203 protein-coding genes, 5 tRNA genes, 3 other RNA genes and 23 pseudogenes (1 of these 234 running past the window's edge) are annotated in these 230686 nt (G+C 34.8%); 108 read left to right on the top strand and 126 right to left on the bottom strand.

Annotation, left to right across the window (positions count from 1 at the left end):
* From metG to OPR52_RS07955, 5 genes and pseudogenes are all read right to left on the bottom strand, one after another.
* Positions 1–295 carry the beginning of a methionine--tRNA ligase gene (gene metG, locus OPR52_RS07370; protein WP_265038178.1) on the bottom strand. It extends 1343 nt beyond the left edge of the window, so the window shows 295 of its 1638 coding nt (coding positions 1–295); it begins with the start codon at positions 293–295; its stop codon lies off the left edge, out of view.
* 181 nt (positions 296–476) lie between these two features.
* Entirely contained in the window at positions 477–1814 is a 1338-nt protein-coding gene (locus tag OPR52_RS07365) for an IS110 family RNA-guided transposase (RefSeq protein ID WP_265037784.1), read from the bottom strand.
* Positions 1815–2106: 292 nt separating this feature from the next.
* Positions 2107–2576: pseudogene (locus tag OPR52_RS07960) on the bottom strand (IS3 family transposase); the annotation flags it as partial.
* Between the two features lie 209 nt (positions 2577–2785).
* Positions 2786–3715, bottom strand: a complete 930-nt coding sequence (locus tag OPR52_RS07350) for an AEC family transporter (RefSeq protein WP_213863126.1) — start codon at positions 3713–3715, stop codon at positions 2786–2788.
* Between the two features lie 304 nt (positions 3716–4019).
* Positions 4020–4162: pseudogene (locus tag OPR52_RS07955) on the bottom strand (N-acetyltransferase); the annotation flags it as partial.
* A 16-nt stretch (positions 4163–4178) separates the two neighbouring features.
* Here OPR52_RS07955 and OPR52_RS07345 point away from each other — a divergent pair.
* Positions 4179–5342 (top strand): multidrug effflux MFS transporter, encoded by a 1164-nt coding sequence (locus OPR52_RS07345; RefSeq protein WP_265038176.1) that lies wholly within the window; start codon positions 4179–4181, stop codon positions 5340–5342.
* A 27-nt stretch (positions 5343–5369) separates the two neighbouring features.
* Here the strand turns inward: OPR52_RS07345 and prfA are convergent, their stop codons facing one another.
* Complete coding sequence (gene prfA, locus OPR52_RS07340) at positions 5370–6449, bottom strand: peptide chain release factor 1 (protein WP_007548640.1); 1080 nt, start codon at positions 6447–6449, stop codon at positions 5370–5372.
* Positions 6450–6547: 98 nt separating this feature from the next.
* On the opposite strand from prfA, the gene yihA reads away from it, so the two are divergent.
* From yihA to OPR52_RS07320, 4 genes are all read left to right on the top strand, one after another.
* Positions 6548–7141 carry a ribosome biogenesis GTP-binding protein YihA/YsxC gene (gene yihA / locus OPR52_RS07335; RefSeq protein WP_151807719.1) on the top strand — a complete coding sequence of 198 codons (594 nt, stop codon included), beginning with the start codon at positions 6548–6550 and terminating at the stop codon, positions 7139–7141.
* Between the two features lie 4 nt (positions 7142–7145).
* Positions 7146–8057 carry an acetylglutamate kinase gene (gene argB / locus OPR52_RS07330; protein ID WP_264723356.1) on the top strand — a complete coding sequence of 304 codons (912 nt, stop codon included), beginning with the start codon at positions 7146–7148 and terminating at the stop codon, positions 8055–8057.
* A gap of 414 nt (positions 8058–8471) precedes the next feature.
* On the top strand, positions 8472–8933 hold the full coding sequence (gene dut / locus OPR52_RS07325) for a dUTP diphosphatase (protein WP_006279458.1): 462 nt from the start codon (positions 8472–8474) through the stop codon (positions 8931–8933).
* Between the two features lie 78 nt (positions 8934–9011).
* The gene (locus tag OPR52_RS07320; protein WP_264723355.1) at positions 9012–9629 is read left to right on the top strand and encodes a hypothetical protein; all 618 of its coding nucleotides are present in this window, start codon (positions 9012–9014) and stop codon (positions 9627–9629) included.
* A gap of 339 nt (positions 9630–9968) precedes the next feature.
* Here the strand turns inward: OPR52_RS07320 and nusB are convergent, their stop codons facing one another.
* Genes nusB through yidC form a run of 3 tightly spaced genes read right to left on the bottom strand, consistent with a single transcriptional unit; the run spans position 9969 to position 12566 of the window.
* Complete coding sequence (gene nusB, locus OPR52_RS07315) at positions 9969–10451, bottom strand: transcription antitermination factor NusB (RefSeq protein ID WP_007549265.1); 483 nt, start codon at positions 10449–10451, stop codon at positions 9969–9971.
* Positions 10451–10879, bottom strand: a complete 429-nt coding sequence (locus OPR52_RS07310) for a 6,7-dimethyl-8-ribityllumazine synthase (RefSeq protein ID WP_006279647.1) — start codon at positions 10877–10879, stop codon at positions 10451–10453. The genes nusB and OPR52_RS07310 overlap by 1 nt, the downstream gene beginning before the upstream one ends.
* The gene (yidC, locus tag OPR52_RS07305) at positions 10857–12566 is read right to left on the bottom strand and encodes a membrane protein insertase YidC (protein WP_077188570.1); all 1710 of its coding nucleotides are present in this window, start codon (positions 12564–12566) and stop codon (positions 10857–10859) included. Before yidC ends, OPR52_RS07310 begins: the two co-directional genes overlap by 23 nt.
* A 134-nt stretch (positions 12567–12700) precedes the next feature.
* Between yidC and OPR52_RS07300 the strand changes: the two genes are divergently transcribed.
* The gene (locus OPR52_RS07300; RefSeq protein ID WP_265038173.1) at positions 12701–13216 is read left to right on the top strand and encodes a TIGR02281 family clan AA aspartic protease; all 516 of its coding nucleotides are present in this window, start codon (positions 12701–12703) and stop codon (positions 13214–13216) included.
* A gap of 6 nt (positions 13217–13222) precedes the next feature.
* On the opposite strand, the gene secF is transcribed toward OPR52_RS07300, so the two are convergent.
* The 4 genes from secF to OPR52_RS07280 form a co-directional block, all read right to left on the bottom strand.
* Positions 13223–14098, bottom strand: coding sequence for a protein translocase subunit SecF (secF, locus tag OPR52_RS07295; RefSeq protein WP_006279649.1), 876 nt, complete (start codon positions 14096–14098; stop codon positions 13223–13225).
* A gap of 181 nt (positions 14099–14279) precedes the next feature.
* Entirely contained in the window at positions 14280–14525 is a 246-nt protein-coding gene (locus OPR52_RS07290; protein ID WP_265038172.1) for a hypothetical protein, read from the bottom strand.
* Positions 14494–16452 (bottom strand): hypothetical protein, encoded by a 1959-nt coding sequence (locus OPR52_RS07285; RefSeq protein ID WP_265038171.1) that lies wholly within the window; start codon positions 16450–16452, stop codon positions 14494–14496. Before OPR52_RS07285 ends, OPR52_RS07290 begins: the two co-directional genes overlap by 32 nt.
* 174 nt (positions 16453–16626) lie before the next feature.
* Positions 16627–18675 (bottom strand): heme lyase CcmF/NrfE family subunit, encoded by a 2049-nt coding sequence (locus OPR52_RS07280; RefSeq protein WP_458694406.1) that lies wholly within the window; start codon positions 18673–18675, stop codon positions 16627–16629.
* Between OPR52_RS07280 and OPR52_RS07275 the strand changes: the two genes are divergently transcribed.
* The 7 genes and pseudogenes from OPR52_RS07275 to OPR52_RS07545 all read left to right on the top strand — a co-directional run.
* The gene (locus OPR52_RS07275) at positions 18632–18820 is read left to right on the top strand and encodes a hypothetical protein (protein ID WP_022626229.1); all 189 of its coding nucleotides are present in this window, start codon (positions 18632–18634) and stop codon (positions 18818–18820) included. The genes OPR52_RS07280 and OPR52_RS07275 overlap by 44 nt on opposite strands.
* Positions 18821–18900: 80 nt before the next feature.
* Entirely contained in the window at positions 18901–20142 is a 1242-nt protein-coding gene (locus OPR52_RS07270; RefSeq protein ID WP_006279654.1) for a hypothetical protein, read from the top strand.
* Positions 20143–20264: 122 nt separating this feature from the next.
* Positions 20265–21590: a dihydroorotase gene (locus OPR52_RS07265; RefSeq protein ID WP_022626228.1), complete on the top strand. Its 1326-nt coding sequence runs from the start codon at positions 20265–20267 to the stop codon at positions 21588–21590.
* Positions 21591–21788: 198 nt separating this feature from the next.
* On the top strand, positions 21789–22973 hold the full coding sequence (locus OPR52_RS07260; protein ID WP_010082165.1) for a dicarboxylate/amino acid:cation symporter: 1185 nt from the start codon (positions 21789–21791) through the stop codon (positions 22971–22973).
* A gap of 3 nt (positions 22974–22976) precedes the next feature.
* Complete coding sequence (gene pyrE, locus OPR52_RS07255) at positions 22977–23573, top strand: orotate phosphoribosyltransferase (protein WP_006279657.1); 597 nt, start codon at positions 22977–22979, stop codon at positions 23571–23573.
* Positions 23574–23670: 97 nt separating this feature from the next.
* A complete protein-coding gene (gene typA, locus OPR52_RS07250; RefSeq protein ID WP_264723349.1) occupies positions 23671–25500 on the top strand; it encodes a translational GTPase TypA in 1830 nt (609 codons plus the stop codon).
* 62 nt (positions 25501–25562) lie between these two features.
* Positions 25563–25808 (top strand): annotated as a pseudogene (locus OPR52_RS07545) (PD-(D/E)XK nuclease family transposase); the annotation flags it as partial.
* A gap of 741 nt (positions 25809–26549) precedes the next feature.
* On the opposite strand, the pseudogene OPR52_RS07240 reads toward OPR52_RS07545, so the two are convergent.
* Both OPR52_RS07240 and OPR52_RS07235 read right to left on the bottom strand, forming a co-directional pair.
* Positions 26550–27382 (bottom strand): annotated as a pseudogene (locus tag OPR52_RS07240) (IS5 family transposase).
* A gap of 139 nt (positions 27383–27521) precedes the next feature.
* A protein-coding gene (locus OPR52_RS07235; protein ID WP_265037751.1) for an IS630 family transposase occupies positions 27522–28381 on the bottom strand; the annotation gives its coding sequence in 2 pieces (ribosomal slippage) (positions 27522–28057 and positions 28057–28381; 861 coding nt in all).
* Positions 28382–28442: 61 nt separating this feature from the next.
* Here OPR52_RS07235 and OPR52_RS07230 point away from each other — a divergent pair.
* From OPR52_RS07230 to OPR52_RS07210, 5 genes and pseudogenes are all read left to right on the top strand, one after another.
* Positions 28443–28667 (top strand): annotated as a pseudogene (locus OPR52_RS07230) (sugar phosphate nucleotidyltransferase); the annotation flags it as partial.
* An 82-nt stretch (positions 28668–28749) separates the two neighbouring features.
* A complete protein-coding gene (locus OPR52_RS07225; protein ID WP_264722787.1) occupies positions 28750–29178 on the top strand; it encodes a hypothetical protein in 429 nt (142 codons plus the stop codon).
* On the top strand, positions 29163–29765 hold the full coding sequence (locus OPR52_RS07220) for a reverse transcriptase domain-containing protein (RefSeq protein WP_265038169.1): 603 nt from the start codon (positions 29163–29165) through the stop codon (positions 29763–29765). The genes OPR52_RS07225 and OPR52_RS07220 overlap by 16 nt, the downstream gene beginning before the upstream one ends.
* Positions 29717–29974: a hypothetical protein gene (locus OPR52_RS07215; protein WP_265038168.1), complete on the top strand. Its 258-nt coding sequence runs from the start codon at positions 29717–29719 to the stop codon at positions 29972–29974. The genes OPR52_RS07220 and OPR52_RS07215 overlap by 49 nt, the downstream gene beginning before the upstream one ends.
* An 11-nt stretch (positions 29975–29985) precedes the next feature.
* Positions 29986–30159, top strand: a complete 174-nt coding sequence (locus OPR52_RS07210) for a hypothetical protein (RefSeq protein WP_264722855.1) — start codon at positions 29986–29988, stop codon at positions 30157–30159.
* A gap of 257 nt (positions 30160–30416) precedes the next feature.
* Here the strand turns inward: OPR52_RS07210 and OPR52_RS07205 are convergent, their stop codons facing one another.
* From OPR52_RS07205 to OPR52_RS07185, 5 genes are all read right to left on the bottom strand, one after another.
* Positions 30417–31061, bottom strand: a complete 645-nt coding sequence (locus OPR52_RS07205) for a hypothetical protein (protein ID WP_265038166.1) — start codon at positions 31059–31061, stop codon at positions 30417–30419.
* 86 nt (positions 31062–31147) lie between these two features.
* Positions 31148–32128, bottom strand: coding sequence for a Holliday junction branch migration DNA helicase RuvB (gene ruvB, locus OPR52_RS07200; protein WP_265038164.1), 981 nt, complete (start codon positions 32126–32128; stop codon positions 31148–31150).
* Positions 32125–32706 carry a Holliday junction branch migration protein RuvA gene (gene ruvA / locus OPR52_RS07195; protein ID WP_264338838.1) on the bottom strand — a complete coding sequence of 194 codons (582 nt, stop codon included), beginning with the start codon at positions 32704–32706 and terminating at the stop codon, positions 32125–32127. The genes ruvB and ruvA overlap by 4 nt, the downstream gene beginning before the upstream one ends.
* A gap of 860 nt (positions 32707–33566) precedes the next feature.
* Positions 33567–33710 (bottom strand): hypothetical protein, encoded by a 144-nt coding sequence (locus OPR52_RS07190; protein ID WP_265038161.1) that lies wholly within the window; start codon positions 33708–33710, stop codon positions 33567–33569.
* 1261 nt (positions 33711–34971) lie between these two features.
* Positions 34972–35472 (bottom strand): Smr/MutS family protein, encoded by a 501-nt coding sequence (locus tag OPR52_RS07185; protein WP_182319589.1) that lies wholly within the window; start codon positions 35470–35472, stop codon positions 34972–34974.
* A 92-nt stretch (positions 35473–35564) separates the two neighbouring features.
* Between OPR52_RS07185 and rlmB the strand changes: the two genes are divergently transcribed.
* The 4 genes from rlmB to OPR52_RS07165 all read left to right on the top strand — a co-directional run bounded on the left by rlmB (position 35565) and on the right by OPR52_RS07165 (position 38825).
* Complete coding sequence (gene rlmB / locus OPR52_RS07180) at positions 35565–36329, top strand: 23S rRNA (guanosine(2251)-2'-O)-methyltransferase RlmB (protein ID WP_265038160.1); 765 nt, start codon at positions 35565–35567, stop codon at positions 36327–36329.
* A 79-nt stretch (positions 36330–36408) separates the two neighbouring features.
* A complete protein-coding gene (locus OPR52_RS07175; RefSeq protein WP_010962942.1) occupies positions 36409–37131 on the top strand; it encodes a Bax inhibitor-1/YccA family protein in 723 nt (240 codons plus the stop codon).
* Positions 37132–37668: a cytochrome c oxidase assembly protein gene (locus OPR52_RS07170; protein ID WP_264723167.1), complete on the top strand. Its 537-nt coding sequence runs from the start codon at positions 37132–37134 to the stop codon at positions 37666–37668.
* A gap of 170 nt (positions 37669–37838) precedes the next feature.
* Positions 37839–38825 (top strand): quinone oxidoreductase family protein, encoded by a 987-nt coding sequence (locus tag OPR52_RS07165; RefSeq protein WP_264723166.1) that lies wholly within the window; start codon positions 37839–37841, stop codon positions 38823–38825.
* A gap of 77 nt (positions 38826–38902) precedes the next feature.
* Here the strand turns inward: OPR52_RS07165 and OPR52_RS07160 are convergent.
* Positions 38903–39735, bottom strand: a pseudogene (locus tag OPR52_RS07160) (IS5 family transposase).
* A gap of 90 nt (positions 39736–39825) precedes the next feature.
* Positions 39826–40685 (bottom strand): IS630 family transposase gene (locus OPR52_RS07155; protein ID WP_265037751.1). Its coding sequence is split into 2 segments (ribosomal slippage): positions 39826–40361 and positions 40361–40685, totalling 861 coding nucleotides; the frame shifts between segments, so codons are not numbered across the junction.
* Positions 40686–40734: 49 nt separating this feature from the next.
* Between OPR52_RS07155 and OPR52_RS07150 the strand changes: the two genes are divergently transcribed.
* The gene (locus OPR52_RS07150; RefSeq protein WP_265038158.1) at positions 40735–41037 is read left to right on the top strand and encodes a hypothetical protein; all 303 of its coding nucleotides are present in this window, start codon (positions 40735–40737) and stop codon (positions 41035–41037) included.
* Here OPR52_RS07150 and OPR52_RS07145 read toward each other — a convergent pair.
* Complete coding sequence (locus OPR52_RS07145) at positions 41005–42294, bottom strand: bifunctional folylpolyglutamate synthase/dihydrofolate synthase (protein ID WP_265038156.1); 1290 nt, start codon at positions 42292–42294, stop codon at positions 41005–41007. The two genes, OPR52_RS07150 and OPR52_RS07145, sit on opposite strands and share 33 nt — an antisense overlap.
* A complete protein-coding gene (locus tag OPR52_RS07140) occupies positions 42291–42881 on the bottom strand; it encodes an MlaC/ttg2D family ABC transporter substrate-binding protein (protein WP_265038154.1) in 591 nt (196 codons plus the stop codon). Before OPR52_RS07140 ends, OPR52_RS07145 begins: the two co-directional genes overlap by 4 nt.
* A 116-nt stretch (positions 42882–42997) precedes the next feature.
* Here OPR52_RS07140 and ssrS point away from each other — a divergent pair.
* The 3 genes from ssrS (at position 42998) to OPR52_RS07125 (ending at position 44398) form a co-directional block, all read left to right on the top strand.
* Positions 42998–43158, top strand: a non-coding RNA gene (ssrS, locus tag OPR52_RS07135) — 6S RNA.
* 19 nt (positions 43159–43177) lie between these two features.
* Positions 43178–43639 carry a type II toxin-antitoxin system RatA family toxin gene (locus OPR52_RS07130; protein WP_010963012.1) on the top strand — a complete coding sequence of 154 codons (462 nt, stop codon included), beginning with the start codon at positions 43178–43180 and terminating at the stop codon, positions 43637–43639.
* Positions 43640–43693: 54 nt separating this feature from the next.
* A complete protein-coding gene (locus OPR52_RS07125) occupies positions 43694–44398 on the top strand; it encodes a DsbA family protein (protein ID WP_038199341.1) in 705 nt (234 codons plus the stop codon).
* 29 nt (positions 44399–44427) lie between these two features.
* Here OPR52_RS07125 and OPR52_RS07120 read toward each other — a convergent pair whose 3' ends face one another.
* Positions 44428–44706 carry a DUF2671 domain-containing protein gene (locus OPR52_RS07120; RefSeq protein WP_006279425.1) on the bottom strand — a complete coding sequence of 93 codons (279 nt, stop codon included), beginning with the start codon at positions 44704–44706 and terminating at the stop codon, positions 44428–44430.
* Positions 44707–44956: 250 nt separating this feature from the next.
* Between OPR52_RS07120 and OPR52_RS07115 the strand changes: the two genes are divergently transcribed.
* A complete protein-coding gene (locus OPR52_RS07115) occupies positions 44957–45604 on the top strand; it encodes an O-methyltransferase (protein ID WP_010081993.1) in 648 nt (215 codons plus the stop codon).
* A 1-nt stretch (position 45605) separates the two neighbouring features.
* On the opposite strand, the gene OPR52_RS07110 is transcribed toward OPR52_RS07115, so the two are convergent.
* The gene (locus OPR52_RS07110; protein ID WP_065094500.1) at positions 45606–46259 is read right to left on the bottom strand and encodes a glutathione S-transferase family protein; all 654 of its coding nucleotides are present in this window, start codon (positions 46257–46259) and stop codon (positions 45606–45608) included.
* Positions 46260–46366: 107 nt separating this feature from the next.
* A pseudogene (locus OPR52_RS07540) lies at positions 46367–46483 on the bottom strand (WPE palindromic element domain-containing protein); the annotation flags it as partial.
* A gap of 232 nt (positions 46484–46715) precedes the next feature.
* Here OPR52_RS07540 and ffs point away from each other — a divergent pair.
* The 3 genes from ffs to OPR52_RS07090 all read left to right on the top strand — a co-directional run bounded on the left by ffs (position 46716) and on the right by OPR52_RS07090 (position 48768).
* An RNA gene (ffs, locus tag OPR52_RS07100) (signal recognition particle sRNA small type) lies at positions 46716–46815 on the top strand.
* Positions 46816–46830: 15 nt separating this feature from the next.
* Entirely contained in the window at positions 46831–48432 is a 1602-nt protein-coding gene (dnaX, locus tag OPR52_RS07095) for a DNA polymerase III subunit gamma/tau (protein WP_012673353.1), read from the top strand.
* A 3-nt stretch (positions 48433–48435) separates the two neighbouring features.
* Positions 48436–48768, top strand: a complete 333-nt coding sequence (locus tag OPR52_RS07090; protein ID WP_010963017.1) for a YbaB/EbfC family nucleoid-associated protein — start codon at positions 48436–48438, stop codon at positions 48766–48768.
* Between the two features lie 318 nt (positions 48769–49086).
* On the opposite strand, the pseudogene OPR52_RS07950 reads toward OPR52_RS07090, so the two are convergent.
* Positions 49087–50035 (bottom strand): annotated as a pseudogene (locus OPR52_RS07950) (IS5 family transposase).
* A 413-nt stretch (positions 50036–50448) separates the two neighbouring features.
* Between OPR52_RS07950 and OPR52_RS07075 the strand changes: the two are divergent.
* The 4 genes from OPR52_RS07075 (at position 50449) to dnaN (ending at position 54118) form a co-directional block, all read left to right on the top strand.
* On the top strand, positions 50449–51135 hold the full coding sequence (locus tag OPR52_RS07075; protein ID WP_265038150.1) for an acyloxyacyl hydrolase: 687 nt from the start codon (positions 50449–50451) through the stop codon (positions 51133–51135).
* A 318-nt stretch (positions 51136–51453) separates the two neighbouring features.
* On the top strand, positions 51454–52347 hold the full coding sequence (locus tag OPR52_RS07070) for an RNA polymerase factor sigma-32 (RefSeq protein ID WP_041582625.1): 894 nt from the start codon (positions 51454–51456) through the stop codon (positions 52345–52347).
* A complete protein-coding gene (locus OPR52_RS07065; protein ID WP_006279310.1) occupies positions 52340–52837 on the top strand; it encodes an invasion associated locus B family protein in 498 nt (165 codons plus the stop codon). Before OPR52_RS07070 ends, OPR52_RS07065 begins: the two co-directional genes overlap by 8 nt.
* A gap of 123 nt (positions 52838–52960) precedes the next feature.
* Entirely contained in the window at positions 52961–54118 is a 1158-nt protein-coding gene (dnaN, locus tag OPR52_RS07060) for a DNA polymerase III subunit beta (protein WP_265038148.1), read from the top strand.
* A gap of 88 nt (positions 54119–54206) precedes the next feature.
* Here dnaN and truA read toward each other — a convergent pair whose 3' ends face one another.
* Together truA and OPR52_RS07050 are read right to left on the bottom strand one after the other, a co-directional pair.
* Positions 54207–54944, bottom strand: coding sequence for a tRNA pseudouridine(38-40) synthase TruA (gene truA, locus OPR52_RS07055; RefSeq protein WP_264719016.1), 738 nt, complete (start codon positions 54942–54944; stop codon positions 54207–54209).
* 71 nt (positions 54945–55015) lie between these two features.
* Positions 55016–55138: pseudogene (locus tag OPR52_RS07050) on the bottom strand (IS630 transposase-related protein); the annotation flags it as partial.
* 47 nt (positions 55139–55185) lie between these two features.
* On the opposite strand from OPR52_RS07050, the pseudogene OPR52_RS07945 reads away from it, so the two are divergent.
* Positions 55186–55284, top strand: a pseudogene (locus tag OPR52_RS07945) (IS5 family transposase); the annotation flags it as partial.
* Positions 55285–55422: 138 nt separating this feature from the next.
* Here the strand turns inward: OPR52_RS07945 and OPR52_RS07045 are convergent.
* From OPR52_RS07045 to OPR52_RS07035, 3 genes are all read right to left on the bottom strand, one after another.
* Positions 55423–56181, bottom strand: a complete 759-nt coding sequence (locus OPR52_RS07045; protein ID WP_010963022.1) for a cytochrome c1 — start codon at positions 56179–56181, stop codon at positions 55423–55425.
* Positions 56182–56528: 347 nt separating this feature from the next.
* A complete protein-coding gene (locus tag OPR52_RS07040) occupies positions 56529–57758 on the bottom strand; it encodes a cytochrome b (RefSeq protein WP_006280242.1) in 1230 nt (409 codons plus the stop codon).
* A 104-nt stretch (positions 57759–57862) separates the two neighbouring features.
* Positions 57863–58033 carry a J domain-containing protein gene (locus OPR52_RS07035; RefSeq protein ID WP_010082675.1) on the bottom strand — a complete coding sequence of 57 codons (171 nt, stop codon included), beginning with the start codon at positions 58031–58033 and terminating at the stop codon, positions 57863–57865.
* Between the two features lie 68 nt (positions 58034–58101).
* Between OPR52_RS07035 and OPR52_RS07030 the strand changes: the two genes are divergently transcribed.
* Positions 58102–59631, top strand: a complete 1530-nt coding sequence (locus OPR52_RS07030; protein ID WP_265038146.1) for an N-acetylmuramoyl-L-alanine amidase — start codon at positions 58102–58104, stop codon at positions 59629–59631.
* 19 nt (positions 59632–59650) lie between these two features.
* Here the strand turns inward: OPR52_RS07030 and OPR52_RS07025 are convergent, their stop codons facing one another.
* Positions 59651–59911: a J domain-containing protein gene (locus OPR52_RS07025; RefSeq protein ID WP_227738613.1), complete on the bottom strand. Its 261-nt coding sequence runs from the start codon at positions 59909–59911 to the stop codon at positions 59651–59653.
* Positions 59912–60071: 160 nt separating this feature from the next.
* Here OPR52_RS07025 and OPR52_RS07020 point away from each other — a divergent pair, with 160 nt between their 5' ends.
* Positions 60072–60644, top strand: coding sequence for a NifU family protein (locus OPR52_RS07020; protein ID WP_151807847.1), 573 nt, complete (start codon positions 60072–60074; stop codon positions 60642–60644).
* The gene (hisS, locus tag OPR52_RS07015) at positions 60641–61864 is read left to right on the top strand and encodes a histidine--tRNA ligase (protein ID WP_264723004.1); all 1224 of its coding nucleotides are present in this window, start codon (positions 60641–60643) and stop codon (positions 61862–61864) included. The genes OPR52_RS07020 and hisS overlap by 4 nt, the downstream gene beginning before the upstream one ends.
* Positions 61865–61888: 24 nt before the next feature.
* Here hisS and surE read toward each other — a convergent pair whose 3' ends face one another.
* The 8 genes from surE to rseP form a co-directional block, all read right to left on the bottom strand.
* The gene (gene surE, locus OPR52_RS07010) at positions 61889–62641 is read right to left on the bottom strand and encodes a 5'/3'-nucleotidase SurE (RefSeq protein ID WP_264723003.1); all 753 of its coding nucleotides are present in this window, start codon (positions 62639–62641) and stop codon (positions 61889–61891) included.
* A gap of 1190 nt (positions 62642–63831) precedes the next feature.
* Positions 63832–65175: a signal recognition particle protein gene (gene ffh / locus OPR52_RS07005; RefSeq protein ID WP_095742798.1), complete on the bottom strand. Its 1344-nt coding sequence runs from the start codon at positions 65173–65175 to the stop codon at positions 63832–63834.
* Entirely contained in the window at positions 65160–66719 is a 1560-nt protein-coding gene (locus OPR52_RS07000) for a proton-conducting transporter transmembrane domain-containing protein (protein ID WP_264723470.1), read from the bottom strand. Before OPR52_RS07000 ends, ffh begins: the two co-directional genes overlap by 16 nt.
* A 303-nt stretch (positions 66720–67022) precedes the next feature.
* Positions 67023–69905 (bottom strand): FAD-dependent oxidoreductase, encoded by a 2883-nt coding sequence (locus tag OPR52_RS06995; RefSeq protein WP_265038141.1) that lies wholly within the window; start codon positions 69903–69905, stop codon positions 67023–67025.
* A 45-nt stretch (positions 69906–69950) separates the two neighbouring features.
* A complete protein-coding gene (fabZ, locus tag OPR52_RS06990) occupies positions 69951–70382 on the bottom strand; it encodes a 3-hydroxyacyl-ACP dehydratase FabZ (RefSeq protein WP_006279640.1) in 432 nt (143 codons plus the stop codon).
* 4 nt (positions 70383–70386) lie between these two features.
* Positions 70387–70938 (bottom strand): OmpH family outer membrane protein, encoded by a 552-nt coding sequence (locus tag OPR52_RS06985; RefSeq protein ID WP_077188197.1) that lies wholly within the window; start codon positions 70936–70938, stop codon positions 70387–70389.
* The gene (bamA, locus tag OPR52_RS06980) at positions 70939–73275 is read right to left on the bottom strand and encodes an outer membrane protein assembly factor BamA (protein ID WP_320109383.1); all 2337 of its coding nucleotides are present in this window, start codon (positions 73273–73275) and stop codon (positions 70939–70941) included.
* 8 nt (positions 73276–73283) lie between these two features.
* Positions 73284–74402, bottom strand: a complete 1119-nt coding sequence (gene rseP / locus OPR52_RS06975; RefSeq protein ID WP_012673365.1) for an RIP metalloprotease RseP — start codon at positions 74400–74402, stop codon at positions 73284–73286.
* Positions 74403–74501: 99 nt separating this feature from the next.
* Here rseP and OPR52_RS06970 point away from each other — a divergent pair, with 99 nt between their 5' ends.
* Positions 74502–74780 carry an FAD assembly factor SdhE gene (locus tag OPR52_RS06970; protein ID WP_006279484.1) on the top strand — a complete coding sequence of 93 codons (279 nt, stop codon included), beginning with the start codon at positions 74502–74504 and terminating at the stop codon, positions 74778–74780.
* On the opposite strand, the gene OPR52_RS06965 is transcribed toward OPR52_RS06970, so the two are convergent.
* The 3 genes from OPR52_RS06965 to OPR52_RS06955 form a co-directional block, all read right to left on the bottom strand.
* The gene (locus OPR52_RS06965; protein ID WP_151808012.1) at positions 74755–75081 is read right to left on the bottom strand and encodes a cell division protein ZapA; all 327 of its coding nucleotides are present in this window, start codon (positions 75079–75081) and stop codon (positions 74755–74757) included. The genes OPR52_RS06970 and OPR52_RS06965 overlap by 26 nt on opposite strands.
* A gap of 72 nt (positions 75082–75153) precedes the next feature.
* Complete coding sequence (locus tag OPR52_RS06960; RefSeq protein WP_010963035.1) at positions 75154–75432, bottom strand: HU family DNA-binding protein; 279 nt, start codon at positions 75430–75432, stop codon at positions 75154–75156.
* A gap of 29 nt (positions 75433–75461) precedes the next feature.
* Positions 75462–77114 carry a 30S ribosomal protein S1 gene (locus OPR52_RS06955; RefSeq protein WP_012673366.1) on the bottom strand — a complete coding sequence of 551 codons (1653 nt, stop codon included), beginning with the start codon at positions 77112–77114 and terminating at the stop codon, positions 75462–75464.
* A 139-nt stretch (positions 77115–77253) separates the two neighbouring features.
* Between OPR52_RS06955 and trmB the strand changes: the two genes are divergently transcribed.
* Entirely contained in the window at positions 77254–77919 is a 666-nt protein-coding gene (gene trmB, locus OPR52_RS06950) for a tRNA (guanosine(46)-N7)-methyltransferase TrmB (protein WP_012673367.1), read from the top strand.
* A gap of 458 nt (positions 77920–78377) precedes the next feature.
* Here trmB and OPR52_RS06945 read toward each other — a convergent pair whose 3' ends face one another.
* Positions 78378–79025 (bottom strand): heme exporter protein CcmB, encoded by a 648-nt coding sequence (locus OPR52_RS06945; protein ID WP_151808123.1) that lies wholly within the window; start codon positions 79023–79025, stop codon positions 78378–78380.
* 106 nt (positions 79026–79131) lie between these two features.
* Here OPR52_RS06945 and OPR52_RS06940 point away from each other — a divergent pair, with 106 nt between their 5' ends.
* Complete coding sequence (locus tag OPR52_RS06940; protein ID WP_010963040.1) at positions 79132–79524, top strand: TraR/DksA family transcriptional regulator; 393 nt, start codon at positions 79132–79134, stop codon at positions 79522–79524.
* A gap of 296 nt (positions 79525–79820) precedes the next feature.
* A pseudogene (locus OPR52_RS06935) lies at positions 79821–80864 on the top strand (transposase); the annotation flags it as partial.
* A 385-nt stretch (positions 80865–81249) separates the two neighbouring features.
* On the opposite strand, the gene OPR52_RS06930 reads toward OPR52_RS06935, so the two are convergent.
* From OPR52_RS06930 to OPR52_RS06905, 6 genes are all read right to left on the bottom strand, one after another.
* Entirely contained in the window at positions 81250–82500 is a 1251-nt protein-coding gene (locus tag OPR52_RS06930; RefSeq protein WP_264723112.1) for a citrate synthase, read from the bottom strand.
* An 80-nt stretch (positions 82501–82580) separates the two neighbouring features.
* Positions 82581–82850 carry a 30S ribosomal protein S20 gene (rpsT, locus tag OPR52_RS06925; protein ID WP_012673338.1) on the bottom strand — a complete coding sequence of 90 codons (270 nt, stop codon included), beginning with the start codon at positions 82848–82850 and terminating at the stop codon, positions 82581–82583.
* 51 nt (positions 82851–82901) lie between these two features.
* Positions 82902–83489, bottom strand: coding sequence for a lysophospholipid acyltransferase family protein (locus OPR52_RS06920; protein WP_010081980.1), 588 nt, complete (start codon positions 83487–83489; stop codon positions 82902–82904).
* 193 nt (positions 83490–83682) lie between these two features.
* The gene (locus OPR52_RS06915; protein ID WP_265038136.1) at positions 83683–84669 is read right to left on the bottom strand and encodes a tyrosine recombinase; all 987 of its coding nucleotides are present in this window, start codon (positions 84667–84669) and stop codon (positions 83683–83685) included.
* A gap of 365 nt (positions 84670–85034) precedes the next feature.
* Positions 85035–85670, bottom strand: a complete 636-nt coding sequence (locus tag OPR52_RS06910; RefSeq protein WP_006280257.1) for a DnaA ATPase domain-containing protein — start codon at positions 85668–85670, stop codon at positions 85035–85037.
* A 129-nt stretch (positions 85671–85799) separates the two neighbouring features.
* Positions 85800–86864 (bottom strand): AI-2E family transporter, encoded by a 1065-nt coding sequence (locus OPR52_RS06905; RefSeq protein WP_010963061.1) that lies wholly within the window; start codon positions 86862–86864, stop codon positions 85800–85802.
* A 263-nt stretch (positions 86865–87127) separates the two neighbouring features.
* Here OPR52_RS06905 and OPR52_RS06900 point away from each other — a divergent pair, with 263 nt between their 5' ends.
* Positions 87128–88321 carry a bifunctional 2-C-methyl-D-erythritol 4-phosphate cytidylyltransferase/2-C-methyl-D-erythritol 2,4-cyclodiphosphate synthase gene (locus OPR52_RS06900; RefSeq protein WP_155969285.1) on the top strand — a complete coding sequence of 398 codons (1194 nt, stop codon included), beginning with the start codon at positions 87128–87130 and terminating at the stop codon, positions 88319–88321.
* A gap of 93 nt (positions 88322–88414) precedes the next feature.
* Here the strand turns inward: OPR52_RS06900 and OPR52_RS06895 are convergent, their stop codons facing one another.
* The gene (locus tag OPR52_RS06895) at positions 88415–89479 is read right to left on the bottom strand and encodes a 5-(carboxyamino)imidazole ribonucleotide synthase (protein ID WP_006279559.1); all 1065 of its coding nucleotides are present in this window, start codon (positions 89477–89479) and stop codon (positions 88415–88417) included.
* A gap of 99 nt (positions 89480–89578) precedes the next feature.
* On the opposite strand from OPR52_RS06895, the gene apaG reads away from it, so the two are divergent.
* Together apaG and OPR52_RS06885 are read left to right on the top strand one after the other, a co-directional pair.
* Positions 89579–89980 (top strand): Co2+/Mg2+ efflux protein ApaG, encoded by a 402-nt coding sequence (apaG, locus tag OPR52_RS06890; RefSeq protein WP_179951370.1) that lies wholly within the window; start codon positions 89579–89581, stop codon positions 89978–89980.
* Between the two features lie 144 nt (positions 89981–90124).
* Positions 90125–91006, top strand: coding sequence for an Rpn family recombination-promoting nuclease/putative transposase (locus OPR52_RS06885; RefSeq protein ID WP_265038134.1), 882 nt, complete (start codon positions 90125–90127; stop codon positions 91004–91006).
* Between the two features lie 10 nt (positions 91007–91016).
* On the opposite strand, the gene OPR52_RS06880 is transcribed toward OPR52_RS06885, so the two are convergent.
* A complete protein-coding gene (locus OPR52_RS06880; protein ID WP_264723466.1) occupies positions 91017–92534 on the bottom strand; it encodes an ABC transporter permease in 1518 nt (505 codons plus the stop codon).
* Between OPR52_RS06880 and OPR52_RS06875 the strand changes: the two genes are divergently transcribed.
* Together OPR52_RS06875 and trhO are read left to right on the top strand one after the other, a co-directional pair.
* On the top strand, positions 92425–92655 hold the full coding sequence (locus OPR52_RS06875) for a hypothetical protein (protein WP_264723484.1): 231 nt from the start codon (positions 92425–92427) through the stop codon (positions 92653–92655). The two genes, OPR52_RS06880 and OPR52_RS06875, sit on opposite strands and share 110 nt — an antisense overlap.
* An 89-nt stretch (positions 92656–92744) precedes the next feature.
* The gene (gene trhO, locus OPR52_RS06870) at positions 92745–93551 is read left to right on the top strand and encodes an oxygen-dependent tRNA uridine(34) hydroxylase TrhO (RefSeq protein ID WP_264722901.1); all 807 of its coding nucleotides are present in this window, start codon (positions 92745–92747) and stop codon (positions 93549–93551) included.
* A gap of 41 nt (positions 93552–93592) precedes the next feature.
* Here the strand turns inward: trhO and OPR52_RS06865 are convergent, their stop codons facing one another.
* The 4 genes from OPR52_RS06865 to dcd form a co-directional block, all read right to left on the bottom strand.
* On the bottom strand, positions 93593–93763 hold the full coding sequence (locus tag OPR52_RS06865; RefSeq protein WP_265038132.1) for a hypothetical protein: 171 nt from the start codon (positions 93761–93763) through the stop codon (positions 93593–93595).
* Between the two features lie 11 nt (positions 93764–93774).
* Positions 93775–95076: a group II intron reverse transcriptase/maturase gene (gene ltrA / locus OPR52_RS06860; RefSeq protein WP_265038130.1), complete on the bottom strand. Its 1302-nt coding sequence runs from the start codon at positions 95074–95076 to the stop codon at positions 93775–93777.
* Positions 95061–95489 (bottom strand): hypothetical protein, encoded by a 429-nt coding sequence (locus OPR52_RS06855; protein WP_264722787.1) that lies wholly within the window; start codon positions 95487–95489, stop codon positions 95061–95063. The genes ltrA (OPR52_RS06860) and OPR52_RS06855 overlap by 16 nt, the downstream gene beginning before the upstream one ends.
* Before the next feature lie 89 nt (positions 95490–95578).
* A complete protein-coding gene (gene dcd, locus OPR52_RS06850; protein WP_265038128.1) occupies positions 95579–96136 on the bottom strand; it encodes a dCTP deaminase in 558 nt (185 codons plus the stop codon).
* Between the two features lie 141 nt (positions 96137–96277).
* Between dcd and OPR52_RS06845 the strand changes: the two genes are divergently transcribed.
* Positions 96278–97294, top strand: a complete 1017-nt coding sequence (locus OPR52_RS06845) for a substrate-binding domain-containing protein (protein WP_265038127.1) — start codon at positions 96278–96280, stop codon at positions 97292–97294.
* 14 nt (positions 97295–97308) lie between these two features.
* Here OPR52_RS06845 and OPR52_RS06840 read toward each other — a convergent pair whose 3' ends face one another.
* Positions 97309–98577 carry a hypothetical protein gene (locus OPR52_RS06840; RefSeq protein WP_265038125.1) on the bottom strand — a complete coding sequence of 423 codons (1269 nt, stop codon included), beginning with the start codon at positions 98575–98577 and terminating at the stop codon, positions 97309–97311.
* Positions 98578–98718: 141 nt separating this feature from the next.
* Between OPR52_RS06840 and OPR52_RS06835 the strand changes: the two genes are divergently transcribed.
* On the top strand, positions 98719–100179 hold the full coding sequence (locus tag OPR52_RS06835; RefSeq protein WP_265038123.1) for a TrkH family potassium uptake protein: 1461 nt from the start codon (positions 98719–98721) through the stop codon (positions 100177–100179).
* A 288-nt stretch (positions 100180–100467) separates the two neighbouring features.
* Here the strand turns inward: OPR52_RS06835 and OPR52_RS06830 are convergent.
* A protein-coding gene (locus OPR52_RS06830) for an IS630 family transposase (protein ID WP_265037751.1) occupies positions 100468–101327 on the bottom strand; the annotation gives its coding sequence in 2 pieces (ribosomal slippage) (positions 100468–101003 and positions 101003–101327; 861 coding nt in all).
* Between the two features lie 67 nt (positions 101328–101394).
* Complete coding sequence (mgtE, locus tag OPR52_RS06825; RefSeq protein WP_006280192.1) at positions 101395–102765, bottom strand: magnesium transporter; 1371 nt, start codon at positions 102763–102765, stop codon at positions 101395–101397.
* A gap of 153 nt (positions 102766–102918) precedes the next feature.
* Here mgtE and prfB point away from each other — a divergent pair.
* A protein-coding gene (gene prfB, locus OPR52_RS06820; protein ID WP_265038121.1) for a peptide chain release factor 2 occupies positions 102919–104023 on the top strand; the annotation gives its coding sequence in 2 pieces (ribosomal slippage) (positions 102919–102993 and positions 102995–104023; 1104 coding nt in all).
* Between the two features lie 136 nt (positions 104024–104159).
* Here prfB and OPR52_RS07940 read toward each other — a convergent pair.
* Positions 104160–104968: pseudogene (locus OPR52_RS07940) on the bottom strand (IS3 family transposase); the annotation flags it as partial.
* A gap of 147 nt (positions 104969–105115) precedes the next feature.
* Between OPR52_RS07940 and OPR52_RS06810 the strand changes: the two are divergent.
* A protein-coding gene (locus tag OPR52_RS06810; RefSeq protein ID WP_265037890.1) for an IS5-like element ISWpi1 family transposase occupies positions 105116–105948 on the top strand; the annotation gives its coding sequence in 2 pieces (ribosomal slippage) (positions 105116–105485 and positions 105485–105948; 834 coding nt in all).
* On the opposite strand, the gene OPR52_RS06805 is transcribed toward OPR52_RS06810, so the two are convergent.
* The 9 genes from OPR52_RS06805 to OPR52_RS06765 all read right to left on the bottom strand — a co-directional run bounded on the left by OPR52_RS06805 (position 105923) and on the right by OPR52_RS06765 (position 112873).
* Positions 105923–106285, bottom strand: coding sequence for a transposase (locus OPR52_RS06805; protein WP_265038116.1), 363 nt, complete (start codon positions 106283–106285; stop codon positions 105923–105925). The two genes, OPR52_RS06810 and OPR52_RS06805, sit on opposite strands and share 26 nt — an antisense overlap.
* 78 nt (positions 106286–106363) lie before the next feature.
* Entirely contained in the window at positions 106364–107122 is a 759-nt protein-coding gene (gene pstB / locus OPR52_RS06800) for a phosphate ABC transporter ATP-binding protein PstB (RefSeq protein ID WP_006280935.1), read from the bottom strand.
* Positions 107119–107904, bottom strand: coding sequence for a 4-hydroxy-tetrahydrodipicolinate reductase (gene dapB / locus OPR52_RS06795; protein ID WP_010962542.1), 786 nt, complete (start codon positions 107902–107904; stop codon positions 107119–107121). Before dapB ends, pstB begins: the two co-directional genes overlap by 4 nt.
* A 406-nt stretch (positions 107905–108310) precedes the next feature.
* On the bottom strand, positions 108311–109357 hold the full coding sequence (locus OPR52_RS06790) for a Fic family protein (RefSeq protein ID WP_265038114.1): 1047 nt from the start codon (positions 109355–109357) through the stop codon (positions 108311–108313).
* Between the two features lie 169 nt (positions 109358–109526).
* Entirely contained in the window at positions 109527–110519 is a 993-nt protein-coding gene (gene holA, locus OPR52_RS06785; protein ID WP_265038112.1) for a DNA polymerase III subunit delta, read from the bottom strand.
* A 5-nt stretch (positions 110520–110524) separates the two neighbouring features.
* On the bottom strand, positions 110525–110704 hold the full coding sequence (locus tag OPR52_RS06780) for a hypothetical protein (protein WP_010082539.1): 180 nt from the start codon (positions 110702–110704) through the stop codon (positions 110525–110527).
* A gap of 131 nt (positions 110705–110835) precedes the next feature.
* On the bottom strand, positions 110836–111636 hold the full coding sequence (locus OPR52_RS06775) for a metal ABC transporter permease (RefSeq protein ID WP_264723282.1): 801 nt from the start codon (positions 111634–111636) through the stop codon (positions 110836–110838).
* Position 111637: 1 nt separating this feature from the next.
* Positions 111638–112003, bottom strand: a complete 366-nt coding sequence (locus OPR52_RS06770; RefSeq protein WP_151808071.1) for an Mth938-like domain-containing protein — start codon at positions 112001–112003, stop codon at positions 111638–111640.
* Positions 112004–112006: 3 nt separating this feature from the next.
* Entirely contained in the window at positions 112007–112873 is an 867-nt protein-coding gene (locus OPR52_RS06765; RefSeq protein WP_213863071.1) for a 4-(cytidine 5'-diphospho)-2-C-methyl-D-erythritol kinase, read from the bottom strand.
* 81 nt (positions 112874–112954) lie between these two features.
* On the opposite strand from OPR52_RS06765, the gene OPR52_RS06760 reads away from it, so the two are divergent.
* From OPR52_RS06760 to OPR52_RS07935, 3 genes and pseudogenes are all read left to right on the top strand, one after another.
* Positions 112955–116467 carry a UvrD-helicase domain-containing protein gene (locus tag OPR52_RS06760; protein ID WP_265038111.1) on the top strand — a complete coding sequence of 1171 codons (3513 nt, stop codon included), beginning with the start codon at positions 112955–112957 and terminating at the stop codon, positions 116465–116467.
* A gap of 283 nt (positions 116468–116750) precedes the next feature.
* A complete protein-coding gene (locus tag OPR52_RS06755; protein WP_265037784.1) occupies positions 116751–118088 on the top strand; it encodes an IS110 family RNA-guided transposase in 1338 nt (445 codons plus the stop codon).
* A pseudogene (locus OPR52_RS07935) lies at positions 118085–118639 on the top strand (IS110 family transposase); the annotation flags it as partial. The gene OPR52_RS06755 and the pseudogene OPR52_RS07935, both read left to right, overlap by 4 nt.
* 29 nt (positions 118640–118668) lie before the next feature.
* Here OPR52_RS07935 and OPR52_RS06745 read toward each other — a convergent pair.
* Together OPR52_RS06745 and OPR52_RS06740 are read right to left on the bottom strand one after the other, a co-directional pair.
* A protein-coding gene (locus OPR52_RS06745; RefSeq protein WP_265037751.1) for an IS630 family transposase occupies positions 118669–119528 on the bottom strand; the annotation gives its coding sequence in 2 pieces (ribosomal slippage) (positions 118669–119204 and positions 119204–119528; 861 coding nt in all).
* A gap of 89 nt (positions 119529–119617) precedes the next feature.
* Positions 119618–120450 (bottom strand): annotated as a pseudogene (locus OPR52_RS06740) (IS5 family transposase).
* A gap of 58 nt (positions 120451–120508) precedes the next feature.
* Between OPR52_RS06740 and OPR52_RS06735 the strand changes: the two are divergent.
* The 3 genes and pseudogenes from OPR52_RS06735 to plsY form a co-directional block, all read left to right on the top strand.
* Positions 120509–121543: pseudogene (locus OPR52_RS06735) on the top strand (alanine/glycine:cation symporter family protein); the annotation flags it as partial.
* Between the two features lies 1 nt (position 121544).
* Positions 121545–123011, top strand: a complete 1467-nt coding sequence (locus tag OPR52_RS06730) for an alanine/glycine:cation symporter family protein (protein ID WP_320109382.1) — start codon at positions 121545–121547, stop codon at positions 123009–123011.
* A gap of 12 nt (positions 123012–123023) precedes the next feature.
* Positions 123024–123602 (top strand): glycerol-3-phosphate 1-O-acyltransferase PlsY, encoded by a 579-nt coding sequence (plsY, locus tag OPR52_RS06725; RefSeq protein ID WP_264723133.1) that lies wholly within the window; start codon positions 123024–123026, stop codon positions 123600–123602.
* On the opposite strand, the gene OPR52_RS06720 is transcribed toward plsY, so the two are convergent.
* The 3 genes from OPR52_RS06720 to OPR52_RS06710 form a co-directional block, all read right to left on the bottom strand.
* Positions 123593–125482 carry a hypothetical protein gene (locus OPR52_RS06720; protein ID WP_458694405.1) on the bottom strand — a complete coding sequence of 630 codons (1890 nt, stop codon included), beginning with the start codon at positions 125480–125482 and terminating at the stop codon, positions 123593–123595. The two genes, plsY and OPR52_RS06720, sit on opposite strands and share 10 nt — an antisense overlap.
* Before the next feature lie 52 nt (positions 125483–125534).
* Positions 125535–126431 (bottom strand): cation diffusion facilitator family transporter, encoded by an 897-nt coding sequence (locus OPR52_RS06715; protein WP_265038107.1) that lies wholly within the window; start codon positions 126429–126431, stop codon positions 125535–125537.
* Between the two features lie 26 nt (positions 126432–126457).
* Positions 126458–126530, bottom strand: a tRNA-Val gene (locus OPR52_RS06710).
* 250 nt (positions 126531–126780) lie between these two features.
* On the opposite strand from OPR52_RS06710, the gene OPR52_RS06705 reads away from it, so the two are divergent.
* From OPR52_RS06705 to OPR52_RS06695, 3 genes are all read left to right on the top strand, one after another.
* On the top strand, positions 126781–128808 hold the full coding sequence (locus tag OPR52_RS06705) for a collagenase (RefSeq protein WP_265038106.1): 2028 nt from the start codon (positions 126781–126783) through the stop codon (positions 128806–128808).
* Between the two features lie 38 nt (positions 128809–128846).
* Positions 128847–130130, top strand: a complete 1284-nt coding sequence (locus tag OPR52_RS06700) for a hypothetical protein (protein WP_265038105.1) — start codon at positions 128847–128849, stop codon at positions 130128–130130.
* Positions 130131–130223: 93 nt separating this feature from the next.
* A complete protein-coding gene (locus OPR52_RS06695; RefSeq protein ID WP_265037763.1) occupies positions 130224–131549 on the top strand; it encodes an IS4 family transposase in 1326 nt (441 codons plus the stop codon).
* A 165-nt stretch (positions 131550–131714) separates the two neighbouring features.
* On the opposite strand, the pseudogene OPR52_RS07930 reads toward OPR52_RS06695, so the two are convergent.
* Positions 131715–132255, bottom strand: a pseudogene (locus OPR52_RS07930) (transposase); the annotation flags it as partial.
* A gap of 348 nt (positions 132256–132603) precedes the next feature.
* Here OPR52_RS07930 and OPR52_RS06685 point away from each other — a divergent pair.
* Genes OPR52_RS06685 through OPR52_RS06675 form a run of 3 tightly spaced genes read left to right on the top strand, consistent with a single transcriptional unit; the run spans position 132604 to position 136008 of the window.
* On the top strand, positions 132604–133713 hold the full coding sequence (locus OPR52_RS06685; RefSeq protein ID WP_265038101.1) for an outer membrane protein assembly factor BamB family protein: 1110 nt from the start codon (positions 132604–132606) through the stop codon (positions 133711–133713).
* Positions 133706–135076 carry a dihydrolipoyl dehydrogenase gene (gene lpdA, locus OPR52_RS06680; protein ID WP_265038100.1) on the top strand — a complete coding sequence of 457 codons (1371 nt, stop codon included), beginning with the start codon at positions 133706–133708 and terminating at the stop codon, positions 135074–135076. Before OPR52_RS06685 ends, lpdA begins: the two co-directional genes overlap by 8 nt.
* Before the next feature lie 2 nt (positions 135077–135078).
* Positions 135079–136008: a tyrosine recombinase XerC gene (locus tag OPR52_RS06675; RefSeq protein ID WP_265038099.1), complete on the top strand. Its 930-nt coding sequence runs from the start codon at positions 135079–135081 to the stop codon at positions 136006–136008.
* Here OPR52_RS06675 and OPR52_RS06670 read toward each other — a convergent pair.
* The 3 genes from OPR52_RS06670 to OPR52_RS06660 form a co-directional block, all read right to left on the bottom strand.
* Positions 136005–137828: a TomO hydrophobic C-terminal domain-containing protein gene (locus tag OPR52_RS06670; protein WP_265038097.1), complete on the bottom strand. Its 1824-nt coding sequence runs from the start codon at positions 137826–137828 to the stop codon at positions 136005–136007. The genes OPR52_RS06675 and OPR52_RS06670 overlap by 4 nt on opposite strands.
* Positions 137829–137913: 85 nt before the next feature.
* Positions 137914–138852 carry a thioredoxin-disulfide reductase gene (trxB, locus tag OPR52_RS06665; RefSeq protein WP_213863022.1) on the bottom strand — a complete coding sequence of 313 codons (939 nt, stop codon included), beginning with the start codon at positions 138850–138852 and terminating at the stop codon, positions 137914–137916.
* Positions 138839–139438 carry a peroxiredoxin gene (locus tag OPR52_RS06660; RefSeq protein WP_012673206.1) on the bottom strand — a complete coding sequence of 200 codons (600 nt, stop codon included), beginning with the start codon at positions 139436–139438 and terminating at the stop codon, positions 138839–138841. Before OPR52_RS06660 ends, trxB begins: the two co-directional genes overlap by 14 nt.
* Positions 139439–140276: 838 nt before the next feature.
* On the opposite strand from OPR52_RS06660, the gene OPR52_RS06655 reads away from it, so the two are divergent.
* Positions 140277–141602 (top strand): IS4 family transposase, encoded by a 1326-nt coding sequence (locus OPR52_RS06655; protein WP_265037763.1) that lies wholly within the window; start codon positions 140277–140279, stop codon positions 141600–141602.
* Positions 141603–141721: 119 nt separating this feature from the next.
* Here the strand turns inward: OPR52_RS06655 and OPR52_RS06650 are convergent, their stop codons facing one another.
* Positions 141722–142594 (bottom strand): hypothetical protein, encoded by an 873-nt coding sequence (locus OPR52_RS06650; RefSeq protein ID WP_007550039.1) that lies wholly within the window; start codon positions 142592–142594, stop codon positions 141722–141724.
* A gap of 115 nt (positions 142595–142709) precedes the next feature.
* Positions 142710–143066, bottom strand: coding sequence for a glutaredoxin (locus OPR52_RS06645; RefSeq protein ID WP_264722881.1), 357 nt, complete (start codon positions 143064–143066; stop codon positions 142710–142712).
* Positions 143067–143134: 68 nt separating this feature from the next.
* Between OPR52_RS06645 and ribF the strand changes: the two genes are divergently transcribed.
* From ribF to OPR52_RS06625, 4 genes are read left to right on the top strand one after another with little or no spacing between them, the layout of a single operon-like run.
* Positions 143135–144067 (top strand): riboflavin biosynthesis protein RibF, encoded by a 933-nt coding sequence (ribF, locus tag OPR52_RS06640; protein WP_010082493.1) that lies wholly within the window; start codon positions 143135–143137, stop codon positions 144065–144067.
* On the top strand, positions 144064–144540 hold the full coding sequence (gene lspA, locus OPR52_RS06635) for a signal peptidase II (protein WP_006279329.1): 477 nt from the start codon (positions 144064–144066) through the stop codon (positions 144538–144540). The genes ribF and lspA overlap by 4 nt, the downstream gene beginning before the upstream one ends.
* 29 nt (positions 144541–144569) lie before the next feature.
* The gene (locus OPR52_RS06630) at positions 144570–145910 is read left to right on the top strand and encodes a M16 family metallopeptidase (RefSeq protein ID WP_010082492.1); all 1341 of its coding nucleotides are present in this window, start codon (positions 144570–144572) and stop codon (positions 145908–145910) included.
* Positions 145897–147216, top strand: coding sequence for a M16 family metallopeptidase (locus OPR52_RS06625; protein WP_151807601.1), 1320 nt, complete (start codon positions 145897–145899; stop codon positions 147214–147216). The genes OPR52_RS06630 and OPR52_RS06625 overlap by 14 nt, the downstream gene beginning before the upstream one ends.
* Here the strand turns inward: OPR52_RS06625 and purN are convergent.
* Positions 147210–147776: a phosphoribosylglycinamide formyltransferase gene (gene purN, locus OPR52_RS06620; RefSeq protein WP_264722883.1), complete on the bottom strand. Its 567-nt coding sequence runs from the start codon at positions 147774–147776 to the stop codon at positions 147210–147212. The two genes, OPR52_RS06625 and purN, sit on opposite strands and share 7 nt — an antisense overlap.
* A 304-nt stretch (positions 147777–148080) precedes the next feature.
* Here purN and OPR52_RS06615 point away from each other — a divergent pair, with 304 nt between their 5' ends.
* Entirely contained in the window at positions 148081–148497 is a 417-nt protein-coding gene (locus tag OPR52_RS06615; protein ID WP_010082489.1) for a hypothetical protein, read from the top strand.
* Here OPR52_RS06615 and OPR52_RS06610 read toward each other — a convergent pair.
* Positions 148490–149020 (bottom strand): Na+/H+ antiporter subunit E, encoded by a 531-nt coding sequence (locus OPR52_RS06610; RefSeq protein ID WP_010962821.1) that lies wholly within the window; start codon positions 149018–149020, stop codon positions 148490–148492. The genes OPR52_RS06615 and OPR52_RS06610 overlap by 8 nt on opposite strands.
* A 68-nt stretch (positions 149021–149088) precedes the next feature.
* Between OPR52_RS06610 and OPR52_RS06605 the strand changes: the two genes are divergently transcribed.
* From OPR52_RS06605 to OPR52_RS06590, 4 genes are all read left to right on the top strand, one after another.
* Positions 149089–150642: an ankyrin repeat domain-containing protein gene (locus OPR52_RS06605; RefSeq protein ID WP_265038094.1), complete on the top strand. Its 1554-nt coding sequence runs from the start codon at positions 149089–149091 to the stop codon at positions 150640–150642.
* A 120-nt stretch (positions 150643–150762) separates the two neighbouring features.
* Positions 150763–151212 (top strand): SsrA-binding protein SmpB, encoded by a 450-nt coding sequence (gene smpB / locus OPR52_RS06600; protein ID WP_265038093.1) that lies wholly within the window; start codon positions 150763–150765, stop codon positions 151210–151212.
* A gap of 6 nt (positions 151213–151218) precedes the next feature.
* Positions 151219–152010 (top strand): prolipoprotein diacylglyceryl transferase, encoded by a 792-nt coding sequence (gene lgt, locus OPR52_RS06595; RefSeq protein ID WP_006280508.1) that lies wholly within the window; start codon positions 151219–151221, stop codon positions 152008–152010.
* A gap of 447 nt (positions 152011–152457) precedes the next feature.
* A protein-coding gene (locus OPR52_RS06590) for an IS630 family transposase (RefSeq protein ID WP_265037751.1) occupies positions 152458–153317 on the top strand; the annotation gives its coding sequence in 2 pieces (ribosomal slippage) (positions 152458–152782 and positions 152782–153317; 861 coding nt in all).
* Here the strand turns inward: OPR52_RS06590 and OPR52_RS06585 are convergent.
* Positions 153230–155350, bottom strand: coding sequence for a hypothetical protein (locus tag OPR52_RS06585; RefSeq protein ID WP_265038092.1), 2121 nt, complete (start codon positions 155348–155350; stop codon positions 153230–153232). The genes OPR52_RS06590 and OPR52_RS06585 overlap by 88 nt on opposite strands.
* 224 nt (positions 155351–155574) lie before the next feature.
* Here OPR52_RS06585 and nuoE point away from each other — a divergent pair, with 224 nt between their 5' ends.
* From nuoE to OPR52_RS06570, 3 genes and pseudogenes are all read left to right on the top strand, one after another.
* Entirely contained in the window at positions 155575–156075 is a 501-nt protein-coding gene (gene nuoE / locus OPR52_RS06580) for an NADH-quinone oxidoreductase subunit NuoE (RefSeq protein WP_010962799.1), read from the top strand.
* Positions 156076–157020: pseudogene (gene tgt / locus OPR52_RS06575) on the top strand (tRNA guanosine(34) transglycosylase Tgt); the annotation flags it as partial.
* A gap of 60 nt (positions 157021–157080) precedes the next feature.
* Positions 157081–157913, top strand: a protein-coding gene (locus OPR52_RS06570; RefSeq protein WP_265037890.1) for an IS5-like element ISWpi1 family transposase whose coding sequence is annotated in 2 segments (ribosomal slippage) — positions 157081–157450 and positions 157450–157913 — 834 coding nt in all. Because the reading frame shifts where the segments join, the coding sequence is not laid out codon by codon here.
* A gap of 100 nt (positions 157914–158013) precedes the next feature.
* Here OPR52_RS06570 and OPR52_RS06565 read toward each other — a convergent pair.
* Positions 158014–158562, bottom strand: a complete 549-nt coding sequence (locus OPR52_RS06565) for an RDD family protein (RefSeq protein ID WP_265038090.1) — start codon at positions 158560–158562, stop codon at positions 158014–158016.
* A 145-nt stretch (positions 158563–158707) separates the two neighbouring features.
* Between OPR52_RS06565 and icd the strand changes: the two genes are divergently transcribed.
* From icd to nth, 3 genes are all read left to right on the top strand, one after another.
* Positions 158708–160126 (top strand): isocitrate dehydrogenase, encoded by a 1419-nt coding sequence (icd, locus tag OPR52_RS06560; RefSeq protein WP_010082497.1) that lies wholly within the window; start codon positions 158708–158710, stop codon positions 160124–160126.
* A gap of 82 nt (positions 160127–160208) precedes the next feature.
* On the top strand, positions 160209–161465 hold the full coding sequence (locus OPR52_RS06555; RefSeq protein WP_265038088.1) for a molecular chaperone DnaJ: 1257 nt from the start codon (positions 160209–160211) through the stop codon (positions 161463–161465).
* A 21-nt stretch (positions 161466–161486) separates the two neighbouring features.
* A complete protein-coding gene (gene nth, locus OPR52_RS06550) occupies positions 161487–162125 on the top strand; it encodes an endonuclease III (protein WP_209472633.1) in 639 nt (212 codons plus the stop codon).
* A gap of 117 nt (positions 162126–162242) precedes the next feature.
* Here nth and dapE read toward each other — a convergent pair whose 3' ends face one another.
* Positions 162243–163439 carry a succinyl-diaminopimelate desuccinylase gene (dapE, locus tag OPR52_RS06545; protein WP_265038086.1) on the bottom strand — a complete coding sequence of 399 codons (1197 nt, stop codon included), beginning with the start codon at positions 163437–163439 and terminating at the stop codon, positions 162243–162245.
* A gap of 158 nt (positions 163440–163597) precedes the next feature.
* Between dapE and OPR52_RS06540 the strand changes: the two genes are divergently transcribed.
* Both OPR52_RS06540 and OPR52_RS06535 read left to right on the top strand, forming a co-directional pair.
* Complete coding sequence (locus OPR52_RS06540) at positions 163598–164617, top strand: IS110 family RNA-guided transposase (RefSeq protein WP_265037747.1); 1020 nt, start codon at positions 163598–163600, stop codon at positions 164615–164617.
* Positions 164618–165117: 500 nt separating this feature from the next.
* On the top strand, positions 165118–166374 hold the full coding sequence (locus tag OPR52_RS06535; protein WP_265038084.1) for an iron-containing alcohol dehydrogenase: 1257 nt from the start codon (positions 165118–165120) through the stop codon (positions 166372–166374).
* 189 nt (positions 166375–166563) lie between these two features.
* Here the strand turns inward: OPR52_RS06535 and OPR52_RS06530 are convergent.
* The 7 genes from OPR52_RS06530 to gltX form a co-directional block, all read right to left on the bottom strand.
* Positions 166564–166636 (bottom strand) — tRNA-Met (locus OPR52_RS06530).
* Positions 166636–167928 carry an adenylosuccinate lyase gene (gene purB, locus OPR52_RS06525; protein WP_264722894.1) on the bottom strand — a complete coding sequence of 431 codons (1293 nt, stop codon included), beginning with the start codon at positions 167926–167928 and terminating at the stop codon, positions 166636–166638. Before purB ends, OPR52_RS06530 begins: the two co-directional genes overlap by 1 nt.
* Before the next feature lie 236 nt (positions 167929–168164).
* Positions 168165–168719, bottom strand: coding sequence for a 50S ribosomal protein L9 (rplI, locus tag OPR52_RS06520; protein WP_006279792.1), 555 nt, complete (start codon positions 168717–168719; stop codon positions 168165–168167).
* 7 nt (positions 168720–168726) lie between these two features.
* A complete protein-coding gene (gene rpsR, locus OPR52_RS06515) occupies positions 168727–169002 on the bottom strand; it encodes a 30S ribosomal protein S18 (RefSeq protein ID WP_007548890.1) in 276 nt (91 codons plus the stop codon).
* Complete coding sequence (locus OPR52_RS06510; protein ID WP_065094495.1) at positions 169002–169775, bottom strand: 30S ribosomal protein S6; 774 nt, start codon at positions 169773–169775, stop codon at positions 169002–169004. Before OPR52_RS06510 ends, rpsR begins: the two co-directional genes overlap by 1 nt.
* Positions 169776–169823: 48 nt before the next feature.
* Entirely contained in the window at positions 169824–173153 is a 3330-nt protein-coding gene (gene dnaE / locus OPR52_RS06505; protein ID WP_265038483.1) for a DNA polymerase III subunit alpha, read from the bottom strand.
* A gap of 862 nt (positions 173154–174015) precedes the next feature.
* Complete coding sequence (gene gltX / locus OPR52_RS06500) at positions 174016–175338, bottom strand: glutamate--tRNA ligase (protein ID WP_264722890.1); 1323 nt, start codon at positions 175336–175338, stop codon at positions 174016–174018.
* 214 nt (positions 175339–175552) lie between these two features.
* Here gltX and ligA point away from each other — a divergent pair, with 214 nt between their 5' ends.
* Positions 175553–177541, top strand: coding sequence for an NAD-dependent DNA ligase LigA (gene ligA / locus OPR52_RS06495; RefSeq protein WP_265038080.1), 1989 nt, complete (start codon positions 175553–175555; stop codon positions 177539–177541).
* A gap of 38 nt (positions 177542–177579) precedes the next feature.
* Here the strand turns inward: ligA and dapA are convergent, their stop codons facing one another.
* The 8 genes from dapA to OPR52_RS06455 form a co-directional block, all read right to left on the bottom strand.
* Positions 177580–178461, bottom strand: a complete 882-nt coding sequence (dapA, locus tag OPR52_RS06490; protein ID WP_264722888.1) for a 4-hydroxy-tetrahydrodipicolinate synthase — start codon at positions 178459–178461, stop codon at positions 177580–177582.
* A 9-nt stretch (positions 178462–178470) separates the two neighbouring features.
* The gene (ssb, locus tag OPR52_RS06485; RefSeq protein ID WP_010082448.1) at positions 178471–178953 is read right to left on the bottom strand and encodes a single-stranded DNA-binding protein; all 483 of its coding nucleotides are present in this window, start codon (positions 178951–178953) and stop codon (positions 178471–178473) included.
* Between the two features lie 67 nt (positions 178954–179020).
* Positions 179021–179094, bottom strand: a tRNA-Arg gene (locus OPR52_RS06480).
* A gap of 13 nt (positions 179095–179107) precedes the next feature.
* A complete protein-coding gene (locus tag OPR52_RS06475; RefSeq protein ID WP_065094808.1) occupies positions 179108–179923 on the bottom strand; it encodes a hypothetical protein in 816 nt (271 codons plus the stop codon).
* Positions 179924–179927: 4 nt separating this feature from the next.
* Positions 179928–180536, bottom strand: coding sequence for a hypothetical protein (locus OPR52_RS06470; RefSeq protein WP_015589194.1), 609 nt, complete (start codon positions 180534–180536; stop codon positions 179928–179930).
* 4 nt (positions 180537–180540) lie between these two features.
* Complete coding sequence (locus OPR52_RS06465) at positions 180541–181980, bottom strand: hypothetical protein (RefSeq protein WP_265038077.1); 1440 nt, start codon at positions 181978–181980, stop codon at positions 180541–180543.
* 361 nt (positions 181981–182341) lie between these two features.
* Positions 182342–184087, bottom strand: coding sequence for a type I secretion system permease/ATPase (locus OPR52_RS06460; protein WP_265038076.1), 1746 nt, complete (start codon positions 184085–184087; stop codon positions 182342–182344).
* A gap of 335 nt (positions 184088–184422) precedes the next feature.
* A protein-coding gene (locus OPR52_RS06455) for an IS630 family transposase (RefSeq protein WP_265037751.1) occupies positions 184423–185282 on the bottom strand; the annotation gives its coding sequence in 2 pieces (ribosomal slippage) (positions 184423–184958 and positions 184958–185282; 861 coding nt in all).
* A 319-nt stretch (positions 185283–185601) separates the two neighbouring features.
* Here OPR52_RS06455 and rnpB point away from each other — a divergent pair.
* Positions 185602–185951, top strand: an RNA gene (gene rnpB, locus OPR52_RS06450) — RNase P RNA component class A.
* Positions 185952–186002: 51 nt separating this feature from the next.
* Here rnpB and OPR52_RS06445 read toward each other — a convergent pair.
* Complete coding sequence (locus tag OPR52_RS06445) at positions 186003–186773, bottom strand: response regulator transcription factor (protein ID WP_006280099.1); 771 nt, start codon at positions 186771–186773, stop codon at positions 186003–186005.
* Positions 186774–187098: 325 nt separating this feature from the next.
* Between OPR52_RS06445 and OPR52_RS06440 the strand changes: the two genes are divergently transcribed.
* From OPR52_RS06440 to OPR52_RS06425, 4 genes are read left to right on the top strand one after another with little or no spacing between them, the layout of a single operon-like run.
* Positions 187099–188082 carry an NAD(P)H-dependent glycerol-3-phosphate dehydrogenase gene (locus OPR52_RS06440; RefSeq protein WP_006280098.1) on the top strand — a complete coding sequence of 328 codons (984 nt, stop codon included), beginning with the start codon at positions 187099–187101 and terminating at the stop codon, positions 188080–188082.
* Positions 188083–188101: 19 nt separating this feature from the next.
* Entirely contained in the window at positions 188102–188584 is a 483-nt protein-coding gene (locus OPR52_RS06435; RefSeq protein ID WP_006279290.1) for a phosphatidylglycerophosphatase A family protein, read from the top strand.
* Positions 188574–189353: a GNAT family N-acetyltransferase gene (locus tag OPR52_RS06430; RefSeq protein WP_006280097.1), complete on the top strand. Its 780-nt coding sequence runs from the start codon at positions 188574–188576 to the stop codon at positions 189351–189353. Before OPR52_RS06435 ends, OPR52_RS06430 begins: the two co-directional genes overlap by 11 nt.
* 42 nt (positions 189354–189395) lie before the next feature.
* On the top strand, positions 189396–190532 hold the full coding sequence (locus OPR52_RS06425; protein ID WP_010962793.1) for a hypothetical protein: 1137 nt from the start codon (positions 189396–189398) through the stop codon (positions 190530–190532).
* A gap of 3 nt (positions 190533–190535) precedes the next feature.
* Here OPR52_RS06425 and OPR52_RS06420 read toward each other — a convergent pair whose 3' ends face one another.
* The 6 genes from OPR52_RS06420 to OPR52_RS06395 form a co-directional block, all read right to left on the bottom strand.
* Positions 190536–191324, bottom strand: coding sequence for a succinate dehydrogenase iron-sulfur subunit (locus OPR52_RS06420; RefSeq protein WP_010082472.1), 789 nt, complete (start codon positions 191322–191324; stop codon positions 190536–190538).
* Between the two features lie 86 nt (positions 191325–191410).
* Entirely contained in the window at positions 191411–191863 is a 453-nt protein-coding gene (gene ybeY, locus OPR52_RS06415) for an rRNA maturation RNase YbeY (protein WP_010082473.1), read from the bottom strand.
* Positions 191864–192247: 384 nt separating this feature from the next.
* Positions 192248–192646, bottom strand: coding sequence for an EVE domain-containing protein (locus tag OPR52_RS06410; protein WP_007549395.1), 399 nt, complete (start codon positions 192644–192646; stop codon positions 192248–192250).
* Entirely contained in the window at positions 192646–193842 is a 1197-nt protein-coding gene (gene ftsZ / locus OPR52_RS06405; protein ID WP_010962790.1) for a cell division protein FtsZ, read from the bottom strand. The genes OPR52_RS06410 and ftsZ overlap by 1 nt, the downstream gene beginning before the upstream one ends.
* Before the next feature lie 238 nt (positions 193843–194080).
* Entirely contained in the window at positions 194081–194545 is a 465-nt protein-coding gene (locus tag OPR52_RS06400) for a hypothetical protein (protein WP_265038075.1), read from the bottom strand.
* 83 nt (positions 194546–194628) lie between these two features.
* Complete coding sequence (locus tag OPR52_RS06395) at positions 194629–196128, bottom strand: YifB family Mg chelatase-like AAA ATPase (protein WP_265038072.1); 1500 nt, start codon at positions 196126–196128, stop codon at positions 194629–194631.
* 122 nt (positions 196129–196250) lie between these two features.
* Here OPR52_RS06395 and OPR52_RS06390 point away from each other — a divergent pair, with 122 nt between their 5' ends.
* Both OPR52_RS06390 and OPR52_RS06385 read left to right on the top strand, forming a co-directional pair.
* The gene (locus OPR52_RS06390) at positions 196251–197090 is read left to right on the top strand and encodes a polysaccharide deacetylase family protein (RefSeq protein WP_320109381.1); all 840 of its coding nucleotides are present in this window, start codon (positions 196251–196253) and stop codon (positions 197088–197090) included.
* Positions 197045–198634: a penicillin-binding transpeptidase domain-containing protein gene (locus OPR52_RS06385; protein ID WP_265038068.1), complete on the top strand. Its 1590-nt coding sequence runs from the start codon at positions 197045–197047 to the stop codon at positions 198632–198634. Before OPR52_RS06390 ends, OPR52_RS06385 begins: the two co-directional genes overlap by 46 nt.
* Here the strand turns inward: OPR52_RS06385 and OPR52_RS06380 are convergent.
* The 4 genes and pseudogenes from OPR52_RS06380 to rsmA all read right to left on the bottom strand — a co-directional run bounded on the left by OPR52_RS06380 (position 198623) and on the right by rsmA (position 202838).
* Positions 198623–199960 carry an IS110 family RNA-guided transposase gene (locus OPR52_RS06380; protein ID WP_265037784.1) on the bottom strand — a complete coding sequence of 446 codons (1338 nt, stop codon included), beginning with the start codon at positions 199958–199960 and terminating at the stop codon, positions 198623–198625. The two genes, OPR52_RS06385 and OPR52_RS06380, sit on opposite strands and share 12 nt — an antisense overlap.
* 266 nt (positions 199961–200226) lie before the next feature.
* Positions 200227–200352 (bottom strand): annotated as a pseudogene (locus tag OPR52_RS06375) (transposase); the annotation flags it as partial.
* A 63-nt stretch (positions 200353–200415) separates the two neighbouring features.
* On the bottom strand, positions 200416–201909 hold the full coding sequence (gene guaB, locus OPR52_RS06370) for an IMP dehydrogenase (protein WP_265038064.1): 1494 nt from the start codon (positions 201907–201909) through the stop codon (positions 200416–200418).
* Between the two features lie 116 nt (positions 201910–202025).
* Entirely contained in the window at positions 202026–202838 is an 813-nt protein-coding gene (rsmA, locus tag OPR52_RS06365; protein WP_265038062.1) for a 16S rRNA (adenine(1518)-N(6)/adenine(1519)-N(6))-dimethyltransferase RsmA, read from the bottom strand.
* Positions 202839–202916: 78 nt separating this feature from the next.
* Between rsmA and OPR52_RS06360 the strand changes: the two genes are divergently transcribed.
* Together OPR52_RS06360 and OPR52_RS06355 are read left to right on the top strand one after the other, a co-directional pair.
* Positions 202917–202989 (top strand) — tRNA-Thr (locus tag OPR52_RS06360).
* A gap of 24 nt (positions 202990–203013) precedes the next feature.
* Positions 203014–203742, top strand: a complete 729-nt coding sequence (locus OPR52_RS06355; RefSeq protein ID WP_015588848.1) for a triosephosphate isomerase — start codon at positions 203014–203016, stop codon at positions 203740–203742.
* A 74-nt stretch (positions 203743–203816) separates the two neighbouring features.
* Here the strand turns inward: OPR52_RS06355 and dprA are convergent, their stop codons facing one another.
* Positions 203817–204905 carry a DNA-processing protein DprA gene (gene dprA / locus OPR52_RS06350; protein WP_265038060.1) on the bottom strand — a complete coding sequence of 363 codons (1089 nt, stop codon included), beginning with the start codon at positions 204903–204905 and terminating at the stop codon, positions 203817–203819.
* A 61-nt stretch (positions 204906–204966) separates the two neighbouring features.
* Here dprA and OPR52_RS06345 point away from each other — a divergent pair, with 61 nt between their 5' ends.
* From OPR52_RS06345 to OPR52_RS06295, 11 genes and pseudogenes are all read left to right on the top strand, one after another.
* Complete coding sequence (locus tag OPR52_RS06345) at positions 204967–205341, top strand: ferredoxin family protein (protein ID WP_010082601.1); 375 nt, start codon at positions 204967–204969, stop codon at positions 205339–205341.
* Between the two features lie 188 nt (positions 205342–205529).
* Complete coding sequence (locus tag OPR52_RS06340) at positions 205530–205775, top strand: RDD family protein (RefSeq protein ID WP_265038058.1); 246 nt, start codon at positions 205530–205532, stop codon at positions 205773–205775.
* Positions 205776–206027: 252 nt separating this feature from the next.
* Positions 206028–207374, top strand: a complete 1347-nt coding sequence (locus tag OPR52_RS06335) for an IS110 family RNA-guided transposase (protein ID WP_264373686.1) — start codon at positions 206028–206030, stop codon at positions 207372–207374.
* Positions 207358–207732, top strand: coding sequence for an RDD family protein (locus OPR52_RS06330; RefSeq protein WP_265038056.1), 375 nt, complete (start codon positions 207358–207360; stop codon positions 207730–207732). Before OPR52_RS06335 ends, OPR52_RS06330 begins: the two co-directional genes overlap by 17 nt.
* Positions 207726–208199 (top strand): RDD family protein, encoded by a 474-nt coding sequence (locus OPR52_RS06325; RefSeq protein ID WP_341818077.1) that lies wholly within the window; start codon positions 207726–207728, stop codon positions 208197–208199. Before OPR52_RS06330 ends, OPR52_RS06325 begins: the two co-directional genes overlap by 7 nt.
* A gap of 60 nt (positions 208200–208259) precedes the next feature.
* Positions 208260–209279, top strand: coding sequence for a D-alanine--D-alanine ligase (locus OPR52_RS06320; protein WP_265038052.1), 1020 nt, complete (start codon positions 208260–208262; stop codon positions 209277–209279).
* The gene (locus tag OPR52_RS06315) at positions 209260–210018 is read left to right on the top strand and encodes a cell division protein FtsQ/DivIB (protein ID WP_265029837.1); all 759 of its coding nucleotides are present in this window, start codon (positions 209260–209262) and stop codon (positions 210016–210018) included. Before OPR52_RS06320 ends, OPR52_RS06315 begins: the two co-directional genes overlap by 20 nt.
* 707 nt (positions 210019–210725) lie before the next feature.
* Positions 210726–211832 carry a D-alanyl-D-alanine carboxypeptidase family protein gene (locus OPR52_RS06310; RefSeq protein WP_264723253.1) on the top strand — a complete coding sequence of 369 codons (1107 nt, stop codon included), beginning with the start codon at positions 210726–210728 and terminating at the stop codon, positions 211830–211832.
* A 114-nt stretch (positions 211833–211946) separates the two neighbouring features.
* Positions 211947–212246 (top strand): DMT family transporter, encoded by a 300-nt coding sequence (locus OPR52_RS06305; protein WP_265038047.1) that lies wholly within the window; start codon positions 211947–211949, stop codon positions 212244–212246.
* Positions 212247–212262: 16 nt separating this feature from the next.
* Positions 212263–212607: a DMT family transporter gene (locus OPR52_RS06300; RefSeq protein ID WP_265038045.1), complete on the top strand. Its 345-nt coding sequence runs from the start codon at positions 212263–212265 to the stop codon at positions 212605–212607.
* 266 nt (positions 212608–212873) lie between these two features.
* A pseudogene (locus OPR52_RS06295) lies at positions 212874–213917 on the top strand (transposase); the annotation flags it as partial.
* A 33-nt stretch (positions 213918–213950) separates the two neighbouring features.
* On the opposite strand, the gene OPR52_RS06290 reads toward OPR52_RS06295, so the two are convergent.
* The 4 genes from OPR52_RS06290 to OPR52_RS06275 all read right to left on the bottom strand — a co-directional run bounded on the left by OPR52_RS06290 (position 213951) and on the right by OPR52_RS06275 (position 217398).
* A protein-coding gene (locus tag OPR52_RS06290) for an IS630 family transposase (RefSeq protein ID WP_265037751.1) occupies positions 213951–214810 on the bottom strand; the annotation gives its coding sequence in 2 pieces (ribosomal slippage) (positions 213951–214486 and positions 214486–214810; 861 coding nt in all).
* A 64-nt stretch (positions 214811–214874) separates the two neighbouring features.
* Entirely contained in the window at positions 214875–215177 is a 303-nt protein-coding gene (locus OPR52_RS06285; protein WP_264722809.1) for a transposase, read from the bottom strand.
* A gap of 170 nt (positions 215178–215347) precedes the next feature.
* Entirely contained in the window at positions 215348–216520 is a 1173-nt protein-coding gene (locus OPR52_RS06280) for a porin (protein ID WP_265038043.1), read from the bottom strand.
* A 62-nt stretch (positions 216521–216582) separates the two neighbouring features.
* Complete coding sequence (locus OPR52_RS06275; protein ID WP_264374144.1) at positions 216583–217398, bottom strand: hypothetical protein; 816 nt, start codon at positions 217396–217398, stop codon at positions 216583–216585.
* Positions 217399–217631: 233 nt separating this feature from the next.
* On the opposite strand from OPR52_RS06275, the gene OPR52_RS06270 reads away from it, so the two are divergent.
* Positions 217632–218417 (top strand): enoyl-ACP reductase FabI, encoded by a 786-nt coding sequence (locus OPR52_RS06270; protein WP_006280349.1) that lies wholly within the window; start codon positions 217632–217634, stop codon positions 218415–218417.
* Here the strand turns inward: OPR52_RS06270 and secD are convergent.
* Positions 218414–219922, bottom strand: coding sequence for a protein translocase subunit SecD (gene secD / locus OPR52_RS06265; protein WP_265038041.1), 1509 nt, complete (start codon positions 219920–219922; stop codon positions 218414–218416). The genes OPR52_RS06270 and secD overlap by 4 nt on opposite strands.
* Positions 219923–220086: 164 nt before the next feature.
* Positions 220087–220280, bottom strand: a pseudogene (locus tag OPR52_RS07925) (IS3 family transposase); the annotation flags it as partial.
* Between the two features lie 83 nt (positions 220281–220363).
* On the opposite strand from OPR52_RS07925, the gene OPR52_RS06260 reads away from it, so the two are divergent.
* Together OPR52_RS06260 and ltrA (OPR52_RS06255) are read left to right on the top strand one after the other, a co-directional pair.
* Positions 220364–220792 carry a hypothetical protein gene (locus OPR52_RS06260; protein ID WP_264722787.1) on the top strand — a complete coding sequence of 143 codons (429 nt, stop codon included), beginning with the start codon at positions 220364–220366 and terminating at the stop codon, positions 220790–220792.
* A complete protein-coding gene (gene ltrA, locus OPR52_RS06255; RefSeq protein ID WP_265038039.1) occupies positions 220777–222015 on the top strand; it encodes a group II intron reverse transcriptase/maturase in 1239 nt (412 codons plus the stop codon). Before OPR52_RS06260 ends, ltrA (OPR52_RS06255) begins: the two co-directional genes overlap by 16 nt.
* On the opposite strand, the pseudogene OPR52_RS06250 reads toward ltrA (OPR52_RS06255), so the two are convergent.
* A pseudogene (locus tag OPR52_RS06250) lies at positions 221990–222822 on the bottom strand (IS5 family transposase). The gene ltrA (OPR52_RS06255) and the pseudogene OPR52_RS06250 sit on opposite strands and share 26 nt — an antisense overlap.
* Before the next feature lie 124 nt (positions 222823–222946).
* Between OPR52_RS06250 and OPR52_RS06245 the strand changes: the two are divergent.
* Positions 222947–223599, top strand: a pseudogene (locus tag OPR52_RS06245) (IS630 family transposase); the annotation flags it as partial.
* Positions 223600–223670: 71 nt separating this feature from the next.
* Positions 223671–224765 (top strand): annotated as a pseudogene (locus OPR52_RS07920) (IS3 family transposase).
* A 197-nt stretch (positions 224766–224962) separates the two neighbouring features.
* Here the strand turns inward: OPR52_RS07920 and OPR52_RS06235 are convergent.
* The 3 genes from OPR52_RS06235 to rpmE all read right to left on the bottom strand — a co-directional run bounded on the left by OPR52_RS06235 (position 224963) and on the right by rpmE (position 227450).
* Positions 224963–226330 (bottom strand): hypothetical protein, encoded by a 1368-nt coding sequence (locus tag OPR52_RS06235; RefSeq protein WP_265038037.1) that lies wholly within the window; start codon positions 226328–226330, stop codon positions 224963–224965.
* 83 nt (positions 226331–226413) lie between these two features.
* Positions 226414–227208, bottom strand: coding sequence for an NAD kinase (locus tag OPR52_RS06230; protein ID WP_141457245.1), 795 nt, complete (start codon positions 227206–227208; stop codon positions 226414–226416).
* Positions 227209–227246: 38 nt separating this feature from the next.
* Positions 227247–227450, bottom strand: coding sequence for a 50S ribosomal protein L31 (rpmE, locus tag OPR52_RS06225; protein ID WP_007548602.1), 204 nt, complete (start codon positions 227448–227450; stop codon positions 227247–227249).
* A gap of 128 nt (positions 227451–227578) precedes the next feature.
* Here rpmE and fabD point away from each other — a divergent pair, with 128 nt between their 5' ends.
* Complete coding sequence (gene fabD / locus OPR52_RS06220; protein WP_155969147.1) at positions 227579–228559, top strand: ACP S-malonyltransferase; 981 nt, start codon at positions 227579–227581, stop codon at positions 228557–228559.
* Positions 228560–228598: 39 nt separating this feature from the next.
* Here fabD and gpmI read toward each other — a convergent pair whose 3' ends face one another.
* Both gpmI and OPR52_RS06210 read right to left on the bottom strand, forming a co-directional pair.
* The gene (gpmI, locus tag OPR52_RS06215; RefSeq protein ID WP_265038036.1) at positions 228599–230119 is read right to left on the bottom strand and encodes a 2,3-bisphosphoglycerate-independent phosphoglycerate mutase; all 1521 of its coding nucleotides are present in this window, start codon (positions 230117–230119) and stop codon (positions 228599–228601) included.
* Between the two features lie 33 nt (positions 230120–230152).
* Positions 230153–230224, bottom strand: a tRNA-Asn gene (locus tag OPR52_RS06210).
* Positions 230225–230686: the final 462 nt, after the last annotated feature.

The raw sequence follows: 230686 nt of genomic DNA, 5'->3' as shown, positions 1-230686 counted from the left end.
CCGTAGTGCGAATAAAATCGTCATACTCAAAATTCATGAACTTAGCCAATTCTTTAAATGAAACGCTCACTTCATCTGTAAATTCTTTTGGCTGCATTTCCTTTGCTTTAGCTGCTTTTTCTATTTTTTGTCCATGTTCATCTGTACCGGTGGTAAATTTGACATTTTTCCCAGCTAGTTTCATGAACCTTGCCACCACGTCACACAAGAGAGAAGTGTATGCATGACCAATATGCGGCTTATCGTTTACGTAATATACTGGCGTGGTGATGTAAAAGTTCTCGAATTGTTCCATAGTTTAGCATTTTGATAAAAATCAACTGAGTTAATTATAGTATTAAAAAGGCAGTAATAAATAAATATTGATTGGGTTAAGCATAATTTTTGAAAAAAGCTATTTACTGAAATTTTATTAAAATAAGAAACAATCAGGCATGATTATTGAAAGAACAATGAGAAATTTACTCCTAAGAAACTCACTCAACTAACTCTTCTTGTTGAACTAATATGTAGCCAAATTCGCTCGCTTTTTTGATCAAATTTTTTACAGTTCTATCTTTATAGCGTGTTTCATAGTATTCCATTCCTTTTTCTACATATTCCTGTCCGTATTTGAGCATACTATAAAATATGCATGCCATTTTTCTTGCAGTAGCTGTTATTGCTTTTGGTGCTCCTAGTCGTTTTTTCAATCTTCTGTAGTATGCACCCAACGCACTTTTACTATTTCCTACAGAATGAGCAGCTATTCGCAAAGCATTTGCAGCACGGTTAATGACTTTACGTGTTCTTGTGTTAAACACTTTTTCCCCTGTAACTTTATTAGCAGGACTGAGTCCCAACCACGATGAAAAGTGCTTTTCTGTTGGCCATTTACTATGGTTTATACCAACTTCTGAAATTATGGTTTGTATACTTAATACATCAAATCCAGGAATTTTAGTGAAATCCATACCAGTTATTCGGTGCAGTTCCTCATACAAAGCAAAGCTTGGCTTACTTTTGCTATTTTTATTCTTTTGCTTACTTAGCTGTTTGCTTTCACAAGACTTTGTTTCAAACGTTTTATAATAGGCTTCAATATTTCTATCACATTCTGCTATTTTTTCTTGATAAATATTATATAGTTCAAATTCTTGCTTTAGCGTGAATAAGTGTTCCTCTCTATAGTCACCAGCTAACGCTTTTGCAATAGTAGACTGATCATTTTTCATTCGCACGTCCCTGAATTCTGCCAATTTTTCAGAATCTCTTTCGCCTTCAATTATAGCTTCAATGATTTTCATACCAGTTATCCCAGTAATATGACTAATAACCTTGTGTAATTGTATATTCATTTGAATTAATGCCTTCTGCATACGCAGAATATGTGTAGATGCACTTTCAGTGAGATTTTTGCGTTGCCGCACGTAACTGCGCAATACACACATCTGATTATCTGGCCTAAACGATCCATGAAGCAGTCCGTAGCTATGCAGTTGTTGGAGCCATTGGCAATCTTGAACGTCAGACTTCCTACCAGGTACATTCTTTACATGCCGTGCATTTACCAATCTTACCTCGAATTTGTATGACTTAAGTATTTGAAATAAAGGAATCCAATATACTCCTGTTGATTCCATAGCTACTGTTGTAACTTTACACTTTTTCAACCACTGTGCTAAGTTATGAAGGTCTTCAGTAAAGCAGCCAAATTTCTGAACGCGTTGTTCATCTCTTCCTTCAGGTACACACACATAGTGTACAGCTGAACCAATGTCTATTCCTGCTGCATTAGGATTCACTATTTCTAATTTACTTTTTGCTTTTTTCATGGTAACTCCTACATATAATTTGTAATAGGGAAACGCTTCAGCTTGGAACGGTTGATAGTACAATCTCCTAACCGAGGTAGTCTAAATGACTCCATCAATGATTTGACCGTTCCTTCCAAAACCATGCTTGCATACGGGCACTTAGGCACCATTGAAAATGTCGGTCATAACTGCAAAGGCGCTCCCTGTACAACTATACTTGAAAACTACTAAAAACTTAAATTTGTGTGTTTCTTTCTGATTTGACAGATTTCGTCTGTTCGATGCTTGCATATCACTTTGTACTGTTTTAATTTTTGCCTAAAGCTTTTAATTCAGCGTGAATTTTAGGGGCTCCATATCTGCATTTAGAATGCTTGATGTATTTTTTGAATATCTGCTAGAAGCCCTTCTTTTGCTAATTCTTTACTGCTTTTTTCCTTAGCAACCCATACCACCAGTACAAAACCCTACATAGTTCCTGTGTTTTATAGCAATTTCTATATAAAAGAATACTTTACTCTTTTTCTTTGCCCAGGGCTTTTTTTAAGATGTCTCTTTCTCTTATTAGCTCTTTTTTTAGATCAAATCTTTCTTTGTCATAAGGAGCCTTTGCCTGGAAATGCGTATGCTCCAGACATTTTTCCATCATATTTTCTTACTTAACATACTGCCATCTATACCTAGATCTTTTGCTATTTTTGTACTTGCTTGACCTGTTTCTTTAACCAGCTTAACAGCTTCTAATTTGAATTCTGCTGTATATTCTCTTCTATTTGTCATATTTTGAAAAAACGTTTTATTTTACTCCAAAAACGTTTTAACTTTCTCTCTACTTTTTCTGGGTAAGGTCAATTTACCGCCGCGGCGCTAACTAGTAGCGGGATTACGGGTTACCAAATTGTAGAAGTTGCTTTAGCTATAAATTCAAGTTTTATCAATGTCTTGTGTTGTTACCCAAATAATGGTTGTGCAAGCGCTTAATTTTTTGATCAAAAAGGAACAAGTTTAGTAAAAAATAATGATATTATTAGTGGAACATAAAACAGTCCCACTGCAGTACTGATTAGAAGCAACAGAGTAGCTTTATCTGGTTGATAATTCAAAATATTAGCAAGTATTATACTGGACCCAGAAACTGGAATAATAGCCAGCAACATCAGTGCTTTATATATGCTCTCATCGTATATACCTATAACATGCTTGTCTAAAAGGACAATTCCTAAAACAAACAGTGGCCAGAATACGTACTTTGCTGTAATAGTGATCAAAGCAAGCTTCCAATCTACTTTAAAGCTTGCAATATTCGCAATGCTCACTCCAAGTAGCACCATTCCTAATGTGACAAATGTACTTCTAATGTTCATCATAACATCTGTTAAAAAAGTAGGTATTTGTATATCGTATATACTTAAAAAGAAGCCCAGAACCATCGCATAAAGCGAAGGAAGTTTGAACAACTTTAATATGCATTCTTTTGCGGTATAAATACCATTTGCAGCTATGTAAAATCCTAAGCTGTTTTCAAATAGCGCCATTCCTATATAACAAACAACATATACAGATACTGAATCTTCATCAAATAAAGCCATGGCAATCGGCAGGCCAAAATAACCCATACTTGTGCTACCCGAGCTAAATGCTAATATGTTTCTCGTGTTATCCTTAAATAAAAAAGAAGAAAGATAATACACTGATAAGGACATAGTGCTACCTATAAACCATATCAAAATCGGCAGAGAAATTACTTTTAAATTAACTTCTGTATGAGAAACTCCATATAAAATCACTATTGGATTAGCTATATAAAAGAGTATTTGAGATATAGTGTTTCTATCAATTTTAAGACATTTTCCTGCTAAATAACCAATAAATATCGTAATATAAATAGGTAATATTTTTAGGAAAAGAGTAAAGAACATACTAGCCTATTGTGATACTTTTGACTGATAAAGTAATATTAGATCTTAAGGTATTGTAAAAGTAAACAAAATTTATTTTCCAATTTATCCAGCTCATAGTTAATTAAATTAGTGCCAAAATTTGTTTTTACATAGGACTTAAGAATGACATTTGTATGATAAAATTATGTTAAGTTTCTGTAAAGCTTCTTGCATATTTTTGAATAATGACATATTTACTAACAATTAAACTGCTTGTAGTAATTTAGACGGACTGTTGAAAAAGTAAGAGGAAATAAGTAAAGTTAGGACAGAGAGTAAGAGCTTTAACATAGTTGTCATATTTTTCTTTAATTAACCCTAGTGTCCAATTTATCCACCATTCCTTCACATGAGGTGTTTCTAACCATTTTAATAACAGTAAAAAATGTTTTCTTTCAACGCTTTAAATGTGATATTTTTATTCATTAATTAAAAATCTCAAATGTTACTACCATTTCTGTTAATCCTGTCTCTCATTGCCAAGTCCATTGAAATTGACATTTCCGTACCTAGTTTTCCTGATATGGTGCACTATTTTAACGTACCGGAAGGCATAATTCAATTAACTATTGCTTATAATTTCCTAGGCTTTTGCATAGGAGGGTTGTTTTTTGGTCCATTGTCTGAATGCTATGGCAGAAGGAGAATTATGATCATAGGTAACACTTTGTTATTAATCGGCGCTGTTGGTTGTGTTTTTGCACCGTCGATTTTTTGGCTTTTAATCTCTCGCTTTGTTCAGGGCATTGGTGTTAGCACATCTGTAGTTGTGTTTGCAATCGTTGCAGACAGCTACAAAGGCGACGAAGCGGTGAAATTTATTGGAATCATGAATTCTGTTCTTACAGTTGTCATGGCAATTGCGCCAGTGTTAGGCAGTTTCATCAATGAAATTGTAGGATGGCGTGGTAATTATGCAACTGTTGCAATACTTTGTTTGATCTCTTGGGTTTTGCTGCTTTTAGCGTTACCAGAAACAAAAAAGAACCGCGATATTTTCAGTTTGAAAAAAACGATGAAAGATTACAGAAAACTACTATCTAATCCGAGGTTTGTTACGTTGTCTTTGATGTCAAGCCTCTTTTCTGCTGCGTATATGTCATTCATTACTTGTGGACCTTTTCTGTATATGAAGACTTTTGGTTTATCTAGCACTATTTATGCACTACATCAAGGTGCAATAGTTGGGTGCTTCTCACTCATCAGTCTATTTGCTGGCAAAATCTTGCAGAAACTTGGAGCAATAAAGTGTGTAATTTCTGGTACGAGCGTGGGTGCTATTGGGTCTCTATTGCTTGTAATATTCAGTATAATTGTACCCCACTCTTTCTACTTAGTAACACTGTCTATGATTATTTTTTCTATCGGTTGTGCAATTTTCCAGCCAGTGATTTTTAATGCATCAATAAATGTTTTCCCTGAAATTAAAGGCACAGCTTCTTCTGCAGTCTCGTTCATTAGAGCTTTTATCATGGCTATTTTTATCGGCTTAACAAGCTACATTTACAATGGTCAAACAATTAGTGTAGCTGTTCTTGTTTTATCCGCGATAGTACTAGAACTTGTTTTTACTGTCTATCTATTGCGTTTAAAAGATCCTATGTAATTAATAAAGATATTCCATTATAGGCTGCTAACTTTCCCCGGCCAATCTTTCTGCTTCATTACGTGAGATTAGTGCCTCAATAAATTCATCTAGTTCACCTTCTTTTATGATCTGCTCTAGCCGATGTGAAGTTAGATTAATTCTGTGGTCTGTTATTCTTGATTGTGGAAAATTATATGTTCTTATGCGCTCGGAACGATCCCCAGAGCCAATCTGACTTTTCCTCATTGTTGACCTTTCCATTTCTTTTTTTTGTCTTTCAATTTCGTATAGCCTTGCCCTCAATACTTTGAGCGCTTTAGCTTTATTTTTGTGCTGCGATTTTTCATCTTGCTGTATCACAACTATCCCTGTTGGCAAGTGGGTGACCCTTACTGCGCTGTCAGTTGTATTCACTGATTGCCCTCCAGGACCACTGGATCTATAAACATCTATTCGTAAGTCTTTTTCTTCTATTTTAAAGTCAACTTCTTCTACTTCAGGTAATATCGCAACAGTAGCGGCAGAGGTATGCAACCTTCCTGAGGATTCAGTTTCTGGCACTCTCTGTACTCTGTGCACCCCTGATTCAAATTTCAACCTTGCAAAAACTTCTGTTCCATTAATGAGTGCAGAAGCTTCCTTATAGCCACCTATACCTGTATTAGAAATGCTTATTGGCTCGAACTTCCAATTTCTTCTTTCTGCATATTTTTGATACATACGAAATAACATTGCTGCAAATAATGCTGCTTCTTCTCCGCCTGTACCTGCTCTAATTTCTAATATTGCATTTCTTGAGTCATCTTCATCTTTGGGCAATAATGCTAACTTTAATTTTGCTTTTATTTTTGGTAATAATACCTTGTGCTTTTCGAAAAATTCTTCTTTTGCTAACTCTTTTATATCACCTTCGCTGTTTTCATCTTTCATTATTTCTTCTAAGTCTGAAATTTCCTCTTTCAGCGTGTTATATTCATCAATTATCTTGATTATTGGCCTGAGCTCAGAGTATTCCTTTGAAAGGGTAATGAATTCTTTTTGACTTAAATTGGTAGGATTTTCCAAATTCCTCTCTATATCATTAAATTTTTTCTTTAAGTCTTGTAAATTATTTTCCATATCCATATAGCACAGATCTAGCTAAGTAATATATACTGAAATAAAAAATTTCTTATATCAAGCAATAACACTATAATATACCTACTACCTTCTAGTTGAATATAATGGCAAAACAGATAACATCAAACTGCAATTTCATATTTGGAGCTTCGGACATAAAATCATTACCAAATGAGTCGGCTCCAGAGATTGCGTTTGCTGGTAGATCAAATGTAGGAAAATCCAGTCTGATTAACTTACTGATAAACAGCAAAAAAGCTGCCAGAGTTTCCTCTAAACCTGGATGCACTAGACAAATAAATTTTTACTCTATGTACAATGATAAGTTCAGGCTTGTTGACCTACCAGGGTATGGTTATTCTCATGCAGGTAAGGAGGAAATTATACAATATTTAAACTTAATTGAGTATTATCTAATTCAAAGAAGAAATCTAAGAAGAGTGTTTGTGTTGATAGATAGCAAGGTAGGATTAAAAGAAATAGACAAAGACTTCATTTATTGGTTAATATATAATAACATTAACTTTAACGTTGTGCTAACAAAAATAGATAAAGTAAGTCAAAAAAGCTTAGGTGCTGTTATAGAAGATATTCAAAGATGGATTAATAATGAGAATGTGTCAATTCATCAAATGAGCATCCGTGTTAAGCATAAAATAACCAAGGTAAGAGATGAGTTTTTCAAGTTTACAAGATAAAAAAATGAAGAGTAGTGAATTCTTAAAGGGTGAGGTATCATTTGAACAAAAAGCAGAAATATTATTTGAAGTGCTATCTAATATACCTAGCTTTGTAGGCGAGACTTTTGTCATTAAATGCGGTGGTACAATAATCTTAGATGAAACACTATTTAACACTTTTGTGCATAATGTTGTCTTGTTGAAGCAGCTTGGTATAAATCCGGTAATAATTCATGACGGAGAATATGAAATTAACTCGGTGTTAAAAGTGCTGGGTATGGACAGTAAATTTGTGAATGGTATCAGACTTACAGACAGAGACACTATGAAAATCATTGAAATGGCACTGTGTGGCTCAGTTAATAAAAAAATTGTTCAGCATATAAATTCTGCTGGTGGTTCAGCTATTGGATTATGTGGAAAAGATGGTCACTTAATTAAAGCCGAAAAAATAACCGCTACGCTTAGAGAAGATAGATCAAATAATATCGAAAAGATATTAGACATGGGGTTCATCGGTAGACCAACTGAAATCAATCCTGATATATTATTTTTTATTGAAGAATCAGATTTTATACCAGTTATTGCACCAATTGGTCATGGAAAAGATGGGGAAACATATCATATTGATGCCGATAGCACTGCAAGCGCAATCGCAATCGCAGTTTCTGCATCTAAAATGATAATCTTGAGTGACACAGATGAAGAAATAGATAAAATTGGTGGCAGGAAGATATCTGTTAAAAATTTAAATGCATCGATTGATTGTGGGAAAATTAAAGGGGAAAAATTTATTGAAAGGCTTATGGCATACGTTAAAATGGCGGAGGAATGTGCTGGAGTTGTTCACATAGTTGATGGTAGAATACCTAACATTATGCTTGATTTATTTACTGAGAGTAATTCAAGCATATCGATTGTGAGTGATTTATAGCTATACTGCTTGCAACTACACGAATACCAAGAGGGTGTCATTCAAGTAGCTGACACTGGAATGACAGCAATCTACGTCATACCGCGATTCATTCGCGGTATCTCTAGATCCCGCTAACAAGTAGCGGGATGACGGTTGTCAGGGTGTCATCCCAGCGCCCTTATGATGTCATCCCAGTGCCCAGACACTGGGATCCAGAAGACTTAATTTCAACCAAGTGGCTGCATAATAAGGACTAGATTCCAGACTGGAATGACATCATAGAGGCACTGGGATGACAAAAAAAGGAGCACTGAACTTGTCAAGGAATTTTATGGCCTAGCGTCACGCGCTGGAATGACATCATTTACATTTATCACTTTTGCAGATACAATTTACATGCTATAATTGAGTCTTCATAGATGGTAAATTGGAGTGCAAAGAAGTAAAATTAAAGTAGAAATAAAAAGATTATCACACGGAGAAGACTTGTCTCTTCCATGTTATGCAACTACGCAGAGTGCTGGCATGGATCTTTATGCTGCATTGAATGATTCTGCTGTTTTAAATCCACTTGAAAGATTACTTGTTCCAACTGGAATTGTGATTGCAATACCAAACGGTTTTGAGGGGCAAATCCGCCCACGTTCTGGTCTTGCTGCAAAACATGGAATCACTGTCTTAAATTCTCCGGGCACTATAGACTCTGATTATCGAGGTGAAGTTAAAATTTGTCTAATTAATCTAAGTAATCAGCCATACGAAATAAAAAGAGGAGATAGAATCGCACAAATCCTTATTTCTCCTGTATCTCAGGTAATTTGGGATGACAGAGAAGAATTCTGCGCAGAAGAAACCGGTCGCAATGCAGGGGGCTTTGGCTCAAGCGGCAGGTAGCTTACGAAAAAGCTTGACTATGACAGTTCTTTTATACACAATTTAAGCATATTAATATTTTATTAAATGAAGTCGTTTATGCTAACTTTCAAAAATCATTGTGGCCAGCTCCACAAAGCAAACACTGTATTTGTTGCATTTACTGCTATATACGTTATAGGTGGATTAGCAATACTTTCAACACCGCTTTGGAGGCCTTCAACTTGCAAGCTAGCAGCTTTTGCAGCTACACCACTTGGAATGGGCGTTTTAGCATTTGTTGCTGCTGCGCTGACTTATTTAGCAATATATGCTATCAGCAAAAATAACGAAATATCTGAGTTGAAAGCTCTGAAGGTTATTAAGGATGGGTTGCTAGTAACAGAAGACGCATTTAGGGAAATTGCAAGGAATAACCAAGTTAAAGATGAAGAAGGTAAGGTAGAAAAGGATAAATATTATATAGACTTCAGCTTAGAAGGCAAGAACTACCGTATTATTGTTGATATTAATCAGTTTACCAATAAGCTAGGCAATACTTCACTCTTCGAGATAGATTCACTAGAAGTGAAAAACAAAGAAGGTAAGTTCGAGACAGTAGATAAAACAGAATGGAATAAAACATTAGGTTTAGAAAAAGAGGGTGCTAAAGAGGTTAACACTTATTTAGGCTCGCTTATTGTTGAACAAGTTGCTTCTCAACAACAGACAGTATAGCCAAGTGAAATAAAAGAGGTAGATTAAGTCTGCCTCTTTGTTTTTTTTGATTTTTAGTGTTACGCGCATAACTGCATGGATGTTGCGATTCTCAAGGCAACGTATCTGTTTAGATGCATGGCTAATGCTGAAACAAAAATTCCAGTGTTCCCTTTCTTGTCATCCCAGTGCTTGACACATAACTGTACAAACATTCATTTTTGAAGGTAAATTGCACAACAGATAATGTCATTCCAGTGCTCCCTTTCTTGTCATCCAAGTAGCTGACACTGGGATCTGGTAGACAATGTTCATACAGCAGCTACTCGGATGACACCTTGTGCTTGCTGGCTATAATTGCTAAGGATTTTTATTTAATTTAACTGCATCTTTTGCCTTATCCAATAACCCATTAATAAAACCAATTTCGCTTGGTTTATCAAGTAAATCAGATGCAATGTTAGTATATTCATTAATGACAACTGGAACTGGCGTATCACAATTAGCTAACTCACATATTGCAACACGCAAAATAGATAAGCTTATAAGATTTAACCGTGAAAGGGACCAACTTGGGTGTAAATAAGACTCTATTATTTTATCATATTCTTCACTGCTTTTTATAACCTTATATAACAAGTTTTCTAAGAACTGATGTTCAAATTCTTCACATTCAAATATATCTTTCAACTTATTTATGTAGTCCTTAAGCTCACAATTTTCCAGTTTAAAAGTGCTTTTGTTGTAACCTACGAAAATATTTGAATAAGCAATTTGTACAGCAAGAAATCTTGCCGTGCTTCTTTTTATGCGCCACTTTTTATCTACTGGTTTTTCCTCCATTATTTTAATTTATTGTGTAAATCTATCATACGCAAAACAGTTGAGGCTGCATGGCCACCAACGTTCTTTTTGTTTTTATCAGCTCTAACTAGTGCTTTATCTTTGCTGTCAGCGGTAATTACACCCATACCAAGGGGTATTGCATAATGCATAACAACCTCATTTAAGCCTTCAATTACTCCTTTACAAACATATTGATAATGATCGGTTTCACCGCGAATTACGCACCCAAGAGCTAAATAACCATCATAATTAGTATGCCCACTCTTGACTGCAAAAAGAATTGTAGCTGGTATCTCAAATGTACCAGGAACCTCAACTACATCGTAACTGGCATTACTGCCTTTTAATTTATCAATTGCACCTTCAAGCAAAAGGTTCGCTATTTCAGTATAATAAATCGAATTAACTATTAGTATTCTCGACATTTACTACCACTTTTTTTGTTAAAAACAACTTTATTAATGACTGTTGAATTAGAGTTATAATATTACTAAATATCCAATATATTACCAGGCCGGCAGGAAAAGAAGAAAAAATAAAGACAGAAATGTAAGGTAAAAACTTCATAACATTTACTTGAATATCATCTTTACTGGTTTGATCTTTCTCACTTAGCTTCTGCTGAATTATCATGGTGGCACCGAAAATTATAGGTAAAATGCCTATAGAAATAGGAAAGTTATAATTAAACAACCCAAATAATGTAAAGATGTTCGTTGGGTCAGGAGCTGAAAGATCCTTAATCCATAAAAAAAAAGGAGCATGCCTCATCTCTATAGTAACAAATAATACTTTATATAGAGCAAAAAATACCGGTATTTGTATTAGCATGGGAAAAATGCTCGACATTGGATTTACGTTGTTTCTCTTAAACAATGCAATTGTCTCTTTATGCTGCTTTAAGCTGTCATTTTTATACAACTCTTTTACACGAGTTAGCTCAGGCTGCAAGCTTTTCACCTTGAACATTGAAACATATGATCTATTAGATAAGGGAAGCATCAAAAGTTTGATTACTAAAGTCAGCAATAATATTGCTAAGCCAAAATTCTTTAAAACGAAGTTAAAGTATTCAAGCAGTAAAAACACTGGTTTAGTTATAAAGTAAAGAACACCAAAATCTACAGCTTTATCAAACAAAGGTATATTGAGAGTATCCTTATAAGAATCCAGTAAATTCAACTTTTTTGCTCCAGCAAAAAAATAATTCACATTAGAAGTGCTTGCACCAGGAAGTATACTCTTATAAGACTTAACAAAATCTACTTGAAATTTATCAATATCATTAGCGTTAGTATGTTTAATGCTTACATTTATTTTATCAGATTTTTCAGGTATGATGGCTGTGAGCCAGTATTTATCAGCAAAACCAAACCAATTTTTTTCACTCGTGCTTGCTTTTATTAAATGTTTTTTGGAAATATCCTTATATGTCCACTCCTCTAGTTTATTATCAAATGCACCCAGTACTCCTTCATGGGATATCCAATAAGATTCGTTGATATTGTCACGTTTACGGTTAATTTTACCATAAGGAACCAAAACTACATTATCCTTTGTATTATTTTCAACAACTTGCTCAACTTTAAACATGTAATTATCGTCGAGGTTAATTTTCATTCTAAATAAAATGCCATTCTCATTGTCCCAAGATAAATTGACCTCTTTTTGATTAAGTTTATCTGCTCGCCAGACTGCTTTAGAATCTGGAACTTTAATCTTGTTACTCGGATCGAGCCACCCAAATTCTGCAAAATATACATCTTTTGATTCTGCAGGTGACAGTAACACCACTTGTGGAGAAGAAGAACTCGGTTCTAAGTGGTAATTAGTTAAAATTAAGTCATCAAACCTTGCACCTTTCAGAGAAATTGATCCTTTAATCATGTTATTGGTTAAACTAACCCTCTGTTCTCGAGTAGAATTAATAATTTCAGAACGATTTTGGTATATTATAGGAGCAAGGTCGTTAAAAGATTCGATATGTTCAATATTTTCAATCAATGGCTGGTTTTGGTTTGTACTAAAAAAATTATCATAAATAATACGCCAAGACACCATGATTAACATGGAAAGGATAGCTGCCAAAATTAAACTTTTTGCTTCTGACATGAAATTAAATCAAACATATCTTCTTAAAGTGTATACTAAATATTGTACTAAAACAATGAAATTTACTTATTTTTAATAATAACTTTTAACGCTGATCTTTAAAATTTATTTTAATAGCTTCAAATTTTAACAATATGAACGCGGTGAAAAATCTAGTTATTTGGTTGCTAATAATAGCCACTACTGCAATGCTTATTGATTCACAAAGGGACAAACTAAGCGACAGATTTCTCAGTACTTTTTTACCATATAAAGGAAGAATTCAAAATAGCGGTCAGAATAGTGGAAGTATTGAATTTACGAAGTCATATGATGGACACTTTTATATTCAGGCTCAAGTCAATGATCGCAATATAACGTTTTTGCTTGATACTGGAGCAACCGATATTGTTCTATCACAAAAAGACGCATTACATGTTGGTATTAACTTACAAAATGTTCAGGATTTTAAAATATATGAAACTGCGAAAGGTCAAATAAAAGCTGGAGTGGTTCAAATACCTCAAGTTAAAATAGGAAATTTTTTGATTAATGATGTACAGGCAAGCGTTAACCCTCATTCTATGTCTCATTCACTACTTGGAATGAGCTTTTTAAGGTATTTTCATTTCACTATAAGAGATAATAAGTTGATATTATACCGCGACTAAACACTTCTACAATCTACTTATCAAAGCTCTGTAGGTTAATATAGGAGCAGAAATAAATATTGCAGAACAAGTGCCAATCAAAATACCAAAAAAAATGATCAAGCTGAAGTCTTTCACTGCATCTGTGCAGATTAATGCCAAAGGAAGAGCAGCAAGAAGGGTTGTACCCGAGGTTAATATAGTGCGAAATAATGTAGCGTTGATACTTGCATCTACTATCTCACTCATCCGCCCACTTTTACCACTCTTGCAATACTCTCGAATCCGATCGTATATAATTACTGAGTTATTGATTGAATAACCAATGACAGTGAGAAGAGCTGCAACTGATGAAATATTAAACTCAATGCCAGTTAGGCTAATAAAACCAACAGTTAAAATCACGTCATGAATCAGTGCTGTTATTCCACTGAATCCACATTGCCAATTAAATCTAAACCAAACGTAAAAAAATATTCCAACAATTGCGATCAACATGGATAACATTCCTTCAAATATTTGTGTTGAGCTTATTTGTGGGCCAACATAGTCTATTTTACGATAGCTTATTGAGCTCCCCAGCTTTTCTTCTAGTATGCTTTTTATCTTTTTGATTTTATCTTCATCTCCTTCATCTTTAAAACGCATGACTAAATTATCACCCGCTTTTGAACTCTGCACTGTAAAACCATTTTCTTTTAATGCATCGAGAATAGAGTGATTCTCATCTGAAGATTTTATCTCTATCAAAATTCCGCCTGCAAAGTCTATGCCTAAGTTCACTCCACGCAGCACAACAGTGAATATTGAAAAGATGATAAGAATAATGCTAATTAATGCAGTCAAATCCCTATATTTACTAAATTTTATATTGAGGTTATCTGGAATGAGTCTAAGTGCCATGCTATTTACTTAAACTTGAATTTTATATACTTTTCAAAAAATTCACTAGTTTATTCTGTGATTGTTTGACTATGTAAATTTTTCTGTCAGTTGATTCTTGTCTGTCAATTAAGTTCTATCTAGTGCAAACTTTGCAATTTTGAAGTACATTACAAGAGCAAAATACCGCCAATTTCGCCCATCATTTTATCTCTGCAAGCTTATCCCCCCCCCTTGCTATGTTAGCAACGCAACCTAAGCTAGGTTCCTTCATAGCAGTGTTAGGTACACTGCCATATCTTTCAAAACTTTCATGCTCTATAGCTTCCTCAACACTTTTTCCTCCTAAAAGACAGTTTTCCCCTAAACTTTTTCCCCTATTTTTTAACTCATTAAGCCTTGCTCTGTTTTCCCCATCAATCTCCACTTTTATTGCTGCCTTTCTCACTAGGACTTAGATAAATACTTATCTCTCCTACCTCAGTAGTAAAAGACATTTCAATACCACCTTTTGAGACATCCATGTAATTTCTTTTTCCCCCTATTTCTTCTACATTTTCAACTCTTACTATACTTTCTCCAATTTTGAGTATGCCAACTCTTAAATTTAAGTCTTTGGCTTTTTCATTGTTTAGGATTTCTGCAACTTCAACAATACTATCTTGCGAGTACTCTATACAAAAATATCTATTATCCTTGTCTACTCCTAATACATTTTGAGTCTGCTTGCTTTTGTTTACAATACTTTCATATGCTAAACCTTTTAGCTTGCTTTCAATTTCCTTACATTTCTCAGAAAGACCATCATCAAATCCATTACAAGTAACTATCTGCTCAAACTCATTCCCATCGAAAAAATTATGGCGTTTTACCTTCCCACCTTCTAACAATAAATTACTAACAATGCTTTTGATAATGTCCTCTTCGGACACTTCATTTTTTTTGTTACAGTTTTGATCTTCACTTTCTTTGTTACAGTTTTTATCTTTACTTTGATAGGGAAAGTTATCAAATACAAAAGTGTTACTTCTGTTACTTATATGACTACCACTAGTAAGATCTTTTATTTCTTCAAATACTGTATTTGTTACAGTTTTGTTACAACAACTACATTTTAAATTTAACATTACTTCTTTTTCTAAGTATTTAGCTACTATGCACTTAATACTTTCTGGAGTATTTTTTATATCTTTTTGTTCATTTTGTTCTGTTATACCTCTCACCTCCCCACAGCATTTATCAATCAGATCCTGTTTACTTTGAGTTAACGACATTTTTAGTTTCATAAAAAGTGAGTCTTTTAGAAAAGGATTATCATCTTCTAGGTCCCGATCATTTTCTGAATCCAAATCATCTGTTAACTCCATTGAATCAAGATTACCTGAACTATAGTACGAACCCTTTTTTGAGTCCGAACTATCTTCTGAGTTCCCATCACTATCTGACCAATTGTCAACTTTCGGAAATTCTGAGCTTTTCTGTTCACCTTCAAAAGTCTGATTACTACCACCAGCGCCCTTTGTCAAATTTTCTTTATTTTCACAAGAACCACCTAAAGAATAGCCTTGACCCTCTTCTTGATCTGAAGCACTTAATTTACTATAAGTTGCTTGACTATAACCATTGAAGTTATAACCTAAACCATTACTACCATGCTGTAAAGGATCGCTTTCAAAAGTTTGTGGATTATCACTTTCACCTAACAAACCACCATTTGTTGGATTACATACATTTTCTGTATATTTTTGATTATTTTGTGCTTCTATTTTCCTCTTCTTGTACAACGGTTCAAACTGATCAATTTCAATCGATCGTACTCGTTTCCTTGAAGGAAAGTCCTCTGGAATCTGATCCTCATCGTCAGAATTGTGACCTGAATCACAAATTACATGATCATTGCAGGTAGAATTATGCTCTTGACTAATCAAGGAAAGCTGAATTAGATTGCTAAAAACAATATTATCTAGCTGTACTGAATCAGTACTTTCAAAAATTTGTGGATTATTACTCACGTCTGGCAAATCACCTGATAAACCAGTCTGATGATTATTTTCACCTACCCAACCATCAGTTGGTGTGGGAATGCATATTCCTGTATATCTTTGGCTATCAAGAGAATCATTAGTTAATTGTACTGCTGTATAAGTTGTCCGGTCATCCTCATCATCGGAACTAATACCTGAATCATGGCCATCACCTTCTTCAATCTTTTGAGTTTCTATATCGTGTTCATTTATTTCGCTCGACGAATCATAGTTGGAAGGGTTATACTGTTGATTAGGACGTTTAAAAATTTGACGCCAATCGCTGTAAGGCTCCTTAAAATCGAAAGGAGTGCGTATAACTTTTTCCTTGCCTGATACCCCACCATTCATATTGTATAACCATTACTCACTAATCCCTTAGTGAATATCGTAATATATAGGTCTGTCAACAAAAAAATATAACTTTCTTTGGTTCTAACCTTTGCAAATCAGTATCTATAGCTCGGTAATTTCTCATACGTTGCACTCTGGACCTAGGAGCGTTGTTAATAAAATCCACGACAGCTAGACAATCCTTGCTCGTCCACTAAAAGGAAAAGCAGCAAGGAGCGAACCAAAAGCGATAAGAAAGGATCCAAGCCAGATTATAGACATTCCAGGTTTATAGTGCACTTTGGCTGCGATTTTGCTCTTACTCTTATCAATCTCTCCAATTACAACATAAATATCAGAAAGCAAATTGTGGTAGATACTGCTTTCAACATTTTTCTGGCCTTCCGCAAGGTAAAATCTATATTCAGGAGTTACTTCACCTAATATCTTATTATTCAGCAAATTCCTGATATCCATTGTACCCCTCACTGCATGGAAATTTTTTTCTTTTATTAGCTCAATATTGCGTAAAGTAACTTTAAATTTATTGACTGTTATGCTATCCCCTATTTTTAAGTAATTTTCTTTTTTCTCCTGCCAACCAACTGAATAAGCTATACCAAGCACTAGAATTGCCACTCCAGCATGAGCAAGCATCATTGCATAGTAGGACTTAGAAACTCTTCTTGCTAATAAAATTGATTCACCAAATGCTACCTTAAATAAACGAATTCTTTTACTGTATGCTTCTAAAACAAAGATTAATAATGCTATGGAGATAGTAATTGATAGCACAATTATTAGCTCCATGTGAAAGATAAACGGCAAAATAGCTGCAGCACTGCAGAATGAAAATCTATATTCACGGAATATTGGCAATAGACTATTTCCCTGCCAACTGCAGTATTGCCCGATCATGGTGAGCACTAGAATAGCTAGTGCAATAGAGTTAAATAAAGAATTGTAATATGGTGCTCCAACTGAAATTAATTCACCGGTTAAATACTCAAGCACTGTAGGGTATAAAGTGCCAACGAACACGATGAAAAAGGCAGTGATGAATAATAAATTGTTCATCAGTATCATCGTAAAGCGTGAAAAGAATCTTCTACCCTCTGTCACTTGAGTAGCAAGTTTCTTTCTGGATTCCAGTGTCAAGCATTGGAATGACATCGCAGGCGTGTGATTTTTTCTCGTAAATACTACAAATATTACTAAGCTACTGACTGTAATTACACCAAGTAGAGCTAATATATATAGTCCATATCTTGGGTCATCTGCAAACGTGTGCACTGAGGTAAGTATTCCTGAGCGGACTAGAAATGTTCCAGTCACACTCAATATAAAAGTTGTAAGCGTAAGTAAAATAGCAAAGTTCCTTAAAACATTGAAATTCCGTACCACGAGCAACAAATGTGTCAGCGCTACTGCAATTAGCCACGGCATCAAAGAAACGTTTTCCACTGGATCCCAAAACCAAAATCCACCCCACCCAAGTTCGCGGTATGCCCACCAGCTACCCAAGCTGATGCCCAAAGTGAGCAGCGACCAAGAAATAAGTACCCAAGGCCTGACAATTTTAGCCCAAACATTTCCTTCAGTATTTAAAATTAATCCAGCTATAGAGAGCGAAAAAGGAACGCTAAATCCAAGGTACCCCAAATATAATATCGGTGGATGAATAGCAAGGCCTATATCCTGCAATATCGGATTAAAACCCAATCCATCTGTTTCAATGCCTGGCATTTTAGTGAAGGGGCTGGATTCAATTAAAGTGAACAGCAAAAAACAAAAGCAAATCAGCCCATGAGTGATAAGAGATATTTTTTTTAATTTACTACCATTAGTTCGTTCTGGTGTCATTCCAGTGCTTGACACTGGAATCCAGTTTTTATTACACTGCCATTTGATGTACTCATTTGCAATTAAATTGTCTGGATCCCAGTGTCTGGGCACTGGGATGACAGAGGGGGAAACTGGGATGACAGAAGGTATATAAATATCCATTAGTAATAAATACATGACAAGCACTAAGGTCCAAAGCAACATGGACCCTTCTTTGTTTCCCCAAACACCACAAATCTTGTAGATCAAAGGTTTTGTTGTGTGTGAGTGGTAGTATACGTTTTCAAGTGAAAAATCATTTGTAATGTGGCAGTAGATCAAAATAGCCATTGACGCTGATACACAAAAAAATATGGCAGTGGTAATAAACCGACAAGAACTAAGCGGTAAAAACAAATATGTCAAAGACAATAAGCAGGCTAGCAATAGCAATATATTCCCAAGTTCAGGCATAAAAAATTATAGTTTTTATATAAACAATATTACTGATGACAAGTTAGAAGTTAAAGTGTTAATTGATGCTAGCATAATGCTCCCGTAGTTAGCTGTGCTAGTATTAATTAAAAATTAAATATTAAATCTTTATACTTTTATAGATAGCGTTAATATTGAGGTAACATTGTGGGTACAACTAAGATTAGTAAATTTCCATTCAATATAAAAGGTAAAGTGGCAAAACAACATGCCGAACCAATAATCGAAAAAAATCTCTATACTATTTTAGGATTCAAAGATATAGAAGATTTTGAAAATAAGACAAGTAAACTTGTTAATAAAAAAGTTTGGCAATCATTTGTTGACTGCTTTGCAAAAGAAATAGATTATGCAGCAACCGAAGAAGTTGTAAAAAACATCGTTTGTAACATTGCAAAGAGTGATCAAGGTAATGCTTTTACCAAAACTGAACATCTCATATTAAATGAAAAGCAAGATAATAAAAAGAGAGAAAAAGCGATTAGAAAAGCTATTAGTATTTTGAGAAAAATCAATCCAGAAAAAGCCTTTAATGAACTTTCAGTAATAAAAAAACAAGCTGAAGATTTTTTACAAACCGATTTTTGTAAAGCACAGAGTAAATCACTTCAAGGATTTGCTCCCTCTGGTGGACAGCTCTTTGCGGAAACTCTGAAATATATAGAAACACTAGAAAGATTATCCGAAGTAAAAAAAGAAGGGCTAGTTAGAGATTTCTTGTTAAATCATGTTAGTTTATTGAATAAAAAGTATCCTAAATCACAAGGTAAAAGGGAAGATGCTATAACAATACTATCAAGTGATGAGTTGAAGAATTTTTACAATAAAGGTGTAAAAGAAGGAATGTTACAACCAATGGCATCTTACAAAGGATGCAGAAACCTGTATGACAAAATGAACCAGATAAAAAATGAATCCAAAAGTATAATTAAAAGAGAAGAACGGGAAGAAAATTTAAAGAAAATAGATAAGTCGATAATCAGCGCAATTAATGACATAAAAAAACATAGAGAAGCAATCCTTAACTGTAAAGACTTTCAAAATTCTTACATAAAAGAGAAAAAAGAACATCCATTTAGAGGCAACGCATGTCAAAAAATGATTGATATATATCAAGAGAGAATTGTTGGATATCAGGAGAAAATTCGTCAAAACTTAAACCAAATAAAAGCGATATTAAAAAGTGCGCCGCAAGAAATGGATGATGTGGAAGAATTCGAGGAAATAATTGATGATATACATGAAGCAAAGCAGTGTGATGAAATTTTTGATTCAGCTTTAATTTGTTTATCGAACATACAGAATGAGCTAGATATTCAGCTGGAAAATCCTTCAACAGAACTCAGAGCTTCACACATTAACGTTAAAACTGAGCTAACTAGGTTATAAGAACCAAATCTTTAGGATAATGAAAGCACTTTAATTCAAGACAGCTCTTAGTCTGTGTTTTAATTTGGTTGTGTTTTATTAAAAAAACTTTAGATTTATTTTATAATCGATACTCAAATATAATGACTCAAACTTGGGATTTGTTGCAAACAGGGCAAAAGGAAGGCTATAAAATTGCGTATACTAATGCTCGTATTATCGACCCGGAAACTAAACTTGATATAAAAGGTTCATTATTGACTGAAGGGGATAAAATTGTTGACTTTGGTGAATCATTATTTTCAACAAGTGGAGTTGATGAAACAATAGACTGTAAAGGGCTTGTTCTAATGCCAGGCCTTATTGACATTCACGTACATTTTCGTGAACCAGGCCAGGAACATAAAGAAACTATATATACAGGCAGCAAATCTGCAGCTGCGGGGGGAGTTACAACTGTAGTTTGTCAGCCAAACACTGTTCCAGCAATTGATAGCGTTATTTTGGCTAAATATTTGAAATATAGAGCACTTGAAACTTCACATGTAAACGTTGAATTTTACGCTAAAATCACCACTTCGGAAGAACACCTGACAGAAATGGCACTTTTAAAGGAAGCAGGTGCGGTTGGGTTCACCGATGATGGCATGCCAGTTATGAACCCAATGATTATGAGACAGGCGCTGCTTTATTCAAGTATGCTGAATGTTCCTATTGCTCAACATGCAGAAGATTTAAATTTATCTGCTGGTGGCGCAATCAACGAAGGTAAAATTTCTGAAGAATTGGGAGTAAAGGGGATCTTGAGTGCGTCAGAATCGGTTATGGTAAATCGTGATATACTGCTAATGAAGGATATGGAAAATGTGCACTACCATATTCTACATGTCTCTTCAAAAGATTCACTTGATGCTATTAAACGTGCAAAAGATTTGGGATTAAATGTTACGTGCGAAGTAACCCCTCATCACTTCACTTTGACTGAAGATATAGTAAAACAACATGGAGCAATTGCAAAAATGAATCCGCCGCTTCGCACTGAAGAAGATCGTTTAGCTATGGTTGAAGGTTTAAAGACAGGTGTGATTGATTGCATTGCAACTGATCACGCTCCGCATGATCGTAGTTCTAAAGATCTACCACTTGAAAATGCTGCATTTGGTATTGTTGGTCTTGAAACAATGCTGCCCCTTTCACTTGAACTCTATCACAGTGGGCAAATGGGTCTACTTGATGTGCTTGCAAAATTGACATATAAGCCTGCAGATATAATACACATACCACGTGGTCGTATACAAAAAAACCTTGCTGCAGACTTAATTTTAGTTGACCTCAATCATGAATGGGAAATTAAAACTGACAACTTTGCTAGTAAATCAAAGAATTCTCCTTTCGATGGTCGCAAAGTAAAAGGACACGTAGTACGTACTGTTGTGTCCGGCAAAACTATATACTCGCAGAAGAGTTAGTTATCATATCTTATCTATTCCAATTTGTTATCACCAGAATGGGCTAAGTGCACCTAAATTTAAATTAAGAAATCTTACACTGTCTCCGAATAAACACATCCTCTTATCTTTCCCTAATCTGTAAAGTTATTTTGTCTATCAATCTGATTCCAAAACAGCAAAATTATTGTATAATGTTACTTTGAAGTTTTATTTTCAATGCACAAGTTTGCAATACTTTTTTCTATACTGCTTGCAATAGTTGCTTACTACCTAAACAATGAAATCATATTTGAAATAGCAAAGCTATTTAGTGATATCTTTATCAGCTTGCTCAAATTAATAAGCTTACCTCTGGTTTTTTTATCCATAGTTTCCACAATTTCCGGGCTCAAAGACTCAATTGAAATCAAAGTCTTAGTTAAGAAAACACTATTTTATACTCTGCTTACAACTATTATAGCTGCGTTTGTTGCATTATCGTTTTATTTGTTAATAGATCCAGCAAGAAAAAATTTCATAAGTAATACAATAGGGAGTATTAACAGCAATAACCACAGTTATTTTTCATATTTAAAATCACTCATTCCTTCTAATTTTGTGCAAGTTTTTCTTGAAAATAATATGATTGGTAGCATATTAATCGCTTTTTTGATGGGTGGAGCTATTGTTTCACTTTCAAAAGAAAAGCAGGATATATTATATCAAGTATTCTCTGCACTTTTTGATACGCTACTTAAAATTGCTCAAGGGTTATTAAAATTTATTCCGCTTGCTGTTTGGTCTTTTATTACATGTTTTTTGCATGAATTAAAAGGCGGTAGTGAGTTCTACAATCTTTTATGGTATTTTGTTTGCATAATGTCTGCAAATTTTGTGCAGGCATTTCTGATTTTACCGCTATTTATGTGGTATAAAGGCATATCACCAATTCAAACGCTGAAAGGGGTTATGCCAGCACTCACACTTGCGTTTTTTTCTAAATCATCCAGTGCAACATTGCCAACAACTATAGAATGTGTGCAGAACAAGCTAAAGGTGCCAAAGAAATTATCGTCTTTTATTTTACCAATATGCACAACAATTAACATGAATGCATGTGCTGCATTTATACTAATCACTGTAATGTTTGTTGCAGAAATGAACGGATACGTATTTTCCTTAAGCGAAATGTTGATATGGATTTTTTTAGCTACAGGGGCTGCAATTGGTAACGCTGGAGTGCCGATGGGGTGCTATTTTATGGCAACCAGTTATCTCATGTCGATGAATGTTCCTCTGCATATTATGGGACTGATTTTGCCTATTTATACAATCATCGATATGTTTGAAACTGCAATAAATGTGTGGTCTGATGTTTGTATCACTCAGATAATTAATAAAGAATGTAATAGTGAAACTTAAAAAATGATATTAGACGAAAATAACCTAATAATAAAAGAATTTAAAGAAGCAGAAGCAATTTTGCATGGGCATTTTGTTTTATCATCCGGGCTGCATAGTGACACATACATACAGTGTGCGAAGATTTTTGAAAATCCAAGCAGAGCCATGAAAGTTTGCGCATTATTAGCAGATAAAATAAAAAAAGAATTAAATAGCTCCATAGATTTAATATTATCTCCTGCAATTGGTGGAATAATTGTGGGTTATGAGATTGGCAGGCAGCTTGGAATAAAGACAATGTTTTGCGAGCGCGTTAATGGTAAGTTTGAATTACGCCGTGGATTTAAGATCAAAAAGGGTGAGAAAATATTGCTCATTGAAGATGTAATAACCACAGGTAAATCTTCACTTGAAGCAGTGGAATGTGCAGAAGGGGAAGGAGGTAAAGTTGTTGCTGAAGCTTCTTTGATAAAGAGAAATAGTGAAACGAAACTGCCTTTTCCTGTCATATCTTTGATTGAACTGAACATCAAAAACTACAGCGAGGAAGAACTTCCAAGTGAATTAAAACAACTACCCATAACAAAACCTGGGAGTAGGGAATATTTAACAAAGTAATCCTATAATATCTTGGAAGCACAGCACAGCTTTAGTTATTTACTCCAAGTGTATTTTATGTATACTTATTACTAAATTAATTTTGAAATGATAGAAAATGAACGAATTTAAATCGATCCGAAATATAGCAATAATCGCACACGTTGACCACGGTAAAACTACTTTACTTGATAACATGTTAAAACAAAGTGGCACATTCCGCGAGAATCAAGAAGTTCAAGAACGAGTGATGGATAGTGGTGATCAAGAGCGTGAACGCGGAATTACAATACTTGCAAAATGCACATCAATAATGTGGGGTGATGAAAAAATCAATATTATTGATACGCCAGGGCACGCAGACTTTGGTGGAGAAGTAGAAAGGGTATTGTGCATGGCAGACGGCGTGTTGCTGCTGGTTGATGCTGCAGAAGGTCCCATGCCACAAACAAAATTTGTGCTCTCAAAAGCACTAAAAGCAAATTTGAAGCCAATTGTGATAATCAATAAGGTCGATCGACCAGACAGCAGAATTGATGAAGTATTAAATGAAATATATGAGTTATTTTTTAACCTTGATGCAACCAACGAGCAGCTAGATTTTCCAGTGTTGTATGCTTCAGGTAGAAATGGCTGGTGTGCTAAGGAGCTTTCTGATGAAAGGAAAGATTTAAGCCCATTATTTTCAACGGTTATAGATTATATAAAACCTTCTGTTTATGATCAAAATGCACCTTTTGCTATGCTGGTCACTCTACTTGAGTCTGATAAGTTTCTTGGCAGAATATTGACAGGAAAGGTTTATCAGGGCGTTGCAAAAGTCAATTCGGATCTTAAGGTGCTTGACCTCGATGGCAAAGTAATTGAACGAGGAAGATTAACTAAGTTGCTCTCATTTTCTGGCTTGAAACGCATTCCAGTAGAACAAGCTGTGGCGGGAGACATAATTGCAATTGCAGGACTTGAGGAAGCTTCGGTTTCAGATACTATAGCAGCACCAGAGGTTACAACTGCAGTAAGCTCAACTCCAGTTGATCCGCCGACAATGGCGATTACTCTGAGTGTTAATGATTCACCTTTTGCTGGGCAAGAAGGTACAAAGCTTACCTCAACTGCTATAAAGGATCGCTTATACGCGGAGGCAGAAACAAATGTTGCAATTACTGTGACTTTGGCACCAAGCGGTGAAGCATTTGAAGTAGGTGGACGTGGTGAGCTACAGCTTGGGGTGTTAATTGAAAATATGAGGAGAGAAGGTTTTGAGCTTTCGGTATCACGCCCTCGAGTGCTATTTAAGGAAGAAGATGGCAAAAAACTTGAACCTATAGAGGAAGTAGTAATTGATGTAGATGATGAATATAGTGGAATCATCATGGAAAAACTCAGCTTCCGTAAAGGTGAAGTAACTGACATGAGACCTTCTGGTAATGGCAGGACAAGATTAACGTTTTTAGTGCCATCAAGAGGATTAATCGGTTATCAAGGAGAGTTTTTAACTGATTCTCGTGGCACAGGCATAATTAACCGTTTATTTCACAGTTATGCTCCACATAGAGGTCCAATTTCTGGAAGGCGCAATGGAGTTTTAATTTCTACAGATAAGGGTGAGGCTGTGGCATATGCAATTTTCAATTTGCAAGACAGGGGAATTATGTTTATTAAGCCACAGGATAAGGTATATTGTGGCATGGTTGTCGGCCAGCACAGCCGTGACAATGATTTGGAGATAAACGTGCTAAAAGGTAAACAATTAACCAATGTAAGAGCATCAGGTAGTGATGAAGCCATAAAACTCACTCCTCCAAAGATAATGACACTGGAGGATATGATAGCGTATATAGACGATGATGAATTGGTAGAAGTAACCCCAAAATCTATACGTTTACGCAAGAAATTCCTCGATCCAAATGAACGCAAACGTGCAGGAAGGGCAAAGAATAAGGAGTAATCAGAGGTTGAACATTTGCGAAAAATAGTGTATAATTATTCGTCTCCTAATTGTATTTAATTATGGCCTTTTCGAAATTTCTCGATCCAAAAAACAATTTTGCGTTCAAGAGAATATTTGGCACTGAGAAAAATAAAGATATTCTCATTCACTTTCTCAATGATATATTGGACTTCGCTGGCAAAGATGAAATAGAAGAAATAGAATTTCTCAGCACTATCATGGATGCTGAGATTGCCTCTAAAAAACAAAGTATTGTTGATGTTTTCTGTACTGATTCTGCTGGAACCCAGCTAATTATTGAAATGGTGCGACCTGAAAGTCTTCGGTCATATTGTTTAAAAGGAGAGGAATTCCTTCAGAAAGAAACTAAAAGAGTTCTAAAACTTATTAAACCAGATGTTTTGCCATCTGAGTCTACGCATCAGTGCGAATCGGGTAACCGGTTGGTGCCAAGCGATGCGGACAATGAACCTCCTCTTGAAAAAGAAGATGCTCAATCGTGAAAGGAGCATAAACTACAAGCATCATGTGGTTGGAGAGCTAGGCTTAGTGGTATGGTGAACGTAAGTGAAGCTTCATAAGTATCGTAACGATTAAAGAGCTAAAGATGCTGATAAGCTCCGACCAAAAGGTAATGTGACATTTTTCATTTCTGGATGTACGCAAATCACCGGTATAGAGAAGTCACCTAACCCACTGTTGTATGACAGAAGGAACAGGGTAAGCCTGTATTTCCGCCTATATGGCAAGCAAACCGCAAGGAACGCTGATGAAAATGCAGGTAAAGGATAATGGAGAAAGCGAATGCCATTTTGTAACGAAATGGATAGAATTTGTAACATTAATTCGCGTGAAAACGAGCAGACTTTCATTTGGTCCCTCGTGACAAGAAACTTTGTTAACCACTTGAGGTAGAGAAGCAGATGACCTTACCCACAAAAATGATGAAGAAATTAGGAATATTTTTTACAAAAAGGACAATACTAACAAAAGAACTTTATTCTATTTAGAATATAAAGTTAGAGGTTGTCCGGAAACAAGTAAATTCAAGCATATTCCCTCTTTAACATAACCCTACTCATAGCTAGGTATATGAAATTCTCAGTGGATGTTGTGAGTAAATCATACTCCTTCGATAGCCTTCTATTCCTATTAACCCAAGCAAAAGTCCTTTCTACAACCCATCTTCTTGGCTGTACTTTAAACCCTTGTTCTCTTGTTGGTAGTAGCTCAGGTGGCGTATCTTTGTGCACCCAAAATCTACATGTAGGCCTTTTAACAATTTCAATATCTATGTCATATTCTTCCTTTATGTGATTCTTTAAATTTCTTCCTTGGTATCCCATGTCAGCCCACATTTTTTTAACTTTAGTATATTTTGTTCTCATATTGTTTAATGCTATTTTAATACCATCTCTATCATTTTCGTTAGCAGCGCCTACGTAACAACCTAGTATAAAACCCTGAGTGTCTGTAATTATATGCCTTTTTCTACCCTTTACTTTTTTACTTCCATCATAGCCTTTGATCCCCCCTTTTCTGTAGTCTTTACAGATTGACTATCTACTATACAGGCACTCGGCTGCTCATTCCTTCCTATTTTTCTTCTACTATATTTTGTAATTTCATAATTCATTTTCTCAAAAATTCCCTGCTTCTTCCATTGCCTGAACTGCTCATACACAGTCTTCCATAGCGGAAAATCATTTGGTAAATACCGCCATTGACACCCTGTACGCAATACATAGAAAATTGCTTCTAATATTTCTCTTTTGCTATACTTTGGCGGCCTTCCTCCTTTCTTGTATGATACTCTGAAGTGTTTTTCTATTCTTGCCCATTCCCTTTCGCTTAGATCTGTTGGATACTTTTTTCTCATCTTTACCCCGTACTAAAATTTCAGATATTATAGCCTTTTACTTGTTTCCGGACAACCTCTAACTGCTATAAAGTACAGGAATTATGTAGGATTTTCTGCTAGTGGCTACTATAGCATTTCTCATAATAGTCCGAACAGGTCATAGGAAGGCAGAATCAACAGCACGACGAAAGGATTCGAATAGAGGAATGTTTTTCCTGGCTCTGTTTTTTATAGCAAACCAATGATGCTCAATTTTGTTGAAATCTGGAGAATAAGGCGGCAGATACAAAATTTCTGCACCAACCCCTTTAGCAAGCTCGATAATCTTATCAGACTTATGAAAAGTAGCATTGTCAAGAATGACAGTCTGTCCAGGTTCCAAGATCGGTGTCAAAAATTGCTCAAACCATCCATTAAAAACATCCATATTACAGTGGCCTTCAAAGGTTAACGGAACAACTATCTTTCTTCCACTTAAGGCTGCAACCATACTGATTCGTTGAGTTTTCTTTCCAGATTTTAAGGCATAAAACCGCTGTCCTTTCTGGCAATATCCGTAGGGGTAGTCTTCGGTGTTATCAATGCCAGACTCATCTATATACACTAAGTTTTTAGGTTCTTTTGTCGCTATAATTTTCAAAAATTCAGCACGTTTTTCTTCGTTTCTTTCCTTGTATCCATATGTCTTTTTTTGCGCGTAAATTCAATTTTTTTAAGGGCTCGATAGATCGTTTGGATACTAACGTTGTTCCAAAGTTTAGCCATTTCCGATAGAGTCTTTCCTCCGTGTTCTCTGGCAAATTTGGCAAAGGTATCCCAGTCGGTAATTTTGTGATTGTAACCCCCATTTCCAAGTTTTTTTGATTGAAAGTCTCCTGTTTCTTTTCTTCTTTGCTGCCACTCCCATAAAGTAGTTCGTCCAATCTTAAATCTTGCTGCCACTGTTTCTCTGCTTTCTCCTTCGTCTAGCGCTTCCATTGCTTTTTTTCTTAAATCATAACTATATGCTGCTGGCATTCAACCTCCTTATCATCATCTACCCTTATCCTATCACATCCGGACTTTTATGGAAAGAGCTATACATGCGCTGCAAGAATATAAAGTGATTTTCGAACCAGTGAAAATTGGAACAGCAGCGGCAATATTAATTGCTGCGCTTCTCTGCAATGAAAACGAGATAATGTTAATTCTGCCTTCAGACCATTTTATAGGTGATTTGAATAGTTTTTATGCTTCTACTCAAAAAGCGTCTAAGTTAGCCTCTGAAACTAACTCTATAGTCACTTTTGGGGTTAAGCCTCATGGTGCGCCAAGAAGTGCTTGGAGAACAGTTGGTGAAAATCCAACACAAACAAAGTCTAGCCAAAAGTTTGGAACAGACCACTATGTTGCATGAGGTAACGAGTGTAATAGAGCTAGTGGGATGGACAATGCAGGGCACAACGGAAGTGAAGGAGTGGAGTCCCGAAATACCTGAAGACATAGAGGTCGACATGTTCATGGCCATGGAAGACAGCATGAAGGATAACGTAAAGGCAAGTTATCACTCACTCTATCGGGATCTGAGACCGTGCCATGTATTGAAATGGACTTCAAGTGAACTTGGGAGATCCCATGCATTCCTATTAAGGTACGTTGGAACAAGTCAACAAAGGCAAGAACTAGCGGAAGATGCAGGGGAAGTCGGACTGATTGATAGTACTCAGAATGTGGGAAAGCCACGTACAAGGGGAAGCGATCAGCAATATAGTAACTGGAATAGGGATTGCTATGCCAATACAACGGAGGTAGGAATAACATGCGATATAAACTAAACCAGATAGCAGTAAGAGCAAAGCAAGATAAGCGACTAAAATTCACATCGTTAGTCCATCTGATAAATACAGAGAATCTTGCGAGATGTTATAAAGAACTGAAGCGTAACAAGGCTTGTGGAGTAGACCAGATAACAGTGGAATCATACGGAGAAAATCTGAATGAGAAACTCGAAGTGCTAGTAGAAAGTATGAAGAGGAAGCAATATCAACCACAACCAGTAAAGAGGGTATATATACCGAAAGCTGGAAGTAAAGAGAAACGCGGACTCGGAATACCATCGACCGAGGATAAATTAGTACAGATTATGCTGAAGAAGATATTAGAAAATATTTACGAGGCAAACTTTCTGGACAGCTCATATGGATTTCGACCTGGAAGAAACTGTCATCAAGCGGTAAATGCACTAGATAAAGCAGTTAAGTACAAGCCAATAAACTACATTGTAGAAGTGGATATCAAGAAGTTCTACGATAATATACAGCATAAATGGCTAATGAGGTGTCTAAGGGAACGAATAACTGACCCAAATTTGCTGTGGTTAGTAAAGCGGTTTCTCAAGGCAAAGATTGGTGGCAAGTACTGAAGGCTAAATTAACAGGACACTATAACTACTTTGGTATTAGCGGAAATTATTGGTGTTTGAAACAATTTTACACATCAGTAAGAAAGCTAGCATTTAAATGGATAAATCGGCGTAGTCAGAAAAAGAGTATGACCTGGGAACAGTTTGTACACTACGTAGAAGTAAATCCATTACCAAAGCCAAAAATACATTTTTCTTTATATGCATAAGAGGGACGACTGTGAAAACTAATATTGATGAGCCGTGTGCGGGAAATCTGCAAGCACGGTTCTTTAGGGGGAGTTGTAGTAATAAAACTCAAACGAGAGGAGTAAAGCTACAGCTTCTACCGAACATTATTTACATAGGAGTGTGTATGACAAACACCAAGTTAGAGAGAAGCCGGATGTGGTGAAAGTCACAAGTCCGGTTTCGAAGTCGAGTGGGGAGAGGTGACTTTCCTCACTTAGATAACTAATGCTTCATGTAAAGGTTTTGCTTCGTATTGTCTTCCTATTTTTGCCTCTTTATTCGCACGTAGCTGTTCTTCAGTAACACCATTACTCTCAAGAAGTTCTACAGAACCATTATCATGAATATTATAGCTCTTTTTACAATAATCCGAACAGACCGTAATATGCTACTGGCCTGCTATAGCCATAAACACATATCTTATCGCATTCGGACTATTATAAGAAAGGCTATAATTTTAATATTACATTCTTTTTCTTTGGCATACCATTTTAAAGCCATTTGATATGATCCATTAGCTACTTCATAAATTCTTGCCCCATCCTTATCAATTTGGCAACGTGCCCCCCTTGTTTTTTGGTCAGGTAGTAGCAACGTAACTGTCTTTACATCGTACTTTTTGCACATATTACCACTTAGAATATCATGCAAGTTTACTTCTTTTGTATAATCGTTCAGCGCAATTCTTATGACAGGCTTAACACTGTTATCTATATTTTTAGTTTCTCTTAATTTTATAAGCTTTGCATCAATATTTTTAGATATCTCTTCTTCAATTTGTTTAGCAGCTTTGCCTACAATTTCCTGACCATGATATTTGGTCTCCTCAGCAGTATATCTATACATACCATCGCTATTCTTATGAATATGAGGTTTCACTATTACTTTATTAGTAATATTAGTAGAAGGGTTGTTCTGATCTACAAAGAACTTCTTCCATGTTTCTTCATCACCAAGAGTAACGTACCTACGTTTATCCTTATTCGGCATTAACCCAGGTGCGCTACCAGCAGCAATATTTTGATCAACGATCAAAGATACAGTTTCAGTACTATTAGTTAACATATATGCCTCCATTATTTTTAATATATAAATGTTAGCATATAGATATCACGCCAATTGGTCAACATAAATTATTGATGGCAAAGCTTTTAATGTTGAAAGCTCAAATACTCCTTTGCTTGGTCGGTTAGAACGCGTCCTCTTGGTGTGCGCTTTACAAAACTAATTTTGATTAAATAAGGTTCTACTGTTTCTTCAATATTGCCAACATCCTCAGATAGCGCAATAGATATAGTGTCAATTCCAACAGGTCCTAAGGTGTTGAATAAAAATCTTAGATAATGCACATCAAGTTTATTGAGTCCCATTTTATCTACACCCAATTTTAGCAATACAGAATCAGCGACTTCATAAGTGATTTTTTTATCATCTTTCACTTCAACAAAATCCCTTATCCTTCTGAGTAACCTCAAAGCAATTCTTGGAGTACCGCGCGCACGGCAGGCAATTTCCCGTGCAGCACCCTCTTCAATTTCAGCAGAAAGAACTCTTGCGCCTCTTTTTATAATATCGACTAGCTCCTCAAAAGAATAAAACTCAAGATGCAAAGGAATGCCAAAACGATCTCTGAGTGGCGCAGAAAGTAATCCAAGCCGTGTAGTTGCTCCAATTAGCGTAAATGGTGGTAGATCTATCCTTAAAGTGCGAGTAGATGGACCTTCACCTACTAATATGTCCAAGCAAAAATCTTCCATAGCAGTATATAAAACTTCTTCGATGCTGCGATTTAATCTATGGATTTCGTCGATAAATAGAACATCTTTTGCATTTAAAGTGGTAAGCACTGCAGCCAAGTCCCCAGCTTTACTAAGTAAAGGACCAGAAGTTGCGCGAAAGCTAACTCTTAATTCTTTAGAAACAATTTGTGCTAAAGTTGTTTTGCCAAGCCCTGGAGGACCGTACAATAAGACGTGATCTAAAGCTTCAGTTCTCGTCTGTGCAGCGTTTATAAACACTTTTAAATTTTGTATTAAGTCTTTTTGCCCGACAAAATCATCAAGTTGCTCAGGCCTGATGTTAATATTGCGCACATCTTCAGTATATTCTTTACCGCACGATATTGATTTCATAATGTTAAGAGCTCCTTAAGCGCCATGCGAATAATGTCCTTAGTGTCCAGGTTTGACGATTCGTCTTGTATTTTTTTTATCGTATCATAAGCTTTCATTTTTTCATACCCAAGATTGATCAATGCTGAAAGGGCATCTTCATTAATTGGATTAAAGTTATTGTTATTTATTTCTAGTTTACTTACTTTGCCACTCAATTCAGTGATGATTCGATTTATGAGTTTCAGGCCAAGTCCGCTCATCTTGAGTGTTACTTTATCTTCATTCATAATTGCCAAAAATAGCTGTTCTGGAGTTAATTTACTCAAAATTGACATTGCAGTTTTATAGCTAACACCGCTTACTTTAACTAGCAACCTCAAGCACTGCTGTTCTTCTTTGCTTATAAAACCATATAGCTGAGTAGTGTTTTCTCTGTTATTTGCATAGGTTTCGATAAGTAATTTGATTCTACTTCCAATTGCACAAGCACTTAAAGTTTTGGCTGAAAGATACACCATATAGCCAACATCATTCACGTTCAGGATTATGTGATCACTGCGCACTTCATCAACTATTCCGCTTAGATTTCCTATCATTTTTAGCACTGTATAGGGTTCAGTTTAAATACTCCTGGATCTTAGGTCAAGCAAACGAACATTATAACAGGGAAACGTGGCTAAAAAACCACTTGACAAACTCCGCCAGCCCCCTTATCATAAACACTGAAGCTATTTATTTATCTTCTCTGTACAGATTAAATGACAAAAAAACTCACGTATCTGGCGTATCATGTTTAATTTTTTGCACTATGTGCACCTTATGTCTTATAAAATTTCTACCTACATAAGCTGAAACGCGCTTATAAAGCGTTTAAAACATAAAAAAACGCCAACTTAAAAAATGGATAGTGAATAACTAGCTACCCTAGGGTTTCTTTTGCCTTTTTTCTGTTTAGTAAATTTCTTAACGTTTATAATTTAGATTAGTTGCGGTTTAAAAGTAGCTGAATTGCGGTTATTAAGTGTTTAGAATAAAAAAACGCCATACTTGAAAGTATAATGTAAGTAATTAGCCAATCATGGGGCTTTTTTGCCTTTTTTTTCGTTTGGTAAATTTCTTAATGTTTATAGCTAAACGACAACCGTCATCCCGCTGCTTGTTAGCGGGATCTATGCTAAGAGATACCGCGGATGAATCGCGCGGTATGACGGTTCGTGGTGGCATCTCGTCATCCCGCTACGTGTTAGCGGCTAAGAGATACCGCGGCGGTATGACGTCTTAGCCATAGATTACCTGATCTCACCATCTTTCCGGTTGTTTTATACATAATTCTCGGATTTTGAAAGTTCACTTTGAATAAATTGCTCATATTCTTTATCCTCTAGTTCTTCAAAAGTCTCAGGATAATGTTTACTGGAACGAGTAATTATTGAAATTAGCTCTTGCTTTGTTTTTCTTAGTAAAACCTTTCAAAGAGAGTCTGTTCATCTGGGCGCGCAGACGATCGATACTCCTTTCTATCAAGTGCAACCAAAGCAAAACCTGTTGCAGCCATATGCTTACATGGACCATAATACACAAATGCAGGACACAGGAACATGTTCCACTCAAAAGAGGACCATCGTGCTTTAGTGTTACTCGATATACATTTGATCCAACTACCTTTGATTTAGCTTGAGATTCATTAACAGATATAATCTGTACCTTTCTTTTGTCAAAATAATCCCTTCCTCTGGAGCGGTAGGGTTCTTTGATAAGACCTGTGATATCTTTATAATACAGTCTCATTTTTACCTCCTTTAAAACCCTCAATTTTCTAATATATCCTTTCTTCCATAAAAATTTATTAACTCACCACGACTTTTATATGGCCCTGCGGACAATTTTATAGTGCTATAGCTAACTCAAGAAAGGTTTCCCTACGTCATACCGCGATTCATTCCATAACTGTATGAACATTCATTTTTGAAGGTAAATTGCACAGCAAATGGTGTCATGAAAGTAGCTGACACTGGAATCCAGCCTTGCCGTAATCTCATCAAGAACGTTGTGTTTTAACATAAAACGGCTACTTTTATACTTACCAACTTAATAAAATTCCTGGATCCCAGTGGGCTTTGTTGCATCGCTACTTATGAAAGGCTAACTATAATTAGGATTATAAGCAACCTATTGAAAATCTTGTTTTTTTGCAATCAATCTGATCAAATTTAAGAATAGTAATTTATTATTTATATTAATAAATTTAATTCTATTGAAAATAGCTAAAGCATTGAAATTCTTGAATTTTAGCCGGATTAGTGAGTGGTAGTGAAATTTCTTTTACTCAAATTTAGGTATTCACTGACCGTTCTTGTTATAAATACCAGAATAATAAGCTACTGATATTCTCCACCTTTTTTATCTTTAATCCATCATAGCTAGCGATGCAACAAAGCCGGCTGGATTCCAGTGTCAGCTACTTTCATGACACCATTTGCTGTGCAGTTTACCTTCAAAAATGAATGTTCGTACAGCTATGGAATAAATCGCGGTATGACGGTTCGCAGCGGTATAGTAACTCGTCACCCCGCTACTTGTTAGCGGCTGAGATACCGCGGCGGTATGACGTAGAAGCTATACTTTTATACTCACCAACTCAGTATCCAATCTGGATCCAAGTAGTCAAGCTATTCGGATGACACCCTCATAAAGTGAAATGAGATCCCGCTAACACGTAGCGGGATGACGGGAAAAGAGGTACTGGGAGACATCCTTCCTGGTAGACCCAAATCACAATGTTCGCACAGTTGTGCGTCACGCGCTGCCGAACACTGTATGGTTATACAAGAAAAATTAAGGCTTAAAAGGAATTTTAAGTATCAGGACTCAAGGTTTTTATTCCTTCTTAATAAAACATAAAAAGCCCCTTTACCACCATGTTTTTTCGTAGCTTGTTGGTAGTATAGAACCATATGCTGGATTTTAGTGTCATTTAACCATTTATTTAAGTTACTCTTTATAGTGTCTGTTTTGTTTGTTGCACTGCCGTATCCCGTAATTACCAATAAACATCTATTTCCTGCTCGATAATTTTTGATAATAAAATCTATCAATTTACAGTAAGCATCCTCTATATTATAGCCATGCAAATCGAGCTTATCGCTTATAAAATATTTACCCCTATCAACTTTTGATTTTGTGTTTTGGTCAAGACAAAATGATGAGTTACTATTATTGGTATTAAGAAAATTCCCTTGTAAGTCGGAGGTACCTTTATCAACCATAGACTTTATATTTACTTTATGATCAACTTTCAAAGTAACTTTTCCACATTCTATTGGCTTAACATTTTTTTGCCAATCCAACTCATCGTCCGACATAAACGCATTAATCGAATTGTATAATTTTACAACAATATCCAAACATAGTAAAATGTTGCTTATTCTATAAAAACCAGATTTTCAATAATACGATGAAATCGTCAAAAACTAATGAGAATTTTTGGCTGTATGGAAAGCACACCTGCATGTCAGCACTGAAGAATAAAAATAGGCGGTGTATAGAACTGTTAGCAACAGAAAATTTCTATAGAGAGCACAAAAAAGAAATTAGGCAATGTGTAGACAGTAAGGGCATTAAAGTTCGATTAGTAGAAAGCAAAATACTTAATGACGTTTTACCCAAAGGTGCTAACCATCAGGGAATTGCTTTAAATGTTGCCCCTATTCTTTATAACTTAAGCATTGAAGAAATAGCTGAAAGCTCGAACGATAGCTCTACTATAGTCATTTTAGATCAAGTCACTGACACGCACAATATTGGGTCGATTTTAAGAACTTCAGCTTGTTTTAATGTCGACGCATTGGTTTTACCACATAACCATTCACCAAGTGAAAATGCATCTATTGCAAAAGCAGCAAGTGGAGCATTGGATATTGTCCCACTAATATACGTTACAAATATAGTAAAAACTATGCAGTATTTAAAAAAGGTCGGTTACTGGTGTTATGGGTTTGATTGCAATACTAAAGAAAATATAGATGAAATAAAGAGTTTTGAGAAAAAAAGAGTAATTATTTTGGGTTCTGAAGAGAAAGGAATGCGGAGGTTAGTTAAAGAAAATTGTGATTATCTTTTAAAGATCCCAATATCAAACGTAATTGACAGCTTAAATGTTTCAAATGCAGCAGCAATAGGCCTATATTCTATTTATATTAAAACAAATGCCAGCGCATAGCTGTTTATAATAAAAACACTTGATAAAAATGTGGTTTTATATTATAATGTGTTAAATAATGGACAAAAGGAGTTATATTATGTCTTATATGAGAAATGAACAGGATATTCGCTCTCAAGGCGTTTACTATAGCGCTGGGCTTAGAAGTTACCTAACTAAAGTATACAATTACATGGCTTTAGCTTTGGGCGTCACAGGGCTTGTTGCATTTTTAACAGTATTTTCTGGTCTTTTTCAAGTAATTTATTCTAATCCCGTTCTATCGCTTGTGGTAATGTTATCTCCGGTTGCATTGGTGTTCTACATGTCTTATAGAATTCAACACCTAAGTGCTCAGTCTGCCGTTACTATATTTTTCTCGTTCTCAGTGTTAATGGGGCTTTCCTTATCTTATGTTTTTATAGTTTATACTGCAGAAAATATAGCAAGGGCGTTTTTCATTACATCAATCATGTTTGGCTCTATGGCTTTATATGGCAATACTACAAAAAGAGATCTTACAAGTATGGGCTCTTTCTTGATTATGGGAGTTTGGGGGTTAATCATTGCGTCTATAGTAAATTTATTTCTTGGAAGTAGTCCTCTCCACTTTGCAATATCGTTCATATCAGTAATAGTCTTTACCTTAATGACTGCGTATGATGCTCAAAGAATCAAAGACGTTTATTATAAACATAATGACGGATCAGAAGTTGCTACTACTAAATTGGCAATACTCGGTGCAACTAATCTTTATTTTGACTTTATTAATATATTTCTCAATCTACTCAGGTTACTTAACTTGTTCAACAATAGGGATTAGATGTTTTCCTTTTTAAGGAAAGGCAGTAAGAATTCTATAGTTTTCTTTTTAGTATCTTTAGTTGTGTTGATGTTATGTCTTGCATATGCATCGGTACCGTTATATAGCATTTTTTGTAAAGCTACTGGATATGGTGGCACAACAAGAAAAGTAACTAATGCAACAATAAGTGCAATTGACCAAAAAATCAGGGTCCACTTCAATGCTGATATAATGTCCGATCTACCTTGGGAATTTAAATCAGAAACTAACTACGTTGATGTAAACATAGGAGAACAAAGTTTAGCGTTTTATTACGCAAAAAATCTATCTGATCAGCCTTCATTTGGAATGGCGGTGTATAACGTTACGCCTTTCAAAGCAGGTAAGTATTTCAATAAAATTGCATGCTTTTGTTTTGAAGAACAAATGTTGCTACCAAAACAAAAAGCAGCTATGCCCGTATCTTTTTATATAGATCCTGAGATAATGCTTGATAGTAATACAAAAGATTTAAGTGAAATAACGCTATCATACACGTTTTTTAAGCTTAAGTAACAGAATGTTTGCAAACCGTGTCATTTCAGTAATCAATAGGGTGTCATCCGAGTAGCTGACACTGGAATGACAGGAGGTAACGCAAGAAGTCTATTGATTGTGAAAACAATAACTTTGCAAAATATTAATTGTTAGATAACATAATCAAAGTTTTTGTCTTAATATTCATCATGGTTAGAGCTATACAAATTAAAAAAACTGGGGGACCAGAAGTATTAGAATTTGTAGATAAGAGCATAGGTGAGCCAAAAGGCGAGGAAGTCTTAGTGCGTCACACAACTATCGGCTTAAATCGTTATGATTTAGAGCACAGAAAAGGTACACGCAAAATTAAAAATTTACCATCAGTGCTTGGAGTGGAAGCAGTTGGGGTTATTGAAAAACTTGGTAAAAAAATCAGTGATGGATTCAAAGTTGGAGACAGAGTTGGATATTGCACAGCTCCTCCAGGGGCATATTGTGAAAAGCGCATTATACACCAGAAATATCTGATAAAAATTCCAGATGACATATCTGATGAAGTTGCTGCTGCAGTGCTGTTTAAAGGTATGACAGCTCACTATTTAGTTAATCAATCTTATAAAATCAGGCCTGGTGCTTTCGTGCTAGTTCATGGAGCTAATGGCGGCTTAGGGCAAATAATATGTCAATGGGCAAAGGATAAAAAAGGTGTAGTGATAGGTTCTGTAAGCTCTGATGAAAAAATGAAGATAGCTTTACAAAGTGGCTGCACATACGCAATAAACTACAATGATAAAGACTTCATTTCTAAAATTATGGAGATTACGCAAAACAGAGGAGTAGGTGCAGTGTATGACCCCATAGGTTACGCTACAAGTAAGCTCTCTTTTGAATCTTTAGGCAGGTTCGGCATATACGTTTCCTATGGGCAGATATCAGGTAACGCTCCTATTAGTTTTTCTTTACTTAGTTCACGTTCGTTATTTGCAACTGGAACCTCAATATACCATTATAAGCATGATAGATTCACATTAGTGCTTACCACAATGGAAATCTTCGAGATGATAAGAAAAAAACTTTTAACTGTACGGATCAATAAAAAATATAAACTTGATGAAATAATTCAAGCCCATCACGATATGGAAAATAGAAAAACGAGTGGGTTAAATATTATTAAAATCTCTCAAATAAATTAATAGTTAAAATTAACCATTCATTAAATTATATCAACTAGAATTTCACATATTTAGAGGTTGTCCGGAAACAAGTAAATTCAAGCATATTCCCTCTTTAACATAACCCTACTCATAGCTAGGTATATGAAATTCTCAGTGGATGTTGTGAGTAAATCATACTCCTTCGATAGCCTTCTATTCCTATTAACCCAAGCAAAAGTCCTTTCTACAACCCATCTTCTTGGCTGTACTTTAAACCCTTGTTCTCTTGTTGGTAGTAGCTCAGGTGGCGTATCTTTGTGCACCCAAAATCTACATGTAGGCCTTTTAACAATTTCAATATCTATGTCATATTCTTCCTTTATGTGATTCTTTAAATTTCTTCCTTGGTATCCCATGTCAGCCCACATTTTTTTAACTTTAGTATATTTTGTTCTCATATTGTTTAATGCTATTTTAATACCATCTCTATCATTTTCGTTAGCAGCGCCTACGTAACAACCTAGTATAAAACCCTGAGTGTCTGTAATTATATGCCTTTTTCTACCCTTTACTTTTTTACTTCCATCATAGCCTTTGATCCCCCCTTTTCTGTAGTCTTTACAGATTGACTATCTACTATACAGGCACTCGGCTGCTCATTCCTTCCTATTTTTCTTCTACTATATTTTGTAATTTCATAATTCATTTTCTCAAAAATTCCCTGCTTCTTCCATTGCCTGAACTGCTCATACACAGTCTTCCATAGCGGAAAATCATTTGGTAAATACCGCCATTGACACCCTGTACGCAATACATAGAAAATTGCTTCTAATATTTCTCTTTTGCTATACTTTGGCGGCCTTCCTCCTTTCTTGTATGATACTCTGAAGTGTTTTTCTATTCTTGCCCATTCCCTTTCGCTTAGATCTGTTGGATACTTTTTTCTCATCTTTACCCCGTACTAAAATTTCAGATATTATAGCCTTTTACTTGTTTCCGGACAACCTCATATAGCATTTCTCATAATAGTCCGAACAGGTCATAGGAAGGCAGAATCAACAGCACGACGAAAGGATTCGAATAGAGGAATGTTTTTCCTGGCTCTGTTTTTTATAGCAAACCAATGATGCTCAATTTTGTTGAAATCTGGAGAATAAGGCGGCAGATACAAAATTTCTGCACCAACCCCTTTAGCAAGCTCGATAATCTTATCAGACTTATGAAAAGTAGCATTGTCAAGAATGACAGTCTGTCCAGGTTCCAAGATCGGTGTCAAAAATTGCTCAAACCATCCATTAAAAACATCCATATTACAGTGGCCTTCAAAGGTTAACGGAACAACTATCTTTCTTCCACTTAAGGCTGCAACCATACTGATTCGTTGAGTTTTCTTTCCAGATTTTAAGGCATAAAACCGCTGTCCTTTCTGGCAATATCCGTAGGGGTAGTCTTCGGTGTTATCAATGCCAGACTCATCTATATACACTAAGTTTTTAGGTTCTTTTGTCGCTATAATTTTCAAAAATTCAGCACGTTTTTCTTCGTTTCTTTCCTTGTATCCATATGTCTTTTTTTGCGCGTAAATTCAATTTTTTTAAGGGCTCGATAGATCGTTTGGATACTAACGTTGTTCCAAAGTTTAGCCATTTCCGATAGAGTCTTTCCTCCGTGTTCTCTGGCAAATTTGGCAAAGGTATCCCAGTCGGTAATTTTGTGATTGTAACCCCCATTTCCAAGTTTTTTTGATTGAAAGTCTCCTGTTTCTTTTCTTCTTTGCTGCCACTCCCATAAAGTAGTTCGTCCAATCTTAAATCTTGCTGCCACTGTTTCTCTGCTTTCTCCTTCGTCTAGCGCTTCCATTGCTTTTTTTCTTAAATCATAACTATATGCTGCTGGCATTCAACCTCCTTATCATCATCTACCCTTATCCTATCACATCCGGACTTTTATGGAAAGAGCTATAGTTGCCAACGGCTTTGGTATAACTAACTCTATGATGTTATCCGGCTTATTACTTTCATTACCATTCACGCTTTTAATTGTTACTTCACCTATTTTAAATGCTGCAAGTAATTATATTCTCAAAAAGACAGCTATAAATTCAATTGAGGAGCAATTTAAAGGTGATGATCAGTTTATAGAAGTCGATAACGAAAAGCCAAGCAGTACTATGAGCAATCAAAGTTATTTCCCCATCGGTCAGTTAATATCATCAAAGTTAGCTATTCTCCATAGCGAAGTCTCTAGCTAGGAACAATGAGCCACAGATTAGTATGGTTTTGACGTTTTGGGTAGAGGCTTTTAATATGTGATTTGATATTGCATCGCCAATTGATTCACATTCAACTGCTTTTATTCCTATGTTATTGGCTTTTTCCCTAATCAAATTTGTATTTGTTGCTTTAGGTTCAGACTTAACACAAACCGCACATAGTAGCTTGATATATGGCTTTAAGTGCTCTAAGAACTCTTCCACATTTCTGTTACTAGTAACACCAAAAACCATATAAATACCTTCAGCAAAATTATCTTTTACCCACTGAGATAGTACTCTAGCACCATCATTATTGTGTGCACCATCTAAAAATAATTGCCAATCTTTCGGTAGTAGGAAAATTAAATTACCTTCTTTTATAGACTCTAGCCGTGCAGGCCAATAAGTGCACTGTAAACCTGAAGTGATATCCTCTTCTCCAATATCAAATTCATACTTTCCACTTAAAATACTACATGCTGCAATAGCATTGCCTGCATTAATCACCTGATGATCACCCTTTAAAGATGGCAAAGGAAATTCTATTGATTGAATAGCTGATTGAAAAACCATTTTGTTGTTCTTTTTTTTGCAATTCCATTCAAGACCTCCTCTATACAAGGGAGATTTCTTATTTATTGCGTGGTGTTCTAGCGTGTTCACTATAGATTTTTCTTGCGGTGCTATTACGCAAGGAACATTAGGTTTCATTATTCCAGCCTTTTCACCTGCTATAATTTCTACAGTAGGGCCAAGATATTCCGTATGATCAAGTGCAATGGAAGTAATTATTGTTAAAATCGGATTATCTATAACATTTGTTGCATCAAGCCTTCCACCCATACCCACTTCAACTAAAGTTATATCGGCTTTATGACGAGAAAAAGCTAAAAAAGCTGCAATAGTTGCAGCTTCAAACAGAGTGATAGGTTGTTCTGCAATTACTGCACGACATTCTTCTAATAAGCTATATAATTTATTATCGTCGATATAGCTGCCGGCTATCACTATCCTCTCATTAAAACTCACTAAATGTGGAGAAGTGTATGCGTGTACCTTATACCCTGCTGCTTGCATTATATATCTTATAAATGCTAGTGTTGAGCCTTTCCCATTAGTTCCAGCTATATGAATTACGGGAGGCACTTTTTTCTCGGGGTTATCTAGTTTGCTAAGAAAGCCTTTTATGCGATCAAGAGAAAAATCATTCGGCCTGCTACCAAGTGGCTTAGGCCAATGAGGCATATATATCATGGATTGTTATTGCATTTTAATTCAGCTATAACGCTTGCTATGCCATGCGTGTCGATTTTTTCACTAAATTGATAACGTTGATTAATAGCAATACTTATTCCACTCATTACAACATCACTTATCAAGAAAGAACTGTTATTTTTAGTAACTTTAAAATCAATATTTGTAAATTCTTCATCACCGTAAGAAAATCTTGTACCAATTAAGCAAGTTTCATCGTCAACTGCTTTTGTACTCATTATGATCATTTCACTATCATGCATGTATTTATATAAAATTTTAACGCACAAACGCGTAAGATACACTTCATACTCTCTTAAAAAATCTTCTTTTTCTTTTTGTTTAACTAAAGCCCAATGTTTTCCTATGACGAATTGCGATATTCCTTTGAGGTTAACATTGTTTTGAATGGCCTCCTGAAGCTTTTTTTGCACACATTCCCGGTTTTTTTTATTCTCCTTTGTAGATATACCATCCACTTGTTGCTTCATAGTATGCACAAAAATTTTGTGATCTGTACAATTAGTGTAAGCACTTGAAGAAATTACAATAAAAACAATGATAGTTAAAACTTTAGTAATGTTCATAAGATATATTTATTAGCTATGATACTTAGAATGCAAAGTTTAATAAAGATTAAATAATAATCGCTAGCTTTAATATATCTATAGACACACCTTGTATAAATCATCTACAATTAATTAAGGGTCTGTTCTATGCGTTATGAGTTAAGTTAAATTTCCCGAGCGATAATTTCTAGTCAAGGGAATTGCCTCTGTTAATTTCGTTGAAATTGATACGCGATGCCCACCTTAACTTTAGTCTCAGGAATCTACTAAGGCTGACGGTAGATACGGATCCTATTTTGATTGGTTTAACATTTATGCTTCATCAATACAAAGAACAGGGTGTTTTCCTATGTTTGCCTAATGAAGTATTCCAAATTGTAATTGATGTTGAAAGGTATCCTGATTTTGTTCCTTGGTGCAAAGCCGTTTATATAAAAGAAAAAATTAACAACCAAATGGTTGTGGATCTCCTCGCAGCTTTTCATGGAATTAAAGGTAGATATACATCAGAAGTTACTTCTCTTTCTCCAAGTGGAACAAATGAAGGTTGGATAAAAGCTGTATCATCAAATGGAATATTTAAACATCTATACAATGAATGGCAATTCATTCCCATAGATGAAAATAAAACTATGGTAAAGTTTTATATAGAGTTTAAGTTTAAGTCCAACTCATTTTCCACTTTATTAAACTCAGTATATAAGTATACACAAAGTAAAATAATTGCTGCATTTAAAGATAGGGCTGAAAGCCTTGCTAAACAAAAGTTATCTTGACATTATTAATATAAATGTATAATTTTTTTTAGTAAGTTAAGTGTTTATATTGTAATGATTTTTAGACTATTGTTTTTATTAATTTTCATAAGTGTTAATTCTTATGCAGTTGTTAAGCAAGATTTATCCGATAACCAATACATTCAAAAAAAACCCAATGAAATAACATCAAATGAGCTATTATCGCCATTACCTAATGATAAATTATTAGGAGATCCAAAAGCACCAATTCTAATGATAGAATATGCTTCATTAACTTGTTATCACTGCTCTCTTTTTCATAGGAATGTTTTTCCTAAAATTAAAGAGAAATATATAGACACAGGTAAGATGTTATATATATTTCGTCATTTTCCTTTGGATTACAGAGGGCTAAAGGCTGCAATGCTAAGTCATTGCTACGAAAAACAAGAAGACTACTTTAATTTTAACAAAGCTGTTTTTAACTCAATAGATTCGTGGAATTACTACAATTTAAGTGATTTGACTTTACTACAAAGAATTGCTGCACTAAGCAACTTAAAGCAAGATGCATTTAACCAATGCATTAATGATAAGAAAATAATGGATAAAATCGTAAATGATAAATCACTGGCAATTAATAAACTTGGTATCACAGCCACTCCAATATTTTTCATCAAGCTTAACGATGATAAATCATATATAGAGCATAATAAAGTTAAACATGGAGGGTATAAAGAGCTGAAATATTTCACTAATGTGATAGATAAATTATATGGAAAAGCTATAGTGAAGTAATACCACTGTAGCTTACCATATAAAAGACTCTATGCTGAGTCATTGTTTTTCACTACTGTTTGTTGTTTTTTACGCTCAAACTCTCTTTTTTTACTGTGCCAAGTGTAGTAATACATAGCGATTTTATTCTCTATTAATACTATTGTCCCATCATAAAACTGAACCATATCCATAACTTTTCTCTGAGCTTCATCAAAACGTTCTTTATACTTTTCACGATAAGCTGGATTATGTAGTAACATAACCCCTTCATTCTTGTTAGATTTTTTGTTTAACGTTTCAACTTCACCAGCAATAGTATAAGACATATAACCCCCTCTAATTGATTATAAAAATTATATTTTAAAAAGAGAAATGCGCATAAACAATCCCTTTAATTCTAGCATAATAATCGACTGTTTATTATACTAGTTAACTATAGTACGATATATAATAATTTTTGTCACTTAAAATTTTATACTATGAAATAATAACTTAAAATAAATGTTTTTATTATTTTAAACTATATTATTATATTTATAAATTGTGTATGAATTAAGTCTCCCTAATTTATAATATATGCGTAATAATTTTAGTATAAAATTGTCATACATAAGAAATCTATTTGCAAAAGAATATAAAAAAATAGAAGAATATTGTATTCTTGAAAAAAAGCAACATATTCAAATTGGCCCTGAAGAAGGAAAGCTATTAAGTTTATTTATAAAAATCCAAAAAATCAAAAGTATTGTTGAGATTGGCACGTTATACGGTTACTCGTCGATTTGCATGGCAAAAGCTCTACTAAAAGACGGTCATATATATACAATAGAAAATAATCCTCAACACTCAAGAATAGCAAAAAAAAATTTTAGTGCTTTTAATCTAAGTGATAAAATTACTCTAATAGAAGGCGATGCACTGGAAAAAATTAATGAATTATCAGCAAAAGCACCATTTGACATGATATTTATTGATGCTGACAAAAGTAGTTATCCTAAGTATTTAGATTGGGCAGAGTCATACATTAAACAAGATGGGCTAATCGTTGCAGATAACACTCTATTGTTTAACACAGTATTTTTAGAATCGCCTCCAAAAGAAGTATCAGAAAAATCATGGCATGCCATGAGGGAGTTTAATAATAGATTATCAGATGAAAAAAAATATTTCTCTATATTGATTCCAACTGATGAAGGAATGACTGTAGCTTTAAAGCTAACATAAGTTAAAAATCAAGGTCAGCATAATGTTTAGGAGGGATTAAACCAGAAATCCTCTCTAATAATATCTCACGAAAACAAGGCTTTGATTTAACAATGGAGTACCATTCTTTTAAAATTTTACTTTTTTCCCATGGAAAACTACTTACATAATCCATTACGGAAATATGCGATGCTAAAGTAATATCAGCTAAAGTGAACTTATCAGTTGCAAGCCAAACGTTCTTGTTAATTAAGTGTTCGATGTATTCCATATGGCAAGGTAGGTTATGCTGAGCTGCATGAAGAAATCTAGAGTCAGGGCTGCGGTTAGTAATTACTTTTTCATTCATAATATACTTAGTAACTTCATTGTAAAATTTGTTATCGAACCAATTGATTAGAGCGCGTATTTTAGACTTAATAATAGTGGATGAACCAAGTAATTTGACGTCGCTATTGTAAGTCTCTTCTATATATTCACAAATGGCATTACTATCCGCTATTACAAAGTTATTATCTATTAACACTGGTACTTGCCCGGTTGGATTGATCTCCATAAATTCATTCCGCTTTTCCCACGGATTTTCATACACTAGATCACAGCCTAATTTTTTTTCTTTTAGAAAAGCTCTAACTTTTCGTGAAAATGGACAAAGAGGAAAATGATATAAAATCATAATGTTCCTCTTTTGTTATACCAATATCCTTTTTTTGTTACTCTATGGCTTGACCTACAACTGTACGAACTTTCTTTGTAGTCCGCAGAAGTTTGCGTAGCAGGTAGTGTCATGCAAGTAGCTGACACTGGAATCCAGTTCTTGTTATACAATTGCCTAGTGCGCTCATTTACAGTTAAGTTTTCTGGATCCAAGTAGTCAAGCACTGGGATGACATCCTTTTCGGTAAAAATTGCTCTTATATCACAACATTCATACAGCTGTATGCCTAGGCACTGGGATGACATAAATAAGCGCTGAAATGACATAAATAAACATTGGAGTGACAATCTTGTAGTGACTTGCATGACAACTAACTTTTTGTTTACTTCAAAATAGCACTGTAAAAAATTTAACATATCAAATTATAGAGCTAATATAGGATATACCTTGCTAAATAAAAAAAAAAGTATAATATTTTATAAGGTATGCAGGCAAAAACTCTGTAATTTGGTCAGATCAGAAATGAAGCAGCCATATCAGAACCTTTTTGGGTTGCATACCTATTTCATTATTTGTTTTATCCGAGGCTATGAATATAGCATTAAAACATCGTCCTAGTAGCTTCAAAGATCTAGTAGGTCAAGATATATTAGTGCGTGTATTAGAAAATGCTTTTATTTTAAACAAAATCCCACAATCTATACTGCTCTCTGGTAGTAGTGGAGTTGGTAAAACCACCACTGCAAGGATAATAGCTTTATGTTTGAATTGTTCCCTGGGGCCAATTTTTGAACCTTGCGGATCATGTGAAAATTGTCTAGCAATAAAAAATTCAAGCCATCCAGATGTAATTGAAATCGATGCAGCAAGTCACACTAGCATTGACGATATTAAAGTAATCCTGGGAGATATTTGCTATTCACCTATAAGCTCTAAATTCAAAGTCTACATTATAGATGAAGTACACATGCTATCTAGCAGTGCATTTAACGCATTACTTAAAACCCTAGAAGAGCCACCATCTAGTGTAAAGTTCATTTTAGCAACTACGGAAATAAAAAAGATACCAATAACTATTATTGCACGTTGTCAAAGATTTGATTTACACAACATTCCTGTAGCTAAAATAGTGGAACGTTTAAATGATGTTGCACAAAAAGAGAGTTATTCCATTGAAAAGGGAGCATTAGAATTAATTGCACGACACTCTGGAAATTCAATGCGTAACGCCTTGTTTTTGATGAATCAAGCAGTGCTATATAGCAAAGATGGTGCAATATCCACTAAAAATGTGACAGACATACTTGGCCTAGTGGATAAAGATATTATATTCGATCTATTAGGGGCAATATTAGAAGGTGATTTACAGAAAGCTCTATCAGTGTTTGACAAGGCGGTAAAAACAGCAAACCCACTTAGTATTTTTGAAGGTCTATTGCAAACAATTCAGTTAGTATGCCGTTTTTTGATTACAAAAGAGATTGATAATGCAGTTACAGAGCATGAAAAGAATAGGATAAAAGATTTAAGTATAAAGAGATCTTTAATATTTTTTTCGAGATTGTGGAAGATGTTGCTTAAAGGTATTCAAGATATAAAAACTTCAACATGCAACGATGTTGCTGCTGAAATGATGTTAATTAGCCTCTGTTATCTTTCTGATCTGCCTTCTCCGGAACAGGTGATCAAAAAAGTTCTTTCGCAGAATGTAGAGCAAGGAAATAGACAGGGCAGACCTGTTGCACCTTCCCCCTCTGTCATCCAAGTAGCTGACTACTCGGATCCAAAAAAATATGTGGAAAGTAAACAACAACCCCACTCTGTCATCCCAGTGCGTGACACTGGGATCCATGTGGAAAATAAACAACAAAATTACGATTTTGATAAGATTTTGCAACTATTAAGGCGAAGTAACCAAATTTATCTTTACAAACAACTGTGTAATAATCTACAATTAATAGATTGTAAACCTGGATATTTAAAATTAAAAGCTGTATCTAAGTTGGATAGTAATTTTTGCAATGATTTAAAAAATTACTTAAACCAGGTGACTCAGCAAGAGTGGGTTATTGCAGTTGATACAGGTTATATAAACAGGGAAGTGAGTAATTTAAATTATGCACCTGCAGTTAAGGATATCCTTGACACGTTTAAAGGTGCAAAAGTAGTTAATATAGAAAATAAGGAGTAAGTTGTGGATTTTAGTCAAATAATGAAACAAGCGCAAGAGATGCAAAAAAAGCTTGCAGAAGCTCAAGAAAAATATGTTGGAAAAGAGTTTCAAGGTATTTCTGGTGGTGGCAAAGTTTCTGTATTAGTGGAAGTCATAAAAATAGGTAGCTATAAAGCTAAAAAGGTGAACATAGACTTAGAACTTATGAGAAATGAGGAAAAAGATATAGTAGAGGATTTAGTAACAGCAGCGTTTAATGATGCCGTTAAAAAAGCAGAAGAAGATATGGCGAATGCAACTTCTGATCTTGCAGGTATGATGGGTTTACCATCTGGGTTTAAACTTCCTTTTTGAATTTACTACTGAAGTTTCTTTTAGTGTAAGTATTTTTTTTCTAATATTCCCAACGCTAGTACTTCTTCATATAATGTACCTATACTAGCATAGCTCTACGTCATACCGTGATTCATTCCACAACTGTACAAACATTGCAATATGGCACATAGTAAACGATGTCATTCCAGTCTGGAATCCAGCCTTGCCGTAATCTCATCAAGAACATTGTGTTTTAACATAAAACGGCTACTTTTATGCTTACCAACTTAATAAAATTCCTGGATCCCAGACGGCTTTGTTGCATCACACTTTATGAGATGGTGATTTATGGTAAATTCATGTAACTATCTCAAATTTAGCCATACCAATATCAGTGAATTTATTAAGCAAATAGCATTTGATTAGCAGTTCTTTTTCTCGATTTATCTCAGATTTATTCCTAAAACTAAATCCGAATATTTGCTTTAATCTTGAGAAAAACCCTTCAATATAAGATCTTTTCCCATAATTTACTTCTTTTTTCCATTCTTTCATGCCATCTTCACCGTATAATTTTATTAACCTAATAGCAGCATTCCTGTCAGACATATAATCTATTTCTGGATGTTCTGCCGCATTGTTTATTGGTGGAATTTTTGTCTTTATATCATATTCGTTACACAACTTATAAAATTTGTGCCTATCACATGCTCTATCTGCATATAGTGCTTTTATGGCATGCTGAAAATCAACTTCTTTTAGCAAATCACAAGCTCCATAGTGATCAGCCGTTACTGTATTTTACAGCTATGGCTTTTTTGTTGTTTATATTCAACATTACGTGCAATTTTCTCGTTTGCTCATAGCCACGATATTTTCTGTCAGTGCTATTTTCCTTGCTGTGACCAGGAGTGTTGTTGTATATACTAATTCCTGTACTGTCTATAGCAATTTCGATATCTTCCATATTATTTTTATCAATTCTGCAATCATTTATCTTAATATTAAGTTTCTTAAACCTTCTTGATGCTTGTGAATAGCTGATAACTGCCAAATCTCTTCCTATTTGTTGCAAATACCCTTTTATAAACCCGACTGTTTGTCTTAAACCAATTCTAAAGAAACTGACGATTATATGCACCAAAATCACAACTTTATCACTATAAATATAGTTGCCGCCCTGCATTTTTGGACAATTCTCGTACCAATTTTCTATGGCGTCATTGATATAACAAAAAATGCTTCCTCTTTCTTGGAGAAATTTGTTATATTCATGGCAGTTACTGACTCTCATTTTTTGTGGCATATTTTTTCTTCAACAGTTAAATGGCTATTTATAATGAATTTTGTCAGTAACTGCCAGTTCTTTTCACTTGAGCGATGCAACAAAGCCATCCCAGACTGGGATGACAAGAAGATGGTACTTGGATAAGAGGCATTGCCCTCCTGGTAGGCCCAAATTGCAATGTTCGTACAGTTGTGGATTTCTCATCCGCTAACAAGCAGCGAGATGACGAGGTCTTTCGATAGTAAATCTTACCTGTGTTAGCTATACCAAAAAATCAAAAGTCGTATTTATTCATTAATAAAATCTTTGTCTTCTCCTAAAAATTAGTTAAAATGTAGAATATTTTGTGTTATTAAGTTAGCACTTGACTTAACTTTAGTTGTTACTTAGACTGCTAAAGTGGAATTTTAATTTTTTTTACGAGGACAATTATGCATTATAAAAAGTTTTTTTCAGCAGCCGCTTTAGCAACGTTGCTAAGTTTATCAAACTATGCTTTTTCAGATCCTGTTGGTCCAATAAGTGATGAAGAAACTAGCTACTACGTTCGTTTGCAATACAACGGTGAAGTTTTACCTCTTTTCACAAAAGTTGATAACATGAAAATTAAAAAGGGGACTGATGATGTTAATCCTTTTAAAGCTTCTTTTATAGGAGGTGGTGCCGCATTTGGTTATAAAATGGACGACATTAGAGTTGATATTGAAGGGCTATATTCACAGCTAAACAAGAATGTGAACAATGATGAAGTGCTTACTCCAGATACTGTTGCGGGCAGCTTAACAGCAATTTCAGGGCTAGTTAACGTTTATTACGATATAGCAATTGAAGATATGCCTATCACTCCATATGTTGGTGTTGGTGTTGGTGCAGCGTATATTAGCACTCCTTTGAAAGACGCTGTGAATGATCAAAAAAGTAAATTTGGTTTTGCTGGTCAAGTAAAAGCTGGTGTTAGTTATGATGTAACTCCAGAAGTCAAACTTTATGCTGGAGCTCGTTATTTCGGTTCTTATGGTGCTAATTTCGATAAAAGCGGTGGTGAGAAAGACAAAGGAGGACATACAGTCCTTTACAGCACTGTTGGTGCAGAAGCTGGAGTAGCGTTTAATTTTTAGTCTATCTCAGTCTTGTCATCCCAGTGGGTTTTTTCTTGTCATTCAAGTAGCATGACACTGGGATCTAGAAAAAAGAAATGTGGATTCCAGTGTCAAGGCACTGGAATAACACTATTTGCTATGTGTTTAAGCTATAACGTTTACCATTGTACTGGTAGAATATCATCTAAAGTTACATAATGTTATCCAATTAGCTAACACTGCGGCCTACTGTCTCCAAGAAATTAGATGGAAAATTTGTACTTTTTTCAAATCAAAGCTTGAATTTTTGCTGGAAAATCAATATATTATATGCATGAAGTTTTAATTTAAGTTGTTATGTTGACCTCAATGGCAAACTTATGTGTCGATAGCAGAACCAATCTCATGCAATATATTGCTAGGGTGCAAAAATTTCCTATGCTGTCTCAAGAGGAAGAGGTACGATTAGCAAAAAATTGGAACCAATATAAGGATGTTTCTTCTGCTCATAAATTGATTACCAGCCATTTGAATTTGGTAGTGAAAATTGCAATGAAATTCAAAAATTATGGACTATTGTTGATGGACCTGGTCATGGAAGGAAATATGGGTTTAATGCATGCAGTGAAAAAGTTTAATCCTGATTTAGGGTTTCGTTTTTCAACTTATGCGGTGTGGTGGATTGAAGCTTCAATAAAAGACTTTATATTGAAATCTTGGTCGTTTGTGAAAATAGGCACAACGCAAGCACAAAGAAGATTGTTTTTTAGTTTACGTAAAATAAAAAAAAGAATTTTACAGTATACAAACAGGGAAACCTTAAATAATGAAGAAATAAAAGCAATATCTAATGAGCTTTCTGTATCCGAAGGAGACGTTCTGCAGATGAATTACCGTATGGCTTGTAAGGATCAGTCGCTAAACGATTGCATAAAAATAGGTGATGACTCTAAAAGGGAGCTACAAGATATGATCCCATGTAACTTGGTTAGTCAAGAAGTAACCTATCAGAATCATGAAGAAAAAGAATTAAAAGAAGCAATTTTAAACAATGCACTAGCGAGCCTCAACGAAAGGGCAAGAGACATTTTTATCAGTAGATATTTGTCTGAAAACATTCAAACTCTGGATGAACTTAGTAAAAAATATTGTGTTTCAAGAGAAAGAATAAGGCAGTTGGCTGAGCAGGCGATGGCTAAGGTAAAACAATATATACAATCTGAAAGTTTGAAATTTTGTTTGCATGCGTAGTTTTTTTATATTTCTAATATTTTTTTCGATAGGCGCTTTTGCATCGGTTAGTGATGTACAATTGAAGGAAAAATATAAAGATTGGCTCGTGTATACTGCATTGGAAGATGGAGAGAAAGTATGTTATATTGTATCCTATCCTAAAAAAAAAAGCGAATATTATACAACCAATCGCAAGCCGTATGTAATGGTTAGTTATGTTGATAAAAAAGCAGATGAGGTAAGCGTTACCTCTGGTTTTCAGTATGATAAGGAGCCTGTAGCTCTCAATATCGACAAAAAAATTAAATATACACTGCCCATAATACAGGGAAGTTTTGCGTGGGCAGAGCATACAAAAATAGATCAAGATCTCATTCTAAAAATGAAGCAGGGATTATCAATGGTAGTTAATGGAAAAACAAAAACAGTGACCATTGATGATACTTATTCCCTACTTGGTTTTCAAAAAGCGTATCAAAAAATGCATGATTTATGCCATACAAAGTAAATTATTGTAACAGAATACCCAGCTATAGTATAAACTAGACTACTCTTTCAATGGAAATATAAATAGCACTTTACTTTATATGGGATGTGGATATCATTTAAAATATATTTTTGAGAGTTAGCAATGTCAGAGGTTGCAGGTGTAGATACAGAAATCAAAAAGCAAAATTCTGTGTGCGAGCAGATGCGTTTTAGCGTGAGCCGCACAAGTCTTTTAAATACATTATCCAGAGTAAGTGGAGTGGTTGAAAGGCGTAATGCAATAGATGTTTTGGCGTGTATAAATATCAAAGCACAACACGGCAGCATAAAATTAATGGCAACTGATCTTGACATTTCAATGTTTGCCTCACTTGCTGCAACCGTATTAACAGAAGGAGAAGTAAAAATTTCAGCGCATACTTTACATGACATAGTGAAGAAGTTACCCGCTGATTTGGATGTCAATTTTGAAGTAAACAACCAAGGAAAATTATTGATGTCTTGCGGAAATGCAAACTTTTCTTTACCGAATGTAGTTTCAAGCAGCTTTCCTGCTCTTGAAGAAGACAATTATAAACATGATTTTATTCTACTAAATACGGACCTGATAGACTTATTAACTAAAACAAAATTTGCTGTATCACTAGATGATACAAGGTATAATTTAAATGGAATATATCTACATACAGATGAGCAGTTTCTGTACTGCGTTGCAACTGATGGCCATCGTTTATCATGTATAAAGAGGCCAAAGCCTGGGAACATCAATGGCGAATTTGGTGTGATCATTCCACGTAAAACTGTTATGGAGCTGTTAAAAATATTGGACGATTGTAATGAAATTAATGTAAAACTCTCAGACAGAAAAATCAAGTTTACATGCGGTGAATATATTCTAATATCAAAATTAATAGATGGAACTTTTCCAAATTATAAAGCAGTTATTCCAGCATCTCAAGATAAGCATATGATTATTGAAAGTAAAAAACTTTCAGATGTTATAGATCGAGTTTCCGTTGTTGTATCTGATAAAGTAAAATCTATTAAATTCTCACTACAAGAAAAGCTGCTAACTCTGCATTCAAACTCCCAAGAGTGCAGTGATGCAACTGAATCCATAGAAGTGGACTACAATGAAGCCCCTATAGAAATAGGGTTCAACTCGCGTTATTTGCTTGATATTCTATCTTGCATAAAAAATAAATGTAAGTTTAGCTTAGCCGATGGTAATAGTGCTACAATTATCACTGATGAAGATGATTCAAGTGTATTATATGTAGTGATGCCAATGAGAACTTAAACTCGTCATCTCGCTGCTTGTTAGCGAGATCTGGAGATACTGCGGCGGTATGGAACTTATTTCACTAAGAACGTTACTTTTTATTAAATTAGTAATCTATCTTTACCAAATACAAGCCAAAAGGCGGCGCGGTAACCCCAGCAGCACTTCTTTTGCATTGGCTTAATATATGTAGCATTTCTTGCGGATTGGTTCTATTTTTTCCAAATTCAACTAAAGTACCCGCAATAATCCTCACTTGGTTATGTAAAAAGGAAATAGCAGATATTTTGATGTGTATATGATTCCCGTTTTGTACTATATCGATATCATCAATTGTTCTTATCGGATTTGCGGCGTGACAATCTTTTGAACGGAAACTTGAAAGGTCATGTTTTCCAAGTAGATGTTTAGCAGCTTCACGCATAATATTTACATCAAGTGGACTAAACACTTGCCATACATAACCTGTCTCCAGAGCGGCAGGAGCATAGCGATTAACTATTCTGTATTCGTAATATCTTTTTTTTGCTGAAAACCGTGCGTGAAACGCATCATCTACAACTTCTACATTGAGCACGACTATAGGAATTGATTTTAAATGATAATTTATTGCATTTCTTATTCTATAAAGCTCAAATTCCTTTTCCATATCAAAATGAGCAACTTGTCCTAAAGCATGAACCCCTGCATCAGTCCTGCCACCACAGTACAAGGCAATTTTCTCACCGCTAAAATTAAATATAGCATTTTCTATCTTCTCCTGGATTGAGTTAGCAGAGTGTTGCTGTTTTTGCCAACCAGAGAAATTACTACCATTATATTCTACCGTTATTTTGTATCGCACTGCATTACATCAAGCTCTATCTAAAATAGTCATTTTCTATCTTAACATAATTTATAGTCAAGCCTACAGTGCTGCCACTCCCATAAAGTAGTTCGTCCAATCTTAAATCTTGCTGCCACTGCTTCTCTGCTTTCTCCTTCGTCTAGCGCCTCCATTGCTTTTTTTCTTAAATCATAACTATATGCTGCTGGCATTCAACCTCCTTATCATTATCTATCCTTATCACATCCGGACTTCTATGAAAAGAGCTATAAATCGTGAAAAAGAACTGCTCATTAAGTGCTATTTGCTTAATAAATTTACTGACATTGGTATGGCTAAATTCGAAATGGCTACATGAATTTATCGTAAATTATTACCGTATAAGGTACGATGCGACAAAGCCATCCCAGTGTCAGCTACTCGGATGACACCGTCATAAAGGAACCAGTGTTAGCTACTTGGATGACAACCATTGTGCTTGAGGCAAAATTGACTATCACTTCTTTTTATAGAGCTTGCTCCAAACTTTGTTGTTAGTTAATACAAAAAACACTGTTAAAATTATAAAATACGCCACTACTTTTAATCCAAGTTTATGCCGGCGCTCTAATTCTGGCTCTGCTGCCCATTGTAAAAAATTTATCACATCATACGCCATATTTTCAACTGTGGCTTGCCTTGCACCATCATATTCCACCATTCCTTCAGAAAGTGGTGGCGCCATAGCTAATCTGCCTGTTGGAAAATACGAATTAAAATATAAATCATTTTCATCGTGTTCGCCGTTTTGATAGCCTGTTAACAATGAATAGACATAATTTGCACCATCATGCCTTGCTTTAATAATTAATGATAAGTCTGGTGGGACTGCACCATTGTTGCTTGCTGCAGCTGCTTCTTTTGTATCAAAAGGCGCAATAAAATAATCCGAAGGTACTCCAGGTCTGTCAAACATTTCACCCAAATCATTCGGACCATCTTTAACTTGATAAGAAGCTGCTATTTGTTTTACATCTTCTTCAGAAAAACCGACATCTTGCAAATTACGAAATGCTACCCTATTCATTGAATGACAAGCAGCACAGACTTCTTTATACACTTTATAGCCACGCTGAATTGACTCTCTATCGAAAGATCCGACAATTCCATCAAATTTCCAGTCTATTTTCTTATTTGGTGATGATTTAAATTCTTCTGCAGATATAAGACTAGATAGAAATAACATGCAGAAGATTGCAAATACATTAGATCCCATGCATAACCACTGTTTTAGTAAATTTCGAATTGATGTCATGCAAGTAGCTGACACTGGAATCCAGCTTATTTCATCACTGACATTATGGTTATCATGCACTCCTAGAATCTGTTGTCCATTGCATGATTTGTAAGTATTTTTATACCTGGATCCCAGTGCTTGACACTGGGATGACAACGGAAGATAGTGGAATGACACTGTGTGTTGTATACAACGTTCATACAATTGTGTACATGATGCTGGAATCCATTTATTTTTTTTCTGGATCCCAGTGTCAAGTACTGGGATGACAAAAGAGGGCTCTGGGATGACAGAGAATTTTGTAAGAGATCTGCTTTGAATTGACATCACCTCATCTCCGGCACAGAATCACTTAAGGTTTTTGGTGGTTCTTTTGGCTTTTCATACTTACTAAGCAGTGGTAAAACTATCACAAAGTATGCAAAGTAATAAAGAGTAGATAGCCTACTCATAGTGATGTAAGGCTCTTTTACCTCTTGTCCTCCAAGCCAGGCAAGAAGTACAAAATTTATTGCAAAAACCCAAAAAAATTTCTTAAACACCGGGCGATAAGCACCACTTTTAACTTTTGATTTATCAAGCCAAGGTAACAAAAACCACACTAAAATAGACGCAAACATGGTAAGCACACCAGTAAGTTTATCTGGAATTGAACGTAGCATTGCATAAAAAGGTAAAAAATACCACTCTGGCACTATATGTACCGGAGTGACCATAGAATCAGCTTCTATATAATTGTCTGGATGCCCAAGATAATTGGGAGCATAGAAAACAAATGCGAACAAAACTACAAAAAACAGACCAAAAGTTATGCAATCCTTGACTATATAATAAGGATAGAGAGGGATGGTATCCTTATCTGATTTTACCTCCACTCCACTTGGGTTACCAGAGCCAAACCTATGCAGAGCTATCACATGAAGCATAGCTAAAGCAATAATAACAAAAGGCAGAAGATAATGCAGAGCGAAAAAACGGTTAAGTGTTGGGTTATCCACTGAAAAACCACCCCATAACCATATAACTATTTTATTGCCAATTAAAGGTATAGCAGAAAATAAGTTGGTTATAACTGTTGCACCCCAGAAACTCATTTGTCCCCAAGGCAATACATATCCCATAAAGGCAGTTGCCATCATTGCAAAAAATATAAATATTCCAATAAACCACACCATCTCTCTCGGTCTTTTATAAGATCCGTAATATAATCCACGCATTATATGAACATAGACTACCATAAAGAAGAGCGATGCTCCAACAGCGTGAGTGTAGCGTATTAACCACCCGTAATTCACATCTCGCATTATGCGCTCTACACTATTAAACGCATAATCAACATGCGGAGTGTAGTGCATAGCAAGAAATATACCTGTTATTATTTGTAAAATCAGCGCTATACCAGCCAAAGAGCCAAAGTTCCAAGCATAATTTAAGTTTTTTGGCACTTGGTAAGAAGCAGTGTGTCTTAGAAAAGAAAATATAGGCAATCTATATTCTATCCATCCTAATATGCCTTTTTCTTCTTTTATTGTTTCTTTTTTGTTATCTTCCTGCATAACTTAAACCTTTCTGAACAGATGTCCATTGCTACTTTTATCTTATTTTTTTATTGTAGCAACTTATCCTTTACGCACAAATAAAAACTTTAAAGCAATATTAATTACCTCTTCAGCAACCTGTCACGTGCTGCGTTTAATTTTTGTGCAAAATATTCCGAGCCTCCTTTATCTGGGTGAACTAATTTCATTAAATTTTGATATGCTTTATTGATTTCATTTTGGTTCGCTCCAGAATCTATTCCTAGCACTTTAAATGCTCCATCTCTGAACATGTTACTACTACCAGACTAGTATGATTTTGTCTTGTAAATTTATTCAACAACCCTATTCTAACTATATAATGAAAAATTATCTACAAAGTGTTTATGAAGATGTTATGAAAATCCAACTATCTAAAGTCAACAAATATTTATTAGTTTTACTGATTACTGTCTCAGCATTTCTCATATCTGGGCAAGTATCCAGTTCAAGCAATATCGAGAATGATTTTCAAGATTTACAAGAAAAATTACCATTATTGAAAGATCAGGATTTGTTATTTTTAGATCCAGCTTCAGCTTTAAATTATGGTGATAGGGCAGGTAAAAAAGTGTTAATGGTTATAGTTCACCATACTGAAACATCAACACTAAAAGGTACAAAAGATACGCTGAATGCTAGAGGATTGTCAGTTCATTTTATTGTCGATAGGGATGGCAGCATCACCTTAATGGTTCCATTAGAGAAAGAAGCATGGCATGCTGGTATTAGTTATGCAAGAGTTAAGGTAGATAGTAAGCTTGAAGAGTTACGGAAGCTTAACAACTATTCTGTAGGTATTGAAATTGTAAACACAGGACTTGAGCCTTTTCCGGAAGAGCAAATGAGGTCCGTTAAAGAGCTGATTTTATACCTTATGGAGCGTTTTAAAATTAAAAGGGATATGATATTTAGTCATTCTGAAATAGGAACTATAGTGTATGATCCAGAGCTTGGCTATACAATGCGTAAACCAGATCCACACAAATTGTTTGATTGGGAGTTATTAGAGAAAAATGAAATTGGATTGCACATAAGTGACAGAATAAACCCTAAAGATGCTAAACACAAAATGGGCAAAACATTGTATAAAGCAGGTGATAGAAATGAAGGTATTTTGAAATTAAAACAAAGGCTGAACAGATTTTTCTATAAGATAGAACCTTGGAATGATAAGAAAGGTAATGTAATTTTTCCTGATAATAAGGCTGATTACTCAGATGAGTTTGATGAGAATTTTGTATGGGTTATTTATCAGTTTTCAATACATAATTTACCAAGAGAAATTAGAAAAGATCTACCTCTTAAACTAGAACAAGCAGATATATTTCCTGAATTCTTTAGTGAATATAGTCATGGCATTTCTTCTAGTTATCTAACCTTTAGTGAAAAAATTAAATCGACTCTACAACCATGTTTAAGCAAAGTAGATTATGAGAATTTATTATCTTCTCTTGCACAATATGAGAATAACATTTCTCCTGATGCATCTACCACTTTAATGTACAAAATTAAGTTATACTATGATTCTTATTTAAGATATCGCATATGGTCTTCACTCTATAAACCATTTAAGCTTAATGTATTGGAAGAGTTAGAGATTTTAAAGAGTGGAGTGTTATCTTTAAAATCACTAGATAGCTCTAAAGCTGCAGAAGTTTCCAGTTTAATTGATAGCTTTAAAGTAGATATTTCTTTAGAATTTCAGGGTTTTGAAAAACAGTGGTTTCAGGAGTTTAAGAATGCTTGGAGACAAGAATTTATACCTTCCCTGGAAGAACAGATAACATGGACTGCACTACATGAAGCAATATTGGAGTATTTAGAAAAAGCAAAGGAAGAAATTCGTTAAACGAAAACTTTTTTTAAGATCACTTTTTTAACAATTTATCACGTGCCGCATTTAGCTTTTGCGCAAAATATTCCGAGCCTCCCTTATCTGGGTGAACTAATTTCATTAAATTTTGATATGCTTTATTGATTTCATTTTGACTTGCCTCAGGATTCAGCCCCAGTATCTTTAATGCTTCATCCTTGGACATGTTATCACCAGTGTAATTTTCAGTATAACTTCTACTGCTACTAAATTCGTTCAAAAACTTACTCAATATAGAGTTCATCATGAAACTCATATTATTTTTTTTTGTCAGGAAAAGAAAAAATACAACAACGCTAGGCAAGACAAATGTAATTACTATGAATACTAAAAAAAGAAAAAAGATGAATGACATGTATATTTTTTTATCATTTTATGATTAAATAGTAACAATTATAATTGTCATGGTAAATAACATGTTCATCCAGATTGAAGAAACACCAAACCCAAATACGCTAAAATTCCTTCCTGGATTTGAAATTTTAAACGAAGGAGAAACGGCTGATTTTTCAAATGCAAATGAGATAAAAAATTCTAAACTAGCAGCAAATCTTTTTCAAATAGAACATGTGGTAAGAGTGTTTTTTGGTCATGATTTTATTTCAGTAACAAAATTGGGTGGAATTAATTGGGATACATTAAAAGTAGAAATTTTAACTACAATCATGGATCACTTTACTTCAGGTGGAAAAGCACTAGATAAAGAAGGAGTAAATGATAATAATATACCGGATGAAGAATTTTTTGATAAAAATGATATAGAAATTGTAAATAGAATAAAAGAATTAATGGAAAGTTATATCAAACCTGCAGTTGCTCAAGATGGTGGCGATATCAAATTTCGTGGCTATAAAGACGGGATAGTTTATGTTGAGTTACAAGGAGCTTGCTCTGGATGCCCAAGTGCTGCAATTACTTTAAAGCAAGGAGTGCAAAATATGCTGAGCTACCACATACCAGAGATTGCAGGTATAGAGACCACACTATGACTAATCAAACGGTTAGAGGAACAAAAGATCTCCTGTTTGATGAATGGTACAAGTTTAAACACATAGAGCAAACAGCAAGCAGAATCTCAAATCTATATGGCTTTTTGCCTGCTCAAACTCCGATATTTGAATACACGGAGGTTTTTACAAAAACCTTAGGTGATAGCTCAGATATCATCACTAAAGAGATGTATAGCTTCAATGATAAAGGGGGAAAGAGCATAACTTTACGTCCTGAGTTCACTGCAGCGATTGTCAGGCTACTCATTGAAAAAAAACTGCAAACACCGATAAAATTATTCTCAACAGGACCTGCATTTCGCTATGAAAGACCGCAAAAGGGAAGACAAAGGCAATTTCATCAGATAAATTTTGAGGTTTTTGGCATAGAAGATCCAAAAGCTGATATTGAATTGATATCACTCGCTCAGCACTTACTAACTGAATTTGGCATCAATAAAAATGTAAAGCTGGAAATCAACTCTTTAGGTGATGGTGAAACAATAACTAAATATAGAGAAGCTTTGATCTTATACTTTACAAAGTATCAAAATGATCTATCAGAAGATAGCAAAAATAGGTTGATCAAAAACCCACTCAGAATACTGGATTCCAAGGACGAGAAAGATAAATCAATAATTTCTGATGCGCCCAAAATCAGCAATTATTATACGAAAGAGTCCTCAGATTTCTTTGAACAAATACTAAATGGATTAACAATTCTTGATATACCTTATACCGTAAACAATAAACTAGTTCGAGGTTTGGATTATTATTGCCACACAGTGTTTGAGTTTGTTACAGAGGATTTAGGTGCACAAGGGGCAGTTTTTGCCGGTGGAAGATACGATAATTTAGTATCTTCAGTAGGTGGAAAACACACTCCAGCAATAGGATTTGCAGGGGGTATTGAGCGCATAATGGAGTTAATCAATTATTCTCCGAAAGAAGAGCGACCTATTTACCTAATTCCAATCGGTAGAGAGGCTGAAAAACATGCTTTAACACTTGCAAATGAATTGCGCAGAAATGGTTTATATGTAATCTATGAATATAGCGGAACGCTCAGAACCCGAATGAAAAAAGCAAATCAAGCAAATGCTAAAGCTGCTTTAATTTTTGGCGATGAAGAATTGAATAGTAAAACTTTAAAGATTAAAAACATGGATACAGGTGAAGAAAAAATAATTGCTCGCGATAACACAATAGAAAACATCTAATTAGGAGCAATGCAAATGTTTTTCTCAGTCAGCTATAGAAGAAAATTCGTCTGCACAAGAATTTTTCATAGTATTCAAAGTATCATAATCTGTAAAATCTAATTTTACCGGTGTAATAGTAATAAATCCTTCTTTTATTTTATTTATACTACCACTGCCTGAGTGCTCTCGAGACCAATTTAAGCTAAAAGAGCCATTCGAATTTTCAGTAAAAATTAAATCCCCATCAATGTTATATTCACCTTGTTCAGCAAATTCTACTCCTTTTACTTTTTCCGTAGCAGGAAAATTTACACTCATCACTATGTTTTTAGGCCAACCAACCTTAACTAGCTTGGCAATAACCTTTGGTGCAAAAACCTTTGTATTGTGCCAGTCTATTTTATCATGATAAACTTGGCTTAGCGCAATAGAAGGTATAGACCTTGCAGCACCTTCCATTACAGCACCAATTGTTCCTGAATAACAAATATCGTCCCCGACATTTGATCCAATATTTACTCCGGACAATATTAAGTCTGGTTTTTTATTCATAACTTTATTTAGCGCAATAATGACACAATCTGCAGGAGTACCAGACACACTAAATTCCCTTTCACTATGTTGTTTTATTCCAATAGATTGTTTCACTGGATAATCAAGAGATCTTGCAGCTCCGCTTCTATCAGTATCTGGTGCCACTATCCATATTTCTGGCGCAAAATTCCGTGCAATCTCTTCGAGTAATTTTATTCCTTCACTTCCAAAGCCATCATCGTTTGTTATCAATATTATCATATACAATACTCAGCTATACAGTTCCAAATTATGTAAACCACTGGCTGTAAATAAACTCATGAGGCCTTAAGTTTCTTTGCATAACTGTGGACTGTAACAAAGAACCTGCTGTAAATCAATAGATTTCTTGCACAGGCCATAACTGTCATTACAATAGAAACGAAAAAACTTACTTGACAAACTCCGCCAGCCCCCTTATCATGAAACTGAAGCTATTTATTTATCTTCGCAATCTGTGCAGGTTAATGACAAAAAACTTAGGGTATTTGGCGTCTCATGTTTAATTTTTCGCACTACGTGCATCGCATGTCTTTAAAAATTTTTAGGTTTTTACCTATATAAGCCGAAACGCGCTTACAAAGCGTTTAAGACAGCAAAAAACGTCAAATTGACAAGGGAGAATTTGAATGCTAGCTACTACGGGGTTTCTTTGCCTTTTTTCCTGCTTAGTAAATTTCTTAAACACTTGCGGTGTAGGTTAGTTGCAAGTTAAAAGCAGCTAAATCGCTCTTAATCAAGCGTTTTAGAATAAAAAAACGCCGATATTTTAGTACATAGTAAATAGCCAACCACCACGGGGCTTCTTTTGCCTTTTTTTTATTTGGTAAATTTCTTAATGTTTGTAGCTAAACGACAACCGTCATCCCGCTGCTTGTTAGCGGGATCTAGAGATACCGCGAATGAATCGCGGTATGACGTAGGACTGCTGTCATTCCAGTCTGGAATCCAAAAAAAAGGATGATGTCATCCCAGTGCCCTGACTACTTGGATCCAGTTTTCTTTACAAATTCACAAAAAGTGCTTCATTCTATAACGCAAAACCCATACTCACCAAACCCAATGCATTACTTGCAATTAAGTTTCCTGGATCCAAGTAGTCAAGCTACTCGGATGACACCCTTTTGGATGGAGACCAGTGTCAGCTACTTGCATGACACCATTCTTTTTTCTGGATCCAAGTAGTCAAGCTACTCGGATGACACCCCACTGGTGGCCCACACTACAATGTTCGTACAGTTATGAAATGAATCGCGGTATGACGTGTTGCTTGGGTCAGCTATAGTATTTCTTAAAATTAATAATAAATTTCTTGGCTAGCAAGAAGCTGTAAATTTTTTTGCGAGACCTAAGCCGCTTTTGATATAGCTAAAGGTTTACTGATGATTTGTCTCATTCCACTACCTGCTGACTTACTTTCTGCTTAGCATATCCATCAAATCAGATTCTTTGAGTTTACTATGGTCAACTTTACTGAACTTATTTACCATAGAGCTCATTTGATTATACTGCTTAATTAGAAGATTAATGTCAGTTACAGTTGTTCCGGACCCCTTAGAAATTCTAAGTCTTCTTTTGCCATTTAAAATATCTGGATTTTGCCTTTCTTTTTCAGTCATTGAGTTTATGATGGCTATATATTTTTTCACTTTATTGTCATCTGGCACACTGCTACTTAGCTTTTTTGTAAATGAACTAGGAATGAATTTCATTATGTTGCTAATGCCATCCATTTTACTCAGAGTTTTTAACATTCCCACTAGGTCGTTTAGGTCGAATTTACCTTTTTTCACTTTCTTTTGTAACTTATCAATTTCTTCCTGACCAACAATCTCAGCAGCTTTTTCAACCAATGATACAACATCACCCATGCTAAGTATCCTTTTTGCAATTCTATCGGGATAAAAATCATCGAGGTCACTTAATTTTTCACCACAAGCAATAAATTTAATTGGACAATCGGCGATCATTTTCATAGAAAGAGCAGCACCACCACGTGCATCACCATCAACACGGGTGAGAATAATGCCGGTTACACCTATTACCTCATTGAATGATTTGGCAATGTTGACCGCATCCTGGCCTATCATTGCGTCGGCTACTAAAATAACTTCTGCAGGTGAAGCTATTTCCTTTACGGCTTTCAACTCATTCATCATATTATTGTCAATATGAAGCCTGCCTGCAGTGTCTAGTATTAATACATCATAATTATCGTTCTTTGCTATTGCTATTGCCCTTTTTGTAATTGTAATGGGCTTCTCATCTATTACTACAGGTAAAGTTTGCACATCTATTTGTTTACCTAGCACTTCAAGTTGTTTCTGGGCAGCAGGCCTATAAATGTCTAAAGAGGCAAGCATCACTTTTTTCTTTTGCTTTTTTAGTTTTAAAGCAAGCTTTCCTGAGGTAGTTGTTTTACCTGCACCTTGTAAGCCCACCATCATAATCACAGCAGGGGGTTTAACTGCTAGATTTAAGTCACTTTTCTCTGATCCGAGAACTGCAACTAAATTATCCTGTACAATTTTAATTATCATTTGTGCTGGAGAAACACTTTTTATGACTTTTTCCCCAATCACTTTATCTTTAATGTCGTTGATGAATTTTTTTGCAACTTCAAGTGAAACGTCAGCTTCAATTAAGGCTATGCGTATTTCACGCATGGCAAGATTAAAATCATCTTCAGAAATGATTGACTTTCCTCTCAGTTTACTAAATACAGAATTTAAACTTTCAGTTAACGATTTAAACATAATAGCATTAGTAGAATACTCATTAAAAAGAGAGAAGAAGCTGAAACAAAACTCACTGAGTTATAACTCAGCACTTCTTTAAGTTTAGTAATATTATTAAAGTATAAACCAACAAGTGGATTAGTCAAGTTTTGCACTACGCTGGCAAACATTTCTCTAGTTTTAGAGACTAACTGATTGAACAACAAGACAATATAGGGTATGAAAGCTCTAAAAATCCAATCAACATCCATTTTAAAATTTACTCTCGGGTAAAATAACTTGCGTAAAGGAATAAACAATAAAGTGGTACATAGTAACAAATTAAATTGCGACAAAATATTTTTTGTGTTGTACACAAAATCGAAAATCGAAGGTTTATTGTAAATAGGTAAGTAAGGATTGCCAGCGATTACGCATATAAATGCTAAAATAATCATAGTCATTTTGCCTCCTCTCTCTGCTAAAGGTTTTGACTTACTTTTTGCAATAAATAAGTAATAAAGAAACTTTAGCCCCACGCTTAAATGAAGCAGCAAATTTAGAAGCTTATATAAATTTTTATACCCTTTTAAGGCAACAGTGTTCATTTCAATTTCAGCTGTGATATATGATTTACTGATAAATCCAACGGTTCCAGGAAATGCAGCCATTGTAAGTATTGCGATTATAGCACACATGCCTTCCACTGACATCAGTTTACCCACTCCATTAAAACTAATTGTTTTTGTTTGTGAAATAATCGAATTACTGACCACAAACAATAATGATTGATAAACAAGAGAGAAGATTATATGCAGTATCAAAATTGGTATTGCTTTTTCCGAAGGACTGAGCAAACTTCCTGCAATAATCAGCAAGCCCATTTGTCCTACAACGTTATAGCATAAAAATCTGCGAATATTTTGCTCAAGAGAAGCAAATATAATGCTGTAAATTGCAGTGATGGCGCCTACAAGCGCTAATATTTCAGTACAATCTTGCCATAGGTTGTAAGTGTGTAAAAGCATCACTAAAAAAGAGACTTTAGTGGTAAATAAAGAGAGATATGTGGTGCCATGTAGCGATGCAGCAGGATATGCATCAACAACCCAAAATGAAAAAGGAAAACAAGCGCAGTTTATCAATAAACCCAAAATTATCAGGTTAGTGCTTTGAAGTGCCAATCCTGCTATTAATATAACTCCAACGAAAAAGTGTACACAAGCGTACCTTATTGCAGGTCCACTATCTCTACAGCTAGCTGCGATAATAAAAAATGCACTGATGGTCATTAATTCACAGAATATTATAACCAATATCATATGTTCAGATAAAACTGCATAAAGTGAACTAATAGTGTAAGCAGCAAAAGATAGCATCTCTGAAAAAGTCAAATTTTGTGCTGGTAGAACAGCTAAAAATGCAACTGATAAAAAAGATATTAGTATGGTACGAAAAGATAAATCAAAATCTAGAATTGGGAGAGACCAATTTACTGCAATGCTCAAATTTTCAGGTAATTTTAGGACTATAACTATTAATACAGTCAGTAGAAGTAACAGTGACGATTTATAAAGTTGCACAATAATTAAAACCAATATGGTTTATGCTATCTCAATATATGAATAAAATCAATTTGCATATTAACCACTAATTAAACTAATTATCATATAATTATATCAGAGTTTAGAGGGTTATAGAGAAACCGGTCAGATTAGGTTTTTAATCTAATCTGACCGATAGCTTTAATAGTGAGGTAAGCTTTAATATAGCACTCCTAATTCATAACGCTACACTCGTGCATAATTTATTTTTAATTTGTGCACGAGCGTTAGTAAATTATTTACTTTTTGAAATAAAATTTGGCATCACTTTAATATTGAGACTTAGTAAACCTCAGTAGGTCTGCCAGTTGGGCCCATAAGAATTATTTGCTCGCCTTCTCTTAAGTGTCTGCATAAATTAGTGGAGCCGCCGATTTCCAGCACAATAGTGGAAATAATTCCTTTTTTTTTGTCTACTTCAGTGCCGGTTACGGCTATACCTTCCATAGCAAGGTTTGTATTATTGGCTTTTCTGCCATTGGTTTCAAAATTTTGCAATCTAAAGAATTGCCCAGGCTTAAAATTCTTTGCCGCAAGTGGTGCTTTGATCACTATTTCCACAACTTTGTCTGTTAAATATTGAACTTTTATAACCTTTGCAGTGAATTGCTCTTTGATTCTATTAAATAATTCTTTATTAGCCAGGTCTTCAACACTTGACCACGCATTTTTTTTCTGGCCCACAACATCACACACTGGAATGACAGAAACGAAGCTATTAACTCCACTCAAAAGCTGAGAAATAATAGGGTAGCCGTTCTTAGCACTTGCCATAGCTTTCACGACGCTGCCACTATACGAAGGGTGAAGATCACCAAAAAAGCTGATTGTTTTATTGCCTTGCTTATACACTAATATTCTATCTTTATTTTGCATTTTAGGAGAAAATATTGGGTCTATTTCTTTTCCTGATGAATTCAAATGAGTAAAATACCCATTACTTAATTTAAAATGCTTTTTATCTTCTGTTGCAATAACTGTATTTGGCTCAGTACCTGCTGCTATAAAAATAGAACGTGCTTTTATACGTTTGATTTCGCCGGATTTTGTGTCTATCAGTTTTATTAATTCAGCATGGTTATATTTATCCGTCACAACTTCAACTGGCTCTAAGTTTTCAATAAAGTAAATCCCTTCTGATAATGCGTTTTGCACCTCTTCGCTATTTAATCGATAACTTGGTGAATCTTTTAGCTCTTTTCTATATATAACTTTCACTCCCCCGAGGCTCTGCATTAACTCTAATATTTTTATTTCTCTATTCTCTTTTTTTGCTAACTCTTGCTCTGCTTGGATCAACTTTGCGTGCGATATGAGCTCATTTGCAATTTTGTGTTCTTCTTCTGTCCAATCTTTTTCAACACAGTCCTTTCCATACTTATCAACTAATATCTCATAACGAAGAAGAAATTTTTCTACTTGAATTGGATAATACGCTAAAGCTTCAGTGGCAGTGTCAATCGCAGTAAGCCCCGCACCTATGACAACTATCGGCATACGAACTTGCAGATTTGCTATAGAATCAAATTTAAGAGCGCCAGTCAGTTGTAACGACATCAGAAAATCAGATGCCATGCGTACTCCACGAGCTAGTATGTTTTTTATTTTGATCATTCGTGGCTTACCAGAGCCAAGTGCTAGGGCGATGTGATCAAAACCCAAGTTGAACGCGTCATCAGCATTAATCGTGCCACCAAAACGAATGCCTCCATAAAGTACGAAATTCTCACGTCTTTCCAGCAGTAATCTAATAATCTTTAAGTAATTCTTATCCCACCGAGAAGTAATACCATATTCTGCCACCCCACCAAACCCTCCTGCCATGCGTTCACTCAATTTTTCGTGTTTGAAATCTTTAATTAGCTGGAAATTATCGATCAAAGGTTCAATCTTTAGTCCATCAATGGCGATAACGTTATGCCCATCGTTCAACAAATGATGAGCTAAATTAAAACCAGCAGGACCAAGGCCTACAACTAGAACGTTTTTTCCAGTGTTTCCTCTTGGCAATGAACGCTGAAAATTTAAAGGATTCCAACGGCTGAGCAGAGAATATATTTCAAATCCGTACGGTAAACTGAGCACATCATCCAGAATCCTTGTTTCAATTGCTGGCACATTTACGGGTTCTTGTTTTTGATATATGCACGAATTCATGCAGTCATTGCATATTCTGTGTCCAGTGGCTGCGCATAATGGGTTATCTATCATCACAATTGCAAGACTTGCTATGCTGTACCCTTCGCTTTTCACCAGATTCATTTCTGATATTTTCTGCTCTAGTGGGCAGCCGTGCAGTTCAACTTTTAGTGGAGATTGTTTAAAAGTATTGTCGTTATTAATTAGCCCCTTTGAGCAGCTGTCCTTACTTTGCTTATGACAAAATATGCAGTAGTGAGCATTATCTAGTGCTTTATTCAAACTCACCTTTTTGCTTGTTAGATCAAAACCGTATCGTCTTTTTACTTCATTTGAATACAGCACTTCAACTTTGTCCACTTCTTTTTTAGAAAATGGTATGAGGTTTTCGTGGTCAATTTTTTTATGTATGCTAAATAATATGCTCTGTTTATTTTTTACTCTCCACACTGCATATTGTGCCGCAAGTTCTATTTCCTCTTTGTGATTTTCTTTATCTTCAAACCAATGCATCACCTGCTCAGCGAAATTTTTTTCTGTTGTTGGCAAAGTGAGAAAATGACTTAGTTTGTTAGTAATATCTATATTCGCCACATTAGTGTATTTCTTCAATGCATAGCGTTGGACAAATAACCTTTTGCATTTATATATTACAGCAAAGTCGTTGTGCTTTTTCTTTAGCTCTTCTATTTCTTTTTCAATGTTGAAAAGTTTTGCAATAAATTCATCAAGTAAGTACGAAAGGTCTATAATGAGCTGGCTATCTGTCATCCAAGTAGCTGACCGTCCTTCTTGTTTTCTAGATCCCAGTGTCAAGCACTGGGATGACGGGGGGTGACACTGGGATGATGGGAGGTGACACTGGGATGACATCGAAGAAGAAGCTGCTTTTTCTCTTGCTTCAATTAATGAACAAAACAAGCTCTCATCACATGATTTAATATAATTCAAAAATGTCTCATCTAATTTTGTTAATCCATTGCGAGTATATAGATTCGAAAATGAGATTTTGAAATTCAGCTTCATTGCTATACTATAAAGTGTACATGCTGTTTCTTACAGATGAAGATTTTATTTATTTTGCAGTACTGCTGAGATTGTTGCTTCTGCAACTTTTTCTTCGCTAACAGATGCAATACACCTAAATTTGTGTACACCTAAACACACACTTTGAATGTTAGCTTGAAGAATCAATGTGTCCCCTGGAGTAACTGGCTTTCTGAATTTTGCATTTTCAATGGATCTCAAGTAAACAACTTTATTTTCTATTGTTTCTTTACCTAGAACACATATAGCAGATGCCTGAGCTAGAGATTCAATTATCAAGACTCCTGGCATTATTGGATGACCAGGGAAGTGGCCAATAAAAAATGGCTCATTGAAAGTCACATTTTTGATTGCTTTTATACTTTTACCAGGATCACACTCTATAACTCTATCTACTAAGAGAAACGGATAAGAATGTGGTAATATTTTTATAATATCACTGATATTAAATTGCATAAGCCTACTCAATGCCTTTCAAAGCAAATTCAGGTATTTTCTTGTTTATATTGTTTAATACCACATCTGATAAATCAACTTCATCCATGGAGTATAAAACTTGGTTCTTTTTTGAAATAAATAGTACCAAATCTATGTTGTTTTTTTCTGCCGTTTTTTTAGCGACTTCTTTTATCTTGTTAAAAACACTCTCTACTGCGTCTCTATAGCTTTCTTCTAAATGTAACATTTTTTTAGCGTAATTATCTCTAGTATTTACAGTGTGCTTATTAAACTGTTCTGTCTTTTCTTTTTTTGCTTCTTCTGACAAAAGTTCAAATTCTTCTTTTGATGGCTTAAGTTTTTCTAACTCACTTTCAAATTCTTGTTGTAATCTAGAATTCTGCTCCTTTATTTGTTGTTGTATATTTTGCAGAGCAAGAGATTCATTGATGACTTTGTCACTATCGATAATTGCAGCTTTTGTGTTCTGAGGTTGATATCCTACAAACTTATACCCCACAAATAAGGAAATAATTAAGGCAATAACTGATATAAATAACTGTATATATTTCATTCAAATCCCCGCTTCAATAGAAAATTTAACATTTGGTGATGGTATTATATCATAAGATTCCTTTACTAAAGGAAACCCGAAATCCAATCTAAGTCTACCAAAAGGAGAAAGCATTGAAAAGCCAAAACCTGGTGACACTCTCACAAGCTTGCTATCATAGTATTTCCCTTCATACTTCTTATTTTTATCATCTAAGCCAAAAAGTGTCGCATAGTCAACAAATAGTGAGCCTTTGATACCAGCATAGTCATATAGTTTTGGTAGAGGAAAATCCACTTGCTGTGTTAGATTAAAATAAGTTTTGCCTCCTAATGAGCTTTTATTTTTGTCTTCTGCTCTTGGTCCAATACCGGAAAGGTCAAACCCTCTAATCTCATTACCCCCTTTAAAAAAGTGCTGGCCAATGTTTAGGTTTTCATCAGTATAAGAAAAAATATGACCTGCCGCCATCTTAAAGCGTAGCGTTATATCATCGTCAATTTTGCTTAATATAGGGTGCGTATAAAAAGATAAGAATTCAGATTTTAGGAAATTCACGTTTCCTCCCAATCCTGAAATATCCTGACTTAAGCGCAGTAAATACCCTTCTTTTGGAGCATATAGATTATCCAGTTTATTATATGCCAACGTGTATCCCACTGATGAAATCTGATGTTTGCCTTTTCGGTCCAGTATTATTTCAGAGATATCGGTGTCTTGTCCACCCTTATTATCCATGTGTATATGATTATACTTATAAGAATAGCGAAGGGAATTAGTTAAGTTCTCTGTGACTTTATATGATAACTTTGTAAAAAATCCCATATCGCAACTATCAAAAGTAGTGTTTGGTTTATCTTGTTTTTCATAAAATACACCCATGCCTAGTGACGTATCAGAATCGTTAAAATTATTTTCAACAAACTCTAAATCAGTAGAAAATACGTATTGACTTTTTTCAAGAGCAAAAGAGAGCTCTTTTCCAGTACCAAATAAATTACGGTCTTTGAGGTCAATTTTAATCAATGCTCCACCAGGAAGAGACACACCTCCTCCCAAATACAACGAAGTAGTGTTTTTTTCTTTAACACTTAAGTCAAGATTTACTGCATTATCATTAACTGCATAACTATTTACTTTCACTGTTTCAAAAAAATCACTACTCATTAGTTTTTTACGTGACTTTTGAATCTCAGATATATTGTACGCATCACCTTCTGCTACACTTAGCTTACTTCTGATCACTTTATCTAAAGTGCGATCGTTACCATCAATTGTAATTTGATTTATATAAATCTTTTTACCCGGCAGCACTCTGTAGGTTACATCTACAACGTTGTCACGTTGTGCATACTCTGGATTAACTTTTGCAAATATATATCCTTTTTCATTTAAATATTTGTTTATTTTTTCTACTGTATTATTAATTTTAACTCTATTAAATATCTTATCGTTTTCCTCTGTTATAAAATCCAATATTTCTTCTTTTAGGCTCAAATCCTGAATTTCAGTTTCAATATTAACCTCATTATTTCCAAACAAATACTGCTGTCCTTCGTCAATCAAAAAAGTTAACTCTGTTTGATTGTTATTATCAACCTCAACAATTGGTTGAATATTATTTTGAATATATCCCTTAGACGAATAAAAACGATCGAGCAATTCTGTGTTAATCAATAGATATTGCGGTGAATAATGATTTTCGCCTTTAAAAATGGCTCTAAATAACTTACTAAATATGTCATTACTATGTCTTTTAATAACTTGCTCTAGCTCATTTTCAGAAAAGTTTTTATTGCCTATAAATCTTATATCCTTAATTTTAGAGGTTTTGCCTTCTTTTATTTTGAAAATTAGATTGACCCTATTACTATCGAGCTTCTCCAACTCATATTCAATTTTAACGCCAACCTTACCGTTATTTCTATAAGTAGTGATTAAATTCATTAAATCGCTTTGCAATTTTGTTTCAGTTAAAATAGTTAGCGACTTTGATTGAATCACATTATTTAGCAGCTCTTTGCTGTTAAATAACTTATTGCCTTTTAACACTACCTTGTTAATCAGTGGATTTTCTTGAATTTTTATTACTAAATTTTTTTTATCATCTATGTAAGCATTAACACTAGCAAATAACTTTGTTTTATATAGATCTTTTATAATTGAGTCTATATCATCGTCGTTTATATAATCACCAGATTTTAGTTTTATATAGAACCCTATTGTCTGGTTGCTTACCCTCTCATTACCAATACATTTGACATCTTTCACCTGCACTTTTTCCGCAGTTCCTAAAGCAACAAGCAGGGCAGGAAAAGAAATAAAAACCACTACCAGTATATAAAATAGCTTTTTCATATTTTATTTCAAAAAAGATCCCTGATATCATTTGACATTCCAGTTGCCATAAGCAAAAACAACACTAAAGCACCAAAAATAGCTGCATATTTTTGACATTTCAAGCTTAAATCCCTACGTATAACCGCTTCTATGATATAGTGAAATAAATGCCCACCATCTAGCAGTGGTATTGGCAGCAAGTTAATTGCAGCTAAATTAGCTGAAATGATTGCCATAAAATATAGAACCATAATAAATCCCTTTTTAGCTGATTGTCCTGAATATTTTGCGATTTTTATTGGTCCACCTATTTCATTGATACTCCTTTTACCAACAATAATGTGAAAGAGAGCTTTGATCGTTAAGCACATAGTGTGGTAAGTTTCACTTACTGATAAGCTCACAGCCCCAAGAAAAGACGACTGCTTTAATGTATTGACTGAAATAATCCCTATAGTTTCTCTTTCTATTGTGTTGCCAAAAACGTCTTTGTCCTTGATTATTAATGGAGTTAAACTGGTCCTGTGCTTCTCATTATTTCTGCTATACTCAATCTCCATTCTTGTTTTAGGATTCGACATTATCACACGTGAAATATCTTCAAAGTATTTTATTTTATGCTCATTGATTTGTGTAATAGTGTCACCTGGCAACAAACCAGCTTGCTTAGCTGCACTACCTTCGATTACATTTTCAATCACCGGTGGAGTGCGATAATAACCTGCTATGCTAAAAAATATTGTAAAAGCTATAACAGCAAATACCATGTTTGCAAAAGGCCCTGCAAAAACTACTGCTGCTTTTTTATGACGCGGTTTTGTATGAAATGAATACAATTTTTCTTCTTCCGTTAATTCTTGTTGATCAGCTGGGACACTCGCTGCATTAGTATCTCCTAGCATTTTAACATAACCACCCAATGGAACAGCGCTTAATTTCCATCTAGTTCCAGACTTATCGTTAAAACCAAAAATTTCAGGACCAAAACCTATGGAAAAAGATTCAACTTTAACTTTGCATGCTTTGGCAACAACATAATGCCCATATTCATGCACGAATACTATGACAGAAATTATTAAAGAAAATGATAAAAAATAATATATTCCATCGCTAAATTGATGGATAAGATTAGAAATTAATTCCACCTGTATATTTAGATCTTAACAAAATGTTAAGTATATTAAAATGCGCCTCGCTTGACAAGTATTTAGTTTAACTTTTAAATTAAAAAAAGTTTAATTGTAATGACAGATACCTCACTACTCAGAAGAAAATTAATATATAGAAGCTGGCATAGGGGTTGCAAAGAAACCGATATACTTTTAGGGCATTTCGCATTGAAATATCTTGATAAATTTTCCTTAAGCGAACTAATCGAATACGAAAAAATAGTTGATCTTGATGATTACGAATTATATTGTTACATAACTCGTAAGACAAACCTCCCTCCTGGCTTGAATAGTCAGATAGTCAATTTAATTGCTTGCTTTATTGAAGCTAATCCTTTATGCACTCAAGATTAGTGATAATCTTATTTACCTTATCTAGTACCTCAGTATATTCTATTCTTTTCTCGTTTCTATACTTTTCGCGCTCTTGATTTACTTCATCTAATCGCTTTGTTAATTCTAAAATTTTATCCTCAAGAATTAGTGCTGCAAGTAAGAAATTTAATGCATCCGACCCCTTACCTCCAATTTTTTGAGATACAGAACCAACTAGCTTGTCAAAACTATTAGCAAGGCGTAATAAATGGCTCTTCTTCCCACTTTCGCAAGATATTTTGTATGTGTTATTACGTATAACTATTTCTACTACTTGCATATGGTGCTAAAAATTTCTATCGTACAGTATAAACTCAAACCCCTACTTTCATCTTATTTATGGTATAAATTTTTATTCATTTATCAAATCAGATAATTTTTTACTGCTACGAAAATATGTTTTAAAGTATTGATTCTTTGTAAACTTCTGTAACATTAAATGGCTTGTTTCTTTCAAGTTATAACTTCTAACTGAAAAAGAACCAAACCCCCTAATTTCAACTCTATTATGATGTTTCAATGTGCTTGAAAGTATCCCAAAAAATCTATCAACTATAGCTGCTATAACAATCTTATCTAAAAAAGGATGTCTTTTTGCTACCCTCGCTATTATATCAGACTTTGTTGCCATTTATATGAAGCCAAAATAAGTAAACCTTATCACTTAGCAGATAATGCTATGTTATATTCTTCAACACCCAATACTTCAACTTCTATTTTTTCTGATATAGAGAATTTTTTATTCTCTGGTAAATGCTCTTGATCTATTAGAAGGGTTACATCGTTCTCAACTTCAACGACTAGTCCATTATCTTCTCTCTTACCTACAATAACCTGTATTTTATCACCTACCTTAACTTTCTTTATCAGTTCTTCAAGAGGATCATACTCTATTTGTTTTATTCCAAGATAAATTCTTGCCCGATTCACGTTAGCCCTTATTACTTTTGCTTCTATTTTATCACCTACATTATACTTCTTTATCTCATCTGAACCATTTTTAGACCAACTAAAATCTTTCACATATATTGTCCCTTCTACGTTCTCATCTATTTCAGAATCACCGAAAGCAACAGATACATATGAGCCGGTATTATTCTTCACTTCACCAGAAACAATAGAACCAGGAGGATATTTATTGATAAATACTTGCCAAGGGTTGTCTACACACCTTTTCATGCTTAAACTCATCCTACTCTTAGCAATGTCAATACTGAGAATTTTTACATATACTTCTTGTCCCCTTGTTACGAGACTACTAACTGGTAAATTACTCTTAACCCAAGTTATTTCTGACGAGTGCACTAAACCTTCAATTCCAGGTCTAAGCTCAACAAATAATCCATAATCTTCTATGCTTGTTACATAACCCTTATGCACACTATCAACTGGATATTTTGACTCTGCATCTTGCCAAGGGCTATCTTCTAGCTGCTTCACACCCAAGGAAATTTTAGCATTTTCCTTATCTATTTTTATAATTTTAACTTTTATAGTCTGACCACAAGTAAAAACTGCAGACGGATGACTTACCCTACTCCAAGAGATATCTGTAATATGTAACAATCCATCTATAACTCCCACTACATCTGATTCATGAATACCGACAAATACACCGTAATGAGTGATACTTTTTATTTTCCCTTCTATTATATCGCCTTCATTTAAAGATTCTAAAAATTTAATTTTTTCACCAGCGTGCAATTTTTCTAACACCAGCTTTCTTGATACTACAATATTGCCCTGCTTCTTATCCATTTTAAGCACGATGAACTTTTGTTCAGTTTCAATAAGGTGCTTCGCATCTTTTACTTGCTTCAAATCCACATGACTCAGCGGTAAAAAAGCGCTTATTCCGTCACCAAGATCAACAATAAAGCCACATTTAATTGAGCGTTTAATAACTCCGCTTACTTCAGCCCTTGTAACTGTATCTTCTTCCAACTTATTCCATTTTTCGTCCCTAATTGCTTTTTCACGACTAAGAACAACATTACCATGATAATCTTCAATTCTTTCCACATAAACTCTGATTTTCGAGCCAATAATGACCTCATCATTACAACCGAGTTCCTTGATCAGAATTCTCCCGTCAGATTTTAAACCAATATCAACCACAACGTCGTTAGGGTTTATTCTTGTAATTACACCTTCTACCACATCTCCTTCTTTAATTTTGTTAACAAAAGAATCTTCAAACAAGGTATTATCTTGATCCTCAAATTGGCCTTGACATATCTCTTCTATAAATTTGTTTGATGATAGCTTTCTGATAGTAACCGGTAGATTTACGACTGGATTATTATTATTCATACCTTTAACTTAAACTTTATTAGAACTCATATATTATATAATATTAACAATTATTGACAAGTAATTTTTCATTAACTCATTTCGAGAATTGTTTAAGCTATATAAAATATAGTGAGAAAATTATATATGTATCAAGAATATGCTATTTAAGAATAGCAAGTGGATTAGATCGTTCTCCAGAAGGTCCAGGCTAAAACCTGATGTTGATGAAATATTGGAAAAATATTCTATTCAAAACAGCAAGGAATCTATAGAGAAAATTGTAAATTCACAAAAAAGAATATGGGTAGAAATAGGCTTTGGCAACGGTGAAAATATGCTTTACCAGGTGCTCAATGAACCTGATCTATTATTTATAGGATGTGAGCCCTACTTAAAGGGGGTTTCTCGCTTGCTAACAAACATAGAAATACAGAACATAAAAAATATTTTAATGTGGACAGAAGATGCAAGAGAATTGATTGCAAATTTTCCTGATAACAGTGTTGAAAGATTCTTTATTCTCTTTCCAGATCCATGGCCAAAAAGAAGTCACAATAAAAGACGATTAATTAATACGGAATTTTTAAATTTATTAGCAAAAAAAATACTTATAACAGGGGAAATATTCATTGCAACCGATCATCAGGACTATGCAGAGTGGATAGCATCACATATAAAGCAGTGTAACTCTTTAATCTATAGGGAAGACGATTTCACAAGTTATACTCTTACAAAATACCACAGAAGAGCGCTCAAAGATCAGCGTAAAGTGAGGTTCTTTAAAGTAAGTGTTATTAATAATTTGCAGACTATGGATCAATAGAGTTTTTGCATATCTCTTTTACGTTAACTATAGATTAAAAATAATAAAAAAAGAGGGAGAAATAGAGTAAATTCCTTTAACTACTTCTCCTTATGAAGGAATAGACTTCTTGCATAACCCAAACTAAGTAGAAAAAAGGTATCATCCAAGTAGCCCCTTTCTCGTCATGCCGCCGCGGCGCTAACACGTAGCGGGATGATGAGGCTTATCGTCATGCCACCGCGAACCGTCATACTGTCACGGTATCTCTTAGCCGCTAACAAGTAGCGGGATGACGGTTGTCAGGTTAGCTGTTATCCCAGTTTTTGACACTGGGATGACAACGAAGGGCTACTTGGATGACAGGGAAGGATGCTGGAATGAAGGTTTTTCAAATTGTCGATAAACCTAAATCTATAATAACTATTTGCCTTTTTTCTAGGTTATGCAAGAAGTCTACTGAATAACAGTAAGATTTTTCAATCCTGTTCCACAGCAAATTTTAGTGCCATGTGAGTAGTTATGGTGCTGTTAACAATCAAAATAACAAAAACTAAGATGGTGATTAGTAGTGTATAAATATTCAAGGATAAATTTTCAAATTGAGTTAGCATTTTAAAATACACAAAGGTTGGCATTATCATTGGCAAAACAAGAATTTGCGATACTCCTGATGCTAAGTTGTTTCGACCAATCATCAATGCATTTCCAGTAGCTGAAATATTAATGATTATCAGCGTATTAAATAATAAAGACACTCCAACTGCTATTGAGTGTTCAATACTATTGCCTAGAATTGCAAAGCTGAATATGGAAGAAATTACTGAAATCGGTAACCCAAATAATAACCAGTGAGCGAAAATTTTATAAGCAACTATAAGCCTAGAAGAGAGTGGCTGTACAAAGATTTGCTCTAATATTCCATCATGATAATCAGATGTAAACAAATTATTTGTAGAAATCTGCAAAACAAATGTAGCACATATCCATGTTAATGTTAACATAACTTCTTGTTTATTGTTGTTTTTAAGTGTAAATGAAGATAAACTTAACATTATGATAAAAATACATACTATATAGGTAAAGTTCTTATCATCTATTACTAATTTTTTTACTGAATCGATCATACTAGGCTTTTAAATGTTTATTATAAATTATAGTGTTTACTTTGAGGTAGTATAATTTTTTGTTCATAAATTATATAGGTTTTATTATTTTTTTGATAATGCAATTATGGAAAAGTTACCAAAAATAAAGTCACCAGAAGATTACACTCCTTCAGAAGATGAAGAATATATGAGCGTAAAACAACTGGAATACTTCAGCTTAAAGTTACAATCAATACTCGCTGAGTTAGAGAAACAAGAACTAGAAGATAATAGTATTGATACATACTATTCTGATGAAGATAGTGGAAACGAGGAATTAATCAAGCGTCGAAAAGATAGAAAAGAAAAAATTAAGGAGGCGTTAGAAAAAATAAAATTAGGCACTTATGGTTACTGCGATGGAACAGGAGAAGAAATAGGAGTCGAAAGACTTAAAGCTAATCCGCTTGCTATATATTGTATTGAAGAGCAAGAGAGAGTAGAAAAAGAAAAGAACGTGTACAACATTAACGATTAATTTACACATAAGTGGTGAGCCCATTGGACTTCAAGAGGAGCAAGAGGCGCTGAAGTATGTTATGCTATAAAGAAAGTGGAAAATTGGACATTCTCAACTTGACTCCTGCAGATTAAAAATTAAGTTGTATCCGTTCAGGCAATGGCGTCAACTTAAGGAAAAATGTCAGAGATTGTGTATAAAATTTCTCTCCAAATTTTTTATCATTAAATTATCCAAAGAGTGCAAGGGACAGCACTTTTGTTTCTATTTTATTGCAACAAAAAAGTTTAAAATGTGTCTTTTTTAGGTGAGGCATGCAAAAAGGAAAAGATCTTATCTTACAAATTAAAAATGCAATATACTCGAAAACTTTTCAGAAAATCCATTGTGTTGAGTTTTACACGAACAAGAAAACTTCCTTTTTCGACAGTATTTTCTATGATTTTAAAGTTAGTTAAAAAAAGTTTGGGAATAGAATGTGAACTTATGGAGCCATTGACATGTACCCTCAAAGCAAGCTTTTTCTAAAGCAAGGTATAAGATTTGCCATACAGGCTTTCAAGAATTTAAGCATCCAAACAGCCTATCAGGATGAACCTGAGTTGGAGAGGCTATAGACTTATTGCAGCAGATGGTTCTGGTATGAGATTACCCAGCTCTGGGGAAATTGTATCCGAGTTTGAACCAAATGGAACAACAGGCACCATTGGCAATTTGTTTGTTGATTTGTGTACTTCATTGATTTGCAGTGCTCGTCTTGCAGCTTGGAATATAGGTGAACAAACGTTGGCGGCAGAGCAATTACCCGAAGTTATCACTCAAATGCGTTTATTAAATCAAGAGAAATTATTATTTATCTATGATCGTCTTCAGTAAAATTCATTCAGCAGCATTATGATTTGGAAGTAGATTTTATTTTTCGCTTGCAAAAAAGAAATTATAGTAAGCTATGGGAACGCTGGCGAATTAGATTTTGATTTTATATTAGAAAATGAAAAGCTAAAAAATAAAATGAAAGGACAGAAAGTAAGAGTTATAGTGCTGACATTAGCCAACTGAGAAACAGAGTTTTTGACCGAGACTTTGGAGCAAAGCTTATGTGTTAAGGTGGCACATAGAGGAAACGACTCAAAGTAGGAGCAGAGTTAGAGAATTTTTCTGGAGAGGCTGTATTACAAGAATTTTGGGCAAACTTGGTCATGTGCAATATATTATCGCTTCATATATGTGATGCACAAGGGCCTTGGAACCCAGATCAAATTACTGAGTATCGTTTAAATTTTTCAGTTTTATTTAGTGTAATGAGACAGAAACTCTATCAGGTACTTATTGCGCCAAAAAACTTTCAAGCCCTTTTTAAGTATACGCGCTAAAGTTATAGCCTTTCTTATAATAGTCCGAATGCGATAAGATATGTGTTTATGGCTATAGCAGGCCAGTAGCATATTACGGTCTGTTCGGATTATTGTAAAAAGAGCTATAAAATCCGACCGGGACAGCCGCAATAAAGTAGATAAGCCTAAACGCCATCATGTCTTTAGGAGAGTTTGCTAATGAAAGTTCTTAAGTTGACGTCATTGGCTGAACGGATACGGAATGACACCATCCTTTTTTCTGGATTCCAGACTGGAATGACACCTCTGGACACTTCCGTCGTAAAGGAACCAGTGTCAGCTACTCGGATGACACCTTTTTTCTACTTAGTTTGGGTTATGCAAGAAGTCTAATGAAGTGAAAATAAATTTATTTACCAAAATAGAGTTGCCTTGGTCTACAGATCTTAGTTTCTTTATCATTTATCATTTCATACCACTGAGTAACCCAACCAGTGGTTCTTGCAAGTGCAAAAATAGGTGTGAACATATTTGAGGGAATATCGATAGCATTCATTATTATACCTGAGTAAAAATCAACATTTGGATATAACTTACGCACAATAAAATATTCATCCTTTAAAGCTATTTCTTCAAGTTTTTTTGCAATTTTAAGCAGTTCATTATTTTGTTCTAGTTTACTTAGAACCTCATGGCAAGCGCCTTTCAATATACGCGCGCGCGGATCATAATTTTTATAAACACGATGTCCAAATCCCATCAATTTAAATGGATCTTTATCATCTTTAGCTTTTTCGATGAATTTATCTATATCTCCACTTTGCTCTATCTCTTTTAGCATATTTATAACTGCCTCATTAGCTCCACCATGTGCTGGTCCCCAAAGTGTAGCAACTCCTGCAGAGAGGCTTGCAAACAGATTAGAACCAGCCGATCCCACCAATCTGACAGCCGCCGTAGAAGCATTCTGTTCATGATCAGCATGGAGAGTAAATATTTTATCCAGAGCTTTTGCAAAAAGGGCGCTTTTATCATTATCAACAGCATCGCCAAATATCATCTTCAAGAAATTTTCACTGTAACTTAATTCATTGTTAGCATTTATGAATTCCTGATTGTTGATATGCCTATAAATCATTGCAATAATTGTGGAAACTTGCGCTATTGCAGAAATTCCAAAATCTAGGTCTTCACCATTGACATTGTTGCCATGCTTTTCATGGTAAGATGCTGACAAACTTGCAAAACATGCAATTAAAATCGACATAGGGTGAGCAGTCTTTGGAAATGCTTTGATTACATTTGTAACTTGCTCTGATACTTTGGATAATTTTTGTATTTTGAGAAGAAATTTTTTGTGTTGCTCTGAACTGGGTAATTCACCATAGAGCAATAAATAAATCACAGCAGTAAAATTATTATTCTCTGCCAAATCAGCTATATTATGTCCCCTATATTTAAGAACTCCTTCATCTCCATCAATGAATGTAATTGTAGAAGAGCATGAAGCTGTAGAAACAAACCCTGGATCGTAAGTGAATAATCCTGTCATCTTATATAAATCCTTGATATTTAACACATCAGGACCTGTTGTTCCGCTTAATACAGGTAGCTCGATTTTTAATCCATTACTTAGTTCTAATAGCACTTTTTTATCCATCACTTAAGCTACTTAAATTTTATACAGAATATACAAACTGAGGAGTATATATTAATACAGTTAACTTTACATTAACCGTATTAAGCGGTCATCAATGCTTTTACTTTTGCATTTAAGCGACTTATTTTACGCGCAGCAGTATTCCTATGAATAACACCTTTATTCACACACTTGTGTAAATTAGATTCAGCATTCCGAAATGCCAGAACAACATTTTCTTTGTCGCCAGACTTGATTATATCAACCAATTTTCTAATAGAGGTGCGAGTTTTACTTTTCCGCATCTTATTTATTAAAGTGCGCTTTGCTATTACCTTTATCATTTTTTTAGCACTCTTATGATTTGCCATATATTAATACCTAAAATACTGTACTTTTCTTTTAATTATAAAGTTTTTTTGTTAATTTGCAATATCAGTTTTTCCTATGGTTAATCTACTGCTTCTCTCTTCAATAATTTTTTCTAAACTTTGCAAGAATTCATTTTTGTTTAACCCAGGATATATTGGGGGCAATATTTCTATTACTGCCTTTCCGGGATTCTTTCTCAGAGAAAGTATGCTTTTTGGCCAAAACAAACCAGTGTTTAAAGCAACCGGTAACACAGGAACAGATAATACGCTATATAAAGCAGCAATACCTGGTTGATATTTTATATTTTGGTTTATAGTTGTTCTTGTACCTTCAGGAAATATTATTATGCTTCTATTTTCTTTTATACGCATTTTTGCTAGTTTGATTATATGGCGTATAGAACTGATACCATCTGAACGGTTAATAAAAATCATTTTCAGCGCTATAAGATGCAAACCAATGAATGGAATCCATTTCAATTCACGTTTTAAAATAAAAACCGCTTTTCTAAATAGTAGTATAAAAATAAATGTTTCAAATGGAGATTGGTGTTTAGATGCAATGATAAAAGGTTGCTTAGGGATGTTTTCCATTCCCCTCACTTCATATTTAATGCCACATAATAAACGCAGCATGAATAATACAACTCTCACCGAACAGACGAGGAAAATGGTTATTACACACTCAGAAAAGAAAATTACAGGGAGAGTAATGAAAGTATAGAATACCTCCCATAATATAAGAAAGAAATTAAACAATAAACTTGAAATCACAAACTCACATAAATTTATTTAAATTTAACTTTATTACAAATTAAAAACAATAAATTTAATTATTGATCATCTGAATAATAGGATGCGAATCAGCTAATTTGTCCTTTAACTTTTCGTTAGCAATATGAGTATATATTTGTGTTGTAGAAAGGTTAGTATGGCCAAGAACTTTCTGTATCAACACAATATTTGCTCCGCTATTTAGTAGATGGGTAGCAAAAGAATGCCTAATCACGTGTGGAGAGATCTTATTTTCATCAATATTGCATTTTCTTGCCAACTCCTTCATTAATTGACCGACCCTCTGCCTTGTAATTGGTTTATTAGGTTTATCACCTGGGAATAGCCAATCGGATTCCTTTTCTTTAGAGATCAGATTATCACGAACTGATAAATAATTTCTAAGGCTCTGCAATGCTTGTTCATTAAAAAGAATTTGCCTCTCTCTACCACTTTTTCCTTTTATTATTATATAGCATTCTTTGTTATTACTGTTTATTAAATGTGACACTTCACATAATTTCATACTAATTAGTTCAGAAACACGCATTCCAGAAGAGTAAAGGATATCTAAAATCACACATAGCCTTTTACTGCTTATCTCTTTATTCGATTCGCTTGCTGATTTTCTCACTGTGTCCATTAGCAAAAATATTTCTTCGACACTTAAATACTTAGGCAAAGGACGAGAAACTTTTGGATTCTTTAATTCAGCATCATTAGCCGGCGCTGGATTAAAATCTATTATTCCGTCATTAAATAGACACTTGTAAAAATTTTTCATAGCGGATATTTTTCTTGATATAGAGCTACTTTTATATTTTTTTTGTGTACATAAAGATTTCACATAATCTTTAATATTGGTTTTGTTTACACCAACCAAGGTAGTGCCTCTTTCCAATAAAAATTCTTCAAACTGGTGTAAATCCGAACGATAACTTTCCAGAGTATTTTGTGCAGCGGACCTCTCTGAAGCTAAAGCATCTATGTAATATGTTATGTAAAGATTTTCTTTTTTATTTTGCGACTGTTTATTTTTCATTATCAGTTCCTATATTTATTTCTTTGGCTATAATTTGATTAGAAGTGTTCCCTGTGTTTCTTATGAGAAAATATGAGACAAATAAAGCATTTATCAATAGAGCGAACATCACAAACTTTTGCTTTAACCTTTTTCTTAAATTTAATCTTACTCTTATCATAGTTAAATTATAACGTTAAATCTATAAAAAACACCTTATAAAGTGAGCTCTACTATAAATATAGAATACTTCTTAGCTGTATCTATCTATATTTATTATAACATAACATTGATTATAATTCTAACATGGACAGATAGAGATTCCAATTACGTTAGTGTTATGGGTGTTAATAAATTTTTAATATACACCTTTACAAAAGAAGAAATCAAATGGCATCTTTTTTTAATAAAGTGCTAATAAAAGGAACGGTCACATTTGACCCTATAGATTCATTATCTATCTTTTCTATAATTTTATCAATGCTATAGAAAGAACGTTCTATTCTTGCTAAAATATAATTAATCACTTTTAAATCAATTTTTAACTGTTTATCTGAAAATCGTTTTATTAGCATAATTCTTAATAATTCCTCGCTTGCAGGCAAAATTTTTACGCTGATAGTTGATAATATTCGAGAACTTAAATCTCTTAGTTTGAAGTTAAGCTTTTTTGGTGAAATTGAAGAAGTGATTAGCAGCCTCTTGTCGTTTTCTTTCATGTAATTGTAACAATGTAATAACATTGCTTCATCTTTAATGTTTTGTACGTCTTCTAAAATAAAAGCATCGCTATACCTAATCTCGCTTACGAAGTTATTCACATTGATAAAGATTGCATCGTTTATTGATTGCCAAATATGAGCAAGATGAGTTTTACCGGAGCTTTTAGGTCCAAAAAGAATCAGACATTTCCAAGATAAATCATTAACTACCGAATTATATACGTGCTTATTTTCATCTAAGATGATGTAATTTTGCCGGCTATAATCAGCTTGATTGTTGTTAAATAAATTTAATTGCACGTTGAACCTCTTACGTAACCTCTTTCTGGTAGTAATTTTTGCGCAGAAATTTACTTACGCTCCTCAAATGTGTCAGGTATTCTGGGCTCATTTCTCCTCTTACCATAAATTGATTATGCAAAAGGTCTGTTAGCCGTTTTTATAAAGCTCACTTTTAAAATATTTATTGATTGCATATTCTACTGATACATTGAACATTGCTATTATTGGAATAAAAAGTAATATACCTGTAAATCCAAAATATGAAGCGCATATAGTAATTCCCAGAATAATTACAGTTGGATGTATATGAACTTTTTTTCCTATTAATAAAGGAACTAATATATTTGAATCTATTAATTGTCCAACACCAAATAATAGCAAAACAGCAGCACTTTCAAACCATCCACTAAATTGAGTGATAGCGCTCAAAAACCCAATAATGGTATATAATAATGGCCCTACGTAAGGTATGAACGTTAACATTCCTGATAAAATTCCAATAACAATAGAGTGTTCCAATCCAATTATGCTCAGACTCACAGAGTAAAAGACCATCATGACAATACATACATTTACCTGCCCCTTTAGATAATTAGATATAATGAAATCCACTTTGGAAAAATAATCTGCAATTTTTCCTCTGTAAGGAATAGGGATTAATTTACTAGCTTTTTCTATAATTAAAGGCCAATCACGTAATATATAGAAAAACACTACAGGAGTAATCACCATTAATGATACCGTGTTAAAGCTTGAACTTAACACTTGGATTATAAAGTTACTAGCAATATCAAGAGCATTCATGAAATAAGATACATAGTTGCTGTAATTTTCTGCTAGATTTTTAGATAAATGATCAAATAAGCTATCCTCGATTTTCATATTAAGAAATTCTAATACAGAGGGGATTACTTTAAACTTTAATGAAGGCACTTTACTCACTAAGAAATTTAATATTGAAGTAATTTGAACATATATAATAGGTAAAACAAATGTTATGACTAGTATAAAAGCTATTAATAAAATAAGTATTATAAAAATTACAGAACATGAACGTGGTATTCTATACTTTTCAAACTTGACTACTAGCGGATTAAACAAATATGCAATAATAATAGATATTAAACATGGAAAAATCATAGGACGCATCAGGAATAACATCCCTATTATAAAAAGCAGTATGAAACAAATAGTTATATGACGTTTTTGCATGTGTTTAGCATAGCTAATTTACTGAAAAATATGCAATTTATTTTTCCTATGTTGAAAGTATTTTACGATTTGTAATACTATCATTTTTTACTAAAATTTAGTTGTTTAATCCGCAGGCAAAGATAGATTTTGAGCTCTCTAAATATCTCTTTTGCTATTATAATTATGCTAGTTAATAGGGGAAGTAACTTTTATATGATGTCAGAAATTTTATTTTTCGGAAAGAATCTTGGATAGAGAGGAAAGCTTCTACAAAAAGAAATATGTGCGCTAAGAAATACAAAATAGCAGCATTAATAGTTGCAGCGGGAGTAGGCAGTAGATGCAATTCTACGATTCCTAAGCAATATATAAAACTGGCAGGTAAATCTGTTTTATTTCATACAATTAAAAGATTTCTGGCTAACCAATATATAGATTACATAAGAATAGCAATTAATAGAGACCATGAAAGTTTCTATGAGAAAGCTATATCACTAATTACAGACACTAAATTACTAAGCCCTGTATACGGAGGAGAAAACAGGCAAAGTTCAGTTAAACTAGGGCTTGAAAGCTTACAAAAAGTTAACCCAGATTTTGTAGTTATACACGATGCTTGTAGGCCTTTTGTGTCAGATGTTCTGATAGATAACTTGGTTGAATCTATGATTAATGATCAATATACAGGAGTAGTTCCAGCAATAGAAGTTGAAGACACTATGTCATTGGTGAGTAATAGTTTTATTGAATCTACGATTTCAAGAGGAAAGCTCAGAGCCATACAAACCCCTCAAATTTTTAATTTCAAAGAATTATTATCATGCCATCAATCAGTCAAAGAATTTACTGACGATTCATCACTAATGGTAGAGCACAAAAAACATGTTGCGATTATTAAAGGTGAGAAAAGCAATTTTAAGTTAACCACAAAAGAGGATATCAATATGGCAAAGCTTCTTTTTGAAGAGCCAAAATTTCGTGTCGGAGCCGGTTATGATATACATAAGTTCATTAAAGTTCAAAATGGTGCTGAAAGCTTTATAAAAATTTGCGGTGTGAAAATTGAACACAACATGGCAATAGAAGCGCACTCTGATGGTGATGTTGCAATACATGCAATCGTTGATGCAATACTCGGAGCACTGGGATGTGGCGACATAGGAGAGCACTTTCCTCCTAGTTCCTCTGAATGGAAAGATTGCAATTCATCTCACTTTCTTGACTTTGCTGCTAAAAAAGCAAAAGAAAAAGGGTACAGCGTGTCTAATTTAGATATTACTATAGTTTGTGAAGAGCCTAAAATATCGCCTTACAAAGTAGAAATGAAGAAATTCATATCAAAAGCATTAGAAATTGATGATGAATTTGTAAATATCAAAGCAACCACTGCAGAGAAATTAGGTTATATTGGAAGAAATGAAGGAATAGCAGTGCATGCTTCTGTGTTATTGCATACAAACTTTTATTGGAAATAGAAACGAAAAAACTTACTTGACACCCTTCCTGGCGGAGATTATTCTCATATCACAATGTTCGTACAGTTGTGGCGGTATGACGTAGAAAAACTGTTAACTTAAATCTATATTGACATGTCCCATTTTACGCTTATCTCTAACCTCTTTTTTCCCATATATGGTTAAACTAGCTTTTTCGTTGCTCAAATACTTATGAGAATCATATATATCATTACCTATTATATTTTTTGTCATACAAGGAAAGCGTAATACTACTTCCTGCATAGGTAGCCCGCATATTATCCTAACTAGCTGTTCAAATTGACTAACGTTACATGCATCCAAGCTCCAGTGGCAAGAATTGTGAGGTCTGGGAGCTAGTTCATTAACTAACAATTCGTTATCTTTAGTAACAAAAAATTCAATAGCCAGAATTCCTATTACATCAAGCGCATTTGCTATTTTCTTTGCAGCTCGTTGTACCTCTTGAGTTAATTTGCTATCTATTTTAGCTGGCACTGTTGAAGTATCAAGTATTCCATCAACGTGGTAATTTTCTGCTATAGGAAAAAAAGCTACTTTACAGTTTTTATCTCTTGCAACGACTATTGAAACCTCTTTCAGTAAATCAACACTTGCTTCAAGAATGTACTCTGTATTCCAATCAAAGGAAGCAAATTGCTTCACTTCAGAATCATTCTCAAGCACATATTGTCCTTTTCCATCGTAACCCATTTCTGTTGTTTTCAGCCTTATTGGATAGCCAAAAGCTCTACTGCTTTTCAGTAGCTCATTATAATTTTGTATACTCTTATAGTTAGCAGTTTTTATACCCAAGTTTTTAATAAAATCCTTTTCTCTCAGTCTGTTCTGCGAAATGTGTAACGCTTTTTTACCCGGATAAAAATTTACATCGATATCAATTGCACTACATGGAATATTTTCAGACTCAATAGTAACTAAATCCACACTCTGTGCAAAAGATTCAAGAGCTTTCTTATCAGAGAAATCTGCTATTGTGAAATCATCAGCAACAGAGCAAGCCGGATCGTCTTTAGCACTGGCAAAAACATGTGTTTTTTGTCCAAGTTTTGTTGCAGCGATAGCAGTCATTTTACCTAATTGTCCACCACCTATTATTCCTATTACTTTTTTGCTCAGCGCATCTGGTTCATTCATACTATAAATTGATATTTCCTAATTAAAGTATACTTGAAAAATCTATGAAAAAAGTATATAATTAGAATGTTATCTTTTTATCATGAATATTCTATAATGATTCTAGAATACACATTGACTACCAACTTTGTTGAAGTTACAGTTTTACCAATTTACATTGAAGAGCAATCCATTCCTTATGAAAATTGCTATGTATGGATGTATAACGTTAAGATAAAAAACAAAAGCCAATCAACTATTCAATTGTTAAGTCGTCATTGGCAAATAATAGATTATAAGGGCAAAGTAAATGAAATTGCCGGAGTTGGTGTTATCGGAGAACAGCCTGTGATAAAATCTGGAGAGGTATTTAAATACACAAGTGGAACCTACTTAAATGTACCGTCAGGAATAATGCAGGGTAAGTATGAATTTCTGAATGAAGAAAGCATAAAAGTTTTTGAAGTTATGATACCACCCTTTTCTTTGGATAGTCCATACATCAAAACTAGACCCCATTAACTGTCAAAATAGTTTATTTGTAACCAGACTGCATTCTGTGATTTTTAGCAAAGCACGATCTTTCATTTGAGCTTTCTTCAAAAATATGGTTGAATAATTGTTAATAATAGTGTATAATTATTAATATTTTCAAGCATTTTTGCCATGGCTCTTTCAAAATTTCTCGATCCTCGCAATGATTTGTGTTTCAAAAAAATCTTTGGAACGGAAAAAAATAAGAATATCCTGATCCACTTTTTGAACGATATTTTAGGGTTTACTGAGATAAATGCAATACAAGAAGTTGAGTTTCTTAGCACTATTATGGATCCCGAAGTTGCCTCTGATAAACAAAGTATTGTTGATGTTCTCTGCAAGGATTCTCACGGGAATAGATATATAGCAGAAATGCAGCTCGCTAGAGACAAGGGCTTCGAAAAACGCGCTCAATTATATGCCGCTAAAGCCTACTCAAGACAATTAGATAAATCTGGCAACTACATTGATTTAAAGAAAGTCTTCTTTATTGCTATATCAAATTGTAACTTACTTCCTGAAGAAGTTGATTATATTTCTACTCACAATATACGTGATATAAAAACTAACGGCCATTACTTAAAAGATTTTCAGTTTGTCTTTATTGAGTTGCCTAAATTCGCAAAAAATAAAGTAGAGCAGTTAGAAAGTATAGTAGAAAGGTGGTGTTTCTTTTTTAAATACGCAGAAGAAACAACAGAAGAGGACTTAAAAGAGATAGCAGAAAAAGCGCCAATAATAAAGCTAGCATATGATGAATTAGACAAGTTTCGTTGGAACGAAAAAGATTTAGTAGCTTACGAAGAAAGGATAATGGATCTACGGAAAGAAGAAGCCATTCTTGAATACAGACTTGATCTTGCTACTGAAAAAGGCAAAAAAATTGGTAAAGAGGAAGGGAAAATTGAAGTCGCAAAAGCAATGCTGGCTAATAATGTTGATGTCAACACTATTGTCAAGTTTACTGGCCTTTCTATTAGTGAGATTGAAGAATTAAGTGGAAATCTGTGAACGGTTACGTTTATTTTTTATCCTTATCATCAAGTGTAAATAAGGTTATTGTAGAGATTAAGCCTATTATAACTATTATTAACGAAAATGGGGCAGCTTCTCTATAGCGCTCATCGCTTACAAGTTCATATATTCTAGTTGATATAGTTTCAAAATTAAATGGTCTTATAATAAGTGTTGCTGTGAGCTCTTTGATAGTATCCATAAATACGAGCAAAAATCCCGATAATATACTCTTCTTGATGAGAGGGATATGAACATTCAAACATGTGGAAATAGGTCCATGACCCATAGTATATGCAGTCCACTCAATTTCATTTGGTGTTTTTTTGAGCCCTGATTCTACCGCCTTGAAAGATATAGCAAAAAAACGAAATAAATATGAGTAAACTAATGCGCCAATAGTTCCTACCAAGCTAATTTCCACAATATATTGAGTAATGAAAGAAGATATTCTGCTTAAAAATATTATTATGCTAATTGCGATAATTGCATTTGGAATTGTGTAGCCTAAAGAAATGAGACGTGCTACATTATTGATTACCTTACTTTTACGCGCCGTATATCCAATCATTATTGCAATGCTAATTGAGATTAATGCGGTAATAAATGATAAACTAACGCTATTTGCTATTATATTATAGAACCTTGCTTCGTATATGAAAAACCCCTTCTCTATGCTCCAATATATGAGTGGAATCATTGGCAAAATAAACCCTATCAATATTGGTAATGCACACATAACATAAGTGCAAATTAACGGTATAGCACCACTTACACCCCGTTTGTTGTGATAATCTGCATTAGTGTTGATTGAAGAGTAAGATATTCCTTTTTTTTGTAGTTTTTTTTCGATAGCTATTAGTGTTGCAACGAAAATCAATTCTGCAACTGCTAAAACAGTAGTTGAATATTTATCATGCAGTAAAAACCAGGTGCGATATATTCCTGTCGTAAAAGTATCGATAGCAAGAAACTGTGGTGTGCCGAAATCTGTAATTACCTCCATTAGCACCAAGGACAACCCAGCTATAATTGATGGACGTATGGAAGGTATGATGACAGAAAACAGGCTCTTCAATGAGGAGAACCCAAGTGTTGACGCAATAGTGACTGAGTTACTAACATTCTTTAGACTTGAGCGGACTAGCATATAAACGTATGGATATAAACTAAATCCCATTACTAATATTCCACCACCTAGGGATTTTATTTCAGGAAACCAATAGTCACCTTTGCCCCACTCTAAAATGTCTCTTAATGAGCTCTGCACCGGACCTGAAAATTCTAGTGTATTCACATAGACGAACGCTACTATATATCCAGGAATCGATATCGGAAAGAACAAAGCAATCTCAAAAATTTTACTTCCAGGAAATGAAAAAAATGTGGTGAGCCATGCTGGAATCACTCCAAATATGAAGGATATCCCCCCCACTCCTATCATCAAAATTAGCGTACTCAGTATATATTCAGGGAAAAGTGTGCTGATTACCCATCCAGAATTTGCTGATTCTGTAAATAGAATCGATATTAACGATAGTATAGGACAGACGAATAATATACTTACTGAAAATAAGAATATATTTTTAAATACTCTCAAAAACATTAATTTGGATCTATATTTGATATTAAAATGTTATATGTAAAAACTAAAGATATCCAGTAATTAACAGCCGTACTATTGAATATCTTTATAATTTTGTATATCATGTTTTTAGTTGATAAGTGAATAATCATGAGCTTCGTCATTGCAACTTTCTATCACTTTGTAGAACTCTCTAATTATTATGACATGAAAGACGAAATAAAAACTGCATGCGACAACATTGAATTAAAGGGTACTATACTCCTTGCAGAAGAGGGTATTAATGCAACCGTATCTGGTGAAAGAAACGCGATTGATAAAATATTCGATTTTCTACGTTCTGATTATAGGCTAAGGGACCTTACATGGAAAGAGAGTGCAGCAGAATATCAACCATTTAGCAAGATGAAGGTAAAATTAAAAAGAGAGATTGTGAATCTTGGTGTAGGCAATCTTGATATTTCCCTTAAGGGTAAATATGTTGATCCAGAGCATTGGGATGATTTTACTTCTCAACCTGACGTTTTAGTAATAGATACACGAAATGAGTATGAAGTGAAATTAGGCAAGTTTAAAAATGCAATCAATCCACATACTCAGCGTTTTCGCGATTTTCCTGAGTGGGCAAAGTCTTTCTCTGAGAGTAAAGACCTGAAAGTAGCTATGTACTGCACTGGTGGGATTAGATGCGAAAAATCAACAGCGTACATGAAAAATCTTGGATTTAGTGATGTTTACCATCTTAAAGGCGGCATTCTTTCTTACCTTGAAAAAACTTATAATAAAAATGGTAATTGGGAAGGTGAGTGTTTTGTTTTTGATGATAGAATTGCTGTTGATAACTCACTTACTCCAAGCAACACAATAAAATGCATACTCTGCTCAAATCAAGTTTCAACTGATAAACTGAAATCAGTTCCACGTGGCCAGGTGGTTTGTTTCAACTGTAAACTTTAGCATTAGAAAAAAGCTCCTGTACTAGAATTTAACACGGATCTTCAACAACTCCTTCGTGGTTGCATATTGTTTAATTCAGTGCTTTCAAGATATGTACTGTTCGGTAGAAGCTGTAGCTTTACTCCTCTCGTTTGAGTTTTATTACTACAACTCCCCCTAAAGAACCGTGCTTGCAGATTTCCCGCACACGGCTCATCAATATTAGTTTTCACAGTCGTCCCTCTTATGCATATAAAGAAAAATGTATTTTTGGCTTTGGTAATGGATTTACTTCTACGTAGTGTACAAACTGTTCCCAGGTCATACTCTTTTTCTGACTACGCCGATTTATCCATTTAAATGCTAGCTTTCTTACTGATGTGTAAAATTGTTTCAAACACCAATAATTTCCGCTAATACCAAAGTAGTTATAGTGTCCTGTTAATTTAGCCTTCAGTACTTGCCACCAATCTTTAAGTCGAATACTTCCGCGGACTATTTTCAACCACTCCTTGATTTCTTTTAGTTTTCTGGCTAGATTTAACTTAGAGGTTTTATGTCCCATCATTAATCTACCACGACGACTTTTTGCACCATAGTGCGTAAACCCCAGAAAATTGAAACTTTCCGTCCTTCGTTTCTCTCTTATCGCTCGTTGCCACTCCCTCTTGCCAAACTTTACTACTCTGGTCTTGTTTTCAGATACTTCCAACCCAAATTTATTTAGCCTTTGTTTCAGTAATTCCAGAAATTCTTCCGCGTCTACCTTACTTTCGCAACAAACCACAAAATCATCGCAAAACCTTATTTGTTGTATATATCCTCTGGATCTTGATTTCAATTTCTTTTCTATCCATAAATCCAACACATAATGTAAGTATATATTTGCTAATACAGGACTTACTATACCGCCTTGTGGTGTACCTTGTTTTGTTGCTTCATAATTTCCAGCTTCGACTATCCCTGCCTTGAGAAACCGCTTTACTAACCACAGCAAATTTGGGTCAGTTATTCGTTCCCTTAGACACCTCATTAGCCATTTATGCTGTATATTATCGTAGAACTTCTTGATATCCACTTCTACAATGTAGTTTATTGGCTTGTACTTAACTGCTTTATCTAGTGCATTTACCGCTTGATGACAGTTTCTTCCAGGTCGAAATCCATATGAGCTGTCCAGAAAGTTTGCCTCGTAAATATTTTCTAATATCTTCTTCAGCATAATCTGTACTAATTTATCCTCGGTCGATGGTATTCCGAGTCCGCGTTTCTCTTTACTTCCAGCTTTCGGTATATATACCCTCTTTACTGGTTGTGGTTGATATTGCTTCCTCTTCATACTTTCTACTAGCACTTCGAGTTTCTCATTCAGATTTTCTCCGTATGATTCCACTGTTATCTGGTCTACTCCACAAGCCTTGTTACGCTTCAGTTCTTTATAACATCTCGCAAGATTCTCTGTATTTATCAGATGGACTAACGATGTGAATTTTAGTCGCTTATCTTGCTTTGCTCTTACTGCTATCTGGTTTAGTTTATATCGCATGTTATTCCTACCTCCGTTGTATTGGCATAGCAATCCCTATTCCAGTTACTATATTGCTGATCGCTTCCCCTTGTACGTGGCTTTCCCACATTCTGAGTACTATCAATCAGTCCGACTTCCCCTGCATCTTCCGCTAGTTCTTGCCTTTGTTGACTTGTTCCAACGTACCTTAATAGGAATGCATGGGATCTCCCAAGTTCACTTGAAGTCCATTTCAATACATGGCACGGTCTCAGATCCCGATAGAGTGAGTGATAACTTGCCTTTACGTTATCCTTCATGCTGTCTTCCATGGCCATGAACATGTCGACCTCTATGTCTTCAGGTATTTCGGGACTCCACTCCTTCACTTCCGTTGTGCCCTGCATTGTCCATCCCACTAGCTCTATTACACTCGTTACCTCATGCAACATAGTGGTCTGTTCCAAACTTTTGGCTAGACTTTGTTTGTGTTGGATTTTCACCAACTGTTCTCCAAGCACTTCTTGGCGCACCTTGGCAATCACTTCACCAGCGGCAAAGTGATACCATGCTGATTCATATATTTTCCTTTCATATCATCATATGATTTCTCGCATTCACTTTCGCCGCTTAAAAATACGAATTGGCATGCGCCTTCATTAGCGTAAATTTTCGCAGGAAGTGGAGTGGTGTTTGAGAATTCGAGTGTGACATGACCTTCCCATCCAGGTTCTAAGGGAGTAACGTTTACTATAATTCCACACCTTGCGTAAGTTGATTTACCAACACAAATGACCAGTACATTCCTTGGTATACGAAAATATTCCACTGTACTTACAAGCACAAAGCTATTTGGTGGAATTATGCATACGTCTGTTTCCTTATCTATGAAACTATTCTCAGAAAAATTTTTAGGGTCCACGATAGCTGAATTAACATTAGTAAAAATTTTAAATTTATTATCCACTCTTGCATCGTAACCATAAGATGATAGTCCGAAAGATATAACACCTTTGCTGCTTTTGTGGTTCACAAAAGGTTCTATCATTCCAAAATTTTCAGCTTTTTCTCTTATCCATTTATCTGGCATAACTGCCATAATTGCCCCTTAAAGTTGTGTAATACTTACAATAATATAAAATAAAATTTAAATGTAAACTGTAGCTTTTGTCATGCAATTAAAGCTTTTCAGTTTGATTTTTTGTTACAATAATTAGATTTATGTTCTTAACTAAAAATAATGCTTAGAAACTTTCTCCTGATTTTTGTATTCGTATTATTCATGCCGCTGTCAAATGCTGATGCCAGGAAATACATCAGAATTGTTGGGTCTTCAACTGTTTTTCCTTTTATCTCATTTATAGCCGAGGAGTTCAATCGTGTATTCTCCTTTAAGACTCCAGTTGTGGAATCGATAGGAAGTGGATCAGGATTCAAAATGTTTTGCTCAGGAATAGGGGAAGACACTCCAGACATCACCACTTCATCTCGCCCTATGAAGGGAGTAGAAAGAGAACTATGTAAAAGAAATAAAATTAATGAAGTGATAGAGATCATCATTGGCTATGATGGAATTGTCATTGCAAATTCAAATCAAAGCCATAGATTTGATTTCACAAAGAAGGACTTATTTGAAACTTTATCTGTATATTCTCAAGAAAATGATAAATTAGTAAAAAATAATAAGAAGTTTTGGTCTGATGTAAATCAAGCCTTACCAAAAACAGAAATTGAAATTTATGGTCCACATCAAAATACAGGCACATACGAAACTTTGGTTAATTCTATTATGCTTGATCAATATTCATGTATGAACTCGAAAATTTTTAAAGAGAATTATAAAGATCAGGAAGAAAGAAAGAAAGCATGTGGTAATATAAGGGATGATGGAAGGTATATAGAAGTTGGAATTAATGAAAATATAATAATACAAAAATTGAAAAGTAACAATAACGCCTTAGGGATATTTAGTTTCAGCTTTTTAATGAGGAATCAAGATAAAATACAAGGGAGCACAATTGCAGGAATTGAGCCAACTTACGAAAATATATCATCGGGAAAATATATATTAGCAAGACCTCTATACCTTTACATAAAGAGGGAACACTTGGATACTGTTGATGGATTAAGAGAATTCGTAAAAGAAATTATAGATTCAATCGGTATTGAAGGTGGGTACCTATCTAGGCTTGGTCTAATTCCACTTTCAAGTGAAGATATAAAGAAAGCTTCAGCAAAAGTTTATGATATAACGTGACGGCAACACTTCTTTTATATTCTTTGTTCTAGCGTAGTCAGACCCAGCACGGCGCGCTTGGATGACATTATTAACGTTATGCTTTTTGTTGTTTTTTCTACACTTGGATCTTCTAAAACCTTAGCAATACCAGCACCCATTAATATAACTGCTGCCAAAACTGTTAAAGCCAGTGCAACTACAGGATACGCTAGCATATAGGCTGCAACAGCACCAGCTACGCATAGTCCAGTAACGCCTAGAGCGATCTTCCCTTTGTGTTCACTCCAGAAGTTTGTATCGTTTTTTTCTGGGGTTTTGTTGTCTGCAGTTGGTGCAGAGTTTACGGTGTTTTGATCTAGATCAGTGTCATCTATAAAGTTAAGATCATCATTCTCAGACGGATCCTGATTGATTTCTTGTGAAAATCGAGTCGCATACTCTTTATCCCATGCTATCTGATCATCAGTCTTGGCATTATCTAGTTCATTTTTACTAAGTTTTTCCTCAAATTCTTGAATCAAATCTTGAAAGCATTGCTCACCTACTCCAGGTATTTTAGCAAAACGTTTTTGTGCACATGTAAGTTTATCCATTACATAGTTATTTTCATTGGGCTCGAACCCAAGGAGCCCTGGAGAAGCAGCATCAAACATTAATTTAAAGCTTTCTTTTATCTTTTCCACATCTTCTTGGTTCAATTCTCTATCATAGTTAACCAGCAGAGGATAAACTAAAAGGGCATCTACGCTTCCATCATCCCAATATACACATCGCTCTAAAACCCTTGCTGCATCTGCACCACAATTCTCTAATACTGCTTTAACTCGATTAACATCAAGGTCTTCTATTGCTTCTTGTAAGTTGGAATCAAGACCCATTACCCTCTTGTGCTCTTCCATTTCTTGAATAACTTCTCCAAGAACAAATCCGTTATTAGAATCGTTGGTCCTTCCTTGCCCTTGCAGGTCTCTAAGCATATTTATTGTGCTAACACTACCACCTTCTGCTGAATCGTATTCTGCACTACACAAAAAATCACGAGTTCTTTGATCAGCTTTCTGCCAAATTAGTTCAATGATCTCTATAGCTTTCTCTTGATCTTGAATGTTATAAGAGTCAATAGCAACCCTTAAAACGGTATTTCTGAGTTCATTAGAAATCCACTCAAGTCTCAAAATTTTTTGTATATTACTATCTTCACTATCTTTGAACATGTTCTGGACTTCTAGAAGATTGCCACACAAGATTGCTTGTATTAATGAGTTTTGAATGTTTGTTTGTATATCAGTTAATTCAACCATATCTTACCTCTAATAAAAATTTAATTATCACACATATTTACAAGTAAATCAAGTATATTGTTAATAACTGTTAATAAAGGCCAACAAAATGCTTGACGTTAGAGTAGCTTTTATGGCTTTGTATAGCGAGGAAGTAATTCTATGAAAAATCATCAACGTTTACAAAATTTGCGTTCAATTGTATTTATTGTGGGAATATTCCTATTGCTGTTTAGATTAGCAATGCTTATTCCTGCTATTACTAATAAATGTCTCAGCTACAAATGGAAAAATTTCCTCGCTGGATTCATAATTACCTGCACATCTGGCGCAATTTTTATTTTACTCGGTAAATTAAGTAGATTGCATGGAATGCCAGCAATTTTTGCGATTACTAGTTGCACCTGGATTGCCTTGTCTCTGTTTGCAGCTATTCCTTTCTATTTTGATAATCTGAGCTATGTTGATGCATTGTTTGAAACGATATCTGGCATCACAACCACAGGAGCAACTATATTTAATGATATTGAAAAACAATCTCCAGGAATACTGCTATGGAGAGCAATGCTACATGGCATGGGGGGTTTTGGTGTAATCACTTTAGGAATTGCAGTTTTTCCTATGTTTAAGGTTCTCAGCCTAAATAATTTACTTTATTCTGAGTATTCAGATGCTACCAAAAGGAAGTTGCCGAATACGCGAAGCGTAGTGATTCATGTTACGGCAATATATTATGGCTTAATTTTGTTATGTATATTTTCCTATTATCTAGCTGGTATGCCACTGTTTGATGCAATATGCCACGGAATGTCCTCTGTATCAACTGGTGGATTTGCTAACTATAATGATTCTATAGGGCACTATAATAACCCTATGTTAGAAGTCATAACGATCATTTTTATGATTTTGGGTTCTCTGCCTTTTCTTAGCTATTTAAAAATCATAAGACGGTTAGACATTTGCCATGATGAACAGGTCTCTTACTTTGTTAAGATAGCTATTGTTTCATCTTTATTTGCTTGTTTTTGGTTGTATAAAAATGTTGATTTAGGAGTGTCATTATCATTTAGATGCAGCACATTTACCATCACCTCTTTAATTACGTCAACTGGTTATGCAATCTGTAATCATATAGATTGGAGTTTCATTTCAGTCTTAGCTTTTTTTCTAACCTTTGTTGGTGGATGTAGTGGTTCTTCAAGTGGTGGAATCAAAATCTTTCGTTTGATCATTTTTCTAAGGTCTATAGAAAATCACTTTCGCCTTTTATTAAACCCAGGCGCAGGTAATAAAGTAAAATTCAATGGAAAAACCCTGGAGAATGATGAAGTTCATTCTGTCTTTATATTTTTTGCAATTTTCATGTTAACGTTTACCATTTCATCAGTAGTGATGTCTTATTTAAGCAATGCAGACTTTATAACTAGCATCAGTTCAGTCTCTGCAACGCTTACAAACTCTGGCCCGGGATTTAGTAATTTAATAGGCCCTTCGGGTAATTATTCCTCTTTCAGTAATGAAGTAAAATTATTTCTATCGTTTTTAATGCTGCTTGGCAGACTTGAAATATTGCCAATCTATTTTTGTATAGGCAATTTATTCTTATTTAATAGAAAGAAATAGTTGGTGAAGTTGTGAAATTTGATATTATAGCTAAACTGACTTACGACAATTTGAAAAACCGTCATTCCGCTACTCGTTAGCGGAATCTATACCGCGAATAAATCCACAGATGTACGAACATTGTGATTTGGGCACACCAGGAAGAATGTCATCCAAGTAGCCCCTTTCTCGTCATCCCGCTACTTGTTAGCGGGATCTATGCTAAGAGATACCGCGAATGAATCGCGGCATGACGGTTCGCGGCGGTATAGCTATAGATATAGCATTTCTCATAATAGTCCGAACAGGTCATAGGAAGGCAGAATCAACAGCACGACGAAAGGATTCGAATAGAGGAATGTTTTTCCTGGCTCTGTTTTTTATAGCAAACCAATGATGCTCAATTTTGTTGAAATCTGGAGAATAAGGCGGCAGATACAAAATTTCTGCACCAACCCCTTTAGCAAGCTCGATAATCTTATCAGACTTATGAAAAGTAGCATTGTCAAGAATGACAGTCTGTCCAGGTTCCAAGATCGGTGTCAAAAATTGCTCAAACCATCCATTAAAAACATCCATATTACAGTGGCCTTCAAAGGTTAACGGAACAACTATCTTTCTTCCACTTAAGGCTGCAACCATACTGATTCGTTGAGTTTTCTTTCCAGATTTTAAGGCATAAAACCGCTGTCCTTTCTGGCAATATCCGTAGGGGTAGTCTTCGGTGTTATCAATGCCAGACTCATCTATATACACTAAGTTTTTAGGTTCTTTTGTCGCTATAATTTTCAAAAATTCAGCACGTTTTTCTTCGTTTCTTTCCTTGTATCCATATGTCTTTTTTTGCGCGTAAATTCAATTTTTTTAAGGGCTCGATAGATCGTTTGGATACTAACGTTGTTCCAAAGTTTAGCCATTTCCGATAGAGTCTTTCCTCCGTGTTCTCTGGCAAATTTGGCAAAGGTATCCCAGTCGGTAATTTTGTGATTGTAACCCCCATTTCCAAGTTTTTTTGATTGAAAGTCTCCTGTTTCTTTTCTTCTTTGCTGCCACTCCCATAAAGTAGTTCGTCCAATCTTAAATCTTGCTGCCACTGTTTCTCTGCTTTCTCCTTCGTCTAGCGCTTCCATTGCTTTTTTTCTTAAATCATAACTATATGCTGCTGGCATTCAACCTCCTTATCATCATCTACCCTTATCCTATCACATCCGGACTTTTATGGAAAGAGCTATATTATTAGCTATTTAATAAAAAGATCGTAGCTAAACCAAGAAATATAAAAGCTGAGAGAATATCAGTTGTTGCCGATGTTAGGATTGAAGAAGAAACGGCAGGGTCAGACTTTAAACGGTGAAGCATTATAGGAATGAAAGTTCCGATGAACGTTGCAATAATTGACATCATAATCATGGAGACCACAAAAATCATCTCCACTTTGAAGTTGTGAAACCTTATTGCTAACACTACTAATGAAATAGTAGATAAGATCACCCCGTTTATAAGACCTATTAAAAATTCTTTCATCAGTATTCTTTTTGCATTTTGCTCAGTTAGATATTTTGTTGCGATTGCCCGGATGGTTAGCGTTACTGTTTGGGATCCTGCATTTCCGCTCATTGATGCAATTATCGGCATGATTATTGGCAGCACTATAAAACTTTTTATTACATCATCGAAAAAGCCAACTACTATGGAACACATTGTTGCAGCTAAGAGGTTAAACAGTAACCAAGGTAGCCTTTTAATTATAGTTTTATGTATAGGGGCATTTATATCGGCTTTAGAAGATACACCGCTTATTTTGAGTACATCCTCTTCTGTTTCTTGTTGAACAACTTTTATCACATCTTCAATTAAGATCACACCAATAATTTTACCATTCTTATTTACTACCGGAGCCGATAATAGAGAGTAATCTTTAAATATTCTTGCTACTTCCTCTTGGTCTATTCCAGTTTTAATGATTTTTATGTCATGATCCATTATCTCTTTTATTATTGTGTCTCCTGAGTGAGATATTACCTTATTTAAATTAACACTGCCTATAGGCTCTAATTTTGAGTTGATAATGAATATCTGGTGAAATTTTTCTGGTATTTTTTTATAGTTGCACACAAATTCTGTCAGTTGATTTATTGTCCAATAATATGGAGCTATAACCATATCTTTATGTATTAACCTTCCTGCACTTTCTTCTGGATATGATAGCAACTCCTCTACCGATTTCTGAGTTTTGCTGGGCAAATAGTAAAGTATATTTTCTACAGACTTTCTATCTAAATCTTTCACTATGGTTACTATATCTTCTACATCAAGGAGCATTAGTAACTTTGCTGTATTTTCTATTCCCAATGTTTCTATGATCTCTATTTGTAAATCTGGCACTACATGCACTAGGGCATCACTTAACAAATGTTGATCGAGGATATTAACTAATTTCTCCCTGTGATCACTGATCGAAGTAGATAAAAAATAAGCTAACTGAACACTGTCTATCGTTTTTACAATATTACGAACATTCTCTAGCTCCTCGTTATCAAGTGACTCTATTAAGTCATCAATAGCCTTTTTGTCTAAACCATAATGGGAACTTATTTCAATATTCATTACTTTACCTTGTTTTTTAATAAATATACGCGCTTGATTTCCTTAAACATTAAAGTATAATGAAATTATTTAAATTAACTATCATATGGTTAAATTTCTATTTTGTTTACTGTTATTGTTATTGATAGTAAATATATTAAAATCTAAAGTATAATGAAAACTTATCCAGAAATTCTTGAACACTTTCAAAGCTTAAATAAAAGTATTTCTCTTATCAGGAGGTGTCTTTGACATAGAAAAATTAAAGTTGCGTCTTGAAGAGCTTGACTCCCAAGCGTCGAATGATGACCTATGGCAAGATAACCAAAAAGCACAAGAAGTTTTAAAAGAACGTTCTAAAATTAAGAATGACGTAGAGTCGTTTTTAAAGCTGGAAAGCGATTACAACGATGCCATCAGCTTAATGAAGTCTGCTATTGATGAAAATGATGAAGAATTTTTCTCTGAAGTTGAAAATGAATTAGCTAAGCTAGAGAAATTAATCAAGTATAAAGAAACAGAGTCCTTATTTACTGGTGAAGCAGATAATAATAACTGCTTTTTAGAAATCCACTCAGGAGCTGGCGGAACCGAGAGCAATGATTGGGCTGAAATGCTGATGCGCATGTATATAAGGTGGGCAGAAATTTATCACAACTTTAAAGTTGAAGTTGTAGAAAAATTAGAAGGAGAGTCAGTTGGTATAAAGTCTGCAATGATAAAAATCGTTGGAGAAAAAGCTTATGGGTGGGCAAAAAGTGAAAGTGGAATTCACAGGCTGGTTAGAATATCGCCATTTGATGCAAATGGTAAACGTCATACCAGTTTTGCAAGTGTAGGATTAACTCCAGTGATCGAAGATTCAATTGATATTGCTGTGGATGAAAAGGATCTAAAGATCGACACCTATCGTGCTTCCGGAGCAGGCGGTCAGCATGTGAACAAGACTGAAAGTGCGGTACGCATTACGCATATTCCAACTGGTGTTGTAGTTCAATGCCAAAATGGTCGTTCTCAACACAGAAATAAAGATGAGGCATTGAAATTACTTAAAGGACGTTTATACCAAATTGAACTGGAAAAAAAAGAACAGAAAATGGCTGAAGAATATGGTAAAAAATGCGATATAGGCTGGGGCAATCAGATCAGATCGTACGTTATGCATCCATATCAAATGGTGAAGGATTTAAGAACTGGACATGAAGTGGGCAATATAAATTCTGTTTTTGATGGTAATATAGATTGTTTCATAGTTAGTGTGCTCACTAAGCAAAATTAGGTAGGGTTGACTTTCTTGCCATAATATATGATAATTAAAATATTGTTAAAGTAGGAGTAAAGTTATGGCGATTAAATATGATCAGTGGAAAAGTGACCTTACCCAGAAAAAGTGGAGAGAAAGTTTGGAATGTTTTTTACAAAAAGAATGATGCATCAAATTGTTCTGGAATGCAATAGTTAATAGTGACGTTGTTTGTTATAAAAAATTTCTATGTATTCAAATATTGCAGTTCTAGTGTGTTGAGCAGAGTGTTGTGAAGTATCAATAAGTATTTCTCTTTTCAATGAGCTAAAGAAGCTTTCTGCAACAGAATTGTCGTAACAACAGCCTTTATTACTCATCTATATTCTTTACAGCTAAGAGATATTGATACCCTTGCGCAGTATATTGTGAACCTTGATCACTATGTAATAGTAGATTTTTGGCAGGTTTACGCTTGTTAACGGCCATTAATAAAGAGTCCATAACCAATTGTTTATTTATTGAACTGCTCATTAACTACCATGCGTGAATATAGATCGATTATTGTTGCCAAATATAGCCATCCCTCCTTGGTTTTGATGTAAGTAATCCCATACTTTATTTGGTTGATCAACAATAAAGTTTTGGTCTAATATATTGGGAGCTACAGCTCTATTATCTGTTTGTTGTTTTTTAATTTTAAACTTTCTTTTCAGTATAGCCCTGATGTCATTTTTCTGCATAATACTTTGCACCGTTTTCAAATTGCAACTTTTACCCAAAGCCTTCAATTCAGCATGAATTTTAGGAGCTCCATATCTACATTTAGAAACTTGATATATTTTTTGAATAGCTTCGAGTAGCTCTTTATTTGCTGATTCTCTACTGCTTATTTTTCTTGTGGTCCACTTATAGTAGCCACTAGCAGAAAATCCTACATAATTCCTGTACTTTATAGCAGTTATTGCTTTTTTTCTTAAATCATAACTATATGCTGCTGGCATTCAACCTCCTTATCATCATCTACCCTTATCCTATCACATCCGGACTTTTATGGAAAGAGCTCTAAGAGGTTGTCCGGAAACAAGTAAAAGGCTATAATATCTGAAATTTTAGTACGGGGTAAAGATGAGAAAAAAGTATCCAACAGATCTAAGCGAAAGGGAATGGGCAAGAATAGAAAAACACTTCAGAGTATCATACAAGAAAGGAGGAAGGCCGCCAAAGTATAGCAAAAGAGAAATATTAGAAGCAATTTTCTATGTATTGCGTACAGGGTGTCAATGGCGGTATTTACCAAATGATTTTCCGCTATGGAAGACTGTGTATGAGCAGTTCAGGCAATGGAAGAAGCAGGGAATTTTTGAGAAAATGAATTATGAAATTACAAAATATAGTAGAAGAAAAATAGGAAGGAATGAGCAGCCGAGTGCCTGTATAGTAGATAGTCAATCTGTAAAGACTACAGAAAAGGGGGGATCAAAGGCTATGATGGAAGTAAAAAAGTAAAGGGTAGAAAAAGGCATATAATTACAGACACTCAGGGTTTTATACTAGGTTGTTACGTAGGCGCTGCTAACGAAAATGATAGAGATGGTATTAAAATAGCATTAAACAATATGAGAACAAAATATACTAAAGTTAAAAAAATGTGGGCTGACATGGGATACCAAGGAAGAAATTTAAAGAATCACATAAAGGAAGAATATGACATAGATATTGAAATTGTTAAAAGGCCTACATGTAGATTTTGGGTGCACAAAGATACGCCACCTGAGCTACTACCAACAAGAGAACAAGGGTTTAAAGTACAGCCAAGAAGATGGGTTGTAGAAAGGACTTTTGCTTGGGTTAATAGGAATAGAAGGCTATCGAAGGAGTATGATTTACTCACAACATCCACTGAGAATTTCATATACCTAGCTATGAGTAGGGTTATGTTAAAGAGGGAATATGCTTGAATTTACTTGTTTCCGGACAACCTCTAATATGCTCTTTTATAAAAAAATATTTTACTCTTTTTGACTGGCCAGGGCTTTTTTTTAAATGTCTCTTTCCCTTGTTACTCTTGCTTTGTAAATCAAACCTCTCTTTGTCGTAAGGAGCCATGTTACCTCTACCTGGAAATGCATTTGCCGCTGACTTTTTTTCGTTATATTTCTTCATCCATTTTCCTAATACACTATCCCTTATTCCTAGATCTCTTGCTACTTTTGCAACTGGTTGACCTACCTTTCTTTGTTCATTTGCCAGCTTAACAGCTTCCAATTTGAATTCTGCCGTATATTCTCTTGCCATTTCTAATCCTCCAAAATTTTATTTTACCCGAAAAAACTCCTTTCTTTCTCTCCACTTTTTCTGGGTAAGGTCAGAAATTTAATGATCCAGGATATACTCCTTTGTTAAGGGAGATTGAGCATTTTCGAATATTTCTTGAGTGCTTCCAGACTCAACAATTCTGCCATTATGAAAGAAAATTACACTATCAGATAACTTTTTAGCTTGCTTCATTGAATGAGTCACCATAATTATAGTAAATCTTAATTTCAGCTCTTGTATAAGATTTTCGATTGCATTGGTTGCCATTGGATCAAGAGCAGAGCACGGTTCATCCATTAATAAAATAGTTGGCTTCACTGCAATTGCGCGAGCGATGCATAGCCTCTGTTGTTGGCCACCGGATAAATTGAGTGCGCTATCTTGCAATCTGTCCTTCAATTCTTCCCATAAACCAACCTTGGTTAAACTATTTTCCACCATCTCATTCAATTTTTGCTTATCCTTCGCCATACCATGCAATTTTGGCCCACAAGCAACATTATCATATATTGATTTTGGAAAAGGATTTGGCTTTTGAAATACCATACCAACTTTTGCTCTAAGTAGTACAACATCCATATCGCGTGAATATATATCACCCAGCCCATCGATATCTAATTCACCAACAGTTTTGCAACCTGGTACATAGTCATTCATACGATTAAAACAACGCAAAAATGTTGATTTACCGCACCCGGATGGTCCGATAAAAGTAGTAACTTTTCTTTTATAAATATTCAAATTTATATCGAATAAAACTTGCTTAGAGCCGTACCAGAGATTTAAATCTTTAACAGAGGCACGTGTATTGCTCATATCACATCCTGCATTGAATAGAGCCCCGGAATTTCTCTTTTATTTTCGTATAGCCATACTGCTGCTTGAACAGCTCCTCTAGCAAATGTTGTGCGATCAATTGCTTTGTGGTTTAGTTCTATCCGTTCATCAGAATTAACAAACATCACGCTGTGATCTCCTATTACTCCACCTCCACGAGATACCGCAAAACCTATTCCCCCCTTTTTTCTTATGTTTGAACCACTATGTAAATATTGATTGGACTGAAAATCCACTTTTGAAGCGTTAGCAATTGTTTTGCCAAGTTCTATAGCTGTTCCAGATGGTGAATCCTTTTTTAAGTTATGATGCATTTCCCAAATCTCAACGTCATATTCATTACCTAAAAGCTCAGCAGCTTTTTTTACCAATTTCAGCAACACATTAACCCCAACACTCATATTTGCTGACCATAATATTGGAACTTCAGCAGCATATTCTTTCAAATCGACACCTTCTATTCCAGTTGTGCCACTAACCAGCGGTGTTTTAAATTTTACAGCTGCTTTAAGGCAGTCTAACATACATTCTTTAGTTGTAAAATCTATTACAACGTCAGATGACTCAAATATGCCACTAATAGAACTTGTAACTTTAATTCCTAGATTGGCTATAATTGGTCCAATATCTGAATCTATGTACTTACTACCTGAACGGGCAACAGCACCTGCTATTTCCACTTTGGTATTTGTAATTAATTCATTGAGTATTTTTTTGCCCATTCTGCCTAAGCAGCCTATTACTCCAACTCTGATTTTCATAAAGCTTTTTACGTTTATTAAGAATGTTAGGCCTTTTTTTAAGCTCTGTCACTTCTGATCTATATTCTATAGCTGTACGAACACTGCAATTTCAGATCCCAGTGCCTTGACCACAACTATTGCAATATGGTACATAGTGAACGATGTCATTCCAGTCTGGAATCTAGCCTTTCTGCAATCTCATCGAAAACGTTGTAACCACTTTCTATGCTAGTTTGCTTGCTTACAAGCAAACTTTTCTGGATCCCAGTGTCTGGGCACTGGGATGACAGGAGAAGGCACTGGGATGACAAGAATAGGGCACTGGGATCTAGTGGGCTCAAACTACAATGTTTGTACAGCTGTGATCTATATTCTATAGCTGAATAATTTAACAATTCAAAATGAATACATATCCTATTGAGCTCTATGTTACATACCAGGTTGCTTTGCCTTTTCCATGCTGAGTGATGTGATTACTCTTTACGAGATTAGATACGTGCTTCTTTAAGGTATTGCAGTTTGCTTTAGTAATATTTTCCAAATCCTTAATTGTAAGACGTCCATGTTTGCTGAGTAGTGCTAATACTTTAGCAGAAAGTGGTGGTAAATAGAGATTTAACACTTTTTCATGTGACACCTTTTGTTCAAGATAAAATTTTTGCTTTTGTAGTGACCTTAAAAAGAACATAAGCCATGGATTAAAATCATTGCTGCTCGTCTTCAAGGATTGTTGAGTACGACGCAAAGCTAAGTAGTAACTCTCCTTATTACTTTCAATTATACTTTCAAGGGAACTGTAAGGTACATAGATATACCCTAACTTTAGTAACAAGAAAGTTGTGAGAATGCGTGATAATCTGCCATTTCCATCCTGGAAGGGATGAATAGCTAAAAAAGTAACTATAAAAATGCCAATAATTAATAGAGAGTGTAACGATTTCACCTCTAATTGCTGGCTAGTCCAATAAATAAGTTCTTGCATTTGTGTTGCTGTCTCAAATGGAGAGGCTGTTTCAAAAACTATGCCCAAGCTTTTTCCAGATTCATCAAACGCTTCAACATGATTGGGGAATTTTTTATATTCTCCCATGTGCCTTTGATCTTTATATGAAAATTGTAAAAGCCAGATGTGAAACTGTTTTATAGTGTTTTCTGTAAATGGCATCTTGTTAAAGTTTTGAAATACTTCTTCACACACATACGCATATCCGGCTATTTCTCGTTCATCTAGAGAACGAAATGAGCGTGTATCAAGTTTGGATAGTAATTGCTCAACTTCACGGTCTGATAATCTTGCCCCTTCAATACGAGTAGAAGAACCAATACTTTCAATTGTTGCAATTTTCTTGAGCATTTGTAAACGTTCTGGAGCTAAATTACCAAACAATTGCCATGCTCCTTTAAATTCATCAATTTCAGCAACTAATTTTAACATTTCAGGTGTTATTACAATTTTTGAAATGTCAAACATATCTGTATTTTTATCTAGTTATATTCAATTATATTCGAAAATGTCCTATTAGCAAAGAATACTTGTGAGACACACACTAAAGAATGAATTTTGGTAGGCATAAAAGCAGCTATTTTATGTTAAAATACAACATTTTGATGAAATTATAAGAAAGGCTGGATCCGAGTAGTCAGCTACCCGTCAGTGCATGTTGAAAAATCATTTTATGATCTAAATCAGTTTTTTTACAGGTAACTTCTAAGCTTATCAATTTTTCCAAGATCTTCTTAAGTTCTGAAAGTTGCAAACTTTTCAAATGAGATTTAAAACTCTGCAATTGTTTAAAAAACAATGGAGGGCTTAGCTGATCAATCGCAGCCTGCTCACTCATTCCACCTTGCACTGACAGCAAAACGGTTTCAAGGCGTAGGAAATAATTTGATATAATGCGAATTAGCGCTATCGGTGAAAAATTTTCTTGCGATATCAATGCATCAGAAATTCTAATGAAGCGCAACATATCTTTACTTGCTATGGCAGAACACAAATCATCAAGTGTAGCATAGTCGTTGCCGGAAGTTGAAAAGCATAATTCTATATCAGTAAGTTTTAGGTCTTTTCTCTCCCCTAAGTACAAAACTAACTTTTCAAGTTCTGAACATATAGGCAGCTTGCTATGATTAAAGTAAGATTGCAAATGGTAGATTATCTCATTTGTGCATTTTATATCATTTTGTTTTAAGTAACTTGATATAATGTCATAAAGATTGCTGTTGCTGTCCTTATAGCAAGCAATCACACCAAAAATTTTTGAACTCTCCATATAACTTTTAGTCGCAGAATTATATGGAAGATCACTTGCTACCATCATTACATAATGACCACTTGCGTTATAATCCAATACATTTTTTAACTCCTTGGATATACCTCCACTCACATTTATCAGCTTAATTAATTTTTTGCTGGTAAACATCGAAACGTTTGCCAATTCAGAAAACAGTAAACTGGGTGACTTATTCACTATTGCAAAATCCATCACCTGAACTGAATACTCACCCAAATTAGCAATTATTTCTTGTACATAAAAATCAACCCTACTGTTATCACTTCCATGAATTAACACACCACGTAAAGCATCAGGTTTCTCTAGGAACTTTTTAACTTTGGATGGTGTGACCCTCATGCTATCTATATGATATCATTCTCATTTGACTGTACATGAGTATCCAAAGACTCTGAGTCTCCTTGTGCAATATTATGCACATCACCTGCTACATCATCTGACTCTTCTGTTTTTCCTGTAATATAATTATAAAATTTTTTCACAGGTTGAGATATATATTTGGAAAAAAATCCTTCTTCGCTCATATTGCTTACTCCATAAAATTAACAACTTATCATTAGCATATAAATAATAGTATAGCAAAAACTATTTTGTGCTAAGATAGTGATGTTTTATAATGAGTATATTACAAAATTATTAACATTCGAGATCAAAATTAAGCCAACCTGCTTAATACTAGCCTTATAAAATAAGCGATAATTAAATATACCGCTGCAACAAGTATAATTGCAGGTCCAGTTAACAAATCAAAACTTGCAGATAACATGAGACCTGATATCCCAGAGATCACAGAAAAAACTGTTGCAACAATAATCATCTGCATCGGAGTTTTCGAAATGAGCCTTGCAGATGCTGCTGGTATTAGCAAAAATGCAGCAATAAGTAATATTCCTATTAATTGGGCAGCAATTGCTATAAATATAGCAAGAGTGATTAAAAATTCTAGTCTAACAAAATTAACATTAATCTTCTCAACTACTGCTAAATCTTGATTAATTGAAATCATTAACCAATAACGCCATCTAAATATTAATATCAAAGTAACTATTAGAGAGGTTAAAAAAATCGATATTATATCACTTTGATCGAGCGTTAATATATCACCAAACAGTGAGCTAATAATACTATTATTGCCAGATGGAAGAAAAGACATAAGTATTAAACTCGATGATAAAACTACATTGGTAACAATGTTCAATATCGTATCAGCAGAATATAATCTGTTAAAATTAAGAGAAAGTAGTATAGCAAATGTAATTGCAATAAGCATTATGCTAAGCGATGGGCTAATCTTAAAAATTAAAGCAAGTGCAACACCGAGCAATGAAGAATGGGACAAACTATCACCAAGATAAGATAACCTTTGCCATATCATAAACGATCCTAAAGCGCCTGTTACTAGGCTAATTACAACTACTGCAACTAGACTATTGATGAAAAAGTCCTGGGTAAGCATGCTATATGGCTATTAGATAACTGACAACAAATCTATCTTCGGATATTAAAACGTTATGGGTTCTGCATGCAGAACCTGTTGTCATAAATTCAAAATTTAAACCTTTTTGTTCCATAAGATAGGACTTCACTGAAGAACTTAGTATATTGCGTGTTTTACCAGTACCTATTAACAAAATTTCTATTTCCTCTGTTAAAAAAGATTCAAAATACTCCTTGCTGTTTATATCACTTTCTTTCAATTTTATCACCTTTTCAGGAAAAATTATAATTGAGCCATAATATTCTTGATTGTTTACCAAAAATTTTCCTTCCCTGTAACCATTTATAAGATTTTTATTCTCGGAAATTAAGGGAGTTACATCCATAAGTCAAACTATTAATTGAGTGTCACATACCCACCATTCTGGTTGCTTTTTTCCGATATTAACTGCAGCAGCTTTTGCATTTTCCTCACTATCGAATATTCCAAAACATGATACACCACTGCCTGACATGCGAGAAAGTATAGAGCCTTCTTGTGACTCAAGTGTTGATATCACATCCTTAATTTCAGGTACAAAGCTTATTGCTATTTCTTGAAGATCGTTTCTCGTCTCTTTAAGAAGCTTCAACAAATCCTTTTCAGCGTCATCGCTCCATTTAATTGGCTCAGAAAATTTTCCTTCATGTTTGGAAAATACCTCTGGTGTACTCAAAAACCTTTTTTTCGGTTTCACAAGCACCACATTTGTAGGTAAAGAGAATTTTTTAATGTGGCATAATTCTTCGCCAATACCTCTAACAAAAACTGGCTTGCTATCTACGCTTGCGGGAACATCAGCACCAACGTTTAAGGCTATTTCATTTAAAATCGTCCTATCAATCTCCCACAGCTTCCCTAGCGTACGTACCACAGCTCCAGCATCTGAGGATCCGCTACCAAGTCCTGCAGCAATTGGTATGTTTTTTACAACCTTTACAGTGACTTTAGTGCGTACAGGAGCATGCCTAAGCAGCAGATTAACCGCTTTCATTACAGTGTTATATTGGTTATTTATTTTAGACTCGGAGTTTATAAATTCAACTGTAGAGTTATCGTATCTAAAATCCTTCTCACCTACTTTTATTTCCAAAAAATTAGAGAGATTAGCAAAGACAAATAAACCTTCAATCAAGTGATACCCTGTTTCTTTTTTGTCTACAACATGCAAAAAAAGATTGATTTTTGCAGGCGCCTTTACACAAAAACTTTTCATTATATATCTTCACTAACACTATTTTTACATTATATGTATAATGCTATTCTAGTCAACTTTTATAAGGTTCTCGCACTTCTGATGAGATCAAATGCCATAAATCCTAATTTCTCTGTGTGGGTAAATGCGTCCGCTGGTACAGGCAAAACAAAAATCTTAATAGACAGAGTATTGAGACTTTTATTAGAAAACAAAAGAAATATTCTTTGCTTAACATTCACCAATGCTGCAGCAAACGAAATGGAGAATCGCATTCACAGCATACTCAGTAAGTGGGCAATATGTTCAGATAGTGTGTTGGCAGCAGATCTAGAACAACTAGATTTCTTTTCGATGTCATTCCAGCGCGTGACGCTGGAATCCAGTAAAAAAAAAGAATGGATCCCAGTGTCAAGCACTGGGATGACAGGGGGTGGTGCATCGCATAACCATGATTTAAGCAAAAAACCAGCGGTAAACCCTTCGGTGTCATCCCAGTGCTTGACACTGGGATCCAGAAAAAATAAAGATTATTTAACAAGAGCAAGAAGGCTTTTCTCTGAACTGGAAAATCTTGGTCTAACTATACAAACCATACACGCTTTCTGTTACAAATTAATTTCCAGCTTTCCCATAGAAGCTGGCATCGCCCCAAATTGCACGCTGAGCGAATGCAAAGAATTACATCCCATCATATTCAATAAAGTGCTTCATAACGAAACTGTGCAGGATGATATCAATCTTATTGCAACTGAAATTGATGAAAATAAATTACGCGATTTGCTTTATACTTTATGTGTAAAAAGATCAGCGTCAGCAAATGATTCGAAATATATCAAAGATAAATTGAGCGCCCCAGGTGAAATTCATGACTTACAGAGCGAAACAATTGAGCACGTGGAAAGACTAGCCGAGATATTAAGTGAAGGCAGTAAAAGAGATCAGAGTTATAGTGAAATACTTTATTCTACTGTCATCCCAGCTGGGATCCAGAAGAAAAGAACCAGCGTCACGCGCTGGAATGACACTAAAGTAGAAAACCTAGCCAAGGTCTTTTTAAAATCAGAATCGCACGAAAAAAAGAGCATATCATCCATTGCAACAAAAAGTATTTTGGAGAAATTCAAAGATGCAGAGCAAATAATAGAGAGCGTTCAGAATGTAGTATTTACCCATATAAGAGACATGAACTCTTATCAAATATTCAAGAGAACCAGTAGCTTACTTGGTATATTTAAAGTATATGTTGATCTATACAGTAGCGAAAAATCAAAAAATGCACTGCTTGATTACAATGATATAATTGACTTAGCAACAAATCTTCTCAGCAATCCAAACTATAAAGATTGGATATTGTTTAACTTGGATCAAAAAATAGATCACATCCTTGTTGACGAGGCACAAGACAATAGCATCAGTCAGTGGAAAATTATAACAAATCTCTGCGATGAATTTTTTGCCGGTAATGATGAAAAGCGAACCTTATTTGTAGTTGGTGACGTAAAACAATCCATATACAGATTTCAAGGAGCAAATCCCCATCTATTCAACTACATGCAACAATACTTTCATACGAAAACTGGTGGCAGAGATTGGGTATCATGCCAACTTGAAAAGTCATTTCGTTCAACTCCAGAAGTTTTGATGCTTGTAGATAGAATATTTAACAACTTCCGCGCAGAAATATCTTTTGTTGATAATGAAATAAAACATGTTCCACATAGAGAAAATGATCAAGGATATATTGAAATTTGGCCAGCGTTACCAAAGTGTAAAGAGGAAGAACAGCAAGCTTTACAAATTCCTCTGATATGTAAGGAAGGTTATACAATAGCAGATCGATTACTTGCTCAGGCAATAGCCCACAAAATTCACAATTGGTTAAACGAAGGGCGGATTTTAGTTGCTAAAGATCGCCATATAGAACCAAGAGACATTATGGTTCTGGTACGACAACGAAACGTATTGGTTGATTACATAATAAGCGAACTTAAAAAAGCAAACGTGCCAGTTGTAGGCCGAGATTATTTTAGAATTATGGACTATATAGCCGTGCAGGACTTAATAGCTTTGGCCGAATTTTTACTCCTCCAGGCAAATGATCTAGCTCTTGCAAATGCTTTAAAATCACCGTTATTCAATTTTACCGAGGATGATTTATTTAACATTGCATATGATCGTAAAGAGCATTCACTATGGGAAAGAATTCAGGATTATTCTGTGGTTATCTACAGTGAATTAAACTATCTCATTAACTTATCTCGCACAGAGTCTCCTCTTGCACTATTTACACATATATTGCGTACAGGTAAGAAGAAATTTGCTGCAAGGCTAGGTCTTGAGTGCTTTGAGGTTCTAGACGAATTTATGAACCTCGTGTTGCAATTTGAAAACCCATCTCTTCAAGCGTTTGTTCAGTGGATCAAGGAGAATAACCCGGAGATTAAGAATGATATGCAATCAGAACGCAATGCTGTGCGAATAATGACAATTCATAAATCAAAAGGTCTGCAAGCTCCCATAGTATTTTTGGTTGATACAAACACAGTGCCAAGAAACAGTGAAAGCATTATCTTTGATGGAACAGAAGTGCCATTTTGGTGTGGAAAAAACAACAACGCTTATTGCGATCAAGTAAAAAGAGAGAAAAAACTAGAGGATTATAATGAATATTTGCGTTTATTATACGTAGCACTCACACGTGCTGAAGATGAGTTATACATCTTAAGTAAAGAGCCAGTGCAAAAGGGCTCTTGGTATGATCTAATCACTAAGTACGGAGAACCATATGAAAAGAAACAAAGGGATTTACGGCTAATATTTAAAGAAAAAGTTGAAGTATTATGCGTGAATGCAAACTACCCTTACATTTATAAAAAACGTGATTACTTTGACGTTCCGGTCATTTCCCTTCCACCAAACCTATCAATGTCATTCCAGTGCTTGACACTGGAATCCAGTAAAAAAGAAGGAGAACAAGTGTCAGCTCACTCTTCGGTATCATTTCAGCACTCTCTTTCGTCATTCCAGCGCGTGACGCTGGAACCTGGAGAAAAAAAGGCCTGGATTCCAGTGTCAAGCACTGGGATGACAAATAGGGGTATTAGAATGACAGACAGGGGTATTGGAATGACAGATGAGAGTGCTGGAATGACAACAAGGAGCATTGGGATGACAGATGGTTATGCAAGAGGCCTGATTATTCACAGCATATTGCAGTATATGCCCAAGATAGAAAAAGAAAGGAGAAAAAATTGGGTCAGAAAATACCTTGATAACATCAGCGAAGATAAGGATGAAATTTACAGTAAAATATTAGCCTTTAATGAAAAATATGGCTATTTGTTTGACTTGGAAGGCAAATCAGAGATTACACTGAGTGGAACAATTGATGGCAAGTCAGTATTAGTACGACTAGATAGGCTATGCATAACGCAAGATAAAGCAATCATAATTGACTACAAGTCACACCGTAACGTTTCTGTTTCCTCATTAAATGAAATAAAAAAGCAAATGTTGACCTATAAAACCTTAGTACAAGAAATATATCCAAACAAGCAAGTAGAGTGCGTGGTTATTTGGGTGAAAGATTTAACCATTCAATCTGACTTTTAACGAAACTTGATTGCAAGCATCGAACAGACGAAATCTGTCAAATCAGAAAGAAACACACAAATTTAAGTTTTTAGTAGTTTTCAAGTATAGTTGTACAGGGAGCGCCTTTGCAGTTATGACCGACATTTTCAATGGTGCCTAAGTGCCCGTATGCAAGCATGGTTTTGGAAGGAACGGTCAAATCATTGATGGAGTCATTTAGACTACCTCGGTTAGGAGATTGTACTATCAACCGTTCCAAGCTGAAGCGTTTCCCTATTACAAATTATATGTAGGAGTTACCATGAAAAAAGCAAAAAGTAAATTAGAAATAGTGAATCCTAATGCAGCAGGAATAGACATTGGTTCAGCTGTACACTATGTGTGTGTACCTGAAGGAAGAGATGAACAACGCGTTCAGAAATTTGGCTGCTTTACTGAAGACCTTCATAACTTAGCACAGTGGTTGAAAAAGTGTAAAGTTACAACAGTAGCTATGGAATCAACAGGAGTATATTGGATTCCTTTATTTCAAATACTTAAGTCATACAAATTCGAGGTAAGATTGGTAAATGCACGGCATGTAAAGAATGTACCTGGTAGGAAGTCTGACGTTCAAGATTGCCAATGGCTCCAACAACTGCATAGCTACGGACTGCTTCATGGATCGTTTAGGCCAGATAATCAGATGTGTGTATTGCGCAGTTACGTGCGGCAACGCAAAAATCTCACTGAAAGTGCATCTACACATATTCTGCGTATGCAGAAGGCATTAATTCAAATGAATATACAATTACACAAGGTTATTAGTCATATTACTGGGATAACTGGTATGAAAATCATTGAAGCTATAATTGAAGGCGAAAGAGATTCTGAAAAATTGGCAGAATTCAGGGACGTGCGAATGAAAAATGATCAGTCTACTATTGCAAAAGCGTTAGCTGGTGACTATAGAGAGGAACACTTATTCACGCTAAAGCAAGAATTTGAACTATATAATATTTATCAAGAAAAAATAGCAGAATGTGATAGAAATATTGAAGCCTATTATAAAACGTTTGAAACAAAGTCTTGTGAAAGCAAACAGCTAAGTAAGCAAAAGAATAAAAATAGCAAAAGTAAGCCAAGCTTTGCTTTGTATGAGGAACTGCACCGAATAACTGGTATGGATTTCACTAAAATTCCTGGATTTGATGTATTAAGTATACAAACCATAATTTCAGAAGTTGGTATAAACCATAGTAAATGGCCAACAGAAAAGCACTTTTCATCGTGGTTGGGACTCAGTCCTGCTAATAAAGTTACAGGGGAAAAAGTGTTTAACACAAGAACACGTAAAGTCATTAACCGTGCTGCAAATGCTTTGCGAATAGCTGCTCATTCTGTAGGAAATAGTAAAAGTGCGTTGGGTGCATACTACAGAAGATTGAAAAAACGACTAGGAGCACCAAAAGCAATAACAGCTACTGCAAGAAAAATGGCATGCATATTTTATAGTATGCTCAAATACGGACAGGAATATGTAGAAAAAGGAATGGAATACTATGAAACACGCTATAAAGATAGAACTGTAAAAAATTTGATCAAAAAAGCGAGCGAATTTGGCTACATATTAGTTCAACAAGAAGAGTTAGTTGAGTGAGTTTCTTAGGAGTAAATGCTATTTTGGGTGTGGATATTTCAAAAAAGAAATTTGATGTTTGTTAGTGGACAGTAAAAAACGACACAAAGTCTTTCAAAATAATCAAGATGGTTTTGCAAAACTTGTAGTTTGGTGCAATGGCCATGGAGCAAATCTTACTCATTTATGTCTTGAAGCAACTAGTTGGTATGGAGAAGATTTGGCTACTTTTATGCACGATTTAGGACATAATGTCAGTATAGTAAACCCAGAAAGCTTTTGGCAAAAGTGAGCTGCTCAGAAATAAGACAGATAAATCAGATGCAGCTATGATAGCTAGATTTTGTATCGCCAACAAACCTGCTCTTTGGAAGCCCATTGCACCTGAAATGAGGCATTTGAGGGAGCTTTACCGTTGCATGCAATCGCTAAAAGATGATAAGGTGCAACAGACAAATCGCTTGGAAAACAAAAATATGCATTCCAGTTGCAAAGAAGCTATATCTAAAGTAATTTTGGCAATAGAGGAGCAAATTATTGTTCTCGAAAAAGAAATTAATGAGCATATAAATATAGCATTTCTCATAATAGTCCGAACAGGTCATAGGAAGGCAGAATCAACAGCACGACGAAAGGATTCGAATAGAGGAATGTTTTTCCTGGCTCTGTTTTTTATAGCAAACCAATGATGCTCAATTTTGTTGAAATCTGGAGAATAAGGCGGCAGATACAAAATTTCTGCACCAACCCCTTTAGCAAGCTCGATAATCTTATCAGACTTATGAAAAGTAGCATTGTCAAGAATGACAGTCTGTCCAGGTTCCAAGATCGGTGTCAAAAATTGCTCAAACCATCCATTAAAAACATCCATATTACAGTGGCCTTCAAAGGTTAACGGAACAACTATCTTTCTTCCACTTAAGGCTGCAACCATACTGATTCGTTGAGTTTTCTTTCCAGATTTTAAGGCATAAAACCGCTGTCCTTTCTGGCAATATCCGTAGGGGTAGTCTTCGGTGTTATCAATGCCAGACTCATCTATATACACTAAGTTTTTAGGTTCTTTTGTCGCTATAATTTTCAAAAATTCAGCACGTTTTTCTTCGTTTCTTTCCTTGTATCCATATGTCTTTTTTTGCGCGTAAATTCAATTTTTTTAAGGGCTCGATAGATCGTTTGGATACTAACGTTGTTCCAAAGTTTAGCCATTTCCGATAGAGTCTTTCCTCCGTGTTCTCTGGCAAATTTGGCAAAGGTATCCCAGTCGGTAATTTTGTGATTGTAACCCCCATTTCCAAGTTTTTTTGATTGAAAGTCTCCTGTTTCTTTTCTTCTTTGCTGCCACTCCCATAAAGTAGTTCGTCCAATCTTAAATCTTGCTGCCACTGTTTCTCTGCTTTCTCCTTCGTCTAGCGCTTCCATTGCTTTTTTTCTTAAATCATAACTATATGCTGCTGGCATTCAACCTCCTTATCATCATCTACCCTTATCCTATCACATCCGGACTTTTATGGAAAGAGCTCTAAGAGGTTGTCCGGAAACAAGTAAATTCAAGCATATTCCCTCTTTAACATAACCCTACTCATAGCTAGGTATATGAAATTCTCAGTGGATGTTGTGAGTAAATCATACTCCTTCGATAGCCTTCTATTCCTATTAACCCAAGCAAAAGTCCTTTCTACAACCCATCTTCTTGGCTGTACTTTAAACCCTTGTTCTCTTGTTGGTAGTAGCTCAGGTGGCGTATCTTTGTGCACCCAAAATCTACATGGAGGCCTTTTAACAATTTCAATATCTATGTCATATTCTTCCTTTATGTGATTCTTTAAATTTCTTCCTTGGTATCCCATGTCAGCCCACATTTTTTTAACTTTAGTATATTTTGTTCTCATATTGTTTAATGCTATTTTAATACCATCTCTATCATTTTCGTTAGCAGCGCCTACGTAACAACCTAGTATAAAACCCTGAGTGTCTGTAATTATATGCCTTTTTCTACCCTTTACTTTTTTACTTCCATCATAGCCTTTGATCCCCCCTTTTCTGTAGTCTTTACAGATTGACTATCTACTATACAGGCACTCGGCTGCTCATTCCTTCCTATTTTTCTTCTACTATATTTTGTAATTTCATAATTCATTTTCTCAAAAATTCCCTGCTTCTTCCATTGCCTGAACTGCTCATACACAGTCTTCCATAGCGGAAAATCATTTGGTAAATACCGCCATTGACACCCTGTACGCAATACATAGAAAATTGCTTCTAATATTTCTCTTTTGCTATACTTTGGCGGCCTTCCTCCTTTCTTGTATGATACTCTGAAGTGTTTTTCTATTCTTGCCCATTCCCTTTCGCTTAGATCTGTTGGATACTTTTTTCTCATCTTTACCCCGTACTAAAATTTCAGATATTATAGCCTTTTACTTGTTTCCGGACAACCTCTAATTACCGGAATACTTGGTATGTCGATAAAGTTTGCCGAGGTGGTGCTTGCATTTACTTATCGCTCTGAAAATACAACTGGCGGGGCTTTTTATTACATGAAGTACGGGCTTGCAAAAATTGGATTTGCAAAAACTGGTAGATTTCTTGCCTTCACTTATGCGATTATGCTACTTATTGCAATGATTTTGGGCGGTATACCATTTCAAGCAAATCAAATAGCAGCACTATCAAATAACCTCCTAGAATACAACGCATCCATTATTATATCCCTGCTTGTCTTTATTGTAATATTGGGAGGAATAAAGCGCATTGCTTTCGTTTCAACGAGCTTAACACCAATTATGATAGTGCTATATGTGGGTATGTGTATATATTTAATTTATGTAAACGGAAGTAATTTGCTGAATGCTCTATCCATAATATTCCAAGATATCTTCAATAAATCAGCTATAGGAAGCGGAGTATTGAGCGGATTAATAGCCGGAGTGAGAAGATCAGTGTTTGCTAACGAAGCAGGTACCGGAACAGCAGCTATAGCACATTCAGCTGTAAAAGAAGAAGATCCAATTAAAGTTGGGTGCGTTGCAATGATTGCACCACTTATAGACACAATATTAATCTCATTTTTGACTGGTATTGTGATAATTATCACTGGTATGCATAGCACTGATAACGTGGGTGATATTACACTAATTAGTTCGATATTTTCAACAGCTTTGCCCTTGTTCAGCAAGTTAGTTTTTCCGCTAATGATGTTTTCCTTTGCATTTTCCACAATAATAGCTTATTGTTACTACTGTGAAGTTGCTTTGCTGTATTTATTTGGTAGTAAAAAAATACTGATACCGTTCCAAATTCTTATAGTGGTTTCAGTGTATATCAGCTGTATGTCAAAGAATATAGAATTTATATCTTATCTAGGTGACAGTTTGTTTATGTGCCTTATGATTCCAAATGCTGTTGCAATATATCTACTAAGAAGGGAAGTTTTGAATACAATAGATTCTTATTACAATTCTAAAGGGTATTAACATGATTTATAGATTGCTTTGTATGGTGTTATTTTGCCTATTGTTTAATGATGTGTACGCTGCTTCAGGTTTTTACGAAAGTTATGACGCTGTGTTGAATGGAATAAATAACTTCATGAATGAAGTACTGTTTTTCAAGATCCTTTACGTGCCATTTATAATCCTTCTACTAGTTTTTGGTTATGTGTTTCTAACATTACGTTTTGGATTTCTCAACATAAGAATGTTTAAGCATGCGTTTGCTATTTTATGTGGAAAATATGACACGAATCACCATGATGGTCATATTACGCATTTTCAGGCATTTATGACTGCACTTTCAAGCACAGTAGGCCTTGGAACTGTTGCTGGAGTCGCAATTGCAGTTTCAATGGGTGGACCAGGAGCGGTGCCTTGGATGATGATTACAGGTTTTTTTGGTATGTCAGCAAAATTTGCTGAGGTAACGTTGGCGTTTAGACATAGAACAGAAGATCAGGACCAATTGTTTAGTGGTCCCTTTCAGTATATAAGGAATGGTCTGGAGGAATTTGGATTTAAAAAACTTGGTATTGTGCTGGCTGCCATGTATGCAGTATTCTTTGTATTATCAGGTCTTGGTGGAAGTGTAGCGTTTCAAACCAACCAAATGGTTTCAATATTATCTGGCTATTCAAGTTGGGTAGATGGTCACTCTTGGTTTCTTTCTTCCATAATTTCTGCGCTGCTTGCTCTAGTGATTATTGGCGGAATTAAAAGGATAGCTAGAGTATCTTCTGCACTAGTGCCTATTATGTCACTTATATATATCTTTAGTTGTATTATTATTATTGCATTTAATATTCATAACCTTGGTTATACGTTGAAAATATTATTTTCCACTATGATAGATTTCAATGCTGTTGGCGGAGGGATGGTAGGAGCATTTGTTGCTGGAATTCAAAGGGCAATCTTTGCCAGCGAAGCAGGTGTTGGTTCTGCTTCAATTACTCATGCAACAACTAAAGATGAAGAACCAGTAAGAACTGGACTAGTCGCTATGATAGAACCATGCTTTGACACAATGTTAATTTGCTGTTTAACAGGAATAACAATAGTAATAACAGGTGCATACCAAACAGGTGTTGGTGAGGGAATATTAATTACTCACAAAGCATTTGAGACAGTTTCTCCATGGTTTCCTATCCTTCTAACAGTAGCTGCTCCTTTGTTTGCATTTTCTTCAGTAATTTCGTTTGTATATTGTTGTGAAATGGGGTGGCTATATTTATTCGGTGCAAAAAGTATAGCGATATACCGCATAGCGGTAATAATTGTGGCGTTTTTCTCTGGTCTTTCTAAAGATATAATGGCTATTGCCAATATCGGTGGAACTTTATTCTCTTGTTTAGCTCTCATCAACATGACAGCGCTTATACTGTTTAGTAATCAGATTAACGATGAAGTTCAGTGCTACCTAAAAAGGCTGAGGAATAATAAAATTAATTAGGTTCTTGGTATAATGGAAAAGCATGTAGTCCTTATACTGTCCTACATACTCGGTTCAATACCGTTTAGCTTAATCATTACAAGAATAAAAGGGATAAACTTAAGAGAAGTAGGTTCAGGAAACATTGGTGCTACAAACGTTGCAAGGACGGGAAATAAATTTCTTGCTGCTTTGGCATTATTTCTGGATTCCTTTAAGGGATTTATTGCCGTTTATATAGCACAACAATTTTGTGATAATAACGATTTTTATATATATGTATCTGCAATTTTAGCAGTTTTAGGACACATGTTTCCTATTTGGCTAAAATTCAGTGGAGGAAAGGGCGTTGCAACCACTCTAGGGATACTGATAGCATTTAACATCGATATTACTTTAGTATTCGTAATAATTTGGATAATAGTCTTTCTTGCCTTTAGATACTCTTCCCTTGCTTCACTCAGTGCTACTTCAACGGCTGTAGCATGGTCCTTTTTTTTTCAGAGGAATTTGTTCGTAACATTACTAATTATAGGAGCACTGGTCTTCCTAAAACACCACAGAAATATTGTGAATCTTCTGCAAGGTAAAGAGTATAAATTTTATAGATAATGTACTGCCAAATTATTGACACTTAAACTACGAGACAAATTGCTTGACGGTATGATTTTGTCCTCTTTGTTTAAGTCTATGATTTTTGCTTTTGTTATATTCTCTACTTCTTGAGGTGTTAAAAGACCATCTTCAATGAATTCCTTTTTTGTTTCTCTTATTTTTTCATAAAGTTGAGTAACGTGATCTTTATTTCCTTCATATACACTTTCAATTTCTAACTCTAGCTTATGTGAAGCTCCTTTTTTTAACATTTCATCCATTGCTGCTTTTGTTACTTTTAACCTTTCTTGCAAAATTTTCTTTATTTTTTCCTTATCATTTTCGTTATTTTTACTGAGTTCTACATATACCCTATAACATCTTTTTTCTCTTGGGAGCATTCTTAACCCATCTAACATGCTAATTATCTGACCTTCAATAGTCTTCTCAGCCTTTAATTTAAATTCTGCTACTTCTTCTTCTATTATCTTATTAGCTATTCTCTTAGCTCCATCCAAAGATGAATCCTTGAGAGAAAAATCTGTCTTGAGTAGATCTCGATTTAATAGCCCTAAGAATACTTTTTCTTTAACGTTTTTTAATAAATGTTCTTGATTATCTAAACTATTTTCCTTCAGCTTATTTCTTATATGGTCAAGAAGAAAATCTTCTAGCATATTTAATTCCATAAAACCAATGCTTTTCATTAACGTCAGCACAATTTGTTCACTATATTGAGAAGTAATACTCAATAATTTTCTCATTAAAGGAATACTTACTTCTGAAATAAAATCATCAACTATTTTTTGACTTTCATTGTCACCAGGATTGTTCTGAACCTTATACCAAGCATTAAAAATTTCTTTATTGTTTTTCTTGTTTTTTAACCTGTCTAACATGAACTTACGTGCTTCATTTTGTGCTTCTGGAAGTAATATTTGCCTTGGAGGAGTAAATCTAATTTCTGGATCAGGATGAATACCTTCTAATGTACTTAACATCCTATAAACAATACCGGTAAAGCAGGTGTTAGGAATACGCTCTTGTCTAGAGAAAGTTTGGCTATCAAGCAAATTTGTAATTAACGCGTCTTTTTTATTTTTTACAGCTTCTCTCTCTCCATCATTGCAGGCTCTCAGAACTAGAAGTAAAATCTGCCCACCTGTGAAACCAGAGCTATGCTTTTGATCATCTTTGCAAAAGTCATTTAAAAATGCAATTACTCTTCCTTTATCTTCATCACTAAATTGACGATAATTAAGTTTATATAAATCATTTATATATTCAATAAATTGCTTAAATTCTCTATCATTAATAACGTCTTCGGATACTTCTTCACCATACTTATGTCTTAATTCGTGAACGTTATTATTGATACCATCATTTAATTGATGAGGAAGCAAATGTTCGAGCTTAACATCAAAACTATTAACCATACCACGTAAATTCTCTTTTATACCTTCCAAAAAGAAATTTATAGAAGCTTTAAGCAGCGTAAATGGGTTAAAATCTTTTGGCCTTAGTTCACTCTGCAATAAAATTAATAGCATTGTAAGTGGTATAGTTCCCAGTAACGAAATAAGCAAGAAAGTGGTAGTGAAAGTTAGATATGTTATGAAAGCAGAAAACAAGAGGAAGGCTGCTACCTTGATTGTATTGTTCTTAAAAAATATTTCCCAATATTCCCTTTTGCTCATTTTTTGCTGTTTTGCCGTTTTTATTTCTTTGTAGATATAAAGAGTTTTAATTTCAGACCTGAAGAATATAGTACCAAGAGAAAAAAGAACATTAACGGGATTAGTGATAATGCTTAAAGAAACAAAAGTTGCAAAATAACTAACAAAATTTAGCTTGCTAGATTCCTTTGAAGGAAATTGTATTTGAGAAATGCCTATCATAGCCTACCTTTGACATCATTACACTCTAGTAATAGCATAATAATTTAAAACGTCAATGTTTAAGTATTTTATTATCCGCACACTCATCGTATTCGATCTCGACTGTAGAGTGGGCTATCTCGAACCTATTTAGTAGTATTTTTTTTATCTCATACAAAATATCAGTGTGTTGTGCATCTTGCTTTACTTTGGCATGCATGGTAATTATAAAATAATTATCAGACAGTGACCATGCATGTATGTGGTGCACATCTATCACTTCAGGTAATTCTGATGTGATCTTACTTTTTATTTCCTCAGTAGATATCCCTTCAGGTGTACCTTCAAGAAGTATGTGGCAAGAATTCTTTAGAATTTTGTAGCCACTATTCAAAATGATTACACTGACAAATACCGATAAAATCGGATCCACCATTTGCCATCCAGTAAACATGATAATTATGGATGCAAGTATAGCAGCTACAGAACCTAAAATATCTCCTATAACGTGTAGTACAGCACTTTTTATGTTTATATTGCTCTCGCATTTACTATGTAATATAAAAAAGACTATTATGTTAGAGACAAGACCGAGTGTAGCAATTATTAACATTACTTTCCACTCAACATTGACTGGAAAAATAAACCTCTTTATTGATTCAATTATAATAATTACTGCAATGAAGAATAAAGTTAAACCATTAACAAATGCTGCAATTATCTGCAACCGATGATATCCGTATGATCTCTGCAAATCGGATTTCTTAGCTGAAAACCTATGTGCTACCCAGCTTAAAACTAAGGCAAAGAGGTCAGTAAGCATATGCCCTGCATCTGACAATAGAGCAAGCGAATGTGAAATTATTCCACCTACTATTTCCATAAACATTGTTATCGCAACTATTATTATGGAATAGATTAAGCGCTTGGACTGCGCTGCTGAGTGTTTGCCGTTGTGCACTGCTGTCATATAAAATCTTCTCATAAACAAAAACGTGGGTAACACTGGGTTCGAACCAGCGACCGCTTGCACGTCAAGCAAGTGCTCTACCAACTGAGCTAATTACCCATCGTGGTTTTAGTATAGTGCTTTGGTGGAATGAAAGTCAATAAACCACTTTGCTTTTGTCCTTGTCCAATGTGATTCCGGAATATAGCTGTATAGAATTTCAGCCATATTCTAAATTTTACATATTAAGTTAACTATCTATACTTTATTTATTAAGATATAAATTATATTAATACAGGGATTTACGTTTTTTTTAGGGAAATTACTTTATGCTTGATATTGAAAGATCAGCAAATTAGAGGTTAAAATTATGACAATTAGTCAACAAGTAAATAAAAATATAACTAAAGCAGAATATTTCAACAATAACGGCAAAGGGTTTAATTCGCCACATGTTATAGAAGTTGAAGATTTAAATATTAAAGTAGAGGTTTATTCTCACAATTTAAGAGCAAGTAAAGTTGCTAACATTGAAAGTGAGATAAGAGAAACAGCTACTAATTTTAAAAACGCATTCGAGTTAGAACGCGGCAGTTCAGAACAAACATTTAAAATTTACATGTTTGATGACAAGGATGATTACACTCACCTTGGTGGAAGCGAGGGTTTCGGCTCTTACCTTGGAGACGAAGGTGGTAAATGTTACTACAAAGGGAAAGCTGACGTTTTTGCTGAAATGTACGTCTACCAGCAAGGTGGCATTCATAACCTTCAGCATGAATTTGCACATGGTTTAACTTACTTGGCTACAGGAGGCAAATCTTTACCTACAGTATTAATGGAAGGAATTGCAGACTACTTTGAGCATCATTCAGATCATAAATTCAATTCTCAAGGATCAAGTATCGACAAAACTGAAGCTGCAAATTTGGATTTAGATAAAATTTTAAGTTTAGAATACTCAAAGGACAGCGAAGCAAATAGCCTAGTTTATAAAACAGGTCATGCGTTGATAATGTACTTACAGGAAAAAGATCCTAGTTTATTAAGAGACTACCTAGATGCTTTACGTCAAGGTAACTCAGATGAGTCAAAAAGTTTCTTGAAAGACATAAAAGGACACGATACTGACTTCAAAAGTTGGCTTGCTGAGAATGATACAGAAACTGCAATGGAACATCTCAACGCTTTGCAAGTTACAAAAGGAGATTTCATAGCAATTGGTCAAGAAATAGTGGGTGGAGAAATTAAAAACGTATCCTACTATAAAGCAAATATAGAAAAAATGGATGGAGAAAACGTTGGAAGTTTTTCTCCTGTAGAACACGTTGCATTTTATGATGTTGCTCGTGCTATAAATAGGGCAACAAATGATACACTTGATATATCAAAGGAATATCATTTCCTCAAGGTAGTAAAAACTTCCGATGGACAGGATAAACTAACTTACTCTGACCAACAAGGTAATGAATATCGAAACAGTCAAGAGTATAAAAATCAGGCTTTAAGGATATTATCAAAATATGATACAGAAATTAAGAATCAGGTAGATGAATTTGATAATTTGAATAAAGAACGTGGTGAAATGTATCAAAAATATCATAAAGGAGAGATTACTATTGAAGAGTTACGTAATGAGGAAAATACAAAATACAGACCAGCATTTTTAAAGTTTGATCAACTAAAAAACAAAGCTGTTGATAAGATTGAAAATAATTCCCAAGCAGCAAAAATATTAGATGGGCTGGTCAATATCGATCCAAACTTAATCAGAGGTACTCATATTGATCTACAAGAAGGTAAGATTTTTTCTATGCAAGCTCATGGTCAAGGAGATATGGGTGCACTGTCTATATATGACGGAAATACAAAGCTTGGAGAATTATTGAGCGAATCAGGATTTTTTAAGCAAGTTGAAGGCCAAACTAAAGAAACTTTCGTTTTTGAGGATATATTACACAACTTAAATGTTTCATACGAAGGTGGTGCTTACATGGCAGTTACAAAAGAAAACGGTCATTATAAAGCTTCCCTAATAGATGGCAGAACAGTTGAACGTGATGAATACTTTGATGAGGCGCATTTACATGAAAATGAATTGTTGCATCCTAGCACTGGACACATCCAAAAAGATTTAGATTCTCTGCTCCTTAGAGGTACCAAAATTTTGAATCATCAGGATTCAGAACATGCTCAATATTCTAATGAGCAAAAGGCAAATGGAGTAATCGTGGAAAAAGGAAAATTATTGGATAATAAGGGAACAGATAGAACAGACGATGATGTACACGAAGCGGTTGTAAAGCAAGGAGACGAGCGCTTACATGAGTTCAAAAATATGGGCTTTATATTACTGAGAAAGGTGATCTATTTATTCATGACCATGGAGCAAATGTAAGGTTTCAACTACCACAAAGTATTACTCACCTAAAATTAGTGGAAAAAGATGGAGCATATAAGCTTGTTCCGGTGACGAAAGATGGGAATGAACATCCAGTAGGTATGCCAAATATATCAGACGAATATAGATACATAGATCCAATATTTGCACATGAATATGAAAAGAGAGATTATTCCCATAAACATGTAAATGTGGGCCTTATAAACTTAGAGAAATATGGCTCTGGCAAACTTTTTGCTATAAAGCACGACCCAAATGATTACCACATACAAAAAAACTCTAGCGGTGAAATAGTTAGAATAAAAGATCAAACATATTTCACTAAAGTAAAATTGTTTGATGGCGACGAAGAAATTGGTATGTTATCTAATAACTTCCATAACTTCAAAGGGAAAATATTCTTTTCTGCTGACTACAACTACAGTTATAACGATTTCCTAGCATCTGTTTCTCCTCAAGTTGAAATTGAAGATATGGGAAATGGAAGTAAAAAAATAACTTTTGATCAAGGCAGTGGCGATATCGGTGATACTAATAGAGGCTACACGGACTATCAGAGAATATTTACAAAAGAGAAACAAACCGAAAGTCCAAAAGGGCAAGTAAGTGAAACTAAGACAGAAGTTCATAGTACTACTAATGTTGTTGCACAAGCTGCTGAAGAGAAAACTGCATCAAACGACAATAGTGAAATGCAGTCTGATCAGCCACAAATTCCAACAAGGGCAAAAAGGTCAGCTTCAGTGGAGGAGAAAGAGCAAGAACAGGTAGTATTAAAAGACACAATTCTCAAAATAGAAAAGAGCTACGAGCAGGACTCAGAAGGGAAGCATAAGGCAAATGTAACGATAAATTATAATGATGTGAAAGCCTTGTATGATAGAGCGGAAGGAGCAGAAAAGCAATCTGTGTTAGATTTTTGGAACAAACTGCACACATCAGATTATAAGGTTGGTGCTTTGCCGGAAGACAAATACTATTTTGAAAAAGGCAAATTCGTAATCCACGATAGTGGCACAAAGAAGCTTATAGTGTTACCTGAAGATAAGGTGTCCATCAAGATAATGAAGGATGGTGATAGTTATAGTTTAGCTATATCAAGTGGTAATGGCAAAGTAATAAACAGCATTAGTAAAATAGATAATCCAAATTACGAATTGCTGTCAGATTCAAGTCATTTCAATTCAGGGGAGCAAGATAATATTGTATTATCAGATCAACATCACGAATATAATCTTTATCTAGAGAATGGTTTTGTGAAAATGTTCGATTGCGCAAGCGATCACATTTATCACGACCACAACTCGGCCTATATCTAATACCATACGCGTCAAGTTAAGGAAATAAAGGTATGAAAGAGATAGAATAATAAGGTATAAGTTCTCCCAGATATACTTTTAGTGAGAGAACCAATGAATAAAATAACTTGCTTATCAAAAAAGCTCAAAGAATTTTTTAATGAAAAAGCAGAGAAAATCTCAATTACAACAAGGTTTATAAAAAGAAAGAGAAAGCTAAAAGGTTCATCATTCGTAAAAGCCATGGTCTTGGGTAATATAGGAGTTGATAATTGTAGCGTAGAAACAATGTGTCAATTACTAAACGAGGACTCGATAGATATAACAAAACAAGGTTTGGATTTTAGATTTACTGAAGAAGCAGTGGAATTTATGAAAAGGATGTATAATGAATCTGTGGTTCTCTTTAAAAATATCTTGCAAGTTGATTGCAAAATCTTACAGCAATTTAATAGTGTTAAATTATTGGACAGTAGCTATATTACTCTACCTAACAGTATGGAAGAGATGTATAAAGGTTATGGTACTAGCTACAGTGGCTATGAAAGCAATACTAAGTCTGGAATAAAGTTACAATTAGTTTTCGATTACATGAATCAGATAATAGACCAACTTAATTTAACGGAGGGAATAAGATCAGACCAGGGATATAGGAAACATTTAAGTAATATATCAAGCAATGATTTGCTAATATCTGATCTCGGTTATTTTGTGCCAAGTTCTTTTAAACAAATCAATGAAATAGGAGCTTATTTCATAAGTCGTTATAAATCCGATACCAACGTATATGATGTAGAAACAAATCAAAAAATGGAGTTATTAGAATGTTTAGAGGATAAGTTATTTTTAGAAAACGAGGTATTGTTAGGAAAAGAAGCAAAAATTAGAGTAAGAATTATATGTCAGAAACTAACTGAAGAACAGTCTATAGCCAGAAGAAGGAAAGCTAATAGATTAGCAAGATCGCAGGGATATACATCCTCTAAAAGAAATCAAAAATTGTTGAACTGGTCAATATTTATAACTAATGTTCCAGAAAATAAAATTAGTGCTGAGCAAGTATTAACGATTTACAGAGTAAGGTGGCAAATTGAGTTATTATTTAAATTGTATAAAAGCCATATCAGACTTGATAAGCTAAAAGGAAAGCCATGCAGAGTATTATGTGAACTATATGCTAAATTGTGCGCAATTCTTATATTTCACGGCATAGTTGTTTGCACAGAAGTGAAAAAGAATACAGAACTTAGCTTAACAAAGGCATTTATTGAGCTAAAAAGGCGGGTTAGAGAGTTATTTTTAGTATTAACCAAAATTAATAGTTTAAAAGCATTTCTTAAAAAACTCACTATAACTTGGTCGCGATTTTCATTAAAAGACAAACGTAGAAGGGCTAGAGTATCCACTTTAACCTCTCTAAATTTGCTCACAATCTCTTAACTTGACGCGTATGGTCATATGCTCTGTCTGCATATAGTGCTTTTATGGCATGCTGAAAATTATAGCTCTTTTTACAATAATCCGAACAGACCGTAATATGCTACTGGCCTGCTATAGCCATAAACACATATCTTATCGCATTCGGACTATTATAAGAAAGGCTATAACTCCTTTAAGTAAATCGCAAGCTCCATAGTGATCAGACCGTTACTGTATTTTGCAGCTATGGCTTTTTTGCTGTTTATATTCAACATTACATGCAATTTTCTTGTCTGTTCATAGCCACGATATTTTCTGTCAGCGCTATTTTCCTTGCTGTGTGTTGTTATAAATGCTGATGCTTGTGCTATCTATGGCAATTTCGATATCTTCCATATTATTTTTATCAATTCTGCAATCATTGATCTTAATATTAAGTTTTTTTTGAAGCTTGCGAATAGCTGATAACTGCCAAATCTCTTCCTATTTGTTGCAAATATCCTTTTATAAACCCGACTGTTTGTCTTAAGCCAATTCCAAAAAGATTAACGATTATATGCACTAAAATCACAACTTTATCACTATAAATATAGTTGCCGCCCTGCATTTTTGGACTATTTTCATACCAATTTTCGATAGCTTTATCGATGTAACGAAAAATATTTCCTCTTTTTTCTAGAAATTTGTTATATTCATGGCAGTTACTAACTCTCATTTTTTGTGGCATATTTTTCCTTAAGCGGTTAAATGGCTATTTTATAATGAATTTTGTCAGTAGCCACCAGATTTTTTCAGTTGCGATGCAACAGAGCCATCCCAGTGTCAAGCACTGGGATGACAGGAAAAGAGGCTATTTGGATGACATCTTTCTTCTTGGTATAAATTACTTTTATATCTCAATGTTCGTACAGCTATGCAAGTTGCCGCATAGTGGATGAGCTCTAAGAGTATAGTTTTTTACATAATAATATAATATTTCGTTCATAAATTAACGTTTTTAACATGCAGCAAGAACATTTCCGTTGTAATTAAGGTTCTTAAGATGTATATTAATGAATCTTGTTTTCAATAAATAATGAAAGTAATAATTGTCATGATAATGTTATTGTGTAGCAGTTACACAATGGCAAGCGAGCGAATAATTCTAGTGGATAAAAAACTATCTCAAGGATATGTAGCTCCAGTGCTTACAGAAGATAGCGTTATTTTATCAGACAAGCACGGCGCTTTATATTCCTTTGATATTGATAACTCAAAGGCTATGAATTGGAAATCACACCTCTCACATAGGAAAAAAATTGGTAACATGAGCCTATTGCGTCACGGAGGAAATGTTTTCTTTATAGTGGATAACGTTCTACACACAATAGATGCAAAAACCGGCGAGATTCAGTGGGAAAAAGAATTGAGAGCTCCAGTAAGAGGGAAAGCAGCAGTAATAAATAATAAATTGGTAGTATTGACTATTGATAATTATCTGTACGTATTTGATATAAAAGATGGCAGCTCCGTTTGGACTTATCAAAACGGTATCAATGAGGTTCGAGGTTGGTATTCCATATCGCCAGCAATTTCTAACGATAAAATAATAGCGCCATTTTCAAATGGTGAGTTAATAGCTTTTAATGAAGACGGTAAAAAATTGTGGAGCCAAAAATTGGCTACAAACCTTTTGGATACACAGCTCACAGATGTAACTACTACACCAAGAGTGCTTGGCGATACTTTAATAGCTACAAATAATTCTTATATTTATAGCATTGACGTGAAATCAGGAAATATTTTATGGTCAAAGTCACTGCAAGTAAAAAGTGTATCAGACATTGAATCATATTACAGTCCTCTCATTCCTGTAAAGAAACAAAAAGAAGGCGGAAGAATTTTTATAGTTACTAAAGACGATAAAATAATTGGCCTGGATATAAAAAATGGAGAAACAGTCTGGGCATCTGATTTAATAGAAGATACGCAACTATTTGCTCCAATTATGCATGCCCATACACTGTGGGTGACAAGCAATAAAGGTTCAATGTTTGCTTTTCAGGGATCTGAAAGTGCAGGAAAGGTAGTCAAAGTACCTGGTAATGTGTTTCACACTCTAGTGTTTACTCACGATAAAATATATGTAACAACTGAGGGAAAAGGTGTTTATTCTTTAGAAAATAGGTTTGTTCTTTATGATTGATTATGACCTGATTGTTATAGGTGGTGGCCCAGGAGGCTATAAGTGCGCTATCGCTGCTGCAAAACTTGGATTGAAAGTTGCCTGTATAGATAAAAATAGCATTTTTGGTGGTACGTGCTTGCGAGTTGGGTGCATACCCTCCAAAGCATTGCTCCATTCTTCCTATCAGTATGCTCACACGAAAAATGATCTGTCGAAGCTTGGCATAAAAATTAAGGACGCAAGTTTCGACTTAAAAGAAATGCTAGGCTATAAGGACGCCAGAGTTCAGGAACTTGGAAAAGGTATAGAATATCTGTTTAACCTTCACAAAATCACTAAAGTCAATGGGCTTGCTTCTTTTGACCAAGGTAATCTTGAAGTTTCAGTTGAAGGTAAGGTGCTGAAGACAAAAAATATAGTAATTGCAACCGGTTCTGACGTTATTTCTTTGCCAGGAATTAATATCGATGAGAAAAGTATTATTTCATCAACTGGTGCATTATCTTTAACTGAAGTACCAAAAAAACTTGTCGTAATCGGAGCCGGGGCAATAGGGCTTGAAATGTCTTCTGTATGGAGCAGGCTAGGGTCTGAAGTCACTGTAGTAGAATTTTTTGACAGAATCGCTGCAGCAATGGATGGAGAATTAAGTAAGTCTCTACTTTCTAGCCTACAAAAACAAGGAGTAAAATTTTTACTCAGCACTAAAGTTGAGGAGATAAAACAAAATAGTAATTCTTTGAGTGTGGAAGTTTGCTCTGTAAAAGATAATCAAACAAACACTATAGAGGCGGATAAGGTGCTGGTTGCAGTAGGTCGCAAACCATGCACTGAGGGTCTTGAAAAAATAGAGAAAGACAGTCGTGGTTTCGTTCAAGTTAACAACAGATATGAAACTAATGTGAAAGGAATATTTGCTATTGGTGATGTGATCGGTGGAGCAATGCTTGCTCATAAAGCAGAGGAAGAAGGGGTAGCAGTTGCAGAGATAATCGCTGGGCAAGTACCTCACGTTGATTATGGAATCATACCATCTGTCATTTACACTCACCCTGCGGTTTCCGCGATTGGTAAAACAGAAGAGGAACTCAAAAATGCTGGCCGTGAATACAAAGTGGGTAAGTGTCAATTTGCTGCAAACGGCAGAGCAAAAATCACTGATGATGCTGAAGGATTCGTGAAAGTGCTGACTTGTAGCAGAACAGATACAATACTAGGTGTGCATATCATAGGAGCATACGCTGACACGCTAATAAACGAAGCAGCGGTTGCAATGGCATATGGCGCAGCAGCAGAGGATATATACAGAATTTGTCACTCTCATCCTGATATAAATGAAGCCTTTCGAGATGCGTGCATCGATGCTTTCTTTAAAAAGTAATCGTGGACCTTGGTTCAATCATTGAAAAATGGTATGAGTGGCTGAGGTGCAACAGATCTTATTCACCAAACACTTTAGAGTCATACATGAGGGACTTGAAGGATCTTATAAGTTTCCTAAATACTCACATTGGTGGAGAAGTAAATGTCGGCACTTTGGAAAAATTGAGCGTACCTGAGTTAAGAAGTTGGCTTACCTCTCGTTACGCAAGAGGTGTGAATGCAAGATCTAACGCTCGTGCATTGTCAGTAATCAGAAATTTTTTCAAGTACATAAAAAACAACTACAATATAGACAATAAAGCTGTATTTTCCTTATCAAGGCCAATTCAGAGAAGAACTCTGCCCAAAGCATTATCAATACCTAATATAAAAACTTTATTGAAAGAAATGAAACTATCCGACCTGGGCGAACCTTGGGTGATAAAAAGAGAAATTGCAATTATCGTCCTGCTATATGGTACAGGCTTAAGAATCAGTGAAGCGTTGAACCTTAGGGTTAGTGATATTAACAATGAAAGTTTAATAGTAACAGGTAAGGGAGATAAACAAAGGCAGGTATTCATTCTTCCGGTAGTAAAAAAGTGTATACAAGAATATGTAAAAGCCTGTCCTTATCTTGGCACTAATAATGAAACACAATATCTTTTTTTGGGAGTAAGAGGAAAAAAATTGGGAAGAACTTATGTGGCTAATCGTTTGCAGAAAATAAGGAGAATATTAAATCTGCCAGAAATCTTATCTCCACATGCATTTCGTCATAGTTTTGCTACTCATTTGCTTCAGGAAGATATTGATATAAGATCAATACAACAATTGCTTGGTCATTCGAGTCTTGAGACCACTCAAGTTTACACTCACCTCAATTATCAAGATGTTTTTAATATGTATAAAAATTTTCAGCAGAGTTTGGAGAAGAAATCAAAACCTTAACTTCGTTCTAAATCACCAAGCTGAGTGCTTTTAACGTTGCTAAGTGTTGTGTTTGCTTTGTATGAAAAGTAGCATCCAATTGTAAAAAAGGCAAATGCAGTTACAGCAAGTGGAATACATATTTCCAAATTAGGTATTGTTAAACATGCACCAACAGCAAACGCTCCAGACAACACAAAAGAAGCAGAAGCGTAGTTGCTTTGTTCTCTATCAGAAGAAATTGCTTGCGAGGGTTTTTCGTTTTTATTACTCAGACTTTTAGTACGGAGCAGTCTATTTTCTGATGAAAGCCTATCTCTTTCTTCCCTTACTTGTTTCAAATCTCTTTTTAATTGTGAAATTTCAACAGTGTCACTTGCTCTTCCATACACAATTCTATTAAGTCGAGTTACTTCACTATTTAGATCATTGATTTTTGTTTTTTGAGCCGATTTTTCCTGTCTTACTTGCCCTAAATCTCTTTCTAATAGTGAAATTTTGCTAGTTTTATTCGTTAGCTCTTGCTCTGTTTCTGCAAGTTGAGCTTTTGTTCTTTCAAGTTCATCGACAAGCTCTTGTACAAACTCCTCAGAATCTTCTGGTATATTATTCGTATTTGCAGGAAATTTTTCATTTAGATAATTTTTAACGGACTCAGTTGGCTCACTAGCATCTCTCAATGCAGCAGTAACAATTGCACGATTTATGAAGCAATTATCCTTTACCAATTCTTTTACATCATCTAGATCTTTTCTATTAATAGTATCAGTTAATCGCTCTGTAATAGCTTGTTCAATTATTTGCTTCACCCATGAATTTTTCTCTATATCTTGTATTGGCTTTATTTGACTAAAATCTAGCTCTTTATGTTTTAAAAGTTTTGTCAATACTTCTTTGTTATCTGATGTTATTCCTTGTAAACATGATTGAATAATTGAGCTAAGCGGCGTTTCTATTTCTTCACTTTGGCTTCTTTTCCAGCAATTAGGGTTAAACTCTTGATTTAATGGTCTTTTCGCTTGGTAAATGTTTCCGCTAGAAAGAGCACCTAATAAATCTCTTCCTTTTTGTGCTTTTTCAAACTCCAATTTTATTACATCTCTGGAACTTCTTTCAAGACAACCTTCAGGGCTGTTATGTTTACAATTTCTAATATCAGTTTCCACACCTGGGTGCGTGAGCAATATTTTTACCATATCTCTAGCTCCAACTTGGCAAGCAATATGTAAGGCTGTATTTTTTTGTATTAAGGGTGTCCTTACCTCCTCCTTTACACCGTCATAGCTTTCTGTCAAAACCTTGAAACCAATATTTTCTTCATGATATCCTACAAAATGATCAGTAGTAAACCATATAGGTTCATTATCATCTTTCGTTACTATTTCATTACTATCAATGTACTTGAATTTACTAGCGTTTATTGATCTCCGTCCATTTCTTAGTGTAAAGCGCTTGGAACCCGAAAAACCATCACGTACTATTTCTTTTCCAAGGTATTGAAAAACTACATGACCTTGGCTGTCTTTCTTTTGCCTTTCCTCATAAACATATTCCCTACTTTGAGCGTTAATATCGATACTGCTATTTTGTATAAGCAATTTAGCCATTTTTTCTAACATGGGTTGTCTACCATAAGTGACATCACAGGCTCTAGCAATAGACATCAAAGGTGTCATGCCTTCTTCATCAAACGCATTAACATCCGCATCTCCTTCCAAAGCTTGTTTAAAAGCTTCTAGGTTTTCATCATCAATAGCTTTAAATAACTTTTGTGTCGGTGCATCTAGAGTTCTCTGATATCTGTAACCATTAGTATTTGTCCTATTCTCTCCATAAGGCATATTAAACCCATCTAATAATTTACTAACATAATTATGTAAAAGAAAAGGAAAATTGCAAGCAATTTATCTAAAATCCTAGAATTAACTACGACTCCAAAAACTTTTCTGCATCAAGCGCAGCCATGCATCCTGTTCCTGCTGCAACTACTGCCTGACGATATACCTTATCTTGAACATCACCTGCAGCAAACACTCCTGCTTTACTAGTTAAAGTTGTTCCAGGTTTTGTAATTATATAACCCTGCTGATCCATTTCAACAAAGCCTTTAAAAATACCTGTATTTGGTGCATGCCCAATTGCAATGAACACTCCATCCACTTTTAATTCTTGAGCTTCCGTTGATTTAACTATAATACCAGTAACTTTTTTCGGATTTTCTTCTCCAAGAATCTGCTCTACGGTATGGTTCCACATTACTTTTATTTTATCATTTTTAAAGAGCCTATCTTGCATTACTTTTTCCGCTCTCAATTTATCACGCCTGTGTATTAATATCACTTCTTTGGCAAATCGAGTTAAAAATATTGCTTCTTCAACAGCAGTGTTTCCACCACCAATCACGGCTACAACTTTATTCCTAAAAAACGCACCATCACAAGTTGCACAAGCTGAAACTCCGTAACCTTGAAATTCTTTTTCACTCTTGAGACCAAGCCATTTTGCTTGCGCACCGGATGCAATTATAATTGCATCTGAATAGTAGTCATTAGTATTACCAGAAGATCTAAACCTGTACTCATTAGAATCCTCAAGTTGTTCAACGCTTTTTATCTCATCATCTATTATTTTTGCTCCAACCTTTTCTGCATGCAACCTCATTTGCTCCATTAGTTCTGGACCCTGTATTGAAACAAAACCAGGATAGTTTTCAACATCTGTAGTAATTGTAAGCTGACCACCAGGCTGCATTCCCGTTACTATAATTGGCTCTAAGTTTGCACGTGCTGCATATATAGCGGCAGCATAACCCGCTGCCCCAGATCCAATAATAAGAACTTTTGTACTAAATTTATAATTCTTCACTGTATGAGTTTAGATAATCAGCTACTCCTTCATCGCTTGCCTGCATTGCTGGCTTACCTTTTTTCCACCCTGCTGGACACACCTCACCATGCTCTTCATTATGTTTAATTGCATCAACGATTCTAACGAATTCATCGATATTACGCCCTAAAGGCAAATCATTTATCGATTGATGACGTACAATAAATTTATCATCAATAACGAAAGTTGCTCTCAGCGCAATTGAGTCATCATATAAGACCCCATAGTCTCTTGATATAGACTTTTTGATATCAGACACTAAAGTGTAGCTAATCTCTCCAATACCACCATCATTAACTGGAGTGTTTCGCCATTTATAATGTGAAAATTTTGAATCTACACTTATTCCTATCACTTCAACACCACGCTTTGCAAACTCATTTATTCTATTATTGAGCGATATCAATTCAGTTGGGCAAACAAAAGTAAAATCAAGTGGATAGAAAAAAAGGACAGCATACTTATTTTTTATGCGCTTACTCAGACAGAAATCATCAACAATTTCTCCGTCAGAGAGAACAGATGAAGCAGTAAAATCGATAGCAGATTTTGTTACAAGATTCATAATTAACCTATTCTTTTAAAATAACTTCAATTTTACATCTTGATAAACTTATATGCAAGTTTTCTTTGGTTTTAGTCCTATAAAAACTTCCTAAAATAGCTCTTCTTTTTTACCGATAAGATACAATCCAGGTTGGAATACTGAGTTGGTGAGTATAAAATTCTACGTCATGCCACCGCGAACCGTCATACCGCCACGGTATCTCAGCCGCTCACAAGTAGCGGGATGACGGTTGTCGTTTAGCTATAAATGTTAAAAAATTTGCCAAACGAAAAAAAAGGCAAAAGAAGCCCCGTGGTTGGCTAATTACTTACATTATACTTTCAAGTATGGCGTTTTTTATTCTAAACGTTTAATAACCGCGATTCAGCTACTTTTAAACCGCAACTAATCTAAATTATAAACGTTAAGAAATTTACTAAACAGAAAAAAGGCAAAAGAACCCCTAGGGTAGCTAGTTATTCACTATCCATTTTTTAAGTTGGCGTTTTTTTATGTTTTAAATGCTTTATAAGCGCATTTTAGCTTATATTAGGTAAAAACCTAGAACTTTATAAAGACATAAGGTGCACATAGTGCAAAAAATTAAACATGAGACGCCAGATACGTGAGTTTTTTTGTCATTTAATCTGTACAGAGAAGATAAATAAATAGCTTCAGTTTCATGATAAGGGAGTTGGCGGAGTTTGTCAAGTAAGTTTTTCGCTTCTGCGGGCTACTTGAATAACGGCTACAATGTTCATACAGCCATACGCGTCAAGTTAAGGAAATAAAGGTATGAAAGAGATAGAATAATAAGGTATAAGTTCTCCCAGATATACTTTTAGTGAGAGAACCAATGAATAAAATAACTTGCTTATCAAAAAAGCTCAAAGAATTTTTTAATGAAAAAGCAGAGAAAATCTCAATTACAACAAGGTTTATAAAAAGAAAGAGAAAGCTAAAAGGTTCATCATTCGTAAAAGCCATGGTCTTGGGTAATATAGGAGTTGATAATTGTAGCGTAGAAACAATGTGTCAATTACTAAACGAGGACTCGATAGATATAACAAAACAAGGTTTGGATTTTAGATTTACTGAAGAAGCAGTGGAATTTATGAAAAGGATGTATAATGAATCTGTGGTTCTCTTTAAAAATATCTTGCAAGTTGATTGCAAAATCTTACAGCAATTTAATAGTGTTAAATTATTGGACAGTAGCTATATTACTCTACCTAACAGTATGGAAGAGATGTATAAAGGTTATGGTACTAGCTACAGTGGCTATGAAAGCAATACTAAGTCTGGAATAAAGTTACAATTAGTTTTCGATTACATGAATCAGATAATAGACCAACTTAATTTAACGGAGGGAATAAGATCAGACCAGGGATATAGGAAACATTTAAGTAATATATCAAGCAATGATTTGCTAATATCTGATCTCGGTTATTTTGTGCCAAGTTCTTTTAAACAAATCAATGAAATAGGAGCTTATTTCATAAGTCGTTATAAATCCGATACCAACGTATATGATGTAGAAACAAATCAAAAAATGGAGTTATTAGAATGTTTAGAGGATAAGTTATTTTTAGAAAACGAGGTATTGTTAGGAAAAGAAGCAAAAATTAGAGTAAGAATTATATGTCAGAAACTAACTGAAGAACAGTCTATAGCCAGAAGAAGGAAAGCTAATAGATTAGCAAGATCGCAGGGATATACATCCTCTAAAAGAAATCAAAAATTGTTGAACTGGTCAATATTTATAACTAATGTTCCAGAAAATAAAATTAGTGCTGAGCAAGTATTAACGATTTACAGAGTAAGGTGGCAAATTGAGTTATTATTTAAATTGTATAAAAGCCATATCAGACTTGATAAGCTAAAAGGAAAGCCATGCAGAGTATTATGTGAACTATATGCTAAATTGTGCGCAATTCTTATATTTCACGGCATAGTTGTTTGCACAGAAGTGAAAAAGAATACAGAACTTAGCTTAACAAAGGCATTTATTGAGCTAAAAAGGCGGGTTAGAGAGTTATTTTTAGTATTAACCAAAATTAATAGTTTAAAAGCATTTCTTAAAAAACTCACTATAACTTGGTCGCGATTTTCATTAAAAGACAAACGTAGAAGGGCTAGAGTATCCACTTTAACCTCTCTAAATTTGCTCACAATCTCTTAACTTGACGCGTATGGTTCATACAGCTATGTACATAGCTGGAACCCAAAAAAAGAACCAAGTAGCCTTGGCTACTTGGATGACAAAAGGTAATACAAGAAATCTATTGGCTCTCGTATATCTTAGTGAAACTTAACAAGTTTATCTATAGTTTTAGTGATGATTCTTGGAGTATCCGGAGAAACTGCTGAGCTCAGCCTATTTAACCGCTCTATAGCGAACTCGCTATTCTCATTTGCTATGAAATCACATAAAATATTTTCTATATCCTTAGTAACACTTTCATGCTTTCTCAGAGGATGATTATGTGGATACCTACTGATGGTTTTGATACTGGAATACTCAACAAAAGCTTGATCCTTAAAAGCAAGTTGTCTCAATTTCTCTTTGAATTTTCCTTCTTCCTCTTTTGCTAAAAGGCGAGACTTTATCAGTGATTTTATAATCAAATTTATAGCTTGATGTATTTCAGAATGCACTATAACTTTAATGGTATTTTCTTCTACTATACAATCATAAATATTTTTTTCGCTCTGTAACGACTCTATTAATTTCTTGCTACTTTGTGAATTCAATTCCAAATTCTCCTCACTCATAGGAGTTATTATGAAGGTGTTCTTACTCACTCTGATGTTAAATTGTGGAGAGCCTTCAGAAAAGGAAAATGCTACATCCTTAAATTCAAGTGCATGATTGTATGCAGCAAAAAGAGTGTGTGCTATAACACTGCTGGGCACCTTCATTCCATGTTTACTCAGGTGGTTCAATACATTTTCAACCTCATGATATGTAAAGTCTGTATCTTTTAGCAATTCAACAACTTCTATGCCGTTGTGTTGTTTATACTCTATTCTCACTTCTTCTGTAAAAAGTGTTTTAGCTGCTATATGTTTATCAAGCACTGTGAAAATCTTGATGAAATTCTCTAAATCTTGTTTGTTAACTAATTCGATACTAATTAAGTTTCTGCTAATAATTGAAATATTTTTTGTCATTTTTTCCCACTAAAAAAACTCACTGAATGAATTGTATTTTTAATTCATTAAGAATTGTTTAAAGTGAGCATACTAGTTTTCATTTACGTATTACACGACAAAACAAGATAAAAAGTTACATAAAATCATCATGTGGTATAACACACTCTCCACATTCATCATTGCTGTTTGTGTAGGTTGTGACATCAGTGTGATTGTCATTATTATTTAGCATATCATCCAACTTTCCTTCTTTTTCAAGATCCATCAATTTGTCGCTTCCTGCAATGTGGTCTATATAGTTGCCATTTTCATCAGCAATAAAGATCTGTGGAACTGTTCTAACGTTATACTTTGATTTTATGTCGTTAAATAGATCTGAGCTTTTGAGCACATCGATTTCTTCATACTTCACACCTTTTTTATCTAGTAAATCCTTTGCCCTTATGCAGTATGGACAGCCCTTCTTTACATATATCACAACATTTTTCACAATTTATCTCCGTAGCTTACTAAAATATAGTTATTATATATAAGAAACATGTAAAAACATCAAATTGTATGAAAATTATTTATAATTGTGAGCAAGGAATAGAAAATAATATAGCACTAACCTTCGGAAATTTCGATGGCATTCATTTAGGACACGAGTTTGCAATTTCTACTCTAAAGAAGGTAGCACAAGAAAGAGGATTACCCTCTGCAGTTTTAACTTTTGAGCCTCACCCATCAACTGTTTTATTTGGTAGAAACAATTTTAGGTTAATAGACCAAGAACAAAAAAAGGAACTAATCAGCAGCTATGGTATAGATTACTTATATATTATTAATTTTAATAGAGGTTTTTCTGAGGTTAGCTGCGATGACTTTATCAGTGAGATTTTAATAGATAAATATGGCGCTAAACACATAATTGTCGGAGAAAATTGCACTTTTGGTCATAAACGATTGGGTAATATATTAACTCTAGAGAAATATTCTGAAATATATGGATACTCTTTGACTAAATTAGAGCCATTAACAATTGACGGCAAAATTTGCTCTTCTTCTTCAATAAGGGAGTATGTACAAAGGGGCGAAATAGAAATTGCTAATAAATTGCTCGGCAGGCCTTATCAAGTTTCTGGTGTTGTGACAAAAGGTGCATGTAGAGGTAGAGAAATAGGATTTCCAACCATAAATATTCCTATAGAAGATTGCATGATAAAACCTAAGTTTGGCACATATTACGCTAGAGTGACTTTTCCTGATAGTAATCCAAATTGGTTATATGGAGTAGTCAATATTGGTATGAGACCTACTTTTAAGGATCTGAAAAAGCCTATAATAGAAATGCACATATTCGATTTTGATGAAGACGTATATAGTCATAAAGTCAATATACAACTTTTAAAATTCATAAGGTCAGAAAAAAAATTCCATAGTATTGAGGAGTTAACAAAACAGATAAATTATGATATACTTAAAGTTTATAGGTTAAAGGCAAATTTATGAAAAAGTTATGCTTAGTTGTTATATTAATTATAGTATTGATTGACCAAACGAGCAAATTGTACATAAACTCATTGATTGATGAAGGAGAATCAATTGAGATCGCTAGTTTTATAAAACTAGTTGAAGTTTGGAATTCAGGTATTAGTTTTGGAATGTGTAGCGCTTTACCACATGGCGGTTTCTTTTTTTCAGCATTTTCAATACTAATAATTGGTATACTTGCATATTTGATATACAAGTCTGACGATCAGTCAACTTACCTTGGTTTTTCTCTGATGATTGGTGGAGCAATCGGAAACGTAGTTGATAGGATCTATTGGGGAGCTGTATATGATTTCATATATTTTCATATTGATGATTGGTATTGGCCAGCCTTTAATTTAGCAGATTTATCTATAGTTTGTGGAATGTTTACATTGTTATATAAGTGGTATATATACGATATGCTTATTTCTAAACAAAATGAGGAATAAAATAATTGTTTTTATATTAGGTCGAAATAATGCTTCATAAGTTTTTTAGTTTTCTTATACTACCTGTACTTTTTTTTACTTACCCAATTTCTTCGAATGCTTTAAACATAGAGCACAACATAAAATATACTAAACTCAGTAACGGACTAGATGTTTATGTTGTTTCTAATCATCGGATTCCAGCCGTTTTACATGCAGTAATATACAAAGTTGGGGGAATGGATGATCCAATCGGCAAAGCAGGATTGGCTCACTACTTTGAACATTTAATGTTTGAAACTACAGGGAAGTTCACAGATATAGAAGCCACTATGAGTAGCATTGGGGCTCAATTTAACGCATTTACCACTAAAGAATATACCTGTTATTTTGAGTTGATCCCCAAAAAAGATTTACCACTTGCAATGGAAGTTGAAGCAGATAGAATGGGCAGCTTTAATGTTACTCAAGACAAAATAGATAGAGAAAAAAACATCGTATTAGAAGAAAGAAAGATGAGATTTGATAACCAACCTCATAACTTGTTATGGGAAGAAATGGATAGTGCATTTTACCGTACTGGCTATGGTAGGTCTGTTATCGGCTGGGAGAGCGATATCAAAACTTACAATTTGGATGACATAACGAGGTTTCATGATAACTATTATCACTCCGGCAATGCAATATTACTGATTGTGGGTGATGTGGAACTTGATGAAGTAGTGAAATTAGCAGAAGAAAAATATGGCGAAATTAAAGCTAAGCCTGTAATGAGAAATTACCCAAATCAGGATCCAGTGCATAATGCAGGTCTATCGGTGACCTTAGAGAGCACTGAAGTAAAAGAATCAGTTTTATATTTTCGTTATCGTGTTCCCTTATTTGATCACATAAATGAAGCCTCTGCTGCTCATTTAGCGGTTGACATTTTAGGTGGCGGCAAATCCAGCAAACTGTATAAAGATTTGGTTTTAGATAAAGATGTGGCAGTATCAGTGTTTGCTTATTATAATAGCCTAGCTTTTAGTGATGGCTACATTGATATTATGATAATTCCAAAAAGTGGCGCTAATTTAGATATTGTTGAAAGAGAGTTAGATAATGCTATTAATGGCTTCGTATCTAAAGGGGTGACGAGCGAGGAATTACAAAGCTCAAAATATAGGTATAAGGCAGCACAGTTTGATAATCTATCTGACTTAACTCATATAGCGATGTTCTATGTGCCACACCTTGCACTTGGTATTCCACTTGATGAAATAGATATTTCATATAGCAAGATTAATGATGTCAATCTAGAGGATGTAAATAATAAAATCCGTGCTATTTTTTCTGCTAATAAGTTAATTGGTCGTTTATTACCAAAAGGAGATAATAATGAGAATAAGTAAAATTATATTTCTATTTTTTTTCTGTCTAGGCTTTAATTTACAAGCAAGTGGTAACCTAAATATAGAGGAGGTCACTACCCGTAAAGGATTTAAGTTTTTATTTGTAGAAAATCATGATTTGCCAAAAGTTTCACTAAATATATCGTTCAAGGATGCAGGTTATGTGTATGAGAATAAGGAAAAACAGGGGCTTGCTTGGTTTACTTCTCTTGTAATCCAAGAAGGGGCAGGAAAAAATGATGCCAAAGATTTTGCGAAAAAGCTTGAAGATAAAGGGATTAGTTTAAATTTTATTGCTGATTTAGAAGCATTTAGGGTTTCATTAAATACTTTGTCTGACAATCTAGAGGAAGCAATTTCATTACTGAGCGATACTATAATGCGTCCTAAAGTTGACCCTGAAGGGTTGAATAGAGTTTTCGAGAAAGCCAAAGTTGATTTTAATAATCTTGAAAAAAATCCTTATTTTGTTGCTGGAAAAGAATTAGATACGTTATTGTTTAAAAAACATCCTTACTCAAAAAGTGTGTATGGTACTCTTGATACTATAATGAGCATTACTAGAGACGATGTTTTAACATACATAAAGCGTAATTTTGCTAAAGATAACATAGTTATCAGTGTTGCTGGTTGTGCAAAAAAAGAAGAAATTATTACGCTATTAGATAAATATTTATCTAAATTGCCGTCAAAAAGATCAAAAGTTAGAAAAATACCTGTAAAAAATAATTTTGGTTCTGCAGAAAGTAAGAATATTTTTATGGATATACCACAGAGTGTGATACTTTTTGCTCAAAAAGGTATAGCTTATGAAGATCCTAATTATTATAACGCTGGTGTCTTAATTGATGCACTTGGTGGCATGAGGCTGAATTCAATATTAATGACAGAACTGAGGCAAAACTTGGGTATTACTTATGGTGTTTATGCAAGTATTATTTCCAATAAACATGGAAATATTATATCTGGATTTATAAGTACTGATAGTTCTACTGCTGGCAAAGCTATATCAGCAGTAAAAGATACATTTAGCAGAATAAAAAAGCAAGGAATTGACGAACAATTGTTCAAGGATGCAAAAATTGGCTTGGTAAATAATCTTGTCCTTTTCCTGTCCAATAACACAAATACAGCAACGCTGCTAGATAATATGCAGATAAATGATCGTGATGTTAACCGTATAAATAATTATGCGAATATCATTAATGATGTTAAATTAGAGGAAGTAAACGAACTGGCAAGTTCTTTACTGGAACCTGAAAATTTATTTTTTGTTGAAGTTGGAAAAAACGCTCAGGGTCAATAATTAATACTTTCTGCTATTGATCTTACTGCTTCTACATAGCACTTATGCTCCTCAGCTAGAATGCGTTCTGAGAGGCTTTGAATATCATCAGCTGGTAACACTGGTACAACAACTTGAGCAATTATGGCTCCAGCATCAACTTCAGGAGTGACATAATGTACAGTACAACCTGTAATTTTTACACCTGCTTTTAGAGCTTGCTCTTGAGCGTTTAGGCCTTTAAAAGACGGAAGTAAAGAGGGATGAATATTTATCACCTTGTTATGCCATTTACTCAGAAAATCAGCTTTGAGAATTCTCATAAACCCTGCAAGGCAAATTAAATCAACCTTATGTTGAACAAGTATTTCGTGAATTTTACCAGCATCAAGCGGTTTATCTTTAACAATAAACGCTGAGATTCCTGCTTGCTCTGCTGTTTTCAGACCAGCAGCTTCGCTATTATTTGTGATAACACATGCAACTTCTGCGGGAAAATTCTGATCTTGACATGCTTCTATTAAGGCCTGCATATTCGACCCCCTACCTGAAATTAGTATTCCGAGTTTTATCTTTTTCATTATAGCACAGTTAGTTTAGAATTTAGTTAATACTAACAAAACAGCTCAAAAGGAAAACTTATTTTATAGCAAAGAAGGCAGACTAAACTCTTTATATAAGTGGACCTCTAATTTTGGACCTCACTGGACAACACAAAATAACGAATAGCCCCATGTACCCAGCTAAAACTAGCTTTAATGCTTAGATATTGTGCTATTTTTGTATAATATACTACTATAAGTATATATTTTTGTAATCGCGTTATTATTTATTTAACAAAGTATTAGTATAATTTATTACACTGGATTAAATGGAGAAAGTTCAATGAGTAAATTACCGAACAATGCAAAAATAGGTAAATCTCAGGTTACTCAGTGGGAGGTAATAAAAAATTGTGAATATGCTGATAATTGCTTGTCAAAAATAGTAACTTTGTACGTTATTAGAATAACTCAGCTATCAGATTTTTATACGAGTGACGAACCTGAAATTAACACTGTTTTAGCAAGAATAAGCGTGACAAGTGAAAATGTATTTTTAAACAAGGCTACTACTATTGAAGTTATGGAAGGTATTTTTCCGTATAAATTCAACAGCAAGAAGAGAAATAACGTATTAAGGTTAGAAGATTTGTATAATTATTTATGTTCTATTGTTAACAATAGCCTTCCAAAAGAAATGCTTGAAAGTCTTGTAAGGGAATATAAGGATGCTGTTAACTTATTTAAAGCAATTACTTAACTGAACGTAGTATTTTTAAGATTTTATTTTCTATTTCAGAAATGCCGCTTTCAAGATCTTTATCTATCAAATACATGGTAGAGAAATATGTTTTCTGCTTACTTTCAACATTGATAGTTAAAGTTCCGGGAGTGATTGTGACTGAATTGGCAAATAACGCAATGCTTTCATCATTATGCCCTTTGCATTTTCTTAGGATAATGATTGGCTCAAGCTTAGATTTGAGTTGTAGCACCTTTTTTGTTACATAAACACTTGATAAAATGATTTGGTACATTAACCATGGTATATAACTTACTAACTTATAAAACGACAGTCTACTCGTACTATTTAAAATCTGGCTAAGAGCTCTTTCAGCGTTTATCAACCTTCTAAAGATAAACGATGTGAATATAGAGGAAAACACTCCACAAAAAATAAAAAACGGCTCAAAATAACCAGACAATACAGTCCATAGAACAAATAAAATTATAAATGACAGAGAAAAAAACTTGATTTCCTTCCTAAAGTTGAGGTTTTTCATAGTCTGTAATATAACTTAAATGACTCTTTAAGGAAAGATAATAACGAATATTTAGGTTCTTGACTTCTATGTTAAAAGATATAACAACTAAGTTATGTATTTTAAGTGAGGAAGTTATGGAATATGATAAATTTATGGAAATATTAAAAAAAATAAATGACCTTTCAGATTTGAGCAAGGACAATATAGTTGAAAAAATAAAAGCTAAGTTACAAGAAGAAGATCCAGATTTATGTCAAGAGTGGGAAAAGAGTAAACCTGACAATGATAGTGGATCTGGCATAAATTACATATTTACTATATCTCGTGGTCAAAATTCTAAGGAAGTCAAATTGTTACATCTTGCTTCTTATTGGAACTGTGCAAATGTAGCAAAAGCTCTGATTGAAAACGGAGCAGATATTAATGCAGAACATGATAATAAAATTACTCCTTTACATATTGCTGCTCACTATGGCCACGAAGATGTAGTAACCATTCTAACTGGAAAAGGAGCAATTGTTGATGCAAAAAATGGTGATGGATGGACTTCTTTACATTTTGCTGTTGAAAAGAACCACAAAAATGTAGTAAACACTCTAATTGGAAAAGGAGCAAATGTTAATGCAGAAAATGATAAAGGATGGGCTCCTTTACATCTTGCTATTACAAATGGCCACAAAGAGATAGTACAAGTTCTATCAAAAGCAGAAGGAATCAACGTTGATGCAAAAAATAGTGATGGGTGGACTTCTTTACATCTTGCTGCTGAAAATGGCCGCAAAGATATAGTAGAAACTCTAATTGAAAAAGGAGCAGATGTTAATGCGAAAGACCATTATAAATGGACTCCTTTAACATTTGCTCCTCAAAAAGGCCATAAAGCGGTAAAAGAAGCTCTATTAAAGGCACAAGAGAACATCAAAGCTTTGCATTCAGCTGTTAAACATAATAATGAGGAGGAGGTGAAAAACCTATTAAATAAAGGAGTAAACGTTAATGCAAAAGATGATGATGGATGTACTCCTTTACATCTTGCAGCCAGAGAGGGCCATAAAGATGTAGTAGACATTCTAATCAAAAAAGGAGCAAAGGTTAATGCAGAAAATGATGATAGATGTACTGCTTTACATCTTGCTGCTGAAAATGGCAAAATAAAAGTGGTGGAAGTTCTGCTACACACTGAAGCAGACCCTTCATTAAAAGATGTTGATGGAAAAACGCCAAGAGACCTTACTAAATATCAAGGTATAATTCAGCTTTTAGAGGAAGCGGAAAAAAAGCAAACGTTAAAAAATGAGAATAAAAAAACGCCAAAGGATCTTACTGAAAATAAAGATGTAATGCAGCTTCCAGAGAAAAAGGAAGAAAAACAAATTGGAAAAAATGCAATTGTGAAAGAAAAAGAACAATCTGCAAAAAATGCAATTGTAAAAGGTGTTATTGTGTGTTTTGTAACTGCAGTGATAGTTGGTGTTGCACTTGCATTTGCTACTGCCCTATCTGTACCAGCAATAATTGGACTAGCTGCAGGATCTGCGCTCATAGTTGGTGCTGGTCAATATATAATGTCAAAGCCTAAAACTGAAATGAAAGAAGTAAAGGAACTTGTGCCTAGAGAGACAGAAAAAGCACTTACTTGATTTTTGTTATCCTGTTGCTATCAGACTAGCCTGGCACCTTATATTTATTGGGATAACTGTTTTATTATGAATTAAGTCAAAAACTCTGTAATATATTGAAGCTTAAAGATATCTTTAGATATGGAAGTTATTGCAGAAAATAGGAAAGCAAGGTTTGAATATTTCATCTTAGAAGAATTTGAAGCGGGTATGGTCTTATTAAGCAGTGAAGTTAAATCGCTAAGAGAAAGAAAAGTAAATATTTCCGACGCCTACGTTGTTGAAAAGAATAACGAAGTATGGCTGCACAATATGCATATTGCAGAATATAAAGCTGCGAACCGAAAAAATCATAAACCAAAAAGGGAACGTAAATTACTCTTGCATAAAAAGGAGATAAATAAACTAATTGGTCAAATCAAGACTGCTGGGATAACTGTTGTGCCGCTTTCGGTCTATTTTAACGATAAAGGATTTGCAAAAACTAAAATTGCCATTGTAAAAGGAAAAAAACTCTACGATAAGAGAGCAACCATAAAACAGAGAGAGTGGGATCGTGAAAAAAGTAGATTGTCTAAAAATAATTTATAGCAAAATATGTCTTTAAATCCAGTAATTTTCAGCATCGGTCCTGTTTCTATATATTGGTATTCCTTAGCCTACGTTTTGGGTATAGTGTTTGCATATTGGTATTTACATAGGCTAGATGACCAAAAAATATTTACTAAGAATTTTTACGATTCGTTATTAACAGCCACTATTGTAGGTATTATCCTTGGAGGTAGACTTGGCTACGTATTGATATATGATCCAGTTCTTTATATAAGCAACCCTATCGAGATATTGAAGACCTGGGAAGGAGGGATGTCATTTCATGGCGGTGCTATAGGAGTTTTGCTTGCAGTAATAATCTCCTGCAGAAGACATAACATTCCTATATTTTATGCACTGGACCTAGTTTCTTGCGGAGTTCCCATAGGTTTATTTTTAGGTCGCATAGGCAATTTTATAAACGGAGAGTTATTTGGCAGAGTTACAACTATGCCATGGGGTATGGTATTTCCAGAGAGTGGTGATAATTTGCTGCATCATCCAAGCCAGCTTTATGAGGCACTTTTTGAAGGACTGCTACTTTTTGCAGTTGCAAATTCACTGTTTTTCTTAACTAGAATAAGACTGTATCACGGTGCGTTAACTGGTATTGCAGTTATGTGGTATGGAATAGCACGTTTTTTCGTTGAGTTTTTTCGCGAACCAGACTATCAAATTGGCTATTTGTGGCTTGATTTAACTATGGGGCAGTTGCTTTCTATACCTATGGTTTTGCTAGGAATGCTTGTATATCTAGGCGCATTAAATTTAAAATTTAATACGAAATCTGTCACATAGAGAAAAGGTGAGTTCAATAGAAAAATGTAGCCAGAAGCCCCACATTATGCACAATTGTACGAATTTTCTGCGTTGCAGTAGAATGAATCGGTGGGCTTTGTTGCATCGCTAGCTATGATGGATTAAAGATAAAAAAGGTGGAGAATATCAGTAGCTTATTATTCTGGTATTTATAACAAGAACGGTCAGTGAATACCTAAATTTGAGTAAAAGAAATTTCACTACCACTCACTAATCTGGCTAAAATTCAAGAATTTCAATGCTTTAGCTATTTTCAATAGAATTAAATTTATTAATATAAATAACAAATTACTATTCTTAAATTTGATCAGATTGATTGCAAAAAAACAAGATTTTCAATAAGTTGCTTATAATCCTAATTATATAGCTCTTTCCATAAAAGTCCGGATGTGATAGGATAAGGGTAGATGATGATAAGGAGGTTGAATGCCAGCAGCATATAGTTATGATTTAAGAAAAAAAGCAATGGAAGCGCTAGACGAAGGAGAAAGCAGAGAAACAGTGGCAGCAAGATTTAAGATTGGACGAACTACTTTATGGGAGTGGCAGCAAAGAAGAAAAGAAACAGGAGACTTTCAATCAAAAAAACTTGGAAATGGGGGTTACAATCACAAAATTACCGACTGGGATACCTTTGCCAAATTTGCCAGAGAACACGGAGGAAAGACTCTATCGGAAATGGCTAAACTTTGGAACAACGTTAGTATCCAAACGATCTATCGAGCCCTTAAAAAAATTGAATTTACGCGCAAAAAAAGACATATGGATACAAGGAAAGAAACGAAGAAAAACGTGCTGAATTTTTGAAAATTATAGCGACAAAAGAACCTAAAAACTTAGTGTATATAGATGAGTCTGGCATTGATAACACCGAAGACTACCCCTACGGATATTGCCAGAAAGGACAGCGGTTTTATGCCTTAAAATCTGGAAAGAAAACTCAACGAATCAGTATGGTTGCAGCCTTAAGTGGAAGAAAGATAGTTGTTCCGTTAACCTTTGAAGGCCACTGTAATATGGATGTTTTTAATGGATGGTTTGAGCAATTTTTGACACCGATCTTGGAACCTGGACAGACTGTCATTCTTGACAATGCTACTTTTCATAAGTCTGATAAGATTATCGAGCTTGCTAAAGGGGTTGGTGCAGAAATTTTGTATCTGCCGCCTTATTCTCCAGATTTCAACAAAATTGAGCATCATTGGTTTGCTATAAAAAACAGAGCCAGGAAAAACATTCCTCTATTCGAATCCTTTCGTCGTGCTGTTGATTCTGCCTTCCTATGACCTGTTCGGACTATTATGAGAAATGCTATAGTTCGCATTCTGTTACCAGTGGTAAAAATTTCTTCATCGCTACTTGAAGATGATAGCCTTCTATAACCCAAATCAGTTAGTTCTAATACAGGAGCAGCATTACGACCCTTAACATATCTATATGCTATGAATCCTATAATTCCAACAATACCTATTGCTCCAACCAAAGATCCCCCTATCATTCCTGCCTTATTAGACCCTATAGCAAGTTGAGTAGGTTGTGGTGAAGAAGTAGACTGAGGAAGTAAAGTCGTGGTGAATATAGGAGTTGTTGACTCTTTTGTTCTAGTACTTGGTATACTAAATACTGTTTGTGTAGTTTTCTCTGAGCTTGTTGTTGGCGCAGTTGGTTCCACTGTTACTGTGCTTGTTTGAGTCGTTGACTCTGTTGAAGGTTTATTCGTTGTAGAAGTAGGTGCAACGGCTTCTGTTGTTGGCTTCACTGTTACTGTACTTGTTTGAGTCGTTGACTCTGTTGAAGGTTTACTCATCGTAGAAGTCGACGCACCAGTCGCTGCTGTAGGTTTTACAGTACTTGTCTCAGTCCCTGAAGTTACTATCGGCGCACTAGTTGACGTTGTAGCAACCGTGGTCGCTTGTGAAGTAGTAGTTGTTTTTGCTACTGTCGTTGACTCCGTTGAAGGTTTACTTATTGTAGAAGTAGGTGCAACGGCTTCCGTTGTCAATTTAGTAGTCTTCACAGCGTCGGTTTCTGCTGTGCTAGTAATTGCAGCAGTCGGCGTTTTCTTAGAAGTCACAACCGTTTCTGCAACAGTTATAGGAGCCACGGTACTACTAGAAATAATATCTGGCGTTAATCGACCGTTAATGATATTAACAAAATCACTGAGAGTTTTGATGCTATTTGCCGGTATTATTGTTGCTTCAGAAGATTTTCCAGAGCCGTTTTGATTAAAAGTTACAATATTTTCTCCACTTACCGCAGTTACGATAAAACCACCCTGACCGTTGCCTTTAATATATAATTGCTCTATAGGATCTGTAAATTGATAGATAGGAAAATCTGACACTGATCCATTTTTAAGTAGAGTTGCTATATGTAACCTCTGCTCATTAGCTGATTGGTCATTTTCAAGAAAAGCAACTAGATCATTTCCTTCCGTTTGTTCAACATACTGCAAAAAGCTTATTTCATGTTCTCTAGAAAGAGATAGTGCTTTATTATCTATTTGACCTTTTCGATTACCAAGTAAAAAGCCATTAACTCCATCCTTCAGACCCTGAATCACTTTAGCCATATCAAATTTAAAAATACGTGTTTTTCTCACCTCTTGATTTTCCTTAGTAATCCTTTTGCTCACTTGCGAATAAAGCATCGTGTTTCCATTTAATGCCAATTGCCCCTGATTATCAAAATTGAACAATTTTCTTTCTGTAACACCTTTTTCTCCAGTCAATACCTTAAATTTTCCGCTCTCGCTTGACTTTAAGTACCAAGAAACTAAAGTTTGATCCTTTAAGTTATGGGCGATTACAATTACGTCACCATTACCAACTTTCACTGCTCTTGGTTGAAAGTAACTATTGCCCACATTTGCAAGACTATTATTATCAATATTCTTTTGTAATTTTCTTTTATCTAAATGTTCAACTGAAGGAGTATTAACTGATTGTTTAATTCCGTAAGTGTTAAAAGATAAGCCTTTAACGCATTTTTCTCCTTCTTCGCTAATTCCTTCTTCAGGAAAGATAACTCCAACTTTATCTATTTCAGCTGAATCTTCTATTAATGTGAGAGATAATTGATCTTTGAATTCATTTGCTACGCTGATATTTGTACCACATTCGTATGTTTTTGATTGATATAATGGACTAATAAGTAATTTTACTTTACTGCTCCCATTACCATTATCTTGATAGCTGAGTCCGTAAGCAACTCCATTCCCCTCAATTAATTCTACGTTTGTTGGATTAAAACCTATCGCTTCTTTAATTTCCGGTGTATTTGAGTTGATCCCGAGCAATCTTCTTAATATAGACATAATTTTATTTAAAATATTAATAAAATGCTATTATGATTACTCCTGTGTGTTAATGTCAATGAAAATTTTAACTAAAATTAAAAAATTAATATAATATTTTATACTAAAAGGTAAATATAAGCTTGAAGAGGGCTAAGAAGCTTTATGCTATTTCTCAAAAAACCAACAATTGCAATCATTGGTTCTACAGGTATAATCTGTTAAAGTTTACACGAGTCTCATGAATGATAGAAAAAGAAGAGCAGTTTAGTTTTACATCAGAAAACCTCAAGAAAGCGGGAAAGTTTATAGAGATGTATCCCAAAGGTAGAGAAGGTAGTGCTGTTATGCCTTTACTATATCTGGTTCAAGAGCAATGCGGATGGGTTTCTGAATCTGCTATGCGTTATGTTGCTGATATGCTGCATATTCCACATATTCGTGTATATGAAGTGGCAAATTTTTACACCATGTATAATTTAAAACCAGTAGGCAAATATCTAATACAAATTTGTAGAACAACTCCTTGCTGGTTGTGCAATAGTGAAGAAGTTTTAAATACCTTTAAAAAAAAACTTGGAATCAATATCGGTGAGACTACTAAAGATAATTTGTTCACTTTAAAAGAAGTTGAATGCCTAGGTGCATGCGTTAATGCTCCCGTTGTGCAGATCAATAATGACTTCTATGAAAATCTTACTCCTGAGAAAGTAGAAAACATCATAACAGAACTTTCAGGCAAATAGATGAAAGAAGAATTTTCATTCAAGAGAATCAAGCAATCAGGTTCTGCAAGAGTTGGAACAATTAAAACTCCAAATGGAAGCGTAGAAACCCCCGCTTTTATATTCTGCGCAACAAAAGCTGCAATTAAAGCTGCAGATATTGAAAGAATAAGTGAAGCTGGTACCCAAATCATACTTTCCAACACCTATCACCTAATGCTTCAACCAGGAGAGAATACTGTTGCAAAACTTGGTGGTTTGCGCAAGATGATAGGATGGAATGGGCCAATGCTAACTGACTCAGGTGGATATCAGATATTTAGCTTAGGCCACGGATCAGTTTCGGAAGAGATAAAAGGAATAAGAAAAAAACAAAAAACTTTGATCAAAATTAATGAGGATGGGGCAATTTTTCGTTCTTACATTAATGGTAAAATTTATTGCTTAACTCCTGAAAAATCTGTACAAATTCAACAGAAATTAGGTGCAGATTTAATCCTAGTTTTAGATGAATGCACTCCATTTCACGTAAGCAAAGAATACACAGCAAAATCAATGCTCATGAGCCACAGATGGGCTGAACGTTCTTTAAATGAATTTGAAAAAAACAATAATGGCAAGCAGGCACTGTATGGAATTAGTCAAGGCGGAGTGTATCAAGATTTACGTAGAGAAAGTTGTGATTTTATCAACGATTTGCCATTTTTTGGTCAAGCAATAGGTGGATCACTTGGTCAAAGTAAAGAGCAGATGCATGATGTAGTTTCTTTCACTATGGACCACCTGAAAAAAGACAGGCCTACTCATTTGCTTGGTATTGGTGGAATTGTGGACATCTTTCGCGGAGTAGAGCTTGGAATTGACACGTTTGATTGCGTGCATCCAACCCGCTTAGCAAGGCATGGTGGCGCACTTGTTAAAGTAAAAAACAGAAATTCTATTTCTTCAAAGTGCAAAGAGCATATTAGAGGTTGTCCGGAAACAAGTAAAAGGCTATAATATCTGAAATTTTAGTACGGGGTAAAGATGAGAAAAAAGTATCCAACAGATCTAAGCGAAAGGGAATGGGCAAGAATAGAAAAACACTTCAGAGTATCATACAAGAAAGGAGGAAGGCCGCCAAAGTATAGCAAAAGAGAAATATTAGAAGCAATTTTCTATGTATTGCGTACAGGGTGTCAATGGCGGTATTTACCAAATGATTTTCCGCTATGGAAGACTGTGTATGAGCAGTTCAGGCAATGGAAGAAGCAGGGAATTTTTGAGAAAATGAATTATGAAATTACAAAATATAGTAGAAGAAAAATAGGAAGGAATGAGCAGCCGAGTGCCTGTATAGTAGATAGTCAATCTGTAAAGACTACAGAAAAGGGGGGATCAAAGGCTATGATGGAAGTAAAAAAGTAAAGGGTAGAAAAAGGCATATAATTACAGACACTCAGGGTTTTATACTAGGTTGTTACGTAGGCGCTGCTAACGAAAATGATAGAGATGGTATTAAAATAGCATTAAACAATATGAGAACAAAATATACTAAAGTTAAAAAAATGTGGGCTGACATGGGATACCAAGGAAGAAATTTAAAGAATCACATAAAGGAAGAATATGACATAGATATTGAAATTGTTAAAAGGCCTACATGTAGATTTTGGGTGCACAAAGATACGCCACCTGAGCTACTACCAACAAGAGAACAAGGGTTTAAAGTACAGCCAAGAAGATGGGTTGTAGAAAGGACTTTTGCTTGGGTTAATAGGAATAGAAGGCTATCGAAGGAGTATGATTTACTCACAACATCCACTGAGAATTTCATATACCTAGCTATGAGTAGGGTTATGTTAAAGAGGGAATATGCTTGAATTTACTTGTTTCCGGACAACCTCTAAGTTGGCAATTTACCTTAAGTTAGCGCGTGACACTGGAATGACACCCTTGGTGGCAGACAGCTAAAGGAAAATATCAACTAGGTTTATAATCTATCACTACCGTGTTTGCAATTTTGTCGTGAAAAGTCTGTTTGCGTTGATCAAATACTGCAAACAAAAATAAAATTAGCACAATTAAAAGATATAGAAAAGTATAACCATGATAATGCAGATGAAGCAAAAAGCGAAAAATAATCCAGATGCTTCCCTTAGAAATACATCTTATTGTTGCTTGCATAAGGGTAACATTTGTAAATGTATTAGCATCTTTAATATGCATACCACACAATAGTTTTCCTGGGGTACCACCAAGTTTTGTTACCATTAATATTTTGGATATTGTTAGTACTAATGTTGCGACCACTGTAGAAACTATAAATGGTATTTCTGTTGCTAGTTGTGCAAGTTCCTGAAAAGAGTCTTTATCTTTATCTTTATCTTTATCTTGTAATGATACGATGAATACACCATAGATAAAACCGAAGATAAAATGAGGGGAAAATATGATGAGGTCAAGTATTTCTGCTACAATACGCCTTGTAAATCCTACATAATTTACTTTAACATTTATTTCAGTATTCATAACCCCACCTATATTTCATAATATCATCATATGATATAAAAATACGTTATTAAATAACCGTAAATATACTAACTTGGGTAATATTAGCTACTTGTGCCACTCTATTATTTAAATTAATATTAAATCATTTATAACTAGGGAAGTTATGTCAACACTAATCACAGTTGCATATGGCGACGGTATCGGACCAGAAATCATGGAAGCGGTGCTGTCGATATTGCGCGAAGCAGAAGCGGAAATCTCAATAGATATTATTGAAATAGGGGAGCGTGTTTACAGTAAAGAATGGTCTCACGGAATTTCTCCAAGTGGTTGGGAATCAATTGAAAGGACAAAAATATTATTAAAATCTCCGACAACAACTCCTCAAGGTAAAGGGCACAAAAGCTTAAACGTTGCACTCAGAAAAAATCTAGGGTTGTATGCAAATATCAGACCATGCATTTCATATCATCCTGTTATAGAAAATAAATTCGATAAGTTTGATATCGTAGTGATACGTGAAAATGAAGAGGACGTTTACACCGGAATAGAGCATAGGCTCACTGGTGACTCTTACCAATGCACTAAAATTATTACTAGATCTGGCTCAGAGAAGATATGCAGGTACGCTTTTGAATATGCAAAAAAACACAACAGAAAAAAAGTAACTTGCCTGACTAAAGATAACATCATGAAAATGACTGACGGAACTTTCCATGCCGCGTTTGATCGCATTGCAAAGGAATACCCAGATATAAAGGCAGAACATTATATAGTTGATATTGGAATGGCGCGTGTTGCAACAGAACCGGAGAATTTTGATGTTATAGTAACCGAGAACTTATATGGCGACATATTATCAGATATAGTCGCACAAACCTCTGGATCTGTGGGGCTTGCCGGAAGTAGCAACATCGGGAATGAATACGCAATGTTTGAAGCAGTGCACGGTTCTGCCCCTGATATTGCAGGAAAAAACATAGCCAATCCTTCTGGTCTTTTAAATGCTGCAGTGCATATGCTAATTTACATAGGTCAAGTGGGTACTGCAAAACTAATCTACGATGCATGGCTCAAGACTTTGGAGGATGGAATACACACTGCCGATTTATATAAGGAGAAAAGAAGTAAACAGAAAGTTGGTACAAAAGAATTTGCAGAAGCTGTTATAGACAATCTAGGAAAAAAACCGAAAACATTATCTGAGCTTATAATTGGCAGTGATCCAAATAGTAAAGTGGATAAAATACAGGATAATTATGAACAGGATTATAAGATTAAAAAACTAGTGGGTAGCGATATAACGCTTGCCTGGAGTAAGCCGGCTGACTTTGACCAAATAGTGAAGTTGTTTGAAACAAGTAATCCGCAGATTATAGCAATATATTCAAAAGGCCTTGCGATTTGGCCAGGAAGTTCAAAGTCTTCAAGTGACCAAATAACCTGCAGGTTCATTGCAAATAATGAAATTACAAATAGTGATGTGAATAACTTGCTAATCAAATTTGAGGAACATAATTTTGATGTGGTGAGAATGGATAAGTTGTATTTGTATGATGGGAAAGAGGGTTTCTTCTCTTAGTGGTTGCTTGATATTTTTATGCTTGTGTGAAACATTAAATATATTATACTAATAGTATCGTGTATTTATGTGAGGTGTAGTAATGAGTAAACATTTTAAGTTAACTGGTCAGGAGTTTTATGATAATAATGATCTGTTTAACGTACTAGAGATAAAAGCTGAACAAATTGTAGGTAAGGATTATCAAGCTCTTAGCAAGTTTCTGAAAAAACAATATAATAAATTGATACTTGTAAACCATCCTGACAAAGGTGGAGACAAAAATAGATTTGATCAGATTTATAAAGCTTATCAAGAGCTAAAAAAGTACATTGAACCTTTAGAGTCAGGAAATCCTTGTGTTAAAGTCAGTGTTGGTGCTGAAAGTAATGGACGTTTAACAGCACGTGAATTTCATTATAGAAAGAAGCTGTTCGATACACTAGGGATTGGTGAAGAAGCTATAGGTAAAGATTTTGATGAATTGACTTCTATATTAAAAAAGAATGATAGTGCGTTTGAAGAGGATGTGGAATACTGTTTTTCAGGAGATATTTATGGCAGTTTTTTTAGGCCGTCAGACCCTGGCGAGCTTAATAAACGCTTATCAAAACCTAGTATACGGCTATTTTTTTATATTTCTCCTCTAAAGGAAAAAAAGAACCTAGTAGATGAGGATAAAAAAGAATTAGCGTTAAGATTTATAGAACGTAAAAATGCCTTACTATTTATTCGGACTCTTAGTGTTCTACCCTTAGACCTGTTACCTACAGTTACTATAGGTTGCTATTTTTCATGGTGGATCATAGCATTTAACATCGCTATTAGTAGAGCCTTTGGTTTATTAGTGAATTATTATATGGAAAAGTATAAAAATTCAGAAATTTCCACTGATGAATTCATAAGTAAAATGAACTATATCGAGCTAGGCAGTAAGCTTCTTATCGACTATCCTTTAGCTGCTTTTTCTGTTTATCTACTTACAACAAATTTCATTGCTAATAGATTAACTGTTGGTGGAACCATACTTGGTTCACTATTGTTATTGGCAGTATTAATTGAAATGTTAGCTCCTGTTTTCTCAAAAGGCTGTGAAATATATGCTGAAAAGCACACAAAAGATTTACTAGAAGAGGATCCAAGAGATAGGGTACAAAAGGAAACTGACCTGTTAGGATGGTATGATCCACGAAAACTGTTAATGCCAATTGTTATGCCTCTTATTAAAAAGTGTTTTGCGGAAGTGGCAAGCGAATTTGCTGAGAGGAATTTTGATGAGGTAAAAACTGATATGTCTGATGTTAATGCTGAAGGACTATCTAAGCCTAAAGGAATTGAATTTGCACAGCAACCAGTGTAGTATAAGCTTTTAGCTCTATGCATGGACTCAAAAAAAGTAGAACTGATATTTGAAAAATTCAAGCAATCAAATCCTGCACCAAAAATAGAGCTGAATTATACCAATGATTTTACGTTATTAGTTGCGATAGTTCTATCAGCGCGAACAACTGATATAAGCGTTAATAAAATTACAAAGGAGCTATTTAGTATCACTGATACGCCAGAAAAAATGCTGAGTTTTGGGCAGAGTGAGCTAAGAAAATGCATAAGCAGTATTGGTTTATATAATTCCAAAGCAAAAAACATAATCGGGCTCAGCAAAATATTGATTGAGAGGTACAATAGCAAAGTGCCTACTGATTTCGATGATTTGGTGTCTTTGCCGGGAGTGGGAAGAAAGAGCGCTAATGTGTTCTTAAATTCGGGGCTTGGCATTCCAACATTGGCAGTTGATACTCACGTTTTTAGAGTGAGCAATAGAATCGGGCTTGTGAAAGAAAAAGATGTGTTTAAAACAGAACAATCTCTTTTAAATGTGGTTCCCAAAAAATACCTGCTTTATGCTCATCATTGGCTAGTTTTGCATGGTAGATATGTTTGCAAAGCACAGAAACCTTCGTGTGAAACGTGCATAATTCATGATTTATGTGAATTTGAGTGCAAAAGGTATAAAGTCTAGTATTTCTTCTTTTGTCATCCAAGTAGCTATAGAAACGAAAAAACTTACTTGACACATTTTGCTGGAATGACACCAGTTGTTATTCAGACAACAGTTATGAAAGAGATCTGATTACATCTAAGCTAACAATGGACCACTAGATATATTACTAACTACGTTGACCTGATTCAATATTTTATTAGTGGGATTGAAATAATTTTCTATAAATTCCTTATATATAGCTGTTAACTTGTGTATATCGTTTACTGATACGCATTCGTTTATCTGATGTGCAGTTTTGTTGATTATACCAAATTCAATCACTGGACAAACATCTTTGATAAACACAGCGTCAGATGTGCCACCACTTGTGCTCAGCACAGCATCAATACTGGTAACTTTATTTATCGCATCAAGCATAATATCAGTATTTCTATCGGGAGTAGAGAGGAAAACGTCCCTGCTGCTATGCACAGAAAGTTTATAATCGTTAGTTACACTGGAGCATATTTCATCAATCAGCTTATATAAGCCACCCGGTGTTTGTTCATTGTTATATCGAATGTTAAAACGTGTAGTTGCTGAACCAGGTATTAGATTGCTAGTATTATTTCCAACATCGATAGTAGTAACTTCGCAATGTGAAGGCTGAAAATATTTATTACCATGATCAAAAGTAGTATTTTTTACCTTACTCAATATCGATATTACCTTATATATTGGATTATCTGCTAGGTCTGGATAGGCAACGTGCCCTTGTTTTCCATGGCAAATTAATTCAAATGTTACAGAACCTCTTCTGCCTATTTTTATGGTATCACCTAATTTCTCACTACTGGTTGGTTCGCCAACCACACAAAAATCTATCTTTTTCTGCTTATTTTTCATCCATTCCAAAACTGCCTTTGTTCCATATTCTTCCATGCTTTCTTCAGCACTGGTAATCAATGCACTTATCGAACCATTAAATTGAAACTTCTCTGCAATCAAATTTACCATAGCAGCAATAAACGCAGCTACTCCGCTTTTCATATCAGCCGCCCCTCTTCCATATAATATGCCATCTCTCACTTCTGGATTAAATGGACCAAATGCCCAATCTTTTAACTGACCCGGTGGTACAACATCAACATGCCCAGCAAAGCACAAATTTGGTACTCCATTTATATATTTCGCATAAAGATTTTTAACTTTATCACCAAATTCTAAAATCTCACAATCAAAGCCACTCTTCTTGAAGATTGTTGCTATATACTCTATTGCCCCGCCGTCCCTTGGTGTTATACTCTCAAAAGAGATCAATTTCTTAGTTAGCTCTACAGGGTCAATTTTCATGTCAATCTTAAAATACTTATATTGCTATATTGTAAACACATACTGTAATTGCTATTGAATGATGGAGAGACATACTCCATTATTTTAGCACGAAGTAACAAGTTCAATAGAATTAGTTCTTCAAAAATAATTTAAACTTTTACAGTAGGAGCAGCCTCATGAAATATTATAGTGGATTAGATGTCTCACTCAAGGAAACTTTTATCAGTATCATTGATGAGAAAGGAAAAATTGTTAAAGAAGAAGTTATTGTAAGTGAAAGCAGTACAATAGCGGAGTATTTGCTTAGTCAAAGCAAAAAATATGAAGCAATAGGGATAGAAAGTGGACAACTATCAATATCAATGTGCAAAGAATTGAGGAGATTTGGATTGCCAGTAACTTGTGTAGATGCAAGGCATATGGCAGCAGCATTGTCTGCAAGAATCAATAAGAATGATAAAAATGATGCAAGAGGTATAGCACAAATGATGAGAGTTGGGCTATTTAAAGAGGTATTAGTAAAGTCAGATGAAGCTTGTCAGATTAAAATAATGCTTGGAAGCAGAAGACAATTAACACGTAGCAGAGGGAAAATTGAGGGAACAATAAGAGGATTATTAAAAATATACGGGATAAAAATTGATCAGCGTGCCAGATCTACAAGTTTCGTTTTAAAAGTGCAAGAAATAATTAATGAGCTAGATGAAATTAGCAAGAACTCAATTGAAGTATTAGTACATAGCTTAGAAACAATAGAAGAATCGATAAGAAAACTTGACAAAATGCTCTCAGAGCAAGGTAAAAAAGATGAGGATTGTAAATTATTAACTACTGTTCCAGGAGTTGGTATTATAGTAGCAATGACATACAAAGCTGCGATAGATGATGCATATAGGTTTGAAACATCTTATGCAGTTGGAGCCTATATGGGATTGAGCCCAAGACAGTACGCTTCTGGAGAGATTGATCGGCATGGAAGTATATCAAAAATGGGACCAGTAGAATGTAGGAATGTGTTGTACGAAGCAGCACAAGTCTTACTGGTAAAATGTAAAAGGAAATTTAAATTGAGAAGCTGGGGATTGAGGCTTGCAAAAAAGAAGGGTATGAAGAAAGCAATTGTTGCCGTAGCGCGGAAGTTGTCTGTAATTATGCATAGGATATTGGTTAGTAAAACAGAATTTTGTTATCAATAAATGCAAAAAGTAGATAATTTGATGTAAAGTAAAGATAGCAATGCCGATGGAAGGGATAAGCAAGATCCTAGGTTGAAGCATAGACTTCGTAAGACACATGTTGCCGTCCACTTCCGCCTAACAAGTATAGTGCGGCTTGGCTAAAATACAAATTAGCCATATCAGACCGCGGAGAGAACCATGGAAGCATGCTATTTTAACTTATATTAAGACTATGGAGGGAAAGAATGATACCTTAGTTTTTATAAGCTTAATGAATATGTGGATAAATACTTTAAATGTGTGTGGCGTATTTATCCACATATTCATTGGCTGCATAATTTAAAAGGGATTAATTAGAAATTTAGTGCTGGTGTTTTTATTGCCAATAAAACCCCTTTTGATTGAATAAGATAATACGATAGTAAATAAAAGGTTGTATTAGAGCTGAATTTTACATCAAAAAATATTTTTCATGATACAAAAAATTATTATTGACTTTCATGCAATTAGAGAACTCTATGCACTATTTAAAACAAATATTACATCAAGCCGAACAAACTTTTCTAAGGGAAGTAATAACAGATTACCACCTTGCTGATGATATCTATGAAATATGCACACGACACGGAAATGACATCTTTCTAGTTGCAGATGAAAATACAGCAAAACTTTTAAACAAAAACGTATTTAATAAAATTTCTCATTTAATTATTCCAGCCACACCTGTCATTCCAGTGTCACGCGCTGGAATGACACCAGGTAGAGAAATGACACCAAGCAGAGCTGCCTCTCTTGAAACCGTAAATCTAGTGAGAAACAAAGTAAAAGACAGTGACTTAATAGTTGCATTTGGTAGCGGCACCGTTAACGATATCTGCAAATATGCAAGCTACCTCGAGAAAAAAGATTATATATCGTTCCCAACAGCCGCTTCCATGAATGGATATACATCCGCAAATGCTTCAATATTAGTAAATGGATATAAAAAATCGTTCAAAGCACATCTTCCAAGAGCAATATATATAGATATAGACATACTTGCCAATGCACCACTGCGTCTCACATTAAGCGGATTTGCAGATTTCATTTGTCGTTCAACAGTTCAGGCTGACTGGCTACTATCTCATTTGTTGCTTAGCACAGAATACAATGAATTACCTTTTACACTTGTTCATGATTTGGAGCAAATTTTGCTAAGAGAATATACGGCGCTTACTAAAAGAAGTAGAAAAGTGGTCCTATTACTTATGGAAGTTCTACTAATTTCAGGACTTGGAATGGTGATGTCAAAAGGCAGCTATTCTGCAAGCCAAGGAGAGCATATGATAGCTCACGCAATGGAAATGGTAACAAAAGATTATTCCTCACTACATGGTGAAAAAATTGCTGTCACAACGATTACTATGGCTAATTTACAGGAAAAGATATTATCAATACAAAACCCAATAATCAAACCGACCACTTTAGATGTAAAACATATAACTCAGTGCTTTGATAATATTGAATTTGTAAGAACTTTTGAACAGAAGCAAATTCTGCAGCAAAAAATCCAAGAGATTATTCGCAAAGAATGGCATAATATTTCCAGTTTAATTAAGCAAAATTTACTACCTGCAAAACACCTGCAAAAAATATTTGAAGATCTATCAATTCCACACTTACCAGAGCACCTCAATTGGAATAAAGAACAATATTGTAAAGTGGTCGATCTTGCGTTTGCAACAAGAGATAGATTCACCTTTCTTGACTTAGCTAACTGCATAGAAGAAAGTTAAGTTTTGTAGTAAAATTCTGTCATTTAAAGAGATCATAGGCCAAAAACTAAACCTTTTCACAATCTCCTATATCCATTGTCTCCTCACCTGAGTGGATACACAACTCACTCCAAGTAGCTGACACTGAGTCACACTATTCCACTCAGTGCACTTAGAGCGCTGCTTTTGCTAAACATAGTCTAGTTCGAGTGGCTGAGGAGGGACTCGAACCCCCGACCAAGAGATTATGATCCTCCTGCTCTACCAACTGAGCTACTCAGCCTAATTAAAAACCTTATTATACACATGATCTATATGTTTCGTATAATACTTCAAATCAAACAAAGATTCAAGTTTTTCCGAGTTAATAACCTTAAGTAAGGGTTTATCTTGTTTCAATTCGGCCAGAAAATCACTGTTGTTTTGTTTCACTTTCATTGCATTGCTCTGAACAATTTTATACGCCTCTTCCCTCGCCAAACCACTATTTACTAACTCAAGCAATACACGCTGTGAGAAAACTAAACCTTTTGAAGAATTTAAGTTCTTTTCAATGTTTTCCTTATTGATCACCAATTTATCTATCAAATCTGTTAATCGCACTAAAGCAAAATCCATTGTTATACAAGCATCAGGAGCAATGCATCTTTCCACAGACGAGTGTGATATATCACGTTCGTGCCACAATGCAACATTTTCTAACGCAGGAAAAACATAACTGCGTATTAAACGTGAGAGTCCAGTCAGATTTTCACTTAAAATAGGATTACATTTGTGTGGCATAGCAGAACTCCCCTTTTGCCCAGTGGAAAAATGCTCAGAAATTTCGCCGATTTCAGTTCTTTGCAAATGACGAATTTCAATTGCAATATTTTCTATTGAGCTTGCAATCACTCCCAAAACTGAAAAGAACATGGCATGTCTATCACGAGGAATGACTTGAGATGATATGGTTTCAGGTATGAGTCCCATTTCTTTCGCTACATACTCTTCAACAAACGGATCAACATTTGCAAAATTACCTACTGCACCTGATATTTTACAAATAGAGATCTCTTTTTGTGCGCTAATTAATCTCTGATAATTGCGTTTAAATTCAGCATAAAATCTAGCAAATTTTAATCCAAGAGTTGTTGGTTCTGCATGCATTCCATGACTGCGTCCAACACAAACAATATCTTTATAGTCATCAGCTTTTTTTTTCAATACTGCAAGTATATTTTTTAGATTCTCGAGTAAAATATCACATGACTCTTTCAACTGCACCGCAAGGCATGTATCCAAAACATCAGAACTTGTCATTCCATAGTGGAGATAACGAACATCAACTCCCGCTTTTTCAGCAACATATGTCAGAAAAGCTATAACATCATGTTTTACAATGGATTCAATTTCGTTGATACATTCAACATCAAATTCAATAGCACCAGAGAGGTTCTCAGCAATATTATTCGGAATCACTCCTAACTTTGCTTGAGCTTCACACGCTAATTTTTCTATTTTAAGCCATATATTAAATTTATTATTTTCCTCCCAAATGGAAGACATTTCTTTTCTGCTATAGCGGGGAATCATTTTTGATTTATTCCAATAATGGTGTCATTCCAGTGCGTGACACTGGAATCCAGATATAAAAGTATTTGCAAATTATTCAATGGACAACGGATTCTAGAAGCATAAAATAATGTCCATGATGAAATAAACTGGATCCCAGTGTCACGCACTGGGATGACATGAGGGAAGCACTGGGATGACACCAGCTTAGCCATGGCAGACATTTCTTTACGACTATAACAAGGGATCATCTTTGATCAGCTATCATCACCATCAGTAGCTTCTTTATTCGCATCTTGCTCTGCCTCTTGTTGCTCAGACTTCTGATTTTGCAATTTTACTTGCCTTAGCTCATTTGCATCTGTTTCGGATTTCACGACGTATATAGTAATTGGTACTACTACTTCACTATGTAATTCTACGTTTACTTGGTATTCACCCAAGTTTTTGATGCTTACTCCACCAAAAGATAAACTACGGTGATCTATCACATGTCCTTCTTGTAGTAAAATTTTCGCAATTTCACGTGTTGTTACAGAACCAAAAATTTTACCATCCTCTGAAGCTTGCTTTATCAATACCACAAACTTATCATGTAGTGACAATGCAAGCTCTTTTGCTACATTTAATCTTTTTATATTCTCTTCTTCCAGTAATAAACGTTGCTCCTCTAGCTTTGTTAAATTTTCCTTGGTAGCTTTCACCGCTTTTCTTTGTGGAAAAAGAAAATTACGTGCATAACCTGGTTTAACTTTGACAACTTCACCAAGCTTACCTAAAGTCCTTATATTTTCCTTTAAAATTATCAACATAAATTACCTAAACTTTTTTAGTACAGTAAGGAATAAGAGCTAAAAAACGTGCCCTTATGATCGCTAAGCGTAACTTCCTTTGTTTTTTTGCACATACGCCTGTTAATCTTCTAGGTAATATCCTACCATAGTCAGAGGTAAACTTGGATAATAAATCTATATTCTTATAATCTATGTCTTCATCTTTAGACGCAGCAAGAGGGCAAACTTTAGAACGCCTAAAGCCAGTCCTATTATTTACAGATACGTAAGAATTATTAAAACTATTTCGTCTTTTCATCATTATGCGCTTTGCTCCTCAATTTGTTTATTCATCATATGAGATTTACCTTCAAAAATTTTATCAACCTGCACAGGAAAGTGGCGAATAACGTTCTCATTAAGTTTCATTCTACGCATAAATTCATCCAGAATGCTTGCAGTAGAACTTATGCACATTATACAATAATGACCGCTCTTCATTTTATTTTTGTGATATGCAAAATCCAAAAGACCCCAATGTTCATACTTGATTAATCCTGATGCTTCAATGTTTTTCAAAAGCATTTCCAACGCTTTGCTCGATTGAGTTGGACCGTTTATTCTAAAATCTTTCAAAATATCTTGAAAAATCTTTATTAGATGTTCTGAAATATTTCTCTTCAAAGCATTTACTGCGTTATGGATAAACGCACTTTTAGTACTGCCTCCTAGAAATTTTGTAAAATCTTGCGTTATTCCTAAATCTTTTAGGTCATCTTTCAACTCTTTATCGATTTTTGACTTCACTTCTTTCAAATTTGAAAGATCTTCTTCCAACTCAACCCATAAAATTTTTGTAAGATCTTCCAAGAAATCAGAGTAAGCAACTAGACCTTCTTTAATGTTTTCAGCACGCACTTCTAACTCTTGTGTTGTAAGCTTGTCATTTCCTTTTTTCAGAATATCCCTGATTTGCTGGAACATAACATCTGCTTTAATATTTTTCAATGAAACAGCTAGCTCTTGGACCATCTCCTCTACTTCTTGCTGTAATAATCCTTGTTGTGTTATAAAAGTAAATTCATAAAGATTCACTATATCTTCCTTTAATACCGATTAAATATTTCATTATATAAAGCTTTTTTATATAAGCAAGTTATTTGTGTTAATTTCTACGCCTTTAATCCAGCTTAAGTTAGATATTTCATAAATAACTTGAGGAGCAATTGAGTATGCACCTGGTAATAAGATGCTCACTTTATGTTTTTCGAGAAGAAGTTTTAGCATTATTTTGGTTCTGCCTTCATCTTTCAATATTGTGTTTAATTCCATAGCGGCTTTTTGCGAATCCGTGCACTCAGTGGTGAGAACTAATTCTTTTATTGTAGAAGTGACTCTTTTTGTAAACTCAGATATATCCTTGCCTGCTAATCTTGTTGTATTTTCCGAAGCTTCAAGATCAATTATCACAAACGTTCCTGGTGAAAATAAATCTCTTTTTTCTTCTATTATTTCATTATTATAGAATGCTATTTCAGAAACGTTATGGGGATCAGAAAGTGTGAGTATAACAAACCTTCCACGCTCTGAAGTTCTCATACGTGCATTTAATATTACCCCAGCAGTTTTTGCTGTTCTATTTTCTCCGATAAACCCAATATTTAACTTTTCCAGAAGAGTTCTAAATTTTTCAAGCGGATGATTAGTTAAATAAAATCCTAGTGAAAATAACTCATGTTCTAATTTTTCCTCTTCATCAAAATCTTCCACATTCTCAAGTTTCGGTTTGAGGACATCAAGACTACCAAACAAAGCAGCTTGACTTGATTCTCTATCCTGTTTGTTTTTATTTGCAAAGTAAATCAGCATGTCCATTGACTCATATAGCTGCTTTCTGTTCTTATGCACGCTATCGAATGCTCCGGATTTAATCAGGCTTTCTAGCGCTCTCTTATTTATTATATGACCTGAATTTTGAATGAATTCCCATATGTCCTTACAAGCGCTTGAACGTACGTTCACTATTCCTTCCGCTATAGAAAAACCAACATTCCTCAAGGCAGCAATACCATAACGTATGCGTTCATCCTCTATTGAGAATTCAGCTTGAGACTTGTTTATATCAGGTGAAAGAACGGTAACGCCACTAAACTTTGCTGCATGATAAAATAAATTCAGTTTATCTCTATCATCAATATTCAGATTCATTAGTGCTGTAAAAAATTCTAATGGATAATTAGCTTTAAGGTAAGCCGTTTGATAAGATATAACCGCATATGCTGCAGCATGAGATTTATTGAACCCATAACCAGCAAATTTTGCAACAAGGTCAAAGATATAACTTGCCCTGTCATAATCAACGCCATTTTTTGTTGCCCCTTGGACAAAAAGTTCACGTTGTTTATCCATCTCTTCCTTGATTTTCTTACCCATGGCACGTCTCAGCAAATCTGCTTCCGCTAAGCTATACCCGGAAAGAATACGCGCTATTTCCATCACTTGTTCTTGGTAAATTATTACCCCAAATGTCTCTTTTAATACTTCCTCAAGTAACGGATGAATATAATCTGGCTTCTCAAGTCCATGCTTTCTTGCAACATAAGTTGGAATGTTATCCATAGGTCCTGGACGATAAAGGGAGATTAAAGCGATGATGTCCTCAATGCAGTCCGGTTTTAGTTTAATTAAAGCTTCTCTCATTCCCGAACTTTCAAGCTGGAACACTCCAATTGAATCACCGCTTGAGAGCATCTCATAGGTTTTTTGATCATTCAAAGAAACTGAAGAAATATCAATCTTTTTTCCATCACGATTAATTAAACGACATACATGATCTATTAGCGTTAGCGTACCAAGTCCAAGAAAATCAAATTTTATTAGCCCAGCTTTCTCCACATATTTCATGCTGTATTGAGTGATTGGCAAAGCTGAATTTGGATCATAATACACAGGAACAAAATTTTCCAACTTTTGATCACATATTACAATTCCAGCAGCATGGGTTGAAACGTGACGATATATTCCTTCAAGCTTAAGAGATATATCAAGAAGCTTTGCAATTACCTCATCACTATCCCGCTCTTTCTGCAGGTTTTGATCAAACTCTATCGCTTGTGATAAAGTTACAGGATTTACTGGATTAAATGGAACCATTTTAGATATTTTATCCACTTGAGAGTAAGGCATTTGCAATACTCTACCAACATCACGCAATACTGCCCTTGCCTGCAATTTACCAAAAGTGATTATTTGAGCAACATAACCGTACTTTTTCTGAACATAATCAATAACCAGGTCCCTTTTCTCTTGGCAGAAATCGATATCAAAGTCAGGCATCGATACACGATCAGGATTCAAAAATCTTTCAAATATTAGGCCAAACTTTATTGGATCAAGGTCTGTAATCTGCAAGCCCCAAGCAACAATTGATCCAGCACCAGAGCCTCTTCCTGGACCAACTGGAATGCCATTTGCTTTGCTCCAACGAATAAAATCAGAAACTATCAAAAAGTAGCCAGCGTAGTTCATCGAAGTTATCACACTCAGTTCGTAATTCAGCCGATCGTAGTATTGTTTAAGGTCTATGTCTGTCTCATTCGCAATGCGGAATTCTAATCCTGCAACTGCCTGCTCCCTCAGTTCTTCATTCTCAGTTTTATTTTCTCTACAAGGAAATTTAGGCAAAATAGGCTGCCTGCTTCTTGGCATGTAAGAGCACCGCTTAGCTATCACTAAAGTGTTATGAATTGCTTCGGGAATGTCGCTGAACAGCTCCTCCATTTCTGCCACAGATTTGAAGTAATGCTCGGTAGTTAACTTCTTTCTGTTATTCTCCAGGGCATAACTCCCCTCCGATATACACGTTAATATATCATAAGCCTCATAGTCAGACCTATTTGGAAAAAATACATCGTTCGTTGCAACTAGTGGTATATTGCGCTGATAAGCAAAGTCTATCAAAGCTTCTTCAAGCTCTAGCTCTTTATTCAACCCATGACGCTGCAATTCAACATATAAATGACCATTGAATGCTGAAAGCAGTTTTTCAACCGTTTCTTTATCTTGCCCCAACAATAGTTGAGCCAAACATCCACCGGTTAAAGCGATCAGACCCGTACTTAAATTCAATAGCTCATCAAAATCAACGTAAGGAATATCGCTGTTATTCTTGCGCTTTCTAAAAGACTCACTCACCAAAGTGACTAAATTAGTGTACCCTTGCTCATTTTTTGCAAGCAATAATATAGGTAAATTTTGTTCTGAATGTTTAACTATAATATTGCATCCTATTATTAGCTGTATTCCCCTACTTGCCGCATATTCTGCAAATTCAAGTGAGCCAAACAAGTTACCTGAATCAGTAATTGCAACCGCTGGCATTTTATTTCGCAAACAAAGGCCGATCAGCTCCTCAATTTTAACCGAGCTTTCAAGCAGTGAATAAACACTATGAACACGCAAGTGTATGAACATAAAAAACTTTAGATCAACAAAAAAGGATAACATTAATTTACTCATGAGAACATAATTTTCATGAGAACAAAAGCCTATAAAATTCTAAAATTAAAATACAAAAACTTACTTGACAAACTCCGCCAGCTCCCTTATCATGATAGTGGAGCTATTGTATTTGCTTTCGCCAATCTGCAGATTAAAAGGTAAGGATTACTTAATGTATCGTCGTCTTATGTTCAATTTTTTGCAGTATATAGATACTGTATGTCTTTACAAAACTTCATCTACATCTAGATTTTTATCTAAATAAGCTGAACGCGCTTATAAAGCGTTACAAGACATCAAAAAATGCCAATACTCGACAGAGATAGTAAAAGACTAGCTAACTCGGGGATTCTTTGTCTTTTTTTCTGCTTAGTAAATTTCTTAAACATTTGCAGCGTAAGTTAGTTGCAATTAAAAGCGGCTGAATCTCGCTTGTCAAGCGTTTAAAACATAAAAAACGCCAATATTTTAAAGCGGATAATAACCACGGGGCTTCTTTTGCCTTTTTTTTATTTGGTAAATTTCTTAACGTTTGTAGCTAAAAGAGCCCAAGAGAGGTCAGTGCTCCTTTTTTTGTCATCCCAGTGCCCAGACACTGGGATCCAGGAATTTTATTAAGTTGGTGAGCATAAAAATAGCTGTTTTAGTTAAAATACAATGTTTTAATGATTATGGAAAGGCTGGATCCCAGTGTCTGGGCACTGGGATGACAAGAAAGAGGCTACTTGGATGACACCCTGACAATCGTCATCCCGCTGCTTGTTAGCGGCTAAGGGATACCGCGAATGAATCGCGGTATGACGTAGGGATTGCATTAGCTATAATTCTTTAGTTTTCACTTTTCTTTTAACCTTGCAATGATATTTTCTTTGCCGATAAAAATTAATAGTTTAGCGAGCTCTGGTCCTGTTTCTGTTCCTGTTAAAGCTGAACGCAACTGCGTAAATAGGTTTTTTGCCTTTATATCCACTGTTTGTCGAATAGTTTTGACCCATTCTGACAACGTGTTTTCATTACAATCACCTTGGGGCAATGCATTGAACGCAATTTTTATAAGCTCCTTATCAAGAATCACAGGCTCTATATCAGATTTGCATATTTTCCACCACTTGGCCACCTCAGAAAACCTTTCTATATTGTTCCTTATAAAATACCAAAACTCTGAGGAGTCCACTCCAATTTGATTTAAACGGTCTTGCACCATTTCAAATGGCATTTGTTGCAGAACTTTGCTATTTAGCTTATATATTTCACTCAAGCTGAATTGTACAGATGCTGAGCTAAATTTTTTAATATTAAATGAATCAATCAAAGATTGCATACAGGCGCAAGCTTCAATTGGATTGGATGTTCCGAGCTTCACTAAATAACTAACTAGTGCCATCGGTTCAATTTCATCTTCTTTTATAGATTTGATATCCAGCCCGCCTTTCCGTTTCGATATCTTGCTATCATCAAAATGTAGCAGAGAAAGGTGAGCAAACATAGGAATTTTCGCTTTTAATGCTTTAATCATTTGGATTTGCACTGCGGTATTAGTTACATGATCTTCCCCACGTACAACATGGGTTACATTAAAGTCAACATCATCGATAGCAGAAGGTAACATGTATGTGTACATTCCATCTTCTCTTTTTACCACAGGATCGCTGATGTGACTTGTTGCAATATTTATTTCACCTTTAACTTCATCATTCCATTTAACAACTTCATTTCTATCCAACTTAAATCTAAAATGTGGTCTTCTTCCTTCTTGCTCATAACTAATTTTCTCTTGCTCAGTTAGAAGTAACGCGCTTCTGTCATATACAGGGGGAAGTCCTTGTTTTAACTGCAATTTTCGTTTAATGTCTAACTCTTCTCTTGTTTCATAGCATGCATAAATATGCCCTTCTTTTATTAACTGCAAAAACACCTCATTGTAACGCTCAAAGCGCTCTGATTGCTTGAAACTTGCATCCCAATTGATACCAATCCATTTCAAATCTTGTATGATATCATTTATATATTTGACATCTGAACGCTGAAGGTCAGTATCATCAAAACGGAGTAAAAATTTTCCATTTTGATTGCGTGTGTACATCCAACAAACCAAGGCAGTTCGTACGTTTCCTACGTGGAGGTAGCCAGTTGGGCTTGGAGCGAATCTTGTTAGCATTTAAACAGCAATATTGTTTACTCTAATTTATTTTAATTTTATATAAATATATGGCTAAAGCAAGTGAGATCTGCTAATACAATTGAGCGAGAGAAGAATAAGTATGGCTATAGCATTGTGGCACCTTTGATATTTGATGGATTAAGACCATATGATAAATTCAAGAAAATTCACAGCTTGACGACAAAGGCTAATGTAGCATTATATTGGTATCATGACTAACTTAGAAAAGATGAGAGAAAAACTGCAAGATCAAATAAATTATCATAATGTTTTGTATCACCAAAAAAATAAGCCAGAAATAAGTGATGCTGAATATGATGAACTGAAGAAAAAGTTAGCTGAAATAGAGCCAGAAATTTATGCAACACAAGATAGTGTTGGTGCTCCACCTGATGAGAAGTTTTCTAAGGTGGAACATCAAGAACCTATGCTTTCCCTTGAGAATGCTTATGATGAACAAGGTGTAGAGAAATTTTTGTCTAAAATAAAGAGGTTTTTAATTGAGGACAAAATAGAGATATTATGTGAACCAAAAATTGATGGGTTGTCGTTTTCTGCAATTTATGAGGATGGAAGATTTGTTAAAGCTGCAACTCGAGGTGATGGTTTTGTAGGGGAAGATGTCACTCACAATGTTGCAACAATAAAAGGCTTTCCTAAGTTTTTGCAAGGTGTGCAAGGAAGACTAGAAGTAAGAGGTGAAATATACATCAGTAACAGCGACTTTTTAAAGTTAAATGAAAACGATGAATTTGCCAATCCTCGAAATGCAGCCGCTGGTTCTCTAAAGCAATTGGATGCAAACATTACAGCAAGCAGACCTCTTAGATATTTTGCTTATTCTTTGATTAGTGGAGCAGAGAAAAGTCAAAGTGAGGTACTAAATAAGCTTGAGGCACTTGGTTTTTGCGTAAATGAGCATCAGTCCTTAACGAGTAGTTTAGATGGAATGCTGAAGTTCTATAATGAAGTCTATAACTGTCGCTATAACTTGGATTATGATATTGATGGAATAGTCTATAAAGTAAATGATTTGGTACTACAAAATCGTCTAGGGAATACTCACAAAGCACCGCGCTCAGCACTTGCATACAAGTTTTCTGCGGTTTATGCAAAAACAAAGTTAAACAAGATATTTATACAGGTGGGCAGAACAGGGGTTTTAACTCCAGTTGCAGATTTAGTGCCAGTCAATGTTGGTGGGGTGCTAGTTAGTAGAGCAAGTCTGCATAACCAAGATGAGATAAAACGTAAAGACATAAGAGAGGGAGATATTGTAACAATCAAAAGGGCAGGGGATGTAATTCCCCAGATCGTTGAAGTAAGCAGAGATTCTCGTCTTCCAAATACACCTGAATTTGTGTTTCCTGAAGTATGCCCTGAATGTGGTAGTAAAGTACGTCAGGTTGAGGGAGAGGCTGCAGTAAGATGTCCTGAGGAATTTGCCTGTAAAGCTCAAATAATAGAAAAACTAAAGCATTTTGTATCGAAAGATGCATTTGACATTGTTGGCCTTGGTGATAAGCAGATAGAGTTTTTTTACGACCTTGGTCTGATAAAACAAATTCCCGATATTTTTACTTTAGAAGAAAGATTGGATGAATTTAATCTGGAAGAACAGTCTGGTTGGGGCAAGAAATCAATAGCTCATTTATTAAATGCTATACAAAGCAGAAGGGTAATAACTCTAGATAGGTTTATATTTTCTTTAGGTATTAGATTTATTGGCCAAGTTGCAGCAGAATTGCTTGCAGATTATTATGTTTCTTATGATAATTGGTATAATTCGATGATTGAACTGTCATCAGATAATACTGAGCTAGTAGGTATAGACGGCATAGGAAAAAAAGTAGCTGAATCTTTGGAATCATTTTTTTCTAAGGAACATAACATCAAAATGTTAAATGATCTTACTGCTTGTCTTCAAATTCTTCCTGTGAGCTCCAACTCTAGTAACTCTGTTTTAAATAATAAAATTATAGTGTTTACTGGTAAGCTACTTGCTATGAGTAGAGGAGAGGCAAAAGTAAGAGCCAAAACTCTAGGAGCAAAGGTCAGCTCACATCTTTCTGCTAAAACTGACTACCTAATTGCAGGAGAAAAACCAGGATCCAAATATAAAAAGGCAGTGGAATTAGGTGTAGAAATTTTAGATGAAGACCAGTGGCATAAAGTGATAAGTTTGGGAGTGTTCAAATGAAACTTGGATTGTATATTAAATCAAAGTTGCAAGACTATTTAGAGAGTAGCCAATTCTTTCCATCCAAGAATCATTTTATTGACTTGCCTCAATTTTTCAACAGAAGGCAAGTCTTCTGTGCTGAGTGGTAGGCGGACAGTTTGATGTTCTATGAGCCCAATATCATGCAAAAGTGCTTTAGTGGGTATTGGGTTGCTGGCAATAAATAACGCTTCGCAAGCCTGTTGCCAGATATCTGCCTGAGGGTTCCTGCCATTGAGGCACTTCTTAACATATTCATGTGCTACATATGGCCAAACATTGGAAGCAACGGAAACCAGGCCAGCCGCACCATAGGCGGCCATATCGGATATCATATTATCATCTCCGCAAAAGACCTCAATATTTGGTGCAACTTTCTTATACTGAGTTAAAGTATCAACAGTGCCACTTGAATCTTTGATAGCCCAAAATTTTTCGTGACTGGATAAGTTGCGTACAGTTTCAGCGTGAAGACTCACTCCTGCTCTCGATGGAATATTGTAAAACATAGCCGGCACATGTGCTTTTTCAAGTAGCTTTTCAAACCATAAAGTCTGCCCCATAATTCCGGGCTTTGCATAAATGGGAGTTGTCATTAGATAGCCATGAATAGGCATACCCTTGCAAAAATCAAGCCATTCAAGAGTCTGATATAGATTCACTCCTGGTACGCCAATTATAATTTTCGTATTTAATTTTAGCTTACATACGAATTCAACTAATGTACGCTTTTCAGAATCAGTAAGCGATAGGCTCTCACCTGTGCTACCCAGCAACACTACGCCATTTTCAGCTTTAACTTGCATTGTCAGTAAACGCTGCAAACTGCTATAATCTATGCTATCCCCATTGCAATTAAAAGGAGTAACACAAGCAGTCCATAAAAATGTAGATTTCAATTTAAATTGTTAAAATGGTATTTCATCGTCGAGTAGTTCATCTTTTATATCGTTGTCAAAACTTTCGTGTTTATCTTTTTGTTCTGTTTCACCTTGTTTGTATTCACTTGGCTTGTAATCAGAATTTGGCGCACTATTTCGTGAATCCAAGAGAGTAAGAGCGCTATTAAAATTATATAGAACCACCTCTGTTGTGTATCTTTCACCACCGTTTTGGTCAGTCCATTTTCTAGTTCTCAAAGAACCTTCAACATAAACTTTACTGCCTTTGCGTGCAAAATCTTTGACGATTTTTACTAATCCTTCACTAAAAATTACGATATTATGCCACTCTGTCTTTTCAGAGCGCATACCGGAAAGTTTGTCAGTCCAACTTTCAGACGTGGCTATTGAAAAACTTGCCATTTCTTTTCCATTTTGTGTAGTCCTAATTTCAGGATCTTTTCCTAAATTACCAACTAGTATGACTTTGTTTATGGTACCACCAGACATAATTATGCTCTAAATAAATCCTTTTATTATCTTATGTGAAAATACTATTGTCAAATTTAATTAAAAGTGCGCTTGGAGGGATTCGAACCCACGGCCTTTGCCTCCGGAGGGCAACGCTCTATCCAACTGAGCTACAAGCGCATATATATTTAAGTTATTTAATAGATAAGCCATCCAAGTCAAATTTTTGTTTTGGATAAAGCGTAAACATAATACTCCCATATCCAAAATATACATTTTGAGAATCATTCGCATGCTTTTTTATTGCTTTTTGATCTACGGTCCATACAAAAGTTACATAATTTTCAGTGACTGAGTGCACTTTTAAATCCTTAGTATTTATAAACAGTTTTCCATTTACCCATATTTTCCATGTATCGGGAGAAAGATATAAGATTGAGTCTAAACTCACTACCTTACAGTTGAAATTATCTGATACCTCCTCTTTTACAGCTCTTGAAGATCTTAAATTGAACTTTTCCATTTCATTGACCATTCTATTAACTGGCTCTTCATCAAAAAAAATGCTTTTTACGTTACTATATTGTGACAAAACGTCAAAGTCACTTTCCACTGCTTCTCTTATTATATCGTCCCGATCTGTATAGCTTAGTTTTTGATTGTTGATAAAGAAACACTCTTTTGCACGCAAATTTGCTATATCAATAAAATCGTCGATTTCTTGATTGCCAACTTTAAGAATACTTTCAAAATATCTTTTTTCTATCATCATTCCATACTGAGAATGATGACAAACCATTTCATCATTACCTTGTTTTTCTATATATACGCATAAATTTCCACTATTTAATCCTAATATTTTATGCTCAATAAAATCTTCATTGCCAATATATTGTCGGCAAGAATACTCCTTACAAATTTCTATGCTTTCTATGATATCTTCACAACTGCAATATGCATTAACATTGGAAATGAGTAGCGTAAAAATAAAAAACAGCTTTATGTTCATTACCTTATCTACTTAATATAGTATACCAATCAAAGACTATATTAGCTCTCACTATCTCTATCATATTACCATTCAAAATCTGATTCATAGTTGCAGCATCAATATTTCTCTGCTTATTTAAAATAAGAGATTTGATCATAACATAACCGGGCAGATTTGGAATAGACTGTAGAAATAAAAAAATATGCTTATCGCTGATTGAGCTTAAATTTAGGACCACTTCACTTTTTATTACTTTTGTGCGTTCACTTTTGTTGTGGAGCTCAACTTCTTCGGGTATAGAAATTGATATTTCAGGTTCTAATATATAGTGCTTTTTATATAACTTGCTAAGCTCGAAATTTAAATTTGCAATGTATCTGCTACTATGTAAATTTGAAGAAGAAATTTTTTTCCATAAATCTAGGTTTTTATTTAGAACAACTTCCTTTTTTTGAATTCCAGTAATCTGTAAATTAATAGAACGTATTTTATCAATCGCAATTTGGTTTTTATTATAAATCTTTTCGTTATAGATAACAACATATGTTAATAACCCTATTAATCCAACAGATAATAACAAATACGATATAAACTGAATTGTAGCTTTTCTTTTTAATTGAGAGATAGTCATTAATCTACATTGCCTCTCCTATTTCAACATCAATAGATAGATTTTGCTCTTTAGCAGCAGGTAAGCTAGAAATATTAATGTCATAGGTACGAAAATTATCGTTTAAATTTTTTCGTAGTTTCTCGTATTGATGAGAAATATTTTTACCGGATTGAAAATTAAACTTTAAAGTTGTGGTAATATAACTTTTTGCCTCATGATAATTCCATTCAAATGATCGAAGCTCTATACCTGGTATTTTTAACTTTTCTACATACTTAACTTGTGTAAGAGGAGAGTATTCTATTTTTGATAAAATATTATTGATATTAATAAAATCATAAATTTCATCTATTTTTTTTACATTATAGCTTTGGCTAAGTTTTGTTAATTGGTTATTTAAGGTGTTCTGCTTTGCTGATAAATTATCAGCGACATTGAAATTTGAATACAAATTTAGCAAACAAAGGGTGTTTGTTATAACTAAAACCAGGGCGAAGTATAGAAAAATTCGAGGAGAGTTTAAATAAAGGTAATTGAATAGATAAAATTCTTTAGTTTCCTTTGTATTAAAAATAGCTGCTAATTTATTCTTAAAGCTATGAAACAAAATTATGGTATCGCAAAAGTTATCTTTTTCACTTATAGCTAGTTCTGCTCCTAATAGTTTGCCTAACTCATATGGAGTTAATATGTTCACACTGTTCTCTGAAAAATTTATGACTGATAAACTAGCTTTGATATCTTCTGACACTATGATACAAAGGTCGATAGGGTTATTTTTTTCAAACCCAAACTTAGTTAAGGATCGAATAGTATCTTGCACTTCCTGATATATTCCACCAGCGATAATTCCTGGTAAATTATCATTAGTAAATGATGTTAAGCGCGTAAATACCATTTTATTCTCTTTAAGAACCACTTGTCTATAGCCTCCCGTTTTAGTTGCAGCAACTATAATTTTCCAATTATTAGGATCTTTATGTAGAATCTTTTTTGTTATATTACTTATTTCTATAGGAAACATTAATATTCCCTTAAAGTTGGAGCCTATCTCAATAAACACATTCAACCAATATTCTACTAAATGCTTTGCTTTTGATGAAACAAGAAGATAGCACCAGTTTTGATTGAATTTGTTTGGCTTCTCAACCAAAAAAACTGAACTTATGTCATTATTACGAGAAAAATGCTCCATCTTTGTTTTTGCTGATAGATAGGCACTAATCTTGTTTGCCCTTGTAATAAACTGTAGCGAGTAATTTTGATCTGCATGATTAAGCACCAGGTATAAAGGTGCTTTTTTATCTGACGAAAGACATGAAATTAAATCGGAAACTGCTTTATCGTTTTTGCCCTTAACAAAATACCTTTTATTTAAAGTATTATTTTTAAAATATAGTAACATTATGCCTTCTTCTCCAATAGAAAGCATAAACTTACTTTTGGATTTTGAACTAAACATATTAACAAAGCATATACTTATCTAGAATTAAAAAGGCAATTTATTGAAATTCATTAAACGTTAGAGGGAAATATTGTTATAAATTTTCGCAGCAACATTATTTATATTATAATTTTTTTATAAAATTACCACTAATATTAAGTTATTTAGATAACAAATTAAGAAAATTCATTAAGACGAATTTGTTGTTTTTCAAATTGTAGGTAAACCTAAGCCACTTTAGCTATATCTGCCGATTGACTTTAATTAATAAGAGTTATTAATCTATTTACTATTCTTGTAATATTATTTCTAATGGTAAAGAAATATATATTTTTCTGGAACAGTTGTTATTTCAGATACAGAATTTATTGTAAGTAAACTAACCATTTGCTGAAGAGCGCTCATCTTCTGTGGTACTTGATGATGGAACAACTAATTTGCTCAAAATCTCATCTTTTGGTCCCATAGCGTAAATGATACCATCTGACATGAGGATCACCTTATCAACTACGGACAATAACGGTAGCTTGTGAGTGATGATAACAGTAGTAGTATTTTGTTTTCTTGCAATGCCAATTGCATTAATTAAGCATGCCTCTCCATTGCTATCTAAGTTAGCGTTTGGTTCATCAAGTACTAAAAGTTTTGTGTGACCATAAAAAGCTCTGGCAAGTCCAAGAAGCTGTTTTTGGCCGCCAGAGAGCGTTACTCCTCCAGGACCTCCTATTGTTGTATCATATCCATTTGGTAAGCTTAGTATTAGTTCATGTATTCCTGCAATTTTTGCTGCTTTGATTATTTCTTCAGGATTTGGATCTGGCCTCATGCGAGCAATATTAGCTTTGACACTAGTGTTAAATAACTCAATATCCTGAGGTAAGTAGCCAACATAATTACCAAAATTTTCTCGATTCCAAGTATATACATCAGCGCCATCTAGTCTGACTACACCAGATATTGGCTTCCATACACCAACAGTTAATTTTGCGATAGTGGATTTACCAGAAGCACTTGCACCAATAACACCAACTACATCTCCAGGATCTATAATGAATGATATTCCTTTTACTGTCGGCTTATTGCTTCCATAAGGAGTAAAAAATACTCTATCAAATTCCAATTTTCCTTCAGGTTCTGGTAGAGCCATCGTTTGCTCTCTTTTTGGCGATGTTAATATAAGTCTTTGTAGCCTTCCATATGACATTCTAGCCTGATTTAAAAACTTCCAAGTATGAACCGCAGCGTCAAATGGTGCTAATACTCTACCCATTAAAATTGAAGCAGCGATGATGCTACCGGCAGTCTTATGAGCTGTGATTGCAAGTAATGCACCTGTTCCAATTACTGATATTTGCAGAGTTGAGCGCAAAAACTTAGTGATTCCAGTAATTACATTAGAGCGATTTTGTGCTTTAATTTGCATTGCTCGATTCTGATCATTTCGTTTACACCAATCAGAGACTATGAATTCTGACATGCCCATAGCTTCAACCACTTCTGCATTTCTTGTTGCAACATCTATAGCATTGATATTCCGTATAGTTTCTTCGTTGGTTTCTTGTAATATTCGTTTAGTGGCAAGTTCATTCCATATTGCCATAGAGACTAATATAATAATTCCAGTAATAGCTATAAACCCCGTGGAGGTATGTATCATGAAAATCACAACAAGGTAAATTAACGACCATGGAGTATCAAACAGTGAGAATATACCATTTCCTGTAATGAAATTTTTTATCACTCCGAGATCTCGTATTGCTTCACCACTTGAAGTTGAGCTCTGCACTGACGTTAGCCTGATTGACCTTACTATCAGATCTGGTGTTGCAGTTTTATCGATCCAATCACCTATTTTTGCCATGGCTAAATATCGACAAGTTTCAAGCATTGCAGAACATGCAAATGCAGATAAAGTGATAATTGTCAGCATAGTTAGTGTTGATACACTTTCGCTCGATATCACCCGATCAAGCACTTGAGAGGTATAAAGTGGTAGGAATAACATTAATAAATTGATTCCCGCACTAAACCAAAAGATAAACCAAAATGCACTTTTGCATTTTTCTAGGCAAACATATAGAGTACTTTGCTTCAATTCTTTTTTTATTGATGGCGTAATTTCCACAATCTTCCTCTTAATTTGATTACATGCACCATATACAATTTTTATTACAAAAATATTAATAACGGTAGTTAGCTTACTTTAAGTGAGTAAAATATTAATATATGTGAATAGGAAATATAAACAATGGTAAAAAGAAGTATAGTTAATATTTCCTTCATTGCCTATAGCGAAGCTACGTCATACCGCGATTCATTCCATAGCTGTACGAACATTCATTTTTGAAGGTAAACTGCACAGCAAATGGTGTCATGAAAGTAGCTGACACTGGGATGGCTTTGTTGCATCGCTACTTATGAAAGGCGAACTATAGCATTTCTCATAATAGTCCGAACAGGTCATAGGAAGGCAGAATCAACAGCACGACGAAAGGATTCGAATAGAGGAATGTTTTTCCTGGCTCTGTTTTTTATAGCAAACCAATGATGCTCAATTTTGTTGAAATCTGGAGAATAAGGCGGCAGATACAAAATTTCTGCACCAACCCCTTTAGCAAGCTCGATAATCTTATCAGACTTATGAAAAGTAGCATTGTCAAGAATGACAGTCTGTCCAGGTTCCAAGATCGGTGTCAAAAATTGCTCAAACCATCCATTAAAAACATCCATATTACAGTGGCCTTCAAAGGTTAACGGAACAACTATCTTTCTTCCACTTAAGGCTGCAACCATACTGATTCGTTGAGTTTTCTTTCCAGATTTTAAGGCATAAAACCGCTGTCCTTTCTGGCAATATCCGTAGGGGTAGTCTTCGGTGTTATCAATGCCAGACTCATCTATATACACTAAGTTTTTAGGTTCTTTTGTCGCTATAATTTTCAAAAATTCAGCACGTTTTTCTTCGTTTCTTTCCTTGTATCCATATGTCTTTTTTTGCGCGTAAATTCAATTTTTTTAAGGGCTCGATAGATCGTTTGGATACTAACGTTGTTCCAAAGTTTAGCCATTTCCGATAGAGTCTTTCCTCCGTGTTCTCTGGCAAATTTGGCAAAGGTATCCCAGTCGGTAATTTTGTGATTGTAACCCCCATTTCCAAGTTTTTTTGATTGAAAGTCTCCTGTTTCTTTTCTTCTTTGCTGCCACTCCCATAAAGTAGTTCGTCCAATCTTAAATCTTGCTGCCACTGTTTCTCTGCTTTCTCCTTCGTCTAGCGCTTCCATTGCTTTTTTTCTTAAATCATAACTATATGCTGCTGGCATTCAACCTCCTTATCATCATCTACCCTTATCCTATCACATCCGGACTTTTATGGAAAGAGCTATATATATCAATCTGAAACAGTGCTAAATAGTATATCAGTAGAAAGTAGTAGTCGATCAAGAAGTAGCTCATCGTCTTCAAGCGGTGGACCAGGCTCTTGACTAACTGAAGCGGAGTCTAAAAGTGAAAAAAGCTTATCTTGGGATAGTGATGATGTGCCGGAATATCACCTTTAGCTATTTGTCTAAATGTTTTTAATATGTAGACTGTTAGGAAATTGTCTTTTGCTTTTGTGATTTTCATGTTAAAGTATAATTCCTAGGTGAAATAAGTAGCTGCTGTTGTGTGATAAACATAGCAGAGGAAAGTCCGGGCTCCAAGGAAAAATAGTGACGGGTAATGCCCGCCGGAGGTAACTCCAGTTATAGGGCTACAGAAAATTACCGCCTAAAATATTTTTAGGTAAGGGTGAAAAGGTGTGGTAAGAGCACACCATGGCAATGGCAACATTGGTAGTCGAGTAACCAACACTAGGAGCAAGATTAAATAGAAGTAGATTTTATGTTTTCCTCATATCTACTCGGGTAAATCGCATGCGGTAAATGGTAACATTTACTCCAGATAAATAGCTACATAAACAGAACTCGGCTTATATTTCACCTAGGCGTTCACATGATACGTGCGATATAAGCCATGCTATATTTAAATGTGTAGGCATTTCATGCGTTGTCCTTCACTTGTTCTGCTTGATAGCCATCACTACTTTCGCCTACATTAACATTAGAATATTCATCATCATCAATATACTCTTTCAGAACATAGCCTCTGCCCCAAACGGTTTCTATGTGGCTTTTTCCATCATTTGCACTTTCAAGTTTCTTACGTAATTTGCACATAAAAACATCAACTATCTTGTTATCTGAAGGTTCATCTAAGCCATTGTAAAGATGATTTAAGAACATTTCTTTTGTTAATACTGTTCCTTTACGCAGTGCTAGCAATTCTATCATAGAATACTCTTTATTAGTAAGGTGAACCGTTTTACCTTTCACCTCAACAATCCTGTGATCAAAATTGATATTTATATTACCAATCTTTATCACCGATTCAGGATGGCCTTTAGTACGACGCACTATGGCCTTAATTCGAGCTAATAACTCACTTTTATGAAATGGTTTGGTTAAGTAATCATCGGCACCATACCCGAGTCCTTTAGCTTTGTGATTGACAGCGGATATACATGAAAGTATTAAGACAGGAACTTTGATTTTTGCACTTCTTAGTCTTAGCAATATATCATATCCGTCAATATCACCAGGCAAGTGTATATCTAAAATAACTAGGTCATAGTAATCTCCGTTTGAGGAAACCATATTATTGTTATAATCTTGTGCAGAAGTAACAACGTCACAGAAATGTCCATCAGAAGTTAAGGCGTTAACCACAGTCTTTGCACTTACTTGATCATCTTCAATTAATAATATACGCATATTTTACACCCCATAAATAATTTATAATTTTAGTAATATATATAACTAAGGAAAGTAATAAATCAAATTTTTATTAACAAATGATCAAAATTACACTTATTAATTAATAGTAAATATATTGTTCCAAAGTTATATAAATAGATCTAAAATATAATAGACATACCATGATAGTAATAATATTTTTAGTAAATATTGAATTAAAGTTACTATTATTAAAAGAATACTTCGGTTAATAAATATTTAACTATTCTATATGTCTGTGTTATATTTTTAATTTACTTATCCTACTATTTTAAAGTATAAGTAATATTTTCAGGAATATTGTGTGGCAATATCAATTTTAGGTGCTGGTGCATGGGGTACAGCAATCGCAATTTCATTAGGTAGTAAGAAAGATGTGATTTTGTGGACTCGCAATGAAACTACATTTGAATCAATCAACGGGAAAAGAGAAAGTGACAAGCTACCCGGTTGTCGAATTTCTGATAATGTGTCAGTAAAATTGGCTATTGAAGACACAATTAATGCTTCAGTAACAATCCTCGCTGTTCCCACTCAGTCTCTGAGGAAGGTATGTCAGCAATTGCATAATTGTAATCTGAAAAAAGATGTAGCAATAATTTTAGCTTGTAAGGGAATAGAAAAGTCTACATTAAAATTACCTAGTGAAATAGTAAATGAAATTTTACCTAACAATCCTATTGCTATTTTTTCAGGTCCTAGCTTTGCTGTAGAAGTTGCAAGAAAATTACCCTATTCAATGGTTCTTGCATGCCAAAATAACACATTAGGTTCAAAGCTAGTATCAGAGCTGCAACAAGAAAATGTTAAATTGGAGTTTAGTAACGACATTATAGGAGTACAGATTTGTGCAGCGTTAAAGAACGTTTTTGCTATAGCGTGTGGGATTGTTCTAGGTAGTAAACTTGGGTTTAATGCTCATGCAGCATTGATTACGAAAAGTATGAGCGAAATTAAGGCTTTATACTCAGCAAAAATTGGTGACGGTAGTGTGGATATAAATACACTACTTGGGCCAGCATGTCTGGGTGACCTAATTATGACATGCACATCCTTGAATTCAAGAAACTTATCTTTTGGGTTTAAAATAGGTAATAGTGACAATGGCTTTAATGTTCAGCAGATTTTGTCAGAAGGCAAGTCAGTGATTGAAGGTTTTAGCACTGCTGAGTCCATATTTAATTTAGCAGGAAAGCTAAAGATAAAAATGCCTATATGTGAAGCGGTCTATAGATTATTGTATGAAAGCGCCTCTATAGAGGATACTATTTCTGTTCTTATAAGTTAATTTTGTATTTGGATATATTGTGAAATTTTTATATAAATTAATATCAACGTGGTGGCTGTCTGGAACAGTAAAAAAAATGCCAGGTACTGTGGGTAGTTTGGCTTCTTTTCCGCTTGTTCCTGTAATCCTGAGCAACAAAATTTTAGGTGCAGCAATTATTTCTTTTTTATTCTTAATTGGATTATGGTCTACAGGTAATTATATAAAACATTACAAGACTTCATGTGATCCAAAAGAGGTAGTAATTGACGAAGTGGTTGGTCAATTGCTGACGATACTTTTAGTTTCGATATTGTTAAGCCAAGAGATGAATTGTTCTTCATTGTTGTTGTGCTTTTTTTCTTTTAGGTTTTTTGATATAATAAAAACGTGGCCTATAAATTTAATCGATAAAAATACCAAAGGTCCTTTAGGTATTATGCTAGATGACGTTATAGCTGCAATTTTAGCCTGTGTTCTTATAGGAGCCTTTTATTGTTTATTGTTGGTGTATGCAGGATAAAAAAATTTATTATTCAAGCTTAATTGTTCAAAATCTAAAGGATTATATACTGTACACAGCGAATTTATCTGAGTGGGAAGTACACGATGAATTTGATAACATCATATTTACAATAAATGGTACCAGGGAGTCATTATTTAATTTTGTGTTCTGTGGAGATCAATGTACCGAGCTTTCTATACAAAAAACTCTAGATTATCTCAGAACAAGAGATATAGAAGCAACATGGGTAATAAATTCACATATGAAAATAAGAGATATTTTAGAAAAGTGTGAAATAAAACACGTTAGCACACCGAAAAAAGCTTTACTTAATATGAAAAATTACTTTTTACCTGCTGATGTTATTCCAAACTTGAGGTTAAATGCTGTGAATGGTAGCAACCTCTTAGAACAGTTAGATCTACACACTTCTAAAATTTTTTATCATGGCGTTGGAATTGTCAGCACATTTTTTCGCGGATTATCAAATTATGATGATAAGAACTCAAGATTAAGATTTTTTCTTGTAACACTAAATAATGAAATTATTGGGACATGCGGTCTTTATGTTCAAGATAGCGTAGCTGGTTTTTATAGTGATGGAGTTTTACCAATTTACAGGAATCGTGGAATAGGTACCCAAATGGTTTTAGAAAGAATAAAGATAGCTAAACAGCTTGAATGCAAATATATAGTAGCACATTGTATGAAATCTTCTGTGAACCTTTATAAGAGATTGGGCTTTCAAATGTTAGGCAATCTTTACTTATATACCTCTTCAGCATAATTCTGAGCGGTTACAAATTTTTACATTTGTTTTAAAAGTGCTATGTTTTTTTTGTATGAAGTGGTTTTAATATTGATTCTAATATTATTCTTTCTCTCTTATTCTAAATTAAAAATTAGTAATAAGATTAAGAACTTACAGCATCAAAATGTTATCATAAATAATTTAATTGATACTGTGAATGATGGGTTTTATATTTGGGATGCAAAAAAACGTATAGAAAAGTTCTCTCCCAATTTACTAATTTTGCTTAATACTGTTTTTTACTCATTTAATGAGTTTGTGAATTTTTTTGAGCAATCAGAAAGCTTAATCAAAAATTTTGTTGAGGCAAAGGAAATAAATAAATCTTTTACTCTAGATTTAAAGTCAAAAGACAGTGAGGTTTATTGCATATGTTACGGTAGAAGCATAATAGATGATTCTAACAATGTGATAGGTGTGCTGTTATGGATAAGGAATGTCTCAGACTGTAAGATAAAGGCTAACGGACTTGAGTTAGAAAATAGTAAGCTTACACAGGAAGTGGAGAGCTATAAAAACGTTTTCAACTCTTTACCATTTCCAATACTAAGATATAACAAGAGTAGAAAGGTGGAATTTTATAACTTGTTTTATGATAAATATGTAGATGGTTCTAAGAAATTTGCTATTACCGGTAGCGCTCATAGCACAAAACCAGGAAGACATGTCATAACTTATAAGAACGAACCTAAGGTTTTCGATTTTGTTAAAATTCCAATACAAGGTTCTGGTAGCATAGTAATGTATGGGAAAGATGTTAGTGATGCAGAGAAATTATATACTGAATTAAACAGTTATTTAGCTACACAGAAAAATTTGCTTGAGAGGTTACCGGTTGCTATAGTAATATATAGTAAGAATCAAAAGCTAAAATTTTATAATAATGCTTTTATAAAAACCTTTCAATTTGACCCAAAATTTTTGGCATCTTACCCAACTTATCACGAAGTTATGCTTTACCTCTTCGAATCTAAAAAGCTTTTAGAAAAAGAGGATTTTCAAACTATTAGTAACCAAAGACATGAGTTGTTCAAAAAATTATTTGAATCGTACGATGATACGATGCACTTCACAAACGGAAAAGCGTTCAGGGTATTAACAATACCCTACGCTTCGGAAGGTTTGCTGTTCTCTTACGAAGAATGCAAAAGATAATACTTAAACTCCTTCTCTCTCTACCATGAGCTGTTTTACTTTCGCTATTGCTCTTGCTGGATTAAGTCCTTTAGGACAAGTTTTTGTGCAATTCATTATTGTATGACAACGATACAACTTGAATGGGTCGTTTAAAACATCAAGTCTTTCACCTGTCTTATTATCACGGCTGTCAGCAATCCATCTGTAAGCTTGTAATAGTATTGCTGGTCCTAAAAATTTATCACTATTCCACCAGTAGCTTGGGCAACCAGTCGAACAGCAAGCACATAATATACAGTCGGACAAGCCATCTAATTTTTTTCTATCTTCAGAAGATTGAGAGTATTCTTTATTTGGTAGGGCAGGCTTATCTGCTTGTAACCAAGGTTTAATTGATTTGTATTGCTCATAAAATTGGCTCAAATCCGAGACTAGGTCCTTTATTACATACATGTGAGGTAATGGATATATTTTTACGTCACCTTTTATATCATGTATAGATCTAGTACATGCAAGAGTATTGGTTCCGTCAATATTCATGGCACAAGATCCACATATGCCTTCTCTACAAGAACGTCTGAAAGTTAAAGTCGAATCTATTTCATCCTTTATTTTTATTAATGCATCAAGTACCATAGGGCCACAACTATCCATATCAATAAAAAATGTGTCTATTCTAGGGTTTTTCTCGTCATCAGCAGACCAACGGTAAATTTGAAATCTTCTGATGTTTTTTGCTCTAGCAGGAATAGGATAAATTTTGCCCTTTTGATTAATTTTAGAATTCTTTGGCAAAGAAAACTGAACCATATCACTTACCTTTTATTGTTTATAGCTAAAACCCTTTGTAGATAACATATTTTATTATCATCTACTATATTTTTATTAAATTCCTTTTAAATCGCACACATATTGTAGCCAAGCGAAGCTAAAATCTCTCTTTCTAGATTTTTCATTATAATTTCTTCATCTTTTTTTTGGTGATCATAACCAAGTAAATGCAGTAATCCATGCACTAACATGTGTGCAATGTGAGCAAGAATGGGTATATAATACTCATGCGATTCTCTTTTTATTGTGTCTATTGAAATTGCTATGTCTCCTAAATCGCACTCATTAGACAATTGTTCATACGGAAATGATAGTACGTTAGTTGGCTTATCCATTTCTCTAAATTTTAAATTAAGTTGATGTAGCAAGTCATCATCAGCCAGAGCTATTGATATATTTGGTTTATAGTGGTCTATTTTTAATTCTTTTAGAGAAGCATTGATGACACCTAATACAAAATTTTTAGGATTTTCTATAATGCTGCACCATTTCTTGTCAAGAATATTTACTTCTAACATGAGTGACACATCAGTAAGGGTGTCATGCAAATAGCTGACACTGGAATCCAAAAAAGAAGAGTTATAGACCCTTGTGTCATGTACACAACTGTACGAATATTGTACACTAGAAGGATGTCATCCCAGTGTCTAGGCACTGGGATCCAGGAATTTTGATTAGACATCAAGTTAGTGAATATAAAAGTAGCTAATCTTATATTAAAACACAACGGCTTTAATGTGGTTGCATTAAGGCTGGATTCCAGTGTCAAGCACTGGAATGACACCTTTGTGTTTGATGCAAAATCGGCTATAACGTTTAATGCACTGCCTTCGAGACAAATATTCATACAGCTGTGCGTTGTGTGCTGAGATGACATCATTTAGGAACTGAAATGACAGGTATTACACATCACTCATCCTTATTATTTCATTCCATTCAATTTCCGAAACTGGGGCAATTGATAAACGTGGTTGTTTTAATATAGTCATATTTTTCAAAAGTGGGTTTTGTTTTATATTATTTAACGTTACTTGGTTATTTAAAGGTTTCAAAAACTTTACATTCACTAATCCGAACTTGGGATCATTAACATGATAATACTCTTTAAATACTTCAACGATTCCAAGTATTGCTTTCTCTTTACCTGTATGATAAAAAAACGCAAGATCGCTTGCTTTCATAATTTTCATGTAATTTTGAGCTTGATAATTGCGCACACCATCCCACTCAACTACCTGCTCCTTTTCCATTTTTTGCCATGAGTATTCACTTGGCTCTGACTTAAGTAGCCAAAATTGCATTATTTTTTTCTTCTTAAGTAAGCTGGTATATCATAGATATTGCTGCCCCACTTAGCTCCTTCGCTTACCTGTTCAGCTGGTTTTGTTTCCAGTGTTTTGTCTTGTGTACTTTCACTTTGACTATATGGCCACTTAAATTTCTCTTTCTCTGAGTCTTCGCTCTGACTTATAGGTGAAGTTTCTGATTTATTATTGCGACCATCAATGCCAGTTGCAAGAACAGAAACTCTAACTCTTCCCTCCATCGCTTGATCAAAAGTAGCACCAAATATTATATTTGCATTTTCATCTACTTCTTCACGCACTCTATTGGCTGCAGCATCAACTTCAAACAGAGTCATATCTCCGCCACCAGTAATGTTAATTAATATTCCTTGCGCACCTTTCATTGATACATTATCAAGCAATGGATTAGATATTGCAGCCTCTGCAGCACTAATTGCTCTATCTTCTCCTTCTGCCTCTCCGGTGCCGATCATCGCTTTGCCCATCTCGCTCATTACTGTTTCTATATCAGCGAAGTCAAGATTGATAAGCCCTGGCATGACCATCAAGTCAGTTACTCCTCTGATGCCAATGTGCAGAACATTATCAGCAAGTTTAAATGCATCAGAAAATGTAGTTTTTTCATTTGCAATTCTAAATAAATTCTGATTTGGAATGACAATAAGTGTATCCACGTATTTTTGCAGTTCTTCAAGTCCAAGCTCTGCAATGCGCATACGGCGCACACCTTCAAAACCGAACGGTTTAGTTACAACTCCAACAGTCAATATCTTTTTTTCTTTTGGCGCTCTATCCTTAACTGCGGCTCTTGCTTCTCTGGCTGCTTTTGCAATTACCGGTGCTGCACCGGTTCCAGTACCACCGCCCATTCCTGCTGTGATGAAAAGCATATGACTATCTTTTATATGCTCCATAATCTCATCAATTGACTCTTCTGCTGCACCTTTGCCAACATCAGGCAAAGCACCAGCACCAAGCCCCTTAGTTAAATTAATGCCAAGCTGAATTTTTTTATCACATAACGACTTTTCTAGTGCTTGAGCATCGGTATTTGCGACAACAAAATTCACTCCTTGCAAATTAGATTGGATCATGTTATTCACAGCATTTCCACCAGCACCACCCACTCCCACAACGGTAATCCTTGGGTGCAATATAGGTAACTCCGGCAGACTAAGATCAATAGACATTTAAATTACTCAAATTTAGCGAATTCACTTGATAATAAGTTACCGCTTTTTTAATAATATGCAAATACTTTTCACTTCTATAGGCGTAAACAGTAAACGGGATTTACTTATTCTTAACATTTATACTAATAAGTGCCGTTAATTATAATAACTAGATTCTTAGATGACATCACTTAACCGATGCAAAAAATAGAAAACGTTTATAAAAAGGGACAGAAACCTATCCCTTTTTATTTTGTTAAAGATCATTAGCTCCCTTATCTTTCTCTTCCCCTTTCAATGCTTCAACCGCAACATCTTTTAATTTTGAGGCAATTTGATATGTTCCATAAAGAACAGCAGCTGCAGCAATTGCCATTATGGCACCCGCAACTATCTGACCAGCAACACCTGTTCCGATAAATCCAGGTAATGAAGCAGCTATTGCTTGATTTGTTCCAACAAAGTAACTGGCAGTCTTAGCAAGAAACCCAGAAGCTTCTGCTGCACTAACAAAGCCTGCTTTCATATGCATTGCTGTAAAGACAACACTTGCAACTGCAAGCGGAAATAATGCTGTTCTCCCTTTATTATGCATAGCGTACTGACCAGCTCCACCAGCAGCACCAGGAATTCCCCAGTATTTTTCAGCTCGTATATATCCTTCTGAAATAGCATGAAAAATGCCATCCCCTTTTCTATACTCATAATTTGTTAATGCCATAACTCTACTCCTTAAATAGAATGCTAAAATTTCATTAAGGAAGCATATAGTAAAAAAAATTGCCTGTCAAGTAAACTAATTTTTTAATATACCTTTATTCTGTAATTGAGCGCTTCAGCAATGTGTGCTCTTTTTACTTCTTCACTTTTTGCAAGATCTGCAATAGTTCTTGCAACTTTTAATACGCGTGTGTAGCCTCGATTGGAAATGTAATTTTCTTTCAGTACGTATTTTAGCAATTCTAACCCTGCCTGATCTGGTTCAGTAAATTTATTAAATGCTTCACCGCTTACTTCTGAATTGCAACGAATATTTAATTCACTATAGCGCTCAGTTTGAACTTTTCTTGCTGCTATCACTCTTTCTCTTATGATTTTAGTACTTTCTCCCTCCACAGAGATTTCAGGAGAGAGTATGCTAACGTTTGGCATTTCAATGCATATGTCTATTCTATCAAGCAATGGGCCTGATATTTTGTTTTTGTAATCTGTGCCGCACTTTGGAGCTTTGTTGCACGATCTGCTTGCATCACCTAAATAACCGCACCTGCAAGGGTTCATTGCAGCAATCAGTTGAAAATTTGCAGGGTAGGTTATGTGAGCATTTGCCCTTGCAACGGTAACTTTTCTATCTTCAAGTGGTTGGCGCAGAGAATCAAGCACAAGTCTTGGAAATTCTGGCAACTCATCAAGGAATAACACGCCATTGTGAGCCATGGTAATTTCTCCAGGTTTTGCATTCTTTCCTCCCCCTATCATCGCTGGCATAGAGCATGAATGATGAGGTTCACGAAAGGGACGAGTTACTTTGAATATTTCATTACCAGTTTTTGTTATGCTGCCAACATCAATCATCTCCTGTTCGGTTAAATCAGGCAGCAATCCTATAAAGCGCTTAGCAAGCATTGATTTTCCAGTACCAGGAGGGCCAACAAGAAGCATATTATGCCCACCTGCTGCTGCAATTTCAGCTGCTCTTTTTGCAACAACTTGGCCTTTGATATCCTTCATATCGGGAACCAATCTTTTTTCTTTGGGTGCATCACTATAATTAAAAATTACTGGCTGAATTAATTGCTCACCCTTAAAGTGTCTGATAATATCAGTTAATTTCTCTATAGCCAGAATTGAAACATTCTTCACCCATACAGCTTCTACACCATTTCCTCTCGGGCAAATTACTCCTTTATTGTCCTTTTTTGCATTAATTGCTGTTGGCAGCACACCTGAAACTGGAATAACTCTGCTATCAAGAGCCAGTTCACCCATGATTATATAAGACTGAACTTTTTCAACTGGTATCACATTCATTACAACAAGTAGTCCAATAGCAATAGCCAAGTCATAATGACTGCCTTCTTTCAGCAAATCCGCAGGGGAGAGATTAACTGTAATTCTTTTTGGAGGTAGTAGTAGATTGATTGAATTTAACGCTGCTCTGATGCGCTCTCTGGATTCTGCAACAGTTTTATCCGGCAAGCCAACAATATTAAAAGCTGGAATACCATTTGCCATATGAATTTGTGCATTGACATTTACTGTGCTAATTCCCTGAAGCGCAACGGTATTTATATTTGCAATCATAATATATTATATAAAATTGTTAATACAATATATTAAAGAAGCGATGAAGTAAAGGCTACAGCAATTAAAGATGGCTTAACTTAGCAAAAAAGTGTAGTATTCTATCACTTTGCTGATTACAAATGTTTATAAGGATAATCACTTTTTCCTTACTATATTCAAGTACGGCTTTTTGTAGTGATTGTAATTTTAATTTACCATACTGTGGGCTCAGTTGTAATCTAGATCTATCATATAGAAATTTAAGTAATATAAAAAAATTATTGAATAACGACGATAAGTTTGTTGCGCTTACGTTTGATGATGGACCGTCTAACAATAGAGTAAACGATATTATTAATGTTCTGGAAAGCTATGAAGCAAAAGCAACATTTTTTGTGCTTGGTGAACGTATAAATGAAAAAACGTCTGAAATAGTAAAGAAAGTTCATGAATCAGGTCATGAGTTAGGCAATCACTCTTGGTCGCATAGGAAGTTGACATCACTTTCAAGTGAGGAACAATTGCAAGAATTGGAAAAGACAAATACAGCAATTAAAAATGCAATAAAACAAGATGTAAAATGGTTTCGTCCGCCATATGGATGTTATGACGATAATCTGATTGAAAATACTGATCAATTAAATATGTATTCAATATTATGGACAGTTGATTCGCTAGATTGGCAAGGTGATAAGCCAGAAACTTTAGTTGAAAGAGTTTTAAGTAATGTACATAATGGAGCAGTTATACTGTTTCATGATCACAATAACAGGTCAAACACAATTGAAGCTTTACCTCATATTATTAAAATACTAAAAAAATCAGGTTATAAGTTTGTGACCTTAAGTGAGTGGGAAAAAAGGGTTTGTAATACGGTAAAAGCCAGAAGTGTAACAATAAAAGAGGGGAAAAAAGTGTGTTTTGAAGGAATGTTATGTGGACAAAAAACAAAGTCTTTAACCGCAGAGCATTCATATTAGGTGGTATTCAGCTTACCATTTCCGCGGTTTTTAGTTGCAGGTTATATAATTTACAAATACGAAACAGACAAAAGTACGAAGCACTATCTAATAGTAATAGAATAAGAGTTGCTACTATTATGCCTAAGCGGGGCAAAATTTTAGATAGGAATAGCATTGAACTTGCGGTAAACAAAATTTCGTATGTTGTTTTGTTTGATGGTTCTGGTAAGGAAGTTGATTTGCAGACATTATCAGAAGTAGAGTCTAAAATAGCAAAATCGTCAGAAAAAATAACTGCTCTTTATAAACGTTATTACCCGTTTGGTTCAATGTGTTCTCATGTAATCGGATATACAAAAAGACAGCAAGGCATAAGCGAAGTAGGAATCAGCGGTATTGAATATACATATGATCATATATTGAAAGGCAAGTCAGGAAAATCTGAGCAGGAAATAAATTCTAAAAAACGCGTCATAAAAGAATTATCAAGCATACCACAACAAGACGGACAAGATGTACAACTGACAATTGATATTAATCTGCAAGAGAAAACCGCAGAGGTATTTAAAGATCACCAAGGCTCCGCAGTGGTAATTGATGTAAATAATGGAGAAATTTTAGCATTATATAATTCACCTTCTTACGATAATAATCTTTTTGCTAGCAGGCTATCAAATGAGACTTGGGAAAACTTGAATGCTCCTTCATTACCGCTTGTGAATCGTGCGTTATCATATCAAATTCCACCTGGTTCAATATTTAAAGTAATAGTTGCGCTTGCGGGTTTAAAAGACGGGATAATAACACCAGAAGAGAAATTCTCGTGCAAGGGCTATATGAAAATAGGTGAGCGGAAATTTCGTTGTCTGAAAAGCAAAGTCCATGGGTATGTATCTTTAAATGAGGCAATGGCATTATCATGCAACACTTACTTTTATAATATAGGGAAAAAAATAAGTGTAGACTCTCTAGTAGAAATGGCCAGAAAATTTGGTATTGGAAGTGGGCCACTGATTGGAACGTTTAAAGAAGAAGCTCCAGGGTTGTTGCCAGATAGAGATTGGCGTACACGAAAGCTATATTCGCAGTGGTATTTAGGTGACACTATCAACTTAGTTATAGGACAAGGGTATATGCTTACAACACCACTACAGCTTGCAGTTCTTGCAGCGAGGATTGCAACAGGAAAAGAGGTAATTCCCCGCATTAAGATGAATGAAACGATACAAGATTTTCCCGATATTGATGTGGATTGTGAGCATCTTAGCATAGTTCGAAAAGCTATGTTTGATGTGGTGAATTCTAAAACTGGAACCTATAAGAAAGGGCTAAGCGGTATACAAATTGCCGGTAAAACCGGTACACCAGAGATAAACTCTAAGGGCGAAAGTCATAAGTTATTTATCGCCTATGGCCCTTACCATAACCCGCGCTATGCAATCTCTGTGTTTATAGAACACGGCAAAGCCCCACGCCAAGATGTTGCTATAGCTAATGAAATATTTCAGTATATGCTTGAAACTATGAGTATTAAACTTCTCCTAAGAAACTCACTCAACTAACTCTTCTTGTTGAACTAATATGTAGCCAAATTCGCTCGCTTTTTTGATCAAATTTTTTACAGTTCTATCTTTATAGCGTGTTTCATAGTATTCCATTCCTTTTTCTACATATTCCTGTCCGTATTTGAGCATACTATAAAATATGCATGCCATTTTTCTTGCAGTAGCTGTTATTGCTTTTGGTGCTCCTAGTCGTTTTTTCAATCTTCTGTAGTATGCACCCAACGCACTTTTACTATTTCCTACAGAATGAGCAGCTATTCGCAAAGCATTTGCAGCACGGTTAATGACTTTACGTGTTCTTGTGTTAAACACTTTTTCCCCTGTAACTTTATTAGCAGGACTGAGTCCCAACCACGATGAAAAGTGCTTTTCTGTTGGCCATTTACTATGGTTTATACCAACTTCTGAAATTATGGTTTGTATACTTAATACATCAAATCCAGGAATTTTAGTGAAATCCATACCAGTTATTCGGTGCAGTTCCTCATACAAAGCAAAGCTTGGCTTACTTTTGCTATTTTTATTCTTTTGCTTACTTAGCTGTTTGCTTTCACAAGACTTTGTTTCAAACGTTTTATAATAGGCTTCAATATTTCTATCACATTCTGCTATTTTTTCTTGATAAATATTATATAGTTCAAATTCTTGCTTTAGCGTGAATAAGTGTTCCTCTCTATAGTCACCAGCTAACGCTTTTGCAATAGTAGACTGATCATTTTTCATTCGCACGTCCCTGAATTCTGCCAATTTTTCAGAATCTCTTTCGCCTTCAATTATAGCTTCAATGATTTTCATACCAGTTATCCCAGTAATATGACTAATAACCTTGTGTAATTGTATATTCATTTGAATTAATGCCTTCTGCATACGCAGAATATGTGTAGATGCACTTTCAGTGAGATTTTTGCGTTGCCGCACGTAACTGCGCAATACACACATCTGATTATCTGGCCTAAACGATCCATGAAGCAGTCCGTAGCTATGCAGTTGTTGGAGCCATTGGCAATCTTGAACGTCAGACTTCCTACCAGGTACATTCTTTACATGCCGTGCATTTACCAATCTTACCTCGAATTTGTATGACTTAAGTATTTGAAATAAAGGAATCCAATATACTCCTGTTGATTCCATAGCTACTGTTGTAACTTTACACTTTTTCAACCACTGTGCTAAGTTATGAAGGTCTTCAGTAAAGCAGCCAAATTTCTGAACGCGTTGTTCATCTCTTCCTTCAGGTACACACACATAGTGTACAGCTGAACCAATGTCTATTCCTGCTGCATTAGGATTCACTATTTCTAATTTACTTTTTGCTTTTTTCATGGTAACTCCTACATATAATTTGTAATAGGGAAACGCTTCAGCTTGGAACGGTTGATAGTACAATCTCCTAACCGAGGTAGTCTAAATGACTCCATCAATGATTTGACCGTTCCTTCCAAAACCATGCTTGCATACGGGCACTTAGGCACCATTGAAAATGTCGGTCATAACTGCAAAGGCGCTCCCTGTACAACTATACTTGAAAACTACTAAAAACTTAAATTTGTGTGTTTCTTTCTGATTTGACAGATTTCGTCTGTTCGATGCTTACTTAACATACTGCCATCTATACCTAGATCTTTTGCTATTTTTGTACTTGCTTGACCTGTTTCTTTAACCAGCTTAACAGCTTCTAATTTGAATTCTGCTGTATATTCTCTTCTATTTGTCATATTTTGAAAAAACGTTTTATTTTACTCCAAAAACGTTTTAACTTTCTCTCTACTTTTTCTGGACTACTCCGAATCGGTTGACAAATTGGACGTTTGATAAGCATAATTTGGAGCTTCTTGTGTAATGACTATATCATGAGCGTGACTCTCTCTTAATCCTGATGCAGTAATAGTAACAAATTTACAATTTTTTTTCATCTCTTCTATATTCCTATTACCAGTATACCCCATTGCAGCTTGCAATCCGCCAATCAATTGATGGATTACTCCTGAAGCTGGACCTTTGAATGGAACTCTTCCTTCCACTCCTTGTGGAACTAATTTGAGTTTTGAATCTTTATCTTGAAAATAACGGCTAGCTGAACCTCGTTTCATTGCACTAATAGATCCCATTCCTCGATAGCCTTTATATGCTCTGCTCTTATACATAATAATCTCACCTGGGCTTTCGTCAGTGCCAGCAAAAATCGAACCAATCATCACAGAGTCAGCACCAGCTGCAATAGCTTTTGCAACATCTCCTGAGTATTTTACCCCACCATCAGCAATTAGTCTGACGTTTCTTGCTCTACACGCCTCTGCAACATTCTTGATTGCAGAGAATTGTGGCACACCAACACCTGTAACTATTCTGGTTGTACAGATTGATCCTGGTCCTATTCCAACCTTCACTGCATCAACACCCGCATCAATCAACGCTTCAGCAGCCTCCTTTGTTGCAATGTTTCCGCCAATTAATTGCGTATTAGGATACATCTTTTTTATTTCCCTAATGGTATTGATAACGTTTTCGGAATGACCGTGAGCAGTATCCACAACAACTACATCAACTTCTTCTCCGATCAAAGCTTCACATCTGTCTATACCATCTTTTTTACCAGTGCCAATTGCAGCGGCAACTCTGAGACGCCCTTTACTGTCTTTACATGAATTTGGGTATCTATTGTATTTTTCAATGTCTTTAACCGTAATTAAACCTATACAACAAGAATTTTCATCTACAACCAAAAGCTTTTCTATTCTATTTTCATGCAACAATTTCATTGCTGAGGCACTATTCACTCCCTGCTCCCGCACTGTCACTAACTTATCTTTTGTCATCACTTCGGAAACTTTTACATTCATGTTCTGGTCTTCAATAAATCTCACATCTCGGTTAGTTAAAATTCCAACTAACTTGCGTTGATCGACTACAGGAATGCCAGAATAATTGTGCTCTCTCATTAATGAAATTGCTTCCGCAACTGTTTTATCCGGTGAAATCGTAATTGGGTTATACACGATCCAACTTTCATATTTTTTCACCCTTCTTACTTCTAAAACTTGTTCATCTATTGATAAATTCTTATGTATGCAACCTATCCCTCCATGTTGGGCAATAGCTATTGCAAAGCCCGATTCAGTAACAGTATCCATTGCAGAGGATATGAGAGGGATATTTAGTTCTATACTATTTGTTAAATAAGTTTTTGTATCTGCATCGCAAGGCAATATATTAGAATAGGCTGGCAAAAGAAGTATATCGTCAAACGAATAACAAGCTTCCATTTTTTTCATAGGCTTTATTTAAAGCTTATACGCCAATTAATTAAATTGCAATAGGCAAAATTAGCTAGGAGCCTTTAATTGTATAGCTCTAACTGTTTTTAGGAGATAGAAAAGCTATATAGTTGCTAATACATTTTATTGCAAAATAAGCATTCTACATTATTTGCCAGCAAACAAAACTGCTCAATAGTTAAGTTTTCTGGACGCTGGTTTCCGCTCAATTTAGCGTTTTCAAGGACAGTTTCAGCGTGGTTCGTTATATTTTGCAAGCTATTTCTCAGCATCTTTCTTCTTTGAGCAAAAACAGCACGTGTTAATTTTATTAAGGTTTCCAAGTTTACTACAAACTTTGGGGTAGGCAAAGGATTTACTGTAATTACTGAAGAATGTATTTTTGGTCTTGGAAAAAACTCTTTAGGTTCAATATCAAATTCCTTTTTTATATCGCATAGTAATTGGCTTAGCACTGATAAGGAACCATAATCTTTAGAATTGGGTCTTGCCGTAATGCGATCTGCTACCTCTTTTTGAAACATTAATGTCAAGTTCGTAAAAAATTTTATATTATTTAACCACTTTAAAAATAACACTACCGAGATATTGTAAGGCAAGTTAGCAATAACTTTAACTGGGCGCTCTATCAGCTCTTCTTCTGTAACATGCAGTGCATCCGCTTCTATAATTCTATACTTTCCTTGATGCTCATTTAGCAGTTGGTCATGGTGTTTTACTAAATCTCTATCTTTTTCTATAGAAAGTAGAGACTTTGGATTATGCACCAATATTTCTCTTGTTAATGCACCATATCCAGGACCAATTTCAATGACATTAAAATTTTCCAGACTATCAGCTAAAGCGACGATTTTTTTTGTTATCTCACTCGATAAAATAAAATTTTGCCCTAGACTCTTTTTTGGCTTCAGTAAAAATTTTTTCATATTATTTTCATTATACAGTATTTTAAAAATTAGTTGACGAAAATTCATTGATAATTGTATATTATTAATGTGTTTAACGCCGGCTTAGCTCAATTGGTAGAGCAACTGACTTGTAATCAGTAGGTTGTCAGTTCAAGTCCGACAGCCGGCACTCTCGCCCATATAAGTAAAGTTGATGTCCTTTTTAATAGTAGCAAATTGGAAAATGAATGGAATGCGTTCTTCATTTGTTGACTTTATAGGCAAACTTAACAACAAGAGCAACGAAATTACCTCTAAGCTAGTGATTTGCCCTCCTTTTACATCATTTCCAAGCAGTATAGAGTTGAACAATAATATTAATATAGGAGCACAGAATTGCCATCATAAAAAGTTCGGTTCTTACACAGGTGAAATTAGTGCAGAAATGTTAAAAGAACTAGGGTGTACTTACGTAATACTTGGGCATTCTGAAAGGGCTAATGAAAAAGATAGTGAAATAAAACTTAAGTCGGAAATAGCAATAGAATCAGGCTTACACCCAATTATCTGTGTGGGTGAAAATTCAGAAGATTATAAGAATGAAAAAACAAAAGAAGTAATAGAATATCAATGCAAAAACCGTTTGCCAACACACGGTGAATATACCGTAGCATATGAGCCAATATGGGCAATAGGCACAGGTCATGTGCCAAATAATGATGCAATTGCTAAGGTGATAGAGGTAATAAAATTGTGTACTAGTAAAAAACACATTATATATGGTGGTTCAGTCAGTTCAGAAAATATAGAAAATTTGCTCAGTATCTCAAATTTATCAGGAGTTTTAATTGGCAGTGCAAGCTTAGATTTCGATCACTTTTATAAAATTATACAACAAGTTGAAAAAAAGTTTTCTCTTATCAATTCTAAAATCAGCAACTAAGAATCCTATAACAAATGGCATCATTTCAGTGTCAAGCATATGTCTGTACGAGCATCTAGTATAGCTAAAGTAATCTAGAAAATTAACGATATTTTATTCCCCGGTGAACGCTCTATTTTGTTTTCCAACTCTAGTTCTAAAAGAGCCATTAGAGCTATGTTGGTAGAAAGTCCGCTTGCTAGTATAAGTTCATCTATGTCAACAGGTACAGAGTTAATATGATCAACTATAACAGATTTTGCCTGTTGTAATTTTTCTTGTTTTTGGTTAACAAAATGGTGCTCAACATCAAATAGGTTTTTTTGCTGCGGAGGTAAACTAAACCTAATACTCTCTATTATGTCATCAGCGGATTCGATAAGCTTAGCACCGTTTTTAATTAAATAATTACTACCACTACAGCGTGAATCTAAAGGGAAACCAGAAACTGCAAACACCTCTCTCCCTTGATTTAAAGCAAAATCTGCTGTTATTAGAGAGCCAGAACGTTTTGATGCTTCAATCACTGCAACACCCAGCGATAGACCAGATATAATTCGATTCCTCTGAGGAAAATATTGAGGCTTTGGTTTAGTAGCAAATGGAAGCTCAGTAATTACTAACCCACCGTTCCCAGTGATTTTTTTGTATAGATCAAAATTCTCTTTTGGATACACCACATCAATTCCGCTTGCTGTAACAGCAATAGTGGGATGATTTTTGTATATTACACTGTTTGCTGCAGTATCGATTCCTTTTGCAAGTCCAGAAACGATAACAAAACCAGCTTCGCTTAAATCAAGTGCCAACTTATTGGCAAAATTTCTTCCATTCATTGAAGAGTTACGCCCACCGATTATTGCAATTATCTCACGGCTTAATAATGATATATCACCAAGTGCAGTTATTACAGGAGGACAATTAGAGATATTTCTTAAAAGATCAGGGTAATCTGGGTCACATGCGGGTATAATTTTAGCTCCAATTCTTTCTGCATTATTGATTTCTTCTCGTGCATCTTGAATGCCATACACCTTATTATTAGCCACCCTATTGAGATATTTCAACACCTCATCTAGCGATCCATGTGTTCTTAGTATACTAAAAAACTTTATTGGTCCTATAGTTCTAGCCAAGCTTAACCATACTTCTAATTCTTTGTTGTTCAATTTATTTATCTTCATAAAAGACTTGAATTTCTTATCAATTTAGTGTACCCAAGATAATACAAATATACAGTGTTTTATGACGCATTTTGTTACAGATAAATGCATAAAATGTAAATATACGGACTGTGTGGAAGTATGTCCCGTTGACTGCTTCTATGAAGGTAAAAACATGCTCGTGATTAACCCAGATGAATGTATTGATTGCGGAGTGTGCATACCTGAGTGTCCAGTAGATGCAATTGTAACTGATGATTCCATAAAAGATATTTTAGAACTAGATGAAGAGTTGCTGAGCAGCGAACAAAAAACTTTCAAGTTATTTTACGATATAAATGTAGAATACTCACAAAAGTGGCCAAATATCACAGCTAAAAAACAACCTCTCTATACTGCAGAAGAGTATAAGGAAAAAAAGGATAAAACAGCTTATTTTGACGAAAATTTAGAATAATGCTACTGAAGGAAAAAGAAAATTTCTCTTGTATCTCACAATTATTGTTTTGCATTGCTGAAAGTGGCTGTATTGTTTATGTCCTTGATAGCATAACTAGTTTACTTGAGAATACAAATAGTAATACAGCAATTTTACTGCTATTTAACTGTTAATAGGTACATTAGACGGATCATATGGGGTATAAAATGGATATTAAAGTAAAATATGCGGGAATAACTAAGCGTGCTGCAGCTTATATAGTTGACCAAATTATATTCCTAGTCTGTTATTCATTATTTTATTTATTAATTTTATTCATATTATCAGGAGAGCCCCTTGCCGATGTTTTTAATTATGTCTTTCCTGATATTGACACTAATAGTGACCTTATATCAGAGCGATATGAAATATTAGAAGATTTAGATATATTATTGAAAGCCCAGAACAGATAAAATCTGTAAAACCAAAAAGAAACTCCCTCTTTACTTTATGTTCTTTGGGTATAGTGTTATGAAGAAGCGCTTCTGCAGCTATAACCGAAACAATCAATGGTGCTATAAATGCCCGTTTGAAAGCATGGTTTTGGGGGAAATGGTAAAACCATTGATGGAGTTCTTTTTGGGCTACCTCGTTTAGAAGATTGTATAACCTAACCGTCCCAAGCTGAAGTGCTTCTTATCATAATAATATAGGAGGGATTTTATATGGCAGAAGCAAAAAGTAAATTAAAAACAATAAACCTTGATGCAGCAGGGATTGATATTGGCTCGACTGTACATTATGTATGTGTACCTGAAGGAAGAGATGAACAACGTATCCAAAAATTTGGGTGCTTTACAGTAGATCTACACAACTTAGCAAAGTGGTTAAAAAAGTGTCAGGTTAGAACTGTAGCCATGGAGTCAACTGGAGTATATTGGATTCCCTTATTTCAAATATTAGAATCACATAAATTTGAAGTAAAATTAGTAAATGCGCGACATGTCAAAAATGTGCCTGGTAGAAAGTCTGATGTTCAAGATTGTCAATGGCTGCAACAATTGCACAGCTATGGACTGCTTCAAGGATCATTTAGACCGGATAATCAAATGTGTGTACTGCGTAGTTACGTTAGACAACGTGCTAATCTAATTGAAAATGCAGCTAAACATACTCAACGTATGCAAAAAGCGCTAATTCAAATGAATATTCAATTACACAAGGTTATTAGTCATATTACTGGGATAACTGGTATGAAAATCATTGAAGCTATAATTGAAGGCGAAAGAGATCCTGAGAAATTGGCTAAATTCAGGGATGCACGAATAAAAAATGATCAGTCTACTATAGCAAAAGCGTTAGCTGGTGATTATAGAGAGGAACACTTGTTTGTGCTAAAACAAGAATATGCAGCATATACTTTTTTTCAAGAGCAAATAACGGGATGTGATAAAAGTATAGAAAATTACTATAAAACATTTGAAACAAAGTCGAATGAGAACAGGGCATTGAATAAGACACGAAAGAGAAAACAGAAGAATAGTCCAGATTTTGCCGTAGATGAAGATTTATATCGAATAACGGGGATGGATTTTACTAGAGTTCCAGGACTTGATGTATTAAGTATACAGGCTATCATTTCAGAAACAGGTATAAATCACAATAAATGGAGGACAGAAAAGCATTTTTCTTCCTGGCTCGGATTAAGTCCTGCTAATAAAATTACAGGAGGGAAAATTATTGGAACAAGAACTCGTAAAGTTGTTAATCGTGCTGCAACTGCCTTGCGACTTGCTGCTCATTGTGTATCAAGAAGCAACACTGCACTTGGTGCATACTGCAGGAGGTTAAAGAAGCGACTAGGGATACCAAAAGCGATCACTGCTACAGCAAGGAAATTAGCATGTATTTTTTATAATATGCTAAAATATGGACAAGAATATGTAGAAAAAGGAATGAACTATTATGAAACACTCTACAAAGAGAGAGTAGTCAAAAATTTGACTAAAAAAGCAAAGGAATTTGGTTATATACTAATGAAAGAGGAGCCGATAGATGAAGAAGGTTCTTAGGAGTTTCTTAGAAGATTTAGTATATATAGCATTGGAAGTATTAATGATAACAAGACTTGGGTGGACTCCAGGAAAGTTGCTACTTGGTATATACATAAAAGATGCAAACACACTTAAAAACGCTGCTTTAATGCAAGTAGTGATGAGAAGCACTCTCAAGGCACTTTTGTGGGTACCCACCTACATTTCTGAGTGGTTTTTTATTTTACCAATATTGGTTCTAATGTTTGCAATATTTGATAAGCGCAAGCAGCTTTTCTACGACAAAATTACAAAAACAGTAGTAATGGATTATAGGTCTGAAGCATGCTACCCAAAATTAAACTATGTATATGTGGGAATAACTAGGGTGTGTTAGCGCATATTATTGACAGTCTTATTATTAAGGGAATTCCTTTATTCTGTTTGATTCTTGTAAGAGTGGTTTTTCACATTGCTAGACCTAAATTATTAATTATACGTATTTGCTTATCTTTTTTGCTATCGATAGTATTCGGAGTATTCATGATAAGAAGATTTGGTGGTACTCCAGGACAATTGTTATGCGGTATTAATATCAAAGATGCAAATACACTTGAAAATGTTACTCTAGTGCAAGCAATAGTTAGGCATATTTCATTTGAAGTTATTTGCTTCCCCATATTCATCACGAGAAGGAAATTTTTTGATAAGTATACCTCTGAATGGTGGTTTGATCCTTTATTAGGCTTAATCTTTATGACCACAATACTAATTTTCATATGTGCAATATTTGACCAACGCAAGCAGTTTCTTCATGATAAAATTGCAAAGACAGTGGCAGTAGATTATAAACCTCCAAGCTAACTTTCCCTTCTGTTTACAAGGTTCATATATGTAGTTATAATTAATAAGGTTCTTCTAAGAGTGCCCATGGTTCCAACTATAGCAATTTTAAGTGGTGGATTTTCTTGTGAGAGAGAAATATCACTTATGAGTGGAAGAGCAGTAAAGAAGGCACTTGATAGCCTTTCATATAATGCAATAGAAATAGATGTTGACAGCAACATTGCTGAAAAGCTTAAAAAAATTAATCCGGGCCTTGCTTTTATCGCTCTGCATGGACCTTATGGTGAAGATGGCTGCATTCAAGGTTTATTGGAAATCTTAGGTATAAAATATACACACTCAGGAGTTATGGCTTCTGCTGTTGCTATGAACAAGGCAATGTCAAAGCATATATTTTGGTCCCTTAGTATTGATACTCCAAAAGGTTATGTAATTAGCCGAGAAGATCTACTAAAAAATAATATTAAAATTGATTATCCGTACGTCTTAAAACCAATTAATGAAGGCTCTAGCATCGGAGTACATATTGTTTCCTCACATGAGGATTATTTAAAACTGAAATTTGATGTCATTCCAGCGCGTGACCAGGAAAAAAAAACAGTATCTGGCTACTTGGATGACAAGGAAGGAGCTACTTCTATGACAAGAGATTTGATGATCGTAGAAGAATACATACCGAGCATAGAGTTACATACTGCTGTATTGCTGGATGAAGCAATTGGCACTATGGAAATACGACCAAAAAATAAATTCTATGATTATGAAGCAAAGTATACAGATGGATTTGCAGAACATATATTTCCTGCTGAAATTCCTGACAATATATATAAAATGACCTTGGAACACGCACTGAAAGTTCATCAATTTTTAGGATGCAAAACTATTTCCCGCTCAGACTTTCGTTATAATCCCAAGAATAACACTTTAAAAATGCTTGAGATTAATACACATCCTGGCTTTACTGAGTTATCGTTAGTGCCAGAAATTGCAAAATTGGCAAAAGGAATCAATTTTAATGAATTAGTTAAAATTATTATTGAAGATAGTTTGCAGCACAAAAATATTAGGGATTTAAGTCATGTTGAGCAGTATTACTAGAAGCCAAAGGAGTTTTTTGCGTAAGTGTGCCTTGGTTATTATCACAGCACTTTTTCTTACGCTAATACTTTACAGCTCACTTGATAAAATAATAAATCGATTTAATTACTACTTTACTTGGTATAATGACTGCCTATCTAGTTTATTACTCAGTAGTGGATTTTCAATCGACGAAGTAGTCGTGAGCGGCAATAAATTTACAAACAAAAAGGATATTCTAAGTTTGACAGATAGAACGCAACCTATCCTGTATATATCACTTTCAAAACTTGCCGGTAACATACAATCCGTAAGCAGGTGGATAAAACACGTAAGAGTTCACAGAATTTTGCCCAATACTCTACGCATTAATATAGATGAGCATAAACCGTTTGCTCTCTGGAAAGATAATAACAAAACCTCGGTAATTGATTTCGAAGGCAAAGTGATCGTAGATGACTATCCAGTAGATGATCTTGTTGTAATTACAGGACAAAACTCGTTATCAAACCTAGAATTTGTTAGAGATGTGTTAGAGAGTAAAACTCAATTAAGTGACCACATTTCTTCTTTTGCTTATATAGGGAATAGAAGATGGAATATCATACTTGATAACGATTCCACAGTAAAACTGCCTGAAGATAACCCTTATAGTGCATGGGAATATTTAAACCACTTGCAAAATACAACTGATTTTACTTTCAGCGATTGGAGTATTATTGATATGCGTATTACTGATAAAATTTTTGTGAAGAGGTGATCTGCTGTAATCCAAGTAGCCCCTTTTCCTGTCATCCCAGTGCCCAGACACTGGAATCCCGCCGCGAACCGTCATACCGCGATTCATTCGCGGTATCTCTTAACATAGATCCCTTATTTAACCGCCATACCTTAACATAGATCCCGCTAACACGTAGCGGGATGACGGTTGTCGTTTAGTTATAAATATTTAAGAAATTTACCAAATGAAAAAAAAGGCAAAAGAAGCCCCGATTAATATCTATTTAAAAACATTGGCGTTTTTTTATATTTTAAACGTCTAATAACCGCGACTCAGCTGCTTTTTAATGCAACTAACCTTTAGTCATAAATATTTAAGAAATTTACTAAGCAGAAAAAAAGACAAAAGATATCCCGTGTTAGCTAGTTGTCACTCTCTAATCCTGCAAATTGGCGTTCTATACTGTCTTAAACGCTTTATAAGCGCGTTTCAGCTTATATAGGTAAAAACCTAGAAATGTTGTGAAGACATAAGGTGCTCATAGTGCAAAAAATTAAAAATAAGACGCCAATTACGTAATACTGTTGTCGTTTAATCTGCACAGATTGAAGATAAATGAATACCCCCAGTACCATGATAAGGGGGCTGGCGAAGGGTGTCAAGGAATTTTTATGTAAGAGATCTATTGAAATGCCCCTGTAAAATTATACTATTAATTAGTACACTATAAATTTAAAATTATAGATATGTTAAGCAGATTGATAATTTTGCTATTAGTTTTTATACTTCCTTTTTCTTCATACTCATACCAGTTTAGAACCAAAGCAAAGCAAGCAATAGTCTTAGATTTAGCTTCAGACTCGTTCATTTTTGACCATAATTCCGATGAAAAAATGGCCCCATCTTCAATGAGCAAGCTAATGACTTTATATATAGCCTTCGATTATCTAAAAGCTGGAATAATACACATGGAGGATAAATTTCGAGTAAGTAGAAAAGCGTGGGAAAGGAGAGGCTCTTCTATGTTTTTGAAAGAAGGTCAATCCGTTACGGTGAGGGAATTACTTGAAGGAATTACAATAGTCTCAGGCAATGATGCCTGCATAACACTAGCCGAGGGCATTGCAGGATCAGAAGAGAATTTTGTGGCTGAAATGAATGAAGTTGCACAAAATTTGAATCTGAATGACAGTCATTTTGTCAACTCAAGCGGGTGGCCAGATGAAGATCATTTTATGAACGCAAAAGACTTGGTAATGCTGGCAAAAAGGATTTTCACCGATTTTCCTGAATATTATGATTTATTTTCCGAACAATATTTGACATATAATGAAATTGTACAAAAGAATAAAAATCTTCTACTTTTTCACGATATTGGGGTTGATGGCTTAAAAACCGGTTATACAAATGCTGGTGGTTACGGCATTGTAGCATCTGCAAAACGAAATGATAGGAGAATTTTTGCTGTCGTAAATGGTTTAAACACTGAGAAAGAGCGAATAGAAGAAGCAAAAAGATTGATACAATACTCCTTAAATCATTTTAACACTAAGAAAATATTCGTTAAAGACAGCGTAGTTGAGGAAGTAAATGTTCTCTATGGAAAAGATAGAAAAGTGCCTGTCACAGTTGCAAACGATGTTACCATAACTTACAACCGCAAATTGCATGACCAAATTAAGGTGCGTATTGAATATAAAGATATGATACCTGCACCAATTAAAAAAGGTCAAGAAGTGGGCAAAGTTTTTGTAGAAATACCAGGTATTGAGCAACAAACTACACCACTTTATGCAGCAAATGACGTACAAGAATTGAATTTCGTAGAAAAGTTTTTTAGGATGTTGTTTTAAGTTTGATATTAAAGCAATTCCGAAAGAGAGATCTATTGCACTTTAGTGTAGTTTTAACTAACAATTTCTGTTACAATACAAGATTGAAATGTTACGAAAATGTGCTGGTTATATTTGTTGCTGTCTAGTATTCTAGAGATACTGTGGGCTGTAACGCTAAAGTTTAGTAACAGTTTTACTAAAGTTGTGCCTTCGATTGCAACATTGGTAATTATGATCATTAGCATTTACTTTTTATCTCTTGCAGCATGCTTTCTACCTATTAGAGTATGCTATGCAGTTTCCTCTGGAATACGCACAATTGGAATAACTATAATTGGTGCAACCACTTTCACAGAGAATATTAATTTATCTCAAGTTTTATGTATCGTTTTAATTGTAATAGGAACTATAGGGCTAAAGCTCTCTATTTAAACCTAAAAATTTATGCATGAATTGGATATATTTACTCTTATCGTCACTAATTGAAGTGTTCTGGGTCATAACACTTAAGCATAGTTATGGATTTACTCATCTCGTACCATCAATAATTAGCATATTCTCCATGGCTCTTAGTACATATTTACTTTCGCTTGCTACACGTTCTATACCTATCGGAGTATGCTATGCAATTTGGACTGGAGTGGGCGCTATAGGAGCTTCGATACTTGGAGTTTACCTATTTGATGAACCAGTTAATTTATTCGAAGTAATATGCTTTATTTTAGTTACATTCGGGATTATAGGATTAAAATTGTTTGATACTGCAAAACAAACTGTTAATAAAATGGAATAAAAGATCCCACTGGGATGAAAGAAGCAGATACTCCATATTGTCATGCAAATTGGAATCCAGACTTTTTTCTATATAGCATGGTGAAGACGGGAAACCGTAACCGTTCACACAATGGCGTCAACTTAAGGAAAAATGTCAGAGATTGTGTATAAAATTTCTCTCCAAATTTTTTATCATTAAATTATCCAAAGAGTGCAAGGGACAGCACTTTTGTTTCTATTTTATTGCAACAAAAAAGTTTAAAATGTGTCTTTTTTAGGTGAGGCATGCAAAAAGGAAAAGATCTTATCTTACAAATTAAAAATGCAATATACTCGAAAACTTTTCAGAAAATCCATTGTGTTGAGTTTTACACGAACAAGAAAACTTCCTTTTTCGACAGTATTTTCTATGATTTTAAAGTTAGTTAAAAAAAGTTTGGGAATAGAATGTGAACTTATGGAGCCATTGACATGTACCCTCAAAGCAAGCTTTTTCTAAAGCAAGGTATAAGATTTGCCATACAGGCTTTCAAGAATTTAAGCATCCAAACAGCCTATCAGGATGAACCTGAGTTGGAGAGGCTATAGACTTATTGCAGCAGATGGTTCTGGTATGAGATTACCCAGCTCTGGGGAAATTGTATCCGAGTTTGAACCAAATGGAACAACAGGCACCATTGGCAATTTGTTTGTTGATTTGTGTACTTCATTGATTTGCAGTGCTCGTCTTGCAGCTTGGAATATAGGTGAACAAACGTTGGCGGCAGAGCAATTACCCGAAGTTATCACTCAAATGCGTTTATTAAATCAAGAGAAATTATTATTTATCTATGATCGTCTTCAGTAAAATTCATTCAGCAGCATTATGATTTGGAAGTAGATTTTATTTTTCGCTTGCAAAAAAGAAATTATAGTAAGCTATGGGAACGCTGGCGAATTAGATTTTGATTTTATATTAGAAAATGAAAAGCTAAAAAATAAAATGAAAGGACAGAAAGTAAGAGTTATAGTGCTGACATTAGCCAACTGAGAAACAGAGTTTTTGACCGAGACTTTGGAGCAAAGCTTATGTGTTAAGGTGGCACATAGAGGAAACGACTCAAAGTAGGAGCAGAGTTAGAGAATTTTTCTGGAGAGGCTGTATTACAAGAATTTTGGGCAAACTTGGTCATGTGCAATATATTATCGCTTCATATATGTGATGCACAAGGGCCTTGGAACCCAGATCAAATTACTGAGTATCGTTTAAATTTTTCAGTTTTATTTAGTGTAATGAGACAGAAACTCTATCAGGTACTTATTGCGCCAAAAAACTTTCAAGCCCTTTTTAAGTATAGCATTTCTCATAATAGTCCGAACAGGTCATAGGAAGGCAGAATCAACAGCACGACGAAAGGATTCGAATAGAGGAATGTTTTTCCTGGCTCTGTTTTTTATAGCAAACCAATGATGCTCAATTTTGTTGAAATCTGGAGAATAAGGCGGCAGATACAAAATTTCTGCACCAACCCCTTTAGCAAGCTCGATAATCTTATCAGACTTATGAAAAGTAGCATTGTCAAGAATGACAGTCTGTCCAGGTTCCAAGATCGGTGTCAAAAATTGCTCAAACCATCCATTAAAAACATCCATATTACAGTGGCCTTCAAAGGTTAACGGAACAACTATCTTTCTTCCACTTAAGGCTGCAACCATACTGATTCGTTGAGTTTTCTTTCCAGATTTTAAGGCATAAAACCGCTGTCCTTTCTGGCAATATCCGTAGGGGTAGTCTTCGGTGTTATCAATGCCAGACTCATCTATATACACTAAGTTTTTAGGTTCTTTTGTCGCTATAATTTTCAAAAATTCAGCACGTTTTTCTTCGTTTCTTTCCTTGTATCCATATGTCTTTTTTTGCGCGTAAATTCAATTTTTTTAAGGGCTCGATAGATCGTTTGGATACTAACGTTGTTCCAAAGTTTAGCCATTTCCGATAGAGTCTTTCCTCCGTGTTCTCTGGCAAATTTGGCAAAGGTATCCCAGTCGGTAATTTTGTGATTGTAACCCCCATTTCCAAGTTTTTTTGATTGAAAGTCTCCTGTTTCTTTTCTTCTTTGCTGCCACTCCCATAAAGTAGTTCGTCCAATCTTAAATCTTGCTGCCACTGTTTCTCTGCTTTCTCCTTCGTCTAGCGCTTCCATTGCTTTTTTTCTTAAATCATAACTATATGCTGCTGGCATTCAACCTCCTTATCATCATCTACCCTTATCCTATCACATCCGGACTTTTATGGAAAGAGCTATACTATATAAAAAAATATTTTACTCTTTTTGACTGGCCAGGGCTTTTTTTAAAATGTCTCTTTCCCTTGTTACTCTTGTTTTGTAAATCAAACCTCTCTTTGTCGTAAGGAGCCATGTTACCTCTACCTGGAAATGCATCTGCTGCCGACTTTTTTTCGTTGTGTTTCTTTATCCATTTTCCTAATAAACCACCCTTTATTCCTAAATCCTTTGCTATTTTTGTAATTGTTTGACCTGCCTTTCTTTGTTCATTTGCCAGCTTAACAGCTTCCAATTTGAATTCTGCCGTATATTCTCTTGCCATTTCTAATCCTCCAAAATTTTATTTTACCCGAAAAAACTCCTTTCTTTCTCTCCACTTTTTCTGGGTAAGGTCAGTTTACTGGCCTCTCCATGAGCGAGATTGAAAAATTAAGTGGAAATCTGTGAACGGTTACCTTGGATGACAGAAAAGAGTGTTGGAAGGAGGCAATATTAAAAACTTAATTTCAGTCCAGCCAAGAACACATAACCAGAGTTGTTATTTTCTATTTTAGGCTCTTTTGTACTAAACTTTACAATATCGAAATAGTATGAAGTACCTAAAAAAAGAGAATTTTCAAGGCTTAAAGCATATGATGTTAACTCGTTTGTACCTTCGCCTGCAATATCCCTACCACTACTAAAATATGTTAAGCTTGATTTGTAAGAATCAGAATGGTAAGCGATACCTGCATTCATATAATACGTATTATTTATTTCAGGATTACGCTTCTCACCAGATTTACCACCATTACCATACGAAAAAATGCAATCAAGATCGAACAATTTTAGCTTCAAACCAAAATTCCAGTGTAGTAATTGATTGCGGCATTCATAATTTTTAGAAGTCCCATCTGAGCAATCAGTTAAATTTTCTCTTGCAAATTCACCAGTTAAGGCAGTAGTAAAACCTATATCATCTGACAAGCTGTTTTTATAGGAAAGGCCAGCAGCAATTAAATTGCTGTACTGTAAGTTATTTTTTCCTGGAACATAACTGAATCCGAGTTGAAAGTTATAGATTTCAGGGGAGATGTAGTTAATTGATGATTGTTTTAACCCTAGTTCGAGTTCATTATAATCGCTATAAATATTGGGCTTGACCCAGAACACCTTGTCTTGATCATATCCAGGGTCACCATCTTTTTTATGATCACCGTGCAAATTTGCATAGTTTGTCCAATGACCATTTACTCCTCCAGCAGCTGCATAAATTTTTGAAGTGTTAATTAACATGCTCTGACCAACTAAACTTCTTTTACCATATTCAATTGATCCAAGTTCCTGGTTTTTTATGATAAAATACCATTCCTCCATGTCTAACTTTTCTATGTCTAACGCTTTTAGGTTTGCAATACCAGAAACCCCTGCCTTAACATTAACCCCCATTTGAGTATTTGGATAAACTTGCTGTAAATAAAGAAAGCGCAAGTATGAATAACTTGAAGTTTTATCCTTAGGCTTAGCATTGAAAGAATCTCTGTTGAAGGCGTAGCCGAATCTCAAATCTATTTTTCCGTCTAGTTCTGCATAAAATATTTCCTTATCCAAAATTGTTTTAGAGCTAGCACTATTCTGCAAAAACAATGATGAAAGCAGTGCTACCAGGTAGTACTTTAACTTCATAAATAAACTTAAATCTTTATAAAAATTTAAGTTTAAACTCAATATAAATAAAAAACAACTTTTCAGAAGGCACCGCTGGTAGATTTTGCTGCCTGTTTTTGAGCTATATTCCCATAAATTATTGATACACTTGGTAATTTTTGCATTAATAACTGCTTATTAATGGCAGAATGTATACGATTAATTATTTTAGATGTACTTTTTACATCGCAGTTAATCAAAACAAAAAGCACTTTATTCTCATCAATATACCCTAGAAAATCATCACTACGGCAATTTTTATAAAAATGTTCTATGACAACTTTCAGTGCATCATTTGTCTCGCTACAGCTACTATTTAAGCCAATTATTCCTATAGCTGCATTAATTTGATGTTGAAAGGCGAAATTCAATATAACGTATAACTCTAGAATAGTGGACTCATTGCCCGGTATATCGAATAAGTCATGGTTTTTATATTTTTTACCCATTAGATATTCATCTCTAAAGATTCCTAATTTATGGGACAAACTGATATCACGTATTAACAGCTCATAATTTATTTTATTACTGGCAAATTGTGCAGTGCGGAAAACTTTTACTTTTGTCCTGATATCTTCTCCTTTAGCATCAGTTAAGGAAAAATCTATCACTTTAGGTAATATATCAAGTAAATCGTGCCCATTTTCGGTATACTCTAAATAATTCTTCATGTCGTCAGCTGCTCTTGCACTTAAAATATTGATTAACGGCTTATTAAGTAAATTCCCTTCCTCGTATTTTAACAAATTCCTTGCGGCTTGATTGAGCCCTAAAATTAACACGTTTTTTTTCTTATTATCCTGACAAACAGATACCACAGCATCATCTTTTCTTCTTGCAGTTATGAAATCATCCATACTTTCATTCTATACAGCGTATTTATAAGTATAATAAGATTATATTAAGATTTACTTACTTATTGATATGCTTAATTAGGTATAGACAAAATGTCATACGGGATGGCTTTGTTGTAGAAGAATCAAGATTACTGTTTATAGACTTCAAGTTACTGCAAAAAATATTTTAAAACATAGTGATATCTTGACTTTACCTAGTTAATATTCCAAATTATAAAAAAACAGATAGTTCTATGACGACAAGTCTATTACAAGGCAAAAAGGGATTAATAACCGGAATAATAAATAAGAGATCAATAGCATACGGTATAGCAAAAACTCTCTCAGAGCACGGAGCAGAACTTGCAATCACCTACCAGAATGAAATAATAAAAGAAAAACTATCACCAATAGCAGATGAACTAAATGTGGAGCTAATATTACACTGCGACGTTTCAAATGAAAAAATCATAGATAACGCTTTCGAAATAATAGAGAAAAAATGGGGTACTCTTGACTTTTTGGTGCATGCAATAGCATTCTCCGATAAAAATGAGTTAGATGGTAAATATGTCAATACTTCACTGGATAACTTCCTCAATGCAATGCATATATCGTGCTATTCTTTTACTGCTTTAGCGCAAAGGGCTGAAAAAATGATGTCAAATGGTGGTAGTTTACTTACTTTATCTTATTATGGCGCTGAAAAAGTTATGCCAAATTATAACGTTATGGGTTTATGTAAAGCGGCACTTGAAGCAAGTGTAAAATATATAGCATGTGATCTCGGGCCACAAAATATCAGAGTAAATGCAATTTCCGCTGGTCCAATCAGAACTTTAGCATCTTCTGGAATAAGCGATTTTCACTCCATATCAGAATGGAATAGAAATAATTCTCCGCTCAGACGCAATGTTACAATAGAGGATGTTGGCAAGGCAGCGTTATACTTATTAAGCGACTTAAGTAGTGGCACTACTGGAGAAATTTTGCACGTTGATTCAGGATATAACGTTGTGGGAATGAAGGTAGTTGACTAACAAAGCACTAGTTCCTTCGGGTTCATACACAACTCTATCAGGAGTTTTGTGACTGTGATTGCAGAAAACATCGAACATAAAATTCCTATTGATAGAGTGACAGAAAAGCCTCTTATTGCTCCACTGCCAATAATGAACATTATTCCTGCAGCAATTAATGTAGTGATATTTGAATCCAGTATTGTCTTTATAGCGTTTTTAAACCCTTCTTCAATAGCACGTTCCACTCTCTTGCCAGATTTGATTTCCTCACGAATTCGCTCAAATATTAAAACATTTGCATCCACCGCCATACCAACAGTAAGTGCAATACCGGCAATTCCAGGTAAAGTTAGAGTTGCTTCAAGCAGAGTGAGAATTGATAATATAAGAACTACATTAGAAAAAAGTGCAACAGAGGCCAATACACCTAATTTGCCGTAAGTGATGATTATAAATAAAGCCACGGCTATAATAGAGATTGTTGCTGCCATTTCCCCTGCCTTTATTGATTCTTCTCCAAGACTTGGGCCAATGTTTTTTTCTTCAATTATTTTAAGTGGTGCTGGCAGTGCTCCAGATTTTAAAAGTATTGCAAGTTCGCTTGCTTGTTTTTCAGTGAAATTACCGCTAATTTCTCCCTCTCCATTTAAAATTGGCTCACGTATTGTAGGTACTGTTAAGACTGTGTTATCCAGAACAATTGCAAAAGGTTTTCCCACATTTTCTTTAGTGATTTTTGCGAATCTTTTACTCGCTATGCTGTCAAATTTAAAATGCACTGTTGGTTTACCTAAGTGACCAAATCTAACTGATGCGTTAACCAGCGAATCACCACCTATTTCAGTTTTGCGGAATATTGGATAAGAATTACCTAAAGAATCCTTGAGCATGACAGTGGTTTCATGGTCTATATCCTGCGCCTTGGCTATGTTAGTGTTTGCCAAATGAAAAGCTAGCTTAGCAGTTTTGCCAAGCAGAGATTTTATCTGCTTGGTATCTTCTACTCCAGGCACCTGCACTAATATTTTATTCTGCCCTTGTTTTTGAACGCTGACTTCCTTTGTGCCAAGTTTGTCCAAACGGCGCTGGACATTGTTTATTGATTCTGCAGCTACTTCACTGATCAAAGAATTTTTATAATGGGGTTTATACGAAATGAGAATCGAAGAATCTTTTCTATTTAGCTCTAAATTTGGATTTATCGCATTAATCAACACAGATGCTTTTTTATAATCATCAATATTATTTAAAGTTATAACGCTATTTTGTACGTTAGATTCAATATTTTTTGTTAGCAATGTCTCTTTTATTTCGTTAGCTAGCATGCTTAGCTTTTCCTTAAAATAGAAGTCTAAGTCTATGTTTAAAAGCAAAGATGCCCCTCCTTTCAGGTCAAGGCCTAAGTTTATTCTTTTTTTCGAAATAAAAAGCTTATTATCAAAGAAATTTGGCAGTGTTATGTATAAAGCAAATAAACAGATGCATAATACTGAAAAAGATTTGACTATAAGTCTGTTGTACATAAGTTGTAGGTTTAAAATTGTAATAATTGATTGTAAGTTAAAAATAGATTTTTGTAAAATTCTCTATTTGACCTTACCCAGAAAAAGCAGAGAGAAAGTTAAGACGTTTTTATCATGAGAATAAATTGTGCAGGAATGCAATAGTTAATAGTAGAATGTCTACGTTATTTGTTATAAAAGATTTCTATGTATTCAAATATGGCAGTTCTGGTTTGTTGAGCGAGAAGTATCAATAAGCAGCTCCCTTTTAAGTGAACTTTTCTGCAACAGAGTTATCGTAACAACAGCCCTTATGGCTCATGCTGGAAATGATGTTTTTTGTATTCAATAGAAATTGGTAATTTTGAGAGGTATACTGTGGTGCGCCAAGAAGTGCTTGGAGAACAGTTGGTGAAAATCCAACACAAACAAAGTCTAGCCAAAAGTTTGGAACAGACCACTATGTTGCATGAGGTAACGAGTGTAATAGAGCTAGTGGGATGGACAATGCAGGGCACAACGGAAGTGAAGGAGTGGAGTCCCGAAATACCTGAAGACATAGAGGTCGACATGTTCATGGCCATGGAAGACAGCATGAAGGATAACGTAAAGGCAAGTTATCACTCACTCTATCGGGATCTGAGACCGTGCCATGTATTGAAATGGACTTCAAGTGAACTTGGGAGATCCCATGCATTCCTATTAAGGTACGTTGGAACAAGTCAACAAAGGCAAGAACTAGCGGAAGATGCAGGGGAAGTCGGACTGATTGATAGTACTCAGAATGTGGGAAAGCCACGTACAAGGGGAAGCGATCAGCAATATAGTAACTGGAATAGGGATTGCTATGCCAATACAACGGAGGTAGGAATAACATGCGATATAAACTAAACCAGATAGCAGTAAGAGCAAAGCAAGATAAGCGACTAAAATTCACATCGTTAGTCCATCTGATAAATACAGAGAATCTTGCGAGATGTTATAAAGAACTGAAGCGTAACAAGGCTTGTGGAGTAGACCAGATAACAGTGGAATCATACGGAGAAAATCTGAATGAGAAACTCGAAGTGCTAGTAGAAAGTATGAAGAGGAAGCAATATCAACCACAACCAGTAAAGAGGGTATATATACCGAAAGCTGGAAGTAAAGAGAAACGCGGACTCGGAATACCATCGACCGAGGATAAATTAGTACAGATTATGCTGAAGAAGATATTAGAAAATATTTACGAGGCAAACTTTCTGGACAGCTCATATGGATTTCGACCTGGAAGAAACTGTCATCAAGCGGTAAATGCACTAGATAAAGCAGTTAAGTACAAGCCAATAAACTACATTGTAGAAGTGGATATCAAGAAGTTCTACGATAATATACAGCATAAATGGCTAATGAGGTGTCTAAGGGAACGAATAACTGACCCAAATTTGCTGTGGTTAGTAAAGCGGTTTCTCAAGGCAGGGATAGTCGAAGCTGGAAATTATGAAGCAACAAAACAAGGTACACCACAAGGCGGTATAGTAAGTCCTGTATTAGCAAATATATACTTACATTATGTGTTGGATTTATGGATAGAAAAGAAATTTAAATCAAGATCCAGAGGATATATACAACAAATAAGGTTTTGCGATGATTTTGTGGTTTGTTGCGAAAGTAAGGTAGACGCGGAAGAATTTCTGGAATTACTGAAACAAAGGCTAAATAAATTTGGGTTGGAAGTATCTGAAAACAAGACCAGAGTAGTAAAGTTTGGCAAGAGGGAGTGGCAACGAGCGATAAGAGAGAAACGAAGGACGGAAAGTTTCAATTTTCTGGGGTTTACGCACTATGGTGCAAAAAGTCGTCGTGGTAGATTAATGATGGGACATAAAACCTCTAAGTTAAATCTAGCCAGAAAACTAAAAGAAATCAAGGAGTGGTTGAAAATAGTCCGCGGAAGTATTCGACTTAAAGATTGGTGGCAAGTACTGAAGGCTAAATTAACAGGACACTATAATTACTTTGGTATTAGCGGAAATTATTGGTGTTTGAAACAATTTTACACATCAGTAAGAAAGCTAGCATTTAGAGGTTGTCCGGAAACTAGTAAATTCAAGCATATTCCCTCTTTAACATAACCCTACTCATAGCTAGGTATATGAAATTCTCAGTGGATGTTGTGAGTAAATCATACTCCTTCGATAGCCTTCTATTCCTATTAACCCAAGCAAAAGTCCTTTCTACAACCCATCTTCTTGGCTGTACTTTAAACCCTTGTTCTCTTGTTGGTAGTAGCTCAGGTGGCGTATCTTTGTGCACCCAAAATCTACATGTAGGCCTTTTAACAATTTCAATATCTATGTCATATTCTTCCTTTATGTGATTCTTTAAATTTCTTCCTTGGTATCCCATGTCAGCCCACATTTTTTTAACTTTAGTATATTTTGTTCTCATATTGTTTAATGCTATTTTAATACCATCTCTATCATTTTCGTTAGCAGCGCCTACGTAACAACCTAGTATAAAACCCTGAGTGTCTGTAATTATATGCCTTTTTCTACCCTTTACTTTTTTACTTCCATCATAGCCTTTGATCCCCCCTTTTCTGTAGTCTTTACAGATTGACTATCTACTATACAGGCACTCGGCTGCTCATTCCTTCCTATTTTTCTTCTACTATATTTTGTAATTTCATAATTCATTTTCTCAAAAATTCCCTGCTTCTTCCATTGCCTGAACTGCTCATACACAGTCTTCCATAGCGGAAAATCATTTGGTAAATACCGCCATTGACACCCTGTACGCAATACATAGAAAATTGCTTCTAATATTTCTCTTTTGCTATACTTTGGCGGCCTTCCTCCTTTCTTGTATGATACTCTGAAGTGTTTTTCTATTCTTGCCCATTCCCTTTCGCTTAGATCTGTCGGATACTTTTTTCTCATCTTTACCCCGTACTAAAATTTCAGATATTATAGCCTTTTACTTGTTTCCGGACAACCTCTTAGAGCTCTTTCTATAAAAGTCCGGATGTGATAGGATAAGGGTAGATGATGATAAGGAGGTTGAATGCCAGCAGCATATAGTTATGATTTAAGAAAAAAAGCAATGGAAGCGCTAGACGAAGGAGAAAGCAGAGAAACAGTGGCAGCAAGATTTAAGATTGGACGAACTACTTTATGGGAGTGGCAGCAAAGAAGAAAAGAAACAGGAGACTTTCAATCAAAAAAACTTGGAAATGGGGGTTACAATCACAAAATTACCGACTGGGATACCTTTGCCAAATTTGCCAGAGAACACGGAGGAAAGACTCTATCGGAAATGGCTAAACTTTGGAACAACGTTAGTATCCAAACGATCTATCGAGCCCTTAAAAAAATTGAATTTACGCGCAAAAAAAGACATATGGATACAAGGAAAGAAACGAAGAAAAACGTGCTGAATTTTTGAAAATTATAGCGACAAAAGAACCTAAAAACTTAGTGTATATAGATGAGTCTGGCATTGATAACACCGAAGACTACCCCTACGGATATTGCCAGAAAGGACAGCGGTTTTATGCCTTAAAATCTGGAAAGAAAACTCAACGAATCAGTATGGTTGCAGCCTTAAGTGGAAGAAAGATAGTTGTTCCGTTAACCTTTGAAGGCCACTGTAATATGGATGTTTTTAATGGATGGTTTGAGCAATTTTTAACACCGATCTTGGAACCTGGACAGACTGACCTTACCCAGAAAAAGTGGAGAGAAAGAAAGGAGTTTTTCGGGTAAAATAAAATTTTGGAGGATTAGAAATGGTAAGAGAATATACGGCAGAATTCAAATTGGAAGCTGTTAAGCTGGCAAATGAACAAAGAAAGGTAGGTCAACCAGTTGCAAAAGTAGCAAGAGATCTAGGAATAAGGGATAGTGTATTAGGAAAATGGATGAAGAAATATAACGAAAAAAAGTCAGCGGCAAATGCATTTCCAGGTAGAGGTAACATGGCTCCTTACGACAAAGAGAGGTTTGATTTACAAAGCAAGAGTAACAAGGGAAAGAGACATTTAAAAAAAAGCCCTGGCCAGTCAAAAAGAGTAAAATATTTTTTCATAAAAGAGCATAGTAAACACTATAAAGTGCAGGAATTATGTAGGGTTTTCTGCTAGTGGCTACTATAAGTGGACTACAAGGAAAATAAGCAGTAGAGAATCAGCAAATAAAGAGTTATTAGCAGATATTCAAAAAATATATCAAGCTTCTAAATGTAGATATGGAGCTCCTAAAATTCATGCTGAATTAAAGGCTTTGGGTAAAAGTTGCAACTTAAAAACAGTGCAAAGTATTATGCAGAAAAATGGTATTCAGGCTATATTGAGAAGAAAATTTAAAATTAAGAAACAACAAACGGACAGTAGCTCCCAATATATTAGACCAAAACTTTATTGTCGATCAACCAAATAAAGTATGGGATTACTTATATAAAAACCAAAGAAGGATGGCTATATTTGGCAACAATAATCGATCTATATTCACGCATGGTAGTTAATGAGCAGTTCAATAAATAAACAATTGGTTATGGACTCTTTATTAATGGCCGTTAACAAGCGTAAACCTGCCAAAAATCTACTATTACATAGTGATCAAGGTTCACAATATACTTCGCAAGGTTATCAATATCTCTTATCCATAAAAAACATAGATGAGTTATAAAGGTTGTTGTTACGACAATTCTGTTGTGGAAAGCTTCTTCAGTTCTCTAAAAAGGGAGTTACCAATAGACACCTCTCGGCACTCTAAACAGCATATCAAAACTGCTATATTTGAATATATAGAAATTTTTTATAACAAACAACGTCACTATTAACTATTGCATTCCTGAGCATTTTGATTCATCATTCTCTTTGTGAAAAACATTCCAAACTTTCTCTCCACTTTTTCTGGGTAAGGTCAGTCAGCTACTTGGATGACAGGGGAGGGAGGTGCTACCCTGACAATCGTCATCCCGCTACGTGTTAGCGGGATCTAGAGATACCGCGAATGAATCGCGGTATGACGGTCTGCAGCGGTATGACGTAGGGCTGCACTAGCTATATCATGCATTTTATTAACCGACACTATAAACAACATCCTTACAATTATGAGATTGAACCACAACTTGCTCAAGCGTTAAGCTGCTGCGTTTAGCGTCTTTACCGTGGTTTTCCCCAAGAACATTTGTTCTTTCGTGTTTTATTTCTTCAATGAATTTCTTGTTAACGCTTTCAGGGTCAATCTTTTCCTGCGAATATATAAGATTAGTGCAATTTGTTTTTCTATAATAATGTATGCCAAAACCCACAATGAGTAATGCAAGTATACCAGAACCTATAAGTAATGATAATCCTATGTTATTAGTCAAAGGGTTTTGGTAAAATTTTTGTACACCATTAACACCATGTGTTGCAAGTAGCCCTAGAGGAAACGCTATATTTGCAGCAACTACACCAGTAAATAATGCAGTAAATATTGGTCTGTCGTTAATTACTGATTTTATTTTATTAGTTCTAGTAATTACTTTTTCGTCAATGTTAGTGAAGCCTTGTTTAGCTTCCCAAGCATTAAGTACAAAATTTGAATGAGTGCCATTGCTATATTCCAGTCTTACAAATTTTATAGCTTTATCTTTTGGCTGGTGCTCCAACACCTCAGCTAAAATTTTATCCGCATCTTTTTTTTGAATGGAATGTTCTTCAGTATCTATAAATTGCCTTGTTGCAAAAAATATTGGACCAATTGCAAGCAATGCAGCAAGTGCGATAACTGGTATAGTGATATATTTTGGGCTGTTTGTAAAAAATGCAATAAATTTTGCTTTATCTTGTAAATATAATAAAGCTGCAGATATACTGAGTATAATAGCACTTGCACCAAAAATTATAAAACCCTTCTGCTGCATGGCATACTTTGCTCTTGGCAAGAATCTGTTTGTTTTTTTATTTTTTAAAATTGCATCGTCATTTATGTTAAATTTACTATTTGTAAGCAAAGACTTTTTAGAGCCATCTGCTGCGCTTGTGTATGATGGTAGTGAGCCAGTTGGAGGTATACTTGAGCTGTTAGTTCTTTGTAAATCTTCTAATATTTCACTATTCCAAGGTGGACTAAATACTGTCTCTTGAGAAGGTGATCTGCTTAGAGTGGGATTTTGTGGCACGTCAACATGAGTTTCTTCACCTTTTGTTTCTTCTAGGGAAGGAGGTGATACTTGAGTCTCAAGAGTTAACGGATCTCTTGAATTAGCATTGCTGTTTTTTTTCTCTTTAAATTCTTCCTCTAACAAAGCTTCTAAAGCTGTATTTTCATCATTTTTTTTCGGAGTACTTGTCCTAAGTGCTGGTATTGGTAAAATTCCTGGTGTTATCTCGCCATCTTCACTTATTGATGTGGAAGAAATTAATGTTACTGTTTGTTCTTCATTTACTGGTCCAGGCATATTCACTCCAAAATTAATTACTATGCTGCATTGATTACGCTATAGTTATTAAGATATAGTAAATACCAATTTACGGATAATTATTAGTATAGAAATTGTCTATCAAAGATTCTTTCATTCAGAGGGTAATCTTTGTCAAAAAGCAAAGTGATTGTGTTCTCATGGTCTTTTTGTATTTTTATCTGTGATATATCATGAAATTCTTTGTAATCTGATACTACAAGTGCTGGACGGTTTTTTGTGTCGTTAATGTCAATTTGTACGATTGTATCGTTTGATATTAACGCTCCATTCCAATGCCTTGGGTAATAGCTATTGATAGAGGTTAATGCAAGTAAATTTGAATTTAGCGGCAAGATTGGGCCACCGGCAGAGAAGTTATATGCAGTGCTACCTGTGGGAGTAGATAATATTACTCCGTCCCCTCTAAATTTTTCTACTTTTAGCTTATCATTAATAGTGATATTCATTTCTACTATTTGGTTTGCTTTTCTAAAAACATATACCTCGTTTACCGCTATGTAGTGATACCTCTTGCCACTTGTGTCTGTTGCTTCCATTTTTAGCAAAGTTAACTGAGTTGAAGTTGCATGTTCTATATGATCAATTAAATCTTCACTGCGGCTAAAGCATTTATTCATCAAAAACCCAACATTGCCGGTATTTACCCCATACACATGCATGTTTTTATTTTCTATAACGTAATTATGCAAGGTACGCAGCATAAAGCCATCACCGCCAACAACTATCAATAGATCGATTTCGGACTTATTTTCTTCTGTTATATTGATAAAATTAAGTTTCTTTAATAGTTTAGATACTTCCTGCGATTTTGGTGATGGAGAAGCAACATAGCCTATATTTTTGTATTTATGCATGCTTCAGTAAACTCTCTAAAACTTAAAGAGGAGGAAAATTAGAAAATGCTTCCATATTTATCGTTAAACTTAGCTAATTTGCTAGTTTTACTTGCTAACCCGCTTGTCAAACTTCCAGTCCATGCAGGGTGAGTAAGAGGATCTCTATCAAGTTTTACCCTATCTCCCTCCTTTCCATAAGTGGAACGAGTTTCAAACTCTTGACCGTCTGTCATAACTATAATAATTTTATGATAATTCATTGTTGTTTATAAACTTTTAGTCAGTTAACATTCTAGTGAACTTAATTCACTAAGTCAATCATTATTCTAAAATATTGACAAAAAATAAATAAAATCTTATACTTAATAAGGAATAAGTAATAATTATCATGATTTTCGCTTTCCCTGGTCAGGGCTCTCAGTTTGTAGGAATGGGAAAGAGCTTATATAGTGAGTTTTCCGTTGCAAGACAAGTATTTAATGAAGTAGATAGCATATTGGATAGAAAGCTGTCTCATTTAATCTTCAACGGTCCTATTGAAGAATTAACCATTACAGAAAACGCTCAGCCAGCTATAATGGCAGTATCAATTGCAATGCTACGTGTTATGGAGCATGTGTTTGGCAAATCTCTTTTCACTGATCACAATGTTAAATATGTTTGTGGGCATTCAGTTGGCGAATATACAGCGCTGTGTGCTGCAGGAGCGTTAACGCTTGAGTCTGCAATCAAGCTGCTGAAAGTTCGCAGCGAAGCAATGCATGAAGCTTCACTGAAATGTAAAGGCGGAATGGTTGCGTTGCTTGGAGCAGAGATAAATGAAGTGGAAGATATATTGAAATCAGTTCAAATTGACGGAATTTGTGAAATTGCAAACGATAACGGTGGCGGACAAGTGGTTATAAGTGGCACTAGAGAAGCTCTTGAAATGTTACCCGATTTATTCAAAAACTCGAGTGTGAGGAAACTAATTAAATTACAGGTTAGTGGGCCTTTTCATTCATCTCTTATGAAACCTGCTGATGAAAAAGTTTTGGAGTTTTTGAAGGGTATTAAAATAACCCGTCCTATAGTTCCTTTGATATCAAATGTTACAGCTAAAGAGGAGAGTGATCCCAAAGTTATAAAAACTTTACTCGCCAAGCAAGTTGTAAGCAGAGTGAAATGGAGAGAAATGGTTTTGTATATGTCAAGCCGTGGCATTAACAAATTTGTTGAAATTGGCCCTAATAAAGTTTTATCTAATTTGGTCAAAAGAATTGACCAATCTATCAGTACAAAAAATATAGATAGTATTGGTGATATTGACAGCTTCTTTAATGAATCATTAGTACTAACAGCGAAAAATTTAAAAGTTGGATTAAGTTAAAACACATCTATTTGATGTCATTCCGGTGCATAACGCTGCCTAGCTGGAATGACAGAGGGTAATGCAAGAAATCAACGAACTGCCTGTCATTTCGTTTGGTTTTTTAATTCCAAGTAGCTGTAAAATAGTAGGGGCAATGTCAGATAACCTTCCGTCTCTTAGTTTTAGATTATCGCAAGACACAATAAATGGCACTTTATTTAGAGTGTGTGCTGTATGAGGTGTATTATTTTCTTCATCGAACATACATTCCACGTTACCATGGTCTGCAGTAACAATTAATGCGGTGTTGCTTGACTTTTTAACAGCATTCAGCACTTTCGCAAGACAATCATCTACAGCTAGCACAGCTTTCTCGGCTGCTTTTATATTACCTGTATGCCCTACCATATCAGGATTAGCGTAATTTACAACTATCAGTGCGAATTCTTGGGAGTGAATTTTTTCTACAAGCTTTTCTGTGAGCTCGAAGGCTGACATTTCGGGCTGCAAATCGTAAGTTTGAACTTTTGGTGAGGGAATGAGTATTCTTTCTTCACCAGAGAAAGGTTCTTCTTTTCCACAATTGAAAAAGAAAGTCACATGAGCGTATTTCTCGGTTTCGGCGATACGTAATTGTCGTAATTTATTGTCTTCTATTGTTTGTCCTAGAGTATCAGCGAAAGAAGTAGGAGGAAAAATATAAGGAATTTTGAGATCTTCTTTATACTTCATCATACTTAAAATTGAAGAGAATTTTGCTACCTTAGCGTAATCTGTTTTGCCAAGCAAAATACTTGCTAATTGTATCATTCGATCAGCACGAAAGTTAGCCAACAGCACTCCATCTTCTGGTTTTATACCTTGATAATCACCTATTACTGCGGGCCTGATAAACTCATCAGTTATGTTATTTTGATAGTTATTCTCAATCAACGATACTGCATTATCATGACAAGGTGCCTTTGCAAATGCGATAGCCTCATAAGCTTCGATTGTTCTCTTCCACCTGTTGTCACGGTCCATAGCATAGTAACGCCCAGAAACAGTAGCAATGCTTGTGTCATTTCCCTTTATACTCTTTGTAAATTCTTGAATGCATTTTTTTCCTGAATTTGGCAATGTGTCTCTGCCATCTAAAAATGCATGTATCACCACTTTTATTCCATGCTGTGATATTTTATTTGCTAAAGTTGAAATATGCTTTTGATGCGAATGAACACCGCCATCTGACACTAATCCCATTATATGGCATACTCCGTTCTTACTTTTTAGATTACTAATAAAACTTTGTAGATTTGCATTGTTTTCTATTGTTCCAATCTCTTGATTAATGCGCTGAAGGCTTTGCATTACTACTCTACCACTGCCAATATTCATATGGCCAACTTCTGAATTACCTATTTGACCACCAGGTAACCCCACATCAGCTCCACAGGCGGATAAACTGCATTTTGGATAATTAGAGCTAATATATTGCCAACAGGGTGGATTTGCGTTGCTGATAGCGTTGTATTTATTATTCTCTATTCCATTTCCCCAGCCATCTAGTATACATAAAACCACTGATTTAATGTTCATATAAAATCAACACTAGAATTTCACAGAGAAACGCTCCCCGGGCCGGATTCGAACCAGCGACCAATTGGTTAACAGCCAACTGCTCTACCACTGAGCTACCGAGGAATAAACCGTTTTTAATTTACCATGTTGAACGTTGGTTGTAAACGTTTTTTGTGTAGACTTTAAGTCCAACTGGTCACAGAAACGAAAAAACTTCCTTGACAAACTCCGCCAGCCCCCTTATCATGAAACTGAAGCTATTTATTTATCTTCGCAATCTGTGCAGGTTAATGACAAAAAACTTAGGGTATTTGGCGTCTCATGTTTAATTTTTCGCACTACGTGCATCGCATGTCTTTAAAAATTTTTAGGTTTTTACCTATATAAGCCGAAACGCGCTTACAAAGCGTTTAAGACAGCAAAAAACGTCAAATTGACAAGGGAGAATTTGAATGCTAGCTACTACGGGGTTTCTTTGCCTTTTTTCCTGCTTAGTAAATTTCTTAAACACTTGCGGTGTAGGTTAGTTGCAAGTTAAAAGCAGCTAAATCGCTCTTAATCAAGCGTTTTAGAATAAAAAAACGC

It is taken from the genome of Wolbachia endosymbiont (group A) of Hylaeus communis (assembly GCF_947251915.1).
Classification (GTDB): domain Bacteria; phylum Pseudomonadota; class Alphaproteobacteria; order Rickettsiales; family Anaplasmataceae; genus Wolbachia; species Wolbachia pipientis.
Note: the sequence above shows the minus strand (reverse complement) of the source record. Positions and strands in the feature narration are given on the sequence as shown.

Coding starts and splice junctions, on each gene's coding strand:
- OPR52_RS07320 (WP_264723355.1), top strand. CDS start 9,012: ATGCTAACTTTCAAAAATCATTGTGGCCAGCTCCACAAAGCAAACACT.
- OPR52_RS06400 (WP_265038075.1), bottom strand. CDS start 194,545: ATGGCATTAACAAATTATGAGTATAGAAAAGGGGATGGCATTTTTCAT.
- OPR52_RS06390 (WP_320109381.1), top strand. CDS start 196,251: ATGTTTATAAGGATAATCACTTTTTCCTTACTATATTCAAGTACGGCT.
- OPR52_RS07175 (WP_010962942.1), top strand. CDS start 36,409: ATGTCTTATATGAGAAATGAACAGGATATTCGCTCTCAAGGCGTTTAC.
- secF (WP_006279649.1), bottom strand. CDS start 14,098: ATGGCACTTAGACTCATTCCAGATAACCTCAATATAAAATTTAGTAAA.
- ffh (WP_095742798.1), bottom strand. CDS start 65,175: ATGTTTAAATCGTTAACTGAAAGTTTAAATTCTGTATTTAGTAAACTG.
- OPR52_RS06315 (WP_265029837.1), top strand. CDS start 209,260: ATGTTGAGCAGTATTACTAGAAGCCAAAGGAGTTTTTTGCGTAAGTGT.
- dnaN (WP_265038148.1), top strand. CDS start 52,961: ATGTCAGAGGTTGCAGGTGTAGATACAGAAATCAAAAAGCAAAATTCT.
- OPR52_RS06630 (WP_010082492.1), top strand. CDS start 144,570: ATGCTTCATAAGTTTTTTAGTTTTCTTATACTACCTGTACTTTTTTTT.
- rpsT (WP_012673338.1), bottom strand. CDS start 82,850: ATGGCAAATCATAAGAGTGCTAAAAAAATGATAAAGGTAATAGCAAAG.
- guaB (WP_265038064.1), bottom strand. CDS start 201,909: ATGAAAAAAATGGAAGCTTGTTATTCGTTTGACGATATACTTCTTTTG.
- OPR52_RS06695 (WP_265037763.1), top strand. CDS start 130,224: ATGAATAAAATAACTTGCTTATCAAAAAAGCTCAAAGAATTTTTTAAT.
- OPR52_RS06610 (WP_010962821.1), bottom strand. CDS start 149,020: ATGAAAAACCTCAACTTTAGGAAGGAAATCAAGTTTTTTTCTCTGTCA.
- OPR52_RS06965 (WP_151808012.1), bottom strand. CDS start 75,081: ATGCAAGTAGTAGAAATAGTTATACGTAATAACACATACAAAATATCT.
- OPR52_RS06285 (WP_264722809.1), bottom strand. CDS start 215,177: ATGGCAAGAGAATATACGGCAGAATTCAAATTGGAAGCTGTTAAGCTG.
- OPR52_RS06280 (WP_265038043.1), bottom strand. CDS start 216,520: ATGAAGTTAAAGTACTACCTGGTAGCACTGCTTTCATCATTGTTTTTG.
- OPR52_RS06465 (WP_265038077.1), bottom strand. CDS start 181,980: ATGTTTAGTTCAAAATCCAAAAGTAAGTTTATGCTTTCTATTGGAGAA.
- OPR52_RS07300 (WP_265038173.1), top strand. CDS start 12,701: ATGAACGCGGTGAAAAATCTAGTTATTTGGTTGCTAATAATAGCCACT.
- OPR52_RS06410 (WP_007549395.1), bottom strand. CDS start 192,646: ATGCAATTTTGGCTACTTAAGTCAGAGCCAAGTGAATACTCATGGCAA.
- prfA (WP_007548640.1), bottom strand. CDS start 6,449: ATGGATATGGAAAATAATTTACAAGACTTAAAGAAAAAATTTAATGAT.
- ybeY (WP_010082473.1), bottom strand. CDS start 191,863: ATGTTAGAAGTAAATATTCTTGACAAGAAATGGTGCAGCATTATAGAA.
- ftsZ (WP_010962790.1), bottom strand. CDS start 193,842: ATGTCTATTGATCTTAGTCTGCCGGAGTTACCTATATTGCACCCAAGG.
- OPR52_RS06900 (WP_155969285.1), top strand. CDS start 87,128: ATGTGCGCTAAGAAATACAAAATAGCAGCATTAATAGTTGCAGCGGGA.
- OPR52_RS07045 (WP_010963022.1), bottom strand. CDS start 56,181: ATGGGATCTAATGTATTTGCAATCTTCTGCATGTTATTTCTATCTAGT.
- OPR52_RS06300 (WP_265038045.1), top strand. CDS start 212,263: ATGAATTGGATATATTTACTCTTATCGTCACTAATTGAAGTGTTCTGG.
- OPR52_RS06790 (WP_265038114.1), bottom strand. CDS start 109,357: ATGTTTGACATTTCAAAAATTGTAATAACACCTGAAATGTTAAAATTA.
- gltX (WP_264722890.1), bottom strand. CDS start 175,338: ATGCTAACAAGATTCGCTCCAAGCCCAACTGGCTACCTCCACGTAGGA.
- OPR52_RS06535 (WP_265038084.1), top strand. CDS start 165,118: ATGCACTATTTAAAACAAATATTACATCAAGCCGAACAAACTTTTCTA.
- OPR52_RS06275 (WP_264374144.1), bottom strand. CDS start 217,398: ATGGATGATTTCATAACTGCAAGAAGAAAAGATGATGCTGTGGTATCT.
- OPR52_RS06955 (WP_012673366.1), bottom strand. CDS start 77,114: ATGAATAATAATAATCCAGTCGTAAATCTACCGGTTACTATCAGAAAG.
- OPR52_RS06930 (WP_264723112.1), bottom strand. CDS start 82,500: ATGGATAAAAAAGTGCTATTAGAACTAAGTAATGGATTAAAAATCGAG.
- OPR52_RS07310 (WP_006279647.1), bottom strand. CDS start 10,879: ATGTCGAGAATACTAATAGTTAATTCGATTTATTATACTGAAATAGCG.
- ltrA (WP_265038130.1), bottom strand. CDS start 95,076: ATGCGATATAAACTAAACCAGATAGCAGTAAGAGCAAAGCAAGATAAG.
- OPR52_RS07120 (WP_006279425.1), bottom strand. CDS start 44,706: ATGTCTTATACTATTGCTGGTGAAGTTGAAACGTTAAACAAAAAATCT.
- OPR52_RS07040 (WP_006280242.1), bottom strand. CDS start 57,758: ATGCAGGAAGATAACAAAAAAGAAACAATAAAAGAAGAAAAAGGCATA.
- OPR52_RS07165 (WP_264723166.1), top strand. CDS start 37,839: ATGGTTAGAGCTATACAAATTAAAAAAACTGGGGGACCAGAAGTATTA.
- icd (WP_010082497.1), top strand. CDS start 158,708: ATGTCAACACTAATCACAGTTGCATATGGCGACGGTATCGGACCAGAA.
- OPR52_RS06625 (WP_151807601.1), top strand. CDS start 145,897: ATGAGAATAAGTAAAATTATATTTCTATTTTTTTTCTGTCTAGGCTTT.
- OPR52_RS06395 (WP_265038072.1), bottom strand. CDS start 196,128: ATGATTGCAAATATAAATACCGTTGCGCTTCAGGGAATTAGCACAGTA.
- plsY (WP_264723133.1), top strand. CDS start 123,024: ATGGAAAAGCATGTAGTCCTTATACTGTCCTACATACTCGGTTCAATA.
- OPR52_RS06770 (WP_151808071.1), bottom strand. CDS start 112,003: ATGGATGTAACTCCCTTAATTTCCGAGAATAAAAATCTTATAAATGGT.
- OPR52_RS06270 (WP_006280349.1), top strand. CDS start 217,632: ATGACGACAAGTCTATTACAAGGCAAAAAGGGATTAATAACCGGAATA.
- bamA (WP_320109383.1), bottom strand. CDS start 73,275: ATGAAAAAGCTATTTTATATACTGGTAGTGGTTTTTATTTCTTTTCCT.
- OPR52_RS07030 (WP_265038146.1), top strand. CDS start 58,102: ATGAAAAATTATCTACAAAGTGTTTATGAAGATGTTATGAAAATCCAA.
- yidC (WP_077188570.1), bottom strand. CDS start 12,566: ATGTCAGAAGCAAAAAGTTTAATTTTGGCAGCTATCCTTTCCATGTTA.
- purN (WP_264722883.1), bottom strand. CDS start 147,776: ATGAAAAAGATAAAACTCGGAATACTAATTTCAGGTAGGGGGTCGAAT.
- OPR52_RS07035 (WP_010082675.1), bottom strand. CDS start 58,033: ATGTTCAGAGATGGAGCATTTAAAGTGCTAGGAATAGATTCTGGAGCG.
- mgtE (WP_006280192.1), bottom strand. CDS start 102,765: ATGAATATTGAAATAAGTTCCCATTATGGTTTAGACAAAAAGGCTATT.
- yihA (WP_151807719.1), top strand. CDS start 6,548: ATGGCAAAACAGATAACATCAAACTGCAATTTCATATTTGGAGCTTCG.
- surE (WP_264723003.1), bottom strand. CDS start 62,641: ATGATAATATTGATAACAAACGATGATGGCTTTGGAAGTGAAGGAATA.
- purB (WP_264722894.1), bottom strand. CDS start 167,928: ATGATTCCCCGCTATAGCAGAAAAGAAATGTCTTCCATTTGGGAGGAA.
- OPR52_RS06920 (WP_010081980.1), bottom strand. CDS start 83,489: ATGCTGCGTTTATTATGTGGCATTAAATATGAAGTGAGGGGAATGGAA.
- OPR52_RS06605 (WP_265038094.1), top strand. CDS start 149,089: ATGTTAAAAGATATAACAACTAAGTTATGTATTTTAAGTGAGGAAGTT.
- OPR52_RS06840 (WP_265038125.1), bottom strand. CDS start 98,577: ATGGTTGAATTAACTGATATACAAACAAACATTCAAAACTCATTAATA.
- secD (WP_265038041.1), bottom strand. CDS start 219,922: ATGTACAACAGACTTATAGTCAAATCTTTTTCAGTATTATGCATCTGT.
- rplI (WP_006279792.1), bottom strand. CDS start 168,719: ATGTTGATAATTTTAAAGGAAAATATAAGGACTTTAGGTAAGCTTGGT.
- OPR52_RS06835 (WP_265038123.1), top strand. CDS start 98,719: ATGAAAAATCATCAACGTTTACAAAATTTGCGTTCAATTGTATTTATT.
- OPR52_RS06470 (WP_015589194.1), bottom strand. CDS start 180,536: ATGACTATCTCTCAATTAAAAAGAAAAGCTACAATTCAGTTTATATCG.
- OPR52_RS06260 (WP_264722787.1), top strand. CDS start 220,364: ATGTTGCATGAGGTAACGAGTGTAATAGAGCTAGTGGGATGGACAATG.
- OPR52_RS07170 (WP_264723167.1), top strand. CDS start 37,132: ATGTTTTCCTTTTTAAGGAAAGGCAGTAAGAATTCTATAGTTTTCTTT.
- OPR52_RS07065 (WP_006279310.1), top strand. CDS start 52,340: ATGCGTAGTTTTTTTATATTTCTAATATTTTTTTCGATAGGCGCTTTT.
- OPR52_RS06655 (WP_265037763.1), top strand. CDS start 140,277: ATGAATAAAATAACTTGCTTATCAAAAAAGCTCAAAGAATTTTTTAAT.
- OPR52_RS07150 (WP_265038158.1), top strand. CDS start 40,735: ATGGAAAGAGCTATAGTTGCCAACGGCTTTGGTATAACTAACTCTATG.
- fabD (WP_155969147.1), top strand. CDS start 227,579: ATGATTTTCGCTTTCCCTGGTCAGGGCTCTCAGTTTGTAGGAATGGGA.
- nusB (WP_007549265.1), bottom strand. CDS start 10,451: ATGGAGGAAAAACCAGTAGATAAAAAGTGGCGCATAAAAAGAAGCACG.
- OPR52_RS07190 (WP_265038161.1), bottom strand. CDS start 33,710: ATGTTCCTGTGTCCTGCATTTGTGTATTATGGTCCATGTAAGCATATG.
- lspA (WP_006279329.1), top strand. CDS start 144,064: ATGAAAAAGTTATGCTTAGTTGTTATATTAATTATAGTATTGATTGAC.
- OPR52_RS06685 (WP_265038101.1), top strand. CDS start 132,604: ATGAAAGTAATAATTGTCATGATAATGTTATTGTGTAGCAGTTACACA.
- trmB (WP_012673367.1), top strand. CDS start 77,254: ATGCTATTTAAGAATAGCAAGTGGATTAGATCGTTCTCCAGAAGGTCC.
- lpdA (WP_265038100.1), top strand. CDS start 133,706: ATGATTGATTATGACCTGATTGTTATAGGTGGTGGCCCAGGAGGCTAT.
- OPR52_RS06555 (WP_265038088.1), top strand. CDS start 160,209: ATGAGTAAACATTTTAAGTTAACTGGTCAGGAGTTTTATGATAATAAT.
- OPR52_RS07145 (WP_265038156.1), bottom strand. CDS start 42,294: ATGATATATATGCCTCATTGGCCTAAGCCACTTGGTAGCAGGCCGAAT.
- holA (WP_265038112.1), bottom strand. CDS start 110,519: ATGAGGGTCACACCATCCAAAGTTAAAAAGTTCCTAGAGAAACCTGAT.
- OPR52_RS06845 (WP_265038127.1), top strand. CDS start 96,278: ATGCTTAGAAACTTTCTCCTGATTTTTGTATTCGTATTATTCATGCCG.
- OPR52_RS06945 (WP_151808123.1), bottom strand. CDS start 79,025: ATGATCGATTCAGTAAAAAAATTAGTAATAGATGATAAGAACTTTACC.
- smpB (WP_265038093.1), top strand. CDS start 150,763: ATGGAAGTTATTGCAGAAAATAGGAAAGCAAGGTTTGAATATTTCATC.
- OPR52_RS06715 (WP_265038107.1), bottom strand. CDS start 126,431: ATGACAGCAGTGCACAACGGCAAACACTCAGCAGCGCAGTCCAAGCGC.
- dprA (WP_265038060.1), bottom strand. CDS start 204,905: ATGAAGATAAATAAATTGAACAACAAAGAATTAGAAGTATGGTTAAGC.
- OPR52_RS06805 (WP_265038116.1), bottom strand. CDS start 106,285: ATGGCAAGAGAATATACGGCAGAATTCAAATTGGAAGCTGTTAAGCTG.
- OPR52_RS06780 (WP_010082539.1), bottom strand. CDS start 110,704: ATGAGCGAAGAAGGATTTTTTTCCAAATATATATCTCAACCTGTGAAA.
- OPR52_RS06660 (WP_012673206.1), bottom strand. CDS start 139,438: ATGAATCTTGTAACAAAATCTGCTATCGATTTTACTGCTTCATCTGTT.
- OPR52_RS06670 (WP_265038097.1), bottom strand. CDS start 137,828: ATGCCTTATGGAGAGAATAGGACAAATACTAATGGTTACAGATATCAG.
- OPR52_RS07115 (WP_010081993.1), top strand. CDS start 44,957: ATGCGTAATAATTTTAGTATAAAATTGTCATACATAAGAAATCTATTT.
- OPR52_RS07075 (WP_265038150.1), top strand. CDS start 50,449: ATGCATTATAAAAAGTTTTTTTCAGCAGCCGCTTTAGCAACGTTGCTA.
- OPR52_RS07350 (WP_213863126.1), bottom strand. CDS start 3,715: ATGTTCTTTACTCTTTTCCTAAAAATATTACCTATTTATATTACGATA.
- OPR52_RS07365 (WP_265037784.1), bottom strand. CDS start 1,814: ATGAAAAAAGCAAAAAGTAAATTAGAAATAGTGAATCCTAATGCAGCA.
- rsmA (WP_265038062.1), bottom strand. CDS start 202,838: ATGAAAAAATTTTTACTGAAGCCAAAAAAGAGTCTAGGGCAAAATTTT.
- OPR52_RS06585 (WP_265038092.1), bottom strand. CDS start 155,350: ATGTCTATATTAAGAAGATTGCTCGGGATCAACTCAAATACACCGGAA.
- OPR52_RS06915 (WP_265038136.1), bottom strand. CDS start 84,669: ATGAAAAATAAACAGTCGCAAAATAAAAAAGAAAATCTTTACATAACA.
- pstB (WP_006280935.1), bottom strand. CDS start 107,122: ATGAGCAATACACGTGCCTCTGTTAAAGATTTAAATCTCTGGTACGGC.
- OPR52_RS07275 (WP_022626229.1), top strand. CDS start 18,632: ATGGCAGTGGTAATAAACCGACAAGAACTAAGCGGTAAAAACAAATAT.
- OPR52_RS07285 (WP_265038171.1), bottom strand. CDS start 16,452: ATGAATGGTGGGGTATCAGGCAAGGAAAAAGTTATACGCACTCCTTTC.
- OPR52_RS06380 (WP_265037784.1), bottom strand. CDS start 199,960: ATGAAAAAAGCAAAAAGTAAATTAGAAATAGTGAATCCTAATGCAGCA.
- OPR52_RS06940 (WP_010963040.1), top strand. CDS start 79,132: ATGGAAAAGTTACCAAAAATAAAGTCACCAGAAGATTACACTCCTTCA.
- OPR52_RS06310 (WP_264723253.1), top strand. CDS start 210,726: ATGTTAAGCAGATTGATAATTTTGCTATTAGTTTTTATACTTCCTTTT.
- OPR52_RS06720 (WP_458694405.1), bottom strand. CDS start 125,482: ATGATAGGCATTTCTCAAATACAATTTCCTTCAAAGGAATCTAGCAAG.
- OPR52_RS06755 (WP_265037784.1), top strand. CDS start 116,751: ATGAAAAAAGCAAAAAGTAAATTAGAAATAGTGAATCCTAATGCAGCA.
- OPR52_RS06540 (WP_265037747.1), top strand. CDS start 163,598: ATGAAATATTATAGTGGATTAGATGTCTCACTCAAGGAAACTTTTATC.
- OPR52_RS06475 (WP_065094808.1), bottom strand. CDS start 179,923: ATGAACATAAAGCTGTTTTTTATTTTTACGCTACTCATTTCCAATGTT.
- dapE (WP_265038086.1), bottom strand. CDS start 163,439: ATGAAAATTGACCCTGTAGAGCTAACTAAGAAATTGATCTCTTTTGAG.
- OPR52_RS07265 (WP_022626228.1), top strand. CDS start 20,265: ATGACTCAAACTTGGGATTTGTTGCAAACAGGGCAAAAGGAAGGCTAT.
- OPR52_RS07025 (WP_227738613.1), bottom strand. CDS start 59,911: ATGAGTTTCATGATGAACTCTATATTGAGTAAGTTTTTGAACGAATTT.
- OPR52_RS07185 (WP_182319589.1), bottom strand. CDS start 35,472: ATGTCGGACGATGAGTTGGATTGGCAAAAAAATGTTAAGCCAATAGAA.
- OPR52_RS06730 (WP_320109382.1), top strand. CDS start 121,545: ATGATTTATAGATTGCTTTGTATGGTGTTATTTTGCCTATTGTTTAAT.
- OPR52_RS06385 (WP_265038068.1), top strand. CDS start 197,045: ATGTGGACAAAAAACAAAGTCTTTAACCGCAGAGCATTCATATTAGGT.
- OPR52_RS06355 (WP_015588848.1), top strand. CDS start 203,014: ATGTCCTTTTTAATAGTAGCAAATTGGAAAATGAATGGAATGCGTTCT.
- OPR52_RS06445 (WP_006280099.1), bottom strand. CDS start 186,773: ATGCGTATATTATTAATTGAAGATGATCAAGTAAGTGCAAAGACTGTG.
- OPR52_RS07225 (WP_264722787.1), top strand. CDS start 28,750: ATGTTGCATGAGGTAACGAGTGTAATAGAGCTAGTGGGATGGACAATG.
- argB (WP_264723356.1), top strand. CDS start 7,146: ATGAAGAGTAGTGAATTCTTAAAGGGTGAGGTATCATTTGAACAAAAA.
- OPR52_RS07020 (WP_151807847.1), top strand. CDS start 60,072: ATGTTCATCCAGATTGAAGAAACACCAAACCCAAATACGCTAAAATTC.
- dnaE (WP_265038483.1), bottom strand. CDS start 173,153: ATGTTCATACACTTGCGTGTTCATAGTGTTTATTCACTGCTTGAAAGC.
- OPR52_RS06425 (WP_010962793.1), top strand. CDS start 189,396: ATGTTTTTTTTGTATGAAGTGGTTTTAATATTGATTCTAATATTATTC.
- OPR52_RS07140 (WP_265038154.1), bottom strand. CDS start 42,881: ATGAACATTACTAAAGTTTTAACTATCATTGTTTTTATTGTAATTTCT.
- hisS (WP_264723004.1), top strand. CDS start 60,641: ATGACTAATCAAACGGTTAGAGGAACAAAAGATCTCCTGTTTGATGAA.
- OPR52_RS06960 (WP_010963035.1), bottom strand. CDS start 75,432: ATGGCAACAAAGTCTGATATAATAGCGAGGGTAGCAAAAAGACATCCT.
- OPR52_RS06895 (WP_006279559.1), bottom strand. CDS start 89,479: ATGAATGAACCAGATGCGCTGAGCAAAAAAGTAATAGGAATAATAGGT.
- OPR52_RS06995 (WP_265038141.1), bottom strand. CDS start 69,905: ATGAAGCTGAATTTCAAAATCTCATTTTCGAATCTATATACTCGCAAT.
- rpsR (WP_007548890.1), bottom strand. CDS start 169,002: ATGATGAAAAGACGAAATAGTTTTAATAATTCTTACGTATCTGTAAAT.
- fabZ (WP_006279640.1), bottom strand. CDS start 70,382: ATGCAATTTAATATCAGTGATATTATAAAAATATTACCACATTCTTAT.
- OPR52_RS06565 (WP_265038090.1), bottom strand. CDS start 158,562: ATGAATACTGAAATAAATGTTAAAGTAAATTATGTAGGATTTACAAGG.
- OPR52_RS06905 (WP_010963061.1), bottom strand. CDS start 86,864: ATGCAAAAACGTCATATAACTATTTGTTTCATACTGCTTTTTATAATA.
- pyrE (WP_006279657.1), top strand. CDS start 22,977: ATGATATTAGACGAAAATAACCTAATAATAAAAGAATTTAAAGAAGCA.
- OPR52_RS06760 (WP_265038111.1), top strand. CDS start 112,955: ATGAGATCAAATGCCATAAATCCTAATTTCTCTGTGTGGGTAAATGCG.
- rlmB (WP_265038160.1), top strand. CDS start 35,565: ATGAAATCGTCAAAAACTAATGAGAATTTTTGGCTGTATGGAAAGCAC.
- nth (WP_209472633.1), top strand. CDS start 161,487: ATGGACTCAAAAAAAGTAGAACTGATATTTGAAAAATTCAAGCAATCA.
- ssb (WP_010082448.1), bottom strand. CDS start 178,953: ATGTCTGGTGGTACCATAAACAAAGTCATACTAGTTGGTAATTTAGGA.
- OPR52_RS07205 (WP_265038166.1), bottom strand. CDS start 31,061: ATGTTAACTAATAGTACTGAAACTGTATCTTTGATCGTTGATCAAAAT.
- OPR52_RS06650 (WP_007550039.1), bottom strand. CDS start 142,594: ATGACAAAAAATATTTCAATTATTAGCAGAAACTTAATTAGTATCGAA.
- OPR52_RS07220 (WP_265038169.1), top strand. CDS start 29,163: ATGCGATATAAACTAAACCAGATAGCAGTAAGAGCAAAGCAAGATAAG.
- OPR52_RS07130 (WP_010963012.1), top strand. CDS start 43,178: ATGCTTCATCAATACAAAGAACAGGGTGTTTTCCTATGTTTGCCTAAT.
- dcd (WP_265038128.1), bottom strand. CDS start 96,136: ATGGCAGTTATGCCAGATAAATGGATAAGAGAAAAAGCTGAAAATTTT.
- nuoE (WP_010962799.1), top strand. CDS start 155,575: ATGATAGAAAAAGAAGAGCAGTTTAGTTTTACATCAGAAAACCTCAAG.
- OPR52_RS06615 (WP_010082489.1), top strand. CDS start 148,081: ATGAGTAAATTACCGAACAATGCAAAAATAGGTAAATCTCAGGTTACT.
- OPR52_RS07110 (WP_065094500.1), bottom strand. CDS start 46,259: ATGATTTTATATCATTTTCCTCTTTGTCCATTTTCACGAAAAGTTAGA.
- OPR52_RS06420 (WP_010082472.1), bottom strand. CDS start 191,324: ATGGTTCAGTTTTCTTTGCCAAAGAATTCTAAAATTAATCAAAAGGGC.
- OPR52_RS06765 (WP_213863071.1), bottom strand. CDS start 112,873: ATGAAAAGTTTTTGTGTAAAGGCGCCTGCAAAAATCAATCTTTTTTTG.
- ligA (WP_265038080.1), top strand. CDS start 175,553: ATGACTAACTTAGAAAAGATGAGAGAAAAACTGCAAGATCAAATAAAT.
- OPR52_RS06970 (WP_006279484.1), top strand. CDS start 74,502: ATGACAGATACCTCACTACTCAGAAGAAAATTAATATATAGAAGCTGG.
- OPR52_RS06875 (WP_264723484.1), top strand. CDS start 92,425: ATGAAGGATATCCCCCCCACTCCTATCATCAAAATTAGCGTACTCAGT.
- OPR52_RS06430 (WP_006280097.1), top strand. CDS start 188,574: ATGCAGGATAAAAAAATTTATTATTCAAGCTTAATTGTTCAAAATCTA.
- ribF (WP_010082493.1), top strand. CDS start 143,135: ATGAAAATTATTTATAATTGTGAGCAAGGAATAGAAAATAATATAGCA.
- OPR52_RS06335 (WP_264373686.1), top strand. CDS start 206,028: ATGGCAGAAGCAAAAAGTAAATTAAAAACAATAAACCTTGATGCAGCA.
- OPR52_RS06330 (WP_265038056.1), top strand. CDS start 207,358: ATGAAGAAGGTTCTTAGGAGTTTCTTAGAAGATTTAGTATATATAGCA.
- OPR52_RS06885 (WP_265038134.1), top strand. CDS start 90,125: ATGGCTCTTTCAAAATTTCTCGATCCTCGCAATGATTTGTGTTTCAAA.
- OPR52_RS06985 (WP_077188197.1), bottom strand. CDS start 70,938: ATGAAATATATACAGTTATTTATATCAGTTATTGCCTTAATTATTTCC.
- OPR52_RS07070 (WP_041582625.1), top strand. CDS start 51,454: ATGTTGACCTCAATGGCAAACTTATGTGTCGATAGCAGAACCAATCTC.
- OPR52_RS06235 (WP_265038037.1), bottom strand. CDS start 226,330: ATGCCTGGACCAGTAAATGAAGAACAAACAGTAACATTAATTTCTTCC.
- OPR52_RS06340 (WP_265038058.1), top strand. CDS start 205,530: ATGGATATTAAAGTAAAATATGCGGGAATAACTAAGCGTGCTGCAGCT.
- OPR52_RS06705 (WP_265038106.1), top strand. CDS start 126,781: ATGACAATTAGTCAACAAGTAAATAAAAATATAACTAAAGCAGAATAT.
- lgt (WP_006280508.1), top strand. CDS start 151,219: ATGTCTTTAAATCCAGTAATTTTCAGCATCGGTCCTGTTTCTATATAT.
- OPR52_RS06775 (WP_264723282.1), bottom strand. CDS start 111,636: ATGCTTACCCAGGACTTTTTCATCAATAGTCTAGTTGCAGTAGTTGTA.
- OPR52_RS06855 (WP_264722787.1), bottom strand. CDS start 95,489: ATGTTGCATGAGGTAACGAGTGTAATAGAGCTAGTGGGATGGACAATG.
- ruvA (WP_264338838.1), bottom strand. CDS start 32,706: ATGATAGGAAATCTAAGCGGAATAGTTGATGAAGTGCGCAGTGATCAC.
- typA (WP_264723349.1), top strand. CDS start 23,671: ATGAACGAATTTAAATCGATCCGAAATATAGCAATAATCGCACACGTT.
- dnaX (WP_012673353.1), top strand. CDS start 46,831: ATGAATATAGCATTAAAACATCGTCCTAGTAGCTTCAAAGATCTAGTA.
- OPR52_RS06345 (WP_010082601.1), top strand. CDS start 204,967: ATGACGCATTTTGTTACAGATAAATGCATAAAATGTAAATATACGGAC.
- OPR52_RS06230 (WP_141457245.1), bottom strand. CDS start 227,208: ATGCATAAATACAAAAATATAGGCTATGTTGCTTCTCCATCACCAAAA.
- dapB (WP_010962542.1), bottom strand. CDS start 107,904: ATGAAAATCAGAGTTGGAGTAATAGGCTGCTTAGGCAGAATGGGCAAA.
- ltrA (WP_265038039.1), top strand. CDS start 220,777: ATGCGATATAAACTAAACCAGATAGCAGTAAGAGCAAAGCAAGATAAG.
- rpmE (WP_007548602.1), bottom strand. CDS start 227,450: ATGAATTATCATAAAATTATTATAGTTATGACAGACGGTCAAGAGTTT.
- OPR52_RS07345 (WP_265038176.1), top strand. CDS start 4,179: ATGTTACTACCATTTCTGTTAATCCTGTCTCTCATTGCCAAGTCCATT.
- ruvB (WP_265038164.1), bottom strand. CDS start 32,128: ATGAAATCAATATCGTGCGGTAAAGAATATACTGAAGATGTGCGCAAT.
- OPR52_RS07125 (WP_038199341.1), top strand. CDS start 43,694: ATGATTTTTAGACTATTGTTTTTATTAATTTTCATAAGTGTTAATTCT.
- OPR52_RS07260 (WP_010082165.1), top strand. CDS start 21,789: ATGCACAAGTTTGCAATACTTTTTTCTATACTGCTTGCAATAGTTGCT.
- trhO (WP_264722901.1), top strand. CDS start 92,745: ATGAGCTTCGTCATTGCAACTTTCTATCACTTTGTAGAACTCTCTAAT.
- gpmI (WP_265038036.1), bottom strand. CDS start 230,119: ATGAACATTAAATCAGTGGTTTTATGTATACTAGATGGCTGGGGAAAT.